General features: G+C 55.1%; 193 protein-coding genes, 1 tRNA gene, 1 pseudogene and 1 riboswitch (1 of these 196 running past the window's edge). Of the genes and pseudogenes, 68 read left to right on the top strand and 127 right to left on the bottom strand.

Going from position 1 to position 230,686, the window contains the following annotated elements; translation table 11 throughout:
- Positions 1-66 precede the first annotated feature (66 nt).
- Positions 67-1,005, top strand: a complete 939-nt coding sequence (gene rbsK / locus WA318_RS04165; RefSeq protein WP_336080083.1) for a ribokinase — start codon at positions 67-69, stop codon at positions 1,003-1,005.
- 19 nt (positions 1,006-1,024) lie between these two features.
- On the opposite strand, the gene WA318_RS04160 is transcribed toward rbsK, so the two are convergent.
- Positions 1,025-1,585, bottom strand: a complete 561-nt coding sequence (locus tag WA318_RS04160; protein WP_336080082.1) for a TlpA disulfide reductase family protein — start codon at positions 1,583-1,585, stop codon at positions 1,025-1,027.
- A 31-nt stretch (positions 1,586-1,616) separates the two neighbouring features.
- Here WA318_RS04160 and argH point away from each other — a divergent pair, with 31 nt between their 5' ends.
- The 4 genes from argH (at position 1,617) to WA318_RS04140 (ending at position 7,051) form a co-directional block, all read left to right on the top strand.
- Entirely contained in the window at positions 1,617-3,032 is a 1,416-nt protein-coding gene (argH, locus tag WA318_RS04155; RefSeq protein WP_114096788.1) for an argininosuccinate lyase, read from the top strand.
- Positions 3,029-3,175, top strand: coding sequence for an LPS translocon maturation chaperone LptM (lptM, locus tag WA318_RS04150; protein ID WP_336080081.1), 147 nt, complete (start codon positions 3,029-3,031; stop codon positions 3,173-3,175). Before argH ends, lptM begins: the two co-directional genes overlap by 4 nt.
- Positions 3,172-4,443, top strand: coding sequence for a diaminopimelate decarboxylase (lysA, locus tag WA318_RS04145; protein ID WP_336080080.1), 1,272 nt, complete (start codon positions 3,172-3,174; stop codon positions 4,441-4,443). Before lptM ends, lysA begins: the two co-directional genes overlap by 4 nt.
- Positions 4,444-4,618: 175 nt before the next feature.
- Positions 4,619-7,051 (top strand): DUF4175 domain-containing protein, encoded by a 2,433-nt coding sequence (locus WA318_RS04140; RefSeq protein WP_336080079.1) that lies wholly within the window; start codon positions 4,619-4,621, stop codon positions 7,049-7,051.
- Positions 7,052-7,143: 92 nt separating this feature from the next.
- Here the strand turns inward: WA318_RS04140 and WA318_RS04135 are convergent, their stop codons facing one another.
- Positions 7,144-7,974, bottom strand: a complete 831-nt coding sequence (locus WA318_RS04135) for a DUF3426 domain-containing protein (RefSeq protein ID WP_336080078.1) — start codon at positions 7,972-7,974, stop codon at positions 7,144-7,146.
- Positions 7,975-8,332: 358 nt separating this feature from the next.
- On the opposite strand from WA318_RS04135, the gene ftsE reads away from it, so the two are divergent.
- The 4 genes from ftsE to WA318_RS04115 all read left to right on the top strand — a co-directional run bounded on the left by ftsE (position 8,333) and on the right by WA318_RS04115 (position 11,719).
- Positions 8,333-9,010 (top strand): cell division ATP-binding protein FtsE, encoded by a 678-nt coding sequence (ftsE, locus tag WA318_RS04130; RefSeq protein WP_114096784.1) that lies wholly within the window; start codon positions 8,333-8,335, stop codon positions 9,008-9,010.
- A 48-nt stretch (positions 9,011-9,058) separates the two neighbouring features.
- A complete protein-coding gene (locus WA318_RS04125) occupies positions 9,059-9,961 on the top strand; it encodes a cell division protein FtsX (RefSeq protein ID WP_336080077.1) in 903 nt (300 codons plus the stop codon).
- Positions 9,962-10,079: 118 nt separating this feature from the next.
- Positions 10,080-10,799, top strand: a complete 720-nt coding sequence (locus tag WA318_RS04120; protein WP_114096782.1) for a YdcF family protein — start codon at positions 10,080-10,082, stop codon at positions 10,797-10,799.
- 101 nt (positions 10,800-10,900) lie between these two features.
- Entirely contained in the window at positions 10,901-11,719 is an 819-nt protein-coding gene (locus WA318_RS04115) for a lysophospholipid acyltransferase family protein (RefSeq protein WP_336080076.1), read from the top strand.
- Between the two features lie 92 nt (positions 11,720-11,811).
- On the opposite strand, the gene WA318_RS04110 is transcribed toward WA318_RS04115, so the two are convergent.
- From WA318_RS04110 to WA318_RS04085, 6 genes are all read right to left on the bottom strand, one after another.
- Positions 11,812-12,765, bottom strand: coding sequence for a DMT family transporter (locus WA318_RS04110; protein WP_336080075.1), 954 nt, complete (start codon positions 12,763-12,765; stop codon positions 11,812-11,814).
- A complete protein-coding gene (locus WA318_RS04105; RefSeq protein ID WP_336080074.1) occupies positions 12,765-13,325 on the bottom strand; it encodes a gamma-glutamylcyclotransferase in 561 nt (186 codons plus the stop codon). The genes WA318_RS04110 and WA318_RS04105 overlap by 1 nt, the downstream gene beginning before the upstream one ends.
- 47 nt (positions 13,326-13,372) lie before the next feature.
- Positions 13,373-14,254 (bottom strand): DMT family transporter, encoded by an 882-nt coding sequence (locus WA318_RS04100; RefSeq protein ID WP_336080073.1) that lies wholly within the window; start codon positions 14,252-14,254, stop codon positions 13,373-13,375.
- Between the two features lie 86 nt (positions 14,255-14,340).
- Entirely contained in the window at positions 14,341-15,306 is a 966-nt protein-coding gene (locus tag WA318_RS04095) for a prephenate/arogenate dehydrogenase family protein (RefSeq protein ID WP_114096777.1), read from the bottom strand.
- Between the two features lies 1 nt (position 15,307).
- Entirely contained in the window at positions 15,308-16,405 is a 1,098-nt protein-coding gene (gene hisC / locus WA318_RS04090) for a histidinol-phosphate transaminase (RefSeq protein ID WP_114096776.1), read from the bottom strand.
- Positions 16,406-16,458: 53 nt separating this feature from the next.
- Positions 16,459-17,352 carry a chorismate mutase gene (locus WA318_RS04085; RefSeq protein ID WP_114096775.1) on the bottom strand — a complete coding sequence of 298 codons (894 nt, stop codon included), beginning with the start codon at positions 17,350-17,352 and terminating at the stop codon, positions 16,459-16,461.
- Between the two features lie 185 nt (positions 17,353-17,537).
- On the opposite strand from WA318_RS04085, the gene metX reads away from it, so the two are divergent.
- From metX to WA318_RS04065, 4 genes are read left to right on the top strand one after another with little or no spacing between them, the layout of a single operon-like run.
- Positions 17,538-18,698: a homoserine O-acetyltransferase MetX gene (gene metX / locus WA318_RS04080; RefSeq protein ID WP_114096774.1), complete on the top strand. Its 1,161-nt coding sequence runs from the start codon at positions 17,538-17,540 to the stop codon at positions 18,696-18,698.
- Positions 18,699-18,700: 2 nt separating this feature from the next.
- Positions 18,701-19,348, top strand: a complete 648-nt coding sequence (metW, locus tag WA318_RS04075) for a methionine biosynthesis protein MetW (protein WP_336080072.1) — start codon at positions 18,701-18,703, stop codon at positions 19,346-19,348.
- Positions 19,349-19,364: 16 nt separating this feature from the next.
- Complete coding sequence (locus WA318_RS04070) at positions 19,365-20,312, top strand: hypothetical protein (protein WP_336080071.1); 948 nt, start codon at positions 19,365-19,367, stop codon at positions 20,310-20,312.
- A gap of 17 nt (positions 20,313-20,329) precedes the next feature.
- Complete coding sequence (locus WA318_RS04065; protein ID WP_114096772.1) at positions 20,330-20,617, top strand: hypothetical protein; 288 nt, start codon at positions 20,330-20,332, stop codon at positions 20,615-20,617.
- A 27-nt stretch (positions 20,618-20,644) separates the two neighbouring features.
- Here the strand turns inward: WA318_RS04065 and moaE are convergent, their stop codons facing one another.
- From moaE to WA318_RS04030, 7 genes are all read right to left on the bottom strand, one after another.
- Positions 20,645-21,100, bottom strand: a complete 456-nt coding sequence (gene moaE, locus WA318_RS04060) for a molybdopterin synthase catalytic subunit MoaE (RefSeq protein ID WP_336080070.1) — start codon at positions 21,098-21,100, stop codon at positions 20,645-20,647.
- Between the two features lie 24 nt (positions 21,101-21,124).
- A complete protein-coding gene (gene pgsA / locus WA318_RS04055; protein WP_114096771.1) occupies positions 21,125-21,676 on the bottom strand; it encodes a CDP-diacylglycerol--glycerol-3-phosphate 3-phosphatidyltransferase in 552 nt (183 codons plus the stop codon).
- A 152-nt stretch (positions 21,677-21,828) separates the two neighbouring features.
- Positions 21,829-23,079, bottom strand: a complete 1,251-nt coding sequence (locus WA318_RS04050; RefSeq protein WP_336080069.1) for a uracil-xanthine permease family protein — start codon at positions 23,077-23,079, stop codon at positions 21,829-21,831.
- 155 nt (positions 23,080-23,234) lie between these two features.
- Positions 23,235-25,172: an excinuclease ABC subunit UvrC gene (gene uvrC, locus WA318_RS04045; protein WP_443082632.1), complete on the bottom strand. Its 1,938-nt coding sequence runs from the start codon at positions 25,170-25,172 to the stop codon at positions 23,235-23,237.
- A 439-nt stretch (positions 25,173-25,611) separates the two neighbouring features.
- Positions 25,612-26,052 (bottom strand): dihydroneopterin aldolase, encoded by a 441-nt coding sequence (gene folB / locus WA318_RS04040; protein WP_114096768.1) that lies wholly within the window; start codon positions 26,050-26,052, stop codon positions 25,612-25,614.
- An 88-nt stretch (positions 26,053-26,140) separates the two neighbouring features.
- On the bottom strand, positions 26,141-26,911 hold the full coding sequence (locus WA318_RS04035; RefSeq protein WP_258548600.1) for an SDR family oxidoreductase: 771 nt from the start codon (positions 26,909-26,911) through the stop codon (positions 26,141-26,143).
- A gap of 49 nt (positions 26,912-26,960) precedes the next feature.
- Entirely contained in the window at positions 26,961-27,923 is a 963-nt protein-coding gene (locus tag WA318_RS04030; protein ID WP_336080068.1) for a calcium/sodium antiporter, read from the bottom strand.
- Between the two features lie 298 nt (positions 27,924-28,221).
- On the opposite strand from WA318_RS04030, the gene WA318_RS04025 reads away from it, so the two are divergent.
- The gene (locus WA318_RS04025; RefSeq protein WP_336080067.1) at positions 28,222-30,171 is read left to right on the top strand and encodes a cation:proton antiporter domain-containing protein; all 1,950 of its coding nucleotides are present in this window, start codon (positions 28,222-28,224) and stop codon (positions 30,169-30,171) included.
- An 81-nt stretch (positions 30,172-30,252) separates the two neighbouring features.
- Here WA318_RS04025 and phoB read toward each other — a convergent pair whose 3' ends face one another.
- The 6 genes from phoB to WA318_RS03995 form a co-directional block, all read right to left on the bottom strand.
- Positions 30,253-30,951 (bottom strand): phosphate regulon transcriptional regulator PhoB, encoded by a 699-nt coding sequence (phoB, locus tag WA318_RS04020; RefSeq protein WP_101245355.1) that lies wholly within the window; start codon positions 30,949-30,951, stop codon positions 30,253-30,255.
- A 17-nt stretch (positions 30,952-30,968) separates the two neighbouring features.
- Positions 30,969-31,691, bottom strand: coding sequence for a phosphate signaling complex protein PhoU (gene phoU / locus WA318_RS04015; protein ID WP_114096766.1), 723 nt, complete (start codon positions 31,689-31,691; stop codon positions 30,969-30,971).
- Positions 31,692-31,716: 25 nt separating this feature from the next.
- Positions 31,717-32,520 carry a phosphate ABC transporter ATP-binding protein PstB gene (gene pstB / locus WA318_RS04010; RefSeq protein WP_114096765.1) on the bottom strand — a complete coding sequence of 268 codons (804 nt, stop codon included), beginning with the start codon at positions 32,518-32,520 and terminating at the stop codon, positions 31,717-31,719.
- A 1-nt stretch (position 32,521) separates the two neighbouring features.
- Positions 32,522-33,811 carry a phosphate ABC transporter permease PstA gene (gene pstA, locus WA318_RS04005; RefSeq protein WP_336080066.1) on the bottom strand — a complete coding sequence of 430 codons (1,290 nt, stop codon included), beginning with the start codon at positions 33,809-33,811 and terminating at the stop codon, positions 32,522-32,524.
- Between the two features lie 52 nt (positions 33,812-33,863).
- Positions 33,864-35,243, bottom strand: coding sequence for a phosphate ABC transporter permease subunit PstC (gene pstC / locus WA318_RS04000; protein WP_114096763.1), 1,380 nt, complete (start codon positions 35,241-35,243; stop codon positions 33,864-33,866).
- Between the two features lie 134 nt (positions 35,244-35,377).
- Complete coding sequence (locus WA318_RS03995) at positions 35,378-36,409, bottom strand: PstS family phosphate ABC transporter substrate-binding protein (protein ID WP_114096762.1); 1,032 nt, start codon at positions 36,407-36,409, stop codon at positions 35,378-35,380.
- 416 nt (positions 36,410-36,825) lie between these two features.
- Here WA318_RS03995 and WA318_RS03990 point away from each other — a divergent pair, with 416 nt between their 5' ends.
- Positions 36,826-37,125 (top strand): hypothetical protein, encoded by a 300-nt coding sequence (locus WA318_RS03990; RefSeq protein ID WP_114096761.1) that lies wholly within the window; start codon positions 36,826-36,828, stop codon positions 37,123-37,125.
- Positions 37,126-37,218: 93 nt separating this feature from the next.
- Here the strand turns inward: WA318_RS03990 and glcF are convergent, their stop codons facing one another.
- The 4 genes from glcF to pyc all read right to left on the bottom strand — a co-directional run bounded on the left by glcF (position 37,219) and on the right by pyc (position 44,842).
- Entirely contained in the window at positions 37,219-38,544 is a 1,326-nt protein-coding gene (gene glcF / locus WA318_RS03985; RefSeq protein WP_336080065.1) for a glycolate oxidase subunit GlcF, read from the bottom strand.
- The gene (gene glcE / locus WA318_RS03980; protein WP_336080064.1) at positions 38,544-39,785 is read right to left on the bottom strand and encodes a glycolate oxidase subunit GlcE; all 1,242 of its coding nucleotides are present in this window, start codon (positions 39,783-39,785) and stop codon (positions 38,544-38,546) included. Before glcE ends, glcF begins: the two co-directional genes overlap by 1 nt.
- Positions 39,786-39,873: 88 nt before the next feature.
- Entirely contained in the window at positions 39,874-41,358 is a 1,485-nt protein-coding gene (locus tag WA318_RS03975; RefSeq protein ID WP_114096758.1) for an FAD-linked oxidase C-terminal domain-containing protein, read from the bottom strand.
- A 16-nt stretch (positions 41,359-41,374) separates the two neighbouring features.
- Positions 41,375-44,842 (bottom strand): pyruvate carboxylase, encoded by a 3,468-nt coding sequence (gene pyc / locus WA318_RS03970; RefSeq protein ID WP_336080063.1) that lies wholly within the window; start codon positions 44,840-44,842, stop codon positions 41,375-41,377.
- A gap of 433 nt (positions 44,843-45,275) precedes the next feature.
- Between pyc and WA318_RS03965 the strand changes: the two genes are divergently transcribed.
- From WA318_RS03965 to WA318_RS03955, 3 genes are all read left to right on the top strand, one after another.
- Positions 45,276-46,679, top strand: a complete 1,404-nt coding sequence (locus WA318_RS03965; RefSeq protein WP_114096755.1) for a cache domain-containing protein — start codon at positions 45,276-45,278, stop codon at positions 46,677-46,679.
- Positions 46,680-46,725: 46 nt separating this feature from the next.
- Positions 46,726-47,397 (top strand): response regulator transcription factor, encoded by a 672-nt coding sequence (locus WA318_RS03960; RefSeq protein WP_114096754.1) that lies wholly within the window; start codon positions 46,726-46,728, stop codon positions 47,395-47,397.
- Between the two features lie 150 nt (positions 47,398-47,547).
- Complete coding sequence (locus tag WA318_RS03955; protein WP_114096906.1) at positions 47,548-48,276, top strand: Crp/Fnr family transcriptional regulator; 729 nt, start codon at positions 47,548-47,550, stop codon at positions 48,274-48,276.
- Between the two features lie 12 nt (positions 48,277-48,288).
- Here WA318_RS03955 and WA318_RS03950 read toward each other — a convergent pair whose 3' ends face one another.
- From WA318_RS03950 to WA318_RS03935, 4 genes are all read right to left on the bottom strand, one after another.
- Positions 48,289-48,936 carry a hypothetical protein gene (locus tag WA318_RS03950; protein ID WP_336080062.1) on the bottom strand — a complete coding sequence of 216 codons (648 nt, stop codon included), beginning with the start codon at positions 48,934-48,936 and terminating at the stop codon, positions 48,289-48,291.
- A gap of 136 nt (positions 48,937-49,072) precedes the next feature.
- A complete protein-coding gene (locus WA318_RS03945; RefSeq protein WP_336080061.1) occupies positions 49,073-49,432 on the bottom strand; it encodes a TraR/DksA family transcriptional regulator in 360 nt (119 codons plus the stop codon).
- A 103-nt stretch (positions 49,433-49,535) separates the two neighbouring features.
- A complete protein-coding gene (locus tag WA318_RS03940) occupies positions 49,536-50,750 on the bottom strand; it encodes a hypothetical protein (protein ID WP_336080060.1) in 1,215 nt (404 codons plus the stop codon).
- A gap of 144 nt (positions 50,751-50,894) precedes the next feature.
- Positions 50,895-51,146, bottom strand: coding sequence for a hypothetical protein (locus tag WA318_RS03935; protein WP_258548598.1), 252 nt, complete (start codon positions 51,144-51,146; stop codon positions 50,895-50,897).
- Positions 51,147-51,681: 535 nt separating this feature from the next.
- On the opposite strand from WA318_RS03935, the gene WA318_RS03930 reads away from it, so the two are divergent.
- From WA318_RS03930 to WA318_RS03915, 4 genes are all read left to right on the top strand, one after another.
- The gene (locus WA318_RS03930; RefSeq protein WP_336080059.1) at positions 51,682-53,586 is read left to right on the top strand and encodes an ABC transporter substrate-binding protein; all 1,905 of its coding nucleotides are present in this window, start codon (positions 51,682-51,684) and stop codon (positions 53,584-53,586) included.
- Between the two features lie 45 nt (positions 53,587-53,631).
- Entirely contained in the window at positions 53,632-55,989 is a 2,358-nt protein-coding gene (locus tag WA318_RS03925) for an ATP-binding protein (protein WP_114096749.1), read from the top strand.
- Between the two features lie 306 nt (positions 55,990-56,295).
- The gene (locus tag WA318_RS03920; protein ID WP_336080058.1) at positions 56,296-56,520 is read left to right on the top strand and encodes a hypothetical protein; all 225 of its coding nucleotides are present in this window, start codon (positions 56,296-56,298) and stop codon (positions 56,518-56,520) included.
- Positions 56,521-56,666: 146 nt separating this feature from the next.
- Positions 56,667-56,894 (top strand): hypothetical protein, encoded by a 228-nt coding sequence (locus WA318_RS03915; RefSeq protein WP_114096747.1) that lies wholly within the window; start codon positions 56,667-56,669, stop codon positions 56,892-56,894.
- 190 nt (positions 56,895-57,084) lie between these two features.
- Here the strand turns inward: WA318_RS03915 and gltB are convergent, their stop codons facing one another.
- Both gltB and WA318_RS03905 read right to left on the bottom strand, forming a co-directional pair.
- Positions 57,085-61,650, bottom strand: coding sequence for a glutamate synthase large subunit (gltB, locus tag WA318_RS03910; protein WP_336080057.1), 4,566 nt, complete (start codon positions 61,648-61,650; stop codon positions 57,085-57,087).
- 29 nt (positions 61,651-61,679) lie between these two features.
- On the bottom strand, positions 61,680-63,110 hold the full coding sequence (locus WA318_RS03905; protein WP_114096745.1) for an NAD(P)-dependent oxidoreductase: 1,431 nt from the start codon (positions 63,108-63,110) through the stop codon (positions 61,680-61,682).
- A gap of 265 nt (positions 63,111-63,375) precedes the next feature.
- Here WA318_RS03905 and WA318_RS03900 point away from each other — a divergent pair, with 265 nt between their 5' ends.
- Entirely contained in the window at positions 63,376-64,206 is an 831-nt protein-coding gene (locus WA318_RS03900) for an undecaprenyl-diphosphate phosphatase (protein WP_336080056.1), read from the top strand.
- 41 nt (positions 64,207-64,247) lie between these two features.
- Here WA318_RS03900 and WA318_RS03895 read toward each other — a convergent pair whose 3' ends face one another.
- The 3 genes from WA318_RS03895 to WA318_RS03885 all read right to left on the bottom strand — a co-directional run bounded on the left by WA318_RS03895 (position 64,248) and on the right by WA318_RS03885 (position 65,183).
- On the bottom strand, positions 64,248-64,523 hold the full coding sequence (locus tag WA318_RS03895) for a DUF3572 domain-containing protein (RefSeq protein ID WP_336080055.1): 276 nt from the start codon (positions 64,521-64,523) through the stop codon (positions 64,248-64,250).
- A gap of 18 nt (positions 64,524-64,541) precedes the next feature.
- Positions 64,542-64,928, bottom strand: a complete 387-nt coding sequence (locus WA318_RS03890) for a hypothetical protein (RefSeq protein ID WP_258548597.1) — start codon at positions 64,926-64,928, stop codon at positions 64,542-64,544.
- Positions 64,929-65,006: 78 nt separating this feature from the next.
- Complete coding sequence (locus tag WA318_RS03885; RefSeq protein ID WP_336080054.1) at positions 65,007-65,183, bottom strand: hypothetical protein; 177 nt, start codon at positions 65,181-65,183, stop codon at positions 65,007-65,009.
- A gap of 84 nt (positions 65,184-65,267) precedes the next feature.
- Between WA318_RS03885 and WA318_RS03880 the strand changes: the two genes are divergently transcribed.
- A complete protein-coding gene (locus tag WA318_RS03880; protein ID WP_336080053.1) occupies positions 65,268-66,005 on the top strand; it encodes a substrate-binding periplasmic protein in 738 nt (245 codons plus the stop codon).
- Positions 66,006-66,280: 275 nt separating this feature from the next.
- On the opposite strand, the gene WA318_RS03875 is transcribed toward WA318_RS03880, so the two are convergent.
- Positions 66,281-66,368 (bottom strand) — tRNA-Leu (locus WA318_RS03875).
- Between the two features lie 221 nt (positions 66,369-66,589).
- On the opposite strand from WA318_RS03875, the gene WA318_RS03870 reads away from it, so the two are divergent.
- From WA318_RS03870 to WA318_RS03860, 3 genes are all read left to right on the top strand, one after another.
- Positions 66,590-67,990: an autotransporter domain-containing protein gene (locus tag WA318_RS03870; protein WP_336080052.1), complete on the top strand. Its 1,401-nt coding sequence runs from the start codon at positions 66,590-66,592 to the stop codon at positions 67,988-67,990.
- Between the two features lie 118 nt (positions 67,991-68,108).
- On the top strand, positions 68,109-68,795 hold the full coding sequence (gene bluB / locus WA318_RS03865; protein ID WP_114096738.1) for a 5,6-dimethylbenzimidazole synthase: 687 nt from the start codon (positions 68,109-68,111) through the stop codon (positions 68,793-68,795).
- A gap of 60 nt (positions 68,796-68,855) precedes the next feature.
- Positions 68,856-69,107, top strand: a complete 252-nt coding sequence (locus WA318_RS03860; protein ID WP_336080051.1) for a hypothetical protein — start codon at positions 68,856-68,858, stop codon at positions 69,105-69,107.
- A 63-nt stretch (positions 69,108-69,170) separates the two neighbouring features.
- On the opposite strand, the gene WA318_RS03855 is transcribed toward WA318_RS03860, so the two are convergent.
- The 3 genes from WA318_RS03855 to mutT all read right to left on the bottom strand — a co-directional run bounded on the left by WA318_RS03855 (position 69,171) and on the right by mutT (position 70,872).
- Positions 69,171-69,521 (bottom strand): hypothetical protein, encoded by a 351-nt coding sequence (locus WA318_RS03855; protein WP_336080050.1) that lies wholly within the window; start codon positions 69,519-69,521, stop codon positions 69,171-69,173.
- Between the two features lie 80 nt (positions 69,522-69,601).
- Complete coding sequence (locus WA318_RS03850) at positions 69,602-70,375, bottom strand: competence/damage-inducible protein A (RefSeq protein WP_114096735.1); 774 nt, start codon at positions 70,373-70,375, stop codon at positions 69,602-69,604.
- A 65-nt stretch (positions 70,376-70,440) separates the two neighbouring features.
- Positions 70,441-70,872: an 8-oxo-dGTP diphosphatase MutT gene (gene mutT / locus WA318_RS03845; protein ID WP_114096734.1), complete on the bottom strand. Its 432-nt coding sequence runs from the start codon at positions 70,870-70,872 to the stop codon at positions 70,441-70,443.
- Positions 70,873-71,051: 179 nt separating this feature from the next.
- On the opposite strand from mutT, the gene WA318_RS03840 reads away from it, so the two are divergent.
- Entirely contained in the window at positions 71,052-71,963 is a 912-nt protein-coding gene (locus WA318_RS03840) for an alpha/beta hydrolase (RefSeq protein ID WP_336080049.1), read from the top strand.
- A 63-nt stretch (positions 71,964-72,026) separates the two neighbouring features.
- Here WA318_RS03840 and secA read toward each other — a convergent pair whose 3' ends face one another.
- A complete protein-coding gene (gene secA / locus WA318_RS03835) occupies positions 72,027-74,735 on the bottom strand; it encodes a preprotein translocase subunit SecA (protein ID WP_336080048.1) in 2,709 nt (902 codons plus the stop codon).
- Positions 74,736-75,069: 334 nt separating this feature from the next.
- On the opposite strand from secA, the gene WA318_RS03830 reads away from it, so the two are divergent.
- From WA318_RS03830 to argJ, 4 genes are all read left to right on the top strand, one after another.
- Positions 75,070-76,176 carry a hypothetical protein gene (locus WA318_RS03830; protein WP_336080047.1) on the top strand — a complete coding sequence of 369 codons (1,107 nt, stop codon included), beginning with the start codon at positions 75,070-75,072 and terminating at the stop codon, positions 76,174-76,176.
- A 56-nt stretch (positions 76,177-76,232) separates the two neighbouring features.
- Positions 76,233-77,351, top strand: a complete 1,119-nt coding sequence (locus tag WA318_RS03825; RefSeq protein WP_336080046.1) for a hypothetical protein — start codon at positions 76,233-76,235, stop codon at positions 77,349-77,351.
- A gap of 261 nt (positions 77,352-77,612) precedes the next feature.
- On the top strand, positions 77,613-78,491 hold the full coding sequence (locus tag WA318_RS03820; RefSeq protein ID WP_336080045.1) for a peptidylprolyl isomerase: 879 nt from the start codon (positions 77,613-77,615) through the stop codon (positions 78,489-78,491).
- A gap of 177 nt (positions 78,492-78,668) precedes the next feature.
- Positions 78,669-79,898 carry a bifunctional glutamate N-acetyltransferase/amino-acid acetyltransferase ArgJ gene (argJ, locus tag WA318_RS03815; protein WP_336080044.1) on the top strand — a complete coding sequence of 410 codons (1,230 nt, stop codon included), beginning with the start codon at positions 78,669-78,671 and terminating at the stop codon, positions 79,896-79,898.
- A gap of 88 nt (positions 79,899-79,986) precedes the next feature.
- Here argJ and WA318_RS03810 read toward each other — a convergent pair whose 3' ends face one another.
- The gene (locus tag WA318_RS03810) at positions 79,987-81,261 is read right to left on the bottom strand and encodes a pentapeptide repeat-containing protein (protein ID WP_114096727.1); all 1,275 of its coding nucleotides are present in this window, start codon (positions 81,259-81,261) and stop codon (positions 79,987-79,989) included.
- A gap of 508 nt (positions 81,262-81,769) precedes the next feature.
- Here WA318_RS03810 and WA318_RS03805 point away from each other — a divergent pair.
- From WA318_RS03805 to WA318_RS03790, 4 genes are all read left to right on the top strand, one after another.
- A complete protein-coding gene (locus WA318_RS03805) occupies positions 81,770-82,993 on the top strand; it encodes a response regulator (protein WP_114096725.1) in 1,224 nt (407 codons plus the stop codon).
- Positions 82,994-83,132: 139 nt separating this feature from the next.
- Complete coding sequence (locus WA318_RS03800) at positions 83,133-84,356, top strand: response regulator (protein ID WP_336080043.1); 1,224 nt, start codon at positions 83,133-83,135, stop codon at positions 84,354-84,356.
- Positions 84,357-84,370: 14 nt separating this feature from the next.
- On the top strand, positions 84,371-85,561 hold the full coding sequence (locus WA318_RS03795; RefSeq protein WP_258548596.1) for an HD domain-containing phosphohydrolase: 1,191 nt from the start codon (positions 84,371-84,373) through the stop codon (positions 85,559-85,561).
- Positions 85,562-85,591: 30 nt separating this feature from the next.
- Positions 85,592-86,992 (top strand): two-component system sensor histidine kinase NtrB, encoded by a 1,401-nt coding sequence (locus WA318_RS03790; protein ID WP_336080042.1) that lies wholly within the window; start codon positions 85,592-85,594, stop codon positions 86,990-86,992.
- 22 nt (positions 86,993-87,014) lie between these two features.
- Here the strand turns inward: WA318_RS03790 and WA318_RS03785 are convergent, their stop codons facing one another.
- The 3 genes from WA318_RS03785 to WA318_RS03775 all read right to left on the bottom strand — a co-directional run bounded on the left by WA318_RS03785 (position 87,015) and on the right by WA318_RS03775 (position 88,960).
- Positions 87,015-87,335, bottom strand: a complete 321-nt coding sequence (locus WA318_RS03785; protein ID WP_114096722.1) for a YnfA family protein — start codon at positions 87,333-87,335, stop codon at positions 87,015-87,017.
- Positions 87,336-87,359: 24 nt separating this feature from the next.
- Positions 87,360-88,370: an asparaginase gene (locus WA318_RS03780; protein WP_336080041.1), complete on the bottom strand. Its 1,011-nt coding sequence runs from the start codon at positions 88,368-88,370 to the stop codon at positions 87,360-87,362.
- 110 nt (positions 88,371-88,480) lie between these two features.
- Positions 88,481-88,960, bottom strand: coding sequence for an Lrp/AsnC family transcriptional regulator (locus tag WA318_RS03775; protein WP_114096720.1), 480 nt, complete (start codon positions 88,958-88,960; stop codon positions 88,481-88,483).
- Positions 88,961-89,099: 139 nt separating this feature from the next.
- Between WA318_RS03775 and phhA the strand changes: the two genes are divergently transcribed.
- Positions 89,100-90,005: a phenylalanine 4-monooxygenase gene (phhA, locus tag WA318_RS03770; protein WP_336080040.1), complete on the top strand. Its 906-nt coding sequence runs from the start codon at positions 89,100-89,102 to the stop codon at positions 90,003-90,005.
- 41 nt (positions 90,006-90,046) lie between these two features.
- Here phhA and WA318_RS03765 read toward each other — a convergent pair whose 3' ends face one another.
- Entirely contained in the window at positions 90,047-90,469 is a 423-nt protein-coding gene (locus tag WA318_RS03765) for a response regulator (protein ID WP_114096718.1), read from the bottom strand.
- Positions 90,470-90,791: 322 nt separating this feature from the next.
- Positions 90,792-90,899: riboswitch (cobalamin riboswitch) on the top strand.
- 149 nt (positions 90,900-91,048) lie between these two features.
- Between WA318_RS03765 and WA318_RS03760 the strand changes: the two genes are divergently transcribed.
- The 3 genes from WA318_RS03760 to meaB all read left to right on the top strand — a co-directional run bounded on the left by WA318_RS03760 (position 91,049) and on the right by meaB (position 96,396).
- Complete coding sequence (locus WA318_RS03760; protein ID WP_336080039.1) at positions 91,049-93,097, top strand: methylmalonyl-CoA mutase family protein; 2,049 nt, start codon at positions 91,049-91,051, stop codon at positions 93,095-93,097.
- 2 nt (positions 93,098-93,099) lie between these two features.
- A complete protein-coding gene (gene scpA, locus WA318_RS03755) occupies positions 93,100-95,253 on the top strand; it encodes a methylmalonyl-CoA mutase (protein WP_336080038.1) in 2,154 nt (717 codons plus the stop codon).
- Positions 95,254-95,331: 78 nt separating this feature from the next.
- Positions 95,332-96,396: a methylmalonyl Co-A mutase-associated GTPase MeaB gene (meaB, locus tag WA318_RS03750; RefSeq protein WP_336080037.1), complete on the top strand. Its 1,065-nt coding sequence runs from the start codon at positions 95,332-95,334 to the stop codon at positions 96,394-96,396.
- 52 nt (positions 96,397-96,448) lie between these two features.
- Here the strand turns inward: meaB and WA318_RS03745 are convergent, their stop codons facing one another.
- Positions 96,449-96,604: a hypothetical protein gene (locus WA318_RS03745; protein WP_181850146.1), complete on the bottom strand. Its 156-nt coding sequence runs from the start codon at positions 96,602-96,604 to the stop codon at positions 96,449-96,451.
- A gap of 203 nt (positions 96,605-96,807) precedes the next feature.
- Positions 96,808-96,957, bottom strand: coding sequence for a hypothetical protein (locus WA318_RS03740; protein ID WP_181850145.1), 150 nt, complete (start codon positions 96,955-96,957; stop codon positions 96,808-96,810).
- A gap of 229 nt (positions 96,958-97,186) precedes the next feature.
- Between WA318_RS03740 and WA318_RS03735 the strand changes: the two genes are divergently transcribed.
- A complete protein-coding gene (locus tag WA318_RS03735; RefSeq protein ID WP_336080036.1) occupies positions 97,187-98,185 on the top strand; it encodes a tRNA dihydrouridine synthase in 999 nt (332 codons plus the stop codon).
- 84 nt (positions 98,186-98,269) lie between these two features.
- Here the strand turns inward: WA318_RS03735 and WA318_RS03730 are convergent, their stop codons facing one another.
- The 3 genes from WA318_RS03730 to WA318_RS03720 all read right to left on the bottom strand — a co-directional run bounded on the left by WA318_RS03730 (position 98,270) and on the right by WA318_RS03720 (position 125,967).
- Positions 98,270-121,885, bottom strand: coding sequence for a M10 family metallopeptidase C-terminal domain-containing protein (locus WA318_RS03730; protein WP_336080035.1), 23,616 nt, complete (start codon positions 121,883-121,885; stop codon positions 98,270-98,272).
- 246 nt (positions 121,886-122,131) lie between these two features.
- Positions 122,132-123,436, bottom strand: coding sequence for an HlyD family type I secretion periplasmic adaptor subunit (locus tag WA318_RS03725; RefSeq protein WP_114096714.1), 1,305 nt, complete (start codon positions 123,434-123,436; stop codon positions 122,132-122,134).
- A complete protein-coding gene (locus tag WA318_RS03720; RefSeq protein ID WP_336080034.1) occupies positions 123,436-125,967 on the bottom strand; it encodes a type I secretion system permease/ATPase in 2,532 nt (843 codons plus the stop codon). The genes WA318_RS03725 and WA318_RS03720 overlap by 1 nt, the downstream gene beginning before the upstream one ends.
- A gap of 472 nt (positions 125,968-126,439) precedes the next feature.
- Between WA318_RS03720 and WA318_RS03715 the strand changes: the two genes are divergently transcribed.
- From WA318_RS03715 to WA318_RS03705, 3 genes are all read left to right on the top strand, one after another.
- Complete coding sequence (locus WA318_RS03715) at positions 126,440-127,333, top strand: M48 family metalloprotease (protein ID WP_336080033.1); 894 nt, start codon at positions 126,440-126,442, stop codon at positions 127,331-127,333.
- A 7-nt stretch (positions 127,334-127,340) separates the two neighbouring features.
- Positions 127,341-127,676, top strand: a complete 336-nt coding sequence (locus tag WA318_RS03710; RefSeq protein WP_336080032.1) for an HNH endonuclease — start codon at positions 127,341-127,343, stop codon at positions 127,674-127,676.
- A 134-nt stretch (positions 127,677-127,810) separates the two neighbouring features.
- A complete protein-coding gene (locus tag WA318_RS03705; RefSeq protein WP_114096711.1) occupies positions 127,811-128,539 on the top strand; it encodes a MarC family protein in 729 nt (242 codons plus the stop codon).
- 26 nt (positions 128,540-128,565) lie between these two features.
- Here the strand turns inward: WA318_RS03705 and WA318_RS03700 are convergent, their stop codons facing one another.
- On the bottom strand, positions 128,566-129,714 hold the full coding sequence (locus WA318_RS03700; protein ID WP_336080031.1) for an HPP family protein: 1,149 nt from the start codon (positions 129,712-129,714) through the stop codon (positions 128,566-128,568).
- A 189-nt stretch (positions 129,715-129,903) separates the two neighbouring features.
- A complete protein-coding gene (locus tag WA318_RS03695; RefSeq protein ID WP_336080030.1) occupies positions 129,904-132,288 on the bottom strand; it encodes a transketolase in 2,385 nt (794 codons plus the stop codon).
- 757 nt (positions 132,289-133,045) lie between these two features.
- On the opposite strand from WA318_RS03695, the gene WA318_RS03690 reads away from it, so the two are divergent.
- A complete protein-coding gene (locus WA318_RS03690) occupies positions 133,046-133,777 on the top strand; it encodes a hypothetical protein (protein ID WP_336080029.1) in 732 nt (243 codons plus the stop codon).
- Positions 133,778-133,923: 146 nt separating this feature from the next.
- Here WA318_RS03690 and WA318_RS03685 read toward each other — a convergent pair whose 3' ends face one another.
- Positions 133,924-135,156 (bottom strand): methionine gamma-lyase, encoded by a 1,233-nt coding sequence (locus WA318_RS03685; RefSeq protein ID WP_336080028.1) that lies wholly within the window; start codon positions 135,154-135,156, stop codon positions 133,924-133,926.
- A 224-nt stretch (positions 135,157-135,380) separates the two neighbouring features.
- Between WA318_RS03685 and WA318_RS03680 the strand changes: the two genes are divergently transcribed.
- Entirely contained in the window at positions 135,381-137,006 is a 1,626-nt protein-coding gene (locus WA318_RS03680) for a sigma-54-dependent transcriptional regulator (RefSeq protein WP_336080027.1), read from the top strand.
- A 12-nt stretch (positions 137,007-137,018) separates the two neighbouring features.
- Here the strand turns inward: WA318_RS03680 and WA318_RS03675 are convergent, their stop codons facing one another.
- A complete protein-coding gene (locus tag WA318_RS03675) occupies positions 137,019-137,459 on the bottom strand; it encodes an acetyltransferase (RefSeq protein ID WP_336080026.1) in 441 nt (146 codons plus the stop codon).
- A 185-nt stretch (positions 137,460-137,644) separates the two neighbouring features.
- Between WA318_RS03675 and WA318_RS03670 the strand changes: the two genes are divergently transcribed.
- Complete coding sequence (locus tag WA318_RS03670) at positions 137,645-138,427, top strand: 3-hydroxybutyrate dehydrogenase (protein WP_336080025.1); 783 nt, start codon at positions 137,645-137,647, stop codon at positions 138,425-138,427.
- 80 nt (positions 138,428-138,507) lie between these two features.
- On the opposite strand, the gene WA318_RS03665 is transcribed toward WA318_RS03670, so the two are convergent.
- Positions 138,508-138,693 (bottom strand): YegP family protein, encoded by a 186-nt coding sequence (locus WA318_RS03665; protein ID WP_336080024.1) that lies wholly within the window; start codon positions 138,691-138,693, stop codon positions 138,508-138,510.
- A 71-nt stretch (positions 138,694-138,764) separates the two neighbouring features.
- A complete protein-coding gene (locus WA318_RS03660) occupies positions 138,765-139,643 on the bottom strand; it encodes a LysR substrate-binding domain-containing protein (RefSeq protein ID WP_336080023.1) in 879 nt (292 codons plus the stop codon).
- Positions 139,644-139,761: 118 nt separating this feature from the next.
- Between WA318_RS03660 and WA318_RS03655 the strand changes: the two genes are divergently transcribed.
- Both WA318_RS03655 and fghA read left to right on the top strand, forming a co-directional pair.
- Positions 139,762-140,886 (top strand): S-(hydroxymethyl)glutathione dehydrogenase/class III alcohol dehydrogenase, encoded by a 1,125-nt coding sequence (locus WA318_RS03655; RefSeq protein ID WP_443082631.1) that lies wholly within the window; start codon positions 139,762-139,764, stop codon positions 140,884-140,886.
- A 75-nt stretch (positions 140,887-140,961) separates the two neighbouring features.
- Complete coding sequence (fghA, locus tag WA318_RS03650; RefSeq protein ID WP_336080022.1) at positions 140,962-141,819, top strand: S-formylglutathione hydrolase; 858 nt, start codon at positions 140,962-140,964, stop codon at positions 141,817-141,819.
- 88 nt (positions 141,820-141,907) lie between these two features.
- On the opposite strand, the gene WA318_RS03645 is transcribed toward fghA, so the two are convergent.
- The 18 genes from WA318_RS03645 to WA318_RS03560 form a co-directional block, all read right to left on the bottom strand.
- Positions 141,908-142,504 carry an energy-coupling factor transporter transmembrane component T family protein gene (locus tag WA318_RS03645; protein WP_336080021.1) on the bottom strand — a complete coding sequence of 199 codons (597 nt, stop codon included), beginning with the start codon at positions 142,502-142,504 and terminating at the stop codon, positions 141,908-141,910.
- Positions 142,501-143,175, bottom strand: coding sequence for an energy-coupling factor ABC transporter ATP-binding protein (locus WA318_RS03640; RefSeq protein WP_336080020.1), 675 nt, complete (start codon positions 143,173-143,175; stop codon positions 142,501-142,503). The genes WA318_RS03645 and WA318_RS03640 overlap by 4 nt, the downstream gene beginning before the upstream one ends.
- A gap of 106 nt (positions 143,176-143,281) precedes the next feature.
- Positions 143,282-143,830 (bottom strand): biotin transporter BioY, encoded by a 549-nt coding sequence (locus WA318_RS03635; RefSeq protein WP_336080019.1) that lies wholly within the window; start codon positions 143,828-143,830, stop codon positions 143,282-143,284.
- Between the two features lie 196 nt (positions 143,831-144,026).
- Positions 144,027-144,386 (bottom strand): ArsR/SmtB family transcription factor, encoded by a 360-nt coding sequence (locus tag WA318_RS03630; RefSeq protein ID WP_336080018.1) that lies wholly within the window; start codon positions 144,384-144,386, stop codon positions 144,027-144,029.
- Positions 144,373-144,819, bottom strand: a complete 447-nt coding sequence (locus WA318_RS03625; protein WP_336080017.1) for an SRPBCC family protein — start codon at positions 144,817-144,819, stop codon at positions 144,373-144,375. The genes WA318_RS03630 and WA318_RS03625 overlap by 14 nt, the downstream gene beginning before the upstream one ends.
- A 198-nt stretch (positions 144,820-145,017) precedes the next feature.
- The gene (gene ureG, locus WA318_RS03620; protein ID WP_114096695.1) at positions 145,018-145,638 is read right to left on the bottom strand and encodes an urease accessory protein UreG; all 621 of its coding nucleotides are present in this window, start codon (positions 145,636-145,638) and stop codon (positions 145,018-145,020) included.
- A complete protein-coding gene (locus tag WA318_RS03615) occupies positions 145,635-146,345 on the bottom strand; it encodes an urease accessory protein UreF (protein ID WP_336080016.1) in 711 nt (236 codons plus the stop codon). The genes ureG and WA318_RS03615 overlap by 4 nt, the downstream gene beginning before the upstream one ends.
- Positions 146,335-146,958 carry an urease accessory protein UreE gene (locus WA318_RS03610; protein WP_336080015.1) on the bottom strand — a complete coding sequence of 208 codons (624 nt, stop codon included), beginning with the start codon at positions 146,956-146,958 and terminating at the stop codon, positions 146,335-146,337. Before WA318_RS03610 ends, WA318_RS03615 begins: the two co-directional genes overlap by 11 nt.
- Before the next feature lie 13 nt (positions 146,959-146,971).
- Positions 146,972-148,684 carry an urease subunit alpha gene (ureC, locus tag WA318_RS03605; protein ID WP_336080014.1) on the bottom strand — a complete coding sequence of 571 codons (1,713 nt, stop codon included), beginning with the start codon at positions 148,682-148,684 and terminating at the stop codon, positions 146,972-146,974.
- A 15-nt stretch (positions 148,685-148,699) separates the two neighbouring features.
- Positions 148,700-149,005 (bottom strand): urease subunit beta, encoded by a 306-nt coding sequence (locus WA318_RS03600; RefSeq protein WP_101245282.1) that lies wholly within the window; start codon positions 149,003-149,005, stop codon positions 148,700-148,702.
- Between the two features lie 12 nt (positions 149,006-149,017).
- The gene (locus WA318_RS03595) at positions 149,018-149,320 is read right to left on the bottom strand and encodes an urease subunit gamma (protein ID WP_114096691.1); all 303 of its coding nucleotides are present in this window, start codon (positions 149,318-149,320) and stop codon (positions 149,018-149,020) included.
- Between the two features lie 27 nt (positions 149,321-149,347).
- The gene (locus WA318_RS03590) at positions 149,348-150,223 is read right to left on the bottom strand and encodes an urease accessory protein UreD (RefSeq protein ID WP_336080013.1); all 876 of its coding nucleotides are present in this window, start codon (positions 150,221-150,223) and stop codon (positions 149,348-149,350) included.
- A gap of 233 nt (positions 150,224-150,456) precedes the next feature.
- The gene (gene urtE / locus WA318_RS03585) at positions 150,457-151,152 is read right to left on the bottom strand and encodes an urea ABC transporter ATP-binding subunit UrtE (protein ID WP_114096689.1); all 696 of its coding nucleotides are present in this window, start codon (positions 151,150-151,152) and stop codon (positions 150,457-150,459) included.
- Between the two features lie 12 nt (positions 151,153-151,164).
- Positions 151,165-151,965: an urea ABC transporter ATP-binding protein UrtD gene (gene urtD, locus WA318_RS03580; protein ID WP_443082630.1), complete on the bottom strand. Its 801-nt coding sequence runs from the start codon at positions 151,963-151,965 to the stop codon at positions 151,165-151,167.
- Entirely contained in the window at positions 151,962-153,137 is a 1,176-nt protein-coding gene (urtC, locus tag WA318_RS03575) for an urea ABC transporter permease subunit UrtC (protein WP_336080012.1), read from the bottom strand. The genes urtD and urtC overlap by 4 nt, the downstream gene beginning before the upstream one ends.
- 3 nt (positions 153,138-153,140) lie before the next feature.
- Positions 153,141-154,769 carry an urea ABC transporter permease subunit UrtB gene (gene urtB / locus WA318_RS03570; protein WP_336080011.1) on the bottom strand — a complete coding sequence of 543 codons (1,629 nt, stop codon included), beginning with the start codon at positions 154,767-154,769 and terminating at the stop codon, positions 153,141-153,143.
- 192 nt (positions 154,770-154,961) lie between these two features.
- Positions 154,962-156,236 (bottom strand): urea ABC transporter substrate-binding protein, encoded by a 1,275-nt coding sequence (urtA, locus tag WA318_RS03565; protein WP_114096687.1) that lies wholly within the window; start codon positions 156,234-156,236, stop codon positions 154,962-154,964.
- Positions 156,237-156,572: 336 nt separating this feature from the next.
- Entirely contained in the window at positions 156,573-157,478 is a 906-nt protein-coding gene (locus WA318_RS03560) for a LysR family transcriptional regulator (protein WP_336080010.1), read from the bottom strand.
- Positions 157,479-157,626: 148 nt separating this feature from the next.
- On the opposite strand from WA318_RS03560, the gene WA318_RS03555 reads away from it, so the two are divergent.
- Positions 157,627-158,610, top strand: coding sequence for an MBL fold metallo-hydrolase (locus WA318_RS03555; protein WP_336080009.1), 984 nt, complete (start codon positions 157,627-157,629; stop codon positions 158,608-158,610).
- Positions 158,611-158,720: 110 nt separating this feature from the next.
- On the opposite strand, the gene WA318_RS03550 is transcribed toward WA318_RS03555, so the two are convergent.
- Positions 158,721-159,917 (bottom strand): urate hydroxylase PuuD, encoded by a 1,197-nt coding sequence (locus WA318_RS03550; RefSeq protein WP_114096897.1) that lies wholly within the window; start codon positions 159,915-159,917, stop codon positions 158,721-158,723.
- 292 nt (positions 159,918-160,209) lie between these two features.
- Between WA318_RS03550 and WA318_RS03545 the strand changes: the two genes are divergently transcribed.
- Entirely contained in the window at positions 160,210-161,133 is a 924-nt protein-coding gene (locus WA318_RS03545) for a LysR family transcriptional regulator (protein WP_336080008.1), read from the top strand.
- A gap of 54 nt (positions 161,134-161,187) precedes the next feature.
- On the opposite strand, the gene WA318_RS03540 is transcribed toward WA318_RS03545, so the two are convergent.
- Positions 161,188-161,673, bottom strand: coding sequence for a hypothetical protein (locus tag WA318_RS03540; RefSeq protein WP_336080007.1), 486 nt, complete (start codon positions 161,671-161,673; stop codon positions 161,188-161,190).
- A 287-nt stretch (positions 161,674-161,960) separates the two neighbouring features.
- Here WA318_RS03540 and WA318_RS03535 point away from each other — a divergent pair, with 287 nt between their 5' ends.
- A complete protein-coding gene (locus WA318_RS03535; RefSeq protein ID WP_336080006.1) occupies positions 161,961-162,398 on the top strand; it encodes a MarR family winged helix-turn-helix transcriptional regulator in 438 nt (145 codons plus the stop codon).
- A 46-nt stretch (positions 162,399-162,444) separates the two neighbouring features.
- Here the strand turns inward: WA318_RS03535 and WA318_RS03530 are convergent, their stop codons facing one another.
- The 3 genes from WA318_RS03530 to WA318_RS03520 all read right to left on the bottom strand — a co-directional run bounded on the left by WA318_RS03530 (position 162,445) and on the right by WA318_RS03520 (position 165,298).
- Positions 162,445-163,482, bottom strand: coding sequence for a histone deacetylase family protein (locus WA318_RS03530; RefSeq protein ID WP_336080005.1), 1,038 nt, complete (start codon positions 163,480-163,482; stop codon positions 162,445-162,447).
- A 78-nt stretch (positions 163,483-163,560) separates the two neighbouring features.
- Positions 163,561-164,730: a methyl-accepting chemotaxis protein gene (locus WA318_RS03525; protein ID WP_114096682.1), complete on the bottom strand. Its 1,170-nt coding sequence runs from the start codon at positions 164,728-164,730 to the stop codon at positions 163,561-163,563.
- A 34-nt stretch (positions 164,731-164,764) separates the two neighbouring features.
- The gene (locus WA318_RS03520; protein ID WP_114096681.1) at positions 164,765-165,298 is read right to left on the bottom strand and encodes a PAS domain-containing protein; all 534 of its coding nucleotides are present in this window, start codon (positions 165,296-165,298) and stop codon (positions 164,765-164,767) included.
- 418 nt (positions 165,299-165,716) lie between these two features.
- Here WA318_RS03520 and WA318_RS03515 point away from each other — a divergent pair, with 418 nt between their 5' ends.
- Positions 165,717-166,079, top strand: coding sequence for a hypothetical protein (locus WA318_RS03515; RefSeq protein ID WP_114096680.1), 363 nt, complete (start codon positions 165,717-165,719; stop codon positions 166,077-166,079).
- 68 nt (positions 166,080-166,147) lie between these two features.
- Here WA318_RS03515 and WA318_RS03510 read toward each other — a convergent pair whose 3' ends face one another.
- The 9 genes from WA318_RS03510 to uraH all read right to left on the bottom strand — a co-directional run bounded on the left by WA318_RS03510 (position 166,148) and on the right by uraH (position 177,009).
- Positions 166,148-167,215, bottom strand: a complete 1,068-nt coding sequence (locus WA318_RS03510) for a BMP family ABC transporter substrate-binding protein (protein ID WP_114096896.1) — start codon at positions 167,213-167,215, stop codon at positions 166,148-166,150.
- Between the two features lie 235 nt (positions 167,216-167,450).
- Complete coding sequence (locus WA318_RS03505) at positions 167,451-168,371, bottom strand: ABC transporter permease (protein ID WP_114096679.1); 921 nt, start codon at positions 168,369-168,371, stop codon at positions 167,451-167,453.
- A complete protein-coding gene (locus WA318_RS03500) occupies positions 168,371-169,450 on the bottom strand; it encodes an ABC transporter permease (protein WP_336080004.1) in 1,080 nt (359 codons plus the stop codon). Before WA318_RS03500 ends, WA318_RS03505 begins: the two co-directional genes overlap by 1 nt.
- Positions 169,437-171,044 (bottom strand): ABC transporter ATP-binding protein, encoded by a 1,608-nt coding sequence (locus WA318_RS03495; protein WP_258548604.1) that lies wholly within the window; start codon positions 171,042-171,044, stop codon positions 169,437-169,439. The genes WA318_RS03500 and WA318_RS03495 overlap by 14 nt, the downstream gene beginning before the upstream one ends.
- 87 nt (positions 171,045-171,131) lie before the next feature.
- On the bottom strand, positions 171,132-171,605 hold the full coding sequence (locus tag WA318_RS03490) for a nucleoside deaminase (RefSeq protein ID WP_220150265.1): 474 nt from the start codon (positions 171,603-171,605) through the stop codon (positions 171,132-171,134).
- Positions 171,606-171,713: 108 nt separating this feature from the next.
- A complete protein-coding gene (gene xdhC, locus WA318_RS03485) occupies positions 171,714-172,760 on the bottom strand; it encodes a xanthine dehydrogenase accessory protein XdhC (RefSeq protein WP_336080003.1) in 1,047 nt (348 codons plus the stop codon).
- Between the two features lie 4 nt (positions 172,761-172,764).
- Positions 172,765-175,161: a xanthine dehydrogenase molybdopterin binding subunit gene (xdhB, locus tag WA318_RS03480; protein WP_336080002.1), complete on the bottom strand. Its 2,397-nt coding sequence runs from the start codon at positions 175,159-175,161 to the stop codon at positions 172,765-172,767.
- A complete protein-coding gene (gene xdhA, locus WA318_RS03475) occupies positions 175,154-176,647 on the bottom strand; it encodes a xanthine dehydrogenase small subunit (protein WP_336080001.1) in 1,494 nt (497 codons plus the stop codon). The genes xdhB and xdhA overlap by 8 nt, the downstream gene beginning before the upstream one ends.
- A gap of 8 nt (positions 176,648-176,655) precedes the next feature.
- On the bottom strand, positions 176,656-177,009 hold the full coding sequence (uraH, locus tag WA318_RS03470) for a hydroxyisourate hydrolase (RefSeq protein ID WP_114096673.1): 354 nt from the start codon (positions 177,007-177,009) through the stop codon (positions 176,656-176,658).
- A gap of 423 nt (positions 177,010-177,432) precedes the next feature.
- Between uraH and puuE the strand changes: the two genes are divergently transcribed.
- From puuE to WA318_RS03450, 4 genes are all read left to right on the top strand, one after another.
- Positions 177,433-178,347 (top strand): allantoinase PuuE, encoded by a 915-nt coding sequence (puuE, locus tag WA318_RS03465; protein ID WP_114096672.1) that lies wholly within the window; start codon positions 177,433-177,435, stop codon positions 178,345-178,347.
- A gap of 27 nt (positions 178,348-178,374) precedes the next feature.
- A complete protein-coding gene (gene uraD, locus WA318_RS03460) occupies positions 178,375-178,902 on the top strand; it encodes a 2-oxo-4-hydroxy-4-carboxy-5-ureidoimidazoline decarboxylase (RefSeq protein WP_114096671.1) in 528 nt (175 codons plus the stop codon).
- An 81-nt stretch (positions 178,903-178,983) separates the two neighbouring features.
- Positions 178,984-180,003, top strand: coding sequence for an allantoicase (alc, locus tag WA318_RS03455; protein ID WP_336080000.1), 1,020 nt, complete (start codon positions 178,984-178,986; stop codon positions 180,001-180,003).
- 13 nt (positions 180,004-180,016) lie between these two features.
- The gene (locus WA318_RS03450) at positions 180,017-180,523 is read left to right on the top strand and encodes an ureidoglycolate lyase (protein WP_336079999.1); all 507 of its coding nucleotides are present in this window, start codon (positions 180,017-180,019) and stop codon (positions 180,521-180,523) included.
- Positions 180,524-180,617: 94 nt separating this feature from the next.
- Here WA318_RS03450 and WA318_RS03445 read toward each other — a convergent pair whose 3' ends face one another.
- The 20 genes from WA318_RS03445 to pspA all read right to left on the bottom strand — a co-directional run bounded on the left by WA318_RS03445 (position 180,618) and on the right by pspA (position 198,516).
- Positions 180,618-181,469 carry a delta-class carbonic anhydrase gene (locus WA318_RS03445; protein ID WP_336079998.1) on the bottom strand — a complete coding sequence of 284 codons (852 nt, stop codon included), beginning with the start codon at positions 181,467-181,469 and terminating at the stop codon, positions 180,618-180,620.
- Positions 181,470-181,711: 242 nt separating this feature from the next.
- Positions 181,712-182,401: an HAD family hydrolase gene (locus tag WA318_RS03440; protein WP_336079997.1), complete on the bottom strand. Its 690-nt coding sequence runs from the start codon at positions 182,399-182,401 to the stop codon at positions 181,712-181,714.
- Positions 182,398-183,204: a tetratricopeptide repeat protein gene (locus tag WA318_RS03435; protein ID WP_336079996.1), complete on the bottom strand. Its 807-nt coding sequence runs from the start codon at positions 183,202-183,204 to the stop codon at positions 182,398-182,400. Before WA318_RS03435 ends, WA318_RS03440 begins: the two co-directional genes overlap by 4 nt.
- 164 nt (positions 183,205-183,368) lie before the next feature.
- Positions 183,369-184,151: a succinate dehydrogenase iron-sulfur subunit gene (locus tag WA318_RS03430; RefSeq protein ID WP_114096665.1), complete on the bottom strand. Its 783-nt coding sequence runs from the start codon at positions 184,149-184,151 to the stop codon at positions 183,369-183,371.
- A 25-nt stretch (positions 184,152-184,176) separates the two neighbouring features.
- Positions 184,177-185,973, bottom strand: a complete 1,797-nt coding sequence (sdhA, locus tag WA318_RS03425; RefSeq protein WP_114096664.1) for a succinate dehydrogenase flavoprotein subunit — start codon at positions 185,971-185,973, stop codon at positions 184,177-184,179.
- A 4-nt stretch (positions 185,974-185,977) separates the two neighbouring features.
- Entirely contained in the window at positions 185,978-186,361 is a 384-nt protein-coding gene (gene sdhD, locus WA318_RS03420) for a succinate dehydrogenase, hydrophobic membrane anchor protein (RefSeq protein ID WP_114096663.1), read from the bottom strand.
- Positions 186,362-186,388: 27 nt separating this feature from the next.
- Positions 186,389-186,769 (bottom strand): succinate dehydrogenase, cytochrome b556 subunit, encoded by a 381-nt coding sequence (gene sdhC / locus WA318_RS03415; RefSeq protein ID WP_114096662.1) that lies wholly within the window; start codon positions 186,767-186,769, stop codon positions 186,389-186,391.
- 424 nt (positions 186,770-187,193) lie between these two features.
- Complete coding sequence (locus WA318_RS03410; RefSeq protein WP_114096661.1) at positions 187,194-188,243, bottom strand: MaoC family dehydratase; 1,050 nt, start codon at positions 188,241-188,243, stop codon at positions 187,194-187,196.
- 111 nt (positions 188,244-188,354) lie between these two features.
- The gene (locus WA318_RS03405; RefSeq protein WP_336079995.1) at positions 188,355-189,233 is read right to left on the bottom strand and encodes an HpcH/HpaI aldolase/citrate lyase family protein; all 879 of its coding nucleotides are present in this window, start codon (positions 189,231-189,233) and stop codon (positions 188,355-188,357) included.
- A 125-nt stretch (positions 189,234-189,358) separates the two neighbouring features.
- Positions 189,359-190,270: an HlyD family secretion protein gene (locus WA318_RS03400; RefSeq protein ID WP_336079994.1), complete on the bottom strand. Its 912-nt coding sequence runs from the start codon at positions 190,268-190,270 to the stop codon at positions 189,359-189,361.
- A gap of 8 nt (positions 190,271-190,278) precedes the next feature.
- Complete coding sequence (locus WA318_RS03395; RefSeq protein ID WP_336079993.1) at positions 190,279-190,482, bottom strand: DUF1656 domain-containing protein; 204 nt, start codon at positions 190,480-190,482, stop codon at positions 190,279-190,281.
- Positions 190,479-192,575 (bottom strand): FUSC family protein, encoded by a 2,097-nt coding sequence (locus WA318_RS03390; RefSeq protein WP_336079992.1) that lies wholly within the window; start codon positions 192,573-192,575, stop codon positions 190,479-190,481. Before WA318_RS03390 ends, WA318_RS03395 begins: the two co-directional genes overlap by 4 nt.
- A 3-nt stretch (positions 192,576-192,578) precedes the next feature.
- Positions 192,579-193,046: a MarR family winged helix-turn-helix transcriptional regulator gene (locus WA318_RS03385; RefSeq protein WP_336079991.1), complete on the bottom strand. Its 468-nt coding sequence runs from the start codon at positions 193,044-193,046 to the stop codon at positions 192,579-192,581.
- Between the two features lie 125 nt (positions 193,047-193,171).
- On the bottom strand, positions 193,172-194,350 hold the full coding sequence (locus WA318_RS03380) for a serine hydrolase domain-containing protein (protein WP_336079990.1): 1,179 nt from the start codon (positions 194,348-194,350) through the stop codon (positions 193,172-193,174).
- 13 nt (positions 194,351-194,363) lie between these two features.
- Positions 194,364-194,720, bottom strand: a complete 357-nt coding sequence (locus WA318_RS03375) for a hypothetical protein (RefSeq protein WP_336079989.1) — start codon at positions 194,718-194,720, stop codon at positions 194,364-194,366.
- Between the two features lie 20 nt (positions 194,721-194,740).
- Positions 194,741-195,304 carry an EndoU domain-containing protein gene (locus WA318_RS03370; RefSeq protein ID WP_336079988.1) on the bottom strand — a complete coding sequence of 188 codons (564 nt, stop codon included), beginning with the start codon at positions 195,302-195,304 and terminating at the stop codon, positions 194,741-194,743.
- 32 nt (positions 195,305-195,336) lie between these two features.
- Entirely contained in the window at positions 195,337-196,713 is a 1,377-nt protein-coding gene (locus tag WA318_RS03365) for an ATP-binding protein (protein WP_336079987.1), read from the bottom strand.
- A gap of 264 nt (positions 196,714-196,977) precedes the next feature.
- Positions 196,978-197,550: a hypothetical protein gene (locus WA318_RS03360; protein ID WP_258548590.1), complete on the bottom strand. Its 573-nt coding sequence runs from the start codon at positions 197,548-197,550 to the stop codon at positions 196,978-196,980.
- Positions 197,547-197,795: an envelope stress response membrane protein PspB gene (pspB, locus tag WA318_RS03355; protein ID WP_336079986.1), complete on the bottom strand. Its 249-nt coding sequence runs from the start codon at positions 197,793-197,795 to the stop codon at positions 197,547-197,549. Before pspB ends, WA318_RS03360 begins: the two co-directional genes overlap by 4 nt.
- Before the next feature lie 55 nt (positions 197,796-197,850).
- Positions 197,851-198,516 carry a phage shock protein PspA gene (gene pspA, locus WA318_RS03350; protein ID WP_114096650.1) on the bottom strand — a complete coding sequence of 222 codons (666 nt, stop codon included), beginning with the start codon at positions 198,514-198,516 and terminating at the stop codon, positions 197,851-197,853.
- A gap of 168 nt (positions 198,517-198,684) precedes the next feature.
- Between pspA and pspF the strand changes: the two genes are divergently transcribed.
- Positions 198,685-199,686 carry a phage shock protein operon transcriptional activator gene (gene pspF, locus WA318_RS03345; RefSeq protein ID WP_336079985.1) on the top strand — a complete coding sequence of 334 codons (1,002 nt, stop codon included), beginning with the start codon at positions 198,685-198,687 and terminating at the stop codon, positions 199,684-199,686.
- 34 nt (positions 199,687-199,720) lie between these two features.
- On the opposite strand, the gene WA318_RS03340 is transcribed toward pspF, so the two are convergent.
- The 9 genes from WA318_RS03340 to WA318_RS03300 all read right to left on the bottom strand — a co-directional run bounded on the left by WA318_RS03340 (position 199,721) and on the right by WA318_RS03300 (position 209,912).
- Positions 199,721-200,854, bottom strand: a complete 1,134-nt coding sequence (locus WA318_RS03340; RefSeq protein ID WP_336079984.1) for an acyl-CoA dehydrogenase — start codon at positions 200,852-200,854, stop codon at positions 199,721-199,723.
- A 77-nt stretch (positions 200,855-200,931) separates the two neighbouring features.
- A complete protein-coding gene (locus WA318_RS03335) occupies positions 200,932-201,552 on the bottom strand; it encodes a carbonic anhydrase (protein ID WP_114096647.1) in 621 nt (206 codons plus the stop codon).
- A gap of 263 nt (positions 201,553-201,815) precedes the next feature.
- Complete coding sequence (locus tag WA318_RS03330; RefSeq protein ID WP_114096646.1) at positions 201,816-202,127, bottom strand: P-II family nitrogen regulator; 312 nt, start codon at positions 202,125-202,127, stop codon at positions 201,816-201,818.
- Positions 202,128-202,131: 4 nt separating this feature from the next.
- Positions 202,132-203,106 carry a sodium-dependent bicarbonate transport family permease gene (locus WA318_RS03325; RefSeq protein WP_114096645.1) on the bottom strand — a complete coding sequence of 325 codons (975 nt, stop codon included), beginning with the start codon at positions 203,104-203,106 and terminating at the stop codon, positions 202,132-202,134.
- 159 nt (positions 203,107-203,265) lie between these two features.
- Positions 203,266-204,453: an acetyl-CoA C-acyltransferase gene (locus WA318_RS03320; RefSeq protein ID WP_336079983.1), complete on the bottom strand. Its 1,188-nt coding sequence runs from the start codon at positions 204,451-204,453 to the stop codon at positions 203,266-203,268.
- A 68-nt stretch (positions 204,454-204,521) separates the two neighbouring features.
- Positions 204,522-205,694, bottom strand: a complete 1,173-nt coding sequence (locus WA318_RS03315) for an isovaleryl-CoA dehydrogenase (RefSeq protein WP_114096643.1) — start codon at positions 205,692-205,694, stop codon at positions 204,522-204,524.
- 59 nt (positions 205,695-205,753) lie between these two features.
- Entirely contained in the window at positions 205,754-206,218 is a 465-nt protein-coding gene (locus WA318_RS03310; RefSeq protein WP_336079982.1) for a PaaI family thioesterase, read from the bottom strand.
- A gap of 810 nt (positions 206,219-207,028) precedes the next feature.
- The gene (locus WA318_RS03305) at positions 207,029-207,859 is read right to left on the bottom strand and encodes a substrate-binding periplasmic protein (RefSeq protein ID WP_336079981.1); all 831 of its coding nucleotides are present in this window, start codon (positions 207,857-207,859) and stop codon (positions 207,029-207,031) included.
- Positions 207,860-208,082: 223 nt separating this feature from the next.
- A complete protein-coding gene (locus WA318_RS03300) occupies positions 208,083-209,912 on the bottom strand; it encodes a DEAD/DEAH box helicase (protein ID WP_336079980.1) in 1,830 nt (609 codons plus the stop codon).
- A gap of 389 nt (positions 209,913-210,301) precedes the next feature.
- On the opposite strand from WA318_RS03300, the gene WA318_RS03295 reads away from it, so the two are divergent.
- The gene (locus WA318_RS03295) at positions 210,302-211,972 is read left to right on the top strand and encodes a methyl-accepting chemotaxis protein (RefSeq protein WP_336079979.1); all 1,671 of its coding nucleotides are present in this window, start codon (positions 210,302-210,304) and stop codon (positions 211,970-211,972) included.
- A gap of 105 nt (positions 211,973-212,077) precedes the next feature.
- Here the strand turns inward: WA318_RS03295 and WA318_RS03290 are convergent, their stop codons facing one another.
- Complete coding sequence (locus WA318_RS03290; protein ID WP_114096638.1) at positions 212,078-212,938, bottom strand: prephenate dehydratase; 861 nt, start codon at positions 212,936-212,938, stop codon at positions 212,078-212,080.
- 102 nt (positions 212,939-213,040) lie between these two features.
- Positions 213,041-213,787 (bottom strand): 3-deoxy-manno-octulosonate cytidylyltransferase, encoded by a 747-nt coding sequence (locus tag WA318_RS03285; protein ID WP_114096637.1) that lies wholly within the window; start codon positions 213,785-213,787, stop codon positions 213,041-213,043.
- A 361-nt stretch (positions 213,788-214,148) separates the two neighbouring features.
- Between WA318_RS03285 and WA318_RS03280 the strand changes: the two genes are divergently transcribed.
- The 3 genes from WA318_RS03280 (at position 214,149) to WA318_RS03270 (ending at position 217,072) form a co-directional block, all read left to right on the top strand.
- Complete coding sequence (locus tag WA318_RS03280) at positions 214,149-214,772, top strand: c-type cytochrome (RefSeq protein WP_114096636.1); 624 nt, start codon at positions 214,149-214,151, stop codon at positions 214,770-214,772.
- Positions 214,773-214,959: 187 nt separating this feature from the next.
- Entirely contained in the window at positions 214,960-215,742 is a 783-nt protein-coding gene (gene hisN, locus WA318_RS03275; RefSeq protein ID WP_336079978.1) for a histidinol-phosphatase, read from the top strand.
- Positions 215,743-215,854: 112 nt separating this feature from the next.
- Positions 215,855-217,072 carry a cation:proton antiporter gene (locus tag WA318_RS03270; RefSeq protein WP_336079977.1) on the top strand — a complete coding sequence of 406 codons (1,218 nt, stop codon included), beginning with the start codon at positions 215,855-215,857 and terminating at the stop codon, positions 217,070-217,072.
- Positions 217,073-217,190: 118 nt separating this feature from the next.
- Here the strand turns inward: WA318_RS03270 and WA318_RS03265 are convergent, their stop codons facing one another.
- The 5 genes from WA318_RS03265 to WA318_RS03245 form a co-directional block, all read right to left on the bottom strand.
- Positions 217,191-217,880 carry a LysE family translocator gene (locus WA318_RS03265; RefSeq protein WP_336079976.1) on the bottom strand — a complete coding sequence of 230 codons (690 nt, stop codon included), beginning with the start codon at positions 217,878-217,880 and terminating at the stop codon, positions 217,191-217,193.
- Positions 217,880-218,377 carry a DinB family protein gene (locus WA318_RS03260; protein WP_336079975.1) on the bottom strand — a complete coding sequence of 166 codons (498 nt, stop codon included), beginning with the start codon at positions 218,375-218,377 and terminating at the stop codon, positions 217,880-217,882. The genes WA318_RS03265 and WA318_RS03260 overlap by 1 nt, the downstream gene beginning before the upstream one ends.
- Before the next feature lie 33 nt (positions 218,378-218,410).
- Entirely contained in the window at positions 218,411-219,370 is a 960-nt protein-coding gene (locus tag WA318_RS03255; protein WP_336079974.1) for a DMT family transporter, read from the bottom strand.
- 126 nt (positions 219,371-219,496) lie between these two features.
- The gene (locus WA318_RS03250) at positions 219,497-221,647 is read right to left on the bottom strand and encodes a potassium/proton antiporter (protein WP_336079973.1); all 2,151 of its coding nucleotides are present in this window, start codon (positions 221,645-221,647) and stop codon (positions 219,497-219,499) included.
- 145 nt (positions 221,648-221,792) lie between these two features.
- Complete coding sequence (locus tag WA318_RS03245; RefSeq protein WP_114096631.1) at positions 221,793-222,254, bottom strand: Lrp/AsnC family transcriptional regulator; 462 nt, start codon at positions 222,252-222,254, stop codon at positions 221,793-221,795.
- 167 nt (positions 222,255-222,421) lie between these two features.
- Here WA318_RS03245 and WA318_RS03240 point away from each other — a divergent pair, with 167 nt between their 5' ends.
- The 3 genes from WA318_RS03240 to WA318_RS03230 are packed head-to-tail and all read left to right on the top strand — an operon-like array spanning position 222,422 to position 225,281.
- On the top strand, positions 222,422-223,420 hold the full coding sequence (locus tag WA318_RS03240) for a DMT family transporter (RefSeq protein ID WP_336079972.1): 999 nt from the start codon (positions 222,422-222,424) through the stop codon (positions 223,418-223,420).
- Complete coding sequence (locus tag WA318_RS03235) at positions 223,413-224,357, top strand: DMT family transporter (protein WP_336079971.1); 945 nt, start codon at positions 223,413-223,415, stop codon at positions 224,355-224,357. Before WA318_RS03240 ends, WA318_RS03235 begins: the two co-directional genes overlap by 8 nt.
- Positions 224,358-224,390: 33 nt before the next feature.
- A complete protein-coding gene (locus WA318_RS03230) occupies positions 224,391-225,281 on the top strand; it encodes a DMT family transporter (protein ID WP_114096628.1) in 891 nt (296 codons plus the stop codon).
- 25 nt (positions 225,282-225,306) lie between these two features.
- Here the strand turns inward: WA318_RS03230 and WA318_RS03225 are convergent, their stop codons facing one another.
- Positions 225,307-225,897: a Spy/CpxP family protein refolding chaperone gene (locus WA318_RS03225; protein WP_336079970.1), complete on the bottom strand. Its 591-nt coding sequence runs from the start codon at positions 225,895-225,897 to the stop codon at positions 225,307-225,309.
- Positions 225,898-225,967: 70 nt separating this feature from the next.
- Between WA318_RS03225 and WA318_RS03220 the strand changes: the two genes are divergently transcribed.
- The gene (locus tag WA318_RS03220; protein WP_336079969.1) at positions 225,968-226,498 is read left to right on the top strand and encodes a Crp/Fnr family transcriptional regulator; all 531 of its coding nucleotides are present in this window, start codon (positions 225,968-225,970) and stop codon (positions 226,496-226,498) included.
- A gap of 124 nt (positions 226,499-226,622) precedes the next feature.
- Positions 226,623-227,384 carry an SDR family NAD(P)-dependent oxidoreductase gene (locus WA318_RS03215; protein ID WP_336079968.1) on the top strand — a complete coding sequence of 254 codons (762 nt, stop codon included), beginning with the start codon at positions 226,623-226,625 and terminating at the stop codon, positions 227,382-227,384.
- A gap of 75 nt (positions 227,385-227,459) precedes the next feature.
- Here the strand turns inward: WA318_RS03215 and WA318_RS03210 are convergent.
- From WA318_RS03210 to WA318_RS03200, 3 genes and pseudogenes are all read right to left on the bottom strand, one after another.
- A pseudogene (locus WA318_RS03210) lies at positions 227,460-227,756 on the bottom strand (4a-hydroxytetrahydrobiopterin dehydratase); the annotation flags it as partial.
- Between the two features lie 52 nt (positions 227,757-227,808).
- A complete protein-coding gene (locus WA318_RS03205; RefSeq protein WP_336079967.1) occupies positions 227,809-228,444 on the bottom strand; it encodes a uracil-DNA glycosylase family protein in 636 nt (211 codons plus the stop codon).
- A 3-nt stretch (positions 228,445-228,447) separates the two neighbouring features.
- Complete coding sequence (locus tag WA318_RS03200; RefSeq protein ID WP_114096891.1) at positions 228,448-229,107, bottom strand: glutathione S-transferase family protein; 660 nt, start codon at positions 229,105-229,107, stop codon at positions 228,448-228,450.
- Between the two features lie 337 nt (positions 229,108-229,444).
- Between WA318_RS03200 and WA318_RS03195 the strand changes: the two genes are divergently transcribed.
- On the top strand, positions 229,445-230,686 hold the 5' portion of the coding sequence (locus WA318_RS03195) for a leucyl aminopeptidase family protein (protein WP_336079966.1). The gene runs 159 nt beyond the window's last position; the window shows 1,242 of its 1,401 coding nt (coding positions 1-1,242); its start codon is at positions 229,445-229,447; the stop codon falls past the right edge of the window.

Below are 230,686 nucleotides of genomic sequence, written 5' to 3'. Positions count from 1 at the left end.
CTTTAAACCAATGATCTAGTGCCAATATCATTGTGAGGTATTAGTTTTCTACCATTTGGATAGACCATGAGTATTGTCGTTGTTGGAAGCTCAAACATTGATTTTGCTGCGCGCGTTGCAAAATTTCCACAACCCGGCCAGACCGTTGCGGCAAAGGAATACATATCCGGCCCGGGTGGCAAAGGATGCAATCAGGCACTTGCCGTTGCGCGGCTGGGTGTTTCCCCTGTTTTCATATCCAAAATCGGCGACGACGCACTGGGCCGACAACTGATTGAAACGCTTGCCGCCGAAGGGCTCGATACAAATCATCTGATCATGGCTGACGCAGCTCAGACCGGGATAGCATTGATTTCAATTGATGAATCCGGTGAAAACATGATCACTGTGGTCGGCGGTGCCAATATGACCATGACCCGTGCGGACCTGCATGACAAACAGGAGTCTCTGCGCGATTGTAACTATCTGCTTTTACAGCTGGAATGCCCGGTGGTGGCGGTGGATTGCGCAATCAAATATGCCCGCGAAGGACGCGCGCAGGTCATTCTTGATCCGGCTCCGGTGCAAGATCACATGGTGATGCGCGACCTTCTGGCACTGACCGATATTGTCACCCCCAATAGCAGCGAATGCCGCGTCATGACCGGTATTGATCCGGTTGACACCAAAAGCGCACAGCAGGCAGCCAACGCACTTCATGAAATGGGCCCAAAGACCGTCATCATCAAAATGGGCGGCGATGGCGCATTCTATTCCGCCGATGGCCAATCTGGAGATAGTCAGTCCGGAATGGTGCCGTCCTTTTCGGTCAACGCCATAGACACGGTGGGTGCAGGTGATTGCTTTAACGCGGGACTTGCGGTTGCCCTGCATGGTGGTCAGTCATTACCCAATGCCGTGCGTTTCGCCTGTGCGACCGGCGCACTTGCCACCACGCGCAACGGTGCGGCCGATGCCGCACCAAATATCGAACAGGTCCTAGCCCTGCTTGAAAACAAGGCGTAAGGCCTGTGGTCAACACGCGTTACGAGGTCTGATCAATCAGGTCATTGAAATAGGAAATGACATCGGGTGCATCCCATTGCGCGATGCCTTCGAGTTTACCGCGAATAACACCGTTGCCATCAATCACAAAGCTGGTCGGAAGACCGCGTGCCCCCATCTTGCGCGCGGTCACACCGCGCGGATCAAGCACCACATCAAGATTGTCGATTCCATTCTTTTCAAAGAATTCCGTAACGGCAGCGGCACCACCGCGGTCCTGACTGAGTGCCAGAACACGGAACGCCTTGCCATCCATCTGCGCAGCAAGACTGTCGAGTTCTGGCATTTCCTTGACGCATGGAACACACCATGTCGCCCACAGATTAACCAGAACAACCTTCCCCTTCAGGCTGTTAAGCGGGATTTCCCCATCTTTTTGATCGACAAATGTGATCCCGTCGGGCAAAGAACCGTCATCAGACGGGGCAACCATCTTTGAAAGTTCTTGCGGGAATTGCGTATCTGCAAAGGCAGGGGTTGCATAAATGCCCGATATGGCGACAATCACGCCAAGTTTTACGTAACGAAGCAATGTCTTCACAACACTCACCTTTCCAAGACTGCGGATCAAGATGACCGACCAAAACGCCACCGACCAGAAAAACGCCAACTCCCTGTGGGGAGGTCGCTTTGAAGCAGGCCCGTCAGCCATCATGGAAGAAATCAATGCTTCCATCGGTTTTGACAAACGCCTTTATGCCCAGGACATTCAGGGCTCCAAAGCCCACTGCGCGATGCTGGTCAAGCAGAACATCATCCCCGCAGAAGATGGCGAAAAGATTACCAATGGTCTAGACCAGATCCTTCAGGAAATCGAGAGCGGACAGTTCAAATTCTCAAGCGCGCTTGAAGATATTCACATGAATGTCGAAAGCCGCCTGCGCGATCTGATCGGTCCGGCAGCAGGTCGTCTTCATACCGCACGCTCGCGCAATGATCAGGTCGCAACCGACTTCAAACTCTGGGTTCGCGATGTTGCACTTGCCGATCTTGAGGCCGGTCTCAAGGGCCTTCAGGAAGCGCTGATTACGCAGGCCGAAACCCATGCCGAAACCATCATGCCGGGCTTTACCCATCTGCAGGCAGCCCAGCCGGTGACCTTTGGCCATCATCTTCTGGCCTATGTGGAAATGTTTGGCCGTGACCGTGGCCGTGTCGCCGATTGCCGGACGCGCGTAAATGAAAACCCGTTGGGTTCAGCCGCCCTTGCAGGCACACCTTATCCGATTGACCGTCACATGACGGCAAGCGCGCTTGGCTTTGATCGTCCGACGGCGAACTCGCTTGATGCGGTATCGGATCGTGACTTTGCACTCGAATATCTTAACGCAGCCTCGATTGCTGCGATGCATCTGTCGCGTCTGGCCGAGGAAATGGTCATCTGGTGTTCGGCACAGTTCCGCTTTATCGGCATGTCCGACAAGTTCTCGACCGGCTCCTCGATCATGCCGCAGAAACGTAACCCGGACGCTGCCGAACTGATCCGTTCGAAAATCGGTCGTATCGTTGGTTGCTATAATTCCCTGATGTTGTCGATGAAGGGCCTTCCGCTGGCCTATTCCAAAGACATGCAAGAAGACAAGGAACCGGTTTTCGAGGCCCACGACCATCTTGGTCTGTGCGTTGCTGCCATGACTGGCATGGTCGCTGACATGAAAGTCTTTGCCGATAACATGCGCGCCGCTGCCGGTGCCGGTTACACCACTGCAACCGACCTTGCCGACTGGCTGGTGGCAGAGCTTGGCATGCCGTTCCGCGATGCCCATCATGTGGTTGGCGCAACCGTGAAGCTGGCCGAGTCCAAGGGATGCGATCTTGATCAGCTGCCCCTTGAAGACCTTCAAGGGATCGAACCAAAGATCACCAACGCAGTTTATGACGTCCTGACCGTCGAGGCATCTGTTGCCGCCCGCCAGAGCTTTGGCGGCACCGCACCGGTGCGCGTCAAGGAATCGGTCAAGGCTGCAAAGGAAAGGTTTATGAAATGACCCCTGCTTTGCTTAAACGCGGCATCGTGATCACACTGGCAGTCATGCTGGGTCTTTCGGTGGCAGCTTGCGGCAAAAAAGGCCCGCTTGAACCGCCGACCGAAAAAGGCAACGAATATCCAAGGGACTACCCCGCCAAATGAACCATTTTGAATATATTGATGGCGTGCTTCACGCCGAAGGCGTTTCGATCCCCGAAATGGCGGATAAAGTCGGCACGCCGTTTTTCTGCTATTCGACGGCAACACTTGAACGCCACTACAAGGTTTATGCCGACGCGTTCGAGGGGCTTGATGCCACTGTATGCTTTGCTGTGAAGGCAAACTCCAATCAGGCTGTGCTGAAAACACTGGGCAATCTTGGTGCTGGTGCAGACGTGGTATCGGTTGGTGAAATGCGCCGCGCCCTGCGTGCAGGAATTGATCCCGCCAAGATCATCTTTTCGGGCGTTGGCAAGGCCGACGCAGAAATGCGCGAGGCCCTTGAGGCCGACATTGCGCAGATCAATGTCGAAAGCATCCCGGAACTGATCGAACTGAACCGTGTTGCCATCGAAATGGGCAAAAAGGCGCGTATTGCGCTACGCATCAATCCGCATGTCGATGCCAAAACCCACGAAAAGATCGCGACCGGCAAGGCCGAAAACAAATTCGGCATCGACTGGACCCGCGCGATCGAGGTTTACCGTGATGCCGCAGCCATGGATGGTATCGAGGTTACCGGCATTGCGATGCATATCGGCTCACAGTTGACCGATCTGACCCCGTTCCGCGAGGCATTCACCCGTCTGGCGGGGCTGGTCGAGCAACTTCGTTCCGAAGGCATCCATATCCGCAATCTTGATCTGGGTGGCGGCCTTGGCATCGCCTATCAGGGCGAAACGCCGCCGCTTCCCGATGCCTATGGCCAGATGGTGCGCGAAACGGTCGGTCATCTTGGGTGTCACATCACCCTTGAGCCCGGTCGTCTGATTGCCGGCAATGCCGGGATCATGGTGTCGCGTGTCATGTATATCAAAGACGGCGAAGCAAAGCGTTTCGTCATTCTTGATGCCGCGATGAATGACCTGATCCGTCCGACGCTTTACAGCGCCTATCACGAAATCATCCCGGTTGAAGAACAGGGCGAAGAAGACGTGCAGGCAACTGTCGACGTCGTCGGCCCGGTTTGCGAAACCGGCGACACATTCGGCAAAGACCGCAAATTGCCAGATGATCTCAAGGCCGGTGATCTGGTCGCAGTGATGTCAGCAGGTGCCTATGGCGCGGTGATGTCCTCGACCTATAACACCCGTGCATTGACGCCCGAGGTACTGGTCAAGGGCAACAATTTTGCGATTGTCCGCCCCCGTCAGGAAATCGATCAACTGATCAATATGGATCAAATCCCTGCATGGCTCGGTAACGAGTAAGCTTTGCGCCATTCCATATGAATGATTTTCAGGTGGCCCGTATGATGCGGGCCACCTTTTTATTTCCCGGCATCCGATGGAATAGCTTGACCCGCACCTGTGAAACCCCAAGTTTTAAAGGGAAAGCGTTGCAATCAGATTTGCAACATGTCGGCAATCACGGACAACCAGACGCATGTCGTTGATACCACCCTATCCCGAGATCGAAAGTCATGTGCGCAAAACGCGCATGATCCTGATTTGGGAATCGGTGTGGCCATGCCTGATACCGGCACTTTCGATTGTGCTTCTGACAGTCGGACTTACCCTTACCGGCGCGTTCGAGTTCCTGCCTGCGACCGGGCACATCATCTTGCTGTCCGTACTGTCGGTCGCAACCATGGTCGGGATTGTCGCGCCCTGGCGAAATTTCCGCTGGCCAACCCGCCGCGATATCCTGCACCGGCTCGAAGTCGAAAACAGGCTGGAGAACAATCCGCTCCAGAGTCTCGAAGATCATATCCACGAAACCGACGATCCCCTGACCAGCTTCCTGTGGCAGCGCCAGCTGGGTTTGCATGAAGCGGCCCTTAAACATTTGCGCCTGCCCCGTCCGGTCCCCGCTGTTACACGGATTGACCGGTTCGGGCTGACCGCCATTCCCGTACTGGTGCTCTTTGTTGGCCTGTTCGCCGGACATAATCATTTCCCGGAACGGTTTTCAAAGGCCTTTAGTCCCTTGCAACGCCTTGGTGCAGCTGATTTCAGCGCGACCCTTTGGGTGACCCCGCCAGCCTATACCGGACAGGTTCCAAGGGTCCTGCGCTTTGCGGCAATTGGTACGGAGAATGGCACGGCTCCATCAAACGATGGCAACACCACAGGAAACACGACCACGAGTGACGTGATGTCTGTGCAGGTACCCGCCGGGTCAACACTTGATGGCAGCATATCAAGCATCTGGCAGCCGATCCTGAGCGCGCCGGATGGAGAACGCGCATTCACCGAAAGCAGCGAAAACAGCTATGTGCTGTCGACTGCCATTGAACAATCGGGCGAGTGGCGCATATCGGTCTGGGGCAATGATCGTCTGACGCTGAATATTGAACTGGTGCCCGACAATGCCCCAAGCCTGTCTTTTGTCAGTTCCCCGGTCGTGACGCGCCGCGATCATGTGCGTCTGGATTATCTTGCCAATGATGATTATGGGCTGGCGAAGCTTGATCTTGTGATCACCCCGGCACCGGATGACGGATCACTTGATCAATATGGCCCGATTGATCAGATCGTCATCGACATCCGTGGCGAAGGTATCAGCGAAACCGCAATGCCGACCCGTATCGAAGGTCCGCGTTTTCTTGATCTGGTTGCCCATCCCTGGGCCGGTCTTCCAGTCAATATCCAGATGGCGTCCCGGGACAATGCCGGTCAGACCGGGCAAAGCGATATCCGGTCTTTGATGTTGCCCGAACGTGAATTCAACCATCCGGTCGCGCAGAAACTGATTGCAATCCGGCGCGGCTTGTTGCGCCACCCGGATCGGGCCCTTGAAATGCATCAGGCAATACTGCCGGTTCTTTATGCTCCACAGGCATTCAACGGTCATATTGGCGTCTTCCTTGCGCTGTCGGTTGCCGAAAACCGGTTGTCTGCAAATCTGGGGAACCGCGACGTTCATCAGGATGTCGCCGGGCTTTTGTGGCATATCGCCGAGGAAGTCGAACGCGGAAGTTACGGGATTGCGGAACGCAACTTGATGGAGGCTGAGGAACGCCTGCTTGAAGCCCTGCAAAATCCCGACATTACCGAAGGCGAAATTGCCCGGTTGATCGAGGAATATCGTCAGGCGCTAAATGAATATCTGGCCGCCCTGACCCGCGAAAGCACGCAATCACCAGAAGAGCAGCCACAGGCCTCCGCCGCCCTGGAGCAACAGGACCTGTCGCGCATCATTGATCAGATTGATGCCCTGATGCGTGCAGGGGCGCGTGATCAGGCCCGTCAGCTTATTGATCGTCTGCGCGAGCTGATTGAAAATATGCAGGTCACGACCGGCGAAGGCGGAATGGACATCACATCCACCCTGCGCGAGATGCTTGACGGTATGCGCGACCTGGCCCGCCGACAACAGGACCTGATGAACGAAGGCGACAATTCATCGACGCAGAATGGCCCCGCCCCGCGCGCCAATCAGCAACAGGGCCTTGCCAATGACGCCAGCGAGATCATGAACAGCACCGGCATCGATCAGTTTGGTGAGGTCAGCGGCATGAACACCGTCATAGACGCCATGCGCGGCGCGGCAGAGGCCCTTGGGCACAATCGGTCCCATGAGGCCCTGCAACTCCAGCGACAGGCCATGGAGGCCCTTCAACAGGGCATTGGCGAGATCAGCCGTGCCCTTGAGGGCCTAAGCCAGTTGGCCCCGATGCTCGAAGACCTTGAAGGAAGCGGGCGTCGCGATCCATTGGGCCGTCCGGTGGGTGGTGATGGCACCACCATTATTCCGGATGTGAATACCCTTGAACGGGCCTGGCGGATTTTGCAGGAACTTCGTCGTCGATCCGGCGACCCGGATCGTCCGCAGATCGAACAGGAATATATCGACCGGTTGCTCAAACGGTTCTGATTCCCGAAACCCGGTCTTCGAGGACAATCGATTTCGCACAAAAAAGGCAGCGATGAAACGCTGCCTTTTTTTCATTTTACGGGTCGCTGTCCTTACGGCTCGACCGCTTCACGCGGATCAAGGAAGGTGACCTGCAATCGGGTGGCCGTCGGGTTCGGACGACGGATTTTGGTTTCGACCGTCATGCTTTCGCCAACGGGCAGCATTTGCTGTTCCATCGGCATCTCGGCCCCGGCCGTCACCTTTGTCTCGTCATAGATCAGCGGAACCTTTTTGCGCTGTACCACACGGTCCAGCGGATCAAGAAGTTCGATCAAAAGATACGGCAACGGACGCGGTTCTTCTGCGATATTGACGATCTCGGCGCGGACGACAAGAACATCAATCCCGTCTTCATCTTCACGGGTCGGCGGCAATTCGCGAATATCAAGTCCTTCGCCCACATGCGGCACATCAAGGCCGATCATGTCATAGACCTTGGCAATCGGCGGCCACATATTGATGACGTAGTCCTTGGCAAAATAACCACCCGCGCCGATCCCACCGATCAGCAACAGGAAGATGATCCAGCCAATAATACCCTTTTTCTTTTTCGGTTCCGGCTTGGGATTGTTCCGAATCAGTTGCTGGGGAATGGGGGGCGGATCAGGAATTCTGTCAGCATTTTCAAAGCCCGGATCAACCTGGCCACTTCCCATCTGATCAGCATTGAAATCAGCACCGAGTGCGCCTTCCTGATTGAAGGGTGGCGGAAGATCATTTTCCGGCCCGCTCGCAGCCTGGGGAGCAGGCTTCTTTGCCCCCGGGGGGTCCTGATGCCAGCTGTTGCCGCAGCTTTTACAGCGCACGGTTCGGCCCTTGGGACCGATTGCTTCTGTCTTAACTGAGTATTTCTTTGAACACTCTGGGCAAGTAATGATCATTGCAAACCTGGCATTTCGATGACAGCGGCATCAAACATGGGGGGCAACAAGACGTACGCAACTGACGATCCCCCAAGCACGTCAGCGGTGACTTACACTATATGTAAATAGCCGCGATTTAACAGACTGTTAAGTACAGATAACAGAAGCTGCCCGGATTTGGGTGTCTAATCGTTGCGTAACGGCGGTGAACATGGCATCCGAAATCATGAGAAAACCGGGTAAACCGGATCAGTCATTTTCGATATTGTCAGGTCCGATTGGCATTTCGCGCTTGTCAGAACCTAGAGAAACCCTTGATCAAATGCCATGGCACAGGCCAAGGTAGACCGTCATTCTGCCATATGGAGCACCGATTTTGACCGAGGTTGTCAGTTTCAGGAATGTCGGGGTCCGATACGAATCCGGACCGGAAATTTTGCGCGACCTGAATTTTTCTTTGGGTCGCGGCAGTTTCCATTTCCTGACCGGCGCATCCGGTGCAGGCAAATCGACACTGATGCGCCTTTTATATCTTGCCCTTCGGCAGACCCGGGGTGAAATCAATATTTTCGGACGCGACAATATCCGCATCCCGCGTGAAGACCTTCCTGCGATTCGCCGCAAGATCGGCGTGGTCTTTCAGGATTTCCGCCTGATCAATCACCTGACGACATTCGAAAACGTTGCCTTGCCGTTGCGAGTTGCCGGGGTCGAGGATTTGCAAATCCGCAAGAATGTCACCGAGCTTCTCGAATGGGTCGGGCTTGGTGACCACATCAATGCACAGCCATCGCGTCTTTCGGGCGGCCAGCAACAGCGTGTGGCGATTGCGCGCGCGGTCATCGGTCGTCCGGCATTGCTTCTGGCCGATGAACCGACCGGGAACGTTGATGACCGAATCGCCATGCGTTTGCTGTATCTGTTTGAAGAACTCAACAAACTGGGCACCACCGTCCTGATCGCCACCCATAACCGCCAACTGGTCAGACGTTTCGGTCATACGCAATGGTTGCTCGAAGGCGGTACACTGCATGACGTAACGCATAGCGGCTGACCACCATCACGACAAGATCAACCAGATCAACAGGACCAAACCACGATCATGGCATTTCGCGCACCCCCATCGCATCTTCCACTTGAAAGCGACTCTTCCTCGCGCTTTTTGCCGAGCATCGTCGCTTTGATGGTTGCGCTGCTGACCTTTTCGATTGTGGGGCTGGCAGCCCTGCATGACAGTGTCGGTCAATGGTCCGGCCAGATCGAAGGCAGCCTGTCCATTCAGGTTCCCCCGACCGAACTTGCAAACCGGTCACCGGAAGAACGCGAAGAAGCGCTTCAGAAAACTGTTGATGCCATCATCGACGATGTCTCCAACCTTCCCGGCATTGCCCGGATCGAGGAACTGAGCCCCGACACCATGGCGGCCCTCCTTGAACCATGGCTTGGCCCCGATGAAGTGGTGAGCGAACTTCCCATTCCGCGTATTATCGAAATCACTCCGGAAACCGGTTTCAACTACGATGCGCTTGAAATGCGTTTGGGGGAAATCGCGCCCGAGGCTGTGCTTGATGATCACCGCATATGGATCGAAAGAATTGCCGATGTCGCCTTTTCGGTCGAACTGGCACTGTCGCTTCTGATCGTGGTGCTGTTTGGGGCGACCATGCTTTCAGTGGTATTTGCCACCCGTTCGGGCCTTTCGATCCATCATCGCATCATCGAATTGCTGCATCTGATCGGGGCCCAGGATAGCTACATAGCCAAACAGTTCGGTCGCCACAATCAGCGACTGGCATTTTTCGGTGCGCTGATCGGCTTGCTGATAGCGCTTCCTGTTTCTGCATTGATTGCCTGGCTTGGATTGCGTGCAGGCTGGCCAATCCCGTCACTTGTCCTGAGCCCGATCTTTATCGCCCTGATCGTGGCCATTCCGTTTATTGTTGCGATGATCGCCGGGATCACCGCAACCCGCACCGTTTTGCGTGTTTTACACCGGATGTTGTAACGGATCACAAGGCTCCGTATAGTCCGGTGACTGACCTGCTTCTTGTTTGAGATCATGGCCTTGGCCATCTCAGGAGATCCGAATACATGCCCGCGCATCGCTACCGAGGCACCCATTGATGAGCAAGCCCCCGCTTAGTGTGCAGCACCGTCGCCGTTTTCGACGGTTTCGCTTTTTGCTTTCGACGCTGATCTTGTGCGGGCTTGTCTGGGCCGCAGGATTTGTCTGGTATGTCAATTCGATCCCGGTTTCTGTTGAAAATCCAAATCAGCGTACCGACGCAATTGTCGTTCTGACCGGTGGCAGTGAACGCCTTTCGGAAGGACGCCGGTTACTGACCCATGGCCTGGCAGAAAAACTGTTCATTTCCGGGGTCTATCGCGGGGTCGAGGTGGACGAACTTTTATCGGTCGGCAAATCCGATCCGCGCCTGATTGCCTGCTGTGTGGTTTTGGGGCATGTCGCCGAAAACACGCGGGGAAATGCGATTGAAACCGCTGTGTGGGTCTATGAGGAAGGCTTTAAAAGCCTTCGGATCGTTACCGCCAACTATCACATGCCACGATCACTTCTGGAATTCAGAAGCCTGATGCCGGACGTGGATATCATCCCCCATCCGGTCTTCCCCGATAACGTCAAAATTGAAAACTGGTGGCGTTTCCCGGGCAGCACAGCGTTGATCGCCAGTGAATTCAACAAATACATGTTTGCCAGCCTCAGGAACTCGTTACTGCATTGGCTGCCTGATGGTGACCGGCCGTCTTTGCGCAACCTTGAAGGTGATCCCCCCGGACCGCAGGAATACTCTGCTTCGAATGCTTCGGGCAAAAACGGTTGAACAATCGGCATTTTCCAATTGCAATATAGCTGTTACAAAACAGCACATATCAAGATCATGTGAGTGGGTTTAAGCCCAAGGCGTATGAAGGACTTTTCTGAATGAGAACCCTCCGCGCGTTATTGTTTAACGTGTTGTTTTTCGGCGGCACCGCGATTTTATGCCTCAGCCTGATTCCGCTGATGCTGTTTGGGCGCAAAGCCAACCAGTTTGTCGGCCATGCATGGTGCCGACTGGTGCAGTTCATGCTGCGCTATTCTGTTGGCATGCGCAAACGCATCACCGGGCTTGAAAATCTGCCGGAAGGGCCCTGTATCCTGGTCGCCAAGCATCAATCGGCTTGGGAAACCCTGACGTTCCATACTGTGGTGACGGACCCGGCCTATATTCTGAAAAAAGAACTGACCCGGATTCCGGTTTTCGGCCAGTTTCTGACCCTTTCAGGTCAGATTGCCGTTGATCGCTCGGCAGGTGGTTCAGCCCTTAAGGACATGATCAAGGGGGCTGAGAAGGCACTTAAAGAAAACCGTCAGGTCGTGATTTTCCCGGAAGGCACGCGAACCCCACCCGGTTCAAGTCGCCCTTATCATCCGGGCATCTATGCCCTTTATAAAGCCTTCCCCGAGACCAAGGTCATTCCGGTCGCACTGAATTCCGGCATGTTCTGGGGGCGACACAGCTTTATGAAATATGGCGGTCTGGTCACGATGGAATTCATGAAACCGATTGAGCCCGATCTTGATCGCAAGACCTTCATGAAGGAAATCAAAACCCGCATCGACACCCGCACGCGCGAGCTTGAAACCGAGGCACAGCAGGAATTCAATCTGCCAATGCTGACATCCGACGATATCGCCGCCGAAGAAGCAGAACAGCAAGCAGCCATTCAGAAAGAAGCTGATCCGGACAAGGTTTCCTGACAGCTGTTCTGTTTAGAAAGCGGATATCAAAATTAAAAAGGCCGGTGATGCATTGAGCATCCCGGCCTTTTTATTACTCAGATGACAGGCTCCTAAGTGCGCTTTTTGCGCGTCGCCTGCCAGATCCCGAAGGCAATCAGAACAATCCCGCCCAGATGATACATATGCAATTCTTCACCAAGGAAGATGATTGCAAGCACGCTGGCAAAGACCGGCATCAAATACAGGAACACGCCGGCATTGGCCGGGCCAACAACCGAAACGCCCTTGTTCCAGAACAGATAGCCAAGGAATGCAGGACCGGCACCGATATAGAAGATCTTGAGCATGTCAGGCCATGCCGGATCAAGATGGGTAAAGAACGGTTCACCATCAACCACAAGCGACCAGACATAAAGCGGGGTCAGGAAACACAAACCGATCAGTGCAGAGATGAAAACAAGGCTGAGCGGATGCACCCCCTTGGGGGCGCGTTTGAGCAACATCGAATAGGCCGCCCATACCATGGCCGAAATCATTGCAAAGACATCGCCCGAGACAAAGTCCATCCGCGCAAAAACCGACAGATCGCCCTTGGCAATAATGGTTGCTGTCCCGGCCCCGGCGACAAGCACACCGACCCACTGCCCCAATTTGGGTTTGTCTGCACTCAGCACGGATGCAAACAGCAACACCCATACCGGTGTTGTCGCGTTCAGAAGACCGGTATTAACCGCTGTCGTATTATAGGCCGCCAGATAAATCACGACCGAAAACAGGAATACGCCCGTAAAGCCGATCAGGAACATCGACATCTTGTGCTGTGCCATCAGTCTGAGGTCACGGCCAAGATATTTGTAGCACACCGGAAACAGCATGACCGCCGCCACCACCCAGCGCCAGAATGAAAGTGCCTCGAACGGGACTGTTGCGTTCACGCCACGCGCAACAACATGGTTTGACCCCCACATCATTGCGCATGCGATCAGCATCAGATAGGCGACTGTCATCGGCGTCTGGTCACCGGCAGAGCCGGTTGTTACCGTCGTTGCATTACCCTGTGCCATCAGATACCTGCACCCATATTGATTTCGCCATATTCGCGGCGAACAAGATCCATCAGGTCATGCAGGGGTGGATCAACAATCCCCATTTCATCAAGATGCTGCACGGTATTTTCCAGATATTCAAGGTTGGGGCCAACTCTTCCATGTGCCGCCACAATGATCTCGACCGCTGTACGCACCGGAAGGTTCCCGGCATATTGCTGATGGGTCGGATCGGCTACATAGGTATGAGCAATCACTGTGCGACCGTCTTGGAGTTCGACTTCGACATCGGCCGGAATATAGGTGTTGGTGACAAGCTCGCGCTCATCAAGATAGGCCTTCACCGCATTCCAGTTGTCCGGCGCAATACAAAATGCATTGCCAACACATTCCCCACCGGAATTCAGCCCAAGAACAAGCCCCGGATTTTCCGGTGTGCCGCGATAATGGTGGGAATAAATACAGAATGACCGGTGATAACCGCGCAGAAGCGCGCGCGAGCGTTCCGTGAAGTCAAATCCCGGTCGCCATAACAATGATCCGTATCCAAACACCCATTTTTCGGTGGCGTCGCTCACCTTTTCCTCCGGTCGCGTTTCGTTGTGGTTTCTCGGGTTACGTGAAACTAGCGCTTCATGATCACCAATGCCACCCCAAGTGCCGCAATTCCAAACCCGGTAAAGCCAAGCATGCCAAGATGCTCGTCAAACAGAACCCATGCAAAGAAAGCAGCGGTTGGCGGCACCAGATAAAACATGCTGGCAACCCGGGTTGCTTCGCCCTGCTTGATCAGAACCATCAGCAACATGATCGCACCAATCGACAGAACAAGCACAAGCCATGCCATCGCCAGAATGAAATTCATGCTCCATTCAACGGTCAGATCATCCTTGAACAGGGCAACAACACCAACGAACGAGGCGGCAGCCATATACTGGATGACAGTGCCACTCATCAAATCCATGCCGGTGCAGAAACGCTTCTGATAAAGCGTCCCCGCCGTCATCCCGAACAGGGCCAGAACGGCAAGACCGATGCCCAGTGGCGTAATGCCGATCCCGTCGCCGATCTTGGGCAACAGAACAAGTGCAACACCGATCAGACCAAGAACAAGACCGCCCCACTGGCGCGCTGAAACCCGTTCGCCCAGAAGACTGCCGACAACCGATGCGGTTACAACCGGCTGCAGCCCGACAATCAGGGCCGCAAGGCCGGATGGTAAACCGGTATCAATTGCCCAGAACACACCACCAAGATAAATGCCGTGCACCAGCACGCCCGCGGTTGCAATGTGGGATGCCTCGCGCAGCGATTTTGGCCATTTGGCCTTCATCAGCATGACAACCGGCACCATCAGCACAATGACAATGGCAAATCGGACAAAAAGGAAAACAAACGGGTCGGCGTAAGGAAGGCCGAATTTCGCACCGACAAATCCCGTGCTCCAGAGAAACACAAAGACAAACGGCATGATCCGGCCGAACGCCGGATGATTGGTGGCAGACATGACTATCCCCTTTAACCGGCAGGCGGTGCTATTTGGGGCGCATCACCAACCGAATGACAGTCTGCGGGCCGCGGACCGTCGGTATCTTATTCTGTGGTCTTTTTCTTGCCCTTCTCATCGCTTTGGCGGCTTTCGCCCTCGGCAGAGAAGTTGGTGAAATACTGACCGGCATCAACGATCCCGCGGCGAATTTCGCGCGTCCGGGTAAACAGATCAAACAGCTTCTCGCCTTCGCCCCAGCGAATGGCGCGTTGCAACGCCATCAGGTCTTCCTGAAAACGGCCAAGCACTTCAAGAACGGCTTCACGGTTGTTCAGAAACACGTCACGCCACATGGTCGGATCGGATGCCGCAATACGGGTGAAGTCACGGAAACCGGTTGCCGAAAACTTGATGACTTCCTGACGCAGGGCATCTTCAAGATCGGTCGCAGTCCCGACAATGGTATAGGCAATCAGGTGCGGCAAATGTGACGTAATGCCAAGAATGCGGTCATGATGGTCTGCATCCATGCATTCGACATACATGCCACATGCTTCCCAAAGGGCTTTGACCTTTTCTTTGGCAGCGTCACTTTCTCCCGGGATCGGGGTCAGGATGCACCAGCGTTCTTCGAACAGCTCCGGAAAACCCGAGTCCGGACCGGAATGCTCGGTCCCTGCAAGGGGATGTCCCGGAACGAAATGGACACCCTCGTCAAGATGCGGAGCGATGTCACGAATGACTGATTGCTTGACGGATCCGACATCAGAAACAATCGCGCCCTTCTTCAATGCACCGGTAAGCTGTGCGCCAATGGTCTCGTTGGCACCAACCGGCGCACAGATCATCACCAGATCCGCATCACCAACCGCGTCCTTGATGTCGCAATAGGCCTCGTCGGCAATGCCAAGTTCAAGAACCCGGTCGCGGGTCGCTTCAGAGCGAACCGCACAGGTAATCTTGTTGGCAAGGCCGTCACGCTTGATGCGACGGGCCATGGACGAACCGATAAGGCCCATGCCGATAAAAGCGACAGTTTCAAACAACGGTTGGGATGCAGTTTTGGTCATTTTACTGGTTCACAAAGTCTTTGATGGTCTGAAGGCAGATTTCCATTTCTTCCTTCGTGCCGATGGATACACGAAGCATCTGCGACAAACCATAGGCACCGATTTTGCGCGGGATCACGCCACGGGCCATCATGAAATCATTTGCGGCATCGGCATCCTTGCCTTCAACCGTCGGGAATTCGATCATCACGAAGTTGCCGTAGCTCGGATGGGCCTTAAGACCGCTGATCGCATTGATTTCATCACGGAACCACGCAAGCGTTTCCGCGTTGTGACGGACGCACTCATTAACGAAATCATCGTCCTCAAGCGCCGCGACACCGGCTTCCTGGGTCGGAAGCGGTACGTTGAACGGGTTGCGCAAACGCTGAAGGACATCGGCGATTGCCGGCGGTGCATAGCACCAGCCAAGGCGAATGCCACCAAGACCATAAATCTTGGAGAATGTCCGGGTCATGACGGTGTTATTGCCAGCTTTTACAAGCTCTTCACCCGCGCTGTAATCTTCCTGACCGGTCATGAATTCGGCATAGGCCGCATCAACCACCAGAACGATGTCTTCGCGAAGACCGTCACGCAGACGCTTCATCTCGGCATCGGTGATATAGGTTCCGGTCGGGTTGTTCGGGTTGGCAACAAACACGATCTTGGTCTTGTCGGTTACCGCTGCCAGCAAGGCATCAACATCGGTGGTCATGTTGGTTTCCGGTGCCGTTACCGGCGTTGCGCCAACACCCATGGCGGCAATCGGATACATCAGGAAACCGTGCTGCGAATACAATACTTCATCACCCGGACCGGCATAGGCACGGATCAGAAGGGTCAGCAATTCATCAGAACCCGCACCACAGACGAGCTGGTCAAACTCAAGACCGTATTTCTCTGCCAGCTTATGACGCAGCAGATCACAGCCACCATCCGGATAGCGATGCAGACGGCTTGCCGTGTTGCGCAGGGCTTCCATTGCTTTGGGGCTTGGGCCAAGGGCACCTTCGTTAGACGACAGCTTGATCACGCGCTGATCACTGTCAGCACTGGATTTGCCGCCCTTGTAAGGCGCAATATCAAGAATACCGGGGCGTGGGGTGGGCGCAGACATAACGTTTATTCTCCCAGAGGAAGCAGCAGCCATGATCGGCCTGCCAAAAATTGTTAACTCAGTGCGTCTTCTGATATCGGCACCGCATAGGCGCCAACCACATGCAGACTTTCGGGTGCAAGTCCCCGTTCATCCAGTGTGGTCTGAAACGCATCAGCGCGATTACAAAAGAATCCCGGCACATCAACAAGAACAAAACGCCGATCTGCAATCGTATCGTCAGAAAAGCCAAGGATTGTCGCCCCGTCGATGCCATCCGCAATTTTTTTGCGCACTGTATCCATCGAGATTTCCTTGGACAGGCTGACCACGAACAGAGTCCGGTCATCACCGCTGTCCTCAAGATCGATTGCCGCCAGAACAAAGCCCTCGGTCTGTTCGCCGCGCCCGACAGGACGTCCGCCAAAGGGCAGTTTCGAGACGACCTTGACGGCGGTTTCGTCCGTCAGAAGCGTCCACCATGGCATCGGCTCGCCAAATTCGGGCTTCGGGAACACACCGACAGCTGCCCGTCCGTCTTCAAGCGCACCAAATGCTTCGCGCGGGGTGTCATATTCAATGATCTCGTTCAGGCAACCGAAATTCAGACGTGCAAGTTCCCAGCAATCCTGTCCATCTGCATTGCGACACAGGGCCACCGTATAAGGCGCTTCAAGACGGGTACCCGCAGCGATCATTTCACGCCATATCTGTATCAGTGCCGTTTTGGGAAACGCTCCATCGTGACGATCAACCAGCGTACGCATGATCCGGGCTTCACGGGCCGGACGATAAGGCACTTTGACTTTGCCACCGGCAGCAATCACCCGATCCTTATAGGCCCCGACAGCCTGGACAACTTTGGTGCGCCGAATGATCAGGGATTGCAGGGCCTGATCGATCTCGTCGATCTCGCCACGCAACCCGTCAAGGTCAAGATTTGCCAAATTTTCGTCGTTACACGCCATGATTCACTCTTTTGTAAAACGGCGCACAGTATTAGGACAGGGCCGCAGAAATGCAAAGAAAAGATTGACTAAACCGGGCCCGCTTCATAGCTAGAACAGGCGAATTTTCCGCAAACCGGGCAACAAATGCAAAAACACCAACCCGATTATGCGAAAAATCATGATTTAAAGGGAAACCAACGTCCATGAGCACCGCCGCCAACAAAGACAAGCGCCCGCCGCTTCCCGGCCATCACATGGTTCTGGGCGAGACGGACAAGCTGCGCCTTGATAGCGGCATTGAATTTGGTCCCTTTACACTGGCCTATCAAACCTATGGCGCATTGAATGCCGATAAATCGAACGCGATTCTGGTCTGCCATGCCCTGACGGGTGACCAGTATGTCGCCGATGACGTCCACCCGATCACGGGCAAGGAAGGCTGGTGGCGCGAGATTGTCGGCCCCGGCAAGATCATCGACACAGACAAGTATTTCGTCATCTGCAGCAATGTCATTGGCGGTTGCCTTGGCAGTACCGGCCCCAAGGACATCAATCCGGAAACCGGCAAACCCTGGGGGCTTGATTTCCCGGTGATTACGATTGCCGATATGGTGCGTGCCCAGACCATGCTGATTGATGCGCTTGGCATCGACACGCTGTTTGCGGTTATTGGCGGGTCGATGGGCGGCATGCAGGTTCTGGAATGGTGCAAAAGCTATCCGGAGCGCGTTTTTGCCGCAGCGCCGATTGCCACATCGTTCCGCCATTCGGCACAGAATATCGCCTTCCACGAAGTCGGACGTCAGGCTGTCATGGCCGATCCGGACTGGTGCGGGGGCAATTACCTGCTGGAAGGCAAGAAACCGGCGCGTGGTTTGGCGGTTGCGCGCATGACAGCACATATCACCTATCTGTCGCAACCCGCCCTGCATCGCAAATTTGGTCGCAAGCTTCAAAATCGCGGTGCGATCACCTATAGCTTTGATCATGATTTTCAGGTCGAAAGCTATTTGCGCCATCAGGGCAAAAGCTTTGTCGACCGGTTTGATGCCAACAGCTATCTCTATATCACGCGTGCGATGGACTATTTCGACCTGTCAATTGAACATGACGGACGATTGGCTGATGCTTTTACCGGCTGCAAGACGCGCTTTTGTATCATCTCGTTCTCAAGCGACTGGTGCTTTACCACCGCCGAAAGCAGAACCCTTGCCCATGCATTGAATGCGGCATCGTGTAATGTCAGTTGTGTCGAAATTGAAAGCGACAAGGGTCATGACGCCTTCCTGCTTGATGAACCCGATTTCCACATGGTTCTTGCCGGCTTCATCGAAGGTGCCGCCGAAAGCCGGGGGCTGAAATAATCATGAACCACGCCGTATCAAACGCCAACGCTGCCACGACACATAACGATCGCATTCGTGTTGACCTGCAATTGATTGCCGACATGGTTGAACCGGGAACCCGCGTTCTTGATATCGGGTGCAGTGACGGTGAACTGCTTGGCTATCTGACCCGGACAAAGAATGTCGATGGTCGCGGGTTGGAAATTTCAAACGAGGGCGTGCGCAATTGCGTTGCCCAGGGACTTCCCGTGATGCAGGGCGACGCCGACCGCGATCTTGGCGACTATCCGGACGGGGCATTTGACTATGCTATCCTTAGCCAGACATTGCAGGCGACCCACCGCCCCAAAGAAGTCCTGTCCGAACTTCTGCGCATCGGCAACAAGGCAATTGTGTCTTTCCCGAATTTCGGCCACTGGCGGGCACGGTTTGATCTGATGTTCCGAGGAAGAATGCCGCAGAACCCGAACCTTCCGATCATGTGGTATGAAACACCCAATATCCATTTTTGCACCGTGCGCGACTTTGTCGCCCTGTGTGCGGAAATGAATCTGAAGATCGAAAGATCGATGGTTCTCAATGAAAGCGGGTCTCGCGTTTCAATGGACAGTCATTCGGGCTTTGCCAATTTCTTTGGCAATCAGGCCCTGTTCATGCTGAGCAAGTGATGCTTGCCCGATAGCCATGCCGATCAACGCCGTGACGCAGGTTGCGGCGTTTTCTTTTGCCATCACAATCGCCGCCCATCCCCGTCTGATGATGATCACGCTTCATCGATGGGGACAGAAGATGTTTTGCACATTCAAACGCGTCATTCGGAACGGTGCCCTTATCACCGTGATCGGCCTGCTTGCCGCCTGCAGCCAAAAGGCCGAAACACTGAAACTTTCGGTCACTCAATTTGGAACTGCGACCGAAGCCGCCTTTGATGAATATGATGCGGCCTATAGCACGCAGTTTGCAGCCTTCCCGAAATCCGAAAACGCACAGCGCAGCGAATTCGTGAGCAATATGGCGGCCTTCACCGGGCAAGTCACGCCAGCCAATATCGATACGCTGCTTGACCCTGATGCAGTGAAAATCTCCCCGACCATTCAGGATGAATGGAACGCAACGCTTCGCCAACTGCGATCCCAGTATCAGCAATTCGTCGCCATTTTCGATAATATCGAGGCCGGTTCAGCGCTTGGTGCATCGGCCGTTACCCAATCAGGTCCCATACTGGAAAAGCTGCGCGCGCAACTGGCAACCATCACCGGCGATTTCGCCCGTAATCCGCCGAAATTCCTGACACGACGCAGTACCCTGATTGCCGAACTTAATACAATCCGCAAGGACGACGTGAACGAGCCCGAGGCACAAAACCTGTATTACCAGATTTGGTGGCAGAAATGGCGCGACCTGATCGCAGCCGAGAAAATCATGCAAACAGAAACCCTGCGCGAGTTTCTGACCGCCACCAAACTTGGCAACAGCTTGCAAGTCCAGATCGACAATTACGCAAAGCTTGACGTCGCAGCCCTTCTTGGTGCCGTCGAACAGGGCATCACCCTTGCCGATCATATTCACAAGTTAAGCCCGCAAGAACTGATCGCCGAGGGCACGGGTCTTGTCGAAACCGCAACGCAGTGAAACCGGGGGAACATCAAATGACAGATAATATCAGCACACTGATCACCACGGCCGAGCAGGCCTGTCAGCAGGCACTGATCACCTATCAATCAGCAAGCATCGATCAGAAGGTCGCGACCAAGCCAAAGCTTGATCAGGCAGCCGAACTGATCGTTACGCTGCAAGCCAAGCAGCTGCAGGGTGCGATTGTCGTGAGTGATCAGGATGTCGCAGACATGCAGGAGCTTCGCCAGAAGGTCAATGATGCCGCAACGCTTCAAACGGCACTCTCGTCATTGGTGTCGCTGCTGTTGAAATTTGTCTAGGCGTTCAGCGCAAACAGGCGCGAAGGATCAGTTCCACCGATCCGCATCGGCATCGTCAGATGCCTTGGCCTCAACCCATTTATCATCGCCGTCCGGCGTTTCTTCACGCTTCCAGAACGGCGCACGGGTTTTCAGAAAATCCATGATGAAGTCACAGGCTTCAAACGCCGCCCGACGATGCGCCGATAAAACAATCACCAGCACAATGCGTTCACCGGGCATCATTTTTCCGAACCGGTGGACAATGCGAATACCATCAAGCGGCCAGCGACGGGCGGCCTCGTCGGCGATCTTTTCAAGTTCGCGCTCGGTCATGCCCGGATAGTGATCCAGCGTCAGGCTTGATACCTGATCCCCGCCATGAATATCGCGCACCAGACCAACAAAGCTGACAGCAGCCCCGATATCGGTCCGGCCATCCGTCAGCGCAGAAAGTTCGGCGCCCGGATCGAAATCATGTTGTTGAACAGACACGCGTGACATGGCCATGGCCCTGATTTGCGAAGATTAATCTAGATGCTTGAGCCCGGTACGCAGATAGATATAGCCGGTCTGAACCGTCACAATCCCGGCGATCCACAGCAGCACATCACCAATCATGATCGACGGGATCATGTCAGGCGACGCATCCCCGACCAGAAGGAAACCGATCGCCAGAATCTGGGCGGTTGTTTTCCATTTCGCAAGCACCGTGACCGGAAGCGGCACTTTGAGTTCGGCCAGATGTTCGCGCAAACCCGAGACCATGATCTCGCGGCACATGATCACAACAGCTGGCAAAACAGCCAGACCGGCAATCCGTTCGAACGACACCATCATCATCAGGGCTGCGGCAACCAGAAGCTTGTCGGCAATCGGATCAAGAAAACGACCGAGAGGCGAAACCACATTCATGCTGCGCGCAAGATAACCGTCAAAGAAGTCCGTCACACCGGCAAAGGCAAACAGCACAAAGCCGATCCAGTTCCCAACCGGGCCGTCGATGTAAAAAGATGCCACCAATGCCGGGATCACAATGATGCGCGACAAAGTCAGCAGATTGGGAATCTGGGTTTTCATGGACGGGCCTGTTTGCGGGTATATGGTCGACAATTTCCACTAAGGGGTCTGTTTCAACCCCAAAGCCGCGCAATTATTAAAGCCTTGGGTCCGGAACGACAAGGGCCGTGTTCAATTGCCATAAAACTGAGACACGGCCCCTGGTCGATCACCTAGTCGGTGATCGCATCTTTGTTTTCACGTCCGATGCTCAGGACCTGATACAGAATGATCGCCGCCAATGTTGCCGTTCCAATCCCGCCAATGGCAAACCCGCCAAAGGTCACCGTAAAGTCGCCACCACCGAAAATCAGGGTAATGCCAACCGTAAAGAGATTGCGCGGATCAGAAAAATCAACCTGGTTATCGACCCAGAGACGCACCATTGCCGCAGCAATCAATCCGAAGACCGCAACACCGAGCCCCCCCAGGACCGGTCCCGGAATAGTGTGCAAAAGGGCCCCGAATTTGGGTGAGAAACCAAGCAGAATGGCGATTGCCGCGGCAATGACAAAAATCAGGGTCGAGAAAACACGCGTGACAGCCATAACCCCCATATTTTCAACATAGGTGGTCACACCTGTTCCACCGCCCGACCCGGCCAGCATGGTTGCCAGACCATCGCCAACAAAACCGCGACCGATATAACGATCCATATTCTGTTTGGTCATGCCCCCGATTGCCTTGATATGACCAAGGTTTTCCGCAACCAGAATGAAGGCCACCGGCGCAATCATGACCATGGCCGAACTTTCAAAACGCGGCGCAACAAAATCTGGCATGCCAAACCACGGGGCCTGTGACAGTTCGCTGAAATCGACTGCTGGCATCAGTCCGAGGCCATTCCCCAGAACCAGAACAAGCCCGTATCCGGCCAAAATACCGACCAGAATCGAAATGCGGCGCAAGGCAATCGGTGCATAGACCGAAACAAGCGCCACGGACAACAGGGTCAGAAGTGCGACCAGCATATGCATATTGTCGCCCGTGATGCCTTTAATCCCGACCGGTGCAAGGTTAAGGCCGATGGCCGCCCCGACTGCCCCTGTGACCGCAGGTGGCATCAGTCTTTCAACCCAGCCTGTTCCGGTTGCCATGACGATCAGGCCGATGACAACATAAAGCGCACCGGCTGCAATGATCCCGCCCAAAGCCCCGCCAATATCAGGGTTGGGCCCGGTTCCGGCATAGCCGGTCGCAGCAATTACCACTGCGATAAAAGCAAAGGACGAACCCAGATAACTCGGCACACGACCCGCAGTGCAGATAAAGAAAATCAGGGTTCCGATACCGGAAAACAGGATCGCCAGATTTGGATCAAACCCCATCAGAAGCGGACCGAGAATTGTCGCACCCGACATGGCAACAAGGTGCTGCAAGCCCATCGGGAACATCGCCCCCCACGGCAGGCGTTCATCAGGCATGACTGTAGAAGACCGGGTCAAAGACCAGGAAGGAAAGTATCGCATCTGTTTCCTTAATCTGAGATCGTTAATCGCACGAAGCGTGCTGTCGATGTGGCAATATGCACGCGGTATTACCCGGCTGCTGCCAAAAAGCAATATCTCCGCAGCAGGTTTTATTTATTTTCGTGGAAATGATCGTAAATCTTTCGCGCCAAAGCCGCACTGATGCCTTCGACCGCTTCCAGATCCGAAAGCCCGGCATCGGCAACACCGCGCGCTGATCCGAAATGATGCAACAGTGCCTTCTTGCGCGCACCCCCGACGCCCGGCACAGAATCCAGAACGCTTTTGCCAATCTGCTTGGCGCGCTTGGCGCGATGGGTGCCAATCGCCCAGCGATGCGCCTCGTCGCGCAGGCGCTGAATGAAATAAAGCACCGGGTCTTTCATATCGAGACGTACGGGGGCCTTGCCCGGAATATGCAGGACTTCCTTGCCGGCATTTCGATCAACGCCCTTGGCAACACCGACCAGCATGACATCTTCGATGCCAAGGTCTTCAAGCACCTCGCGTGCGACACCAAGCTGCCCAATCCCCCCGTCAATCAGGCACAAGTCCGGCCAGGTGCCGTTTTCGCGATCCGGGTCCTCTTTCTGGGCACGGGCAAAGCGTCGGGTCAGAACTTCGCGCATCATGGCAAAGTCATCGCCCGGTGCGATATCGCCCTTGATGTTGAATTTGCGATAGGCGTTTTTCATAAACCCTTCGGGTCCGGCGACAATCATGCCCCCGACCATATTGGTGCCCTGGGTGTGGGAGTTGTCGTAAACCTCGATCCGCTCGGGCGTACTTTCAAGATCAAGCTTGTCAGCAAGATCTTCAAGCAGCTTGCGCTGGGTCGCACTTTCGGCCATGCGGCGACCCAAGGCGTCCTTGGCATTGGTCATGGCGTGTTCGACCAGTTTGCGTTTGCCGCCCCGCTTGGGCACAAGAAGCTCGATCTTGCGGTTGTTATTGATGCCCAGCGCATTTTCGACCAGTTCCTGCCCTTCGATTTCGTGGGACAGGAAAATCTGTTTCGGGGCCGGTTTGTCGGCATAGAACTGCCCGACAAAGGCCGACAGGATTTCCGGGATTTCGGCGGACTGTTCATGACGCGGAAAATAGGACCGGTTGCCATAGTTCGATCCCGAGCGGAAGAAGAAGACCTGCACACAGCTTTGCCCGCCTTCCTGATGCAAGGCGATGACATCTGCCTCTTCAACCCCTTCGAGATTGATGTCCTGATGGGACCGGATCTGGCTAAGCGCGCGGATACGGTCGCGATACATCGCTGCCTGCTCGAACTCCATACGTTCGGAGGCCGCCATCATGTCGGCTTCAAGCTGCTTGAGAATTTTCTGACTGCGACCGGTCAGGAAATCGCGGCAGATATCAACAAGGCCGTCATATTCCGGCTTCGAGATACGATCAACGCACGGGGCGGCACAGCGTTTGATTTGATACAGCAAACAGGGGCGCGAGCGGTTTGAAAAAACCGCGTCCGTACAGGAGCGCAAAAGAAACGCGCGCTGCAGATGGTTGATCGTATTGTTTACCGCCCAGGCCGACGCAAAGGGACCAAAACAGCTGCCATCCTTGGCACGTGCGCCACGATGTTTAACGATACGCGGATAATCGTGATCCTCGGTGATCAGGATATAGGGAAAGCTTTTGTCATCGCGCAAAAGGATGTTGTAGCGCGGCTTGAGCTTTTTGATCAGGTTGGATTCAAGAAGAAGGGCTTCGGCCTCGGTATGGGTGGTGATGATTTCCATCCGGACCGTCTGGGCGACCATGCGCGCAATCCGGATAGGCAATTGCATGATCCGGGTATAGGCCACCACCCGTTTCTTGAGGTTCTTGGCCTTGCCGACATAAAGGACGCGATCCTTGTCATCAAGCATCCGGTATACGCCCGGGGCACCCGGCATGGTTTTAAGCGCATATTTGATTGCATCAACGCCGCGCGCCGCCCCGCCCTGGATTTTGTCGCCATCAAGGGACAACCCGATTTCCCGTTTCGGGGTCTCATCCCCGGTCGGGTTTTCGGAGGGAACTGGTGGCTTCATAAAGGCACTCCGCAATCACACAAATACATCCAAAGTTGTGACGGTCGTCACAATATGGCCGGGCCTTGGAACATACCTCAAAAGATTAACATCGCAACAGCGCGACAGGGAATCGCCCCGGAAAAAAGATGTCCACCAAGACTGTGGATAACTATGTGGGTAATAGGGGGGCTACTTCCTGCACCCCTTGAGAGTCTTAACGTTCTATGAAGTGCCCAAATATTGAGCAAAACAACTAAGTTATTGATTTATTTCACTAAAATTACTGTCAACCTGAAATCATTCGGTAATAGAGTCGTAAAAATCGAATATTTTCCTTTGAATCCCGCTCCCCAGATGCTTGTGCATAAGGACAGATGCGATTCGCCCCAAGGGAATCACAGAGTCCCTTGTCCTTACCGTCTGAAAAAGTAAATTTTTTGCTGGAAATCGGCGTTAATTAGCGCGCGATATTGTGCCGTTCGATTTCGACCCCGACAGCCGCGACGTCTTCAAAAACATCGAGCTTTTCAACCCGAACGATCACCTTGCGCACCCGTGGATCAGCAAGACACATATCCGCAAGTTTTTCCCCAAGAGTTTCCACAAGGTTCACATGGCCATCCTGACAAATACGTCGGGTGCCAACCACCAGATCCTCGTAACTCAGTACGGTTGTAATATCGTCATTCTGAACGCCGTCGCCTTCAAGCACGGCCAGATCAAGATTGATCCGCACGCGTTGCGGGGCTTCCTTTTCGTGATCATAAACCCCGATCGAGGTATGGATCACCATATCGCGGACAAAGACACGGCGCAGGTTGCCTGCCCGGTCTGCATGGGGCAGATCGGCAAATGGCAATGTCGTAATCTTGGCATCCTGTTTCAGGCCTGCGGTCATATTCCGGTCTTCCTTGTGCTGCTTTCGGGCATGGAAACTGTGTCCACTCCCTGCCCGTCCGGCCGATATCGGGCATCCACACCAGATATCATTCTATTGGCTTGTCATCTTTGCCACTGGGCGCCCAATCAAGATGCTGCCCGCCGTCAAGGGCTAACATTTGCCCGGTGATGGCGGGCGCGGCAAGGAAAAATCGAACCGCATCGCAAATCTCTTGCGGGTTTGTCCCGACTTGAAGGGGGGTTTTCGCGCATTGCTGATCGAAAACTTCCTGTGTTTGCCGACGACTAGGCAATGCCGGACCCGGTCCGATGCCATTAACACGAATTTTTGGCGCAAGTGCCAGTGCAAGCGTCTGGGTCAAGGTCCAAAGCCCGGCCTTGGACAGTGTATAGGTCATGAAATGCGGGTTCAGGTTCCAGACCCGTTGATCAAGAATATTGATGATCGCGCCCTGTGCATCGTCGGGAAGACGCCTGGCAAATTCCTGCGACAGCACAAATGGCGCACGCAGGTTGGCCTCCATATGAAGGTCCCAGCTTTCACGGGTCGCACTGTGCACGTCATCATATTCAAAGGTTGATGCATTATTGATCAGGACACCAACCGGACCGAGTGACGCCTGTGCTTCACGGACAACGCGATGGGTATCTTCCTCGCGGCCAAGATCAGCAGAGATGACACAGGCACGCTGACCAAGGGCACGGATTTCATCGGCAAGGGTTTCGGCATCCTTGCGCGAGTGGTGACAATGCAGCGCCACATCATACCCGTCTTTGGCAAGATCAAGCGTCAGCGCACGCCCGATCCGTTTTGCCGCCCCCGTAATCAAAACCGTTTTGGGCATCTGTGCGCTCATGGCTGTGCTGATCCCTTTATCGTCCCGTCATATTGTTCAAACTGGTGACCTATGCCGCGACAAGCTGGAAGACATAGACCAGATAGGCAATCACAAATGCAACACCGGTGATGCGCGAAATCTTGCGAAACGCATATGCAATCCCGATCAAACCAACCGTCACCGCCAGCATGATCCAGATATCGGAATTCAAGATTTGCTCCGGAACCGGGATTGGCGCAATCAGCGACACACCGCCAATGATCACCAGAAGGTTCAAAAGGTTGGACCCCAGCACGTTACCAAGCGCCACATCCGAATGCCCGCGGAATGCCGCCACAACAGATGCAGCAAGTTCGGGCAGAGACGTTCCGAATGCAACAAGCGTCAGGCCGATCACGGCTTCGGAAACGCCGAACTGACGCGCGACGGAAACACCACCGTCGACAAGCCATTCCGCCCCGAACATCAGGGCAACAATACCGACAACCGTCGCAATGATCGGTTTGAGCCAGCCAGTTGGAACCTCTCCGACTTCGTCAACTTCTTCTTCATGCAGTTGGCTGGCATCGCTTGGCATGTTCTTGTCATGCTTGTAGGTGAAGTACCAGATCGCCACCAGAACGCAGAGCATCAAAGCCCCTGCCCAGCGATCAATGGCGCCAAACATGCAAAGACCAATAAACAGAACAGTCCCAAGCAGCATCGCCCCGCCATCGCGGACCACGGTTACCCGGCTTGCCGCCACGGGCTTGAGAACAGCCACCGCACCAAGAATGAGCAATATATTGGCAATATTGGACCCGACCACGTTGCCCATCGCGATGTCGGCCGTTCCCTTAAGCGACGCATTCAGTGACACGACAAATTCCGGTGCGGACGTTCCGGCTGCAACGATTGTCAGCCCCACAATCACTTTTGACACGCCCAGCAACAGGGCAAGACCAACCGCACCACGAACGATAAACTCACCGCCAACGGTCAGAAGGACAAGACCCGCAATGATCTGAATGTAGGGAATGAACTGTTCCAAGATACGTTTGCTCTTATTGACTGTCGTTTACATTGGCCCGGATCAGGCCCGCGGAACATGGCATTTGACATCACGAATAGCAAGTGATCTGGCCATGACAATTGTCACACAATTTACTCGCCCGGCCCGGCGCGCCCTAGAGAAAACCTGTCACTGCTGCCTTGAAGCAGATCAATCCGGTACGGGTTAATTGCCGTTGAACCGGCAAATTTCCACAGGACTGTGTGTGCTATTTCAGTTATCCTGTTAATCTCGTTATTTTCAAATATTTATCTGCTTTGCCGGATTGATTCTGACCATGCATCACAGCGTCCTGTTCGAGCTGTTTCTGATCCTGACTGCGGCTGTGGTTGCCGTGCCTATTGCGCATCGCCTGCGCGCCAATTCGATCATCGGATTTCTGATTGGCGGCTTTTGTATCGGGCCGTTCGGTTTGGGTCTGATTACCGAACGCGAAGACATTTCGACCGTTGCCGAACTTGGTGTCGTGTTCCTGCTCTTCATGATCGGGCTTGAACTCTCACGCGAACGGTTGCGGGTCATTGGTGGCAGGTTTGCTGCCCTTGGCCTTTTTCAGATTCTGGTATCGATGGCAGCCATCATGGCTGTGCTGGCCCTGATTGATTTGCCGCTGGCTGCATCGCTTGTGATTGCAGGTGCGCTGGCTTTGTCCTCAACGGCAATCATCCTCAAACAGCTTTCTGATGACCGGCAATTAAATACGCGTTTTGGACGCGCAGCCCTGGCAATCCTTCTGGTACAGGATGTTGCGGTTGGTCCGTTCCTGATCATGGTTCAGGCGGCCGGTGATGCCGGAACAGAAACCAGCCCCTGGATCAGTATCCTTTCAGGCTTTGGCTCTGTCGCCTTGCTGCTGGTTGTCGGGCGGTATCTGTTGCCACGCCTCTTTCGCTATATCGCGTCTCTCAAGAACCCGGAACTGTTTGCGATTGGGACCCTGTTTGTCGTTCTCGCCGCCAGTACCCTGACCGAGCTTTCCGGGCTTTCAATGGCACTTGGTGCCTTTATCGCGGGCGTGATGCTCGCCGAAACGGAATTCCGTCATCAGATCGAAGCCGACATCGCGCCGTTTCGCGGTGTGTTCCTGTCGCTGTTTTTCATGTCGGTCGGCATGTCGGTCAATGCCAATGTCGTCTATGAGCAGTTTGGCAGCGTCATTTTGTGGCTGATCGGGCTGCTGATCATCAAGACGGCCGTTCTGTTTGTCCTGTCCCTTGCCATTCGGTTTGAACGCGGATCCGCACTTCGTGTTGCCATGAGCCTGGCGGCTGGTGGCGAGTTTGCCTTTGTGATGTTCTCTCTTGCAGCGCAAAACGGTGCGATCCCGCGTGATTTGGCGGCCATATTGATCCCGGTGGTCGCCATTTCCATGGCGCTCACCCCGACTTTGATTAACCTTGGGCACCGGATTGAAGAAAAGCTTCATCCCAAGGAAGACGACCAGCTTGGTCCGATTTCGGATGAAACAGACGGAATTCATCAACATGTTCTGGTGATTGGCAGTGGCCGTGTTGGTCGCGTTCTGGCGCGCCTTCTTAAAACCCGGAACATTCCCTTTATCGTTCTTGATAGCGACGCCCAACAGGTCTCACGGGGTCGTGCCGAGGGACTACCTGTCTTCTTTGCCGATGGATCACGCCCGGAAACATTCAGGGCAGCTCACACCGACGAGGCCCGCATTGCCGTTGTTGCCATGGGTAATCCGCATGCGACTGAAAAGACCGTTGCGCTTTTGCGGCAACATTATCCGCATCTGAAAATCTTTGCCCGTGCCCAGGACATCACCCATATCGGACCCCTGTCTCGTAGCGGTGCAGATGCGGCCATCCCTGAAGTACTTGAAACCGGCCTTCGGCTTTCGGATCACGTCTTGTCGGCCTGTGATGTGCCACAGGAAGATATCGACGCCGAAATCGCCAAGTTCCGCCGTGCCGACATGCTGTTGATGAACGAACTGGCCCCACGGACCCAGCGGAAAAAGGTTCCTGAGGCCCCCGTGGCAGCAGAACCGGCATCAGTTGCGGAAACCAAATCCAAAGCAGATGCCAGGTCGGAAAACAAACCCGAACCGGCATCACAGCCCCCGGCAAAGAAAACGGGAACGCGCAGGGTTGCCGCCAAGAAGACCCCGACGCGTAAAACACCGGTAAAGTCCGCAACGGCCAAGAAAACAACCTCGACAAGTTCAGGTCGGGCACGCAAGACAAAGCCCGAAAACGATCATTAAAGGCAAAACCCCCGCAGCCATTGGCAACGGGGGTTTTGTTTTTTCTGAAACCGGGTAGATGATCTTTGCTCAGATCAGAGATCAGGCAGCGGTTTCTGAATCCAGCGCATAACCGGCGGCACGAACCGTACGAATGATATCGCGGGTGCCTTTGACATCATTGAGCGCCTTGCGCAGACGACGGATATGAACGTCAACCGTGCGGGTTTCGACATAAATATTCGGTCCCCAAACAGCATTCAAAAGCTGCTCGCGGGAGAACACACGCCCCGGATGCTCAAGGAAATAGCGCAGAAGACGGAATTCGGTCGGGCCAAGATGGATGGCCTTGCCGTTGCGGCTGACACGGTGTGCTGCGAGATCCATTTCGATATCGGAATAGACCAACTGCCCTTGTGGTTGCGCCGGACCGGACCGACGCAGCAGCGCACGAATACGGGCAAGCAACTCGCCAATTGCGAACGGCTTGGTGACATAGTCGTCAGCACCGGTATCAAGACCACGGATACGATCGCCTTCTTCGCCACGTGCGGTCACCATGATGACCGGCAAATCGCGGCTTTCGGGCTTGCGACGGATCTGGCGGCAGACTTCAATCCCCGACATTACCGGCAACATCCAGTCCAGAAGGACAAGATCGACATGCGTTTCCGCAAGGATTTTCAACGCTTCGTCACCGTCACCGGCTTCGACTACCTGCATCCCCTCACGTTCGAGGTTGTAGCGCAACATGGTTACGATTGCAGCTTCGTCCTCGACGATAAGAACCGTTGGGTCCATCTTCCTATGCTCCAGTGTCACTCATTCGGTTCGACGACAGCAAAGTTCGCTGCATCATTTTTTGGCCGGTCAATTGCCGGCAGGTCTTCGCCTTTGATCCGGTAATAGATCGTCTCGGCGATATTGGTTGCATGATCGCCAATACGTTCGATGTTCTTGGCGATGAAAAGCATGTGGGTCGATGCCGTGATGTTGCGCGGATCTTCCATCATGTAGGTCAGCAATTCGCGGAACAGCGAATTGTACATATCGTCGACTTCCTGATCGCGGGCCCAGACACGCTCGGCCTTTTCGGCATCGCCTTCGATATAGGCATCCAGAACGTCCTTGATGATTTCCTGCGCCAGCTTGCCCATGTTCGGAATCACCTGAACCGGACGGATCGGCGGAATCTGGTTAAGAACCTGCGCGCGTTTGGCGATGTTTTTCGCCAGATCACCGATACGCTCCAGATCGTTTGACAGCTTGAGTGCGGTCACGACCTGACGCAGGTCATCTGCCATCGGCTGGCGCAAGGCCAGAAGACGCACGGCGAAATCCTGAACTTCCTGTTCGAGAATATCGATACGGTGATCCGACAGAATGACTTTTTCAGCCAGTTCGGAATCCCGTTTGACAATCGAACGGATCGCAGAGATCAGCTGACTTTCTGCAAGCCCGCCCATCTGCGAGATGATGTTGTTCAGACGGGTCAGTTCCTCGTCGAACGAACTTACGATATGTGTTTTGTCGTCAGCCATTTATGCGTGCTCCTCGTGTCGCTGCTTAACCGAAGCGACCGGTAATGTAACCCTTGGTGCGTTCGTCTTTCGGGTTGGTGAATATCTGATCTGTTTCACCAACCTCGACCAGCTTGCCAAGGTGGAAGAATGCGGTCCGCTGCGATACACGTGCAGCCTGCTGCATGGAGTGTGTCACGATCACGATGGTGTAGTTCGAACGCAGCTCGTCAATCAGCTCTTCGACCTTTGCCGTAGCAATCGGATCAAGTGCCGAGCACGGCTCATCCATCAGGATGACTTCAGGGCTGACCGCAACCGCACGCGCGATGCAAAGGCGTTGCTGCTGACCACCGGAAAGGCCGGTTGCCGGTGACTGCAGACGATCCTTGACTTCCTTGAGCAGGCCCGCACGTTCAAGCGAGGTCATGACGATTTCGTCAAGTTCGTCACGCGAATTGACCAGACCATGGATACGCGGTCCATAAGCCACGTTGTCATAGATCGATTTCGGGAACGGGTTCGGCTTCTGGAACACCATCCCGATACGTGCACGCAGCTGAACAACGTCGATGCGCTTGTCATAGATGTCACGACCATCAAGGGTCACTTCACCATTGATGGTGACACCATCAATGGTGTCATTCATGCGGTTCATGCACCGCAGGAAGGTTGACTTGCCACAGCCCGACGGACCGATCAGCGCGGTGACCTGGCGTTCAACGATATCAAGATTGACGTCAAACAGGGCCTGGTTATCGCTATAGAAAAGATTAAGGTCACGTGCCGTCATTTTCGGGCTTGAGACCGACGGCTCTGCCGTCATTGCGCTCTGGGATACAGCAGCCATTTTACCACTTCCGTTCAAATTTTTTGCGCAGATACACAGCCAATCCATTCATCAGGATCAGGAAGGCCAGCAAAACCATAATCGCAGCCGAGGTTTTCTCGACAAAGGCACGTTCCGGGCTGTCTGCCCACAGATAGATCTGGACCGGCAGAACCGTCGCCGGATCAAGTGCACCACCCGGAATGTCGACGATAAACGCCACCATACCAATCATCAGAAGCGGTGCCGTTTCACCAAGTGCCTGTGCCATACCAATGATGGTACCGGTCAGGATGCCGGGCATTGCCAGCGGCAGGACATGGTGTGTAACGGTCTGAACCGGTGATGCACCAAGACCAAGGGCCGCCTGACGGATCGATGGCGGAACCGCCTTGATCGCCGCACGCGATGCAATGATGATCGTTGGCAAGGTCATCAGGGCCAGCGTCAGACCACCAACAACCGGTGCCGAACGCGGCAGATGCATGACGTTCAGATAAACCTCAAGCCCCAGCAGACCGAACACGATCGACGGAACAGCTGCAAGGTTGTTGATATTGACCTCGACAATTGTCGTGAAGCGGTTTTTCGGTGCGAATTCTTCAAGATAAACCGCTGCAAGAACCCCGATCGGGAACGACAGGGCAAGCGTGACGAGCAACGTATAGAACGAACCGACCGCAGCCCCCCAGATACCGGCAAGTTCCGGTTCACGGGAATCCCCGCTGGTAAAGAAGCGGGCATGGAACTGCTTTTCAACAGCACCGGATGAAACCAGTGTGTTGTACCAGCTGATTTCCTTGTCATTCAGGCGACGGCTGCCTTCATCAACATCGGCATCGATATAGCCTTTGTTGAGCATGTCGAAATCATCGCCCGAAATCAGCCAGACCTTGCGCGTCTGACCAATCAGGTTCGGATTTGCCAGAACCCGTTCACGCAGATCATAGGATGCGCCACCCGAAACGACGTCATACAGGTCGCGCTTGTCGCGACGGCTGGTGACTTCCGGGAAGCGGTCACGCAATGCCTGTTTGATCAGACCATCGAAGTTGGCCTTGCCGATCACTGCGGGGTCGCCGGTACCTTGCGGATCGATTTCAGCCGGGTCGAAATGAATTTCAAGCTGAACATAGGTCTGGAAGAACGCACTATAGCCCTTCGAGCCAATAGAGAACCCCAGAACGAACAGGGCCAGAAGCGCAATACCGATTGCGCTTAGTCCATAAATCTTGAAACGGCGTTCAGCTGCGTAACGCTTTTTGATGTTCCGCGCGATCTTCGGACTATCCCAGTCAACGGGCTTGTGCATTTTATCCGAAATCACCTTTGCAGCGGCTCTGTCTTCCATGAGGGATGCCATATCAGTCATATTTCTCGCGATACTTCTGAACTACCTTAAGGGCAAATACGTTCAGGCCCAAGGTGACAAGGAAAAGAACCAGCCCCAACGCAAAGGCCGAGAGGGTTTTTGCACTGTCAAATTCCTGGTCACCGACCAGAAGCGTGACAATCTGGACAGTCACAGTGGTCACAGCCTGAAGCGGGTTCACAGTCATGTTCGCGGCAAGACCGGCTGCCATCACAACAATCATGGTTTCACCAATCGCACGTGAAACCGCCAGAAGAACCGCCCCGACAATCCCCGGAAGCGCCGCCGGGAAAATGACATGACGGATGGTTTCAGATTTGGTTGCGCCCAAACCATAAGACCCGTCACGCAATGATTGCGGCACCTGTGACATCACATCATCAGACAGCGACGATACGAACGGAATGATCATGACACCCATGACAAGGCCCGCTGCCAAGGCACTTTCCGAGCTGACATCAAGACCAAGGATCGCACCGTTATTGCGAAGGAACGGCGCAACGGTCAGGGCAGCAAAGAAGCCATAAACAACCGTCGGAACACCCGCGAGAATTTCAAGCGCCGGCTTGGCAACCGCACGGAATTTCGACGATGCATATTCGCCCATATAAATGGCAGAGAACAAACCGACCGGCACCGCAACGCACATGGCGATGATCGTGATCAGGAGTGTGCCGACAAAAAGCGGGATCGCGCCGAACGCACCGTCGGATGCAACCTGATCTGCACGGATCGCCGTTTGCGGGCTCCATTCCAGACCAAACAGGAAGTCAACCGGGTTGATCTTGCTAAAGAAGTGCAGGGCTTCGAACAGCAACGAGAAAACGATACCGACCGTCGACAGGATCGCAATCGCCGAGCAGGCAATCATCACCCAGCGGGAAATGCGTTCGACATTGTTACGTGCCCGCAAATCCGGCGAGATTTTACGATAGGAAAGCGACACCCCGATCGACGCACCGGTCAGCATCACAACGACCAGTGCCGCATTTGCAATCGACTGCAGATTTGCCAGACGATGCCCGGCATCGATGACTTCGGGTGAGACAGTCAGATGCTGGCCATTATCCGCTGCGATCAGTGAAATACTGTTCAGGGCAAGCGACAGCTGTCCGGAGTCACCGGTAATTTCAGAAGGCAGTTCGGCAATGATCATCGCTTCGATGATCGATCCCTGGAAGATATGCCAGACAAGCAGCAGCAACAATGCAGGCAGGCCGCACCACAGGGCCACATAGGTCCCGTAATGAGCCGGAAGAGAATGAAGATTGCTGTACCGTCCGCCCGAAAGGGCCACGGCCCGCTGGCGTCCGAAATAGAAGGACAATGCACAAAGTGCAGCAACCGCGAGCAACAGGAAAGACAGGGACATTACGTTAAATCCGTTTGCCAGATGAACCTGTAGGAATCAGATGAGAGGCCAATAGGACAAAAACAATAAATTAATCAAGCGCGGAAACAAAGAAACCGATGGCAGCATTAGCCGCCATCGGTTGAAAGATCACGTTACATGCTCAGCGGCGAAAGGTTCGTCGCAGCATTACGGACAGCTTCACGCTCGCTCGCGGCCATCGGGATCAGGCCACGGTCAGCAAGGTAACCTTCGTCACCGAATGCTTTTTCCGAGGTGAATTCAGCCAGATATTCTTTGATGCCCGGGATGGTGCCGACATGTGCGTTCTTTACGTAGAAGTAAAGCGAACGCGATACCGGATAGTCACCAGCCGAGATTGCTTCGAAGGTCGGAGCAACACCAGCAATCAGGGAACCCTGAAGCTTGTCGCCGTTCTGGTCAAGGAACGAGAAACCGAAGATGCCAAGTGCATCATGGTTTGCTTCGAGCTTCTGAACGATCAGGTTGTCGTTCTCACCAGCTTCGACATAGGCACCGTCTTCACGCACACCAGCGCAAACTGCTTTGTGCTGATCTTTGTTGGATTTCTTGAGGTCGGCAATAACAGCGAACTCGTCGCAAGCTTCTTCAAGTACCAGCTCGGTGAAGGCATCACGGGTACCGGAGGTCGGCGGCGGGCCGAGAACTTCGATTTTCACGTTCGGAAGGCTCGGATCAATTTCCGACCAGGTGCTGTAGAAGTTATCAACCAGCGACTTGCCGTCTTTGGAAGGAACGGTTTTAGCCAGAGCCAGGAAGATCTGTTCTTTGGTCAGATCCAGCAGCGGAGCTTCGTTCGAGTTCGACAGAACGATACCGTCGAAGCCGACTTTGACTTCGGTAACTTCAGAAATGCCGTTCTTGGCGCAAGTTTCAACTTCGGACTTCTTGATGCGACGCGAAGCGTTGGTGATGTCCGGATGCTGTTCGCCAACACCTGCACAGAAAAGCTTCAGACCACCGCCAGAACCGGTCGATTCAATAACCGGGGTTTTGAACGAGGTGGTTTTACCGAATTCTTCTGCAACTGCGGTTGCAAACGGGAAAACGGTGGACGAACCAACGATACGAATCTGGTCGCGTGCCTGGGCAGCGCCAGCAAAGGCAACGCTCATCAGCGCCGCAACAGCAAGAGTCTTCTTCATGGTATATTCCCCAATGGTTGTTCCACTTCGGAACGGTGCAACGATCTGCGAGGCGGACTCTAACGCTGGGTGCTTACGGTATTGTGTCGCTTTTGTTAACGTTATGTGACAACGTATCAACGCGGTCAAAATTCGATATATAATCAATATAAAACAATGACTTGTATGATTTCGCCCGACACCCTGAAACGCCGGTTTCTTGACCTTCCCCGGCTCTTTTCTGTTGTTTTACGACAGACTGTAACAAAAACTGTCACAATCGCTCATCCCGAGGTCGGCCTGCCCGGTCGCTGCTGCCGTGCGATGGATAAAATCCCGCCAGCCTCTTTACATGTCCGCCATTCCAAGCAACTGTGCATTCAGGGACAACAAATACGTCGTGCCCGTTTCTGGTGCGGCCATAACAGGAGAACGACATGAGCAATGCCTCGATTGACGAGATTCAGGAACTGATCCAGAAACTGTCCGGCGAACTCGGCGAAATGTCCGAAGCGGCTTCTCGGCATATCGATGATCTGCATGTCGCTGTAAATAATGTGGCATCCCACGTTCTTGCGATTGAGGCGATCCTCGCCCTTGTCGCCAAGAAAGTCGAAATTGATGATGCTGCCGCCATCGAGTGGATTCGCGAAAAGACCGCAGCCTATGCCGAAGACAGCAGCGAAGGTTCCGCGGCCGAAGGCATCGCGCAAAGCCTGTTGGGCAAAGACGTCTAGGCACGTCGTGCCACAAGAAATACCCGCGAAAATAAAAAGACGACAGGTTGGCCTGTCGTCTTTTCTGTTTTTGGACCCGAATACCGCCGGTTTTTATGATGCCGGTGTAACTTCCGCAAAACGGTCCTGAAGTTTTGCAGGAACCGGTCCACCTGCTGCCCAGTCAAGAAGCTGGACAGTGTGAATGACTTTCAGATCGTCTGTTTCGATCTGAACCATACATCCGATATTACCGGTCGCGACCAGATCAGGCCGGGTTGCACGGATATTGCCGCGCTTGCGTTCCTGAAGCTTGCCCGCGATTTCAGGCTGCAACAGGTTGTAAACACCAGCAGACCCGCAGCAAAGATGGCCTTCGGCAATCTCGACCACATCATATCCGGCCTTTTTCAAAAGATCGCGCGGCGGACGCGTGATCTTTTGGCCATGTTGCATCGAACAGGCCGAATGATAGGCCACCCGCGGACTTCCATGCGATGCCTTGGCAAACACAGCACCATCAACATCAAGCTCTGCCAGATATTCGGTGATGTCCTTGGCCAGTTCCGACACCTTGGCCGCCTTGGCTGCATAGGCCTTATCAAGGCGCAGCATATGACCGTAATCCTTGACTGTCGTGCCACAGCCCGAAGCCGTAATCACAATTGCATCAAGGCCTTCGCCTGCGATTTCCGCACTCCAGGCATCAATATTGCCCTTGGCCTGATGACGTGATTTCTCTTCCTTGCCCATATGATGCACAAGCGACCCGCAGCATCCGGCACCCTTGGCAACAACGACTTCGATGCCGAGGCGCGTCAATAGACGAACTGTCGATTCGTTGATCTCGGTTTCAAGGACCTGCTGTGCACATCCCGTCAGGATTGCGACCCGGCCCTTGCGCGTTCCAATGGCCGGAATGATCTGTGGCTTGTCGACCCAGCTTGGCGGCGGCATATGTCGCGCCCCCATTTTCAGCATGCCCTTGAGACGTCCGGGCATGAGGCCCGCAAACGGTGCCGCAAGCTTCGCCCCGATCATTGAAAGACGGAACAGGGTCGGGTTTGGCACAACAAGCGCAAGCAACTTGCGCAGCAACCGGTCCCCAAGGGGACGCTGATAGTTTTCTTCGATATGGGCCCGCGCATTATCTATCAGATGCATGTAATCGACACCGGACGGACAGGTGCTGGTGCAGGAAAGACAGGACAGGCAACGATCAAGATGTTTGACCACCCGATCTGTTGCCGGTTTGTCATTTTCCAGCATATCCTTGATCAGATAGATCCGCCCGCGCGGACTATCGAGTTCATCCCCAAGGGTAACAAAGGTCGGGCATGTTGCCGTACAGAACCCGCAATGCACACATTTGCGCAGGATCTGCTCGCTTTCGGCAATCATCGGGTCCGCAAGACGGGCGGCGCTAAAATTGGTCTGCATTATACCTGCCCCCCTTCCGTAATATTCAGGTGCATCCGTCCCGGATTAAGGATACCGACGGGATCGAAATTATCCCGAATTTTGCGGTTAATCCGCGCCAGTGCAGGGTCTTCGGGATGGAAAACCGGCACCTCTGCACGCAGATCGGCAGGTGCGCGAACAAGAACAGCCTGACCGCTTTCCGATTGGGCAATCTGGCGCACCGTACCGGCCATCGCATCCGATCCGTCCAGACGCAGCCATATTTGCGCCCCCGCCCAGTCCATCATCACCTTGCCGCCGGTCCGGGCGGCAAGCTTTGCGGCAAGAACACCACCGGATGCTGGCGGGCCTGATACGCGCCACAGCATCCCTGACGAACCGCTATAGGGTGCAACATCCGCAACCGCCTTCCAGAAAGTTGCGCTATTTGTCGTATGCAACTCTTCGCTGGCACCAAATTCGGCCAACAGTTTGCGCAGGGCTTCGCAGCGCCAGGCAACAGACGGCGCCGGTCCCTCTACCCGAAGTGCAACAAGGCCGGTGCCCATTGCAGACGCAACATCAATGCCGAACCTCGCCACATCTTCGGCCGCAACCCATGCCGCCGCCGAGACTTCGTTTTCACTGCCCATTGCACGGTTCATTGCCATTCCGGCACGCTCAGGATCATTGCAGGCAATCAGAACAGTCCGGGCTTTCTCGTCGCACGGCATCACCTTCATGGTGATGGTATGCATCACACCAAGTGTCCCGAACGATCCCGACATAAGTTTTGAAAGATCAAAACCGGTGACGTTTTTCATCACCCGTCCGCCGGATTTGAAATCCTCGCCGCGACCACTGACGGCCTCAAACCCCAACAGGTGATCGCGTGCGGCCCCGACCTTGATCCGGCGCGGTCCCGACAGATTGGTTGCGATCAGACCGCCAATCGTCCCGGCATTCTGTGCGACATCATCGGCAAGGAGGGCTGGAAAATTTCCGGTCTCAAAGTGGAATTGCTGGTTCTTTTCGCGCAGGGTCGCCTGAATTTCGGCAAGCGACGTTCCTGCACGGACAGAAAGCACCAGTTCTTCGGGCTCGTAAAACAGGACACCGGTCAATTTTGACAGATCCAGAACATGGTCGGCAGCAACCGCATGCCCATATGCCCGTTTGCTACCCGATCCGATCACTTCCAGCGGCTTTTTGGCATCAACAGCCCAACCAATGGCATCACGCAGCTGTTCTGGCGTGGTGGGGGATATGACTTCCGTCATTGTGGTTCTCTCTCTTCCTCTCTTGATCCTTGCCGACCGGACTGCGGGAACCGGTGACAGGATTTTTCTTGTTGTTTATCGGCCGGGCCTAGAAGCGCGGAATATCCGGGAACTTGTTTGCAACTTCACGCGCATGCAGGGTTTTGAGCTCGCCACAACCATGCAGGGTCGGGAATACCTTGCCGGGGTTCAGAAGCTCATCCTCATCAAACGCCAGTTTCAGACGTTCCTGATGCTTCATGTCATCTTCAGTGAACATTTCGGGCATCAGATCGCGCTTCTCGACACCAATGCCGTGCTCGCCAGACAAAACGCCCCCCACTTCAACGCAAAGCTTCAGGATATCTGCGCCGAATTCTTCGGCACGTTCCAGTTCACCGGGCTGATTGGCATCAAACATGATCAGCGGATGCAAATTGCCGTCACCTGCATGGAAAACATTGGCAACGCGCAGGCCGTGGCGCTGCGACAGGACCTGCATACCGGTCAGCACTTCGGCAAGGCGGGCACGCGGGATGGTGCCGTCCATGCACATATAATCGGGCGAAATACGGCCAATCGCGGGAAAGGCGTTCTTGCGGCCTGACCAGAACAGAAGGCGTTCTTCCTCGCTTTCGGAAATACGCGAATAGACAGCACCGCAATCCCTGGCGATCGCGCCGACCTTTTCGATCAGGTAATCGACTTCGACTTTTGGTCCGTCAAGTTCAACAAGCAGCAATGCCTCGACATCAAGCGGGTAACCCGCATGAACAAAGTCCTCGGTCGCCTTGATCGCCGGGGCATCCATCATTTCAAGACCGCCAGGAATGATGCCATCCGCAATGATCTTGGCAACGCAATTGCCACCGGCCTCACTGCTGTTAAAGCCCAGAAGCAATGCACGCGCGGTTTCCGGTTTGCGCAAGATGCGTACCGTCACTTCGGTCACGATCCCCAAAAGGCCTTCGGAACCGGTGATGATCCCCAAAAGGTCATATCCGCTCTGATCAAGGCCCTTGCCACCGATGCGAAGGATTTCACCTTCGATCGTGACCATCTCAAGACCAAGGACATTATTAGTCGTAAGGCCGTATTTCAGGGAATGCACACCGCCTGAATTCTCGGCGATATTGCCGCCAATCGAACAGGCAATCTGGCTGGACGGATCGGGTGCGTAATAGAACCCTTTATGTTCAACTGCACGCGTGATGCCAAGATTGGTCACGCCGGGCTGCACCACAGCCGCGCGGTTATCCCAGTCGATCTCGAGCACGCGATTGAATTTCATCATACTAATGGTAATCGCATCCGCCATCGGCAATGCCCCACCAGACAAACCGGTACCGGCACCCCGCGGAACAACGCGAATTTTATTTGTATGACAATATTTCAGAATGGCTGCGACCTGCCCGGTATTCTCGGGCAGGACCACAATCATGGGCAGCTGGCGATAGGCCATCAACCCGTCACATTCATAGGGCCTGAGCTGATCCTCATCGACGATCACGCCACCAGTTGCCGGAACAATTTCGCGCATGGCGGCAATAATGTCCTTGCGTCGCGCAAGTGTGTTCGGGTTCGGCTCAGGCATCCTAAGCATCGGTCGTTTACTCCTTCAATTCGACCAGCAAGTCCTTGCTGTCGACCTGTGTACCGGCCGGTGCGTGGATTTTTGCCACCACACCGTCCTTTTCCGCATGAACTGCGGTTTCCATTTTCATGGCTTCAAGCGAGCACATCACATCCCCAGCCTTGACCTTCTGGCCTTCGGCAACATGCACCTCGACCACAAGACCCGGCATCGGGGCCGCGATGTGAAGTTTGTTGCCATCTTCGGCTTTTGGTCGCGCCTTGCCGGACGCAGCCAGTGTCTTGTCGGCAACCTTGACCGTCCGCGGCTGGCCGTTCAGCTCGAAGAACACCGTACGATGGCCTTCCTCATCACCGAATTCCGACGTCGCCAGATAACGGATCACAAGGGTTTTGCCCTTTTCCAGATCAACCGAAATTTCTTGGTTCTGGGTCATCCCGTAGAAAAAGACCGGGGTCGGCAGAATGGAAACGTCGGCGTGGTGGCTTCGGTATTCGGCATAGTCAAGGAACACCTTGGGATACATCACATAGGATGCAACCTCGGCATCGCTGATATTGCGGTGTGTTTTCTTTTCGACTTCCTTGCGGGTCGCTTCGAAGTCGATCGGCGGCAATGACTTGCCCGGGCGATCCGTCAGGGCCTCGGCACCTTTAAGAACCTTGCGCTGCAGGGCGGGCGGGAAACCACCAACCGGCTGACCAATTTCACCGCGGAAGAAGGAAATCACGCTATCGGGGAAGGCAATGTCCTTTTTAGGATCAAGAACGTCTTCCTCGGACAAACCGGACGTCACCATCATCAGCGCCATATCGCCAACAACCTTGGAGCTTGGCGTGACCTTGACGACATCGCCGAACATCTTGTTGACGGCAGCATAGGCCTTCGACACTTCGGGCCAGCGATCCTCGATCCCCAATGCACGGGCCTGCTGACGCAGGTTGGTATATTGGCCACCGGGCATTTCATGGACATAGACGTCCGAAGTACCGCTGCGGATATCGCTTTCAAAGCCGGCATAGTAACGACGAACCTGTTCCCAATAGGTCGAAACTTCCTTGAGCGCCTCGGTCTTGAGGCCCGGATCGCGTGGCTGACCGATATAGTTATTGGCAATCGAACCAAGGCTGGGCTGTGATGTCAGACCCGACATGGAATCCATCGCCGCATCCACCGCATCAACGCCTGCATCAATCGCGGCAATCACGGTTGCAGCCGAAATACCACTGGTGTCATGGGTGTGGAAATGGATCGGGATATTGACCGTGTCCTTAAGTGCCTTGATCAGTTCGGTCGCCGCCGCCGGACGCAAGACCCCGGCCATATCCTTAAGACCCAGAATATGCGCACCTGATTTTTCAAGCTCGCGCGCCATATTCACATAGTAATCAAGATTATATTTCGGGCGGTTCTTGTCATAGATATCGCCCGTATAACAGATGGTCGCTTCGCACAGCTTGTCGGTTTTCAGAACCGATTCCATGGCGACTTTCATGTTCTCGACCCAGTTCAAGCTGTCAAAGACACGGAAGACATCCATGCCATGTTCAGCCGCCTGCTTGACGAAATAATCAACCGCATTGTCGGGATAGTTCGTATAGCCAACCGCGTTTGATGCCCGTAAAAGCATCTGGGTCAGGATGTTGGGAACCCGTTCACGCAGCTTGACCAAGCGATCCCACGGGTCTTCCTTCAGGAAGCGCATGGCAACATCAAACGTCGCCCCGCCCCAGCATTCCAGCGAAAACAGTTCCGGCAGGCCATGCGCATAATAGGGCGCAATTTCGAGCATGTCGTAAGTACGCATACGCGTAGCAAGCAGTGACTGATGCGCATCACGCATCGTGGTATCGGTAATCAGGACACGTTCCTGATCCTTCATCCAGCGCGAGAACCCCTCTGCCCCCAGCTGATCAAGCTTTTGCTTGGTACCGGGCCGGATTTCGCCAAGATCGATGGATTTCGGCATCACCGGATCATGCAGATTGGTCGGAACAATGCGGCCTTCAACTTCCGGGTTGCCGTTCACAGCAACTTCACCGATGAAACGCAGAAGTCGGGTCGCACGGTCACGACGGCGCACGAACTTGAACAGGTCGGGCGTTTCGTCAATGAAGCGCGTGGTATATTCACCCGCACGGAATTTCGGGTGATTGATCAGGTTTTCAAGGAAGGCAAGGTTGGTGGCCACACCGCGAATACGGAATTCACGAAGGGCACGGTCCATGCGATCCACGGCCTCACGCGGGGTACTGCCCCAGGCGGTGACCTTTTCGAGCATGCTGTCATAGAACGGTGTGATCACAGCACCGGAATAAGCCGTACCGCCATCAAGACGAATACCAAAACCGTTGGCCCCGCGATAAACCTTGATGATCCCGTAATCGGGAACAAAGTTGTTTTCCGGGTTTTCGGTGGTGATACGACACTGAAGCGCATGGTCACGCAGCTTGATCTTGTCCTGCCAGGGAATGCCGGTTTCCGACGGGAAACCAATGCGTCCGCCCTGCGCAATCAGGATCTGCGCCTTGACCAGATCAAAACCGGTTACGCATTCGGTCACAGTATGTTCGACCTGAATACGCGGATTGACCTCGATGAAATAGAATTTGGATGTATCAACATCCATCAGGAATTCGACGGTCCCGGCATTCACGTAATTGGCAGCCGTCCCCAACCGGATAGCGGCATCACAGATTTCCTGACGCTGTTCATCATTGAGGTATGGCGCGGGTGCGCGTTCAACAACCTTCTGGTTACGGCGCTGAACCGAGCAGTCACGTTCATACAGATGAACAAGGGTTCCATGCGTATCGCCCAGAAGCTGAACTTCAACATGGCGGGCGCGACGGATCAGCTTTTCAAAATAGACCTCGCCATTGCCAAAGGCGGCTTCGGCTTCGCGCCGTGCGGCAAGGACCTGATTGGAAAGATCCTTGCCATTTTCGATGACGCGCATGCCACGGCCACCACCGCCCCAGCTTGCCTTAAGCATCAGCGGATAGCCGATTTTCTCGGCAATCCGGGTGACTTCCTTCATGTCTTCGGGCAAGGCGCTTGATGCCGGCATGACCGGAACACCTGCACTTTCGGCCAGATTACGCGCAGAAACCTTGTTACCAAGGACACGCATCACATCGGAATCAGGGCCGATAAACTGAATCCCGGCCTCGGCACAGGCATCGGCGAATTCCGGGTTTTCCGACAGGAAGCCGTATCCGGGATGGATCGCATCCACATCGGCGTCACGTGCAACCCGAAGAATGTCTTCGATATCGAGATAGGCGCGAATGGGTTTGTTACCCTTGCCCACCGCATAGCTTTCATCAGCCTTGAAACGGTGAAGGGCAAAACGGTCTTCGTCCGAGAAGATCGCAACGGTGCGAATGCCAAGCTCGTTGGCAGCTCGCAAAACACGAATCGCTATCTCGCCACGGTTGGCGACCAGAAGTTTACGGATACGCTTAGGTGCAGAACGCGTCATTGACACCGGGCTCCTACCACATTTTCCTGGCAGGAACGTGCCTGTGCGCGCCTGCCAAAACCAAGTGAAACGCCACGATATGGTCCCGGAATGCGCTGCGGTGCGGGATGCCTGCAACGCCATACCTTTTGTGGCGGAACAAGATGCCTGCACGTTGAGATCTTGTGCAATGCATCCAGAGCTTTTGGCGCCCGGTGGGCAGGCGTCGGTTCTGGTATATGCGCATTGCCCTCTCCCTGTCAAAGCATGATCTCTGAAATTGGTAATACCAATTGAACAAAAACAAGACCAGTCGCTTTTCACCATGTGGAACGAAAAACACTGCCACAACACCCATGCGGCCTGAAAAACCGTGATCTTTCGGGGACTTTTGTGACAGATATGCTATTGTCCGCCCCACGAAAAAGACCCCAACCCTGAAACGGTTACGCCCATGCCGAAGCTGAATCTTCGACTAAAGTTCCTGCTGCTTTCCATTTTGCCGCTGGTGCTTGCTGCATCCGCCATCTCATGGCTGGTCTTTGCGCAGGCCGAAAGACTGGCAGAAGCAGAAATCAGAACCTTTGAACGCAACATCCTTGAAGCCCGCAAGGAAGAGCTCAAAAGTTATCTCGAACTGGCGATGGCATCGATTGACCACATCTATTCGGTGGCAAGCCCGCTTGATGCGGTTTCCAAGGAACGGGTCAAGGCCATCATCGAAGACCTGTCCTATGGCAAGGATGGCTATTTCTTTATTTATGACCGTGATGGAACGGCACTTGTCGAACCGCCCCAGCCCTGGCGGGTTGGCCGGACCTATTGGAATTTGCGCGACATTAACGGCAACAGCGTCATTCAGGGTTTGATTTTCAACGCTGAAAAGGGTGGCGATTTCATGCGCCATGTCTGGGAAAAACCATCGACTGGCGAACCCACCGAAAAGATCACCTATTCCCTGATGCTCGACAAATGGGACTGGATGATCGGCACAGGCATCTATATCGACGATATCGCCGAACAGGTCACCGAGATCGAGACCGAAGTTTCCACCCATATTCGCGAAACCACGATTTCGATCATCGGCGTGACAATCCTTGCCGTCCTTCTGGTTGGAATATCAGGCACGGTTGTGACCCTTTCGGAACGCAAACTTGCTGATGCCAAGCTCAAGGAACTGACCCATCGCGTGGTTGATGTTCAGGAACAGGAACGCCTTCGGGTATCACGTGAACTGCATGACGGCATCAGCCAGATACTGGTATCGGTCAAATATTCAGTCGAAACCGCCATCGCACGCATTGGGCAAGCACGTGAAAACGCAGTCGAACCGATGGAAAAAGCCGCCAAACGATTGCAGGACGCCATTCACGAAGTCCGGCGAATTTCGCGCGACCTGCGTCCGGCGGTTCTTGACGATCTTGGTCTGAAACCGGCCATCGAAAGCATGTGTGCAGAGCTTCAGGATCGATCCGGTATCCTGATGGAAGTGAAAATCGACAATATCGACAACCAGCTTGATATCGCCAAGAAGACCACGCTTTACCGCGTATTGCAGGAAACCCTGACCAATATCGAACGTCATGCCGACGCAACCGTGATCAAAATATCGATCAAACGCGAAGGCCCCAGCGTGGTGATGCGCATTACCGATAACGGCGTCGGCTTTGAAACCAATCGCTATATCCGTAACCGTGATCCGCGCGCCGGGATCGGCTTGCGCAACATGCGCGAACGCATGGAATTCCATGGCGGCGGGCTTTCGGTACGCTCAGAACCCGATGACGGAACCAAAATCACTGCATTTATTCCGGCATCCAGCCAGAATGGTCTACCCGAGAGATCAATCACCGGTTAATCTGGCCTTGCAATCACCGTTACGCGACAGGACCAAGTTTCGATCAATGAACAGTGCCAATCAAATCTATTCCCCGGATCGCCCATTACGCATTCTGCTATGCGATGATCATGCCCTTGTGATGGACGGAATTCGTTCGCGACTGGAATGTTTTGACCATATCAATATCATTGGCGAAGCCAGCAACGGTGTTGAAGCCTTGTCACTCGCGGCCGAACTTCGTCCTGATATCGTGCTTATGGATATTTCCATGCCGGTAATGAACGGCCTCGAAGCGGCCGAGAAATTCCGTGAAACCCTGCCGGATGCCAAGGTCGTCATTCTTTCGATGCACGAAAACCCGGAATATCTGCGTACGGCCCAGCAGGCAGGTGCCAAGGGCTTTATCCTGAAAGACGTATCGTCAAATGACATGGTCCGGGCGATTGAAACCATCGCCAATGGCGGCGAAGCCTATAGCTCGACCTTTGACGGCATCAGTGCGGGCGAAGGAAGCAGCAATGACGGTGTGCCGCTGACAACACGCGAACGAACGGTTCTGCGCCTTCTTGCCAAGGGAGCGAGCAACAAGCATGTTGCGCGCGAACTTGATATCAGTGTCCGCACTGTCGAAACACATCGCAGGAACATCAAGCGCAAGCTTGATATCGACAGCTCTGCCGGTCTTGTGCGCTATGCCATCGAAAAAGGTCTGGTGACGCTCGATACCAATCCCTGAGTCCTTGACTTTACAGGCACAATTGGACGCTGGTCGACTTTAGATTGATTTCACAACGAGATACGGTACATTTAAGACTGGTTTTGATTGATTATATTTTTCAATCATCAACCAGTCCGGGTACAGACCCCGTTTAAAAGGGTGGTGTTTGTGAACCATACAGCAAACCATGTTTTCCGACCCGACCTTGCCCGTTGTCGCGACTGCGGTGTGCGCAAATTTGCCCTGTTCAACAATCTGACAGACGAGGATTTCAAGCTCGTCCACATGCCTGTTGAAGATATCGCCCTTGCCAAACGTGACATCCTATATAACGCAGGGGATCTGGCACAGTCGATCTACACACTGCGTAGCGGGTTGATCAAACTGGTCCATTATCTGCCCGACGGAAATCAAAGGGTGGTGCGACTTGTCCGTCCGGGGGGCACCATCGGCCTCGAGGCCATTGTCAGTGAATGCTTCACTCATCATGCCGAAGCCATTCAGGACAGCCGTCTTTGTCGTATTCCGATCGCTGTTATTGAAAAACTCGATAGTGAAAGCCCGAGACTGCATAAACAGGTCCTTAACCGCTGGCATCAGGCTGTCATGGATTCAGACAACTGGCTCACCCAGATGTCGACCGGTACGGCGCGCGAACGTGTTGCGCGCCTTTGCCTGTTTTTAAATGATTCGGAAACCGGTAACTGCCAATTGCCCGGACGCGAAGATATCGGCGCGATGCTTGGTATCACCACCGAAACAGCCAGCCGGATCATTGCTGATTTCCGGCGCATTGAGCTGCTCGACTTCCAGGCGCGCAACATCTTCCATCTTGATGTGGACGGGCTAAGAGATGTTGCAGGAATGGATGAAGACGGCTCTGCAAATCAGGTTTGATCATCCATCAGATCACCGAACAGCCTGCTGCAATACCGTCTGAAATGCCGAATTCGGGCCACAGGACAATGAAAGTCTTTGATATTCTTCCGGGGTATCGATCCGGCGTTGCTCTTCACGACGACGGCGGTCAATGTCGCGTAACCGGCGTTTGAAATCCCGACCATATTCCGACAGAAGCCGCCTGATCGCCGATTGTACGTTTTCGGCAGGCATCGGGAACATCGCGCCCACCTTGCCGACAACATCATTCACCAGATCATCAAGCGCAGCACGGATGTCAGCCTCCATACCGCGATTGACTTTTACATGCTCGCCCTCGTGGGCGTAGACGGCATTATATTCGCATGATCCGCGTTCAAGTTCCGATGCGATATAAACCAGATGCTTGACGACATTGACCTTCGGGTTGACCCGCACCGGATCAAGACAATAGCGCCCCAACCCGACCTCACGCGGTTCAATGCGCATATCAAAAGATGCCTGCATTTCATATTCCGTCAGCCCCGCGACAACATATTTAGAACCACCTCCGGCACGACTGTTTAGCCATCGCACCGACCGGTGCCGGTCGAGCATCGGGTCCTTGTGGTTAAACTCAAGTGTCGCCTGTGGTGCGCGGACAGGCGCACAAGATCCTTGCGCCCCTGCCGATGACATGCTTGCCCATATGGTCAAACATACAATCAGCCCCCAAACTGGCCAATAAAGGCTCTTTTGACAGCAAACCGTCAAACAGCATCCCCGTTTTCAAACAAAATGACGGTCATCGCAAACTCGGCCATGTCGCGTGATATCAGACATGACTGACACGGTCGGCACAACCGACGCAAAGCGGCGTGGTCGGATCAAATTCCAGGCGTTTCTTCTCGATATCTTCGCCGCAATTATGACAATGACCATATTTGTCATCATCCATCCGCTTAAGAGTCTTTTCAATCCGGTCCAGTTCCGCAGCCCGGCGACGTTCCTGTTCCAGATGCATTTGCTGGTTCTGAAGCGCATCCATTCGCGACAACCGCCCGACCGCCTGTTGATCAAGTTCAACCGGCTTTCGGTAATCTTCGGAATGGGTTGAATGCGCCAGAATATCTGCGCGCCTTTCTTCAAGACGCGCACGCAACGCAGCCAGATCAATATCTTTACGGTCCGTCATGCGAAACCTCGTGAACTGTTGTTGTTCTTCTTTTGATATATGGGGATCGCCGGGGCCGTTTCGCCATTCCCATATGCAGAATTGCCCCGTTATCCAGCCAGCCTCAGGTGCAATTCCCGCACGCATCGACCAGTTTTTCCATGGCGGCCTTTGCTTCGTCATCATCAAGCCCTTCGGCCTTGATGTTTTTCTGGATTTTACAGCAAAGAGCCGGGCCGCCCGGAAACGGTTTGTCTATCCAGAACGGTGCTGTGGTGCCAAAATATCCCGCCTGATCGAGGAAGGAGACACCATAATAATAGGCAGCCCCGACCGAGTTATAGAAGGTCGGATCATCAATGAAACCGCCATCGGGTGTCATGGATTTCGTAAGGCACCAGTCCAGAACCAGACCGATATCGGCAGAGGCGGCTTTTTGAGTATCGGCATCAACACTCGACCAGCCCAGATCGAAAATTTTGGTCACATCGTAATTGTTGTGATTGTTGAAATCGCCATTGTGTTTCCAGCCAAAAGGATAGGCATCATCGCGGATCGCAAGGGTGGTCTGGAAAATCTCCGTCCACAAATCCACCTTGCCGTGCTGATAGGAAATATTATGGAAGGTCAGGCTAAGGTCGCTGCTTTTCAGGACACCCTGATCAACGGTGTCAAACCATCCCCCCCAATATCCGCTTTCTCTGTCCTGCCAGTCATCGAGCCACTTTTTATAGGTATCGATATATTCCTGTGTCAGATCAAAGCCCTTCACATTGCTTTGAAAATAGTCACGAATTTCGCTTTTGAAACACATCTGCGACAAGGCGGCAGTAACAGCGCCAAGCGCATCACGCCGGTCCAGACCATCGGCATAGATCTTTGACGTCTTCTGACCTTCAAGCCACGCCACCATCTTGGACGGCGTTCCAATGGGTGCCAAAAATGTCAAAGGATATTCGGGGGCCTGTCCGGCATCGGCCAGTGTATTGACCGCATCAATCATCGCATCGACCTTAAGGAACCACTGATCGTAACAGGGACCCCAGGAACCATCACTTGCGACCTGTTGCTCTGCCCAATCCTGATCCGGATTTTCAAGGGATTGCGCAAAGGCATCTATCTTGGTTGAAAGCGTTTCCCAGTCGGCGGTGTACATCAGATACCATTTGCATTCGATCATCTGCTGATCAGATGCCGCCATGCTGTTACCAGTCTGCTGAATTTCGATCAGCTTGTCCTGCAACGGCGCAAGCTTTGTCGCAAAGGCTTCTTGCTGCGCGAGATAATCCGGATCGAACGCACAGAATTGTTCTTCGATCAGTTTGGTAAAATCGGTCATGGGCTTTTTGCGCCTCCCCTTTACGCATCGAGCCCTCAGCATGACAAAAAATCACTCAATGCCAAGGAATTATACCACCCCTGCGACAAGGAAGGTTCTTTGGCCTGACTGATTTTGATCTTGAGAGACGCACCGAGCGCATCATCATTCTTGAAGGAGCCAGTTTCGAATGATGCGCAATGCCTGATCGGGATCCGTATCGACAATCTTTGCCGCAACATTTGCCTTCTTACGATCAATCATCCCCTCGATCCCGGCAACATTGATGCCATCGGCATCAATATCGACCGGAGCAAAAGAAGACGTTGCAGATGTTGAATTCAGACGGTCACGCAAAGCATCATCTGATCCCGGTTCATATCGCGGGATGGGAGCCAGGGGCTTGGGCCCTTTCATAAAAGATGCCCCATGATCCTGCCGATTTTTTTTGTCACTTTGTGCCATGGCACATCTTTTACCAGATCAGTTCAAACTGCCTTACATCAGATATATGGCGACTCGCTTAAGGAATTAAGCCGTTCATTCTCGAAATTTCACGGCGCAAACGCCAGATACCTAATTTAGATGTAATTAAACTTTGGTAGAATATGTATGTTCCAGACAAGACAACAGCGCTTACAGGCTCAACCACAGGCACCAAAGAAACCGACCCTCTGGTTTTTTCGATTTCGCATGAAAACCTCTCAAATCTGCGGCATTTCGGACCAAGGGAACTTCCCGGGATCGATACAACCCATTGCAAGAAATAAAAAGAACCAATCAAACTTGTAAATTGTCTTCATAGGGGAATGTTCAGATTCTGTCATTTTGGGGTTTATCAAGCGCATTGGTGTATTTACCTTCTTATCCACTCAGGGTATTCACCACCTTTGAATAGCTTTATCGATACCTTTGATCAAAGGCAGGCAACGCCACGGGGGCTAAGGGTTTTTTGAAACAGTTTACGTACATTTTGATCGCTGCACTGGGAGCTTTGTTCATCAATCTCCCCGAAACGCGCGCTGTCGAATTTGGCGAGTCCCCTACCCTTGCAAAGCGGGTTGCCGAGGGCAAGCTTCCCCCCGTTAATGATCGTCTGCCAACCACTCCGATGATTGTCACCCCGAATGACAAAATTGGCGTCTATGGCGGCACTTGGCAAATGGCCCAGCGAAGCCAGCGCGATCAGGCACTTCTGATCCGCAATATCGGATATGAGCCCCTTCTGCGCTGGACACCGCAATGGACTTCGACCATTCCGAATGTTGCTCTCTCATTCCAGCCAAGCAGTGATGCGACTGAATTCTTTTTCCGTCTGCGTCCGGGTATGCGCTGGTCTGATGGTGCCCCCTTCACTGCCAAAGACATTATTTTCTGGTATGAAGATATCCTGCTGAATCCGGCCTTTCCGAACGCCGTGCCCGAGTGGCTGACAGCCGGTGGAAACGCCGTGAAAATTGACGAAGTTGACGAAAACACCGTCGCATTTCGTTTCAGTACCCCTTATGGCCTGTTTCCAACAGCCCTTGCGCGCCCCGAAGGGGTGGAGCCGGTAAGCTATCCGGCCCATTTTCTCAAACCGCTTTTGCCAAAATACAATCAGAACGCAGACGCGGAAGCGCGCGCACTTGGCTTTGACGGATGGAAAGAACGCTTTGTCAGTGTGTTTGGTAATCCGGGCACGATTGACGATCCGTCTCGCTGGCTCAATCCGGATGTCCCCACATTAAATGCCTGGCTCCTGACGGGCGTGTACGGAACGGATGATCCCCTGATCGCCAAGCGCAATCCCTACTACTGGAAAATTGATCCTACCGGTCGTCAGCTCCCCTATATCGACGAGGTATCATTTACACTTGTTCCGTCAAAAAGTGCCGCAGGCGACGCGGCAATTGAAGGCAAAGTGAATATGCAGGAACGCCATGTCAGCACGCGTGCAGACGAGGTGCTTTCTGCCAATGAGAACCTCCAGCCTTTCACGCTGATTGAAAGCGATATGAACACCCTGACCTTGTCTTTGAACCTCAATGACAAGGACCCGGTATTACGCAATATCTTCCAGGATAAGAATTTCCGGATTGCGCTTTCGCATGCTATTGATCGCGACGACATCATTGCACGCTTTGTGCCCGAGGCGCTGCCTCATCAGGCGGCACCACGCCCGGAAAGCCCGCTTTATCACACAGTTCTGGCACGTCAGTATATTCACTATGACCCGGCCCTTGCTGCGGACTACATCGCACGAACAGGTTTGCGCCACAAAGATGAGGACGGCTTCCTGCTGCGACCGGATGGCAAGCGTCTGTCATTTACCATTGACACCGAGGGGGCTGACCGTTTTGCAATCCTTGATGCAGTGATCCAGTATTGGCGTGAACTTGGTATAGATGTGAGGGCGCGCAACCTTCCGCGTGAAGAGTTTGTGTCTCTGCGCGAACTCAATGATCATCAGGCAAGCGCCTGGGGTGGCGATGGTGGTCTGGATGCGATGGTGATCCCGATTAACTATCTGCCGATGTCCCCGGATTCTTCCTGGTTCGCAACCGGCTGGGCCAACTGGTACGTCAATCCGGAAAGCCCTGATGCCATCACGCCCCCCGAGACCGTTCAAAGGCAACTTGCACTCTATAATCAACTCAAAGAAACGGCGAACGCTCAAAAACAAACTCAACTGATGCGTGACATCCTCGACATCAGCGTAGATCAGTTTTACGTTATGGGAATTGCTCTTCCGCCGAACCGGAAAGGCGTGGTTGCAAAAAACTTCCACAACGTTCCCAAAGTCATTCCGGCGGCCTGGAGCTATGCGACACCGGCACCGACCAACCCGAGCCAATATTATATTGAGCCAAACTAACGGGATGCGCGGGGCCGGGTTCTCGGTCAGGGGAGACGACTACGCGTGAAGAAGCTGTTAGACCGACTGATCGGCAGCCTGGTATTCAAGATCGCACTCGCGATCGTCATCGTGGAAACCATTCTGCTCGGATTGTTCGGTGGCTATTATATCCAGTATTTCGGCGCCGAGATTGATCGCCGCATCGCGGAACAAATCAGTACGCCCGGCCGCCTGATTCAGGATGAACAGCTTAAGGTCTCGATCCTGAGTGATGCCAGTCAGATGAAGCTTCTTCTGGGTGATCACTTGCTGCAGGCCATGGCGGTCGGCTTTGACGGCACGATTTATCATGCCATTGATCCCTTTGTGATTGGCAGTTCCATTTCGACTATTCCGGGATTTCCGGCAGAACAACTGCGCGCCGATATGTCGAAGCCGGCATTGTTCACAACCGATGACAGAGACGGTCACAGCATCGTCTCGATCACACCGCTTTTCAGTCTGAACGCCAATCAGCCCTTTATGTATGTCTATCTCAAGGTCTCGACCAAGGGGCTTGAGGCAAGCCAGCGACAGATGCAATCCGTGCTTCTGATCGGTTCGGCGCTGTGCATTTTGCTGACCTCGGCTTTGATCTTTCTGTTTACGCAACAAACCGTTCTGCGACGTCTGATTACGGCTGCACAGTTCGTCAACAAGATCCAGCTGGGTAAGCTGAGCTCACGCCTGACACCGATGGGCCGTGACGAAATCGGTACGCTTGAACGTGGCCTGAATGCCATGGCCGAAAGTCTTGAACGCCGTACCCAGCAACATCAGATTGCACAGGATGCACTGCGCGACAGCGAAGAACGCTTCCGTGACTTCACCCTGTCTTCGGCAGACTGGTATTGGGAAATGGGTGCGGACCTCAAGATCGCATTTGCATCCTACAAGTTTTATCAGCTGATCGAGGAAATCAACGGGTCCCCGCAAGGGCAGTCATTTGACCGGCTTGGCCTGACATCCGAACACCCGGAAGGCTGGCATTACCTGCAACGCAGACTTGATGCCCATATGGCATTCCAGAATGTCGAATTTTCATGGACCTCGCGCAAAGGCGAAAAGCACTATGGACGCATCAACGGCGTTCCGGTCTTTTCGCTTGATGGACGTTTCAATGGCTATCGTGGCACAGGCAGCAACATCACAGCCCAGCATCGCGCGAGTGAAGAACAGCAAGCCCTTCAGCGCCAGCTCGCAACGTCCCAGAAGCTTGAAGCTGTCGGTCAGATGGCTGGCGGGGTTGCCCATGAATTCAACAACTGCCTTGCCGGCATCCTGAGCTTTGCCGAAGTTGCCCGCGCAAAAATCGATGACAAGGAACGGGTGAAAGAATATCTCGATCACGTGATTTCACTGGGCGAACGTGCAACCAGTGTCGCTGATCAGCTTTTGATGTTTTCACGCCGCCGGATTGATCAGCCGACAAATATTCGGGTCCAAAACATCTTCTCGGAAATGGAGAAGTTGCTTCTTACCCTGCTCGAACACCGGATCGAATTGCAGATCTGGACGGACAAACCGGACCTTTATACCCGTGTCGATCCGACTCAGCTTTCTGCCTGTATCCTCAACCTTGCGATCAATGCCCGTGATGCAATGCCAGATGGTGGCACATTGCAGATCTCATCGCGCAGTGTTGATATCCCGCCCTTTGCCGAACGCAATCCCGACGAGGACGAGGACAGCTATCCCGAAGACGTCGCAGGCGAATTTGTTGTCATAACGGTTCAGGATACCGGGACCGGCATTCCCGATGACATTATCGGCAATATCTTTGAGCCCTTCTTCTCGACCAAGGAGCCTGGCAAGGGCACGGGACTTGGGCTTTCGATTGTTCATAGCTGGGTCGAAGAATCCCACGGCTTCATCAATGTCGAAAGCGTCGAGGGCGAAGGTACGACCTTCTCTGTTTATCTGCCACGCTCTGAACCGGGGGTCGAGACAACCCTTCTGGTCGATGATGCTGCCGGTATGCCCGGCAACGGGGAGCGCATCCTGATCGTTGATGACGAACAGGCACTTCGGACCACCGCACGCATCATTCTTGAAGATGCGGGTTTCAGAACTGAAACGGCAAAAAGCACGGAAGAGGCGCTTGAAGTTCTTGGCAAGGCCGAACAGGACGATCCGTTTGACGTTATTCTGACCGATGTTGTCATGTCTGGTCGCTCCGGTCCCCAGCTGATTATGGAAGCCCTGCGCACGAATCCCAGATACAGCGTTGTCTTCATGTCGGGCTATCCCGCACGATCTCGCAAGGAACTCGACAATCTGCTGGGCAACTACATCTTTATCAAAAAGCCTTTCCGCCCGACCCAGTTGCAAAAAGCCATTCATGACGCCATTGCGCTGCGTTCCGAACGCCAGCGTAGCTAGACGTCCAGTCGCCCGGGATATGTTCCGATATCCCGGCATTCGGGATGGCATGCCCGAGTCCGCAACCGCCAGATACCTGCAAGCACCCCGATCATCACCCAAAGGTTAAAAAAATCTTTACGGGAAAATTCGATCTAAACACTTGCATTACATACGGTTACAGGTGCCCGGGACAGCCTGCACCTTGGCGCTGTGACAACCGTCACTTTTCCGGACGCAATTAATCCCTACCTTTAGATCAGACAGAATTAATGATGTTCTCTTCGATGGGCGATCTGCCCTTTTGGAAAGGATGACGAGGTCAAGATGATCGGTTCGGTACAAGGTTCAGGGCTCGGCGCAGCCGCACAGGCCGTCAATGATGCCATCACCCCCAATGGCGGAGCCGATCCGTCGTTGCCATTTGCCGCCGCCGAAGGCGCGATCAACAAGGCAACCGGTCTGGCCAAGGTTATCGGTTCCATCGTTACAGAACATCAGCCGCTTCAGACCAGTGGTCATCGCGGCACCAGAGTTAATATCCTAACGTGATTTTTCCCTCTCGTTAGCTTCCTCCAGGGGTGGTCAAAAGCCACCCCTTTTTGTGCCTGCACCTCTTGAACCCCCAACTCTCGCAAACATGACAAATCCTGTACTGCATGCTAATGTCATGACCGGCTTTAGATTTGGACGGTACAATGGTCGCCAACAGAATTGGTACTGGCTCTTCCCAAACGGGACTTCATGATGCGCGTGCCCGCCCTCAGGGCGCTCCGGGTGTCGGTGGTCGTGTGTCGGCAAATGCAGAACAGCCATCGTCTGAAAGCTTCATCGCATCCCAGCTTGCCCGCCTGCGCAACCTGATCGCCACAGACCAGATTGACCATAATGCGCGGCGTGGCACATATCTGAACATCCTGCTCTAAACTTGCCGGGAAACGCGGCAACCACGTGATCCTTGATGAACAAATTTAAAAGGCGGACCAGATGGCCCGCCTTTTTTGCTGCTCTTATGTCGTAACACCGACAAAGAAAAGTGCCCCGTACCGAAGTACGGGGCCAGTTCAATTGTCCAGGTGTGTTGGACAAGGGAGCTTGCGCAAAAGCGTGATCAGATCACGCAGTTGCCTGGTTTTCGCTCTCGGAGCGAATAGGATGTTCCAGCTTGTCGACGATCTCTTTCGGCACGATCTGCCAGAAGTGGCCGCGTTCACGATCCCAGTTATCAAGGATCGTACGTGCATAACCGCTTTCGGTTTCTGCAACATGCTCTTCGATGAGCGAACGGCACTGTTCGTCCCAATACTGGGTTTCAATGCGCTGGTAGAGGATGGAACCATCATTGACGACATCGGCAAAGGTACCATTGACGTCATAGATGAAGGCCATGCCACCGGTCATACCGGCACCAAAGTTTTCACCAACCGAACCCAGGATGACTGCGGTACCACCGGTCATGTATTCACAACCATTCGAACCACACCCTTCGACCACAACGGTCGCACCGGAGTTACGGACACAGAAACGTTCACCAGCCTGACCGGCAGCAAACAGCTTGCCGGCAGTCGCACCATAAAGAATGGTGTTCCCGATGATGGTGTTTTCGTTGGTCTTGAGCGGGCTGGAAGGACGCGGACGCAGAACAATCGTCCCGCCCGACAGACCCTTGCCAACATAGTCGTTGGCATCGCCCTGAACTTCGATCTTAAGCCCCTGAACTGCAAAGGCACCAAGCGACTGACCTGCCGAACCACGCAGACGTACATGCAGATGGCCCGGTTTCAGACCGGTCATGCCGTATTTCTGCGTGATCAGTGACGACATCCGGGTCCCGATCGCACGCTGGGTGTTCTGGATGTTGTACTGAAGCTGCATCTTCTCGCCGTCTTCAAGAAGCGGACGGGCATCCTTGATCATCTGTGCATCAAGGGTATCCGGCACTTCATTGCGACCTTCGATGGTGCAGAAGCGTGCATGATCACCGGCATCTGCCTGTGCAAGCAGCGGGTTGAGGTCAAGGTCAACAAGGTCTTTCGCGCCACGGTGAACCTGCTGAAGCAGGTCCGAACGACCAATCACGTCTTCAAGCTTGTCATAGCCAAGCTCGGCCAGAACGTCTTTGACTTCCTCGGCCATGAAGGTGAACAGGTTGACCAGCTTGTCTGCCGTACCAACGAACTTGGCACGCAGTGCCGGATCCTGGGTACAGACACCAACCGGACAGGTGTTGGAATGACACTGACGGACCATAATGCAACCAAGTGCGATCAGGGACGCGGTCCCGATACCGAATTCCTCGGCACCAAGCATCGCACCAATCACAACGTCACGACCGGTTTTGAAACCACCGTCAACGCGGAGTTTGACCTTGTCACGCAGGTTGTTGAGCGTCAGGACCTGGTTGACTTCCGACAGGCCCATTTCCCACGGAACGCCTGCATATTTGATCGAGGTCTGCGGGCTTGCACCCGTACCACCGTCATAGCCGGAAATCAGGATCACGTCGGCTTTTGCCTTGGCAACACCGGCAGCAATCGTACCAACACCCGAACGCGACACCAGTTTCACGCAAACACGGCAACGCGGGTTGATCTGTTTAAGGTCATAGATCAGCTGTGCGAGATCTTCGATCGAATAGATGTCGTGGTGCGGCGGCGGCGAAATCAGGGTCACACCCGGCGTCGCATGACGCAGCTGTGCGATTTCAACCGTAACCTTGAAGCCCGGAAGCTGACCACCTTCGCCCGGCTTTGCCCCCTGTGCGACCTTGATCTGAATTTCTTCGCAGTTATTCAGATATTCAGCCGTCACACCAAAGCGACCGGACGCAACCTGCTTGATCGAGGAACGCGCATTGTCACCGTTCGCACGCGGACGGAAACGTTCACGCGATTCACCACCTTCACCGGAGTTCGACTTTGCGCCGATACGGTTCATGGCAATCGCCAGTGCTTCGTGGGCTTCGGTCGAAAGTGCACCATGGGACATGCCCGGGGTCACGAAACGCTTGCGGATTTCGGTAATGCTTTCGACCTTGTCCTGATGAAGCGGATTACGGTCACTGCGGAAATCCAGAAGATCGCGGAGATGCAGCGGTTCACGCGAACGCAGACCTTCCGAGAACTTGCGGAACGTGTTGTAGCTGCCCGTAGTCACAGAGGACTGCAACGTATGGATCAGCGGACCGGTCCAGACGTGGCGCTCGCCACTGCGACGGTATTTGTAAAGGCCACCAACCGGAAGGGTAACGACATTGCCGTTAAACGCTTCCTTGTGCTGGGCAATCGTACGACGCTGGATACCCTGAAGACCGATACCCGAAATACGTGACGGCATGCCCGGGAAGAATTCAGCCACCAGCGAACGCGACAGGCCGATACTTTCAAAGTTATAGCCACCGCGATAGGAACTGATGATCGAGATCCCCATCTTTGACATGATCTTGAGAAGACCCGCATCGATTGCAGCCTTGAAGCGCTGCATGACTTCGGCGGTGCTGACCACATTCGGGAACAGGCCGCGTGCATAACGGTCAAGCAGACCTTCCTGCGCCAGATAGGCGTTAACCGTCGTCGCGCCGACACCGATCAGAACGGCGAAGTAATGCACGTCCATGCATTCTGCCGAACGAACGTTCAGCGAGATATAGGTGCGCAGCGACGTCTTCACGAGATGGCTGTGAACGCCACCGGTCGCAAGGATCATCGGAATGGCAGCACGCTCTTCGGAAATCGCTTCATCGGTCAGGATGATATGCAGTGCGCCACCACGAACGGCTTCTTCTGCTTCACGCTGGATCCGCGAAATCGCATCACGCAGGGCAGACTGGCCACCGGTAATATCAAAGGTGGTATCAATCTCGACTGCCGTATCACCCATATATCCGCGCATCGCCTCATATTCGGCGTTGGTCAGAACCGGGCTTTCAAGCTGAAGCAGATCGCACTGGCTTTCGTCTTCTTCCAGAACGTTGCCAAGGTTGCCCAGACGGGTTTTAAGGCTCATGACGCGCGCTTCACGAAGGGAATCGATCGGCGGGTTGGTCACCTGCGAGAAGTTCTGGCGGAAGAAGTGATGCAGCCCGCGATAACGATCCGACAGGATCGCAAGCGGAGTGTCATCGCCCATCGAACCGATGGCTTCCTTGCCGTCTTCACCCATCGGATGAAGGATCAGTTCAAGATCTTCATGGGTCAGACCCATCGCCTTTTGCAGACGCAGCAGACGTTCCTTGTCGATATGGGACGGTTCGGTTTTTTCCGGTGAAATCAGGTCATCAAGCACCTTGGTGCGACCAACCCATTTCGACCAGTCACGGCGATTTGCCAGTTTGTCCTTAAGCTCGCCATCGTGATACAGCTTGCCTTCGGCAAGGTTCACCGCAATCATCTGACCCGGGCCGAGGCGGCCTTTTTCGACACAGCTTTCTTCGTCGATATGAACCATACCGGCTTCGGAACCCGCAATCAGAAGACCATTGCCGGTAACCGCATAACGCAGCGGACGCAGACCGTTACGGTCCGTACCACCCATAAGCCATTCGCCACCATATGCCGCAAGTGCAGCCGGGCCGTCCCACGGCTCCATAACCGCGTTGCAATAGGCATAAAGGTTTTTATAGCTGTCTGGCGTAGATGCCTTTTTCGACCATGCTTCCGGAACCATCATGGTTTTCACCATCGGAAGGTCACGGCCCGCACGGATCATCAGCTCGAACACGGCATCAAGGGCTGCCGAGTCAGACGAACCGGGCTGAATAACCGGTTTCAGGTCATCGATGCTGTCGGCAAACACTTCGTGCGCCATACGTGCTTCGTGACTTTTCATCCAGTTGACGTTACCGCGCAGCGTGTTGATCTCGCCGTTATGGGCAAGCACACGGAACGGCTGTGCCAGCGGCCAGCTTGGGAAAGTGTTGGTCGAATAACGCTGATGATAGACGCAGAAGCTTGAAATAAAGCGTTCGTCACGAAGATCCGGATAGAAGGTATCAACGTCTTCTGCAAGGAACATGCCCTTGTAGATGATCGAACGGCAGGACATCGAACAGATATAGAAGTCCTTGATCGCTTCGGAAAGCACGGCCTTTTCGATACGGCGGCGGATCGCATACAGGTCGATCTCGAACTTTTCTTCATCGACGTCATCACGAACACCGATCAGGACCTGTTCGATTTCCGGACGGGTCTGGTTTGCCTTTTCACCGATGACCGACACATCCACCGGGACCTGACGCCAGCCAAGAATGCCGTAACCCTGTTTGAGAATTTCGGTTTCAACGATTGCACGGCAACGTTCCTGGGCCGACATGTCGATACGCGGCAGGAAGACCTGACCAACGGCAATCAGGCTTTCCGGGGCTTCCTGGTTGATCACCTTAAGGTAAGCCTTGAAGAAATCCTGCGGGATCTGAAGATGGATGCCTGCGCCATCGCCGGTCTTGCCATCAGCATCAACAGCACCACGGTGCCAGATTGCCTTCAGGGCTTCGATACCGGCTTCGACGACCTCGCGGCGCGGTTTGCCGTCAATAGCACCGACAAGACCCACACCACAGTTGGCATGTTCTTCGGCCGGGTCATACATGCCACTGGCTTCGAGATGGGCCGCGTTTTTCTCAAAACGGGCGATATCTGCGGCACCGCGGCTCTGAACCATTTTGTCCTGAACGATCTTGTTCATAACTTCTCTCTCCTAATGCGGCAGCGGGCTTAAGCAGCAGCTTCTTTGCGCGCCAGCAAATACTCATCAATCCGGTCAGCCGCATCGCGGCCATCGCGGATAGCCCAGACCACAAGCGAAGCACCACGGGCGATATCGCCAGCAGCAAATACGCCATCAAGATTGGTCATCATGGTGCGGAAGTCGATTTTGACTGTCCCCCAACGCGACACACCGAGTTCCGGTGCATCAAACAATGTTGGCAGATCTTCCGGTTCAAAGCCGAGCGCAAGGATGACCATATCGGCATCCATGGTGTAGCTCGAACCTTCGATGATTTCCGGGCTCTGACGGCCACCGGCATCCGGTGCACCAAGACGCATCTTCACTGCGCGAACACCGGTAACGGTATCATCACCGACAAAGGCTTCCGGGTTGGTCAACCAGACAAACTCGACACCTTCTTCCTCGGCATTGGCAACTTCACGCTGGGAACCGGGCATGTTGGCGCGGTCACGGCGATAGAGACATTTAACCGATTTGGCACCCTGACGGATCGCGGTACGAACACAATCCATCGCGGTATCGCCGCCACCAATCACAACAACATTCTTGTCCTTGGCATTAAGCGTGCCGTCTTCGTAAGCCGGAACCGTATCGCCAAGACCATGACGGTTGGACGTGGTCAGATATTCAAGTGCGGGATAGACATTGCCCAGACCGGCGCCTGGCAGCTTGAGTTCGCGGGCCTTGTAAACACCGGTCGCGATCAGAACGCTGTCATGTTTCTTGCGCAGGTCATCAAGGGTCGCATCACGGCCAACCTCGAATTCGGTGTGCATGATAACACCACCTTCTTCAAGAAGCTTGACCCGGCGTTCAACGACGTCCTTTTCCAGTTTGAAGCCCGGAATACCATAAACCAGCAACCCGCCCATGCGGTCATAGCGATCATAGATGTGGACTTCATATCCCTTGAGACGCAGCTGCTCGGCTGCGGCCATGCCACCTGGACCACCACCGATGATGCCGACCGACATACCGTTTTCCTTGGCCGGTTTCGGGGCTTTGACCCAACCGTTCGCAAAGGCGGTATCGGTAATGTATTTCTCGACCGAACCGATCGTCACCGCGCCATGGGTTGACTGCTCAATTACGCAATTGCCTTCACACAGACGATCCTGCGGACAGATGCGGCCCGTAACTTCCGGCATGTTGTTGGTTGCCGACGAGATAGCGTAAGCCTCTTCAAGGCGACCTTCGGTGGTCAGGCGCAACCAGTCAGGGATGTTGTTATAAAGCGGGCAATGGGCCTGGCAGAACGGCACACCGCATTGGGAACAACGCGACGCCTGATCGGCGGCATTGGTATCCTCGAATGCTTCATAAATTTCGTTGAAGTCTGTCCGACGTTCGGACGCCTCTCTTTTGTGCGGATATTTTTGTTCAAGATGAACAAACTTCAGCATCTTTTCTGTCATGACGGCCCTCTGGAAGGGTTTTATGTTGCGGGTTTCGGACTGTATACGTGCCAAACACGCAAGAATCTAGCACAAAATGCATCATAGGTCAGCTTTACTGACATAAATATCCGTACATTTTTTCGGGTCTTCCAGAATTCGCCACCGGAATGCCCTGAAATAAAGTTTCAATAGTACCGAAATGGTACTATTTATGCATTTCGCCGAATCAGGCTAAACTGCTATAAGCGATCAGTTTTTGAAGCGAACAGGCACAGAGGCCGGCGTGACCCTACAGCACATTATTCTTCTGGCAGTCGTTCAGGGGATCACCGAATTTCTTCCCATCAGCTCATCAGGTCATCTTATTCTGGCACCGGCCCTGACCGGCAGCCCGGATCAGGGTTTGTTGGTAGATGTGGCTGTCCATGTCGGCACCCTGGCAGCCGTTTTGATGTATTTCTGGCGCGATGTCTTTGCCATGCTCAGCGGATTCGTTCGGCTGTTTACCGGGCGGATCAATGCCGGTGCGCGCCTTGCAATCCACATTGTGCTCGCCACCATCCCGGTTGTCGCTGTCGGCTTTTATCTCAAGGTCTCCGGCATCGAGGAACAGTTGCGTTCGGTCGAAATCATTGCCTGGACCACGCTTGGCTTCGGGATTTTGCTCTGGATTGCCGACAAGGTCGGCATGACGATCAATCGTCTTGAACATATGCGCTGGGGCGGTGCGTTATTTATCGGTCTCGCACAGGTTCTTGCGCTGATTCCGGGTACCAGCCGTTCCGGCATCACCATGACAGCCGCACGTTTCATGGGATATGAGCGCTCAGACGCTGCACAGTTTTCGATGCTGATGTCGATACCTGTGATTTTGGGTGCCGGACTTCTGGCCGGGATTGACCTTCAACAAGCAGGTAATATCGCCCTCAATGAAGACATCCTTCTGGCCGCCGGTCTTTCGTTCCTGACAGCTCTTATCGCGATTGCCGTTTTGATGAACTGGCTTAAGCGGTCAAGCTTCACACCCTTTGCAATCTACCGCGTCCTGCTTGGGGGCGGCCTGCTGGTCTGGATTTACCTTTATAACGGCGCACCGTTGCCATTCATCGGCTGACGGTAAAATCCGGCATTGTCAGATCATCCCGTCTGGCTTGATCAGTCTTGCCAGATAGGCCCACCTGACAGCACGATCTGCGCACGTGCCGGGTCTTCTGGTGCGTAGTCGCTATCGTCAACAAAGCGCATCAGGAACGGTTCGTGGGATAACAGGAATTCAAGCGCGCCAAGCTGAACCTCGTTTGAGGTGATACCTGCGCGCAGATCATCAAGCCCCATGCCGGTTTGGGCAACAAGCCCCTGAAGCAGTTCATCATCGCCCGCAATATGGGCAATGGCGCGAATGGCCAGTGTTTCAGCAGCTTCCTTGTTCATTTTGTTCAGGCCCGATAACTATTTAAACCATTTTGCCTTGGCCATTGCCCGCCAGACCACCAGTCCGGCCACAACAATCACGCCAGCAGCAATTCCGCCAAGACCGTTTCCGGCCACCAAAACCAGCCCCCAAAATCCGACCGTGCCAAATCCGATGGCAAGGCTGAGAAATGCTGATTTGGTCAAGGTGTCCTGACTCTTCTGGGCGGCTTCTGCGCGTTTGATTTCATCAACGATTTCATACCAGGCAAGTTGTTGCCAGCGGGAATATTTCAATCCCTTCCGCGGCCCTTTGCGCAGGAATTCGTCGAGCTGCTTGACGATATTGGCAGCACGCTCTTCGGGGGCAACATATTTGCCGATCCGTTCTTTTTTGCGCGGGGCATCGTCTTCATTCTCGATCATATTCACTGCTTCTCTTCCGTCCTGATCTGCGAAACCGCACCATGCCCAAAGGCAAAACCTATCCTTAACCGATTTAAATCAGGTAAACCCCGTTTCCCCTGTGGCGACCGTCACATCGGCCTTCACTTTCGGGCGATAAAAGCAGCGGAAACCATTTTGATCGCCGCAGCCCGAAGCTGGCAGCAAATTTCTGCGTCTTGATATCCGGATCAACTGACGTGATATCAACAACTTCGCAAACATCGGATCGAACATCCCGCACTTCCGGGCAGGCAAACCCTGTAAACAGGCGGACACCCTTCACACATAAAAGATTACTCATATAAACTGGACAAACAGATGCTGCGAAAGCTTGTGATTGGCGGATGCCTGCTTGTTATGTTGTCGATCCCGCCCTCAGCCGGATTTGCCGCTGGTGATCGCGGTGTGGAAATCGTTGCATCCTGCAGTTCGTGGCCTCCTTATGTTGTGGAAGGCACACGCCCCGGCGGGATTCTGGTCGAATATGTCGAGGATTTGCTGGGTTCGTTCGGTTATAGCCCGAAGATCGAGGTATATCCCTGGAAACGGGCGATTGACGCCGCCCGGAACGGCAAGGTTGATGTCATATTCTGCGCCGAGGCCGGTCAGGCCAAGAATTATGAACTGGAATATGAATTTCCGATCCTGATCAGCGACACGGTTTTACTTTCTCACCGCGACTACCCGCTTGAAGCCGGTCAGCTTTGGGATCACCGTATCGCGGTTGGCGCGGGGTACTGGTATGGCGACGTATTTGAAAGTCGCCGTCAGGATGTTGACGCCATCGAAGTCGTCGATGATCTGTCGATCCTTCGCATGGTTGCAAACAAACGCGCCGATGGCGGACTGATGGAAAAGGCCGTCGCCGATACGCTCATGCATACCTATCCGGAAATCGGGGAACTGCTTGAAATCAGTTCCCGGCCGGTTGCGACCCAGACCTTTTATTTTGCGATATCACCGGCCACAAAAATAGACACACGTCGCCTGCGTCGCCATCTGGCAATCACGAAACCGCGACCCATCCTGCAACAGATTAAAACAGATACGAATTAGGATCAGGACCATCCGGCTATGCAAGCAGGATGGTTAGGCACATGGCACTCAGGCAACGACCAGTGCAGTAACGGCAATAATGCCAAATGCGATCAGATGGATCATTTTCAATCTCCTGAATTTGCGTAGCGCAAATATCGCCCAAGCAGGGCTTTAAGCCCTTCAAAGGACGGCGAGCATCCGGTTTACAACCCAAAACAGGTTATTTGATGGCACAATCAAGTCGGTTTGATGCCCAACAGCCAGTCTTCGCAGTGCTATTTCATTCCGGGAGATGGTGCGGGCGGCCGGACTTGAACCGGCAAAGCCTTTAGGGCCGGCGGATTTTAAGTCCGCTGCGTTTACCAATTTCGCCACGCCCGCAAAGCGTGTCGCATCCGGTTTGCAACCGGTGAAACAGGGTTCTAGCGCGGCTTTTGAAATGGTGCAACATCCTATTACCGCTTTCTCTGACACCCGCCGATTTACCTACGGTGCGCTCTGTTCATGCAAGGAATAGGGCAGGATTGCCCGCCTTGCTCCTTATTCCTTGCACTTTTGCAGCGCATCATGAGTGATCTTCAGCAATCACCGCGCTGCGTTTTATGCACTGGCACCTGAAAACGGCCCTTGCCGCCACGGTATGCATCGCAACGGCAGCCTTGTATCACTACCGTGGTCAGCTTCCCCGATTTGTGACACTGGCTTTTGCCGGTGAAACCGGTGCGCGCCCCGATTCCGTGATCTTGCGCAGTGAAACCCTGAACCGCGCGGACAATCGCCGCCGTCACATGAACCGTCTTTATAACAAGATGGATAACGACCTGTATGAAAGCACGATTTCGCCGCTGCTGTTTGACGATTTTGTCGATCCGGCGGACGAAACTTCGTCCTCTCTTTATCTGGACACAGACGAAAACCCGACAGTCGAAGTGTTTGGGGGGCGCGCGGCACTCAAATCACTTGCAGGTAAAATCGATTTCGACAGCGCAGCAGGAACATTCCCCACCCAGTCACGCACCGTGCGCGTCCCGATCAGCATCTGGGTTGTTGGCAATCACACCGATCTGGAAAACCGCATCACCCGTTCGGGATACGATCCGGGCCTGAGCGGCGATTCTGTCTCGATTGATAGCGGGGTGGATTATCTCGTCGATGAGGGTCTGGTTGTCGGGCTTGGTGTCGGATGGGGAAACACCCTGGGTGAGTCAGGCTCCCGCCAGTTACGCTATCGCGAGAGCAATCTGGCCCTTTCCCCTTATTTCGTGGCCCGCATGACTGACTGGTTGAACCTTAGGGGCAGCTTCAGTTTTGGCAAAAGCATGATCAGCCAATCGGCTATCGAAAGCCCGCCCGTCAATATTCGATATGCCGAAAGTCTCGAAAGCAGCACAATCTCGAACTCGATCGGCTTTGCATCAAAGTATGATTTTGGCGGCCTGCCATTTAGTCTGCAGCTTGATGGCGACATGATCACCGCCCATGAATATGTCGAAGCCGCCCGCGCAACAGATGGCAGCATGATCGCTGCGAATACGGCGACCACCCGCTTGTTTGATGCGGCATTGGAAGCGCGCTATCGCTTTGATCTTGGCAATCACAGGATCACCCCCTTTGCCGGGCAGGAAGAAACCATTTCGTTGCTCAATCAGGATTACGGCCGCAGCGGATCGACACGCTATTATGGCGGGTCGGACTATCGATATGATCCCCTGAGCCTTGATCTTAGCCTTACCGGCTTTCGCGAGATGGCAACAGATAGCCCGCCACTGGAAGGCATTCGGTCCGAACTCGCCCTGACCCGGGATCTGCCGCACAGCTATGTCACGCTTCAACCCTATGTCACAGTTGAAAGCACCAATCTGTATCTTGATACAGGGGGTGGCATCACCCAAAGCTGGGGGGCGATGCCCGGACAGCTCAGCTTTGAGGTCCGCCGCAAATTCACCTACGAAGTCCGCCACAGTGACTATACCGGACTGCTTACCATCGACTTTCCTTTCTAGATCTACTGTTTTCACCGGTATTCTGCGCCAAACCGCATCTTGCTATTGGCGTTCCCCCTTGTCACAGGTAGGGTGCAAACAGAAACACTGATAACGCCATTTCCAGCAGGTTTGCGCCATGAACAAGCCCGATCGCACCAACCAGTCCGTCGCGGATGACAAAACCATTACCCCGCCGGTCTTTGATCGGGATTTCCAGAAACAGTTCATCGATCTTTTGCTGTGGCGGCGCGATGTGCGACGGTTCCGCACCGATCCGATCCCGCAAGACGATATTAATGATCTGATCAAGGAAGCTTGCCTGGCACCATCGGTTGGCAATTGTCAGCCCTGGCGCTTTGTAAAGGTCAACGACCCGGAACGCCGCAAGGCCATTCGCGACAGTTTCGAACGTGCCAATAATGAAGCCTTGAACGATTATCATGGCGAACGCGCCAAGATGTATGCCTCCCTTAAACTGCAGGGCATGGATCAGGCCCCGGTACAGCTTGCCGTCTTTGCTGACGAAGAAACCGAAGCCGGTATGGGGCTTGGCCGCAAGACCATGCCTGAAATGCTTGATTATTCAGCTGTGGCCGCGGTGCAGTTGCTCTGGCTGGCGGCACGCGTCAAGGGTATCGGGGTTGGCTGGGTTTCCATTCTGGAGCCAGAAGTGGTTGGCAAGACACTTGACGTTCCGCAACACTGGCGTCTGATCGCCTATCTTTGCATCGGCTATCCGGAAGAAGACCACATCGTTCCGGAGCTTGTTCGCGAAGGTTGGCAGGATCGCATTGATCCGGATGCCCTGACCCTTGAACGTTAACTCTGCCAAAGCTCAAACCATCAATACCGAAATCAGAATTCCCAAAACAAGGATATCAGGATGTCTGCCGATAAAGGCCAACCCAATGCCCCCGAACAGCCCGCAAAAAAGGGCCTGTCAAACGGCGTCTATTTCAAGATCATGGGCTACTTGCTGACCGCAGGATGGGTTGGCTTCATTCTGGCGGCATCGGGCGGCGACACCAGTCATCCACTGTTTGACTATATCTTTGTTGTGCCGCTTGCTGGCTGGATCATCGGCATGATCGTCGCCCGCATCATCGCGAAGAAAACCGGTACAGATCGCCCGTAGAATGCTTTATGTGCCCTATCAAGAATGACAAAAGGCGCCCGTCTGTGGCGCCTTTTAACATGATCAGTCATCGTGCCTTTGATGATTGTGACGCTCGTCGCGGTATCGATCATCATCGGAAAACCCGCCAAGGGTCATGATTCCAATCCCCAGACTGATCCCGCCAAAAGTGATGAACAGCCCGAAGAACAGCAGGAATATAAAGATCGGCGCATCACGCGACGACATTGCAAGACTATAGATACCGCCAATATCGAAAAACAGAACCAGCCCGCCAAACACCAGCGCCCCGAACCCGCCATAGGCCGTATGCTCGATCATAAAGCGCACAATTGAGCGGGCTTCGCGTGCGGCCTTGCTGTTGCGTAGATCGTCTTCGGGCCCGTGATCAGGCTCGTTTTGAATTCCAGCCATGTTCTTTCCCTTATCAAGGTCAGAACAATTCTAGACAGACTTCCCCGATGAAACTTTGACCAAACGCAATTGGGCGGCAGTCAATCTGCCGATGCGTTGACATGCCCGGTATCTTCGATGACGTCGCGACCACTTTCAATGATCACAAGGCGGATGCGCTCGGATGCCTGATTGACGTCGTCGGGATTTTCACCACGTACCACCAGTGTCGTCCCGAGCCTTCCTTCACGCAGGAAAGGATAGGAACCGATATCGGTATGCGGGAAGTCTCCCTGAATCTCGGCCAGAACCTTGGCGATTGTACCTTCGGGGATATAGCCGCCGACAGAACGCGACACCATCGGCTTGCCACCGATCAGCTGGTGTTTGATCCCCTGGAACATGGCCTGCATGATCATGGGTACACCAGCCATGACATAGACATTTTCCATTCTGAATCCCGGCGCCTTGGAAATCGGGTTTTGCACAAGCTCCGCGCCAACCGGAACATGCGCCATGCGAAGACGCGCCTCGTTGAGGTCCTCGGGCTTTTCATAATGGCTTTTAAGAAGCGCGTGCGCCTCGGCATTCAGTTCGTTTGCCACACCAAAGGCCTTGGCAACACATTCAGACGTAATGTCATCATGGGTCGGGCCAATGCCACCAGTGGTAAAGACATAATCAAACCTGGCCCGGCATTCATTGACGGTTTCAATGATGGTGTCCTCGATGTCAGGAATGACACGGGTTTCGGCCAGACGCACACCGATCTTGTTCAGCTCCTCTGCCAGATAAGGCAGGTTCTTGTCATGGGTACGGCCAGAAAGAATTTCATTGCCGATAATAATCAAACAGGCACGGACCGGATCAGACATCACTTCCCCACAACTTCAATCTTGTTTTCCGACAACAAACGTTACGTCACCGTATGGCGCAAGGTTCACAGAAAATCGCGTAACATCGCAACCAGCGGCACATCCGCAGGCGGCATTGGATAATCCCCCAGACGCACCGGGCGCACCCACTTCACCTGCTGACCTTCCATCGGCGTGATTTCGCCTTTCCAGACGCGGCACAGATAAAGCGGCATCATCAAATGGAAATCGTCATAGGTAAACGAGGCAAAGGTAAAGGGCGCAAGGCAGCTTTCGGTGATATCAATACCGAGCTCTTCTTTAAGCTCGCGCACAAGAGCCATCTCCGGGGTTTCACCCGGCTCGACCTTGCCACCGGGAAATTCCCACAGGCCCGCCATGGACTTGCCTTCCGGACGCTGCGCAATCAGCACACGATGATCAATATCGACCAGCGCAACCGCACTGACGAACACTGTTTTTTCGGGTGTTTTACCCTGGCGCAAGTCGACCGACATGCAGCCTTTATCTGGTTGTTGTATTGTCATGGCACTGTTGTATCGCGGGCTTTGGTCTTCGCCAAGTATAGAAAAAGTCGCACCGCGAACTTTGATAAAAAGCAAAAAACGTCAAACTGTTATCTTTCAGCTACCGTACAAGAGTTACATGCTTGCCCACCCATCAAACAGGTATCTGAATGTCTCCATCCGTCCCTGCCAGCAAACCGCGCAAACCTGCTCCGCGCCGGATTCTGGGATTTGCCGCCAATTCCATTGTCGCCGTTCTGTTGCTGGCGGGCTGTGACAAGCTGGGTGCCTATAACAAATGGCAGGCAGGCGACTTTGCCCCCGACATTGCTGATCTGGCTTATGGTTCCGGGAACCGTCAGGTGCTTGATCTTTACCTGCCTGCGACGACGACAGGTCCGGCACCACTTGTGATCTGGTTTTATGGCGGGTCGTGGGATTCAGGCGACAAGGCGAAATATGCCTTCATCGCCAAACGCTTCACCGATCTGGGATATGCGGTTGCCATTCCCGACTATCGATTGGTTCCCGATGTGCATTTCCCCGCCTTTGTCGAGGATGCAGCCGCCGCCATCGCCTTCATGAAAAACCATGCCGTTTCCCACCCGGAACGGTTGCAAGATCGCCCCGTCATCCTCGCAGGCCATTCTGCCGGTGCATATAATGCCGTTCAGGTGGTTGCAGATCCCACCTATCTTGAAAATGTCGGGCTTGATGAAAACCATATTGCCGGGGTCATCGGTCTGTCTGGACCTTATGACTTTTATCCCTATGACGTTGAAGCAACGCAAAAGGCCTTTGGCCAAACGCCTGCCACCGTCAGTCAGCCCGTCGAGATGAACCTTGCAAAAATGCCGCCGCTATTGCTGATCACCGGCAATCGCGATCATACGGTATTTCCGCGCAACTCACGCAAACTGGCTGAACTTGCCCCCGACGCCAAGCTGGTTGAAATCGACGAAACCGGCCATGCCGGCACACTGATCGCGCTGGGATTTTATCTGACAACCAATGTCTCGGTTCTTGATCCGGTCGAACAGTTCCTTTCCGATCACTTGCCGACATCAAAACCGCTGCCGTAGGTCAGAAATAAAAAGCGCGCACCCTCGGGAACGCGCGCTTTCTATCTAATTTGCCTAACGGGTTCAGGCGAGCTGACCGTGGCAATGCTTGTATTTCTTGCCAGAACCACACGGGCACGCCTGATTGCGTGCAACGCGGCCCCAGGTTGACGGATCGTTCGGATTTACAGTGCCCGATGCCTGACGCGACTGAACTGTCGCATTTTCACCGTCCTGTGCGTCACCTTCAAGCTCGTCTCGGTTTTCATGCATTTCCGGCTGCGGGCGACGGGCTTCAAGGTCTTCGGGACGTGGTGTCGACTGCAATTCAACATGCGACAACATTTGGGTCACACGTTCACGCAGATTTGCCAGCATGCCCTCAAACATGTTGAAGGCTTCACGCTTGAACTCATTAAGCGGATCACGCTGGCCATAGGCACGAAGACCAATGCCCTGACGCAGATGATCAAGTGCCAGAAGGTGTTCTTTCCACGACTGATCAAGAAGCTGAAGCACAAGGCTTTTTTCAACCTGGCGCATGATATCAGCACCATAATTGGCAACCTTGGCCGCCATCTTTTCGGAAGCAGCACGCTCAAGACGTTCACGCATCGCTTCCTGATCAATGCCCTCTTCCTTGACCCATTCGGCAATCGGAAGATTAACACCAAGAAGACGCGTGGTTTCTTCGTGCAGGCTCGCGACTTCCCACTGTTCCGGGTAAACTTTTGCCGGGCAGAATTTTTCGACCAGTCCCTCGATGACTTCGGCGCGCATGTCTGCAACGTCTTCGGCAACATGTTTGGCCTGCATAAGATCGCGGCGCTGTTCATAAACGACCTTACGCTGATCATTCATGACATCATCAAATTTAAGGACGTTCTTACGAATATCGAAGTTACGTGCTTCGACTTTCTGCTGGGCTTTCTCAAGCGCCTTGTTGATCCAGGGATGGTAAATCGCTTCACCTTCCTTGAGACCAAGTTTCTGAAGCATGCCATCCATACGCTCGGACCCGAAGATACGCATCAGGTCATCTTCCAGCGACAGATAGAATTTCGAACCACCCGGATCCCCCTGACGACCGGAACGGCCGCGCAGCTGGTTATCCACTCGACGGGATTCATGGCGCTCGGTCCCGATCACAAACAGACCACCTGCCGCCAGAACCTTTTCCTGATCGGCTTTGACTTCGGCTTTGATCTTTTCAATCGCCGCAGAACGCTTGGCTTCGTCGGTGACATCCGCCAGTTCATTCTCGACGCGCATTTCAACGTTACCGCCAAGTTTGATGTCGGTACCACGACCAGCCATATTGGTGGCAATCGTGATCGCACCGGGTGCACCGGCCTGTGCAACGATCAGGGCTTCGCGTTCATGCTGCTTGGCATTGAGAACTTCGTGCGGAATTTTCTTCTTTTTCAGAAGATCGGACAGAATTTCCGATTTCTCGATCGACACAGTACCGACAAGGGCCGGTTGACCGCGTTCGTGGCAATCGGCGAGCTGTTCGGAGATCGCAATCCACTTTTCTTTGGCCGTCCGGTAAATCTCGTCATCGGCATCCTTACGGGCAATCGGGCGATGAGTCGGAATTTCAACAACTTTCAGGTTGTAGATTTCCTCGAATTCCTCGGCCTCGGTCATTGCCGTACCGGTCATGCCGGCAAGGGTCGGATACAGGCGGAAATAGTTCTGGAACGTGATCGACGCCAGCGTCTGGTTCTCGTTCTGGATCTTGACCTTTTCCTTGGCTTCCAGTGCCTGATGCAGGCCATCGGAATAACGGCGGCCTTCCATCATACGACCGGTAAATTCATCAATGATGACAACCTTGTCATCCTTGACGATATAGTCGGTATCTTTCTGGAACAGCTTGTGAGCACGAAGCGCCTGATTGACGTGATGGACAAGGTGAACGTTGGCAACATCATAAAGTGTGCCTTCGGTCAGAATACCCATTTCCATCAAAAGCTGTTCGGCGTGCTCTGTCCCGTCTTCGGTCAGGGTCACGGCACGTGCTTTTTCGTCTTTTTCAAAATCTTCTGCGGTCAGTCTCGGGATCAGAACATCAATCGCGCGATACAGTTCCGAGCTGTCTTCGGCAGGCCCCGAAATGATCAGCGGGGTACGTGCTTCGTCAATCAGGATCGAGTCGACTTCATCGACGATCGCAAAATTGAACGGACGCTGAACCATATCTTCAAGGCGGAACTTCATGTTATCGCGCAGATAATCAAAGCCCAGCTCGTTATTGGTCGCATAGGTAATGTCGCATGCATAGGCCGCACGGCGCTGATCATCGGTCATGCCATGCATGATCACGCCAACACTCAACCCAAGGAAGCCATAGACCTCGCCCATCCATTCCGCATCACGGCGGGCCAGATAGTCGTTGACCGTCACCACATGAACGCCCTTGCCTTCAAGCGCATTCAAATAAACCGGCAAGGTTGAAACAAGCGTTTTACCTTCACCGGTTTTCATTTCGGCAATTTTGCCCAGACACAGCACCATCCCGCCAAGAAGCTGTACGTCATAATGACGTTCGCCGCGAACGCGCTTGGATGCCTCGCGGATGGTGGCAAAAGTGTCGGGCAGGATGTCGTTCAAAGTCTCGCCATTCTTGAGACGTTCGCGCAGCCAGTCCGTGCGGGCGCGCAGTTCATCATCAGACAGCTTCTCGACATCGGGTTCCAGGGCATTGATTTGCTCGACCGTGGCCCGCAGGGCTTTGACTTCACGATCGTTAGCTGAACCGAAAATTTTCCGGGCAATGGCGCCGAGCATTAATACGTTCCTGAACAAATGAATAAAGACACGAATGAGCAGCGGCAGAAAGCCGAGCCCGATCACAGATAGAACCCTGTCTGCCATCTGTCAACGGAACGAACCAATATCACTAATGTTGGGCCGGAAATTACCGTCCCACGGTAATGAATTCGCCCGATGATGTAACCTGCCCCTTGCGAATACCGCGCTCCCTGCACCTTCTGGCTTGAGAAACGCACAAAAAAAACGTACTATTTTCCCTGTTATTTTAAACTTCAAAGAGCATGTAGCTCAGTTTTGGCAATCAGGAGTGACCTGATCACCCTGCCAAAGACATCCTCAGGAGGAGGAAATGGTAGATTTCTCCGCGCTTAATCCGTTTCGACAGGGCCAATCGGCCCTTGGCGACGCGCGTCAGGCTCATGGCAAAGCCGCCCCGGCAACCGGTCAGGATTCAGCGCCGACCAATGGTGATGCGCGTACGCGCATTGATCCGGTCGCCCTTTCCGACGATGCACTGGCCGCACATAACAACAGCCAGCAACTGACACCTGCCAGCGGCAAGGCGCTTTCGGGTAAAGCACTGACAACCGAAGAGCTGTTTGAACGCGCCCTTGATGTGTCGCTTGAAATGATCCGCGGCAGCGTGCAGGAAATGTTTGCCCTTTCCGGCATGAGCGAAGAAGACGCAATTGCTGCGACTGATGCCATGTTTGATGGCATTCGGGACGCCGCCAAGGGTCAGGACCAGTTCGAGTTTTCCTTTGACCAGGCCATTGCAAGCCATAGCAAAACCGCCATCTCCTATGCCGGTGCAAATGGTGCGGCAGTAGGTGTCTCTGAATCGGCCATGATGGCGGTTCAGTCCCTTGATATCAGCATTGATAATGAAACCGGCGAATTCTCGTTCAATTATCAGGCCGCCAAGATCGAAGTGGTTCGCACCGAAGCCGTCGCAATTGGCAACAGCATGGGTGCCGCCCTTGGCGCACTGGGTGCGGTCATGGATGGACTGGGTGGCGGATCGCTTGTCGATATGCTTGGCAACCCGGCCAATGCCGAGAATGGCGGCCTTCTGTTTGATATCAACGACAACGGAGTCGCCGAGTTCATTCGCGAATTGATGAACGCAACCACTGGCGCGAATGATCAGGAAAACGACGGCACGACCCCGTCAGCCAATCCGTCGACAGGTCAGTCGATTGCCGCCGAACGGATGGCAGCACTCAATGCCCAGATCACCGAACAGTTTATGGAACAGGCAACCCTGATCGTTCGCAGCATCAGTCAGGCCACCCCGGATGAGGGCGCTGGCAACAATCAGTTGAAGCTGACCGTCGACATGATGATGCCGATGGGCCTGTTTGGTCAGGGTGGCAATAACGCGACCTTCACTTTCCCGACAGGTGAAACCGTGCCGGTGATTGATCCGTCACAGGAACAGGATGTTCTGATTTAACTGCAACGGGATGTCAGGATCTGGCATCCCGCAGCCCTTCAGGAAGGAGGCGCTGAATGTTTGACCACGCACCCCTTACAAATCCGACTGCACATCAAAATGCAGCGACAATAGCCACGTCTCAGGCCGCGGCCCAAAGTGCCGTGTCAGACGCAATGTCGGCTGACAATCGGGCGACAGATAACACCAACCTTTCCAGCCAGCGCTCCATTGTCGATCAGATTGACCTTAGCATCGAGGCCAACCGTCGCCTTGAACAAGCCCTTGGCGCGTTCCAGCGACCGGTGTTCGAGATACAGACCAGTGCCCTTGATGTCGTCAATGCCATCAAACCGGCAATGGACGAGGCCCAAACGCGAATGAACCGCGAAGCCTTTATTGTGCTTGCCATGATGGGTGTTCCACCCGCCAAGGCCCGCGCAATGGCGAATGCCATGACTGGTGGCGCTCCAGAGGAAATGGCCGTTATAAGCGGCAATGGATCACGCGGTTCGGTTCAGGAACTGGCTCTGAATATCACCAAGGGTGCTGCACAGATCAATTTTGGCGCGTTATCTGTGTCATCTCGCAGTATCGAAATAGATATCAGCGCCTTCGAAGCAAAATTTTCCAAGGTTGCCGGTCAAGCCAGTATCTCAATTTCGGAATTCGAAGCTCATATCGAAATGGTCCGTATTGAAATTGCCCAGGCATTTCAAAAGGACCCGCTGATCCTTGATCTCGATGGCAACGGCATCGACATCACAAGCCTTCAGGACGGACAGAAATTTGACATTGATGGAGACGGTACGGCTGAACAAACCGCATGGATACGCGGTGCGGATGCGCTTCTTGCCCTTGATCGCAATGGTGATGGCAAAATCAATGATGGCCGTGAACTGTTTGGTGACCAGAATGGTGCCAAGGACGGATTTGCCGAGCTTGCGAAATATGATGACAATCTTGATGGTCTGATCGATCAGCAGGACAGCGTATTCTCGTCGCTTGTTCTGCTCCGTGCTGATGGAAGTCAGCAAAAACTGTCCGATGCGGGGATCAGGTCCATATCGCTTTCCATGATCACGCCGCTTGATCAGCGTCTGATTGGCGGCGATCTGGTCGCAGGCTCGCAGTTTGAACGTGATGACGGATCAGTCGGGCAGGTTGGCGAAGTCTTCTTTGACGTAAAAATCTGAACCATTCCGATCAAACTTCATAAATCGGTTACAGCACCGCAACGGCGATATCCGAGCCGGGAAGAATGCCGCAAAGCAGGCTGTTCGCGACGGCTTGCTATATTTCTGCATTTGAATGTTAGGCTTTCACATTTTAGACAGAATGCTTTGCGAAAAAGCCCGACTTCCACGGCGAAGCCTTGTGTATCACCCGCTTATGTGATTTACCCGTGGAGAGAGGCACTGGGCGAGAAGCCCGCGAAATCAAAGTCTGGAGAAACTATGCTGCGCAATACCCTTCTTGCCGCGTCGCTGGCATCCGTCATTTTTGCTTCCCCTGTCATGGCACAGGACGCTGCACCGAAAGAAGATCCGGTTCTGGCGACAGTTAATGGCGAAGAAATCCTGGAATCTGAAGTCCGCGCGACCCAACAGGGCCTGCCGCAACAGTATCGCCAGCTTCCTTTCGAGATGCTCAAAGCTGACCTGTTAACCCGCGAAATCAACCAGCGCCTGCTGATGATTGCAGGCAGTGATGCCGGTCTTGCCGATGACGCAGAAGTCAAGGAACGCGTCGAAGCACTTGAGCGCCGTGTGATTGCAGAAACCTATCTTGATCGCGCACTTGATGATGCCGTCACCGAAGACGCCATCAAAGCAAAGTATGACGAATTCACCGCAAGCAACACGCCGGAACCGCAGGTTCATGCGCGCCACATCCTGCTTGAGAACGAAGAAGACGCCAAAGCAATCATCGCTGAACTTGACGATGGTGCAGACTTCGCCGAACTCGCCAAGGAAAAATCGACAGGCCCGTCCGGCCCGAACGGTGGCGACCTTGGTTTCTTCAACCGCGCTGACATGGTTGAACCGTTTGCCGATGCTGCATTCTCGATGGAAGCAGGCACCTATTCCAAGGAACCGGTTCAGACCCAGTTCGGCTGGCATGTGATCAAGGTTGAAGAGAAAAAAGAAGGCACCCAGCCGACGCTTGACGAAGTACGTCCGCAGCTGACCGCCGAAGTTACCCGTGATGCCATCAACAAGATCGTTGACGGCCTTCGTGAAGATGCCGACATCGTCAACAATGTCGAAATCGAAGCGGCCAAAGCAGCAGAAGAAGCTGCAAAGAATGCTCCGGCTGAAGAAAAGAAGAACTGATCAGTTCGGCTTGACATCGACTGATCTGCAATTCACATGAACCAAACGGGGTGTGGCCAATGGCTTCACCCCGTTTGCGTTACCGATACTAATCGGCATTAATGCATTCTGCTGCTTGCTTTTCGTCACCATTGCGGCAGGATGAAACAAACTCGTCCATTTAAGGAACTTGCACTGATGGTTGCGACTTCGCTTTCACCGCTTGCCCCCGCAGCATTCCCCGAACTTCCCGCCATTGCCGGTGTCAAATTGCACACTGCAACACTTGGCATTCGTTACAAGGGCCGCCCGGATGTTCTGTTCGCAGAACTTGAAACCGGCACCCAGGTTGCAGGTGTTTTCACCACATCGACCACCGCATCTGCGGCTGTGCGATGGGGACGTGAAGCACTTAAGGGCGGAACCGCGCGTGCATTCTTTGTCAATGCGGGCAACTCGGTCGCCTTTACTGGCAAGGCAGGCGAAAAGTTCGTCGCTGACAAGGTTGAATGTGCATCCAGGGCGCTTGATTGTGCAAAGAACGAAATCTTTACCGCATCGACCGGTGTGATTGGTGAACCGACGACAGCCACGCGTATCACCGATGCGATGGATGATCTTCTGGCAAATGATGCGAGCTGGCTTGATGCGGCCAAGGCGATCATGACCACTGACACCTTCCCCAAAGGTGCGTCTGCAACCGCAATGATCAATGGCACCAAAGTCACCATCGCCGGTATTGCCAAGGGTTCGGGCATGATTGAACCGAACATGGCGACCATGCTGAGCTTTGTTTTCACCGATGCCGCCCTGCCGCACAGCGTTCTTCAGGCGCTGCTGTCTGATTGCAATAATCGCAGCTTCAACGCAATCACGGTTGATAGCGACACCTCGACCTCGGACACCCTGTTGCTTGCTGCAACCGGCAAGGCCGGGAACGGGTCGGTATCTGATGCAAATGATCCGGCAATTGTCGAATTCAAGAACGCGCTTGAAGGTGTGTTGCGCGACCTTGCCCATCAGATCGTTCGGGATGGTGAAGGCGCGACCAAATTCATCACCGTCAATGTCACCGGTGCCGTAAACGAAAAAGAAGCCAAGATTGCCGCCAAGGCGATTGCCAACTCGCCGCTGGTCAAAACAGCCATCGCGGGTGAAGACGCCAACTGGGGTCGTATCGTTATGGCCGTTGGCAAATGCGGCGTAACGGCCGACCCGAACAAGCTGACCATTTCCATCGGTGGCATTGCACTTGCCAAAAATGGTGAACGCGTTGCCGATTATGACGAAGGCCCGGTCGAAGCCCATATCAAAGGCCAGTATATCGATATCGAAGCTGATCTTGGCTTTGGCGATGGGGCGGCCACTGTATGGACCTGTGATTTGACCCATGGCTATATTTCGATCAACGCGGATTACCGCAGCTGATCAAAGGAAGTCCGGAACAGAAACCAGAACGCCGCCCCAAATCCGGGCGGCGTTTTGCGTCTTGAGGCATTGCTGGTTGTCCCGACAATCACTTCCGGCGGGGAATATTTCCGTTCAGAACCAGTCCCACATTCGCACCTTCAAGCTCAACCTCGCTCAGATCGGTATCACCAAAGGCAACACCGGCGACATTGGCCTTGGTAAGGTTCGCGCCCTTCATTTGGGCTTCCTCAAAGACCGAGTTCCGCAGATCCGCCTGCTCAAAGATCGTGTTGGTCAAATCCGCGCGCCAAACAGTTCCGGTCTTGGCCCCCTTTTTATCGCGCTGATCAACACCGCCAAATTTCACGCCCTGAAATACGGCTTCCGTACAGTCGGAATTGGTCATACGAACACCATCCAGAGCCGCACCATTCATACGGACCTTTTGCATGTTTGCATCGCGCATCGAACACATCGCCAGGATCGTATCAACGAACAGGGCGCCACGCAGAATGCATTTGTCAAAACACGCACCCGACAAATCCAGCCCTGAAAAATCCAGACCGGTCAGATCACGGCCAATCGCGATCATGGGTTCACCGCTTTTGCCACCGGTGGCAAGCCATTCACTATGACCATTTACCAGATCACGAATATCGTCGGCCAAAGGCGCTGTCGGAGTGCCCCCACCAATCGAATAGGATGTATTGGCCTGACTAAGGTCAACACCGGTCATATCCACATTGCGCAGGTTCGCACCGCTCAGATCGGCACCGACAAGCTCGCACCCTTTGAGCTTGGCCCCTTTGAGGTTCGCATTACGCAGCTTTGCCCCGTTAAGGTTACAGCCCGTCAGGTCGGCCCCTTCAAGGTTGACCGCAAACATGTTGGCATCACTCATATCAGTATGTGCAAGCCGTGATCCCGACATGTTTGTGCCTGAAAGATTGGCCCCCCACATCATGGCACCTTCAAGGTCCGCGTTGGTCATATCGGTCGTCCGTTTGACCGGACGTTCCTGGGAACCTTCAATGACCACCATAATGCCGGCCCGCAGATCAATACCGGTCAGATTGGCATTGCGCAGTTTGGCCCGCGCCATGTTTGCACCGCGCAGATCGGCACGCAGGAAACTTGATCCTTCCAGATCGGCTTCGACAAAGTTGGAGCCAAACAGATCACAATAATCAAAACAGACATTATGTGCGGTCGCCTGGATGAAGTTCGCCCCCGGAAGAACGGCCTCCTGCAAACTGATTTTGCTCATTTTGATGCGGGACAAATTGCCGTTACGCACTTGCATGCGCTGACCGCCCGGCTTTTGGTTCAGATAAAGCTGATGCAACTTGATCGCATTAATCAGCTCGGCACGTTCTGTCATGTGACCGATATTCCCCCTTAGCGAGATCACATTGCTTTGTATCTTTCTAATAAACTTCAACAACTGATCCCAACGCAACGCAAATCGCATGGCGCTAATACTTAAAGTCGTTCTAGCGAAGGATATTGGATTTTGCATCCCCCCCTGATGGTCAGGAGCCTTTGGCAGGTTTCGATATCTGATCAGGAACCGTTGGGCGGGGCGCCCTTAATTCCGGCCTCAGTCAGATCAACTTCGTCCAACACGGTTTCCGCTGGCCCCTTTGAACCGGGTTCACTCAAATCAGAGCTCCAAAGACCGGCATGCGAAAAATCTGCTGTGGTCAGATCAGCCTGCCAGACATCCCTGTTTTCTGCCCTTTGGCATCGCATTGATCATCCCGCATTGCCGCAAACAGACCGTTTGCACACGGTTTTTCTTCTCTGCTTCCTTTGAATTGCAGCCGTAATCTTGTTCTGAGCGGCAAAAGCGCCCATCTGCAAGACAGCAAATGATATGAATTGGCCGCATGCATCAGATCCTTTTTGTCGATGACGACGCAAACATCCTGAGCGCACTCAGACGTCGGCTGCGCAGTGCGCGACCGGATTGGGATTTGCATTTCGCTGCAAGCGGTGCAGAAGCCCTGTCTCTTGCCAAAGACCGGAATTTTGACGTTATCGTTTCCGACATACAGATGCCGGAAATGGACGGAATTACGCTTCTGGAAAAGCTTCAGGATACCCATCCTGATGCCGTCCGGATCATTCTGACGGGACATGCCGACAACGCGTCCTACCTGCGAACCATTGGTCCGGCGCATCAGTTCCTCAGCAAGCCCTGTGACAATGAAAGCCTGATTGAAAGCATTGAAAACGCACTTGGTCTGCGCCAGCTGCTTCAAAGTCCGGAGCTCAGGACACTGGTTGCGGAATCCAAAAGTCTGGCATCACCGCCCGACACCTATATCCGGCTCGAAAGTGCATTTTCCAATCCGGATTATTCCCTTGAAAGCATTTCAAAGATCGTTGAATCCGATATCGCACTGACGACGGAAGTTCTCAAACTGACCAATTCGTCCTACTTCGCCGTGACCCAGAATGTTGCTTCTGTTTCCCACGCTGTCCGTATGCTGGGCATGGAAACGCTCAAGGCGCTTGCACTGTTTGTCGGTCTCTATCGCGGTTTTGATGGCCCGCCCGGTCAGGCAGCCAACCTGAAACGCCTGTGCCATCGCAGCCAGCAAATAGGCGTCACTGCCGCCCTGATTGCCGAATATGAAAAACTTCCCCGCGAAATTTGCCATGCCGTTCCAAGTATCGGGATGCTAAGCCACATTGGCACCCTGATCTTGTATACGAACCGGGCAAATGAAATGGATGCCGTCACCAAACGGGTCGAGGCCGAAGGCATTTCCATTGATCAGGCCGAAACTGAGCAATTCGGTGCCGGACACGCCGAAATCGGAGCTTACCTTCTTGGTCTTTGGGGTTTTCCTGCACCGGTCGTTCAGGCTGTTGCTTATCATCATCGACCGATGGATCTCCCACACAAGGAGATGAATGCACTGACATCAATCTATGTCGCGCAACATCTGGCACGTGAGATCGCCGATCAGGACAAGGGGCGTGCTGTCGAAAACCTCATCGACATGGACTATCTTTCCCTTATCGGCAAGGCAGACCGTCTCGAAGAATGGAAAAATATCGCCCGTATTGTGTCCCTGAAATATAGTGAACTGACCAACAACTAGAAAATAAATTCACCCTACGGTTGCGTCCTGTTTTCTGGGGATTCCATGTAAATGCCGAAGACCCTCCTCATATGCGGACTATGATTTGGGTAGATTTCACCCCATCTATCATTCATGGAACACGCATAAGAGGCATATCATGAGCATCATCCTTTTTGTTGATGATGAAACAAACATTCTGGAAGGCTTGCGCCGTCGGCTTCATTCAATTCGGCCGGACTGGAAGTTGACCTTTGCCCAGAACGCAGAAAGTGCAATTGCACAAGCCGATGAAATGGAACCTGATGTTGTCATTTCGGATATGCGTATGCCCGGAACAGACGGTGCAGAACTCCTGACCGTGATGCAGAAAAAGCATCCCCATACAGCACGGATAATTCTTTCCGGCTTTAGCGAACAGGAAGCCATCCTGCGCACTGTCGGCCCTGCTCACCAGTATCTGGCGAAACCGTGCGACGACCGTCTGCTGCTTGAAACCATCGACAATGCGCTGGATTTACGCAACTTGCTGACCAATCCGGATTTGCGCGCGCTGGTTGGGGGGATTGATACACTTGCTTCCCCGCCAACGACATACAGCAATCTGGTGCGCGCACTTGAAGACCCGCTTGTCAGCAATGACACCCTGACATCGATTGTTTCCTCCGATATCGCACTGACAGCCGAGGTCCTGAAACTCACCAATTCGGCCTATTTTGCCATTCGTCAGAATATCACGTCGGTTTCGCAGGCAATCCGCATGATCGGGATTGACACACTCAAGGCCCTGGCACTTTTTACCGGCCTGTTTCGCAGCTATGATGGCCCGAAAAGCGATGCAACGCGGATGATGCAACTGTGCCAGCGCAGTCAGCAACTTGGCGTTCTGGCCACATTGATCGCCGAGCAGGAAAAACTTGATCGCGAAATCATCAGCGTGATGGCCGCCATCGGCATGCTAAGCCATACCGGCAGCCTGATCCTTTATGCGTTTCGCGCGCGCGAAATGACCGAAGTCATCAAGCGTGTCGAAACCGAAGATATCCCGATCTATGTCGCTGAATATGAGCAGTTTGGTGCCGCACACCCTGAAATCGGAGCCTATCTTCTTGGCCTGTGGGGGTTCCCCAGTGCAATGGTTCAGACCGTGGCTTATCACCATCGCCCGCAAGACACCCCGCACCGTGAAATGAACGCGCTGACGACAATCTATGTTGCGCAACATCTTGCCCGCGAGGTCGCCGTCGAACTCAGAACCGGCAAGGCCCCCGAAAGCCGGATCGACCTTGAATATCTTGACCGTCTGGGCAAGGCCGACCGCCTGCCCGCATGGCGCGAAACCGCGCTAAAGGTCGAGCAAAAGTACTGCGAACTTGCGAAATAGGGGAGGCAGACATCATGGAAGATCCCGTTGTCCTTTTCGTCGATGATGATGAAAACTTGCTGATGGGTTTGAAGCGCAGGTTACGCGGCAAGTTCAATTTTGACACGGCCATCGGCCCCCTTGAAGCCATCGCCAAGATCAAGGACGGCGCCCGGTATGCTGTTTGTGTGGCCGACATGCGCATGCCGGAAATGGACGGTGTGCAATTATTGGCCGAGGTCGCAAAACTGAGCCCCGATACCGTCGGTATGATGCTGACTGGCAATGCCGATCAGAAAACCGCTGTTGAAGCCATCAATCAGGGCCGCATATTCCGTTTCTTCAACAAACCCTGTGAAGATGACGAACTGATTACCGGTGTGAGCGCCGGGTTACGGCAATATCAATTGATCACCGCTGAAAAGGCCCTGATCGAACAAACCCTTGCCGGCAGCGTCAAGGTCCTGACCGAAGTTCTGGCACAGCTTAATCCCACAATCTTTGGCAAGGCCATGCGCGCCAAAAGATGGTGTGACAGAATTGCCGGGCCGATCGGTTATCCCCATCCGTGGGAATTGGGGTTGGCCGCCCTGCTTGCCCCGATTGGTTATGTTTCGCTGCCGCCTGATATTCTCGCACGCCTTGGCGAGGACAAGGCACTTCAACCCCTTGAACGCGACGTCGTTCGCCGAACCCCGGAAGTTGCCCGCAACCTGATTTCCCATATCCCCCGTCTGGAACAGGTCGCACAGATCGTCTATCTGCAATATCGCGACTATGACGGTTCGGGCTTCCCCGCAGACGGGCCCCAGGGACAGGATATTCCGCTTGGGTCCCGCATTCTGCGCATCTTGAATGATCTTGGCAAAATTGTTGAAAGTGATCTGGTCGTTCAACAGCATTTCGAAGAATTACGCCAGAAACCCAAGCGCTATGATCTGGCATTGCTCGATAAAATCGAACTGGCATTGGCCGATATCGATCCATCCTACGACCAATCCACCTTCCCCGAAGGAACAGAGCACGACATCTATCTCAAACATCTTCGGATGGGGGATTTTCTGATGACGGACATCGAAACCCGCGACGGTCACGTTTTACTGACGCACGGAAACTATGTTTCCGAGGTTCAACTCCAGCGCCTGCGCGTTTTCCAGAAGCTCCACCAGTTTCATGAACCGATCCGCATTCGTCGTGGCGGTGGCGGCACAGGTGCCGAAGAATGATCCTGCAGCACATGCGCGATGAGAAACACCATGACCGATGATCAGGGCAATATCGAACCACCCAAAATTCTCAGCGGCGGCGACGAGGTGGTCACAAATGATGGCCTGCTTGAAGAAGCCCTGAGAATTCAGGCCCCTGCCGAAATACAAAAGCGGTATATGACCCTGTTCAACGAACAGCGCCGCCGCAAAAAGGAAATCACCCAGCGCCTGAAAACCATTCTCGACACGGTGGTCGAAGGGATTCTGATCGTTGATGCCACTGGCATCATTCAGGATTTCAATAAATCCGCAGAAGAAATTCTGCGCGCGCAAGGCAACGAACTTCACGGCACATCGGTCGATGTGATCTTTATTGATCGCAAAATGACGGTCCGCCACAGGTTGCTGAACCGCTGCATCAATATCAGTTCCGGCGTTCTGAAATATGACTATACCGAAACCATGGCCCAGCGCCTTGATGGCGACAGCTTCCCGATGGAAATCATCGTAAGCCCGGCCAATTTCAGCTCGGAAATGAGCTATCTCTATATCTTCCGCGACATCACCCGGCGCAAGCAGGCCGAAGAATCCCAAAAGAAGCTTGAAGAAGATCTGCGTGAAGCTCTCAAGCTTGAGGCGATTGGCCATCTTGCAGGCGGCATCGCCCATGAAATCAATACGCCAAGCCAGTATATCCGCGATAATCTGAAATTCCTTAATGACAGTTACGGTGCCTTGTCGCGGGTTCTGGGACTGGCCTTGCAGACATTGTGGAAAAACCGCGACCGCCTGCCCGCCAACACCTTCGAGGAATTTGCCAGACAATTGCGTGATTCCGATCTGGAATTCCTGCTTGAAGAAATTCCCCATGCCACACAGCAATCCCTTGATGGCATTAATCAGGTCGCACGCATTGTCTTGTCGATGAAGGAGTTCTCGCACCCCGGCGGAACCGAAAAAACCACAACCGACATCAATCGCGTTCTTTCAAATGTCATCGTAATTTCGCGCAACGAATGGAAGCATTACGCCGACGTCATCGAGAAGTTTGATCCCGAAATTCCTCATATCCCGTGCTATATCAACGAGGTCAACCAGGTCTTTCTCAATCTGATCGTCAATGCGGTTCAAGCCATTCAGGAAGCCGGGCGCAAGCCGTCAGAAGGCATCATTACGGTCAAAACGACCTCGCTTGATGACAGTATCCTGATCAGCATTTCTGATAATGGCACCGGCATTTCAAAGGAAAACAGATCCAAAATATTCAATCCGTTCTTTACCACCAAGGAAGTTGGCAAAGGCACGGGACAGGGATTGTCGATCACGCACGACATCGTCACCGTACGTCACGGTGGTCGCATCTGGTTTGAAACCGAAATGGGCAAAGGAACAACATTCCATGTCCTGCTTCCGGCCGAAGATCGCAGCGGAAAACCCGCAACCGAATAGCGCCGAGCCCCGAAACCGGCGCCTAGCGCGGTGCAAACAGGATAATTCCCGCACCAAGCAAACAGACAACAAGCCCCGTCACATCCCATCGGTCCGGGCTGGTCCGTTCCACCGCCCACATCCAGAAGACCGACGCCGTAATATAAACGCCGCCATAGGCCGCAAAGGCCCGCCCGGCAAACTCCGCCTCAACCCGGGTCAGAAGCCAGGCAAAGACGACAAGCGACGCAATACCGGGCACAATCCACCAGACAGACTTTCCGGATCGCAACCACGCCCAAAAGGCAAAGCACCCGGCAATTTCCGCAAAGGCTGCAAAGATATAGGCCGCAATGCTGTGCATTGATTTTCCTGTTTGATCTGAAAATCAGAATGCCGGGCGCAAATCACCGGCATATTTGCCCGCCCAGTTGGTCAGGACAGGTGTCAGATAGTTCTTAAGGATTTCTGCCTTGGCATCGTCAATCACGCCATGTTTGCGCAAAAGTGCCCCCATCGCAACCTCGGCCCCGCGCTGGGTACCATCATCGATCTTAAGGGCAACACCCAGCCCCTGTTTGGGGAAAGCCGCACAATAAACGCCTTCGGCACCAACCTTGACCAGCGCATCCTCGCCGCATTCTTCCATGATACCGGTACAGAACCGGCCGGTCCCCGCCACCATGAAGGGGGCATTTGCACATCCCTTGCGGATGCGTTTGATTGCAGCAATGCGTTTTTCATCAAGTCCGGCCGGATCAGCCATGCGTGCCATCGCAAGACCAAGATCACGCAAACGCATCCCGATCACCGGAATGCCACAGCCATCAATACCGCGCGGGGTCGATGACAGATCGCAATCCCCCATTTCCTCAAGCACCCTGATCAGGCGCTGCTGTGCCGGATGGGATTCCTCGATATAGCCTTTGGGGTCCTCACCCATCTGCACAATGGTGCTCAGGAAACCCGAATGTTTACCAGAACAGTTGTTGTGCGCCTTGGTCAGGGTGACGTGATCCGATGCCTGTTTGATCCCGGCCGCTGCACTCAGCGAATAATGCGGTGCGCATTCCAGCGTATCGACCGAAAGCCCCAATTTCTCAAGCCAGGCCTTGACCGTCTGCGCATGTTCTTCTTCACCGTTATGGGACGAGCAGGCCAAGGCAACGTGCTTGTCTTCAAGCCCGAATGCCTCAACCGCACCGCTTTCAACAAACGGAATTGCCAGCAACGGTTTGATCGCAGATCGCGGATACATCAGGGCATCAATATCCCCACCCTGATCCACCACGGTCCCGTCCGCTTTCATCACGACATAACGGCCGCGGTGGAAACTTTCGACCATTTCGCCACGGGTGGCTTCGACAAGGATCGGGTTGGCAGCAATTGACTGGGTCATCGGGATGCTCCGGCAGATGTGGGACTGTTCATCCTATGCCCGAAATTTGGGGTCAAAAGCAAGCATCGCCAATCCGGCATCTGGAAACGCACCCGCGCCCATACGACGGATCACGGCACTTTGGGCATCGGAATAGCCGTGTGATTCTTGTATTCCTTTAAAACCAGACTGGATTGAACATCGCGCACATTTGGCATTGAAAGTAACTTGTGGGTTACGAAATCACCGAAACTTTCAATATCGCGCGCCACCGCCACAAGAAGAAAATCCTGCCGTCCGGTCATCGCCCAGCAGGACAGAACTTCGGGCAGATCATTCATCGCACGGGCAAAATCCTCGGCACCGGCTTCGGTGTGGCTTTGCAAACGGACCTGAATGGTTGCCAGCACACCGAATCCCAATTTCTTGCGATCGACAAGGGCGACCTGCCCCTTGATAATCCCGGATGCCTCAAGCTGTTTGACACGGCGCAAACACGGAGATGGCGACATACCGACCAATTCGGCCAGTTGCACATTGCTGATCCCGGCATCCTTTTGCAGGGCTTGCAGGATGCGAATGTCGGTCGCATTCAAAACAACATCGGTCATTTTAAACCTCAAATCATATCAATCAGGTCATGATATGACGATCATAGCGCATATCAACACCCTATTGGCCATAAAATGACATTAAAATTGATGTAAAATGATTCTCATAAACGGCGCAAAAACCCGAATGAGGACGGCCATGGATCAGGGAAAAAATCTTCGTGGCGATTACAGCCACATCAATAATGACTACACCATACAGCAGGACTGGGGCACATATACCGAAGCCGAACACGATCTTTGGCGTCGTCTTTATGCCCGTCAGTTACGCATCCTGCCCGGCTATGCGGCAGAAGACTATATCAGCAATCTCGCACGTCTGGATGCCGCCGATCAGATTCCGCATTTCAACCGCGTAAGCGAACAGCTTCATGCCGCAACCGGTTGGCATCTGGTCGCCGTTCCGGGCCTTGTTCCCGATGATGTATTCTTTGACCATCTTGCAAACCGGCGTTTTCCGGTCACGGTCTGGCTGCGCAAACCCGAAGAAATGGACTATCTGGTGGAGCCGGACATCTTCCATGACTTCTTTGGTCATGTACCGATGCTATATGATCCGGTCTTTGCCGACTATCTGGCCGCTTATGGCGCAAAAGGCCCCGAGGCCATTGCCATGGGGGGTCTTAAGAACCTGGCGCGCATGTACTGGTACATGGTCGAGTTCGGCCTGATCATGACCGATCATGGATTGCGGGCCTATGGCGCAGGGATGCTGTCATCCCAGACCGAGACCATTTATTCCGTCACCGATCCGACCCCCAACCGCGTGGCCTTTGATCTCGAACGGGTCATGGCGACCGACTATGCAATTGATGATTTCCAGAAAACCTATTTCGTTCTGGAAAGCTACGATCAGCTGTTTGATGCGATGAAAGTCCCAATGGCACCTGTCTATGAACGGCTGGTCGATAAACCCGCCATTGATCCGGCAACAACACTGCCCACCGACCGGCTCTATCATGTGCATGGCAATGCCGACAGCATCATTGCACTTGGGCAGGCCCCCCGCAAACAGGAACCCCGGAGACAACAACGCCCTGCATAAGGCAGGGCGTGGCGGTCAGATCAATTTAAACGGACAGATGCCTAGCAAGCACTCATGGAATGACCCAGCACCCGATTAAGCTGCTCAAGCACTACAGTCGGGCTGGCATCCTTGCTGATGAAGTCAGCCGCGCCCAATGCATCCGCCTGGGCGCGCGTATCTGCGTCATAATGGGCTGAAAAGAAGAATACAGGCACATTCACCGCATCAGGGTAACGGCGACGAATTTCGCAAAATGCCTCAAAGCCGCTCATGCCCGGCATTTCAATATCAAGAATGATGGCACGGGGATAAAGCCCGTCAAGTTGATCGATCAGATCGTCGGCACAATCAAAACCGGCCACGTCATATCCGGCCCGACGCAACACTGTTTCGAGTGCGGCCTTGGCACTGGGGCTGTCGTCAGCAAATGCAACCAGTCCATCAGGACCAATTTGCGACGGCATGGCGCTAAGCGCGTTCATGGATGGCGATACTCCGAGATTTGGGACAGCCCCAAATTGACAGATGAAAATGTCAAATTGGTTAAACCTGCCGATTTTTTGCCACATAGCTTTGCGATCAGGCATCGTGCCGCCAAAGTATAAGACGCCTTGTCGCGGCAGCACAGGACACCGCAAAGGGTGTGCGCTGCGGAAAAATCGAATGAATTCTGACACATGACGTTACGGAAACATCACCTTTGATCTGGTATCTAAGTCGAAATAGGTATTTCCATGCCTATTTACGGAATTAATGTCAGATGCTATAAACCGGCCTGTCGCGAATGTGACCGGGAAATATCGTCGGGAATCCGGTGCGGCCAGACGTTAATGCGTTATTGCCAAACCCGGAACTGCCCCCGCAACTGTAAGTGCACAAGGCGGTCAGCCCTTTGCACGAGTCAGAATACCGATAATGTTTCCCTGGTTTGAAATGGGCCGGGCGGGGTGTACCGGGTACTGGGAATCCGTAGTAAAATAATATTTGGGAACGTTCCGTCATCTGGCAGTCATCCCCATATAACGCCAACCAGACGGAAAGAAACCAAGCCGGGAGAAACCATGTCCGACCCGCTTAAACTTGCATCCGAGTTTCCATCTGCTGATTACGCAAGCTGGCGCAAACTTGCCGAAGAGGCCCTTAAAGGTTCCCCCTTCGAGAAAAAGCTTGTGACCCAGACGCTTGACGGATTCGCCGTACAGCCGATCTACACCAATGACGATCAGGATGATGCAACCCGGCTGATCCACGAAGTTCTTAATGCCTCGGTCGAGCCGCGCGAAACGGTGACCGGTTGGGATATCCGCCAACTGCATGCCCATCCCGACCCCAAACTGACCAATGCCGCCATTCTCGAAGATCTTGAAAATGGCGCGACCTCCATCACACTCAAACTTGATGCCGCTGCCCGTCAGGGGCGCGAAATCTCGTCGGGTGAAGTCGGCGTTGACGGGGTTGCCATTCATTGTCTGGCGGACCTTCAACTGACCCTTGATGACGTTTACACCAATCTTGCGACCATCGGTCTTGATGCGGGTGCGGCTGGCGTCCCCGCTGCGGCCCTTCTGGCCGCCCACATCGCCAATGCCGAGGGCGCGGATGAAGCAGCCCCGGCCTTTAACATTGATCCGATTGGTACTCTTGCTGCAACCGGCGCCCTGCCCTGCAACGCAGAGGATGCCATCAGTCATGCGGCGTCTGTTGCCTGCGAACTGATTGATCTTTTCCCGCTGGCGACCGCGATTTCGGTCAATGGTGCCCCCTATTACAATGCAGGTGCCACCGATGGTCAGGAGCTGGCATGTTTGCTTGCCTCGGGTGTGACATATCTGCGTGCCCTGACCGATGCCGGTATGGCCGTTGATCAGGCCGCCGGTGCCATGGTCTTTAATGTCGCAATCGGAACCGACTTCTTTGCCGGGATTGCCAAACTGCGTGCGCTTCGCATGATGTGGAGCCGCGTGCTTTCTGCCTCCGGCGCACAGGACGCAACGATTTCCATCAACGCGGTGTCTGCCGAAATGTCACTTAGCAAGGTGGATCCCTGGGTCAATATGCTGCGCACCACCGTCACCAGCTTTGCTGCCGGTCTTGGCGGTGCGGACAGTGTCACCTGCCTGCCCTATGACCACCTGATCGGTTTGCCCGATGGTTTTGCACGGCGTATCGCGCGCAATACCCAACTGATCTTGCAGGAAGAAAGCAATGTTCACCGCGTCATTGATCCGGCTGGCGGGTCATGGTTCATCGAAAATCTGACCAAGGAACTGGCACAAACGGCGTGGGGCAAGTTCCAGTCGCTTGAAGCAGCCGGTGGCATCATCAAGGCCCTTGCCAGCGGTTCGCTGAAATCTGAAATCGAGACTGTCTGGCAAACGCGCGAAAAACGTCTGGCAACAAGACGCGATCCGTTGACCGGCGTTTCGGAATTCCCCAACATCGCCGAAGCAAAGGTCAAATGTGATCTGCCCGACCTTGAGACCATCCGTGCTGAGGCCAAGGCACGTCAGACCAAATATGACGGCACGGTTGGCAAAGACCTTGCATCCATGATGGAGGCCGCCCGTTCCGGTGCGACCATCGGTCATATCTTTACCGACCTTTATGGCACCAGTGCCGCGGCGCGCGTTGCGGCACTGACACCTCATCGTCTGTCGGAAAGTTTTGAAGCGCTGCGCAAACGTGCTGATGCGCACAAGGCAAAATCAGGCAGCTTCCCGCAAGTCTTCCTTGCCAATCTGGGCAAGGTTGCCCAGCACACCGCACGCGCAACCTTTGCCCGTAACTTCTTTGAAGCAGGCGGGATCGAAGCCATCACCAATAACGGCTTTGAAGACGCCGATGCCGCCGCAAGTGCATTTGCCGATAGTGGCGCAAAAATCGCCGTGATCTGCGGATCGGATCTGCAATATGGCGAAATCGCCGGTACCGTTGCCAGGGCCCTGAAATCGGCCGGTGCAACATATGTCTATCTTGCCGGTCATCCGGGCGAGGCGCGCGCGGATTACGAAGCCGCCGGAATTGATGAATTCATCTATGTTGGCGCAGACGTTCTGGCGATCTGTGGCACGGCCCTTGATCACCTTCTTGGCAAACGGGGGGAGAAATAACCATGTCCCGCATTCCTGATTTCTCCGACCTTCCGCTTTTTGACGGCGCATCTGCCGGGGCCAAGGACCCGTTCCAGTCCGCCCCCTGGACCACGCCAGAAGGCATTGACGTCAAACCGGTTTACGGCCCCAAGGATCTTGATGGCATTGATCATCTTGCCACCATGCCGGGCATGCCGCCATTTTTGCGCGGTCCCTATCCGACCATGTATGTGCAGCGCCCCTGGACCATCCGCCAGTATGCCGGTTTCTCGACCGCCGAAGAATCCAACGCCTTCTATCGCCGCAACCTTGCCGCCGGTCAAAAAGGCCTGTCGATTGCCTTCGACCTTGCCACCCATCGCGGCTATGACAGCGATCATCCCCGCGTAACCGGCGATGTCGGAATGGCCGGTGTTGCGATTGACAGCATCTATGACATGCGCACCCTTTTTGATGGCATCCCGCTTGATCAGATGTCGGTTTCCATGACGATGAATGGTGCGGTTCTTCCGGTGATGGCGCTTTATATTGCGGCTGCCGAAGAACAGGGTGTGAAGCACGAACAGCTTTCTGGCACCATCCAGAACGACATCCTCAAAGAATTCATGGTGCGCAACACCTATATATATCCGCCGAAACCATCGATGCGGATCATTTCGGACATCTTTGCCTTTACCTCGCAAAACATGCCGAAATTCAACTCGATCTCGATTTCCGGCTATCACATGCAAGAAGCGGGTGCGACCGCTGATCTTGAACTGGCCTATACGCTGGCTGATGGCATCGAATATGCCCGCGCGGGTCAGGCGGCCGGTCTTCCGATTGATAAATTCGCGCCGCGCCTGTCATTCTTCTGGGCGATTGGCATGAATTTCTTCATGGAAATCGCCAAGATGCGCGCAGCCCGCATGATCTGGGCCAAGCTGATCAAACAGTTCGATCCGCAAAACCCCAAGTCGCTTTCGTTGCGTACCCATAGCCAGACTTCTGGCTGGTCTCTGACCGCCCAAGACGTATTTAACAACGTCATCCGCACCTGTGTCGAAGCCATGGCCTCCACACAGGGCCATACACAGTCGCTGCATACCAATGCGCTGGACGAGGCACTGGCATTGCCGACTGATTTCTCGGCCCGGATTGCGCGTAACACCCAGCTGTTCCTGCAACAGGAAAGCGGCACCACCAATGTTATCGATCCGTGGGGTGGTTCATATTATGTGGAACGCCTGACCCGCGATCTGGCGGAAAAGGCATGGGCCCACATCGCCGAGGTCGAGGAACAGGGCGGCATGGCCAAGGCGATCGAAGCCGGCATTCCCAAAATGCGCATCGAAGAAGCCGCCGCCCGCACACAGGCCCGGATTGATAGCGGCCGTCAGACACTGGTTGGTGTGAACAAATACCGTGTGACCGATGATCGCCCGGTTGACGTGCTTCAGGTCGACAACGCCGAAGTCCGCCGCCAGCAGATCACAAAACTGGAACGCCTGCGGGCTGAACGTGACAATGGCGTGGTTGAAAATGCGCTGACCGCACTGACCAATGCCGCAGATAGCGGCACGGGCAACCTGCTTGAACTTGCCGTTCAGGCCGCACGTGCAAAATGCACTGTGGGCGAGATTTCCGATGCGCTTGAAAAGGTCTATGGCCGTCATCAGGCGGTTATTCGCTCGATCTCTGGCGTTTACAAAACCGAAGTCGGCGCTGATAACGAAGCACTGGCCAAGGTTGATCGCCTGATCACGGAATTTGAGGCCAATGAAGGTCGCCGTCCGCGCATCCTGATCGCCAAGATGGGACAGGACGGGCATGACCGCGGCCAGAAAGTCATCGCTACGGCCTTTGCCGATCTTGGCTTTGATGTGGATATCGGCCCACTGTTTCAGACCCCGGAAGAAGCCGCCAAACAGGCCGTTGAAAACGACGTCCATATCGTTGGCGCAAGTTCATTGGCCGCTGGCCACCTGACCCTTGTCCCGCAGCTTCGCGCCGAACTGGACAAGCTGGGCCGTGACGACATCATGATCGTTGCTGGCGGTGTGATCCCGCCGCAGGATTTCGACAAGCTTTATGAAGCCGGTGCCGAGGCGATCTTCCCGCCCGGAACCGTCATTGCCGAAGCCGCTGGCGACCTGCTAGAAAAGCTGAACCAAGCGGGCGAGGAAGCAGCCTGATCTGGTTGCTTCTTCCTGCATCTGCCCATACCCTGACGGGTATATGGCATTGATTTGGCATTCATGAAGGAAGCATCGGTGAAAGAAACACTGCGCACCATACCCGCAGGCACGGGCGGCAATATCAGCCCGCGCAAGGCCGTGCGCAGACGCGTTCTGTCCACCAATGAACTGGTGGATGGTGTCCTTGCCGGTGATCGCACTATCCTTTCGCGCGCGATCACACTGGTCGAAAGCCGCAACCCAGGCCATTTCGAACAGGCCCAAGCGGTTCTTGCCCGCTTGATGCCCCATACCGGCGGCGCCCATCGCATTGGCATCACGGGTGTTCCCGGTGTGGGCAAATCCACCTTTATTGAGGCCTTTGGCAAGAACCTGACCCGTGCGGGCAAAAAGGTCGCGGTTCTGGCAGTTGACCCGACCAGTGCACGATCCGGTGGCTCTATTCTCGGCGACAAGACCCGAATGAACGAGCTTTCGATTGATCCCGATGCCTATATCCGCCCATCGCCCAGCAGTGGCTATCTCGGCGGAGTCAATCGCATGACGCGTGAAACCATCCTTCTGTGCGAGGCGGCCGGATTTGATGTGGTTCTGGTCGAAACCGTGGGCGCCGGACAAAGCGAAACCATGGTCGCGCAGATGACCGATTTCTTTCTGGTGCTGATGCTTCCCGGTGCCGGGGATGAGCTGCAGGGCATCAAGAAAGGCGTACTTGAAATCGCCGATCTGATTGCGGTTAACAAGGCCGATGCAGACCCGGCAAAGGCCCGCGAAGCGAAACGTGAGTATTCCTCAGCTTTGCGAATTTTGCAGCCCACCAGCAAACACTGGCGTCCGCAATCAGTGATGGTTTCCGCCCTGATCAATGACGGGCTTGATAATATCTGGGATCTGATCAACCAGCACCGCGTGGTGATGGAAAAGGAAGGCGAGTTTGCTGCCAAGCGCGCCCGTCAACAGCGCGACTGGATGTGGACGATGCTGCGCGACCGGTTGCTTGAAACCTTTACCCACCGCGATGACGTTGCATCACGCCTGTCCGCACTGGAAACCGACGTCCTTGCCGGTACCACCAATCCGACCGCCGCGGTCGAGGAATTGCTGGGCCTGATTAAAACCAATCCCGCACAGACAAAATAAAAGGCCGCACCACTTCCTGTACGGCCTTTGAAAATCTGACAGCAGCTCAGCGCTATTTCTGATCTGCTTCTTCCTTGAGCTTGTCCTTGAGGATTTTAAGCTTTTCGACCGCGTCATTGATTTCGCGATCAAGGTGAGCAAGACCTTCGCGTTTTTCACGCGGCATTGCTTCAAGTTCGTCCAATGCTTTTTCAACGATATAGAGCATAGTCAATCCTCCTGCTGGCTTCTCGGCACATCCCGAAAAGCTGACTTGCATCTTGTCGGGCTGACACGCTTTGATTATAGCACCAAGCATGTGCCAACCGGGATTTCATTTCAAAGACATAGATCAATCCGGCGCAAGCCTGATGCCTGCGCTTGTGATCATTTTCCATGAAATATCGTGATACGGAATAACCCCTTAACGGGTCAGGAGGCAGTCTGTTCCAGACGATCTTTGAGAACCTGAAGACTTTCAGCAGTCGATTTCAAAACCGCTTCAAGGCCGGAAAGTTTCTCGCGGGCTTCGCGCGAAACGGCTTCGACTTCATCAAAGGCACTTTCAAAAATATACAGCATGCTTTTCACTCCTGCCCGATGCGATCACCGGGCGCTTCATTGTTGTTTTTGATGCTGTAAATTTACTGCGCAAATTCGCTGGAAAGGTGTCAGCAATGCGCTTTTTCCGCCTTATTTCGCCAATCCTCCCCCGCATGCTTCAATGCTGATCTGTGATTTTTCACCGGCACGCTTGACCCATATATGATAAAAGCCGCCATCCGATTTCATGAAACAGGATATCCTGACGATGACGCATCTGGTGCTTGCACCAATGGAAGGACTTGTTGACTGGCGCGTGCGGCAATTGCTAAGCGCGACCGGCGGGTTCGACCTGTGCGTGACCGAATTTATCCGCGTATCGCAAAACCTGTTTCCGGCCCATGTGTTTCATCGCTATTGCCCGGAATTGCTAAATGGCGGCAAAACGCTGTCTGGTGTGCCTGTTCTGGTTCAGTTGATGGGGCATGATCCCGAGCTGATGGGTGAAAATGCGGCCTTTGCGACCACACTTGGCGCACCGGGCATTGACATCAATTTCGGCTGTCCGTCCAAAACCGTGAACAAGCGTGAAGCCGGTGCATCGCTTTTGAAATGTCCGGACAATCTGTTTCACATTGTCTCAGCCGTTCGTCGTGCCGTTCCCGCCGACATTCCCGTCAGTGCAAAGGTCCGGTTGGGCTTTAGCGACAAGGAACTGTTTCTTGATATCGCACGCGCGGTTGAGGCCGGTGGCGCACAACACCTGACGGTGCATGCGCGGACCAAGCTTGAAGGTTACAAACCACCCGCCCATTGGGAATATCTGGCGCGTATTCGCGAAGCCATTTCCATTGGCATGACCGGCAATGGTGAAATCTGGGACGTTGCGGATTATGAAAAATGCCGCGACATATCGGGCTGCGACAGCTTTATGATTGGCCGGGGGGCCATTGCCGCCCCTGATCTTGCCAACCGGATCAAGGCCTTTGAAGGCGGGGCACATGTCCCCAAGCAAAGCTGGGCGGATGTGTTGGCGATGTTGCTGGCCTATTGTGATCTGATGGATTTGGACGGGGCCCCCGAACACCATCAGGCCGGTCGTATCAAGCAATGGATGGCGCTGATCCGCAAAAGCCATGCCCAAGGGGCGAGCTGCTTTGACGAAATCAAACGCATCAATGCCATTGATGACCTGCGCGCCAAGCTGTTCCACGACATGTCGCTTCCGGAAAATCAGCAACAAGACGTTCCAATCGCTGCGGAATAGAGGTCCGGCTTAATCTGGCTGAAAAGCAAAACGGGGTAGTCACAAACCACCCCGTTTTTTTTGTTAGCGTAAAATTGCGTTCGATCAGCTGCCAAATCCGAAATCATCGGCATCAAGTTCATCCGGGTCGTTAATCCCCATCAGGGTCACAGACGCATCATTGCCAAGTTCGATGACAACATTGCCGTCAACATCGAGATGCATGTCGTCCTGGATCTGGTTGAAGTTATTGTAGTTCCATTCAGACAAATCAATGATGTCTTCGCCCGGCGTGAAGTCGGTGATGATGTCATGACCGTCGGTTTTACCGATCTGGAACGTATCCCAACCCGTTCCACCGGTCAGGGTGTCATCCCCGGCACTGCCATAAAGATGGTCATTACCGGCACCACCAAGCAACAGATCATCCCCGGCATTTGACCACAGCGTATCGTTCCCATCGCCGCCATCAAGGGTGACATTGCCATAGCTTTCGATATCGCTGGTCAGATCGATGATGTCATTGCCATCACCGGCCTCGATCACCTCGATACCGCTGATGCGGACATTCGAAGCACCATCACTGACAGAGTCACGCAGGAACAGGGCATCATCGCCGCTGGTCATCTTAAGGGTGTCGACACCCTCGCCACCGATAAAGACATCATTGGACTGGTTGTAACCGCCCAGATTGACATATTCGCCGGTACCATCGTCGCCACCTTCATCATGGCCCCAGCCGTTGCCATTGTGGTTGTCATGACCCCAGCCATTGTCGTGCTGATGACCGTCTTCGCTTGGCGAACCGTCATTGAGCGCGTACCAGCTGTTACCCCAGGTATCATCGGCATTGTATTGAAGAACGTCATCACCGGCCCCGCCATTGAGAACATCCGTACCATCGCCACCGATCAGGGTATCTGCACCCGATCCGCCCCACAGGCTGTCATTCCCTGCGCCGCCGTCGATAACGTCATCGCCCGCATTGCTCCAGACAATATCGTCACCAGTACCACCAAGGATCGTCACATCACCATAGCTGTGGGTCTCGCTGGTCAGATCGATGATGTCATCGCCGTTACCGGCATCAATCACTTCGACATTCGAAATGCGCGGGCTGGTGCCCGGATCGGTAAAGGTGTCATCAAGGAACAGGGCATCATTGCCGCTGGTCATCGACAGGGTATCGGTACCGTCGCCACCATCGATGATGTCTTGCGAACGGTTATAGCCCGAAAGGTTAACCTGTTCGTTGGAACCCGCCATATTCGGATCGCCAACATTCTTGGCAGCGTAGCTGCTGCTCCAGGTCGCATCTTTCTGATATTCGATGGTGTCGTTACCGGCACCGGCATCAATCAGGTCCGAACCGGTACCGCCATTGATCGTGTCATTGCCTGCACCACCCCAGATGGTGTCATCCCCGGCGTCCCCGCCAAGCACGTCATTGCCATCCAGACCCGACAGCAGGTTCGAACCATCATCACCAAACAGGTAATCATTGAAGTTCGAGCCAATCAGGTCTTCGATCGAGGACAGGATATCATTGCCTGCACCGCCGACAGCCGAGCTGCTTTCAAGACTGACCGCCACCGCCGAGGTTGCATCGGCATAGCTTGCGGTATCGCGACCGGCCCCACCGGCAAGCGTGTCATGTCCTGCACCACCAATCAGGGTGTCATTCCCGGCATCACCATAAAGCTTGTCATCGCCATTGCCGCCGATGAGCGTATCGGCATCATCACCGCCATAGAGCCTGTCATTGTTCTCGCCGCCCTCAAGGACGTCAGAACCCGCACCGCCATACAGGGTATCGTCGCCGGTACCGCCCGAAATGGTATCGTTACCTGCTTCGCCATACAGCTTGTCCTGACCCTGACCACCGATGATGGTGTCATTGCCGTCACCACCCCAGACCCGGTCATCACCCGAACCGCCATCAAGCGTATCGTTGCCCGAACCGCCAGTAATGGTGTCCTGACCGCTGCCGCCTTCGACAAGGTCATCGCCCTCGTCACCGCCAAGAACGTCATCACCATCGCCACCATAAAGGCTGTCATTGCCTTCCATGCCGGTCAGCGTGTCCTGACCATTCAGGCCATAGACCGTGTCATCACCCGAAAGGGCCGCGATCGTGTCATTGTTGCTGGTGCCATAAAGCAGGTCATCATACGGGGTCGGGCCGCTGGAGGCCTCGATACCGACAAATACGTCTGCATTGAGCTGGCTGATCGTGATGCCGACAAGGGTAAGCGTCCCCTGACCATTGAGATCAATGACCGTGTTGCCATTCACCTCGGTCATCAGCCCCTGAAGTTCGGCCCAGTCATCGACATCAAGTGCTGCCAGGTTGATCTGATCTTCGTTCGGGTTGAAGCCGTGTACGACCTTGTCGCCGGAATTATTGGATACAAGGATCTGATCCGCACCATTGCCGCCGGTATAGGTGTCATCACCTGCACCGCCATCAAGCGTATCATTGCCATCACCACCCAAAAGGGTATCAGCACCATCGGTTCCGGTCAGGGTATCGTTACCGGCACCACCATCCATAAGGTCGTTGCCAGCACCGCCCGACAGAACGTCGTCACCATCACCACCGCTCAGCGTATCGTCGCCGTCACCGCCCAGAAGCGTATCGTTGCCAATGCCGCCATCAAGCGTGTCATTACCGGCATCACCCGACAGAAGGTCATTGCCTGCACCACCTGCGATGCTGTCATTGTCATCGCCGCCGTAAATGACGTCGTCGCCGCCTTCACCGTCAAGGCTGTCATTCCCGGCCGAGCCATAAATGGTATCGGTTTCATCGCCACCGGTGATGGTGTCATCACCTTCCATGCCGTCGATGTAATCGTCACCGCCGCCGCCATCCATGACGTCGTTGCCGCTGCCACCGACAAGGGTGTCGTCACCAGCACCACCCGAAATCACATCGTGGCCTTCGTTACCATCAAGGGTATCGTTGCCATCACCACCCGAAACAACGTCATTGCCGCTGCCACCGGTGATGGTGTCATCGCCCGTACCACCCGAAAGGTTGTCGTCACCTTCCATGCCATTGATGGTGTCATTCCCGGCACCGCCATCAACAACGTCATTCCCGGCAAGGGCGTCGATATAATCGTCTTCGCTGGTGCCGATCAGGACATCGTCAAACGGCGTTGCGCCACCGTCATTTTCGATGCCGACAAACATATCCGCCGAAACATCATTCAGGCGCACGCCCAGCAGCGTGACCGAGCCTTCTGCGCCCAGATCAATGACCGTGTTGCCATTCACTTCGGACAGAAGCGGTGCCAGTTCCGACCATGTGCTGATATCCAGTGCATCAAGTGAAATCTGGTCAACGCTGGTGTTGAAGTCGGTTACCACCTTGTCACCGATCAGGCTGCTGACTTCAATAAGGTCAGCACCCGAACCACCGGTCAGGGTGTCGTCGCCTTCGCCACCGTCAAGCGTGTCATTGCCTTCGCCACCGATCAGGCGGTCCGTACCGGCACCACCATCAAGGACGTCATCACCTTTTTCGCCGTTCAGGTAATCGTTGCCGTCGCCACCCATCAGGGTATCGGCACCGTCACCGGCCCAGATGGTGTCATTACCCAGACCGCCATCAATGGTGTCTTCACTGACGTCGGCTTCGACGTTATCGAACGTATCGTTACCGTCGCCCAGATCAACTTCGTTGTTCTGGCTGTTGCCATAGACATAGTCGTCATGGGCCGAGGCGATAACTTTTTCGAAGTTGGCAAGGATATCACCCGCGGCATCGCCGCCATATGCACGACCGGCTTCACCCGGTGTCTGGGCATTGGCATCGGTTTCGCCAAGGTAAATCTCAACGCCCGCGTCCGAACCTTCGTAGCTCAGCGTATCGCGGCCTTCACCACCATCAAGGTAGTCGCCACCGGCACCGCCTTCGATGGTGTCGTCGCCTGCGCCACCCAGAATGGTGTTGTCACCACTCGAACCGGTCAGAACATCATTGCCGTCCGATCCGATGACATTCTCGATGCTGCTGATGCTGTCTGTTCCGGTTTCAGCCGAGGTCGCGGTACCGGCACCCAGATCAACCGTGGCACCGTTTGCGCCACTCATATCCAGGGTGTCTTCACCTGCACCGCCCGAAAGGGTGTCGTCGCCAGCTGCCGCGATCAGGGTATCATTGCCCGCCCCGGCATCGACAACGTCATTGCCTGCACCGTCATCAATAATGTCAGCACCGTCGCCAGCAGAAATGGTGTTCACACCATCGCTGCCGGTGATCGTGTCATTCGCCGCCGAGCCGATAACATTTTCAAAGCCCGAAATCGTGTCATTACCGGTTTCGGTCGAACTTGCAGTCCCAGCACCAAGATCAACAGTCGCGCCGCTGGTCGCCTCGGTCAGATCAAGCGTATCGTCCCCTTCGCCACCGGCAAGGGTATCATCGCCCGCACTGGCAAAGACGGTATCGTTGCCTGCACCACCATCAACAATGTCGGCACCCTCACCCGCATTGATGACATCGCTGCCATCACCGCCATCAAGGGTGTCATCGCCCAGACCACCATCAAGGCTGTCGTCGCCTGCACCACCTTCAAGAAGGTCATCACCGCCATTCCCGACAAGGATGTCATTACCCAGACCACCGGTCAGGGTGTTGGTGTCATCAGAACCGGTCAGGGTATCGTTACCGCTTGAGCCGATCAGGTTTTCAATGCTTGAAAGCTTGTCGGTTTCGGTTGCTCCGACCTTGGCTGTGCCGGTCAACAGGTTGGCATTTACCGCACCGGTTGCGTTGCTGTAATCGGCAGTATCATTGCCGTCGCCACCGCGAAGCGTATCATTGCCCGCACCACCTGCCAGCGTGTCGTCACCCGCACCACCGTCAAGGATGTTGGCCTTGCTATCACCGGTGATGGTGTCGTCGTAATCCGATCCGGTGACATTTTCGACCTGATAGATCGCATCGTTACCGGCACCACCTGTTGCGGTGTAACTGCCCAGATCGACGTTAACGCCTTCAGTCGCGTCGTCATAGATAACCGTATCAACATCAGCACCACCGACGATGGTGTCGTCACCGGCACCGCCACGAAGTTCGTCTTCGCCCGTACCGCCAAGCAGCGTGTCATTGCCAACACCGCCATTGATCACGTCATCGCCATAGCCGCCATCAAGGAAGTCGTCGCCAGCACCACCGTGGATGTTGTCATCGCCCAGTTCACCGCTGATGGTGTCGTTGCCTGCGTTACCCCACAGGGTATCGGTGCCTGCACCGCCATTGATGGTGACATCGCCATAGGAAATCGTATCGCTGGTCAGATCGACAACGTCATTGCCGTCACCGGCATTAATGACCTCAACCCCGTCAAGGCGTGCGCCATCGGTGGTCGTCTCATCAACAATGGTGTCAAAGCTGATGGAACGGACGAAGAAGTCGCTGCTGTCCGAACCGCTGGTGCCATCGGCATAAGGTTCGCTTTCAAACGCGATGTAACGGAATTCAACCGGGTTGCCCGCAGTGTCGGTGACCGAAATGGTTGCCGTGCCAAGGCCGCCGCTGGTGTAATCGATGGTCGATGCATCAAGCGTACCCGAAGCAACCAGATTGCCCTCGGTATCAAAGGCCTGCCAGGAACCGACTTCACCGCTGGCTTCGTTGGCGTAAAGGTTGGAAATCTGGACCGTTGCCGTGGTGGCATCTGCACCAAGATCGACAACAACTGCTTCGCTTTCGCCGGTCGTGCCGTCGTGGTTGATCTGGCTGCCTGCCGGGCTGCCGCCATCGTTGCCGATGCCGTTGCCGTTAAAGGTCACGGTGTCATCGGCCGCAGCAAGGTTCAGCTTGCCGTTTTCATCCACAAACGACGTTCCGAAATCGAAGGCATAAAGGTTGGCATCCGACCATGCGGCCTGAACGTCTGCAGTACTTGCCGATTCCGTCAGACCGAGCGTGCGGGTTTCAACCGTCGGCGTGGTGGTCTGGCCATCACCCAGTTTCGAACCATCAAGGATCAGCGCATCGCTGCCACCGGTCATGTTGAGGGTATCCTGACCCTCGCCCCCGATGAAGGTATCGTCGGAGATATTCTTGCCGCTGATACCGGCCAGATCACCCGTACCGTCAACACCCGGGCTTCCGGTGTTTTCGGTGGTATCACCCGTGCTTGCCGCACCGTCGGCTTCGAAGTTCAGAACGTCGTTACCGGCACCGCCATCAAGGGTGTCATCACCGGCACCGCCCGAAAGCGTGTCATTATCAGCCCCGCCCGTGATCGCATCATCACCGGCACCACCTTCAAGGGTATCGTTGCCCGCACCGCCGTCGATGCTGTCGCTGCCGGTACCGCCATCAATGGTGTCCGAACCGTCATTACCCAACAGGGTATCGTCGCCTGCACCACCGGTAACGGTATCATTACCTGCCAGCGCATCGATGGTGTCGTCGCCATCCGTGCCTTCAAGCACATCATCATACGGCGTTGCGCCATCGGTGATGTTGGTAAAGTCATCTGCGCTCAGATCGCTCAGGCCGACACCGACGAGGGTCACAGTCCCGCCCGCTGGCAGGTTCAGAACCGCGTCCCCATTGCCGTTTTCACTGAGCAACGGAACAAGATCGGCCCAACGTTCGATGCCAAGATCATCGATTGAAAGCTTGTCTTCGCCACGGGTGAAATCGCTGACAACATCATCATCGGTGCCATCGGCAAAGACAAATGTGTCCGCACCCGCGCCACCCCAAACAGTGTCATCGCCTGCACCACCATCAATGGTGTCACTGCCTGCACCGGCATTGATCACGTTATCGGCGTTCGAACCTGCGATCTGGTCATCACCGGCACCGGTGGTGACATTTTCAAAGTTCGAAATCTGGTCATTTCCGGTTTCGGCCGAAGTTGCCGTACCTGCACCCAGATCGACAACCGCATCACCCGATGCACCCGACATATCAAGGGTATCGACACCGTCGCCACCATCAAGGCTGTCATTGCCCGAACCGGCGACAACCGTGTCGTTACCGGAACCTGCCATGACAAGGTCACTACCGGCACCATCGGAAATCACGTCATTTCCGGCACCACCGTCAATCAGGTCGATGCCGTCGCCGCCATCAATCGTATCGGCACCATCGCCGGTCGTGATGGTATCGTTCGCCGCACTGCCCGTAACGGTATCATCGCCCGAACCGGTGATCAGGTTTTCAAAGCCCGAAACAATATCCGATCCGGTTTCGCTGCTATCGGCTGTACCATTTTCAAGGTTAACCGCAACATCCACACCAACATCGGACATGTCCAGGGTATCAGTACCCTCGCCACCGATCAGGGTGTCATTGCCAGCATCACCGACAACCGTGTCATTGCCCGCACCGGCATCAACGATATCGTTACCTGCACCTGCATTGATGTGGTCGTTGCCGTCACCGGCATTGATTTCGTCATTGCCCGCACTGGTCCAGACGGTGTCATCGCCGGTTCCGGCATTGACCGTCACATCGCCATAGGCATGAACCTGACTGGTCAGATCGACCACGTCATCACCGTCACCGGTATTGATGACTTCAACATCGACGATGGACGGATTGGCGGCACCATTCGCATGGTCGCTATCAAGGATGATGGCATCGCCACCACTCGTCCCGACCAGCGTATCAACGCCCGCACCACCGTCATAGACATCGTCACTGACGCCAAGACCTTCGAGACCGGCAACATCACCGGTGCCATCAACGCCCGGGCTTCCGACATGGTCGGTGCTGTCGCCTGCCTGACCGGTACCATCGGCACCGAATTCAAGCACGTCATCACCATCGCCGCCGTCAAGGGTGTCGGTGCCGTCGCCACCGCTTAGCGTGTCATTGCCGGTGCCACCATCAATGGTGTCATCACCTTCGCCGCCGCCCAGCGTATCATTGCCACCGCCGCCCGACATGGTGTCATCGCCGCCACCGCCATCAACGGTATCGTCGCCACCCGAACCACCAAGGCTGTCATTGCCTTCGGTCGGAACGTTGTCGATGCCTTCAAAGTCGCCCGGCCCAAGGTCTTCGACCGCAACACCGGCAAGCGTCACCGTACCACCAGATGGCAGCGTAATCACCGCGCCCTCCGGACCGTTCGACAGCATGTCGCGCAATTCGGTCCAACTGGTCACACCGCTATCGGGCAGGGCAATCTGGTCTTCACCGACGGTGAAATCACTGACCAGATCATCATCCGTACCATCGGCAAAGCTGAAGGTATCTGCGCCTGCACCACCGGTCAGGGTATCATCGCCAAGACCGGCATCAATCCGGTCGTCGCCCGCACCGCCATCAATGGTGTCATTGCCAGCGCCGCCAAGCAGACTGTCATTTCCGGCACCACCATCAATGACGTCATCCCCGGCACCGCCATCGACAACATCGTCACCGGCACCCGATGCAATGGTATTTGCACCGTCGCTGCCCGTGATGGTGTCGGCACCGTCACTGCCCGTTACATTTTCAAAGCCTGAAATGGTGTCATTGCCGGTCTCGGTCGAGGATGCCGTGCCCGCAGCAAGATCAACAACCGCGCCGTCGGCGCCCGCCATATCGAGGGTATCGATGCCGTCATCCCCGGCAAGGGTATCATCGCCCGCACCGGCCAGAACCGTATCGTCACCTGCACCGGCAATAACGGTGTCATTGCCCGCACCACCATCAAGGGTGTCATTCCCTGCGCCACCGTCAATGACGTTAACCGCGTCCGAACCGGTGATGATGTCATCACCACCAGAACCCGCCACATTTTCAATATTCGCGACACTGTCAGAGCCAAATGCATCGGACTGTGCCGTGCCTGCACCCAGATCGACATTCACGCCATCGGCATCAGACAGATCAAGAAGGTCAATGCCATCACCACCATCAATGGTGTCGTTGCCAAGGCTGCCTTCGATGATGTCATTGCCCGCACCGGCATCTACAACGTCGTTGCCCGCACCATCATGGATCACGTCATCGCCGTCACCGGCATTGATTTCATCATTGCCCGCACTGGTCCAGACCGTGTCATTACCCGTCCCTGCATTCACGGTCACATCGCCATAACCATCGGTCTGGCTGGTCAGGTCGACAACATCGTCACCGGCACCCGTATCAATGACTTCGATGTCGCTGATCGCTGCGGCGTTGGAACCATCTGCATGGTCGGCATCAAGGATGATCGCGTCTGCGCCCGATGTGCCAAGAAGCGTATCAACGCCTTCGCCGCCATCGAACTGGTCATCGCTGATTCCAAGACCTTCAAGATCGGCAACGTCGCCGGTGCCATCGACACCCGGGCTGCCCACGTGATCGGTGCTGTCACCGGCCTGACCGGTACGGTCGGCTTCGAACTGCAGAACATCGTCGCCGTCGCCACCATCAAGCGTATCGGAACCGCCACCACCGCTGAGCGTGTCATTGCCACTGCCGCCACCGACGGTGTCATCACCATCGCCACCGCCAACAGTATCGTCGCCATCGCCACCATCGATGGAATCATTGCCGTCACCGCCATCAACCGTGTCGCTGCCGCCACCGCCCTGAAGCGTGTCGTCACCACCGCCACCGTCAACGGTATCGTCGCCATCACCGGCATCAACCGAATCATCACCGTCGCCGCCACCCAGGGTGTCTTCACCCGGTGTTCCGACATTATCGATGCCTTCGAAATGATCCGGTGTCAGATCATCAACCGCAACACCCGCAAGGGTCACCGTGCCACCAGATGGCAGAGAAATCACCGCGCCATCAGGACCATCAGACAGAAGCGGCTGCAACTCGGTCCAGGTCGAGATCCCCAGATCCGGCAGCGAAATCACATCCGCGCCAAGATCAAAGTCACTGACCAGATCGCTGTCTGTTCCGTCTTCAAAGACAAAGGTATCCGAACCGGCACCGCCCGAAAGCGTGTCATTGCCATCACCCGCAGCAAGGGTGTCATCCCCTGCACCACCGGCAAGAACATCATCCCCGGCGCCACCATCAATGACGTCGTTACCTGCGCCACCGTCGATAACGTTGTCGCCATCCGAACCGGTAAGGGTATCGGCATCATCCGACCCGGTAACATTTTCAAAGTTGGCAATCGTGTCCGAACCGGTATTGGCACCACTTGCGGTGCCTGCGGCCAGATCAACCGTGACGCCACCAGTCGTGCCCGACAGATCAAGGGTATCGACACCCTCGCCACCATCAAGATTGTCGTTCCCGGCATCAAGGGTCACGGTATCGTTGCCTGCGCCGGCATCAATCGTGTTGTTGGCGTCCGATCCGGAAATGGTGTCATCACCAGCAGTCGCGATGACGTTTTCAAATCCGTCGATGCTGTCTGTACCGGTTGCATCGCTGCTTGCCGTGCCTGCGCCCAGATCAATGGTCGCGCCATCAGCACCAGAAAGATCAAGGGTATCGTCGCCGTCGCCACCGATCAGGATATCGTCGCCTGCACCGGCTGCAATCGTGTCATTACCAGCACCACCGTCGATGGTGTCTGTGCCTTCGCCGCCATTGATGATGTCGTCATCGGCACCGCCATCGATAACATCGTTACCGGCACCACCATTGATGTTATCGGCACCCTCGCCACCGGAAATGACGTCATCGCCGTCATTTGACCAGATGGTGTCGTCCCCGGCACCACCATCAATGGTGACATCGCCATAGGAATGAACATTGCTGGTCAGGTCGACCACATCGTTGCCATCACCGGCATCAATGTTTTCGATATCGACGATGGCCGGATTGGCCGCGCCATTGTCGTGATCGCGATCAAGGATGATGGCATCGTCACCGGCACCTGCGACCAGCGTGTCGTTGCCTTCGCCACCGACAAAGCTGTCATCAGAAAGGTTCTTGCCGGAAATATCGGCGACTTCGCCCGTACCATCCGTGGTCGGGCTGCCGACATGGTCGGTGGTCTCGCCGTCTGCAGCAACGCTGTCACCTTCGAACGACAGAACGTCGTCACCTGCACCGCCATCAATGAGGTCGGCACCTTCGCCGCCAGCAAGGGTATCATTGCCTGCACCGCCCGAAAGCGTATCGTTACCCGCACCACCAGCAAGAATATTGTCACCGGTCGAACCGGTCAGGGTGTCATCCCCTGCACCACCGGTCGCACCTTCGATACCATCAAGGGTATCGGTGCCGTCGGTTGCGGCACCCGTGCCGTTTTCAAGATCAACAACAACGCCATCTGTCTGGTCGGAATAATCGACCATATCGTTGCCTGCGCCACCGATCAGGGTGTCGTCACCGGCGCCGCCCGAAAGCGTGTCATTGCCTGCACCGCCATCAATGACGTTATTGGCATCATTGCCCGCAAGCATATCGTCGTGATCCGACCCGATCAGGGTTTCGAAGCCATCAATAACGTCATTACCCGCACCACCGGTCGCGGTTCCGGTACCCAGATCGACATTCACGCCGTTTTCTGCCCCTTCATAGGACAGAACGTCTTCACCTTCGCCACCGATCAGGGTGTCGTCACCGCCATTGCCATAGACGGTGTCATTGCCTTCGCCGCCATCAAGAATGTTGGCATTTTCATCGCCGATCAGGATGTCATCGCCATCACCACCGGTGACGTTTTCGATGCTTTCAAGGGTGTCATTGCCTGCTTCACCGGTCGCGGTGCCCGCGCCCAGATCAACAGTCACGCCTTCGGTCGTATCGGAATAATCGGCCGTATCACTGCCATCGCCGCCGCGCAGCGTGTCATCGCCTGCGCCACCGATCAGCGTGTCATTGCCTTCATTACCGTAAATGTCGTCATTGCCCGCCTTGCCATCGACAATGTCGTCGCTTTCAAGGGCGTGGATCTCGTCGCTGATCTGGCTGCCGGTAATGTTGTCTTCAAACTCGGTGCCGTAAATGACGTCATAGCCAAAGAAGTTCTCGGGCCCAAGATCATCAACCGACACACCTTCAAGCGTGATGCTGTCATCGCCAACCGTGATGACGGCATTGCCGTTCTCGTCGTCAAACATCTGATCACGCAGGGTTGCGTAATCCTCGATGCCATAAGCCGACAGGTCGATCATGTCTTTTTGGACGTCAAAGTCGGTTGCGGTGTCATGTCCGCCGCCCGGCTTGAGAACGATCATGTCTTCGCCAGCACCGGTGATGATCACGTCATCGCCCGCCCCGCCAAACAGGGTATCGTTGCCCGAACCACCATCAAGGGTGTTGATGCCGTCACTACCGATCAGGGTATCGGCATAATCGGTCCCGATAACACGTTCGAAGTTGCGAACAATGTCATCGCCCGCTGCACCGGTCGCATATTCCTTGACCAGGTCGACCGTGACGCCGCCATCCACATTGGAATAATCGACCGTATCGAGATCGCCATCGCCACCATCAAGGATATCGTCACCGGCATCGCCATAGACCCAGTCGTCGCCCGTGCCGCCTTCGACAATGTCATCGCCTTCGCCACTGCTGATGGTGTCGTCACCTGCTTCACCCAGAAGGATGTCGCCACCGGCACCACCATCAATAATGTCATTGCCGTCGCCACCACTGACTTCATCGACACCGTCGCCAGCATCAATCACGTCATCGCCTGCGCCCGCGTCAATCGCGTCGCCACCTGCACCCGAGGAAATGGTGTTGCTTGCCGCGTCGCCCTTGATGACGTCGTTGTAGTCCGAGCCAACAACATTCTCGATGTCATTAAGGCTATCGGTGCCCTGACCGGCTGCGGTCCCGGCATTAAGGTCAATCTGGACGCCCTGGGTCGCGGTGCTGTAATCAACGGTGTCAGAACCTTCGCCACCGTCGATCACGTCATCGCCACTGCCACCAACAAGGGTGTCATCGCCGTCAAGGCCGGACAGGGTATTGTTCTGATCGTTGCCGATCAGCGTATCGTCATGAAGCGTGCCAATGACATTTTCAACGCCATCAAGAACGTCATTGCCGTCGCCACCGGTCACCGTCCCGTTTTCGAGGTCGGCAACAATGCCGGCACCCTCGGTCGAATAATCGACCGTATCGTTGCCATCGCCACCGACAAGGATGTCTGACCCGGCACCGCCAACCAGCGTGTCGTTTCCTGCGCCCCCATCAAGGGTGTCATTGCCGTCACCACCGATCAGGCGATCATTGCCAAGACCGCCGTCGACCGTATCGTCACCACCCTGTGCATTGATGATGTCATCGCCGTCGCCACCGATCATTTCATCGGCATCATCCGTACCAAGACGAACATCCACACCGATGAAGTTATCGGCACTCAGTTGCGATGCGCTCACGCCCTTGAGCGTGATGGTGTCGCCACTTTCAAGATTGATGGTCAGATCGCCATTGGCATCGGTGCCGAACAGTTCTTCAAGCGCGTCATAACCGGCAATGTTGAAGCTGGTCAGGTCAATGGCATCCTGACCGACATTGAAGTCGGTAATGGTGTCATTGCCATCGCCCGGATTAAAGATGACCTGATCGGAACCGCTGCCAAGGGTCAGCGTGTCATTCCCCGCACCGGCATCAAAGGTGTCATCACCCGCACCGCCGATGAAGGTGTCGCTTTGGCCGCCACCAATAAAGGTATCGTTGAACTCGGACCCACGGACAATCTCGATCCCGTCAAGGGTATCGGTTCCGGTGGAAGTTCCGCTGACGGTGTCATTGCTGGTGTCGACGGTCACACCCGATTCAGAATCGATATAGCTTGCGGTATCAAGGCCGTCGCCACCGATAATGGTGTCATCGCCCGCACCTGACAGAATGGTGTCGTTTCCGGCACCGCCATCAATGATGTCAGAACCGCTTCCGGCCGAGATGGTGTCATTACCAGCACCACCTTCGATCAGGTCATCACCACTACCCGACGAAATGACATCATTGCCATCACCGCCCTGGATGGTGTCGGCACCTGCACCGGTGCTGATGGTGTCATTACCGGCACCACCATCGACCAGATCGGCGCCATCCCCTGTGGTGATCGTATCCTCACCTGCCCCACCATCAACGGTATTGTCGCCATCACCGGCATCAATGACATTGCCGTTATCATCGCCAAGGATCAGGTCATTGCCATCACCAGTGGTAACATTTTCAACATTGGTGAAGGTATCGGTATCGGTGCCATCGGTCGCGGTACCGGCATTGAAATCGACGGTCTGATCACCATCAAGATCAGACAGATCAAGGGTATCAACACCTTCGCCACCATCAATGGTGTCGCTGCCTGCACCGCCGCGCAGCGTATCATCACCCGCACCACCAAACAGCACGTCATCACCGGCACGACCATCAAGAAGGTCGTTGCCGTCATCGCCCATGATCGTGTTGTTGCCTGCATCACCGCTGAGCGTGTCGTCCCCTTGAGAACCATCAATATTCTCGAAGTTCGAAATCTTGTCGGCACCATCACCAGTGACTGTTCCGGTCTGAAGATCAACACGCACACCATTGGCGTCGGTAAAGCCGATCGTGTCTTCGCCATCACCGCCATCAAGCGTGTCGTTGCCACTACCGCCAACGATGTAATCGTCGCCGTCTTCACCAGCGATCACATCATCGCCGGCACCGCCTGCAATGGTGTCATTGCCCGCACCGGCCAGAATGGTGTCAATACTACCGCTGCCGCTAATGACATCATCGTATTGTGAGGCTGTGATCTGCTCGATACCGGTAAAGGTATCGACACCTGTATCTTCGCCCGTCGCGGTTCCGGTGCTGATATTGATATCAAGACCGGATGCGGCATTGCTGTAGTCCAGCTTGTCGGAACCAACACCACCAATATAAGTGTCGTCTCCCAACTCGCCGACAAAGCTGTCATCGCCAACGCCACCGTTGAGGATATCATTACCGGATCCGCCAATCAGGGTGTCATTACCAGCACCACCATCAATCGCGTTATCAGCCTCGTCACCGATAATGGTGTCGGCATAATCAGTACCGGTTACATTTTCAAAACCCGAAATCGTATCATTGCCGTCAGCACCTGTTGCCGTTCCGGTAGCAAGGTCGATGACCTGCCCACCTGTCGCATCGGAATAATCAAGCGTATCGGTACCATCACCACCTGACAGCGTGTCATTGCCCGCACCACCGGAAATCAGGTCATCACCACTACGACCATCAAGGATGTCGTCACCAGCACCACCGGTCAGAGTATTGGCGTCAGCCGAACCTGCAATACTGTCATTGGCGTCCGAACCAACAACGTTTTCAACACTTGCAAGAGTGTCACTACCGTCTGTTTTCTCTGCCGTTCCGGCACCAAGATCGACATCAACACCCGTCTGACTCTGGCTGTAGTCCACGGTATCATTACCGGCACCGCCATCAATAACGTCATCACCAGCACTGACATTAAACGTATCCTGACCACCACCACCAAGCAGGGTGTTGGCGGCATCAGAACCAGTGATGATGTCGTTGAATCTGCTGCCAACCACATTCTCGACATTCAGTACCGTGTCACCGGTCGTCTCATCCGTCTCGCCTGTCGAAAGATCAATTTCGACGGCCTGCAATTCGCCTGAATAGTCGACAGTATCGATGCCGTCACCACCATCAATCAGGTCGTTGCCTGCTCCGCCGTCAAGCAGGTCATCGCCTGCACCACCAAGAAGTGTATCGTCACCACTGCCGCCCGACAGAATATCGTCGCCATCTTCGCCAGACAGAATGTTGTCGAACTGGTTACCGGTGATGCTGTCATTGAATTCCGAACCACTGAGGTTCTCGATATTTTCAAGCTTATCAGTGCCAAGACCCGTAACCGTCCCGGCATCAAGATCTGCGGTAATCCCGCTGGTTGCATTACCGTAATCAACGCTATCAGTGCCTGCACCACCCCGCAGCACGTCATCACCACCGGTAGCAATAATGGTGTCATTGCCTGCACCGGCATCAATGCTGTTATCACCGCTATCACCAGCAAGGGTATCAGCATGCGCAGATCCGACCGCATTTTCTATACCCGACAGGATGTCATCGCCTGCGGCACCGGTTGCTGTCTGATTTTCAAGGTCGACCGAAACACCACCCTCGGCGTTGGCATAGCTTACAGTGTCGTTACCCTCACCACCGACAAGCGTGTCATCTCCGCCCAGGCCTTCGAGAACGTCGTCACCTTCACCGCCAACAAGCAGGTTGTCACCGTTCGAACCGGTCAGGTGGTCATTGCCCGCGCCCGAAACAATATTTTCAATGTTGCGAAGGCTGTCGGTGCCGCCACTGGTCGACGCCGAACCGGCATCCAGACTTGCATTAACCTGACCGGCCTCATCGCTATAGTCTGCTGTATCGACACCTTCGCCGCCATCAAGGATATCGTCACCTTCGCCGCCGATCAGGGTGTCATCGCCTGCTCCGCCCTGAAGCAGATCATTATCTTCAAGCCCGTAAATCGTGTCATTGCCATCCAGTCCCGACAGGGTGTCCTGCCCGTCAGTACCATAAAGCGTGTCGTCACCCGTCGTACCGACAATGTCACGCACACCGATAAAGTTATCAGCAGAAATGTCATCCAGGCTGACGCCTTTGAGCACCATACTCGTGTCATCATCGAACTTGATGACAAGGTCACCGTTTTCGTTTTCAGACATCATTTCGTATAGCTGGCCGTAACTTTCGACCGGAAGCTCAGATAGATCGATCTGGTCATTTGCGAGATCGAAATCGGTTACAGTGTCATGACCGTCTCCGGTTGCGATCTTGTAGATATCGGCTCCCGCACCGCCACTAAGCATGTCGTCACCCGCGCCACCGCGGATAATATCGTCGCCCGCACCGGCATTGATAACGTTGGCACCATCATCGCCAGTGATATCGTCCGAACCTACAGAGCCCGTGATATTTTCGATACCACTGATGGTATCACTACCGCTTTCGCTGATGGCCGTACCGTCTGCCAGATTGACGGTCACAGCTTCGCTGCCGCTGTAATCAAGGGTATCGGTTCCATCACCGCCGGTAATCGTATCGTTACCTGCACCGCCGCGGATGGTATCGTTACCGGCACCACCGTCGATCACATCATCACCGGCTCCGCCATTGATAACGTTATTGCCGTCATTACCGACGAGCGTGTCGCCGAATTCAGAGCCGGTGATATTTTCGATCCCCGACAGACTGTCATCTCCATCAGCACCAGAGGCCGTACCTGCGGCCAGATCGACAGTTACCGACCCTTCTGCATCACTGTAATTGACAACATCCGTACCATCGCCACCGATCAGGGTATCGTTGCCCGCACCGCCCGTAAGCGTATCATTACCTGCGCCGGCATCGATCACGTCATCGCCGGCCGCACCGTCAAGCGTATCATTACCCGCACCACCCCAAATGGTGTTGGCCTGATCGTCACCTGTAATGATGTCAGTTTGGGCCGAACCAATGACATTCTCGATATTTGTCAATGTATCGGTATTACCCGCAGCCACCGTGCCTGTGCCTGCAGAAAGATCAACCTTCACGCCGCTTACTTTGCTGTAATCGACGCTATCCTGCCCGGTGCCTCCATCCAGGATGTCGTTACCCGCCCCGCCCGACAACGTATCATCACCAGCACCGCCAAAGACGGTATCGGCCCCGCCACCTGCAGAAATCGTGTCATTGCCATCCAGACCGTCGATGATTTCATCGAAGTCAGTTCCGGTGAGAACGTCATCGCCTTCGGTTGCGCCCAAGGTGTCGATATTGGTGAAGTTATCAACAGACAAATCATCGGGTGAGACACCCGAAAGGGTCAGAACCTGATCATCAATGGTGATGGTCGCATTGCCGTCATCATCAACACCAATGAACTTCTGCAATGCTTCCCAGTTCGGAATGCCGAAGCTCGTCAGATCGATCTGGTCTTCTGAAGGATCAAAATCGGAAATGGTGTCGTTCTCAGACTGTCCATTGAAAACAAAGGTGTCCGCACCAGTGCCGCCGGTCAGAAGGTCATCACCCTCTCCACCGTCAATCGTGTCATCTCCCGCACCACCATCAATGGTATTTTGCTCGGATGAACCGGTCAGGATGTCATCAAAATCGCTACCAACAACGTCTTCGATTTCATCAAGAACATCGTTACCAGCGGCACCTTCGGCAGTGCCCGTGTCAAGATCAACCGTGACGCCACCGGTTGCCGTACTGTAATCAACGGTATCCTGACCAGTTCCGCCAATCAGGGTATCATTGCCTTCACCGCCAATCAGGGTATCGCTGCCGACACCACCATTGAGCATATCGTCGCCAGCACGGCCATCAATGATATCGTTACCTGCACCGCCCCTGATCGTGTTGTTCTGATCATCACCGGACAGATTGTCGTTGAAACCCGAACCGTTCACATTCTCGAAATTGCGAAGACTGTCTGTATCTGTTCCGTTCGTTGCGGTACCTGCCTCAAGGTCAACAGTAACACTTTGACTGTCGCCCGCGTAGGAGACGGTGTCGTTACCCTCACCACCATCCAGACTGTCGGAGCCGGCTCCACCGTCAATCAGGTCGTCTCCGGTTCCGCCATCAACAACGTCATTCCCGGTGCCGGCATTGATTGTATCCTTGCCCGATCCGCCAGAAATCGTGTCATTTCCAGCCCCACCCAGAACAATGTCATCGCCACCCTTCGCATCAATCACGTCGCTACGCGATGTACCTGCAAGATTGTCACGGTTCTCGGTTCCTTCGAGAGAACGGATACCGACAAAGTTTTTGAAGGTCAGGCTGTCGGGATCAACACCTTCAAGCGTAACAACCGAATCACCAATCGTGATGGTCGCGTTACCAGCAGCGTCCTCACCGATAAAGTCGGCAATGTCGCTGAACAGTTCCAGACCATCGATACCCTGGATATCGATGGTGTCATTTGCCGGATCAAAGTCTGTGATCAGGTCATTCCCGCTATCACCGCGAAGAATGAATGTATCGCTTCCGTCACCACCGGTAAGGGTGTCGTCACCACCGCGACCGTCAAGCGTATCATTGCCATCACCGGCAATCAGGATATCGTCACCTGAACTGCCAAGCATGGTATCGTCGCCAGCAGAACCTTCAACCTGCTCAAAGCCCGAAATCTGGTCAACGAAATTACTGCCGGTAACCGTTCCGGCATTCAGATCAACTGTGATGCCGGAAGTCTCGTTTCCAGCACCGTAGCTTAGGGTGTCATAGCCTTCACCACCCTCAAGGACGTCGTCCCCGCTACTTCCGTAAATGGTATCGTCGCCCGCGCCACTGTCGATCGTATTGTCTTGTGCATCACCGCGCAGGACATCGTTGCCTGCGCCGGTTGTCACATTTTCAATGCCCGAAAGTGTATCCGTACCGTCACCCGATGCGACACCAGATGACAGGTCGACATTCATGTCCCCGTCAACGGCACTGTAGTCAGCGGTGTCGTTACCATCACCGCCAATCAGGGTATCGTCGCCAGCACCACCTGCAAGTGTGTCATCACCCGCCAAACCAGTCAGAATGTTGTTGCCGTCGTCACCGGTTATGACGTCAGAGTTGCCCGTACCACGGACATTCTCAAAGCTGGAGATCGAAGAAGTACCTGAGTCGCTGCTTGCAGTACCTTCGGCAAGATTGACATTGAGGCCCGTCTCACTGCCAAAGGCGACGGTATCGGTGCCTTCGCCGCCATCAAGCGTATCGTTACCACCACCGCCAAAGACAAAGTCATCGCCCGCGCCAGCATCAAAGATATTGTCGGCTGACGTTCCGACCAGCACATCATTGCCTGCGCCTGTAATAATGTTCTCGATACTGTTGACGCTGTCATTCTCGCCGGTAACGGTATCGTTCACCACACCGGATGCAAGATTTACACTTTGCGCAGTATCGCGCGCACTGAGATCAAGCGTATCCGATCCCGCGCCACCAATGTAGGTGTCAGTCCCGTCCTCACCGACAAACAGGTCATCGCCTGCGCCACCATCGAGGGTGTCGTTGCCGCCGCGTCCGACAAGCGTGTCATTACCGTCACCGCCGCTCAGGACGTTTACGCCGCTATCGCCATAAATTTCGTCGCCATAGCCCGACCCGATGGCATTTTCGATACGATCAAGAACGTCATTGCCATCAGCACCGGTTGCGGTTCCGGCTTCAAGATCGACCTGAACACCGCCCGTCGCACCGGAATAGTCGACGGTATCGATACCTTCCTGGCCACGCAGGGTATCGTTCCCCGCACCACCCGATACCGTATCATCGCCATAGCCGCCCGAAACAACGTCGTCGCCGTCGCCACCGCCAAGGGTGTCGTTACCGCCATACCCGTAAATGGCATCGCTGCCATCGGTACCGCCTTCGACATCGTCATTTTCGGATTCAAAGATGCGACCGAAACCGCGGAAATCATCTGCGACAAGGCTGTCACTGCTGACACCTTCAAGGGTCAGCACACCCTGATCACCGAAATCGATAACCGTATTACCGTTACCATCATCGGACATCATGGTTTGCAGGGTCGCGAAATCCTGAATGCCGAGCCGCGACAAATCGATAATGTCTTCAGAACCTGAGAAATCGGTAATGGTGTCATTGCCGAAATTCTCGGTCAGTTCAAAGTCATCATTGCCAGAACCACCGGTCAGGGTGTCATCCCCGGCCCCGCCCGTCAGCGTGTCGATGCCCGCTCCACCTTCAAGAACGTTATTGGCATCATCACCGGTAAGGTGATCGTCGTAATCGGAACCAACAACATTCTCGACCATCTGGACGACGTCATTGCCCGCGCCACCAGTCGCGGTTTCACTGGACAGATCGACCGTGACCGCACTTGTGGCATCGCTATAGCTGACCGTGTCGGTTCCGCTACCACCCTGAATGTGGTCATCACCGGCACCACCGCGCAGGAAATCATTTCCCGACCCGCCAGCCATGACATCATTGCTGTCACCACCGATCAGAAGATCGTTGCCCGAGCCCCCTTGAAGCACATCATTGCCGTCACCGCCATCAAGGCTGTCATCCCCGTCACCGCCCTGAAGCACGTCATTCCCGGCTTCGCCGCGCAGAACGTCATTGCCCTCTGCCCCCTGCAGAAGGTCGTCGCCGACATTGCCTTCAAGCGTATCATCGCCGCCATTGCCCTGAAGAGTGTCGTTTCCGGCACCGCCCCCGAAGACATCGGCCTCATCGCCGCCCTGAACCAGGTCATCGCCCGCAGTCGGTGTATTATCAAAGGCCGTCGCACCGGTATCTTCGCCACCATCGGTTGCTGAAGAACCGTCATTGCTTTCGGAAGCCGTCTCGCCGCCTTCCGATGTGGCACCGGTATCCGTACCGGCACCGTCACCCTCAGTGGTTTCACTTTGTGCTGTTGTGTCTGTTCCGCCGGTCTGATCCGTGCCGCTTTCGGCGTCTGCGCCACCGGATGCAGAACCATCGGACGCACCCGTTTCATCAGTTCCGCCAGGCGACGTATCACCGGATCCGGAATCGGCATTGCTTTCCGAACTGCTGCCATCGGTGGCACCTGTGCCGGTGGTATCTGCACCAGCCTGCGCACCAGACGTGCTGTTGTCTTCTTGCGCGGTCGCACCATCACCACCGGAACTTTCCGTCCCGGAAGATGTGGTATCCGACCCATCGCCACCAGCCGTCGTATCCGATCCGGACACACCATCCGTACCGGCATCACTGCCGCCTGTTGTGCCTTCGCCCGCGCCCAATGTATCTGAACCATCAGAGCCGGATGTCGCATCTGATCCGCTTGCGCTATCCGTTTCGGTTTCGGAAGTGCCGGTTTCGGAAGCGCCAGTATCAGAAGTCTCTGTGCCGGAACTGTCGGTGCCAGACGTGTCTGTTCCCGAAGTGTCCACACCGCTGCTGCCACCCGTGGTATCGGTCCGGGTGTCGGAACTGTTATCCGACCCATCCGAACCGGTCCCGGTTTCTGCCGCGGCACCACCATTCGTGCTGTCTGTGCCGGTATCACCTGCATCGGTATCACCGGATGTGGTATCGCCAGAACCCGTCTCGCCGGCAGATGAACCGGAATCACCTGTCGATGAACCATCGGTCGCCGTGGAACCATCCGAACCCGCGCCACCGGTCGTATCGGTGCCGTCCGATCCGGTCACACTGTCCGAACCACTTCCACCTGCTGTCGTATCGCTACCAGACGAACCTGACGCCGAATCACCGGCGCTCCCATCCGTCGCACCCGCGTCAGAGGAACTGCTGCCCTCGGTCGTATCGCCAGAAGACGTATCGGTTCCCGATGTTGCGCCCGAATCCGTGCTGCTGTCACCAGTGGTGCTGTCTGTTCCGCCGGACGCCTCACCACCCGTGTTGCTGTCACCTGATGTCGTATCGCCCGTGCTGCTCGAACCATCAGATCCGCTGCCATCCGCGCCAATTCCGGAACCTGTATCCGACCCGCTATTGCTTTCGCCCGTGCTGCCAGAATTCGTCGTGTCGGTCTGATCCGACGTCCCGCCATCGGTTGCACCCGTTTCCGAACCACCAGCACCTGAATCACTAGTGTCAGAGCCATCGGTTTCAGAACCGGTTGTTCCGGTATCGGTGGTGTCCGTGCCCGTCGATCCGCTGGTCGTATCTGTTGAGCCTGCACCTGTATCGGTGTTGCTGGTATCCGTTCCGCTATCCGTTGCACCACTATCTGTGCCGCCCGTATCGGATGCACCGGCGCTGGCACCACCATCGGCACCACCATTCTCAGCGTCATCGGCGCTCGGCGTGGTGCTGTCTGACGTATTTGCCTGAGCGGTACCGGAATCGAGATCAACCCTGACACCCTGTTCGGAACCGCTGTAATCAATGGTGTTTTCGCCAGTTCCACCATCAATGACGTCATTCCCGTCACTGGCTTTGAATGTGTCGTCGCCAGCACCGCCACCTAGGGTGTTATTGCCCACATCCCCGACCAGAACATCATTGCCCGATGTTCCCTGAACATTTTCGATAGCATCAAAGGAAACGCGGTTTGCTCCGAAATCATCGGTCGCAAGGCCCTGACCAAGATCGACACGCATGCCATCCGCGGCACCATCAAGCGACAGGGTGTCTTCACCTGCACCACCGTCAATGCTGTCGACACCACCGCCAGACGAAATCACATCGTCGCCATCCGATCCGACAATCGTGTCGTCACCAGACGTTCCGTCAATGACATTACTGGTGTCTTCTGCGGCTGCGTCACTACCGGTATCAGCAGTGGCACTGTCATCGGAAACGACAGTTACCGGGGAAATCTGCGGTGCTTCGACAATGGTTGCGCCTGCAAGCTGCGCCTTGCTGACACCCTGCAAGATCAGGACATCACCGCTCGCAAAGGTCACGACCACATTGCCAGCACCATCATCAGCGGCCAGCAACATCAGGTCATTGATGCTGTTCACGCCAAGGTCGGTAAAGGCCAGTTCGTCTTCTTCAACATTGAAATCGGTGATGGTGGTTTTTTCAAACCCGCTTTCAAGCACAAAAGTGTCGCGTCCTGCGCCACCTGTAACAACATCCTCGCCTTCGCCCGACTCAAGGATATCGTCGCCTTCGCCACCGATCAGGGTGTTGTTCGAACCATCGCCAACCAGAACATCGTCATAGGCACTGCCGATGACGTTCTGCACATTGGTAAAAATCTGATTGGCAGAGGAAGGGGAATTGCCATCGCCCTGTGAACCGGACCCGGAATCAGAATTAGCCGCCGCAGATTCATCCTCTGCGCGGCTATCAAGGACCTGTTCAATATCCGTACCGGTGATACCGGTACCATCATCTTGATTGGCGGGCGAAGCCAAGACACGTACTCCCTACTTGGGAATTTTGATTTACCTGATCCCGAAACAGCGTATAGGGCCACGGAATCGATTTATACAGTAGTATAAATAACTCCTCACAGGCCATCAACTGCTGATAGCTTGAAAATCAAACTATTTTAGTTTTTTTTCATGTTTTCTCGGGATTTGGAAGCCCAAAATACAACCTGTCAGATTCTGTCAGGTTGTATAGGTCACCCGACACACCTGTCCGGCGTACCGGAAAACTCATTGCTCGCGGAAAGCGCGCTCGAAACTGGTCGTAATCGGGGAAAACAGATAGGCAAGGATCGTTCGCGAGCCTGTTACGATCTCAAGCTGGGCGGGCATGCCAGGGGACAGGATCATGCCTTCATGCTCGGCAAGACTGTCTGCATCGATCTCGACCATGGCCTGAAAATACGATCTTCCTTCCGAATCGGTCAGCCGGTCCGGGGACACATCGGTCACCACACCCTTGACCGGCGCGAACCAGCGCTGGCTGAATGCGGTCACACGGATATTCACCGAAAGCCCCGTAGAAACCACATCAATATCATTGGGTGAAACGCGGGCCTCAATGACCAGCCGGTCATCAAGCGGCACAATTTCAAGAACCTGTGCTCCGGGCGGAATGACCCCGCCAACCGTGGTGAATTGCATATTGGTTACGGTCCCGTTGCGCGGGGCCTTGATATCGGACCGCACCAGAACATCCTCGGCCGAACGCAGACGCTCATTCAGATCGGAAATCTCGCTTTGCACATCGCGCAGTTCGGTATTGATCGACTGCAAATGATCACGCATCAACTGCGACTGACTGGCTTTAACCTGCTGGATTTGCTGCTCGATCCTTGCGATATCAGCCGAAAACCGTCCGATATTGCCAAGCGTTTCAACCAGCCGGCTTTCGAGCTGAAGCAACCGTGTCCGCCGGGCATAGCCAAGATCGACCATCGGCTTGACCATGGCGAGCTCTTCCTTGACGATCCCGACCTGCTGCTCGGACGCGGTTTTTTGCTCACGCGTGCCGACGATCTCGCGGCGCAATTCCTTGATCCGCTCGTCATAAAGTTCGAGCTCGCCCTTGAAGGCACTGCGACGACTTTCAAACAGGGTACGTTGCGAGTCGGTAATCGAGAAATAGCGCGGATCTTCGAGCGCAGGCGGGAACACCAGATGGTCTTTCTGTTCGCGCTCTGCGATCAGTCTGGTTTGCGTCGCCAGGGAATTGAGATACCGGTTATTGAGCAGATCAAAGCTTGCCCGTGACCGGGTATCATCAAGGCGAATCAGAACATCACCGGCCTTTACCCGCGCACCGTTGCGCACCAGAATTTCGCTGATGATGCCGCCCTCAAGATGCTGCACGCTCTGGCGTCCGGAAAATGGCGCGACCACGCCACTTGCGGTCGCGGCAGAATTGACCTCGGCGGTTGCCGCCCAAAACATCACCGATCCCATACCCAGAAACAGAATCAGGAAACCAAGCCGGACAAGCGGTTTGACATCGGTATCAAGTTCACGTGCGGTTGGTAGCTGAACCCCGGACATCAGGCACCACCCTGTCGACGTTTGGCCGATCCTTCAACCACGCGCAATTGCGGACGTCCCCGACGCGGTGCATCAGGTGTATCGCCAGCGGGATTTTCCGTCACTCTGGCCCGGCGTGCTGCTGCCCGCTCGGCTGCTGCGCGTTCGGCATCTTCGCGCACCTTGCGCATGCGCATCGCGGCCTCTTCACGGGCACGCGCGATGGCTTCGGCCTCGGTCATTTTGCGTTTGGGGGCTGCTGCCTTGCGATTTGCTGTATCGGGGCGTGCGGCCTTTGGTTTCGCGGCCTCCTGACGGCGCGGACGTCCCCTGGCTTCAGGGACCTTGGCTTCAGGGGGCCTGGTGGTTTTGGGGACTGCGGCGGCTTCAGGCTTCGCCTCATCCGTCCAGCTCACCGACTTTTTCTCAAGCCCGGCTTTGGCCGGTTTATCTGCCTTGGGCATGACCGGTCGCATGGTCATCATCGTGCCGCCCGGAGTTGGTTGCGGTTTCATTTCGGGCTTGATCCCGGCGGCCTGTTTGGCTTCCTGGGCACGCCCCGATCCGACTTCACTGCGCCCGCCGAAATCTTCGATTTCGGGCATTTCCGGTTCTTCAAGACCAAGCTCGTCCATCGCACTTGCCGGATGCTGACCGGCGGCCGAATTCTTTTCGACAATCGGTCGCGGTGCATCGGGATTGGGAACTTCGATCTGTTTGGGCGTGATACGCATCTGACCGTCTTGCAAGGCTGCGGCCTGAACCGGTGCGGCATCCGCCAATGGATCCGGCAGATCGGAACTGCGCCGCATCGGAGGCAAGCCACGGGCAATATCCTCGGTCTGGACCGCCGGTTTGCCCGGTTGCGCCTGAGCCTTTACCGGGACAACCTGGATTTGCCCGTCGGCAAGCGCAAGGATCGCATCCGCGCGTGCCAGAATCGCGCGTTCATGACTGACGATAAAGGTCGTAATGCCGTTGCGACGCAGAACATCAATCAGATTGCTGATATGCTGAACCCCGATGTCATCAAGGGCCGTTGTCGGTTCATCAAGCAGCAACATCCGGGGCCGTGAGAAAAGAGCCGCTGCCAAAGCAATCAGTTGCCGTTGCCCGCCTGAAAGGTTACGCCCGCCACGATCAACGCGCGTGTCATAACCTTCGGGCAGATCAAGGATAAACTGATGCGCCCCGGCCAGTTCGGCGGCCTGAATGATGTCCCGCATCTCTGCATTGCCAAGCCGGGCAATATTTTCGGCAATCGTCCCGGGGAACAGGAACGGGTTTTGCGCCAGATAGCCAATCTGGGCGCCGATTTCCGAACGCTCTGCGCGCGATGCCTCGACATCGTCAAGCTTGACCGATCCCGATCCGGGCAACCAGATGCCCATGATCAGCTTCAAAAGGGCTGTCTTTCCGACGCCATTAAACCCGGCAATCGAGATGATTTGCCCGGGCCCGGCCTTGAACGAGAATCCCTTGAACAGGACGTTGCGGCTATTGGGTGGTGCGAAAACAAGACGATCCACACTGACCGCCATCCCCCGTCCACGCGGCATTGGTGCCGGGACGGTCGGGCGTTTTTCAAGCAGGATTTTGTTTAACCGTTCAAACGAATTGCGCGCAGCATTCCAGCTGCGCCAGGCATTCACAGCCCCGTCAAAGGGCGCAAGCCCGCGCATGCCAAGGATCATGGATGCAACCATGATCCCGATCGTGATGCTTTCGGACAGAACCAGATAGGCCCCGACCCCGATAAAGCACACCTGCATGGCAAGCCTGATGAAATGCGAAAGCGTGGTCGATGTCCCGACCCGACGGCTGGCCTGCCCTTCCCAGTACAAAGAATCAGACTGATCGGCCTGCCAGCGCTGGCGGGCCGACTGGGTCATGCCCATGGCTTCCATCGCCTCGGCATTGCGGACATAGGTTTCTTCCTGCGCAATACCGCGGTTCTGGCTTTCTTCGGACCGGTCGACTGAAATCTTTGCTGCGGCTTCGTTGGCAATCGCAATCGCGATCAAAAGCACCGCCCCGCCACAGGCCACCAGACCAAGACGGGTATCAAAAATAAAGACCACCCCGATATAGACCGGTGCCCACATGAAATCGATCAGCGCAAAGGGACCGCTTCCGGTCAGGAAGCCCCGCAATCCATAAAGATCGCGCAATGGACGCTGGCGCATCGGGGCACCGCGTGCGGATTGCTGGACCACATGGGCAAACAGGTCCCCGCCCAGACGCAAATCCAGTGCCGTACCAACCCGGATCAGTACCCGCGACCTGAGCTGTTCCATCGAGGCAATGAACAAAAGAACAAGCCCGATACCCACCGTCAAAAGGGCCAGCGTATCAACACTTCGGCTTGAAAGGACGCGGTCGAATACCTGCATGGAATAGATCGGGATCACCATGTTAAGCATGTTGATCACCATCGAGAATCCGCCCACGAGCGCGATCGACCGCCAGAACAACCGTTCAAGCGGGGTGCGATCCCCCTCACGCCCCGCATCCGCTTTGCGGGTTGGCCGGATTTTATCGAACAGGCCCATTCAATCCTTCCGTTTTGCCATCCTTGGCACTGACTTTATCATAGCATGACACCGGTTTCCGGCATCTGGCTATCACGCATGGCAAACGCCCCGCGCAACAAAGATACGACGGGCAACCTAGCCAATGGCATACTGCCACTATTCTAGTGGAATATATAAGGATGTGTTAAAATTTCGCCGCAAATCCCTTTATTTCATTGCTTTATCGTCAATCAGTAACAGTTTGCAATCGTGTTTTCGGCATGGCGAAATGACCCTTCGGGATTCCGCAGTATTGCCTGTCATAGATCAATACTCTCAACGCTTTATCTGCAATAATCGACGAACGGATCAACACGGCCCGATTTGCGCAAGGACCGGTAACATCCCTATCTATAGATCAGAACGCTATTCCCGCGTTGAACGCAGACGGTAACCGGATCAGTCCGATACCCGCCACAGATATCCAAGACTCGCAACATGCGGAGAAACCATGTCAGATGATACCCCGCAGCTTCCTGATTTCATTCAGCGATTTCTCGCCATTCAACCGGGCGGGATGTCCCATGCCGGGACATTGATGGCCTGCATGATCGGCGTTCTTGCCGCCTGTGCCTGGATGCTTGGCGGGTTATCAATGATGATATCGGCCGGAATTGCGGTTGCGATGATGCTCGCCCTGACCCCGATGATCTCGCCCGACATCCTGATGAAAGTCCTGCGCGCCAGTCCCCTTCCGGCAAAGGATTATCTGGCCATTCACGAAATGAACCATCTGCTTTCGGATCGTGCGGGACTGGATCACAGACCGAACCTGTTCATCCTGCCCGGCAAGGGGGTCAATGCGATCACGACCGGCACGGATGATCACACCACAATTGCCATTTCAAGCGACGCCTTGCACAACCTGTCCCCGCGCCAGATGCGTGCCATTCTGGCCCATGAGGTTGCACATGCATGGCATGGCGATACCCGCATCCTTCTGATCACCGACGTCCTGTATCGTGCGACATGGACCATTGCACTGTTTGGTCTGGCGATTTTCATCTTTGGTGATTTCAATCCGCCGGCATGGATGATTGTCGTGTTTGGTGCCGTTCCGACCATCAGCTTTCTTCTGCAACGTGCGGTCATTCGGGATCGCGAATTTGCCGCCGACCATGGGGCAAGCGATCTTCTGAATGGTCCCGAAGACATGATTGATGCGCTGTTGCACATTGATCAGATCAACCGCACCCGCCTGCGCATCATCCCCTATCGCAGCACCCAGCCCCCCAGCCTGCTTGATACCCATCCGTCGATCACCGCCCGGATCAAGGCACTGCGTGCACTCAAGCCCGGCACATGGCAGAAATTCTTTGAAAACCGGAAGATGCCCGAACAATAATTCCGCTATGCAAGCATCCAATGACATAGAAGCAACCGACCTTGGCCCCTGCCCGGTCTGTGGCCGTCCGATGATTGCGGGGGCCAGCGTTGATCGCCATCACTGGCGTCCGAAATCCAAGGGCGGCACCGAAACAGAGTGGCTGCACCGGGTCTGTCATCGCATGATCCATCGCCTGTTTGATGAAGCGACCATTGCGCGCGATTATGATGATCCCGCAAAGCTCAAAGCCCATCCCGACATCATCAAATTCATCACATGGGTCCGCAAAAAGCCCGCCGATTACGTGGACTGGCCCGAAAATGCCGGGCGCTATGGGCGCAATCGCGGCAAGCGACGATAGCTTCGATCTTCCATTGGCAAAAGAAATGCCAATTTAATCATTTACCTGCCAGACTGCGCGCTATACACGACCCGATCTTCGGGCTGGCAATGACATTGCCCGCACTCGATTAACTGTGCTTCCAGGAAAAACCGATGCCAAGCTTTGACATGCTCAATGAACTGATCCCGGTCTTTGTCACGCTGTTCGTGATCATTGACCCATTGGGCCTTGTTCCGGTTTTCATTGTCCTGACACAGGGCACAAGTGCCGCCCATCGTCGCCGCATGGCGATCCGTGCCTGTCTGACCAGCTTCTTTATCCTCGCGGCCTTTGCCCTGATTGGCGAAGGATTGCTGGGTATTTTCGGCATTCACATGCCTGCCTTCCGGATTGCCGGGGGTACGCTTCTGTTTTTGATCGCGCTTGAAATGCTGTTTGAAAAACGCAGCCAGAAACGCAACCAGCGCGCCGAACAGGTTCAACAGGAACTTGAAGAAGATCACGACGCGGAAAAAACCGAAAAGACCAAATCAAAGGCCAGCGCCAACGCGTCAACATCCGGCCACACGATACCGGATGACGAAGCGGACGATATCTCGATTTTCCCGATGTCGATCCCGTTCCTGTCGGGGCCCGGTGCGATTGCATCGGTCATGCTTTTGATGGGCAAATTCGAAGACAATATCGCCATGCAGGCAAGTGTCATTGGCGTGGTTGCCGTGGTGATGGCAATTGCCTTTGTCTTCTTCCTGGCCTCAAACGTCGTTGCCAAACGCCTTAGCCCGACGGTCGCGACCGTGGTTTCACGCCTGCTTGGCATGATCCTTGCCGCCCTTGCCGTGCAGTTCATCATTGATGGTGTGAAGCAGGCATTTTTCTGATTTCAGATACCTGCTGCACCCCGGATTCAGGCTGCGACCAGTCCTGCATGGGCCAATGCGGCAATCAGGTCGGTTCGCGTTACGATGCCGATGATCTTGCCATATTCAACAACCGGCACGGCATCACATGCCCCGTCGGCCATCAATGGCAACAGAGCAGCAATCGGGGTGCTGGCCGTGGCGCGGGGTTCGGTCACCGACATGATTTCGATGGCCGTTACCGGCGCACCGCGTTTCCGGTCAATCAGGCGTGCCATTGCCGACATAAGGCCACGATCTAGACGCAGCGCGTCTTCGCGGGCACGGCGGATCAGGTGTATCTGAAAGATAACCCCCAAATATCGCCCGTCTTTTTCGACCACCGGCAAGGAGGTAAAACTGTGACGCCGGAAAAGATCGGCAACATCGCCAAGGGACGTATCGGACTTAACCGTTACCAGATCGCGCGACATGATATCGCCCGCAGTCAATGGCCCGGTTCGGTGCGACGCAACTTGTAGCTCTGCTGCCCCGATCAGGCGCGCCAGATCTTCAACACCAAGGTTCAGGCTTTGGCGATATTGCTGCAAAATGGCATTCAGCTCACCCTCATTGAGCCCAAGCCGTTCAATCGGCGGACGGTCGGATGTTTGGTGAATGCTTTTGTCATCGAAATGACGTAGCGGATATGACCGCCCCGTTGCACGCGCATAGATCATCGCAATCACGACCAGTGCTGTCGTAATCGCCGCTACCGGCGTCAGGGCAAACTGGAAACCCAACTCGCTTGCGATATCAGGGCCAAGGGCTGCGACCATTGCAACGGCCCCGCCGGGCGGATGGACTGCACGTACCAAAATCATCGCCGAAATGGCAAGTGCAACAGCCAGCGCCACACACAGGACCGCATCATCAACGACCATACAAACGGCAATTCCGGCCAGTGCCGACACACTATTGCCGACAATGGCCGACCATGGCTGGGCAAGCGGACTGTTGGGCACTGCAAACAGCAGCACCGATGTCGCCCCGAATGGGGCAATCAGGTACAACCCGGCATCGTGCAGGTCGAAGAATGACAGCAGAAATCCTGCCACCCCCAAACCGATCAGGGCGCCTATTCCGGCACGGGCGACCTCGAAAGGTGTGCTAAAAGGCATCGCGGGCATAAAACCGCGAAGGTAATTGTGTTTCATCGGAACGTTTCGCAACCCGGCCAAAAATTGAACAGGCCTGTAGTGTTTAATTATTATAAATAGCGTTCCGTCCTCGTACTTTGAAACACCCTGCCCGTCAATCGCTACACCACGTCACAAACCACTCCCGAAAAAAAAGGAGGGTACATAACCCTCCTCCGTTGACGACCTGAGTGTCTTTAATGTTGATCAGTCCCAGCGTTTTGCCGCTCGCAGGATGGCATCGGTTCCGATCTGGTAATGGTCATAAAGCGCGATACTATCGCCGCACTGGCCAAAGCCGTTCACGCCAAGCGGTGCAACCGCATGCCCACGGACCGAACCCAGCCATGCAAGGGCAGCCGGATGACCATCAATCACTGTGACAAGACGGGCATCAGATGCCAGCGGCTTGAGAAGGTTTTCCACATGGGACATTTCGCCCTTTGACTTGCCTTCAAGCCGCGCACGTTCCAGGTCCTGCCATTCATTGTAAAGCCGGTCGGTAGACGTCACCGCCAACAAGCCCAAGCCCGGATGGTCTTCCGAAAGCTTTTCCCACGCCGCCATGGCTTCGGGTGCCATCGCCCCGCAATAGGCGATTGCCATCTTGCAATCCTTGCCCGGCGCACGGAGCCAGTAACCACCTGAAACGATTTCCGATTTGGTGGCATCGGAAAGTTCGCGTTCGGGCTGTGCCAGCGGCTTGGTCGATAGCCGCAGATACACCGATCCGCCCTTCGGGGCCTGCAAATGATCAAAGGACCAGCCCATGATGGTTGCAAGCTCGTCGCCAAAGCTTGGCTCAAAGCTGGTCAGGCCCGGCTGCCCCATCCCGATCATCGGGGTTGAAATCGACTGATGTGCGCCGCCTTCGGGGGCCAGCGTGATACCACTTGGTGTTGCCACGACCATGAACCGCGCATCCTGGTAGCAGGCATAGTTGAGCGCATCCAGACCACGCGCAATGAACGGATCATAAAGGGTGCCAATCGGGAACAGGCGCTGCCCGAACAGACTATGCGACAGACCAAGGGCCGCCAGATTCAAGAACAGGTTGTTTTCGGCAATGCCAAGTTCAACATGCTGACCTTCGGGCGATCTGATCCATTTCTGGGCCGAGGGTACCTTGCGTTCACGGAACTCATCAGCCAGTTCTTCGCGCCCAAACAGGCCACGCTGGTTCACAAAACCACCAAGGTTGGTCGAAACCGTCACGTCGGGTGATGTGGTGACAATGCGATCAGCAAGGGCAGAGTTTTTCATCTTGGCAAGTTCATTAAGGATTTTGCCAAATACTTCCTGGGTGCTCGATGTTTCCACCCGCGCATAGGGCATTTCCGGAATGGTGATGACTTCGGCCATCTTGTGGCGCGGGGCGCGGTCATTGAACGGCGCGTTCTTGATATAATCGCGCACACGATCAGCACTGACATCAAGGCCCGCCGCCATATCCCATTCCTGTCCGTCGGCGATCTTGTTCTGAAGCTTGAAGGCATCCATCTGCGCGACATTCATAAGCCCGGCATGGTTGTCCTTGTGGCCCTGAAGCGGGGTGGCATAGCCCTTGACGGTATAGGCAATGAACACGGTCGGTTTGTCATTGGGAACGGCATCAAAGGCATTAAGCACCGCCTCCATGCAATGGCCGCCCAGATTGGTCATCAGATCATGCAGGGCATCATCATCATAATCGCCAAGCAGGCTTGCCAGTGCATTATCACCGGGCATGTCAGACAGGATTTGCTTGCGCCATGCCGCCCCGCCCTGGAAGGTCAGGGCCGAATAGATGTCGTTTGGCGCATCATTAAGCCATTTCTTCAATGACTTGCCGCCCGGTTTGGCAAAGGCATCGTGAAGCTTGCGACCATATTTTATGGTGATCACGTTCCAGCCAACGGCCCGGAAGAACCGACCGATCACGCGGAACAGATGGGCATCAATCATGCCATCAAGGCTTTGACGGTTATAGTCAATCACCCACCAGACATTGCGAATGTCATGCTTCCAGGTATCAAGAAGCGCCTCATAGATATTGCCTTCATCAAGTTCGGCATCGCCGACAAGGGCAACCATGCGGCCGGGCACTTCGCCCTTGGGCAGCATGTTTTTGTAACGCAGGTAATCCTGCGTCAGGGCTGCGAAGTTGGTGACCGCCGCGCCAAGACCAACCGAGCCGGTGGAAAAATCAACCTGATCGCCATCCTTGGTCCGCGAAGGATAGGACTGCGCGCCGCCGAATGACCGGAAATTCTCAAGCTTCTCCCTGGTCTGGCGGCCAAACAGATAATTGATCGCATGGAAAACCGGACTTGCATGCGGCTTGACCGCAACCCGGTCCTGCGGACGCAGAATATTGAAATAAAGGGCCGTCATAAGGGTTGTCATGGATGCACAACTGGCCTGATGACCACCAACCTTGATGCCGTCACGTTTCGGACGCAGATGGTTGGCATTATGGATCGTCCAGCTTGATAGCCAACGCACCTTTTTCTCGATCTGACCGAGCATCTCCAGATCTTCGGCCTTCACGTTGCCGGTGCTGGTTGCTTCGATAATTTCACCGATTTCCGGGGCGGCATCCTGTGCTGACATTTTCCTGATCCCTTTTCACGCCTGATGTTCCGGGTTTCTTTCGGGCTCGTCTCTGAACCCGCAATATTCCGGTATTGAATTACCGATTTTTAAGTCGCCACTGCGGAAATCAAGGGATACCAACATCATTTCACACAAGATTCGTCACTTTTGGTTCAAATGTGGAATCGGCTGCGACATTCCCGGTCAAACATTCGAATTTCCCGTCTGAAACAATATTTCGTGGTCGCGAATCGCCGATATCAACAGTGCGATTCGTCTCTCCGCAGCCTGCGCGTAACGGGCTCTGGAACACAGGGCATCGGGGGATATCCACCCCCGGCAAGCTTGACCTGACCGGTATGGTGCCCATGCCTGAGGATTGCCTGCGGTCATCTCGCCTGCCGTCGGGATATTGCGGAGATACCATCCCGCTCGCAAGAAATGGCCAGGACTGAACATCCCCCGATTGTGTAGTGATCGAACCATCCGTATAGTCCTGTCCTCAATTCACTCCATACCACTCTATTGTCCCGGATTTCTCTTGGCTTTTTCCACTTTCATTACTGCATTACCCGGCGCGTTCAGACACGGTGTGCTCACAGCACTGCTTGCCGCTTTGCTGAATGCGTTATCCGGGTTTGGTCCGGCACGGGCTGATGAAAGGGCCCCGCAACAAGCACGCCCGGTTCTTGAGATCAGACTTCCCATAGATCAGCGGTCAGACTATTGCAAAGGGGTCACACCATGGGACAGACATTCGGAATATCATGTTGAATTGTTGCGCCTTGCAATACGGCTAAGCGGCAGGGACATCACAATCACACCGGTTTGCATGGATTATCCGACCGAGGAACGCCGGGTATCAATGCTGCTTGCCAACGATCCGATCAATACTGTCCATTTTGGCACCTCTCAGGATCGCGAAGACAAGTTGCTGCCAGCCTATGTCCCGATTTATCTGGGGACGACGGGGCTGCGGCTGTTCATGGTGCTCAATGAAAATCTGCCTGCCCTTGAATCCGTCAGATCAATGGATGACCTTCGGAAGTTTTCGATGGGTCAGGGACTTGGCTGGCCAGACACGAAAATCCTGATTGAAAACGGCTTTTCGGTCTCGGACGGACGCTATAACACCTTGCACAAGATGCTTGATGCCAAGCGGTTTGATCTTTACCCCCGCGCCTTCTGGCAAATTCTCGGGGAATGGCGCTGGATGAAGGAACAGGCACCAAACATCAAAGTTTCACCGGAAATCGGGCTTTATTATTCCCAGCCGATCTATTTCTTTTTCGCCCCGGGGGAACCGGAATTGCGCGATGCCATTCAAACCGGACTTGAACGCGTTTATTCGAACGGCTTGATGTTTGAACTTTTGAAGAACCATCCCGAAACCGCCCCGTCCTTCCATCTGATCGATCTGAGAAAACTCCGCGTCATTCTAGGCACAAACAAAAATTTGCCGGAGAAATCAAAAGAAGTCCTGAAAACATACGGCCTCTTTGACTAGCACCCTGCACCAGACACCCCGAGAACGGCAAGGATGCCCCTGACGCCACGGGGGATACTCATCTGGTCAAAGAGCCAGCCTGCCATCGGGCAGACCGGCTCTCATTTCCTTTCCGGGCGTCTGATCGGGAAGTCGGGCCCGCAGCCTTATTCAGCGGCAATCGCCATTTCGCCGCCATCAAGCGCATTGGCAAGATCAGCCAGAATATCGTCAATGCTTTCAAGTCCGGCCGACAGACGGATCAGGCCATCAGTGATCTGATATTGCGCACGCTCTTCGGCAGTATAGGTCGAATGGGTCATGGATGCCGGATGCTGGATCAGGGTTTCGGCATCGCCCAGGCTGACCGCACGGGTGATCATGTTAAGGCCGTTCATCAGCTTGCGGCCTTCTTCGATCCCGCCTTTAAGCTCAAAGGCAATCATGCCGCCAAAACGATCCATCTGCTTTTTCGCAAGGTCGTGCTGCGCAAAGCTTTCAAGGCCCGGATAAAACACGCGATCAACCTTCGGATGGGAATCAAGGAACGCTGCGATCTTCTCGGCATTGTCGCAATGGCGCTCCATACGCAGCTCAAGCGTCTTAAGCCCGCGCATCACAAGATTGGCATCCTGTGCCGACAGAACCGCACCGGTCATGTCCTTTAGCCCGACCAGACGGACCTGCGTCATATCTTCAAGCGAGCCAATTACCGCACCGGCCATAAGGTCACCATGACCGCCCAGATATTTGGTGGCCGAATGCACCACAATGTCGGCACCCAGTTCAATCGGGCGCTGCAGATAGGGCGTGCAATAGGTGTTATCAACAACAACCTTTGCACCGTGTTTATGGGCAATTTCGGAAATGGCTTCGATATCGACAAGACGCATATTCGGGTTGGCAGGGGTTTCGAAATAGACAATCTTGGTCTTGTCCGAGATCGCCTTTTCCAGTTCAGCCGGATCGGTCAGATCAACATGGGTATGCTTGATGCCGAACTTCTCCAGACCATGACGGAAATAGGCGAATGTGCAGCCATAAAGGGTGCGATCAACAATGATCTCGTCACCTGGCGCGATAAAGGTCCAGAAGACCGAGGTGATCGCCCCCATGCCCGATGCGGTCGCAAGCGCTGCTTCACCGCCTTCAAGCACTGCCAGACGCTTTTCGAGAAGATCAAGGGTCGGGTTGGCAATGCGCGAATAGATGAAGCCCTGCTCGTCACCAGCAAAGAACCGCCCGCCCTGCTCGGCTGTTTCGAACGCGAAGGTCGAAGACATATATACCGGCGGGTTCAGCGCACCATTGTGGCTTTGCGGATCATAACCATGATGAATCGCACGGGTGGCAAAACCGGTTTTGGCGACATTGCTGTGGCGGCTGTCATTGGCAGACATGTGAGGCTCCTGAAAATGCGTTTATTCTGCCCTCACATCCGCAATCCCCGTGCCAGATTGTAAAATCCCCGATTTTCAAGGCTGTGCACCATCAGCGCAAAAATTTAGTGTAAATAATTATTTACACATCTCATTCCCAATTCGCACTTTACGGCAAATACACTGGAAATCAGGCATTTGATCACGTATACTTTTCGTTACAGTGTAAACATATCGGTACAGACATGCGGTTTGAAATACGCGGCGAAAACAGACTGGGCATCACACGTGACGTGGTCAATGTCCTGACCGATCAGGGGCTGGATATCCGCGCGTTTGAGGTCACCACCCATTACATCTATGCCGATATTCCGGCCATTCAACCGGGTCGTTTTCCGCTTTTATCCCATGCGCTTAAACAGATCCCCGGAATATCCGACATTCGCGAGATCGACCGCCTGCCGACCGAACGCCGCCGCGCACAGCTTCACGCGACCCTTGCCGCCCTTGGCGATCCGGTGATTGCCGTTGATGCCAATGGCCTGATCGCACAGGCCAATCCGGCTGCACAATCCATTGCAGGCACCAATGACAAGCCTCTTCGGGATCAGGATATTTCCAACATCCTTGCCGAACCATCAATTGAAGATTTGCGCCAAAGCGGTTTTCACCTTCCTGAACATGAAGTCACTTTAGGCGGTCAGACCTATTTGCTTCAGGTCGAACCGATTGGTCATGTCGATGATGGATCGGACGCAGGAGATGACGAACCCTGGGGCGGGGTGATGGTGTTTCACCGGGCCGCACGGCTCGGTCGGGTCATCACCGCCCTTCAGGATCGCAGCCATACCGGTTTTGACGACATCATCGGCACCAGCCGTGCTATGACACGGGTAAAATCACAGGCCCAAAGGCTTGCCAATATTGATGCACCCCTTCTGATCCTTGGCGAAACCGGTACGGGTAAGGAGCTTTTTGCCCGCGCCTGCCACCGCGCAAGCGCGCGTGCCGACCAACCGTTCCTTGCCCTTAACTGTGCCGCCATGCCCGAAGGTCTGGCTGAAAGCGAACTGTTTGGCTATGCCGCAGGCGCCTTTACCTCGGCACGCCGTGGTGGCAAGCCGGGTCTTCTCGAGCTGGCCGATGGCGGCACGCTGTTTTTGGATGAAATCGGTGAACTGACCCCCTATTTGCAGGCCAAGCTTCTGCGCGTTTTGCAGGATGGCCGGTTCCGGCGCGTTGGCGGGACCGACGAAATTTCCGTTGATGTCCGTATCATCAGCGCCACCAACCGCGACCTTGAAGCCATGTCCCATGACGGCACCTTCCGCGAGGATCTTTATTTCCGCATCAACGTCCTTGGCATCACCCTGCCCCCGCTCCGCGACCGGGTCGAGGACATTGATGATCTTGCCAAATTCTTTATGGCCCGCACGGCCCAGCAAACCGAACGACCGACCCCGCATCTTGCCCGGGACGGGCTTGACTGGCTGCGCGCCCATGACTGGCCGGGCAATGTGCGTGAACTGGAAAACACCCTTTTTCGTGCCGTCGCCCTGCTGGATGGCGATGTGCTTGGTGCACGCGATCTGACCAGTGCGGCCACCGGCACCATGACGACCCCGGATACAGCAGCACATTCCGAAAGCACCGACCCGTCTGACGCTCAAACTGCCCCGGCCCATGGGCCCGACCTGATCACCCAGGCATTGGCGCAGGATGACTTCAATGCCGGACTGGACATGCTGGAACGTGAAATGCTGATGCGGCTTTATCCGGATTACCCAAGCTCGCGCAAGCTGGCAGAGCGGCTTGGCGTTTCGCACACATCGATTGCCAATAAACTCCGCAAATACGGCATTGGCCCCTAAAAACCCGGCAGATTACTTGCCCGCATATTTCAGATGAATAAGCGGATAGGGCCGCCCCTGCCCGTCAAGGGCCGAACGCCCGGTGCGCACAAAGCCCAACTTTTCATAAAAACCGATGGCCTGCGGATTTTGCTCATTCACGTCGGTTGTCATGGCGGGATGAAGCGCAAGACCATGGCGCACAAGTGCTGTACCAATACCCTTGCCACGACAGGCCGGGTCGATAAACAGCGCCTCCATATGACCGCCATCAATCAGCATGAAACCAAGCGGATAATCACGCGCATCAACGGCAAGCCAAAGCGGCGCATCAGGCAAAAATCCGCACACAAGATCGTCAATCGCAAGACGATCCTCGGGCGTCAGGAAATCATGGGTGGCATCGACAGCACCCCGCCAGATTTCAACAATGCGGTCACCCTCACCGGGTCTGGAAGCTCTGATATTCATCATTGCGGCACTTTAATTCGGCATTTGTCACCCCACAAGCAAACCTTTGAGGCAACACGTATTTTACTCCCCGCCAACGCCTGCAACGATCATTGATCACACCTCTTCTTGCCAGTTTGGTTGCAGTGCGGCATGATCCTTCCAACTTAACAAGAGGAACAAACTCCTCACCCACAGGGAGAAGAAATATGCTGACAGGAAAACGCGCACTCGTGACCGGATCAACCAGCGGCATCGGCCTTGCGATGGCAAAGGCACTTGCCGGTGCGGGCGCGGATGTGATGCTCAATGGCTTTGGCGATGCCGATGCGATTGAAGCCACCCGCAAATCCTTTGAAACAGAATATGGCGTGACCGCCTTCTACAACGGTGCCGATTTGTCCAAGCCCGACGAAATCGAAGCCATGATGCAGGATGCCGAGGCCAAATTTGGTGGCGTTGATATCCTGATCAACAATGCCGGCATTCAATATACTGCCAATGTCGAGGATTTCCCGGTCGAGAAATGGGATGCGGTGATTGCGATCAACCTGACATCGGTTTTCCACACCACCCGCCTTGCCGTGCCCTATATGCGCAAGAAAAACTGGGGCCGGATCATCAATACCGCGTCTGCCCACGGCCTTGTCGCCTCGGTCCAGAAGGCAGCTTACGTTGCCGCCAAACATGGCGTGATCGGGCTGACCAAGGTCACTGCCCTTGAAACAGCCGAAACCGGCATTACGGCAAATGCCATCTGCCCGGGCTGGGTGCGCACCGAACTTGTCGAACGCCAGATCGAAGCCCGTGCCAAGGAAGCCAACATCTCCATCGAGGAATCTGCAACCCGTCTGGTCTCGGACAAACACCCGTCCAAACAGTTCGTCAGCCCCGAACAGATCGGCCAGACCGCGCTATTCCTGTGCTCGGACGCCGCATCGCAGATGACCGGCACGCATCTGTCGGTCGATGGCGGCTGGACCGCACAATAAGCCTTTTCCTTACGCCCATCAAAAAGCCCCTCGGCACCTAATGCCAGAGGGGCTTTTTATCTTCTGCCATGGCGAAAGGATCAATCCTTTGGCGTGCAAGTCATACCATTGCGTTCAGCATTGGCGAGGCAATCGGTTTTCTTGGAATAGCCCTGCGTCGAGGCCCCGACGATATTGCCGTTCCGGGCCGTCCGCCGCCACCGCCAGCCGTCCTTGCCCTCGTAAATTTCCCAGCGGTCACCGCGTTGATCGGTACATTCAGACATGCGTCACCTCGTTTGCTGCGTTTTACCCGTTGCAAGGATGACGCCCGACCAGATGGCTTGTGACGCAAAACTTACTGCCCCAAATACCGCCCCAGATGCTCGACCAGCATGCGGATCTTCGGACTAAGATGGCGGTTGGTCGGATAGATCGCCCAGATGCCTTCATCTGACGGCTGATATTTGGTCAGGACCGGGATCAGATCACCACTGGCGATCCAGGGATCGACGTAGTAATCGGGCAATTGCACGATGCCGATACCTTTAAGCGCCGCATCCAGAAGCGCCTGCCCGCTATTGGCGTGGATGGAGCCATGAATGCGGATGGTGCGTTCGCGTCCGTCTTCTTCAAACCGCCAGTAATCCAGCGTCCCGACCAGACAGTTATGGTGATTGAGCTCTGACAGGGAGTGCGGTTCCCCACGCTTGGCGATGTAGCTTGGCGCTGCACAGGCATAAAGACGGCGGGTGGATAACTGCTGGGTCATCAGGCTGCCGGTCGTGCCTTCCAAACGGCCCAGACGGATCGCCATGTCATAGCCCTCAAGCACCAGATCAAGCTTCTGGTTGGTAAAGCGGCACTGGACTTCAAGATCGGGATAGCGCGCCACGAAATCATTCACCAGCGGCGCAATCACGGTTTCACCATAGGTCGTCGGCGCGGTCAGTTTAAGCTTGCCGCGTGGTACTTCGGTCAGGTTGCCAATGGCGCGCTCCGCCTCGCCCAGACCGTCAAGCAACTGACGGCAATGCTGGTAGTAAATCTGTCCGGCCTCGGTCACGCTGACCTTGCGCGTGGTACGGTAAAAAAGCTGGGTGCCCAGCTTTTCCTCAAGTGCGGTGATCTGTCGGCTGACCTGGGCCACCGAAATGCCAAGCTGCCTGGCCGCCGCTGTAAAGCTTTGGCGTTCCGATACGGCGATAAATTCGCTGATCCCGTCCCAGGCATTCATGGCAATCGGCCCATATTATTACAACACAGTAAAAGTTATTTACCAAAATACCGGATTATCAGGATAGGAGAAATAAATAGACTGATGCCATTATCATTTCTTTTGCCGGAGGAGCGTCATGAGCGCCGAAACCATTACCTGTAAAGCCGCCATCGCATGGGAAGCGGGCAAGCCGCTGTCGATCGAAGAAGTTCAGGTCGCCCCGCCCAAGGCTGGCGAAGTGCGCATCAAGATCGTTGCCACCGGCGTTTGCCATACCGATGCCTTTACCCTGTCGGGTGACGATCCCGAAGGCATCTTTCCCGCCATCCTTGGCCATGAAGGCGGCGGCATTGTTGAATCCATCGGCGAAGGTGTCACCAGCGTTGCCGTGGGTGATCACGTGATCCCGCTTTACACCCCGGAATGTGGCGAGTGCAAATTCTGCAAATCGGGCAAAACCAACCTGTGCCAGAAAATCCGCGTCACCCAGGGCAAGGGCCTGATGCCTGATGGCACCACCCGCTTCTCGCAGAATGGCAAGCCGATCTATCACTATATGGGTTGCTCGACCTTCTCGGAATACACTGTGCTTCCGGAAATCTCGCTTGCGAAAATCAACAAGGCCGCCCCGCTTGAAGAAGTCTGCCTTCTGGGTTGCGGTGTGACCACCGGCATGGGTGCCACCGTCAATGCGGCAAAGGTTCAGCCGGGTGATTCGGTCGCAGTCTTTGGCCTTGGCGGCATCGGTCTTTCGGCCATCATCGGCGCGCAGATGGCCGGTGCCGGTCGCATCCTTGCCATTGATCTTAACGAAAAGAAATTTGAACTTGCCAAGCAGCTTGGCGCAACCGATTGCATCAACCCGAAAGACCATGACAAGCCGATCCAGGAAGTCATTGTCGAAATGACCGATGGTGGTGTCGAGTGGTCGTTTGAATGTATCGGCAATGTCAATGTCATGCGTTCGGCGCTTGAATGCTGCCACAAGGGTTGGGGTGAGTCGGTGATTATCGGTGTTGCCGGTGCCGGTCAGGAAATCTCGACCCGTCCGTTCCAGCTGGTCACCGGTCGCGTCTGGCGCGGCACCGCATTTGGCGGCGTCAAAGGCCGTTCGCAACTGCCGGATTATGTTGAACGCTACCTTGCCGGTGAGTTCAAACTGTCTGATTTCATCACCCATACCATGAAGCTTGAAGACATCAACGAAGCGTTCGACCTGATGCATGAAGGCGAAAGCATCCGTTCGGTCATCCATTACTGATCATCGATACTTTAATTGAAAAACAGCGCCATTGCCGGAAATCATCCGGCAATGGTCGATCAGAAGGAGGCCCGAATGGGTATTGAAAACGCGTCAAGCAACAAGGTGTTTGGTGGCTGGCAAAAGCAATATACCCACCCGTCTGCGGTGCTGGGCTGCGACATGCGCTTTGCCATCTACCTGCCGCCGCAAGCCGGTAACGGCACCAAGGTCCCGGTCATGTACTGGCTTTCGGGCCTGACCTGCACCGATGAAAACTTCATGCATAAGGCCGGTGCGTTTCGCGTGGCTGCTGAACTCGGCATTGCGATTGTCGCCCCGGACACCAGCCCGCGCGGCGATCATGTCCCCGATGACGAGAACGAGGCCTATGATTTCGGCAAGGGTGCTGGCTTTTACGTCAATGCCACCCAGGAACCCTGGGCACGCAATTACCGCATGTATGATTACGTGACCAAGGAACTGCCCGCCCTGATCAGGGATCACTTCCCGGTCAGTGACGATGCGGTGATTTCCGGTCATTCGATGGGCGGTCATGGTGCATTGATGATTGCCCTTCGCAATCCCGGCACGTTCAAATCCGTCACCGCCTTTTCGCCGATCACCAACCCGATCAATTGCCCGTGGGGCCAGAAGGCGCTTGGCAATTATCTCGGCGATGATAAATCGGCCTGGAAGGCATGGGACAGCTCGGAACTGATGAAGGCCGCCAGTGCCGCCAACGCCCAGACGCCCGCACTGGTAGATCAGGGCGATGCCGACGGCTTCCTTGCCGAACAGCTTAAGCCAGAGGCGCTTGAAGCTGCGGCCAAGGCATCAAACTATCCACTGACCCTTCGGATGCAGGATGGCTATGACCATAGCTATTACTTCATCTCGACCTTTATCGAAGATCATATCCGCTTCCACGCCAAGCATCTTGGCCTGAGCTGATTGCACCCCGATCTTCGGTTTCCCCGGCACGTCGCCAGATACCGTTCTCCCCCCTTGACGTGTCGGGGCCTTATTCAGGCTCATGAAGTTAATCGAAACTGCGTGCTTCAATCGCGTCGGCAACATCATCGGCCATTTTAAGGGTCCGGATGATCAGGGGCACCACCATCGCAAGGATGGATCGATCAAGGCCGCGCGCGCGCTGGGCATCGCGGATTTCCGATGCCACCGTGGCGATGACCGGGATAAAACGCAGCACCATTGAAATCGCCAGACTGACCTTTTCCGGGTTCACGCCCAGCGGTTTAAGCGGACGCATGGCACGCTCAAGGGATGCCAGCATATCGGATGTTTTGGTGGTCAGGGTCACAAGCGATGCAAACATCACAATGGCGGCAATCCGGGTAATGACCAACAATCCCGCCTGCCAGTCATTCAGCCAAAGCTGCACGGCAAAAAAGATCGCAAGCAGCCAGAACATCGGCTTGATCTGGGCTGTCATGGTCGCCCAACCGAACCCCGAAATGCGATAAAGCACAATCACACTGACCAGAACAAGACTGACCACCGGCCAGTCGGGGATCAGGAACACACCCGTACCAAGGGCAACCATGGCAAGGATCTTAGCCCCGGCCTGTGCGCGATGGAGCACAGAGTTCCCGTCCCTGTAAAGGCCTGCGATCATGCCATCATCTCGCGATATTTCGAAATGGCGTTGGCCGGAATGTCATCAATAACGATCCTGCCGTTTTCAAACACCAGAACACGGTCATAACCGGCAATCAGATCAAGATCATGGGAAACCGTAATCACCGTCTGATCCAGATCGGCAATGGCGCGTTCAACCCGGTTGCGATTGCGCAGGTCAAGCAAGGTGGTCGGCTCGTCCAGCACAATATAGCGCGGCTCCATCACCAGAACGCCGGAAATGGCCAGAAGCTGTTTCTGCCCGCCGCTAAGCAGATGGCTGGGATGGGTTTTGAAATCCGACAGATCATAACGCGCAAGGATTTCATCAACGCGCCGGTTGATCTCGTCCTTGGGCAGTTTCAGGGCCTTGAGCCCGAAGGCCAGATCTTCTTCAACCACCGGATAGACGATCTGGTTATCGGGGTTCTGGAAAACAAAGCCGACATGGCGGCGGATCTTGCGGCCATCCTTGGCCGGATCAAGGTCATCAATCAAAACCCGTCCGCTGGTTGCGGTCTGAAGCCCGTTCAGAAGCCGCACGAAGGTGCTTTTACCCGATCCATTGGCGCCGATGATCCCGATGCGCTTTTGGCTAAGCGTGAGGTCGATATCCTCAAGGGCGCGGCGTGCATCAAATTGCACAGATACATTTTCAAAACGGATCATGGGGTTGGCTGTCCGGCGTTCTTCGGGAAAGGGGTCTGGTTTAAAATGAGCGGAGAACGGGCGCAAGCAGACCGCAACGGCGATCTCTGCTTGCGCCCATAAGATGTCAGGCTGATTTCGAAATCAAGGGATACGAGCGACGCACCGCAAGACATGCAGCGGTTGCAATCGCCACCTTGATCGCATCACCGATCAGGAAGGGTGCTGCGCCAACTGTTGCCTGCCAATAGCTGATATCTGCGGCCACCGCGACCCAGGCATTGCCAATGGCATAAAGGACAACGATCCCGCCAAAGGCAATCGAAACTGCCGCGTTAACGACATTCAGCCGGTTCCAGAATTTTTCGATCAAAAGGCCGATGACAAAGGCCGAAATGGCCCAGCCAAAAATAAACCCGCCGGTCACCCCGACCATCACGCCAAAGCCGCCACGGCCACCCGAAAGCAGTGGCAAACCAAGTGCCACCAGCACAAGGAACAGCACAATCGAAAGCCCGCCGCGACGTGCGCCCAAAATGGCACCAGCCAACATCGGCCCCAGTGACTGGGCGGTTACCGGCACACCGGTAATCGGAAGTGTGATTGGCGGAAACAGGCCAAGAACAGCGGTCATTGCCGCAAACAAGGCGATATAGACGATATCTTTGGTCTTCATGTAACGGTTCCCATTCCCGTTATAAAGCATCCCTGCATCAACCCCTTGCGCAAGGACGCCTTTCGTTAACCGGTCCGCCCGACCAGCTCAACGCGATATGGGATAACCGCAAATCTGAACGACGCCAAGCAAAATGACATCGCCATCACCGGGATCAGTGCACCCGTCCCGGTGATAAGCAATGGAATTCAAATGCTTAGTCCTGATCGCCTTCGACAAAGGTTTTAAGCCGCATAAGGGCGGATTCCCACCGTCCGGCAACCTGATCAAGATAGGCGCGCGCCTGCGCAAGCTGTTCGGGGCAAAAGGCATACTGGCTTTCGCGCCCGACCTTGTGACTTTGCACAAGACCCGCCGTTTCAAGAACACGCAGATGCTTGGTCACCGCCTGACGCGTCATATCGGCATCGTCAGACAGCGCCGAGATCGAACGCGGCTTGCCATCCGCCAGACGATCAAAGATCGCCAACCGTGTCGGATCGCCCAAAGCGGCAAACATGACCGAAAAATCACGGTCATGTTTGAGATATGCAGGATTATGTTCAGTTTTCGACATGTTTCTTGATGTTTTCCAACTGGGCGCCCCAGCCATGTGTATTGGCCCGCAACGCATCAGCAATGCGATGGGGTGGCAGGTTATCAAATCCGGTTTCGCGCACCCGAACCGATGTCTGACCATCAGATTCTTCAAGCCAGAATTCGACAAGTGTTTCGGGTTCACCGCTGTAATCCACATCCGGATCAACCGCATATGGATGCCATGTATAGGCGAAATAGGATGGTTCCTCCATCGCCTTGATCGTGGAGTTCCACGGCACATGGGTAAAACCTTCGATGGTGATCTTGCCCGAAGATACCTTGCCCACCGTAAACGGTCCCTCGATATTGATCCCGAACCATGCGCCGAATTCCTTTGAATCGGTCAGGGCCTTCCAGACACGTGAACGGGACGCTTTGATTTCAATCGACTTCTCAATGGTATTTGACATAACGCAACCTCCTGGTTGCATTTAACTTGCCAGAAGACCTTGATTTACGCAACCAAAAAGTTGCTCTTTAATTGTGGACCCCAAATGCACAAACGCCCGACCGTTGCCGGCCGGGCGATGCGTGCTCCCGTCATCCTTGGGTCAGTGCCGCTGTCAATGCAACTGGCAAGCCCGTGCAGCTTTCCTTATATCCCCATATCAGGATGCTGCGGATTGGCGGAGCCCCCCTGTCTCGATGATGAAATTCTTGACGTCTTCAAGACCGTCCATGGCCTTGAGATTGGTAAACAGGAACGGACGATCGCCGCGCATTTTCCTGGCATCGCGGTCCATCACGCCCAGATCGGCCCCGACCAGTGGTGCCAGATCGGTCTTGTTGATCACCAGCAAATCGGATCGCGTAATGCCCGGCCCGCCCTTGCGCGGGATTTTGTCGCCGGCTGATACGTCGATGACGTAAATCGTGATATCGGCAAGCTCCGGCGAGAAGGTGGCCGACAGGTTATCCCCGCCAGACTCGATAAAGATCGCCTCAAGCCCGGCATGCTTGGCCGCCATGTCTTCGACCGCTGCCAGATTGATCGACGCGTCTTCGCGAATGGCCGTATGCGGGCAGCCACCGGTTTCAACACCGGCAATACGATCTGCTGCCAGTGCACCCGAACGGGTCATGAATTCGGCGTCTTCGCGGGTATAGATATCATTGGTGATGGCCGCGATATTGAATTCATCGCGCATGGCCTTGCACAGGCGCTCCAGAAGTGCGGTTTTGCCCGAGCCAACCGGCCCACCAATTCCGATACGAAGGGGAGAGCTCATGATCTAAATAGCCTCGTATATTGGGTTTCGTGTTTCATCGATGTCCAGTCAACAAGCGGCGCCGCGGCACCGAGATCAGACAGATCGGCGCTCATCGCATGATCAACGGCAATCGAAACTGCCTGATCAAGGGATGACAGGGACCGGACACCATCGGTCTGACCAAGCGGCACCAGACGCACCGCACTGGAAACAAGGTTTGCCGCCATGGCATGCAAATAGGCGGTCAAGGCATCCTGCAATGGCACTTTGATCTCGGCGGCCGCAATGCCCACGGCCACCGGATAGGACGGCAAACGATCATCGCCACGCATGCGGCTGGCCCAGCGCGTCAGAACACCCTCGCCCCAGACTTTTTCCACCGTCGAGACAAAGGCACGCCCCTGCGCGGTTGCCTCCAACGCCATTTCAGATGTGCCGCGCCAGCAATCGGCCTCAACACCGATGTCAAACAGGGCTTCTTCCTCGCCTGCAAGGGCCGCACGCCATGCTGCACAGAACAGTACTGCGTCAATCCGCCCAGCGCCGAATTCCAACACCCCTTCAACCCAGTTGATCAGGGTATTGGCCGAGCTGACCCGACCGTCTTCCACCGCATATTCCACACCATGGGAATAGGTATAGGCACCGACCGGAAATGACGGACTAAGCCATGTCATCAACCGCATCAGTCCAGCGGGGTTAAGGGTCAGGGTTTCAGTGGTCATGCGGTTTCCCTGCGGTATGGGCGTGGGAATGGCCGTGATCACCGTGGCTGTGGGAGTGGCTGTGTCCATGACCATGCGAATGACTATGGCCATGCTTGTGATCACGACCATGATCTTCATGATCGAAGTGATCGTTGCCATGGCTGTGACCATGTGCGCCGCCAAGCCCGTGATAGGCCCCGTTCAGTGGATTGAACGGGGCGATTTCCTGGTCGACCACCCCGCCGAGCCCGGTAATCATGTCACGCATCACATGATCATCGATAATGCGCAACCGCCCGTCTTTAAGGACCTCGACCGGGGTATGACGGTTGCCGATATGCCAGGCCAGCTTGGCCGCGGCAATCGGACCGGATGCGGTAATGGTCAATACCGGCTCGTCGGCGGCGCGCACCACAATCACCCCGCCATCGACAAGGCGCAAACGATCCCCGTCCGCCAGACGCACCGCATGCGGCAAATCAAGCAGGAAGGGTTCGCCCGCATCATCCATCAGACGAATGCGCCGGCGGTGCCGATCCGAAAAGGCCAGGGTTACCGTCCCGCGTACCTCCATCAGTTCAGGGGCCGCATCGGAACGATCAACCGGGATATGTTCAATGGCGTGACGCATAAAGCTTATCCGATCAGAACAGGAAGTAACGCTGTGCCATCGGCACAACATCAACCGGCTGACAGGTCAGAAGTTCCCCGTCTGCGGTCACCTGATAGGTTTCCGGATCGACTTCCATGACCGGAAGCGCATCATTAAGCTTCATGTCCTTCTTGCCGATATTGCGCGTATTCGATACGGCCAGCAATTCCTTGGAAAGGCCGAATTCGGCGGCAATTCCGGCATCAATGCCAGCCTGTGACACGAACGAGAAACTCGACTTCGCAAGCGCATTGCCATAGGCCCCGAACATCGGGCGGTAATGGACCGGCTGCGGCGTCGGGATTGAGGCGTTCGGATCGCCCATGGCCGCTGCAATAATCATCCCGGCCTTGACCACCATATCGGGCTTGGTGCCAAAGAACATCGGCTTCCAGACGACAAGATCGGCGATCTTGCCAACTTCGATGGAGCCCACATGTGCCCCGATGCCCTGCGCAATTGCCGGGTTGATGGTGTATTTGGCGACATAGCGCTTGGCGCGGAAGTTATCATTCCCCTTGCCCGCATCTTCGGGCAAGGCACCGCGCTGTTTCTTCATCTTGTCTGCGGTCTGCCAGGTACGCGTGATGACTTCACCCACACGGCCCATGGCCTGACTGTCTGACGAGATAATCGAAAACGCACCAAGGTCATGCAGAATATCTTCGGCGGCGATGGTTTCGCGGCGAATACGGCTTTCGGCAAAGGCCACGTCTTCTGGGATTTTCGGATCAAGGTGATGGCAGACCATCAGCATGTCCAGATGCTCGTCAATGGTATTGACCGTAAACGGACGGGTCGGGTTGGTCGAGCTTGGCAGAACGTTGGCCTCGCCGCACAGCTTGATGATGTCTGGTGCGTGCCCGCCACCGGCACCTTCGGTATGGAAGGTGTGAATGGTGCGGCCCTTGAACGATGCGCGGGTATGCTCAACAAAGCCGCTTTCATTGAGCGTATCGGTATGGATCATGACCTGAACATCAAGGTCATCGGCAACCGAAAGACACGTATCAATCGCAGCCGGGGTCGTGCCCCAGTCTTCATGAAGCTTAAGCCCACAGGCGCCTGCCTTGATCTGTTCGATCAACGATCCCGGAAGAGTCGCATTGCCCTTGCCAAAGAAACCGATATTCATCGGAATCCCTTCTGCAGCCTGCAACATCCGGGCAATATGCCAGGGGCCGGGCGTACAGGTAGTTGCGTTGGTCCCGGCAGCCGGGCCAGTGCCACCGCCCAGCATGCTGGTCACGCCGGAATAAAGGGCATCTTCAACCTGTTGCGGGCAAATCCAGTGAATGTGGGCATCAATACCGCCAGCGGTAATGATATTGCCTTCGCCCGCGATGATCTCGGTGCCCGGACCGATGATGATATCGACACCGGGCTGAACATCGGGGTTCCCGGCCTTGCCGATCCCGGAAATACGACCACCGGTGATGCCGATGTCGGCTTTGACGATGCCGGTATAATCAAGGATCAGCGCATTGGTGATCACGGTATCAACCGCACCTTCGGCGCGCGTTGCCTGCGACTGGCCCATGCCATCACGGATGACCTTGCCACCACCGAATTTGACTTCCTCGCCAAGGGTGGTGAAATCCTTTTCGACCTCGATGATCAGGTCGGTATCAGCCAGACGGACCTTATCGCCAACGGTCGGGCCAAACATGGCCGCATAGGATGGACGATCAATTTCATATGCCATGTATCGTTCCCCCGCTTAGAGCTTGCCGTTGATTTTGGCGTTAAAGCCATAGACCGTGCCGGACCCGGCATATTTCACCAGATTGACCTCGCGCGACTGACCCGGCTCAAAGCGCACTGCCGTCCCGGCCGGGATATCAAGGCGAAAACCGCGTGCGGCCTCGCGGTCAAAATCAAGGCCCGGATTGGTTTCATAGAAATGATAATGCGATCCGACCTGCACCGGACGATCACCGGTATTGGCAACCATGATGGTCTTGGTTTCGCGCCCCTCGTTAAGAATAAGGCTGCCTTCCTTGGTAATGATTTCACCTGGAATCATGATAGCGCCTCCTTAGCGAATGGGTTCATGAACGGTCACAAGCTTCGTCCCGTCGGGGAAGGTTGCTTCGACCTGGATTTCGTGGATCATCTCGGCAATGCCATCCATGACCTGATCACGCGAAATCACGGTGGCCCCGTCGCGCATCAGATCGGCAACAGATTTGCCATCACGCGCGCCTTCAACGACATAGTCGGTGATGATCGCGATAGATTCCGGGTAATTAAGCTTTACCCCCCGTGCAAGGCGGTTGCGTGCGACCATGGCCGCAACCGAAACCAGCAGTTTGTCCTTTTCGCGTGGCGTCAAATTCATGCCTGGCTACTCCTTGGATCCACCGTTCTAAATCTCCCACAAACGCGGCAAACGTTCGGGAAGCCCCCTTGTTTTATGGCGGAACTGCTTCCACCATCCGCCATATACCCGGCGCAAATACATCGGATCACGTGCCATAAAGCGCGTGATCACAATTCCCTTCATCGCGGTCGCGGCACACAGGACTTCGCCCTTTGCCAGCCCCGCGGATGCCTGTTCAAGACAGTCGCGCGCCGCATCAAGATGATCTTCTGCCCCATGCCCGACCAGAATGGCCGTGGCATTGGCGCGTGCCCCGTCAAAACCCGCCCCGTGATCCAGAATGCGCAACACATCACCTTCAAGATGAAGCGCGTCACGCCACACCGGGCGCCCTTCAATCGACACATCCCATGCGTCGCGCGCCAATCCGGTTTTGAACACTTCACCCCGTGCCAGACGCCCGAACACCATCATTTCACCGGCCATAACCATGCCTGATCCCGATGCGGCAATGGTTGTCTTGCGACGAAGCCGCGCCTGATCAAACAGGATGCTTTCGTGGGGCAACCATTCAAGCCAGCCCCCATCTTCAACCGTCAGATCAACCGACATTTCGCAATCCGGCCCGACAGAGCGATAAATCTTTTCGGCGGCCTGTGCGGTAAAAAGTGCGGATGCGCCAGCCTCGACCTTGCCGGCAAATGCCAGTTTGTCGCCGCCGACCATGCCGCCAGATGTCGTTACCAGCACCGCCGTCGAAAGGTCCCCGGCCACCGGGCGCGGAAACAGGATTTTCATCGGATCGCGGTAATAAAGATGATCAAGGGCGGCATGCCCGCCCTGATGGGCAGGACCGGAACCCTGACGGAATGTCACCTCTGCGCGGCCATCGGTAATGATGCGCGCGGGCGTTCCGGTCATTTGGGCATCTGCATTTTGGGCTGCAGATATCGGGGTTTCGAGTTTACGAAGCTGCACTAGGCCACCTGATCAATGAGGTCCCGTTATTGGGCCTGATACCGTTTTCCGGTAATTCCAAGGGGCGTAACAGCAAGATGCGGGCCAACCATCAAATCCATGCCGAAACACGGATTTTGATGGCTATTGGTCTGATCAATCACGTGAAAGTTGCGCAAATTTTTGGCAAATGCTGATCAAACAGTCAGATAGGCCCGCACTTTTTCACGATCAAGTGTGTCCTTGGCTCCGGACAGAACGACCTCGCCGCGCTCAAGAACAACAATCTCGTCGGCCAGTTCGTGGGCGAATTCGAAATATTGCTCGACCAGCAGGATCGCCATGTCACCACGATCAGCCAGCTGTTTGATAACGCGCTGAATATCCTTGATGATCGAAGGCTGAATACCCTCGGTCGGCTCATCCAGAACTAGCAACCGGGGGCGCGTCACAAGCGCGCGCCCGATTGCGAGTTGCTGTTGCTGCCCCCCTGAAAGGTCACCACCACGCCGGCCCAGCATGTCACGCAGAACCGGGAACAGTTCAAAAATCTCGTCGGGGATATGGCGCATGGCACGCGGAAGTGCAGCAAACCCGGTTTCAAGATTTTCCTTCACGGTCAAAAGCGGAAAGATTTCGCGACCCTGCGGGACAATGGCAATCCCGTTGGCCGACCGACGCCATGACGGATCGCGCGAGATATCCTTGCCTTCCCATTTGATATTGCCTTCGGTAATCGGATGCTGGCCGACAACCGCGCGCATTAACGACGTTTTGCCAACCCCGTTCCGACCAAGAACAGCGGTTACCTTGCCGGTTTCGGCACTGAGCGACACTTTACGCAGGGCATGGGAAGCGCCATAGAACAGATCAATATTGCTGACATCGAGCATGTTTTGGCTCCCCTAGCGACCGAGATAAACTTCAATGACCCGCGGGTCTTTCTGCACATGATCAAGCCGCCCTTCGGCCAGAACCGACCCTTCGTGCAGAACAGTCACCTTGCAATCAAGGTCGCGGACAAATTCCATGTCATGCTCGACCACAACGACTGAATATTCCTTGGCAATCGTGCGCAGAAGCTTTGCCGTTTCCTCGGTTTCGGAATCGGTCATCCCGGCAACCGGCTCATCGACCAGAAGCAATTCAGGCTCCTGCATCAAAAGCATCCCGATCTCAAGCCACTGTTTCTGGCCATGCGAAAGGTTGGCGGCCATTTCATCGCGCTTGTCTTCAAGCATGATGGTGATCAGGGTCTTTTCGATCTTGGTTTTTTCGGCTGCGCTTAAACGATGAAACAGTGCCTGAAACACGCCGCGCCCGCCGGAACAGGCCAGAAGCAGATTGTCAAAAACCGTATGACTTTCAAACACGGTCGGCTTCTGGAACTTGCGCCCGATACCCAGATTGGCAATCTCGGCCTCGTCGAGCTTGGTCAGATCGATCTCGCTTTTAAATAAAACATCGCCGGTATCAGGGCGTGTTTTACCCGTGATGATATCCATCATCGTCGTCTTGCCCGCCCCGTTCGGGCCAATGATCGCGCGAAGCTCGCCCGGTTCGACATAGAATGACAGGTTGTTCAGGGCACGGAACCCGTCAAAGGTCACCGAAACCCCGTCGACATAAAGAATGGTTTCCGCCCGTGCCGATTTGACCTGCGGCTCGTCCGAGGCATTTGTTTCCATGACAGCTGCTTCGCTCATGCCTTGCCTCCTTCATTTGCGCGGCGTTTTCGCCAGGTCGTTAACAACGATTGCCGGTCCGCCGCCCCGAATGCCGGAACCGCACCGATCACCCCTTTTGGCAGGAACAGGGTCACAGCAATGAACAAACCACCTAGGAAGAACAGCCAGAAGTCCGGCATAACCCCGGTAAAGAAGGTCTTGGCATAGTTAACGATAAAGGCACCAAGCACCGCACCATAAAGCGTGCCGCGCCCGCCAACCGCGACCCAGATGACGATTTCAATCGACAATGCCGGGGCAAATTCACCCGGATTGATAATGCCGACCTGCGGCACATAAAGTGCACCGGCAATGCCCGCCATCACGGCTGACACGGTAAAGACAAACAGCTTGTAATATTCAACCCGGTAGCCGGTGAAACGCACCCGGCTTTCCGCATCGCGAATGGCAATCAGAACCTTGCCCAGACGCGACTGGGTAATACCGCGCGCCACGATATAACACACCCCGAGAAACACACAGGACGCCACAAACAATCCGGCACGCGTACCATCCGATTGCAACGAGAAACCAAGCAAATCCTTGAAATCGGTCAGACCGTTATTCCCGCCAAAGCCCATGTCATTGCGGAAGAAGGCCAGCAGAAGCGCATAGGTCATCGCCTGTGTGATGATCGAAAGATAAACCCCCGTCACGCGCGAACGGAATGCAAGGAAACCAAACACAAAGGCCAGAAGTCCCGGTACAAACATCGCCATGACAATGGCAAACCAGAACATGTCAAAGCCGTACCAGTACCAGGGTAATTCCTTCCAGTTCAGGAACACCATGAAGTCCGGCAGGATCGGATCGCCATAAACCCCGCGATCCCCGATCTGACGCATCAGATACATCCCCATCGAATAGCCACCCAGCGCAAAGAACGCGCCATGCCCCAGCGACAGGATGCCACAGAACCCCCAGATCAGATCAACGCTGAGCGCCAGAAGCGCATAGCACAGATATTTCCCCAAAAGGCTGAGCATCCAGGTCGGCACATGGAATGCCGATCCTTCGGGCACCAGAAGATTGCCCATCGGCACAAGGATCGCCGCAGCAATCAGGATCGCCAGAAGGATCATGCCGCCACGATCTTGCAGGAGCCAGCCAACAACCGGCGTCATTTTGTATTGTTGACGATAATCGGTCATGGATCAGGCCTCCACCGCGCGACCCTTAAGGGCAAACAGCCCCTTGGGTCGTTTCTGGATAAACAGGATCAGCGCAATCAGGACAAAGATCTTGGCAAGAACTGCACCCGCCACCGGTTCAAGGAACTTGTTGACGATACCAAGGCTGAATGCGCCAAGCACCGTGCCCCAAAGGTTCCCGACCCCGCCAAACACGACCACCATGAAACTGTCGATGATATAGGTCTGACCAAGGTTCGGACTGACGTTTGAAATCTGGCTGAGTGCCACACCGGCGATCCCGGCAATTCCCGAGCCCAGACCAAAAGTCAGCGCATCGACATATCCGGTACGAATACCGACCGATCCGGCCATGCGACGGTTCTGGGTGACCGCACGCATCTGAAGCCCGAAGGCAGTGTATCGCAGCACCGCGGCAATCCCGGCCACGACAATCACACTGAACAGGATAATCCAAAGCCGGTTATAGGTCAGAACGAGACCGGTCGAGAATTCAATCGCCCCGCTCATGAAATCGGGTGCGGTAACCTGCTGGTTGGTTGCCCCGAAAATCGAACGAATGGCCTGTTGCAACATAAGACTGACACCCCATGTCGCAAGCAGCGTCTCAAGCGGCCGACCATACAGGAAACGGATCACACAGCGTTCGATTACAACACCTACCGCACCCGCGACCAAAAAGGCCGCAGGCACCGAAATTGCCAGTGACCAGGCCGAACCAGACGGCAGGAACGGTGCCAGTGCCTGCTGCACCACAAAGGTGGTATAGGCGCCAATCATGATCATTTCGCCGTGCGCCATATTGATGACACCCATCACGCCAAATGTGATGGCAAGGCCAACCGCAGCCAACAACAGAACAGAACCAAGGCTGATACCGCGATAAACATCGCCGACCGTCTGCCATGTCGACAGACGCCGCTCGACAGATTCAAGAGCATCCTTTGCCGCTTCGACGACTTCCGGCTGATACCCTTCGGCTTCGGCACTGGCGACAAACTGCGACAGGACAGCACGAATTTGCGGTGTGGTTTCACTGGCAAGAACAAGGATCGCCGCCAGACGTTCATCCGTTGTTTCCCCGGCTGCCAAGGCCATGGTGGCCTCGGCCAGTTGCATCCTGGCCAACAGGGTTTCATCTTCTTCACGGTCAATGGCGCGCAAAAGCAGCGGCAACATCGCCGGGTCCCGGGCATCCATGATCTGCTCGACTGCTGCGGTTCGCACCGCAAGGTCCGGGCTAAACAGGTTCAGGGTCGCCAAGGCGTCGCGCAGCGCACCGCGCAAACGGTTATTCACCTTGATCTTGGAAAGTTCCTTGGAACTGCTTTCACCGGATTCTTCGCCACTGACGATGTCGATATGGGTGTAAACCTTGCCCTTTTTGGTGGCGATGACGACATGCTCGTCACTGTCACGCACATAAAGATCACCATCAAGCATCGCCTTAAGGATCGGAGCGACGCGCGGATCGCCATCAGCGGCCATCTGTTCGATCACGGCAACCTTTTTGGTCGCACTTTTATCATTAAGCTGTTCGGCAATATTTCGAAGTTCTTCGTCGCTGAATGCCTGCGCCATGTTGGGTGCGACAGTCACAAACGCCATCAGGCATGCAAGCACAGCAATCATTTGGACCGCCGCACATCTTGCCTTGCTCGCGAAGAACGGAGAACGGCGCAGCACTGAAAAAATGTCATTGCGCATGATCACCAAACCTTTGAATTCAAACTGGAAAATTAGCTAAAGAAAGGATCAGGCATAAAAGTCGCCTGATAAAGAACGGGCCGGTCGCGCAAGCACGACCGGCCCATCCGGAACCAATTAGTACATCGGTTTTTCACAGTTGCCGCAGACCCACGGATAGGTCCAGTCGGCGGTCAGCTTTGCGCTTTCCGGAAGGAAGTCCGACCATGCATCGCCAACGACGGTGCCTTCGGTTTCCCAAACGATGTCAAACTGGCCATCATCCTGGACTTCACCGATCAGAACCGGCTTGGACAGGTGATGGTTGGTGTTCATGACAGCAACACCGCCGGTCAGGTTGGCAACTTCCTGGCCATACATTGCCTGGCGAACGGCATCAACATCGGTGGTACCAGCCTGTTCGACAGCCTGTTTCCACATGTTGAAGCCGATATAGGTTGCTTCCATCGGGTCGTTGGTTACACGTTTTTCATCGCCGATGAATGCATGCCATTTTTCGATGAAGGCAGCATTGGCATCGGACTCGACCGACTGGAAGTAGTTCCAGGCAGCAAGGTGACCAACGAGCGGCGCGGTATCAATACCAGCCAGTTCTTCTTCACCGACCGAGAATGCAACAACCGGAATGTCTTCGGCCTTGATGCCCTGGTTGGCCAGTTCCTTGTAGAACGGAACGTTCGCATCGCCGTTAATGGTCGAAACAACGGCGGTTTTCTTGCCAGCAGACGCGAATGCTTTTACATCAGCAACAATCGACTGCCAGTCGGAGTGACCGAACGGGGTGTAGTTCTCCATGATGTCTTCATCGGAGATACCCTTGCCGTTCAGATACGAACGCAGGATTTTGTTGGTCGTACGCGGGTAGACATAGTCAGTGCCCAGAAGAACGATACGCTCTGCACCACCACCATCTTCGCTCATCAGGTAATCAACAGCCGGAATGGCCTGCTGGTTCGGAGCGGCACCGGTATAGAATACGTTGCGCGAGCTTTCCTCGCCTTCATACTGAACCGGATAGAACAGCATGCTGTTCAATTCTTCAAAGACCGGCAGAACCGATTTACGCGAAACCGACGTCCAGCAACCGAAAACAACCGAAACCTGATCTTTTTCGATCAGTTCGCGTGCTTTTTCAGCAAACAGCGGCCAATCGGAAGCCGGGTCAACAACAACAGCTTCAACCTGCTTGCCCAGCAGACCGCCATTCTTGTTCAGATCGTCAACCAGCATCAGGACAGTGTCCTTAAGCGTGGTTTCGGAAATCGCCATCGTACCGGAGAGAGAATGCAGCACACCAACTTTGATGGTATCTGCTGCCTGTGCGGCTGACATGGCCATTGCCGACCATGCCATGGCCCCAGCGCCAACGAGCGCTTGAAGCTTCTTATTCATTTATAGCCTCCACTGCGAGTTTATTGCACCGCAGTGATACTTGCTAAAACCGTGCCAGATTCTTTCGGCAGTAGAATAAAATCAAGAATCGCCGGTTTTCCACGCAATATGCGTCTATTTTACAGCCGGTTTAGGGAGAATATTTGCGCAAACTGCATTTTGTATGATTATTTTTCAATCATAGATTAAATAATGAACATTTTTTAATCACATTGACGCCGCAATCTTTGCCGCTTATCTGAGGGGCAGAAGTTTTGCTTCCACTGCGATTATTGCACCACAATTCTCCCCGTCGGGAGCAGCTTCTCGCCTCGCCGGTTTTCCGGCGAGGCGTTATTATTCCGCAGCCAGCGTGACACGATCCGGGGCAATCGAATCAATCACGGTCCGGATCTGATCGCGCAACCACACAAGTCCGGCATCCTTGTCCGTCCAGATCGCCCAGTTCATGGTCACAGGCGGGAACATGACGTCAATCGGCATCGGACAGAAAGACAGCCCGAATAACGGCGCATACTGATTGGCGATCCGGCATGGCACGGTTGCAACAACCGGGCTGTTGCGGGCCGCGGCAAGAAGCGGCATGAAATCGGGTGCCGCCAAAACCACATTCAGATCAATGCCAAGCCCCTGCAAGGCAACACCAACACATCCGGCAACATTTTCGGTCTGCGACAGCACCGCATGACGCGATGCCAGATATTCCGCACGCGATACCGGAGCACTCAATCCGGTCAACTCCGGATTGAAACAGCATGCGACCTCGGAATTAAACAGCACTTCGCCGTGATATCCCGATTGCAATTGGCTTTTGCAGCCAATTGCCAGATCAATCTCGCCATTATTGATCATGTTATCAACATTGTCCGACGTGATCGGCCGGCTCAGGATCTTGATCCCCGGTGACACGCCCTGCAAATGACGGAGCAATTCCGGCAAAAGGATCATTTCCATTTCGCCGGTCACACCCAGACGAAAAAGCCGTTCGGCCTTGGCCGGATCAAAACAATCCGTTGCCTGAAGCGCATGTTGCGCCTGAGACAGCGCCGTGCGTACTGGTCCTGCCAGCGCCCGCGCCTTCGCCGTCGGTTGCATTTTTTGTCCGACACGCACAAACAATTCATCGGCCAGCAACATGCGCAGGGTCGATAAATTGTGGCTCATCGCCGATTGACCAATGCGCAACTTCTCTGCCGCCTTGGTCACACTCATCTCTTGCATCATTGCGTCAAACGCAATCATGAGATTGAGGTCAAAAGACCTTAAATTGAAATGATCAATATTATCCATGACTGGCATCGATTTGATTACTGACTGAGCCCACTATAGCTTTTCCCCAGAAGCTTACAACCCGCTGGTTCCCCACCAGCATGATTTGAGGGAAAAGAAAATGTTATCACGTCGCGAAATACTTAAAGGGACGCTTGCCGCTGGTGCCGTCGGTACAATCGGCAGCACGGTTTTCATCCCGCTTGCCGCCAAGGCAAAAGCCCCGCTTGTCGGCACACAGGCCCCCGGCTATTACCGCCTGATGGTCGGCGATATCGAAGTCACGGCCCTTTCTGATGGCACCGGCCTGTTTCCGATGGCCGATCTTTACGTCAACACCACGCCAGAACAGGCACGCCTTGCCCTTGCCAATGCATTTCAGGGCACGCCAACCCGTCTTTCGGTCAATGCCTATTTGCTGAATTTCGGTGATCGGCTGGTACTCCTTGATGCCGGTAGCAGCGATCTGATGGGGCCGGCACTGGGCAAGCTTCCGGCCAACATGACCGCATCGGGCTATCATCCCGATCAGGTCGATGATGTCGTGATCACCCATATTCACCCCGATCACACGGGTGGCCTGATGCTGGGCGGCAACAAGGTCTTTCCCAATGCAACGGTTCACGTGCCCGAAGCCGACAAGGCCTTCTGGCTGAGTGCCGAGAACAAGGCAAATGCCCCCGAGGACAGCAAGGGCTTCTTTGATCAGGCGGTCGCCGCCCTGACACCCTACATCGATAGCGGCAAACTCGAACAGTTCGCAGCCGATGCCCCGGCCATTCCGGGCATGGTCAATACAACGTCCCGTCCCGGCCACACGCCGGGTCACAGCGCACTCTGGATCGAAAGCAAGGGCGAGAAGTTTGTCTATTGGGGCGACATCACCCATGGCGATGTGGTGCAGTTTGACGATCCCAATGTTGCCATTGCCTTTGATGGCGATACCAACATGGCCATCAAATCCCGCGAGGCTGCCTTTGCCGAAGCGGTAAAGGAAAAGTATCTGGTGGCCGGATGTCACATTGCTTTCCCGGGCATCGGTCACGTCCGCGAGGACGAAACCATGTATGACTGGGTGCCAATGAATTACCGCGCGGACGTCTAGGGCCACAAACTGATCCCCCAGCCCCGCTGGTCCCGGTCAGCACGGTACGCAAAAGGGCGGCCGCATCACGCGACCGCCCTTTCTGCTGAATAACCGGGAAAGGAAAGAACCTATTCCGGCATGCCCGCACGGATCCACTGCCCAAGCTGGGCACGCTCCTCGTCGGTCATTTCTGTCATATTGCCAAGTGGCATGGCGCGTCCGATGACAGCCTGCGCCAGAATGCGCTGCGCATTGGCTTCGATCTGGGCAATATCATCAAACATCACCCCCGCCGGAGCTTCGTCAAACCCTTCATCGCGCGGATTGGCCGAATGACAGCTGGTGCAACGGGTTTGCACAATTGCCAATGCGTGATCCCGGCTAATGATGTCCTCATCTGCAAGCTTGATCGCTTTCGGATCATAGGATGCAAACATCGCAAGAATGGCCATGCCTAGGGCTGCTGCTGGCAACTGCCAGACAATCGCCTTGCCCGTCCCGCCAGCATTGCGCGTGTTAAAGAAATGCCGCACCAGCCCACCAATAATCAGGATCAATCCGACAATCACCCATGACTGATCATGGGAAAACAGCATCGAATAATGGTTGCTGATCATCATCAGCAAAACCGGCAGTGTCAGATAGTTGTTATGGGTTGAGCGCTGCTTGGCCTGAAGTCCCAGTTTCGGATCGGGCTTCTCGCCCGCCATCAGGCTTGCGACCACCTTTTTCTGGTTCGGGATGATGATGCGAAACACGTTGGCAGCCATGATTGTACCAATCATCGCCCCCACATGGATAAAGGCACCACGACCGCTAAACACGTGGGTAAACAGATAGCTTGCGACCATGATCAGAATGAAAAGGGCGACCGCAAGTGTATCGGTGCGCTTGCCGATCGAACTTTTGCAGATAATGTCGTAAATCACCCAACCGGCAAACAGGCTGCCAAGACCAATCAAGATCGCATCCATCTTGCTCAGCGCCAGAACGCTCGGGTCAATCAGATAGCTTTCCGCACTCCAGTAATACATCGTCACCAAAAGTGCGAAGCCGGTAATCCAGGTAAAGTAGGCCTCGTATTTGAACCAGTGCAGTTCGGGTGGCATGGTGCTCGGTGCGACCATCCATTTATTGACATGGTAAAACCCGCCGCCATGGACCATCCATGCTTCGCCATAGACGCCTTCATCCATGCCCGGACGCTTGCGCAAGCTCAGATCAAGCCACACGAAATAGAACGAAGACCCGATCCAGGCGATGCCCGTAATCAGATGCGCCCAGCGCAGGATCAGATTGATCCAGTCCTGAAACAGAATATCCACGGTGTCTGAAACCTCCGTCTCGCCCGGCAGCAGGTCATGTTTCGCTGCGCGCGGGCCGCCCCTCTGATGGTCGTAATCCGGTCCGCATATCCCCATGCAGTCCGGAACCATTCAAATCAATCTCTTATCTTCTCCTAACATAGGCGTCCCACCGCCTCTATTATTAAGGGGTCGAGCATAATCGAAATGACTTTCAAACCATTCTTTAAAATGGCACAGTCCAAACTCTGAAATTGAATATAGAACGATAATAAACGCCAGAATTCACGTCACGTCAGGAGCTTCCCGCACCATGTCCGACTTTGAGGACATCCAGATTTTTGTCCGCGTTGCCGAACTGGGCAACCTTTCTGCTGCAGGCCGCGAGCTTCGCCATTCAGCAGCCGTCGTCTCGAACCGGATTGCCCGCCTTGAAGAACGCCTTGGTGTAAGGCTCCTTAACCGCACCACGCGCCGCGTCAATCTGACAACAGAAGGCGACGTTTATTACCGCCATTGCCTGCGCATTCTCAGTGAAATGCAGGAGGCCGAAAACGCCATTGCCAATCAGAAAAACACCACACGCGGTCCCGTAACGCTGACCTGCCCGGTGGCATTTGGCAATAAATATGTCGCGCCGATTATTCCGAAATTCGTCGAAAAGAACCCGGATGTGCAGATACGCCTGCATCTTTCCGACCGGCTTCTTGATCTGTTGCAAGACAAGGTCGACCTTGCCATCCGCATTGCCGAGCTTAAGGAAAGCTCGCTGATCGTGCGCAAACTTGCCAGCAATAAACGCATGCTGGTCGCAAGCCCGGATTATCTTGAAAAGAACGGCACGCCAAAGGTTCCCGCTGACCTGATGAACCACAATTGCCTGCTTCTGCGTTTTCCGGGCTCGCGTCAATATCAATGGACACTAACCGGCCCCGGTGCGGATGACGCCCCAGCAACCCTTGCCGTTTCCGGCTCGATGGATTCAGACAATGGCGAAGTCCTGACCCGCTGGTGCCTTGATGGCCATGGCATTTCCCTGAAATCACACTGGGAAGTCGGCGATTATATTCGCGACGGCAGGCTTAAGGTCGTCTTGCCCGGCTATCAGCCACCGTCACATGCGGTCTATACGCTTTATCCGGAAAACCGGTATTTGCCGACCCGCGTGCGCGCCTTTGTTGATTTTCTGGTATCCGAATTCGGTGGCACGCCACCGTGGGAACGCGATAACCTTTGATCTTAAATCCAGACCAAAGGTTATCGACTGTCTGATGGTTTGTGTGTTTTGCGCTTAACCGGCCTTCGCAGCCTTCCGGTGCAAAAAGATAAACTGCGTAGACACACCAAGAATGAATATCAAGGCCAGCACACCAAGGGCAGCCTTGATTATCGGGTCATCCGTTCCCGATGCAATCGGATGACCATCAGGCACACGTCGCAGAATTTCCGATACGGTCGGGACCATCAAAAGCAATACCGAAAATGTCAGACAGAACGTCTTCAGGTATTTTTGCCGACGCCCCAGAAATGTATAGCGATCCGCTGTGTATCCGACACCTAGCACAATCAGGGTGATCACGGCGGCAACGTTGCTGACCGGTGTTTTTGCCACCAGAAAAACGCTTAGCGAGCCAATAATCATCGCCACCAGATATATCACGCCAGACGTTGTTTTCGGCGCAATCCGGCCATAACGAATAAACATATAAGCAGCAGCAGGGATTGCAGGCAGGCTGCCCAGCGCATGCAACCAGCCAAACGGGGAAATTCCAAACATCTCAATTCCTTTCGGGATCCTGATGACCGCCAGAACAAAAAAGCCTTCCGGGATGGCGCACCCGAACCGCACAAACGCAAGCGGGGGGGGGATGGTGCGTATGGTGGTTTTGACGGGGTCGTCATCGCCGGTCGGGGCCGCAACAATTGGCGGCAACTGTGAGAAAGCATATTGCCGCATTTATTTATTGCAATATTAATTATCGCGATAACAAAATTGTGATCCGCTATCGTCAGCCAAAGCCTCATTAATTTGTCGCGATAATCAAATCCGTGATATGCAGGACCATGACCAAACGTACCCCACTTGAACAGCAGTTATGCTTTTCTCTGTATTCGACCTCACTGGCAATCAACCGGCTGTACAAGCCGTTGCTGGACGGGCTTGGCCTGACCTATCCGCAATATCTGGTTCTTAATACATTGTGGGAAGAAGACGGACGGTCGATCACCTCGATTGCAGCACGCATTGATCTGGAAGCCAGCACCATCACACCGCTCGTCAAGCGACTTGAAGCGGCAAGCTTTGTTGAACGAGTGCGCAGCGCCAGGGATGAACGGACTGTCGAAGTCCACTTGACCGAACAGGGCAAGGCGTTAAGCGAACAAAGCCGCTGTCTGGGTCAGGCCCTGTTTGCAAAGGCAGGCATGACAGTGCCCGAGATGATCGACCTGAACAAGGAAGTTCGGCGCCTTCATGATGCATTGACCACAGAAACAAACTGATCTGTGTCACCATCACGTCAAATTGGATTGAAGCCGGGAAACGGTTTTAACGTGTGGCTTCCTGCAAATAACCGCTCAGAACCGCAGCAACATTATGCCCAATGACGTCATGGGCATAACCGCCTTCCATGACGAAAACGGTCTTAAGTCCCAACCGCCCGATCATCTGACCGATCCGGTTGAAATCATCGGTCTGGAGTTTGAAGTCACAGATCGGCTCTGCTTCATGGGCATCGACACCCAGCGCAATCACAAGGGCTTCTGGCTGCCAGGTGACGATCTTTTGCATGGCCTTGGCAAACCCCTGTCCCCAGGCCCCGAAATCACTGCCACCGGAAAGCGGGATATTCAGGTTCGCACCCTGCCCATCATTGCGACCGGTTTCATTGGCATAGCCCATGAAGAACGGGAACTGGTGGGTCGGATCGGCATGGATCGAAATCGTCAGAACATCGCCACGCTCATAGAAAATATCCTGCGTACCGTTGCCGTGATGGTAATCGATATCAAGGATCGCGACCTTTTTTGCGCCCTTGGTAATCATCTGCTGGGCAGCAATGGCGGAATTATTCAGGAAGCAATAACCGCCATAACGGTTGGCATGGGCATGATGCCCCGGCGGGCGGGTCAGGGCAAAGGATGCTTCGCCATCATTCCATGTGGCATCCGCCGCCGAGGTGACGGTCTGCGCCCCCCAATAGGCTGCCTTCCACGTACCTGAGGTGATCGGGGTGTCGCTTGAAATGGCAAACTGCCCCAGACGCGCACTGATATGTTTGGGATGACCACCGGAAAAACCTGCCGTCGGCCAGACATAGGGGAAGGCATCACCACTTTTTCCAGCCTTGGTCCATTCGTCCCAGGCCGTTTCGATGAAATCAAGATAATCGGTGTCGTGAATGGCGCGGATGGGGTCCATGCCGTGGTCGGCCGGATCAACCAGCTGCGCCTTGACCGCATGGGCAACCGCATCTCGAATAATCGGAATGCGCCGGGCATTTTCAAAACAGGGCACCATCCGTCCATGATGCATTTCGCCTGCCCCGTCATGGGCATCATGACGGGAATTAAAGAAGACGCGCATGGCCCCGTTTCCTTGTCTCAAGAAGACCGCAAGGCGTCAGGATTGACCCCCTGCCTATGTGTTGCCCCGCGAAAGCGGCTATTTCTTGGCGGTGTAAAGAAGCTTCTCGATGGTATCAAGAAAGCCGCCCAGATGCTTGCGCAGATTTTCCGATTGCTCTGCCAGACGTCCGGCCATATCGCGCGTGGTATCGGCAGCAACACCGGTGCGCCCGGCCATATCCGAAACGACGGTGATATTATCGGTGACTTCCTGCGCACCGCTTGATGCCTGCTCAACATTGCGCGTGATGTTTGACGACAGGTTGGCCTGCGTTTCGACATTGCCCGAAATCGTATCGGAACGAACGGCAAGATCATCAATCACGCCGGCAATTTCGCGGATCGCGCCAACCGATTGCTCGATCGCGTTCTGGATATCCTGAACTTTTTCCTCGATGCTTTCAGTTGCCTTGCTGGTCTGGTTGGCAAGGCCCTTGACCTCGTTGGCAACAACGGCAAAGCCCTTGCCCGCTTCACCGGCTCGCGCGGCTTCGATGGTCGCGTTCAGCGCCAGAAGGTTGGTCTGGGCCGCAATATCACGAATGAAGCTGACAACTTCGACAATCTCGCCTGCGGCTGCTTCCAACTCGCCGATACGGCCATCGGTTTCCTGGGCAAGACCATTTGCACGATTGGCAATTTCAACCGACTCCCGGGCCTGCTCCGACACTTCGCGGATCGACCGGTTAAGCTCTTCGGACGCCGATGAAACCTCGGTCACGTTGCTTGCTGTCTGGCGCGCAGCCGCCGCGACATTGGTCGAACGTGTGCTGGTTTCATGGGCAATGGTATTGGCTTCGCCCGATGCATCGGCAAGGGCGGACGCCGCATGGGCGATATCATCAACAGCCGCGAACGAGCCACTTTTGAATTCACCAAGGATTTCGGAGAAACCGGAAAGCTTCTGTTCAATCGAGGCGGTTGCAGCATTGATGCGCTTGGCCGATGACAGATATTCACCAACAAGGCCGGTCTCGACAATACGGCGATAGTAACGGTTTTCCGACACAGCGCCCATTGATGCCGCACTTTCGCGCAGGAAAGCATCATTGCGGTCGATTAACCGGTTGATCGCGATAAACAGGTCACGCATGTCGGGATGACTGTCGACATTGGTAATACGGGCTTCGTAATTACCATCAGCGGCTGCCAGAACAACGTCCAGCGCCTTTTTGATACCTGTTTTCGAACCACCAAATATCGCCATTGCGAACCTCTAACCTTCGATTTGGGATGCGCCCCTAGAGACCTTGAATATATTGATCATATGCCACACCGGCATCCGAGAGTTTCCGGGCAAGCGCGTCATAGGCGGCATTCATGCCTTCCTTGCGATTGCTGGTGCTCTCCTCGATCTTGCGGAGCTCCGCATAAAGCGGAATAATTTTGTCACTCAGAACCTTGGGATCGGCGACCCGGCGGTTCGAATGGTATCCGATCACCTTGTGATTGGCGTCGAATGTCGGCGTTACGTGGGCATAGACCCAATAATGGTCGCCCTTCTTACCCATATTCAGCACATAGGCAAAGATCTCTTTGCCCGAACTGATATGATCCCAAAGCAACTTGAAAATGCAGCGCGGCATATCCGGATGGCGGATCATTGAGTGCGGTTGACCAAGAACTTCTTTCTCGGTGTAGTCCGACAACCGAAGAAACACCTCGTTAGCATAGGTAATATGACCTTTAAGGTCGGTTTTGCTAACAATCAGCTCTTCTGGCTTGAAATGGCGCTCCTTTCCGGATGGTTGCACGCCCGAACGCTTCTCGCTCACCTTGTCACCCCGTATGGTCTTTTTTCTGCTGCACTCACGTCTGACATGCAATCAGACTCGGCAGTTCCATTATCATGCAAGCATAGTTCAGCGAAGAAAAAATGTAAATTTTTCATACTCTTCAATCAGAAGTACCGATCTTGCTTCTAACAATAATTACAAACTGATCTGAGCTGACCGTCCAATTGCCAAGGCTGAAACCATTCGAATATCTTAAAATCATTACATATCGAACCAATATATTAAGCCCGCCCTCCACAAAATTAGCAGGCCGGCACAGAACCACAAGATCCACCAGGGTGATATGCATCTCAGCCTGCAACTGAAAAAAAACAGGACAAAGTGATCCGCCCATCGCAAAATTGCGAAACGACTCGGTCTATTGTCTTGTTATCAGTGGCGACTTCAGGAAAAACACATGCCGCAAGATCTTCGGAACTTTCCGTTTCGCGTGGTCATTCACGAGCGACATTCCGCCCAGGGGGTACTGGACTGGCTCGACAAGAATGTCCGAAGCGATATGTGGACCATGGGCATTCGCAATATCGAACTGCCCCGGTCAGACCAGTCGGCCCCCTTTGTCGATATGGTGATCTATTTTGCCCGTCGCGATGACATGGAACTGTTTCGCGAACGCTGGGCAGGCAAGGCGCGCGAAAACAAGGTCAAGCTGCATGGCTGGCGGGCGGCGATCTATGCCCTGCTTCATCCTCGCACGGAAATGGTCGCCTATGAGAAGTCCGAAGCACCAAGCCGCATCCGACCGAAAAAAACCTCATAAGAAAAGCCCCGCGCAAGCAAATGCACGGGGCTTCGTCTCAGCCGATCTGTAAAGATCGGTAATCCGGCTTATTTCGGCAGTTCGGCATCAATGCCCTTGATGTACCAGTCCATGCCAAGCAGCATGCCATCATCAGCAACTTCGCCTTCTTTCACACGCAGTTCGCCTGCCTGATCATAGATTGGGCCGGTGAACGGGTGGAATTCACCCGAAGAAATTTTGGCTTCGGTTGCTTCTGCCAGTGCTTTTACGTCGTCAGGCATGTTGGTGTACGGTGCCATGTCGACCATACCGCTGTCGATGCCGCCCCAAGTGTCGATCGACGTCCAGGTGCCGTCAGCAACGGCCTTGGCGCGTTCGACATAATATTTGTCCCAGTTATCAACAATCGCGGTCAGCTGAGCTTTCGGCGCGAACTTGATCATGTCAGAAGCCTGACCGAAACCAAGAACGCCACGGTTTTCAGCAACCTGAAGCGGTGCCGGGCTGTCGGTGTGCTGAACCATGATGTCAGCACCCTGGTCGATCAGCGCCTTGGCAGCGTCGCCTTCCTTGCCCGGATCATACCAGGTGTTCGCCCAGACGATTTTCACTTTGACGTCCGGGTTCACCGACCATGCGCCCATCATGAACGAGTTAATGCCACGGACAACTTCCGGAATCGGGAAGGAACCGACATAACCAACGATGTTCGACTTGGTCATTTTACCGGCGATAACGCCAGCAACATAACGGCCTTCATAGAAACGTGCAGCATAGGTCGACAGGTTGTCGGCACGCTTGTAGCCGGTTGCATGTTCGAACTTCACGTTCGGGAACTGCTTGGCAACCTTTTCGGTCGGGTTCATGTAACCGAACGAGGTGGTGAAGATCAGGTTATGGCCGGTCTGGGCCATCTGACGGATCACGCGCTCGGCATCGGCACCTTCCGGAACGCTTTCGACATAGCTGGTCGAAGCGGCATCGCCAAGCTCGGCTTCGATGGCCTGACGACCGATGTCATGGCGATAGGACCAGCCATGGTCACCAATCGGACCAACATAGACAAAACCGACTTTAACGTCTTCGGCCTGGGCGGTACCCATGCCGGTTGCGAGGGCACCAACAGCTGCAACAGCAGCAATCGTGCGCTTCATGAACTTTGCATTCATTCGTAGAGGTCTCCCTGTTAATCAGCAGATCAGGATTTAAACACAATCCACTAAGCAATCAATGACACGTTCACACCGAAACCAAGACTCAGTCAAACCGATCACACTTCTGATCGATTAGCTTCAATCGACTTGTGTGAGTTTTGGTCCGGTATGATCTTTCCTCCCGATGGGCCGGAACATCATTTGGCGTGTTCCGGTCCCCCCAAGCAGACCGGCCCTAATGGGCCGGCCGGAACGCCTGACCGATACAGGCAGGCGCATTCAGTCTGATTTTCGCACGGTCACTGGAAATAATCACCAGCACGATAATCGTCGCAAGATATGGCAGCATCGACATGAACTGGCTGGGCACATGAATGCCCGCACCCTGTGCATGAAGCTGCATCACCGAAATCAGGCCAAACATATAAGCCCCGGCCAGCAAACGGCCCGGACGCCAGGTCGCAAACACCACAAGTGCCAAAGCAATCCAGCCACGACCGGCTGTCATGTTTTCAGCCCACATCGGCGTATAGGACAGCGAAAGATACGCACCGCCAAGACCGGCCATCGCCCCGCCAAACATCGTGGCAAGGTAACGGATCTTGATCACGGAATAGCCGATGGCATGGGCCGAATGATGCGAATCCCCGACCGCCTTAAGGACAAGGCCGGCGCGCGATTTTGCAAGGAACCAGCCAACCCCGATCACAACCGCGATCGAAAGATAGACCAGAAAATCCTGCCCGAACAGGATCGGACCGATGATCGGAATGGCGCTAATACCCGGGATCGAAAGACCCGGCAGCGGCTCAATCGCAAAACCGACGAATTTCGACCCGACCAGGGCCGAAAACCCGATCCCGAAAATGGTCAGCGCCAAGCCCGTCGCCACCTGATTGGCCATCAGCGTCAGGGTCAGAAACGCAAAGATCAGCGACATCAAAACACCGGCAATGACGGCGGCAGCAATCCCAAGGATCGCCGATCCACTTGAGGCAGTAACCGCAAAACCGGCAATCGCACCGACCAGCATCATGCCTTCAACGCCAAGGTTCAGAACCCCGGATTTTTCGGTGATCAATTCACCTGACGCCGCAAGCAAAAGCGGGGTCGATGCGGTAATCACTGTCAGAGTAAAGGGAACAAGCCATTCCATTATGCGGTTCTCCCTTTGGCCGCGATTGAACCGAAACGAATGCGATATTTGGTCAGAACGTCACAAGCCAGCAGGAAGAACAGCAAAATCCCTTGGAAAAGACCTGTGACCGCATTGGGCAGACCAAGCGTAATCTGGGCAAGCTCGCCGCCAAGATAGGTCAGCGCCATGATCAGCCCCCCGAACAGAATTCCCACCGGATGCAACCGGCCAAGGAAGGCGACAATGATCGCGGTAAAGCCATAACCGGGCGAAATGGACGGCTGCAACTGACCAATCGGACCGGAAACCTCGAACAAACCGGCCAGACCGGCAAGTGCGCCGCCCAGCAAAAGGGTAAACCACACCATGCGTTTCTGACGGAAACCGACATGGCGGGCAGCCTGTGGGGCCTTGCCGACAACCCGCAGCTGGAACCCGATCACGGATTTTGACAGCAACAGCCATCCGGCAATCACGACAAACACCGCAACCGCCGTTCCAAGATGGACACGCGTGCCGTCATAAATGATCGGAAGCAGCCCCGCATCCGGGAACGGACGTGATTCCGGGAAGTTGAACCCTTCGGGGTTACGCCAGGGACCATGCACAAGGAAGCTCAGGAACAGTGTTGCGACATAGGTCAGCATCAGGCTGGTCAGAATTTCATTGGCGTTGAATTTGGTGCGCAGCAATGCCGGGATTGATGCCCAGAACGCCCCGCCAATCGCGCCAAGCACAAACATCGCCGGCAGCAAAAGAACGCTTTCACTGTCATGGAAATAAAGGGCAAGACCACCACCAAAGATCGCCCCCATGGTCAGCTGGCCTTCGGCACCGATGTTCCAGACATTGGCCCGGAACCCCATGGCAAGACCAACCGCGATGATCACAAGCGGCGTTGCCTTCACAAACAGCTCGGAAATCCCATAGCTGTTATTGATCGGCAGGATGAAGAACGTATAAAGCGCGTCGAACGGGTTCTTGCCCAGAAAGGCAAAAATGATCCCGCCAACGACCAGCGTCATGAAAATTGCCAGAACCGGCGACAGATAAACCATCGCCTGTGAATGCTGACGACGGGGTTCAAGCCTGACCAACGCGACCTCCTTCTAATGCAGTGTCGTTCGCCGGGGTGGCGTTGCCATCAAGATCATGAAGGCCCCCCATCAACAGACCAATTTCTTCGATGCTGACATCGGCCATCGGGCGCGGTTTGGACATTTTGCCTTCCGACATCACCACGACCGAATCACAAATGGCAAAAATCTCGTCCAGATCCTGCGAAATCACCAGAACCGCCGTTCCCTTCGCCGCCAGATCAAGCAACGCCTGATGAATGGCGCTGGCTGCACCGGCATCCACACCCCAGGTCGGCTGGGAAATCACCAGAACGCCCGGATCCTGAAGGATCTCGCGACCGACGATGAATTTCTGAAGGTTGCCGCCCGAAAGCGATCCGGCCTCGGCCCCCGAACCGGTGGTGCGGACATCAAATGTCTTGATGATGTTATCGGCAAAGGACCTTGTCGGGACTTCGCGGATCAGGCCGCGTGCGGCAAGCGCCATACGGCGAAACGCCGTCAGGAACCCGTTTTCCGAAAGACTCATATCCGGAACGGCCCCGTGACCATTACGTTCTTCGGGAACGAATGCCGCGCCAAGGCGACGACGGCGACGCGGACCGAAATGGGCAACCGACGTGCCATCAATCTTGATGCTGTCAGGTGCGGCTTCATGTTCGGTTTCACCGGCCAGTGCCTGAAACAGTTCGTTCTGACCATTACCGGCGACACCGGCAACACCCATGATCTCGCCACCACGCACCTTGAGACTGATATTCTTAAGATGCGTGCCAAATTGCTCGTCACTGATCAATGACAGGTCGGAAACTTCAAGTCTGACATCGCCAAATTCGCGATCCTTGCCGCGGTCGGGTGCCGTCAGTTTCTGGCCGATCATCATTTCGGCCATGGATTTCGCGGTTTCCTCGCGCGGGTCACATCCGCCGACCACCTTGCCGCCGCGCAAGACCGTCGCGCGCTGACAGAGCGCTTTCACTTCATGCAGCTTGTGGCTGATATAAAGGATCGCACAGCCTTCATCGGCCAGACGACGCAGCGTCTCAAACAGTTTTTCGACTTCCTGCGGGGTGAGAACCGAGGTCGGCTCATCAAGAATAAGCAGCTTGGGATTCTGCAACAGACAGCGCACGATTTCGATGCGCTGACGCTCACCGACCGAAAGCGTATAGACATGACGATCAGGATCAAGCGGCAGGCCATAGGTCTTTTCGACCTCGATCACTTTCTGACGCAGCACGGCCATATCGCGCACATCATTCATCGCAAGCGCGATGTTCTCGAGCACGGTCATGGTTTCAAACAGCGAGAAATGCTGGAACACCAGACCAACGCCCATTTCACGCGCATCATGCGGACTATGGATCGTAACCGGCTTGCCTTCCCAAAGCAGTTCGCCCTGATCGGCCTGAAGCACGCCATAAATGATTTTCACAAGCGTACTTTTGCCTGCGCCGTTTTCACCGAGCAGCGCATGGATTTCGCCAGGCTCGATACGGAAACTGATATCGTCATTGGCCAGACAGCCCGGAAAGGCCTTGGTCACACCGCGCACTTCCAACTGCGCAGGTGCCGCCCCCTTCATTGCTTCTGCCCCGGCATCACCGGTCATTGACGTCACTGTTGCCACCCCTATTTAGCGATATGATTTACAAGGCATTTGCGGTTTTACCGCAGAACGGATTGCAATCAAACGGTCTCAATATGCGATCTTGTCGGTTTTGGCATCCCACGCGGCGAATACTTCGCGCGCCTCGGGCAAATCGACATGAACAATTGGCAAGGAACGATCATGGATCGGCTTTGCCACTTCATCATACAGGAACTGATCATCAAAACCGATGGCAGCAGCATCTTCGCGGCCATTGGCATAATAGATCTTGTCAAGACGGGCCCAATAGATCGCCGAAAGGCACATCGGGCAGGGTTCGCAACTGGTATAGATTTCACAACCCGCAAGATTGAATGTGCCCAGTTTTGCGCAGGCCGCACGAATGGCGCTGACCTCTGCATGGGCAGTCGGGTCGTTGTTGGATGTGACATTGTTCCATCCCTCGGCAATCACTTCGCCATTGCGAACAATGATTGCGCCGAACGGACCACCGCATCCCTCTTCCATTTTTTGCCGCGACAAATCCACGGCGTGGCGCATATGGCCTTTGGCGTCACACACAGCCAAATCTCCTTTACGAAACCCCTGATCTGGTCACCAGATCACCTGATTGGGCCGTCATTTCGCGGCCCTTTATCATTAAAAACACCTTCAATGAAGGTTTTAAAATCAACCGACCCCGTCTGATGCGGCTTTGGTCGTCTGATTTTGGGCCATCTGTGCTTCGCGCACAGACAACAATTGCGCGGCAACGGATGCCGCAATCACCACCGGCTGTTTTCCGGTAATGCCTTGAATCCCAATCGGGCAAGTCAAACGACCGATTTCAACTGGACCCAACCCCCGATCAGAAAGCCGTCGAATGAAGCGCGCGCGTTTGGTTTGGCTGCCAATCATGCCAACAAAACCAAGGTCATCGCGCATCAATGCCGCCCGGCAGATGTCAAAATCCAGCGCATGGTTATGGGTCAGGATCAGAACATGCCCGCCTGCCGGTATGTCGGCAACGTCAAGTTCGGGCCTATCACTTTGGCAAATATGAAGGTTTTTACCCTCGATCCCCGCCAGATAGTCTTCGCGCGAATCGACAAGATGGATGTCAAACGGCAAGGGCGAAAGTGCCGCAACCACCGCCTTGCCAACATGCCCCGCCCCGAAAATCCAAAGCGGGGACAGCGCATCATCAAGGCGCAGACATAATGTTTTAACGCCGTTGATGGCAACCATCCCGCCGCGCTCGGTCCCGAACCCGCCCGAAAGCATCGCGGCCTGTGCGCTTTCTGCCCCGGCAATCTGCCATGCACCAACAGCTGTCGAAACCGGCATCATCAACCAGCGCCCCGATTGCGAAACCGGCTGGTCGGCAACCGCTGCCAATGCCGCGCGAAGTGCTTCTTTCTTGGTTTCATCAAGCAGATGAAAACCAACCTCGACCGATCCGCCACAGCACTGCCCAAGCCCCGGCCCCAACGGAAAACAGACAATCTCGGCCGTCAGGATCGACGTCATGTCACCCGCAAGGCATTGGCGCACCCGCAAGGTCACCTGATGTTCAAGATTGCCGCCGCCAATCGTGCCCGCAAGGCCATCACTTGCAATCAGCATGAAGGCACCAACTTCGCGCGGCGTCGATCCCCTGATCGCAGCAACGGATACCAGCATCACCGGGCCGGGCGCAGACAGAAGGTTGATATGATCACGCAGCGACAGGGTCATGACCTTATTCCCCTGCAACCGAAACCGGCTGACCGGATTGCTCGATCATGCGTTTGGCAATATCGGCCACGGCATACAGAACCGCTTCGGGCGTTGCCGGGGTATCAAGGTTCGGCACCACCTTGTGTCCGGCAACCGACGCCACCGCATCGGCAATCGCACGATGCACTGAAATAGCCAGCATCAGGGGCGGTTCACCAACCGCCTTGGACCGGTGAATGGTTTTTTCGACGTTTCGTCCGGACGACCAAAGATCAAGCCGGAAATCTTCCGGACGATCCGAACATGCCGGGATTTTATAGGTCGATGGCGCATGGGTCCGGAGGTTGCCCTTGTCATCCCACCAGAGTTCCTCGGATGTCAGCCACCCCATGCCCTGAATGAAGCCACCTTCAATCTGGCCACGGTCAATTGCCGGGTTCAATGAGCGCCCGACATCGTGAATGATATCAACCCTAGTGACCTTGTATTCACCGGTCAGGGTATCAATCAGAACCTCGGAACAGGCCATGCCATAGGCAAAGTAATAGAATGGCCGACCCGACGCGGTTTCACGGTCATAATGGATTTTCGGTGTCGCGTAGTAACCGGTCGCCGATAGCGATACACGCGCCAGATAGGCCTGTTTGATCAGATCGGCAAAGGCAAGCTCGGCCACATCCCCGACAATAATTTTGCCCGGCACAAAGCGCACAGCCGCCTCGGCGACACTAAATTTCTCGGCAGCAAAGGCAATCAGCCGGTTCTTGATCGTCATTGCCGCATCGCGTGCTGCCATGCCGTTCATATCCGCCCCGCTTGATGCCGCGGTTGCAGACGTATTTGGCACCTTGCCGGTATTGGTGGCTGTGATTTTGATCTGATCAAGATCGATCTGGAATTCTTCAGCGACGACCTGGGCAACCTTGATGAAAAGGCCCTGTCCCATTTCCGTCCCGCCATGGTTCAGATGCACCGATCCATCCTGATAGACATGGATCAGCGCGCCTGCCTGATTAAGGAAGGTAGTGGTAAAGGAAATCCCGAATTTCACCGGCGTCAGCGACAAGCCCTTTTTCAGGACCGGGCTTTGTTCGTTGAACACTTCGATCTCTGCCCGACGTTTACGATAGTCACTGGCTTTGAGGATATCGTCGGTCAGTTCGGGCAACACATTGTCTTCGACCACCATGTGATATGGCGTCGTATTACGATCCGTCGTGCCGTAATAGTTGGCAATACGCACATCCATCGGATCGCGTCCAACCAGCATGGCAATTTCGTCGATGATGCGTTCGATTGCGACCATGCCCTGCGGTCCGCCAAACCCGCGAAACGCGGTATTGGACACAAGGTTGGTCTTGCAGCGGTATGATCTGATTTCGACATCGCCAAGGTAATAGGCATTGTCGGTATGGAACATCGCGCGGTCAGCAATGGCGGCTGACAAATCAGCCGAAAAACCGCAATTGGCCGCATACTGGATATCGAGGCCACAAATGCGCCCGTCATCATCAAAGCCGACATCATAATCGACAATGAAGTCATGGCGTTTGCCGGTCATGACCATGTCATCATCCCGGTCCAGACGGAACTTGGCCGGACGTCCGGTTTTGACCGCAACGATCGCCGCCAGTGCCGCCCATTGCGATGCCTGCGTTTCCTTGCCACCAAACCCGCCGCCCATACGGCGGACTTCGACCGTTACCGCATTGGCCGGACGACCAAGCACATTGGCAATATTGTGCTGCACCTCCGACGGATGCTGGGTCGAGCAATGCAAAAGAACATCACCGTCTTCCTGCGGAATGGCAAAGGTGATCTGCCCTTCCAGATAGAAATGATCCTGCCCGCCAATCTCCATCCGCCCGGCCCGGCGATGCTTGGCCTTGGCAAGGGCCGATTTGGCGTCTCCCTGCTTCATCACATGCGGGGGTGCTACGAATTGCTGTTTTTCAAGCGCCTCTTCAATCGACAGAACCGCTGGCAGTTCTTCATATTCAATATCGGCAAGCTTGGCCGCCGCACGGGCCTGCGCGCGGGTTTCAGCCGCAACACAAAATACCGGCTGACCATAAAACTGCACGATTCCATCGGGTAAAACCGGATCGTCATGGGTATGGGCCGGGGACACGTCATTGACACCGGGAACATCTTCGGCGGTCAATACGCACACAACACCGGGTGCCGAACGCACCTTGGACAGGTCCATGCGCACAATCTTGCCGTGCGCGATGGTCGCAGCACCGGGTGCCAGATGAAGCGTACCATAGGGCTCGATGATGTCATCGATATAGACCGCTTCGCCCGCCACATGTTTCGGGCCGCTGTCATGTTTGGAACTGGACCGCACCCCGCCCGACAAACCGGCGGTCGGCGCAATCACCTCATCCATATCGGTTTTGGTAATCTGATCAGACATGGGCTGCCTCCTTGCCAACAAGGCGGGTGGCAATTTCGGGTGCAGTGGTTTCAATGAAAAGTTTGGTCAAAAGGTTCTGTGCGACCAGCATGCGATATTCTTTTGAGGCCCGCATATCGCTCATTGGTGCGAAATCCTTGGCCAATGCCAGTTGGGCCGCGTTCAGGCTTGCTTCGTTCCAGTCCTGACCTATCAGGGCCGCTTCGCATTTGGCAGCCCGCATCGGGGTTCCGGCCATACCGCCAAAGGCCGCCCGGAATTCTGCAACCTTGCCTTCAACAATCTTGATGGCAAACGCCCCAAGAACCGCAGTGATATCCTGATCAAAGCGCTTGGAGATTTTGTAGGCCTTGAACGCAACACCCTCTGCCGGTTTGGGCACAATCACGCTTTCGACAAACTCGCCCGCCTGACGGTCCTGCTTGCCATAGGTGATAAAGAAATCTTCCAGTGCGACTTCGCGTCTCACATCGCCCATACGCAGGACAATCTTTGCCCCCAGCGCAATCAGGGCGGGCGGGGTATCGCCAATCGGCGACCCATTGGCAATATTGCCGCCCACAGTTCCGGCATTGCGGATTTGCCGGGATCCGATCCGGCGCACCAGTTCCCCAATATCAGCAGCAACCTTGCCCAGCGCATCATGCGCGCGGCTATAGGTCACACCGGCCCCGATGATCAGGGCATCTTCGGTTTCCGTAACCGATTTCAGGTCGCCGACATCGCCAATATAAATGATCGGGTCCAGCCGTTTGAGCATCTTGGTCACCCAAAGCCCGACATCCGTGCCACCGGCCAGAACCGTTGCATCGGGATGGGCAACCAGAAGACCGGCCAACTCATCAGATGTGCGCGGCGCATAATAGCGCCCGGCAGCATGTTCAACAGCAAGCGTCCCGGCATCATCAACCATGGCACCTAGCCGGGTCGCAATGTCTGTACGGCGCTTTTGTTCAACCGCGTCATTGGCTGCAATGCCGCCTGCCTTGCGGGCTGCCTCGATAATCGGACCATAGCCTGTGCAACGGCACAGGTTCCCGGCCAGCGCATCATTAATCGCACCCCGGTCATCCTCGCCACCATCCAGCCACAACTGATAAAGGCTCATGACAAAGCCCGGTGTGCAGAACCCGCATTGCGACCCGTGGGTGTCAACCATAGCCTGCTGCACGGGATGAAGGCTGCCATCTTCGGATTTCAGATGTTCGACCGTCAAAAGCTGTTTGCCATCAAGGGTCGGCACAAACTGGATGCAGGCATTGACCGTGCGATAGGCCATGCCCCCCTTGCCGTCGGGCTCGCCCAGAACAACCGTACAGGCACCACAATCGCCCTCGGCACAGCCTTCCTTGGTACCCGGTTTGCGCTCGGCCAGACGAAGATACTCAAGCACCGTCATCTGCGGATCGACGTCACGCAAGCTGCGCTCTTCATCACCCAGAAGAAAACGGATATCAGAACGGAAAGATCCGGTCGCGTTCGCCATGGTCAACCTCAGCTTCCGCGATATGTGGAATAGCCAAATGGCGACAGCAACAGCGGCACATGATAATGCGCCTGCCCGTCGGAAATGCCGAACCGGATCACCACCTGATCCAGGAATTTGGGCTCGGGAAGCTTTTCGCCAATGGCGTCGAAATAGTCACCGGCATGGAACACCAGCTGATATTCACCAGGTTTGAAAGAGGCACCGTCAAGCATCGGCGCTTCGGTGCGGCCATCAACATTGGTCACAGCTTCGGCAACCAGATCATCATGACCATTGCCAAATCTGTGCAGCTCAATGCGGATTCCAGCAGCCGGACAGCCTTTTGCCGTATCCAGTACATGGGTAGTCAGTCGTCCCATGCCGGGCCTCCTCTCTCTTATTCTTAATTTTGTGGTCGATCGCTTCTCCCCGTGGTCGGCATTCTGGTTATGAATTTCTGTACCGAACCAATTTTGAGCGATTTAAAAAGGGTCGCATTACCACCCGCCCGGGGGAAAGAGGCGATAAAGTGAAACTATATCAATAATTCTTTGAAAAACGAATGTAACTGTTTCAGGCACTATAGTATGTAACAAAGGCAGAAGCCTTGGAAGACCGCGTAAAACGTGGCCCACACCACCTTCCGTCCAGGAACATTATCAAAACAGCCTTGATAGTGCGGCACTTATCCGGTCCGGCCAGCATAAGGTTTATCCCTTGCTGCCCGGTGACCTATGGTTAATGCTACACCAAACGTTCCGCAGGACAAAGCCGGGCGTACAAGAATTCAGGAGAAGGTTCAGATGAACGACCAGACATATGCGCGTGACTTGATCGGTTATGGTGAAAACCCGCCCAAGGCCAATTGGCCCAACGGTGCACGCGTGGCCGTCCAGTTCGTCCTGAACTACGAAGAAGGCGGTGAAAACTGCGTGTTGCATGGTGACAAGGCCTCCGAGGCATTTCTGTCGGAAATCGTCGGTGCCGACATGCGCGAGGGTGTCCGCCATATGAGTATGGAGTCGATCTATGAATATGGATCGCGCGTTGGCGTCTGGCGCATTCTGAACCTGTTCCGCGAACGCCAGATCCCGATCACCATCTTTGCCGTTGCCATGGCCCTTGCCCGCCACCCGAAAGTCGGCGAAGTCGCCATGAAGGACGGTCACGAAATCTGCTCGCACGGTTATCGCTGGATTGACTATCAATATGTGCCCGAAGACATTGAACGCGACCATCTTCACAAGGCGATTGATATCATCAAGGATGTCACCGGCGAACGTCCGCTTGGCTGGTACACCGGCCGCACCAGCCCCAACACCCGTCGCATCGTCGCCGAAGAAGGCGGTTTCCTGTATGATGCCGACGATTACAGTGACGAACTGCCGTTCTGGAGCACCCAGACCGAAAAGCCGCACCTGATCGTGCCCTATACCCTTGATGCCAACGACATGCGCTTTGCCGCCCTTCAGGGGTTCAATTCCGGCGAACAGTATTTCCAGTATCTCAAGGACAGCTTCGATACCCTGTACGAAGAAGGCGCGCATACGCCGCGCATGCTGTCTCTGGGCCTTCATTGCCGACTGGTAGGCCGTCCGGGTCGCTTCGCCGCTCTGAAACGCTTTGTCGACTATGTCCAAAGCCACGACAATGTCTGGTTCGCCCGCCGGATTGATATCGCCCGTCACTGGCGCGAACATCATCCGTTTGGCGGCTAGGAACCGGGACTGAAAGCCAAGATCAAAATGACAGACACCAGTCAATCACAGTTCACCACCCGCCCGCCAAGCACATTGGCCGAAAGCGCCTTTGTCTCGCTTTATGGCTGGGTCTATGAACATTCACCATGGGTTGCCCATCAGCTTTATGAGCGCGGCATCACCGAGGCACTTGATACACCCGCGAACCTTGCCGATGCCATGGCCGCCGTGGTCAATGGCGCGGTTGATCGCGACAAGCTTGCGCTTTTGCGCGCCCATCCCGATCTTGCGGGGAAACTCGCCCTTGCCGATCTGACCGCATCCTCGCAAAGCGAACAGACGGGGGCCGGACTTGATCAATGCAGCGCAGACGAACTGGCCCGTTTCACTGAACTGAACGACCAATATAAACAGAAGTTCGGCTTTCCGTTCATCTTTGCCGTCAAGGGGTTCCACCGGACCGATATTCTTGCGGCCTTTGAACGGCGGGTCAAAAACGATGTCGAAACCGAATTTAACGAGGCGATCAATCAGGTTCATCGCATTGCCAGACTGCGGCTCGAAGCCCTGTAGGCCCGACCCGATCCGGCCCGGCACGCCCGACCGCTTGATTGATAACCGTATAATAAACGACCATTTCAGGATTTTACGACCATGAGCCATCAGGAAAATCACGACGCACCGGAATTTGCACGGAAGTTTGTCAACCTTGCCGATGAACGTCTGGGCGCAGAAGCCATTTTTGCAACAGATGATTTCTTTGCCGACAAGCAGCGCATGCTGCAAACCGCCGATGCGGTGTTTTATCCTGATCGCTATGACGATCACGGCAAATGGATGGATGGCTGGGAAAGCCGCCGCAAACGCGTCGATGGCCATGATTACTGTGTGGTGCGCCTTGCAACATCGGGCCGCATTTATGGTGTTGATATCGACACCAGCCACTTTACCGGCAACTTCCCGCCAGCTGGCTCGCTTGAAGGCTGCTATTGCCCGAATGGCGATCCGGCAGATGACGCCACATGGGATGAAATCGTTGCGCCCTTGGGTCTCGGTGCCAGTGCCCATCACTATGCCGATGTAACCTCGGATGCGATCTATACCCATGTGCGTCTGCACATCTATCCCGATGGCGGTGTCGCCCGTCTGCGCGTTTACGGTCGTCCGAACCGCGACTGGACAGAAATGGCCGCCAAGGGCGAACAGGTCGATCTGGCAGCGATGATCAATGGCGGTGTTGTTGTCGGCTGGTCCGATGCCCATTACGGTAATCCGAACGCCATTCTGGCACCGGGCCGCGGGGTCAATATGGGCGATGGCTGGGAAACCCGCCGCCGTCGTGAACCGGGCAATGAATGGCTGATTATCGAGCTTGGGCATCCCGGCGAGATCGAAAAAATCATCGTCGATACCTGTCACTTCAAAGGCAACTATCCTGACCGTGTGTCGATCCAGGGGGCCTATGTTGACGGCGAAAAGGACAAGTCGCTGCGCGCGCGTTCCATGTTCTGGTCGACCATCCTGCCCGAAAGCAAGATGCAGGCAGACCATATCCATGAATTTGATGCCGCCAGCCTGACCGTCAATGGTCCGGTGACCCATCTGCGTGTCAATTCGATCCCCGATGGCGGTATCAGCCGTCTGCGCATCCTTGGCAAGCCCACCACCAAATAAGGATCGCACAACGATGAAGCTCTCGGTCGAACATCTGACGCCGGATGCCTTCGCCCCGTTTGGCGAGGTGATTTCGATTGCCACCGCACGCGACAGCTATCCGATCAATCTGGGCACCACCACGCGCTTTCACGACATTTCACGTGTCGATGTGGCTGACAAAGGCGGTGCCCCGATCATCAGTATCTTTCGCGGAACGCCCCGGCCCAAGCCGATTGAAATCAGAATGATGGAACGCCATCCGCTGGGATCACAGGCCTTCATGCCGCTTGCGGGTCAGAAGTTCCTGATTGTCGTGGCTTCGGGGACCGATACCCCCAAACCGGAAAACCTGCGCGCCTTTCTGTCGGATGGGACACAGGGGGTGACCTATGCCAAGAATGTCTGGCATCACCCGCTTCTGGTGCTCGAAGAAGACAGCGATTTTCTGATCGTCGATCGTTCGGGTCCGGGCAACAACCTTAACGAGGTTGACCTGCCACTGGTCGACGGCGAAGTCATCACGCTGGATTGGGCATAGGCCCGAAACATCACGTTGCCGGGTGATCAAATCCACCGGCAACGCAAAATTCAATGACGCAGGGCATGACGTGCCCTGCGTTTATTTTTATCCGTCAGTTGATTGGCGAAAGCAGATCCGGGTTGGTGACAAGGTTCCGCACCCCATGGGCGTGGCCTTCGTCAAACGGGTTATCTTTCAACCATGTATCAACCGATGCAATGCCCAGCTTGACGACATCGGGGCGCACACTCCAGGTTACCTGAAAGGGCGATCCCTTTTCGTTATAGCCAGGCCCGGTGGTTGATCCGGCATAGATCACCGGATCGCCAAGGTCGGTCGGCAGACCGGGCACCTGATTAAGGCCATCGACCTCGCTGATTTCAGCCATCCTGGCGAAATCGGCACCCCCTTCTGATACCAGCACGGCAACAACGGCCTCGACCCGCAATTGCGGATTATTGACCGCGTCACTCAGACAGGTGCCAAGACCATTGCCAAGACTTGCCTGTGCGGTCGAATAGACAAAGTGGATTTCGATGGTATCACCCGGTTCGAGATCACCATGTTCGCTGGCACCAACCGCCATGCCAATCGGGGCCAACTCCGCCTCGGTCAGTTTGCCATCATATTTGAAGCCCGTGCCAAAGCCATACCCGTCACCATTACCGGCAAAGGTGGTATATGAACCACCCTTATGCTCGGCATTTTCATGGAAATGGATATCACACAGCGTCATTTTACTGACATCGGGTGCGGTGCCAAATACGCGGTGGTTGCTACCTGTCATCATGCCAATATCGCGTGGTGACTGGGGCCCAAATCCCTTGCCCTGCGTTGCCGCAGCCAGAGCCGCGCGCTGTCTGGCAATGACATCGTCAGATACAGCATGATGGCTGGAATCCGCGAATGCTGCGAAGGACACCAGTGCAGCAGTCACACCAGTCAAAAGAAACGTCCTGAACATTGTTTTTCTCTCTCCAGAAGGCGCTGGCAAATAGGTAAGGGCCGCTGGCAGGGTTACAATAGACGGCAACCTGAATGGGAGAAGGATAGTACCGCTGAGTCTATATTTTCTACTAATATTAAATTGCAATTTGTAGCTGACAATCGGTCCATCATGGATCGATCCGGTCCGGGCAATAACCTTAACGAGGTCGATTTGCCACTGGTCGAAGGTGAGGTCATTACGCTGGACCGGGCATAAGCCTAGCCCATGATCTGGCCCACCCCGATCAAACCAAGATCACGCAGGTAATAGTGCAAATCGGAACTGTTGCCTGCGATATATTCGGCACCGACGTCACGCAAACCATCACCATCACGCTCGGATCGATGGGCCCCACCAAGAAATCCAACCGCCCGCATACCTGCGGCCTTTGCGGCAATTACACCTGACGGGCTGTCTTCAATCACAAGGCAGCTTTCCGGTGACCACCGGCATGTCTCCGCTGCCAGCAGGAAAACATCCGGCGCAGGTTTTCCCCGTGCCACTTGCTCGGCCGAAAAAATCCGGTTTTGGAAAAATCCATCAAGCCCGGTCAGGCCAAGACACAGATCAAGCCGTCCGAGATCACTGCCCGAAGCAAGTGCAAAGGGCACAGAAAGATCTGCCAACAGATCTGGCATGCCCGCGACAACCTCAAGATCGGTCTCGAATATGCGGGCAAGTTCAGCTTCACAACGTTCCTGATAGGCAACCGGATCAATATTCACGCCAAAGCGTGCATTAAGCTCTGCCACCATCTCGCGATAGGCAACACCGCCAAAGCTGCGCGCAATTTCCGTCGCATTCAGGGTGATACCATATTCCGGCAACATCCGTTCATCGACCGCAAAAGACAGAATTTCACTGTCAATCAGGACACCGTCACAATCAAAAATGATATTGCCGATCATTGTGCCGGCTGCGCATTTCCTGCACCATTCAGATCAAGGGCCAGTAACCGTTTCTGAATGGTTTGCGAAAGCACCGGCCCCGCCCCGGCCTGAAGGGCACGCTGATAGGCCGCACGCGCCATCTCGGCCTTGCCCATGGCAAGGGCATTATCGGCAAAATGTGCAATATGCTCGGCCGTCGGCATCGCCTTGTTCACCCGGATAAACACCTCTTCGGCTTCCTGATAACGTCCCTGCCGATACAGGATCAGCCCATAAGTATCAAGTGCACCGGGATCATCGGGGGCCACTGACAATGCCTGTTTTGAAAGACGTTCTGCCTCGGTCAGGTTTTCACCGAGCACCGCATAATGATAGGCCAGCCAGTTCGCGGCCCCCATATTGCCCTGTCCGGCAGCATGATAAGCCTCGGCCGTCATGGTATCGTTATAGGACTGAATAACGCTTTCAATCGCGACCTGATCAAGACCATCCACCCAGGTCAGACCGACCCGGACCGCCTTGCAGCCTTGCGCATTGGCCTGACTGCACATGGCAACGGCCTCTTCCACCGCGCCCAGCACGGTTGCCTTGGGGCCCGCAGCATATTCCTTGCCATTGGCATCGCGCGCCATGGCCTTGAAATCAATCATCGCCCGATAGCGATCATCAAGCTTCTGTTCGGTCGGCGCGGCAAACATGTCCTGGGGTTCCCAGTTCGAACCGGTATCGCCACAGGCCGCGAGACCAAGCATCAGACCAACCCCCGTCAGGGCACGAATGGATGAAACACTAAACTGGCAACGCGTGAACAAGACAGTCATTCCCTATATTGCAGCAAGAAAGCCGGTCACCATCATACCCCAATTGCGTAATTACGGGGTTAACATCCTGATGACAGACGAAAAAGCCGCCGGGATCATCCGATCTCCGGCGGCTTTAACATATTGGCGTAAAACGCCATTTTCATAGCAACACACCCAAAGGCTTAGGCGCGGCGTTCTGCGATCATCTTTTTGATTTCGGTGATCGCAAGGGCCGGGTTCAGGCCTTTCGGGCAGGTGTTGGTGCAGTTCATGATCGTGTGGCAACGATACAGGCGGAACGGGTCTTCGAGTGCATCGAGACGTTCACCGGTATATTCGTCACGCGAATCAGCCAGCCAGCGATATGCCTGAAGCAGAACAGCCGGGCCGAGGTAACGGTCAGAGTTCCACCAATAAGACGGGCACGCGGTCGAGCAGGAGAAGCACAGAATGCATTCCCAAAGACCGTCAAGCTTGGCACGTTCTTCACGCGACTGCAGACGTTCACCATCCGGCGGGGTCGGGCTGTCGGCTTTAAGCCACGGCTCGATGGAAGCGAGCTGCGCATAAGGCTGCGACAGATCCGGCACCAGATCCTTGACCACCGGCATATGCGGCAGCGGATAGATCTTTACTTCGCCCTTGATGTCTTCGATCGGCTTGAGACACGCAAGCGTGTTACGGCCATCGATATTCATCGCGCACGAACCGCAAATGCCTTCACGGCACGAACGGCGGAAAGTCAGGGTCGCGTCGATCTCGTTTTTAATCTTGATCAGCGCGTCCAGAACCATCGGACCACATTTGTCGAGATCAATATCGTAGGTATCGGTACGCGGGTTATCGCCGCTATCCGGATCAAAACGATAGATCTTGAACGAACGGACATTCTTCGCGTCAGCCGGAGCAGAGAACGATTTGCCCTCTTTCACGACCGAATTGGCGGGAAGATTGAATTCTACCATCTCTCAAATCCTCTCTTGCCGCGCCTTAATAGACGCGCTCTTTCGGCTCGATATACGACACTTCATCGGTCAGGGTGAAGTTGTTGACCGGACGATAGGTCAGATCAACGCCATAACCCTTCTCGGTGTCGACAGTGGCGATCGTGTGCTTCATCCAGACTTCGTCATCGCGCTTCGGATAATCTTCGTGGGCATGTGCACCACGCGATTCATGACGCGCTTCTGCCGAATTCATGGTTGCTGCGGCACAGGTCATCAGGTTCTCAAGTTCGAGAGTCTCGACCAGGTCCGAGTTCCAGATGAGCGAACGATCCGAAACGCCGACGTCGGGAAGCGTCTTTGCGGTCTCAGAAAGTTTGCCAACGCCCTCTTTGAGGATTTCCGAGGTACGGAACACGCCGCAGTTGCCCTGCATGACGCGCTGCATTTCCAGACGGATATCCGCAGTCGGACGCGAACCTTTTGCCCAGCGCAGACGGTCGAAACGTGCAATCGCCTCGTCGCCATCGGTGGTTTTGAGTTCCTTGAACGGTGCCTTGGTATCGACCACTTCGGCGGCATGAAGACCACATGCACGGCCAAAGACAACAAGATCGAGCAGCGAGTTGGTGCCCAGACGGTTTGCACCATGGACCGACACGCAAGCTGCTTCACCAGCCGCCATCAGGCCCGGAACGATTGCGTTCGGGTTGTCAGCGGTCGGACGCAGAACTTCGCCCTTATAGTTGGTCGGAATACCGCCCATGTTGTAATGGACCGTCGGAAGAACCGGAATCGGTTCCTTGGTCGCATCAACACCGGCAAAGATTTTTGCGGTTTCGGTAATACCCGGCAGACGTTCCCACAGCACTTCCGAACCAAGATGTTCGAGATGCAGGTGGATATATTCGCCGTGCTCGCCAACACCACGACCGTCACGGATTTCCTGTGCCATACCACGCGACACGACGTCACGCGATGCAAGGTCCTTAACGGTCGGGGCATAACGTTCCATGAAACGTTCGCCTTCGGAGTTGGTCAGGTACCCACCTTCGCCACGTGCGCCTTCGGTGATCAGGCAGCCCGAACCGTAAATGCCGGTCGGGTGGAACTGAACGAATTCCATGTCCTGAAGACCAAGACCCGCACGGGCCACCATGCCATGACCGTCACCGGTACAGGTATGTGCCGAGGTGCAGCTAAAGAATGCACGGCCATAACCGCCAGATGCCAGAATGACCATCTTGGCATTGAAGCGGTGCAGCTCGCCGGAATCCAGATCCCAGGCAACCAGACCTTTGCACGAACCGTCTTCATCCATGATCAGATCAAGGGCGATATATTCGACAAAGAATTCTGCTTTGTGCTTCAGGCACTGCTGATACAGGGTATGCAGCATCGCGTGACCGGTACGGTCAGCAGCGGCACAGGCACGTTCAACCGGCGCCTTGCCGTGGTCGCGGGTGTGACCACCGAACGGGCGCTGATAGATTTTACCGTCTTCGGTACGCGAGAACGGCATGCCGTAATGTTCAAGTTCATGCACCGCCGGAACGGCGTTACGGCACATATATTCGATCGCGTCCTGGTCACCAAGCCAGTCGGAACCCTTGACGGTGTCATACATATGCCACTGCCAGTGATCCTCGGACATGTTGCCAAGCGATGCACCGATACCGCCCTGGGCAGCAACCGTGTGCGAACGGGTCGGGAAGACCTTGGTGATACATGCAGTTTTCAGGCCGGCTTCAACCGTACCGAGCGTCGCGCGAAGACCTGCGCCGCCTGCACCCATAACGACGACGTCGTAGTTATGGTCGATAATTTTATATGATTCAGTCATTGGCTCAGGCTCCGGCAAAAACGATACGCAGGACTGATACGATGGCTGCCACAGACAGGAAGGCTGCGACGGCTTTGATCAGCATCAGCGAAATCACTTCTGCTTTACGGTTATGCACATAATCTTCGATCACGACCTGCAGGCCATGCGTGAAATGCACAGCAACGCTGACGATCATCAGGATCATCATGGTCGAATGGAAGTACGAGCTCAACCAGGCGTGAACGGCATCATAATCGGCCGTGTGCCCTGCAAGAATCGAAAGAATGAACCAGATACCGAGCGGAAGGTTTGCAGCAGCGGTTACGCGCTGGGTCCACCAGTGCGAAGAGCCACTTTTAGCAGAACCGAGACCGCGAACACGGCCTAGATCGGATTGCATCTTCATGACAAGTTTGTCCCCTCTTGCCCGGCCTTAGGCCAGACCGATGATCCAGGTGATGATGGTCAGCACAACTGCCGCGCCAAGGACGATCGGGTTGCCTTTGGCAGCACCCTCATTCGTCAGGCCGCGACCAGTATCCCAGACAAGGTGACGGATACCGTTGCAAGCGTGGTAATAAAACGCCGCTGTCCAACCGAACAGCAGCAGCAGACCAAACCACGAGGTGAAAAATCCGTGATAGCCGTTGAAGGCTTCACGACCAGCGCCGGCACCAATCAGCCAGGACGCCAAAAATACGAAACCAATGGCAAGGCCGACACCCATCGCACGGAACGTGATGGACATCTTTGCCGTCATCGGAAGCCGGTACACCTGCAAGTGCGGAGACAGCGGCCGATTGGCTTTGCTCATAGCGGAATTGCCTCTTCTCAAAGTAGCTGGCGGGAAAGCAGGGTTTATTTACCCATGCAGCGGGTTTGAGTCAATCTGAACCCCTTTAAAATCCAAAGAATTCAGAACCAAAACGCCGTTTTGCCTCCGTTAAACTACGTAGGTTGACCTCTCAGACGCCGTAAACGCCCTGCGGGAAGGGCATGATGTATGACACAGGATCACGCATCAGACGTGTGTACGACGTAACGTGGATTTAGCAATCGCACAATTAGACCTTCTTACGCAAGGAAACTGCCCCTGGATCGGGTCTATTTTATTGCAAACACATATGGATGCACGAACGCCCGATCAAGATCAGCACGCCCGACGCAGCGAAATTAGCCCCGACATCACAAACGAACGGTTAAGCAAGCGCGCATGCCAGGATCGCGCAACGCCCCGATCAACGCGGCATCAGAACCGTATAGTCGAAATCAAGCAGCACATCAGGATGATATTTCCCGTCCCCGGTACGCAGCGGAAAATCGCTTGCTTGCCGGTCACGCACCGCCACAAGACGCAGACGCAACGCACCAAGATCGCGACGCCCGGGCAGTTCGAATTTCCCCAGCACTTCGGACCAGGCAAAGACCGTATTCCCGGCAAAGGCCGGATTGGCATGCGTCCCGGCATTGATCGCGGCAATCCTGAAGGCATTGCCAAGCCCGTTAAATGAAAGCGCGCGCGCCAGCGAAATGATATGGCCGCCATAAATCAGGCGCTTACCAAACCGGCCGTCATTTGCTGCGATCTGATCGAAATGGACCTTGGCGGTATTTTGATAGAGTCGCGTGGCAATCTGATGCTCGGATTCTTCAAGCGTCATACCATCGACATGGTCGATTTTTTCACCGACATAATAGTCATCCCAACGATGCGGTGACCCGGCCAGCCGGGTTTCATAGGATGTCATATCCAGACCAACCGGAATCTGGAATGCCTCGGGGGCGACCACACCGGGCAGTTCGGGCAAAACGGCTTGCGGTGCCGGGGCTGCTTCATCGCGTTTGCGCACCATGACCCAGCGATTGTAATCCAGAACCATCTCGCCGCGCTGATTGCGCCCGACCGAATTGACATAGACAACACCGGTCTTGCCGTTGGAATTTTCCTTCAATCCCGTCACGGTCGAAACCGACGTGACCGTATCGCCCGGATAAACCGGTACGCCAAATACCCCCCCGGCATAGCCAAGATTGGCCACCGCATTGAGCGACACATCAGGCACGGTTTTGCCAAACACCATGTGAAAGGCCAGAAGGTCATCAACCGGGGCTGACCGGAACCCGATGGCGCGCGCAAATTCATCAGACGACTGCACTGCAAAACGCGGCCCGTAAAGCCCGGTATAAAGCGCGACATCACCGCTTGTGATCGTGCGCGGGGTCGCGTGGCGGATTTCCTGTCCGATCTGGAAATCCTCAAAGTAATTTCCCGGATTGGTCTTTGACATTCCTGGGCCTCCCTGAAAGGCGAAAGTTCCTTGAAGTTCCGGTTCGCGCCGCCTTGCTGGTCTTTGTCGACCTGTTTTCTTTATCGGGCGCGAACCCCGGATATCCTGCGCTTAGGCAGCGTCCATTTCTGCAATCAGATCGGCCATCGCCACCAGCTTCTTGGCCGATACCACATGCAGGTTTTCAATCAGCTTGCCATCCACCACGACAACGCCCTTGCCTTCGGCAGCCGCTTCTTCATGGGCAGCAATGATTTTGCGGGCCCAGGCGATTTCGCTTTCGGCCGGGGCAAAGGCCGCATTGGCTGATGCAATGGTTTTGGGATGGATCAGGGTTTTGCCATCAAAGCCAAGCTCGCGCCCCTGTCTGCAGGATGCGTCAAACCCGTCATCATCGGACAGATCAAGATGCACACCATCAAGGATCGCCAACCCATAAGCCCGTGCCGCCAGCAGGCAAAGACCAAGGCTTGTGATCATCGGCAAACGGTCTGGCGTATGCGCACAGTTCAAATCCTTGGCCAGATCGGATGTCCCCATCACAAACCCGCCCAGACGCGGATGCGCACCGGCAATTTCCTTGGCATTGAGCATCGCAAGCGGCGTTTCCATCATGCACCAGATGGTCATGCCTTCATACGCACCTTCGGCCTCCATGATATTGGCGACCTGACGGACGGTATCGGCACTTTCGACCTTGGGAAGCAGGATGGCATCGGCGGCGGTTTTTGATGCCGCCACAATATCGGCATAACCCCACGGGGTGTTCAGGCCATTGGTTCTGATCTGGATTTCACGTTTGCCATAGCCGCCTTCGGCAAGGGCAGCGACAATCTGATCGCGCGCCACATCCTTGGCATCAGGCGCAACCGCATCCTCAAGATCAAGAATAAGACCATCCGCCGGAAGGCTCCTGCCCTTTTCAAGGGCACGGGCATTCGATCCCGGCATATAAAGAACAGAGCGGCGCGGACGTGGGGCAGCAGCCATCAGGTTTCTCCCGTTTGATAATATTCGTTCAATATTTCAGTTTAATTTTTACGAAAATTACCCAAACTTGTTTTGCACTGCAAGTCACTTTTTGCACTGCATCATGACAAAATCCCGGCCTGCCCTCAGAACAGCAGACCGACATTAAGCCCGCTACCGCCATGCGAGGCATCCTGATCAATCGTCACAACCGCACTGCGCCCGGCCACCAGCTTTACGCCTTCGGGTATGTGATCAAGGGCAACACGCACTGGCACACGCTGGGCCAGACGGACCCAGCTAAAGGTCGGCTTGACCTGTGCCAGTCCGGCGGAACTTCCTGAGCGTTCACTGTCCTGAATACCGCTGGCGATGCTGACAACATGGCCGGCAATCAGGCGGTCCTCGCCCATCAGACTGACTTTTACACGATCCCCGATGGCAATGCGCGGCAGCTTGTTTTCTTCGAAATAACCCGCAACATAGAACGAGCTGCTATCGACAAGGGCGGCAATCGCGGTCCCGGCACCAACATAGTTACCCGGACGCAACGAAAAGTTGGTCACGATCCCGTTGACCGGGGCAACAACACTTGTCCGCGACAGGTTAAGCTGCGCCAGATCAAGATCCGCCTTGGCCAGATCAAGATCGGCCTGCGCGGTTGCAAGGCTGGTTTTGACCTGTTCCTTTTTCTGGATCGAGACAACATCACTATCAAGGCCACTATAACGTTTGACTTCACGGGCAGCCTGATCGCGCGCAGCCTTGGCACTTTCGAGTTTGGCGCGCGCCTGATCGACCGCGACCTGATAGCGGGCTGCATCTATGGTAAACAGAATGTCGCCTGCCTTGACTTGCTGGTTATCTGATACCTTCACCTCGGCGACCAGACCTGCAATATCAGGCGCGATCGAAACAACATCCGCACTGACACGCCCGTCACGGGTCCAGGGTTCGTTCATATAGTAATCATAAAGATGCACACCGCCTGCGACGGCCGCAACAACCAGGACAAGCGTGAAACCGGCACGCAGGGTTTTGGTTATGATGGTTTTCATATCGTCACCTATTGAATGAAAAGCGCCGAAAGTCCGGTCAGGATCAGCACATAAAGCGCAAGGTCGGTAAGCGCAGGATGAACGGTTATCTTATAAAAACCGATCCGCGTCAGACCGATACGGGCCACGGAAAGACAGGCCCATGCTGCCAGTGCCAGACCCAGCAATGCCGGGACAAACAGGCCATAGATATTAAGGGTCGGAGTGATCATGCGATTTCTCCCATTCTTGGGGACAGGGACGTGGTCGAAGCCACCTGCCCTGCCATGCGATCAAGCTTTGGTGCGTCCGTTTTCGAAAGCGTCCGGCGCAGCGCGACAAGCGGGATCAACAGTTTCTGACGTTGGGTTGCATCGACCATGTCACTGGCCAGACGCAGAATGTTATCGACCTCGGACAAAATCCTGGGGTCCGGGGCGCGGTCGAAATCATCAAACCGGGCTTCGAAATGCCGCGCGATATTGCGCAACAGAACGTCAAGCCGCGCCCTGATCATCGGAGCAACAAACAGCCGGATACGACGCAGATCATAAAGACTTGCCGCAATCGAGACTTCCGGCATCACCCGGATCAGGGTTTCACGCTGGCTTGCCGCCATCGCAAGACGCGGCAGGATCAATCCCTGACGATCCAGAAGACGGCGGATCATCACCATACGGGCAATATTCAACGTCCCGCGGGCAATCCCGGCAATATCGCGCCAGTTGGCATGGACCAGACCACGGATAAAGCTATCCACTGGCACCACGCGTACAAAGGCTGTGACAATTGCCGCAACCCCGAAGCCTGCCAGCGACGCAATCCCACCGCCCAGCAGTAATGAAACATCACTGCTATAGGCCGTATCGACATTCAGTATCATCACCACATTGACCAGCATCGCCAGACCAAAACCATAGGTCTGCGGCGTTGCCATCAGCACACCAAGCAAGATGAAGTAAGGTGCAAATGCCATCACCAGCAACGCAAAGCCGTCAATACCGGGCAGGATGACAAGGCTATAGACCAGCACCACTGCCACCGCCAAAGCGGTATAGCGAATGAAGCCCTTAAGGGCCGGCACCGGGTTATCAAGAAACGACATGATGCTGGAACCAACAGCGGCCATCATGGCGGCCGTCGCCCCGCTTGGCCAACCCGACAGAATCCAGAAACCACAGACAATCAATGTTGCAATAACCGCCGTCAGGCCACTGCGAAAGGCAGCGTCATAATCCCGGTGCAATGCCCCGGCGCGCGCACTTTCCTGCCAGCGATCCAGAACATCTGCCGGAACATCACCGGCGCGAATACCATCCCAAAGGGTACGGCAATCATCATGAAAATCGATCAGACGATGCAGCCGGTTGGCAAGATTGATCTGAAGCAGCCCGGCCCAGTCCCGCGATCCCGCAACCCGTTCGGCAAAGGCATCAATTTCGCGATGAAGCTGCCAGATACGGGCACGATCATGACTCGGGGCGGCAATATGGGCCGAAATACCCGCAAGGATGCCTTTGACATCGTCGGGCAGATCGCCCTGTTCGGTCTTGAGCGCCACCAGCCGGTCATGAATGGCATATAAAACCGGTAACAATGCCGCGACCACACTTTGCAGCGCCTGCAACTGGCGGGTCCGTCCTGAAAAACCGGATTTCTCATAGCCAAGATGCAGTGCCAGGCCATGCAACTCGCCAAGGTCAGCCGCAATGCGTGCGCGGTCATTTTGCAATGCCTCTGCATCGGTTTGGGGATCAAAGCTCTGATCGGCAAGCTTGGCGATATCGCCCATCCAGCCATCAATACGCGCGGCAATCACCGGCCCGATATGACGGGGGAAAACGGTGTGGCTGACCACGGTGGCACAGACGATACCAAGGCTGATTTCCTGAAAACGGGCAATCGCGGTTGCAAACACCGCTGTCGGATCGCCAACACATGGAAAGCCGACAATGGCCGCCGTGTACCCTGCCAGCATGAAAACATAGCTGCGCGGTGTACGATCCAGACGCGACAGGAACAAACATCCCCCGACCCAGATCGCCAGAACCAGTGACAACAGGATCGGCGCACTGACAAGATTGGGAACAAAGGCCACGGCCGCAACCGCACCAAGAACGGTGCCCAGCACGCGGCAGATCGCCTTGGAGGCAAGAACACCTGACAGTGGATGGGCAACAATATAAACCGTCGCCATCGCCCAGACCGGACGGTCAAAATCAAAGGCAAGTGCGATATAAAGGGCCAGGATCGATGCAGCAAAGGTCTTGACCGAAAACAGCCAGTCCGATGCCTTGGGCCGCAGTGAAAGGATCGTGCCTAACATGCGTCACCCTCCCTGCGGCACCTTTTCGCGCAGTGCCAGCTGATCAAGCAGCGCACGCATGACATCAAGTGTGATGCCCAGATTTTCCGATGGAATATTGGCCGTCAACTCCCCGCGCAGTTCGCCCAGCAATTTTTCAATCTCGGCGGCTTTCTGCTTTCCATCCTCGGTCAGGGCCACCATTTTCGCCCGGCGATCGGTCGGATCACAAACACGCGAAATCAGACCATCACGTTCAAGCTGATCAATCACCCGGACAAGTGACGGACCTTCGACACCGATTTCCTCGGCAATGATGCCCTGGCGCACCGCACCGCGGCTGCGATGCAGAACAATCAGCGGCATGACCATCGTTTGTGAAAGGCCATGGGCAACAAGCGTGCGGTTGACTTCGCGCTGCCAGCAACGGGCCACACGCATCAGCGCACTGCCAAGGGTCAGATAAGGGGTTTCAAGGTCAATGTTTTCCATGACCCGGATGATAACAGAAAATTAGATAGGATTCTAACTATTATCATTCTATCAGTTATGCGGCACAGTCATGGCTTGCCCCGTGCAGCAGGCACAACACATTTAACCATCTGAATTAAAATGATTTAATTCCTGGGATTGCCGAAAATGCCGGTCATGAGAAGCCCCGTAACATTGGGCACTTCGTTCAGGGCCCGCCCGTTTGACAGGAACACCACGACCGTATCCTGATCGGGGAACCATGAAAATTCGGCGGAATAACCAAAATAAATCCCGTCATGGCCCCAGACCGGGCCCCAGTCGCTTGAACCGATCATCAACCCATAGCCATAAGACCCGCTTCCGGCAAAGGCCGTATCGGTCGTGGCACGTTTAAGGGCATTTGGCCCCAGCAAGACCCCGTCGACAAACAGGGCACGGGCAAATTTCACCATATCCCCGGCGGTCGAAATCACCCCGCCATCAGCAAGCTGATCACCAACATCATAATCGGTCACATCTTCAAGTTTGCCATCACCATTGGCATCATCAAAGCCATGCGCCAGAAGATCCGGGCGCGGAAACCGGCCAAAGGATGTATTGGCCATTTCGGCGGGCTCAAAGATGCGGCGGTTAAACACGCGCTCGATATGGTCCCCCTCGACCGCCTCGATCATCACCCCCAGCAAAATGAAATTGCTGTTTGACGGCGCATAGCTTTTTCCCGGTTCAAAATACGCATCCCGATCCGCCATCAGGGCCAGAACATCCTTGTTGCGCCACCCGTGTTGGGGATCGCGCCCGACCAGCTGGAAAAAGAACTCGCCATCCAGATAATCGGGAATGCCCGAACTGTTGCGCAAAAGATCGCGAATGGTTGCCCTGTCCGCATTGGCAATCCGGCCCTGATATTCCTTGGGCAACCATTTGCCGATGGTATCGGCCAGATCAATGCGCTTTTCCGATGCCAGCTGCAGGGTCACAACCGCCGTCATCATCTTGGTCAGCGAGCCGATATAAAACTGCCGATCCACGGTCATGCCGATATCGGGCGCCACGGTCGCATAACCACTTGCCGCATAGCGCACCTGTCCGGTGCCATAGCCGATACCAATCACCCCGCCGGGCAAACCGGCATGTTCAAGATATTGATGCAGGAAAATTTCAAGCGTATCAGCCGGATTCTTGCCGCGATCCTGCGCTTCTTGCGCATCGGCAAATACAGGAACCCCGATCATCAGGACCATTGCGGCAAACCCGGCAATCGCGCCTTGCGCGCGCGCAAATGCCCGACCCATATGCCCGGCCCCCTTGATCCCTCTCATTTGCCCTATCGCTCTAAGCATCCCGATCCATCTTTGCAATCCATGCCACAAGGGCGGCTTTCAAATCCCCGGTTTGCACCGAAATACTGTCTTCGCATGCGCCTTCTTCTGGCCCGTCATGGCTTGCGGCGATCTCGCAACAGGTTTTACCCACAGTGAGGATATGGGCATTCATCACCATTTCCCAACCACTTGACGCGCCCGACATCACGTCTTCGACCTCGCCAAGCACCCGCCTTGCCCATTGCGGCGCATTCTGGATATCAAGCACGATCAATGCGGCAATCCGGTCATGACCGGCATCACCGGCCTTGCGCCCCGGCCAGTCGGGCACCATTGGCATCGGCAAACGGTCGTTTTGTGTGCTCATCCTTTGATCCCCTGTCGCCCCTACCGCAACGGAAAGGCCGTGTTGATCCGGCCATCGCGCAGCAACCCGATGGCAATCGTGAATGTCTGGTCGGGATCATCCCCGACACAGAACATCTCATACGCCCCGTTTGTGTCCGGGCGGTTCGGGCCACATTGCCACCAGCCGGGCGATCCGGCCGGACAATCCATACGATTGGCATGGGCATGCAGGATCGATGTCACGATCTGATCGTGCGAACAGCTATCGGGAAAGATGCTGGAAAATTTGACCGGCTCACGGCCGGACGGACTGGCAAAACGGACCATCCCGGCATAGATGCCATTGTCATTGGCAGGCTGGGTGATCTCCACCCCGGCAATCGAGGGGGGATTGATCCCGTTTGGCCGCGCATGAAACCCCGACGCCTTGCCGTTTGATTTCACTTCACCGCAAAACACATGATCAAGATTGATCGCCGGGTCCGTCTTGCTCCAGTGCGGATTGCTCGGGCAAAGCTGCCCTGCCCCGGCACCATCTTGCAAGATGACCAGAAACAGCATGGCCATCATCAAACCCGTGATCTGGCGACCTGAAATCAGCATGGTAACAGCCCCTCGCCCGGTTAAATGCCTTTTCAAAGCTGCGAGAATTCAAGCCCGATCCGCAGCGCAAGCACACTGGCGGGCTCAAAGCGCATCGGCACCCCGCCAAGCTTGCCCCCGTGCCATTGCGCCTTGGTCAGAACAAACGCGCCCAGCGGCAAGGGATGGCTGCCCCGGAAATTCACCAGTGCACGGATTTCCTTGGGCTTCCTGATTGCCTCATCGCGCCACAGGCAATGATAGGCAAAAAGCGGCGTTCCCGACCGGCGATCAAGGAACACAAATGGCACCTCGTAATGGCCCCAGCGCGCGTAATAAAGGCTTTCCATTCCGACACTGGATGTCAAAAACTGGGTCTGGATTGCGGTTTCGGCCAGCCGGGTGATGGTTGCACTATCGGATGCCCGTCCGCCAATCAGGCCACTGCGCAATCCCGGATGGATCAGATGGACCTTGAACGCCACCGCACGCTGGAACGGTTTGGCATCCTGATCCACCCGTTCAAGGCGCCGGACCAGCCAGGCACTTTCAAGATATTCAAGGTAGCGGCGCAGCGTGTTTTTCGCGATATCAAGCTCACGCGCCAATGTCTCGATCGAAAATTCCGACCCGGTATTATAAGCCAAAAGCGCAAAAAGCCGATGCAGGTCCGACGGACTTGAAATGCCATGCAGCCCGGGCAAATCGGAATGAAGTGATCGGTGAATGGCCCCGGCTTCGCCATTGGCATCGTGGAAGCCGCCTTCATTGATGTAATCTTCAAACAGGTCATTAAGCGCGACAAGCCCGTCTGGCACATCGGCAGTATAGCGCCCGACATTGGGCGTTTCGGGCAAAACATCGCTGGGCGCAATGCCCTTTTGTTCAAGATATTCGGCAAAACTGAAGGGCGGCAAAAACAGGCTTTGAATATGTCCGGCACTGCCTGCACCGGGCGCCAGCGCACTGACCGCAACAACGCGCAACATCGGATCAGCGACAATAAGGCGTGCAAGGCGATCTTCCCAATCGCGCTGATAGGACACCTCGTCAATAAACAGCCATAATGGATGATCGGCTGAAATCCCGCGCATGGAACGCAAAAGCTTTGGCAGACGCGGCAGATCAATTTCAAGAAACAGCGGATGCTCAAGCGAGATATAGCAAACATGACGGCGCGGGGTGTCCGCATTCAAAAGGGCCGCCACAGCCTGACGCATCATCACGGTTTTTCCAACCCCGCGCGGGCCGGTCAGAACCACGGCCTTTTGCCCGTCATGCTTTTCAAGCGCCGACCAGAACCGCTTGAAAAAGGCGCGCTGCGGAAGCCCCTGCACCAGATCATCGGTCACACCATCCCACCACGGATTATCCAGCACCAGTCTGTGCAGAAAATCCTGTTCCCCCGGATGCTCGATCATGGTCGCCATGTGCAATTCCCCAAAAGCCACGCCCGAATATATGGGCATTTTTTCCGACTTTGCCGGGAAAACCTTTAAATTAGGTATAGCGATAAACGCTATTTGGGGAGTTTTCCGCAACGAACTGCAAATAAAAGAAAAACCGGACCACCAATGTGATCCGGTTTTCTGTTTGACGGCGATTTCATACCGTTAGGGTCGAAACCCTGACGCGAGGGGGGATTGGGGAAAGCTGAAACCGCCGTCAATCTTTTGAACCTTCAGAACAAGGGATCAGGCCCTTGGTACGTCGGGTTTATCTGCATCATCATCGTCCTTTTTGGCCGCTTCCGATGCATCATCCTTTTTCATCTTTGCCAGTTCAGAGGCGACGTCATAATCGCCAGAGGCCACAAACCCCTCCATCGAACCGGTGCGACGTTCCAGATCGTCAAACTGCGCGCGAAGTTCTTCCATCCAGCTTTCTTCGTAATCAACACCCACAGTCGGATTGTCATTTACGTCCTCGCCTTTGGTCGCACGGGCTTGTGCCTGATAACGGCGCGATGACCCGCGCAACTTGCCGCGCAATCCATCAAACCATTCCGGATGATGCACATAGGCCCACGCAAGACCAAACAACAGCAAACCAACCGGGAAACTGAAAATCAGGATCAGAATAAACGCAGCCAGAACACCCTTGCGCGGAATACCAAATGCTTCGGAAATTCCCCGTGTGGTACGGCCGATCACGCCATGACACTTTTTGCCTTCGTGACTGTGGTTTGCGAACCGGCATCCACCATGCGAGCGCTTCTTGTGACCGCGCTCAAATCCGTTTCCGGCAGCAGCTTGCTGGGCAGTCATATCCTGTTCCTCCATTCGGCAACCTCGGCATCTAACAGGCGTTCAAGTGTTTCGACACGGGATTCAAGCTTCTCTGCCCGTTTTTTGAGCCCCGCTACCATTTCCTGTTCACGGGCAATCTGTTCCGGGCTTTGTGCGCGCTGCTCTGCCTTCATCCGCTTCCAGACCGTGATGTAATGAAACACCACCCAGACCGGGCCAACAACGGCAACGAATACAATCAAGGGTACGGCAATCGCCCACATATCTGACAGCTTTTTCCTGGTGCTGGCTTATGCGCCGAAACACATAAACCGATGATTATTTATCTTTCTTCACACGTGCCTTGAGTTCCTTGAGATCATCCTCGATCCCGAGCTCGGCCTCAAGGTCTTCGAACTGTTCTTCAAGGCTCTGCCCGCGACCAAGGTCCCAGGAGTCTGCACTTGCTTCAAGCTCGTCAATCCGGCGTTCCATCTGCTCATAGCGCAGCAGGGCCTCGTCGATCTGACCGGAATGAAGCTTCTCTTTCATTTTTACACGCTTTTCGGCCGTCTGCATGCGGATTTCGACCGTACGCTGCTTGCCCTTGGCTTCATTCAGCTTGTTCTGCAGCTTGTTGAGATCCTCGTCAAATTTGCCAAGGGTCTCTTCAATCACTTCAAGCTCGCGCTCAAGAACAAGGCTCTGATCGGCCAGACGACGGCGCGCCATCAGCGCCCCCTTGGCAAGATCATCACGACCCTTGGACACCGCAAACTCTGCCTTGGTGTCCCATTCAACCTGACCGTCATGAAGCTTCTTGAGCTTGCGCTCGACTTCTTTCTTGTCAGCAATCGCCTTGACCGCAGCCGAACGAACTTCGACTAGGGTATCTTCCATTTCCTGAATCATCAGGCGCACCATTTTCTCCGGATCTTCGGCACGATCCAGAAGCGCGTTGATGTTGGCATTTACGATATCGGACAAACGCGAAAACACGCCCATTGTCTGATCTCCTTGATTAATCGGGGGACGCAAAAATTCTGTTCTCTCTATTTCAAAAGCCGTGCCAGTTTTGAAATACAGTAAAATCAATAACTTACAAATTCCTCGCTTTGGAACATTACTTTTATCGCGACATTAATAACGTTTTTCGATAACGTTTTTCGCGAAATGGATAATTTGCAACCCATTCTGGGCGAAGACCCCGTTTTCCTGGCGGCCCTTGAACATGTTTCGCGTCTGGCGCCGATTGACCGGCCATGCCTTGTCATTGGCGAACGCGGCTCGGGCAAGGAACTGATAGCGGCCCGCCTGCATTACCTGTCACGTCGCTGGGGCGGCCCGCTGGTCAAGGTCAATTGCGCCGCCCTCTCCGAGACCCTGCTTGATACCGAACTGTTTGGCCACGAAGCCGGGGCCTTTACCGGGGCGACCAAACGCCATATCGGGCGCTTTGAACGCGCGCACGGCGGCACCATCATTCTTGATGAAATCGCCACCGCCAGCCCGGTGGTTCAGGAAAAGCTTCTGCGGGTTGTCGAATATGGCGAGATCGAACGCGTTGGCGGATCAGACGTCATTGATGTCGACACAAGGGTCATTGGTGTGACAAATGAAAATCTGCGCGAACTGGCCAAAACCGGGAAGTTCCGCGCCGATCTGCTTGATCGTCTGGCCTTTGACGTCATCGCCGTGCCGCCGCTCCGCCAAAGGTCTGATGATATATTATTGCTCGCCGAACAGTTCGCGCTCGATATGACCAAACGCCTTGGCCGCACGGTTTTCGCGGGTTTCTCCCGTCCTGCCGCCGAACAGCTTTTCCGCCATGACTGGCCGGGCAATATCCGTGAACTGCGCAACGCGGTCGAACGCAGCATCTATTTGGCCGAGGACGAAGAAACGCCGCTTGCCGCCATCACCCTTGATCCGTTTGACGGCATCTGGACCGAGACTGACCGCGAAACGCCGACATCCGAAACAGATATCGACCTTCCGGAACCAGACCCGAATATTGATTTCAAAACGCAGGTCGCCAAATTCGAAATCAGGCTGCTGAAACAGGCCCTTGCCAGAAACGCCAATAACCAGACCGAAGCCGCCAAGGCGCTTGATCTGAACTATCACCAGTTCCGCAGGTTGCTGGAAAAGCACGACCTGATACCCGCAAAATAACCCAACCAAGGACCAGCGGGATAGCGGCCCTACCTTAATCTGCCAACGACCGTGCAATCACCATGCGCTGAATGTCGGATGTACCTTCGTAAATCTGACAAACCCTCACATCCCGGTAAATACGTTCGACCGGGAAGTCTTTCAGATAGCCATATCCGCCATGGATCTGGATCGCGGCTGAACAAACTTCCTCGGCGATTTCGGATGCAAACATCTTGGCCATGCAGGCCTCTGTCAGGCAGGGTTTGTGATCATCGCGCAGCTCGGCCGCCCGATGGACCAGAAGCCGTGCGGCATCGATCTTGGTTGCCATATCGGCAAGGCGGAATGCCACGGCCTGATGTTCGATGATCTTTTTGCCGAATGTTTCGCGTTCATTGGCGTAATCGCGCGCGGCTTCAAACGCGGCACGCGCCATGCCGACCGACTGGGCCGCAATACCGATACGCCCGCCCTCAAGATTGGCCAGCGCGATTTTATAGCCCTGCCCTTCAACGCCCAGCATGTTTTCGCCGGGCACCCGGCATTCGACAAAGGTGATCTGACAGGTATCCGATGCGTTTTGGCCCAGCTTTTCCTCAACCCGGGACACGACATAGCCCGGCGTATCGGTTGGCACGATAAAGGCTGAAATACCGCGCTTTCCGGCTTCCGGATCGGTTACGGCAAAGACTATTGCCAAATCGCCTTCGGAACCCGACGTGATGAATTGCTTGGACCCGTTGATGATCCAGTCATTGCCATCACGCACGGCGCGTGTCTTAAGCGCACTGGCATCCGATCCGGCCTGCGGTTCGGTCAGACAAAAGGCACCGATTTTTTCGCCCTGCGCCATCGGGACCAGGAATTTCTGTTTCTGTTCTTCGGTACCGAATTTCAGGATCGGCATACAGCCGACCGAATTATGCACCGACATGATGGTGGACGTGGCCCCGTCACCGGCGGCAATTTCTTCGAGTGCCAGGGCATAGGCGACATGATCCATGCCCGCCCCGCCATATTCATCAGGGACCAGCATGCCCAGAAAGCCAAGCTCGCCCAGCCCGGCAATGGCCTCGGCCGGGAAGGTATGATGGGCATCCCATTTTGCGGCATTGGGTTTGAGTTCATTTTCGGCGAACTCGCGCGCGGTATCGCGCACCATGATCTGATGTTCTTCCAACCGCATGGCGGCACTCCTCCCATTTGGGCGATGCACCGGCCATGCGATCAGATCAGATTTTGATCCCGTGGATCAGGCCGGGCTTATTCTTCGCCCTGAACAAACTTGTCCTGTTTTGCGTCGAAACGCCACAGGATGCCTTCTTTCATTCCGTACCACCAACCATGCAGGTTGAGATCGCCGGCCTCGACCCGTTCCTTGATGAACGGGAACGTCATAAGGTTTTCAAGCGAATTACGGATCGAATGACGCGACACCTTGTCAACATCCGGTCCGTGATGCAGACAGCATTTCGCCATGCTGACCCATTCACCGATAAAGTCGCGCTCCGGCACCTTGCCAGCCTCGCCATGCTCGACCAGCGCCTGAATACCACCACAGGCCGAGTGACCCAGAATGACGATATCCTTGACCTTGAGATCACGAACCGCGAATTCGATTGCCGCCGACGTGCCGTGATAGTTTTCATCGGGCTCATAGGGCGGCACAAGGTTTGCGACGTTACGCACCACAAACATCTCGCCCGGTTCTGCATTGGTCAGGATGGCCGGATCGACACGAGAATCCGAACATGCAATCAGCAGAACTTCCGGCCTCTGACCCATATTGACCAGATCTTCCACCCGTTCAGGACGCTGTTCGTAATACATCGCCTTGAAGCTTTTAAACCCGGCAAGCATCCGGTCGACTGTCGGTTTGGACATCAGCGAATTCCCTTATCCTCGTCAATCACTCTGGCGACAAAATAAGGTGAATTCGCGCAAGTTGGTAGTTCTCATTTGATCCAATTTGAATCGTTCTAAACAACCTGTTTTCGCGCCCGCAACCAGTGTGCAACATGCCTTCCGGAACCTTGCGCAACAGGCAACAGCACAGCATCATGCCCAAGCAGCCCGTAAACGCCCCTGATCAAAACTCTGCCTGTTTCGGAAATCCCTCCCCGATTATTTGGTCAAAAGCCCTGGAACTAGAAGCGATCTGCGCGCAGAACCTGACAATCACTGATCGCGACAACGCCGATATGACGGTCAACCACCTCAAAGGCGGCTTCGAGCATGGCGTCAAGTTTCTCGGCACGGATGATACAAACAACCTGCACCATGCCGCCACCGCGCGTCACGGTGTCATCGCGGCGCCAACTACCCGAACGCCCCGAACCACCAAGAACGGGCAGAACCGAATATCCGGTCACCCCTGCCCCCTCAAGCGCCTGACGCAACCTGCTTTCCATAATGGCCTCGATAATGATCGCCACGCGCTTGGCATCATGTTTTTCCATATTTTCAGCCTCCGTGAATAGCGCTGGCCATCGCAAGGTAAAGCGGAATGCCAAGCGTCAGGTTGAAGGGGAAGGTGACGCCAAGCGACAGCGTAAGATAGACAGACGGATTGGCTTCGGGCAGGGCGACACGCATGGCAGCTGGAACAGCTATGTAGCTGGCCGACGCCGCCAGCACCATCATAAGCACTGCACCACCAAGCGACAGGCCGATCATCAGGGCAAAGGCCAGACCAAGGCAGGAACCGATCACCGGCATCAAAACTCCGAACGCCAGCGGCCCCGGGCGCAAGACCGCCCGCCCCTGTTTGAGCCCACGCCCCGCAACCAATCCCATATCAAGCAGAAACAGACAAAGGACACCCTGAAATGGCGAGACAATCAGGGCTTCGATCTTGGCCATGCCTTCGGCCCCGGTGATCCAGCCGATCACAAAGCTGCCCACCAGAAGAACGATGGAGCCGTTAAGCAGGATTTCGCGGATCAGTGTTGCGTCCATCCGGCCCTTGCCACCCGATGATACAAGCCACAGTGCCGAGAAAATCGCAGGCGCTTCCATTGCCGCGGCAACCGCAACCATATAGCCCTCGGCAGCGATCCCGGAACTTTGAAGAACGGAGGTCGCGGCAACAAAGGTCACAATCGAGATCGAACCATAATGCCCGGCAACTGCTGCCGCATCAGTCCGGCTGAGTTGCGATATCCATCGCAACAGGGCAAAGGCAATAAAGGGCAGCACAAAGGAAAGGATGACACCTGCCATCAGTGACATGCCCAGTGTCAGATCAATACCGTTGTTTGATACCGCGACACCGCCCTTAAAGCCGATCGCAAACAGCAGATAAAGGGAGATCCCCTTGGCAACGGCTTCGGGGATTGTCAGATCGGATCGCGCGAGGGCGGCAAATACCCCCAGAACGAAGAAAAGCACGATGGGCGACAAAAGGTTCTGCGCCGCCAAGCTCAGCACGTCTTGCATGGCTGTTCCTTACGTATGAAAACCCGATGCATCGCAAGCAGAACCGATCTTGCAGCTGAGCCTGCGATAAAATCGCGATCCCGATAACAGAATCGCGATTTTATGTCACCCGAAAGGCCTATGATCCTCAATCTTCTGTTTGATCTGGTTCACATCTGCTCAAAGAAGCTCAACCGCCACAGCGGTTGCTTCGCCCCCACCGATGCAAAGTGACGCAACCCCTTTGGTCCCGCCATGGGTTTTAAGGGCATGGATCAGGGTGACCAGCAAACGCGCACCGGTCGCACCAATCGGATGACCCAGCGCACAGGCACCGCCATGCACATTGACCTTGCAGTGATCAAGTTCCAGATCACGCATGGCGGCCATGGCGACAACGGCAAAGGCCTCGTTGATTTCCCAAAGATCGACATCGTCCTTCGACCAGCCTGCCTTTGCCAGCACCTTCCTGATCGAGTCAATCGGGGCCGTCGTGAACCAGCACGGTTCCTGGGCATGGGTCGCCTGACCAACAATCTTTGCAAGCGGCTTGAGCCCGCGTTTTTCGGCTTCAGACGCGCGCATCATGACAAGGGCGGCTGCACCATCGGAAATCGATGCGGAATGGGCCGCTGTGACCGTGCCATCCTTGGCGAAAGCCGGACGCAGGGTCGGGATTTTTTCCGGCTTGGCTTTTGGCGGCTGTTCGTCGGCATCAATCGTCACTTCGCCCTTGCGGGTCGCAAAGGTCACCGGGGTGATTTCATCGGCAAAATGACCGGCAGTGGCCGCATTCTGCGCCCGGGTCAGCGAGGTGATGGCATAATCATCCTGGGCTTCGCGGGTAAAGCCGTATTTTTCGGCTGTTGCCTCGGCAAAGGTGCCCATGGAACGGCCTTTTTCATAGGCATCTTCAAGCCCATCAAGCGCCATGTGATCATAAACCATGTCGTGACCATATTTATGACCGGACCGCATTTTCGGCAAAAGGAACGGCGCATTGGTCATGCTTTCCATGCCACCAACCACCATGACGTCGGCACCACCGGCAACCAGCGTGTCATGGGCAAACATCACGGCTTTCATGCCTGATCCGCACATCTTGTTGATCGTGGTTGCACCGGCCGACCGCGGAATGCCGGCATTCCATGCGGCCTGACGCGCCGGTGCCTGTCCCTGACCAGCGGGAAGCACGTTCCCCATGATGACTTCATCAATGTCATCAGGCGAAACACCGCCGCGCTCAAGCGCTGCTTTAATCGCAACACCGCCAAGTTCGGCGGCAGTCACAGTGGCAAAGTCACCCTGCAAACCGCCCATGGCGGTACGGGCGCACGATACGATAACAATCGGATCAGAAGTGGTCATGATGGGGGTCCTTGAAGTCTTTCGGGGGATCTTTGACTTGAATATGTGAGGCCGGGGTAAAACCGCAATTACGCGGTTTCACCAAACAGTTCACGCCCAATCAGCATACGGCGGATTTCGCTCGTACCGGCGCCGATTTCATAAAGCTTGGCATCACGCAGCAACCGGCCCGTCGGATATTCGTTGATATAGCCATTACCTCCAAGGGTCTGAATGGCTTCAAGCGCCATCCAGGTGGCCTTTTCCGCCGCGTAAAGGATCACACCAGCCGCATCCTTGCGCGATGTTTCACCGCGATCACAGGCTTTGGCGACCTCATAGACATAAGCGCGGCAAGCATTCATGGTCGTATACATATCGGCGATCTTGCCCTGCATCAGCTGGAACTCGCCAATCGCCTTGCCGAACTGTTTGCGTTCATGGATATAGGGCACAACCACATCCATGCAGGCCCGCATGATCCCGGTCGGGCCAGCAGCCAGAACTGCACGTTCGTAGTCAAGGCCGCTCATCAGAACGCGCACGCCGCCATGCAGCTGACCCAGGATATTTTCTTCGGGCACTTCGCAATCTTCAAACACCAGTTCGCAGGTGTTTGAGCCCCGCATGCCCAGCTTGTCGAGCTTTTGCGCGGTCGAGAAACCCTTGAAGGTCTTTTCAATGATAAAGGCCGTAATGCCCTTGGGACCGGCATCAAGATCGGTTTTGGCATAAACCACCAGCGTGTCGGCATCCGGGCCGTTGGTGATCCACATCTTGTTGCCATTGAGGATGAAACGATCCCCCTTTTTCTCGGCGCGAAGCTTCATGGACACCACATCCGAACCAGCCCCCGGCTCGCTCATCGCAAGTGCGCCGATATGTTCACCGCTGATCAGTTTGGGCAGGTATTTGGCCTTTTGTTCGGCAGTGGCGTTGCGCTTGATCTGGTTGACGCAAAGGTTGGAATGCGCGCCGTAAGAAAGGGCAACCGAGGCAGAAGCACGGCTGATTTCTTCCATGGCGATCACATGTTCAAGATAACCAAGGCCGGTACCGCCATCTTCTTCGGGAACGGTCATGCCCAGAAGACCCAGATCACCGAATTTGCGCCACAAATCATTGGGGAACTGGTTGGTTTGATCGATCTCGGCGGCGCGCGGGGCGATTTCGGCCTCGGCAAATGAGGAAACGGTTTCGCGGATCGCATCTGCGGTCTCGCCAAGATCAAATTTCAATCCGGGAAATTCGAAAAATGCCATGGTGACGTTCCTGCCCTGACTAGGTTTGATTATTAAGTAAAATTGATCAATCTTTGGAATTATGCAGCGCTATCCAATAATTCCGGCGGCAGCTTCATGACCTTGAGCGTCTGAAGCGAGGTGGCGCACAGAACCGGTTCGCTATTCCTCATACCAAAGATATCGATGCGGGTAACAATGATCGACCGACCGCGCGAGACGACCTCGCCGACGGCACGCAACTGGTCACCCTGACCGGGTGCGACGATATTGAGCTTGTATTCGATGGTCAGCATCCCCTGATCGGTCTCGACCAGACTCCAGCCGGCAAATCCACCGGCGATATCGGCCAGACCGGCAATCAGCCCGCCATGAAAATAGCCATTATGCTGGATCAGGTCGGCCCGCGACGGCACAACGACTTCAACCCGGCCCGGTTTGACATCGGTGACACGTGCCCCGATCGACAGATTATAGGGCTGCTGGGCAAAGCGCTTGCGCACTTCGGCATCAAAATCGGGATTTTGCGGTTCGAACTGAGCCATGTCGCGGTCCTGACAGTAAAGCAATCCACCCGTCTCCGGGGGGCACCTGAGGGATGCGACTCTCTTGTAGTTAACGTTAACGTTAACGTCAAATCAAATCCGCATAGCTCTACCAATTTATCCGGGGCCGAAGTCATCCGGCATCAAGCGTCAGGTTCAATGAGCCGGGCATCATAACATCAGGCATCAGGCATCAGGCATCAGGCATCAGGCATCCAACGTCGGGCATCGGGTGGCTGGTGCCAAGTGGCGGAAGGTCGGATACAGAGGCTTGGTGCTGAGTGCTGAGTGGTGAGTGGTGAGTGGTGAGTGTTGCGTATCGACTGTTGAGTATCGAGTGCCAAGAACAGAGTGTTAAATACCGGTTGCTGAGTGTCCGGTACTACCATGGCGGCGCGTGCCGAGTGCCAAGCGACCGACGCCCCGCCCCATGCCGGGTACCGAATACCAAGGGATATGGGTATTGAGCGTTGGGTCCTGCATGCCGGAGCCGGTTGGTTGGGGCTCGGGCGGAAAGATGGAAGGCTTCGGATGTTTGCGGCACGCGGATAATAGAGGATCGCTGGCAGCTGACGGCTGACATGGTCTGCGCGAAGGATTTTAGGCAGGAGCGGCCTATGATCGACGACTAACGGCGGGAGGTGTGTGGCGGCTTACTGACGGCTGAGGATTGTCGGCTGGCAGCTGGTCGCCCGTATCACAAACCTGCTGGCGCGGACATTGCCCGTCAAACCAAGGCGCTTGTCTTGCAGACGCAATTGCACCGCCGACCAAAGTCCGGTCGGGCGGTAGCAGCACAGAAAAGCTGGCTTAATTGGTGCTCTCGCCCCAGCGCTGGATGCTGGCTTCAAGCATGTCTTTCATCGCATCTTCGGTAACCAGTTTGAGAACGGCCCGGTTAATGCGTCCCCGCAAGGCGCCGGTATTGCAGGCGGATTTATGGGACATGGTCAGATAGAGATTCTCGGTACTGACCGGGGTATCGTAACTGCGGATATTGGTGATGCGCTGACGCGCAGCAAATGCCTTGCCGGGGAATTCTTCATAGATCAGATATTCACCGCGATTATAGGTCAGCATCTTGAGCCCCTGTTCAAGGCTGGGGACTTTGGTGATGCTGAGATTTTCGACCGCATAGGCATCAAATTCCTGACCGAAACTGTTATCGATCACAGTCAGACCTTCGAGTCCCTGAAGATCGGACCATTGCCGATAGTTGAGATCAAGATTGTCCAGCGTCCAGATGACGGTTCGCGTCCCCTGAAAGGCGGGGAAAAAATAGTCCATATATTCAAGACGCGCCGCCGTCAGGAAAGCACCGGCAAGCATATCAAGCGTGCCTTCCTGCATATTGTGCTGTACCCGGCTCCAGCTTCCGGCCTGAATGACGTCGATCTCCACGCCTGCGAGTTCGCCAACCCGTTTCAGGAAGTCTGCGGCAGCACCATCAAGTGTGCGGCCATCCCCGGATTTCCAGAGATAGGGCGGATAGTCCGGATTGCCCGACGCAATAAGGCGAGTGCAATCGCGCGAGCCATCCGCATTCAAGGCATAGTGTCCGGCCTGATCATCTGCATAAGCGGCATCAATCCCGGATATCCAGGTCAATGCTGTGGTCAGGATAACTAGGATCCTTCTCATGCAGGGTCAACTCCTTGTTGCCTCGGCTGTCGCAACTCGAACTATACATATGTGGGTATACGCTACGTAAATTTCCCCACTAAGGATAGGTTCTTTGACAAAATTCTATATCTGTCGGGTCCGAAAACTCAATCAAAAGTAAAAAAGCCGACTGAAAACAGCCGGCTTTTCCACAATCTGAAATCCTGATTCCGATGCAGGTTCCACATCAGAGCAGGCAAAATTACGCCGAACGGCGTTTCATGCCCTGGCTGCCACCGCGGCCTTCGGAACGGCGCGGGCGATCACCAAAATCGCGGCGAGCACCATCACGGGCACCGGCACCATCACGACCGGCTTCACGCGGACGGAAGTTGCCGCCACGATCACCGCCACGCGGCTTGTCAGCAAAACGACGTTCTTCACGGTTGCCACCTTCGCCACGGCCTTCGCCGCGCGGACGGAAGTTGCCACCACGATTGCCACCGCGTTCTTCGCGATCACCGCGCGGCGCACGATCATCATTGTCAAAGCGCGGTTTGCGATCATTGCGGAAGTCACGGTCATCACGACGCGGACGATCCGCGAAATCACGACGGGCACCGTCACGACCAGCATCACGACCGGCATCACGCGGTGCGCCATCACGGCCACCAAAGCCGCGTGCTGCACGTTCGCCTTCGCCACGGAAACCGCCGTCGCGGAAGCCGCCATCACGGGCACCGTCACGACCGCCGCCGAAACCACGACCGCGACCAGCATCACGACCACCTTCACGGGCGCCATCACGACCACCGCCAAAGCCACCGCGACCACGGCCGCCATCACGACCGCCGCCAAAGCCGCCGCGACCGCCACCGCCACCGAAACCACGGCCACGACCACCGTCACGGCCACCACGACCACCTGCGCCAGCACCGCTTGAACGCGGCGGCGGGGCAGCATGGAATTCGTGATCTTCGTCGATGTCGACTTCCTGTTTGATCAGGCGTTCGATGTTGCGAAGCAGACGAATGTCACGCGGCTCGCAGAACGAAATTGCAGTACCTTCGGCGCTGCCACGACCGGTACGACCGATACGGTGAACATAGCTTTCCGCATCCTGCGGCAAGTCATAGTTCACAACATGGGTGATGCCCGGAACGTCAATACCACGTGCAGCAACGTCGGTTGCAATCAGAACCGGGAACTGACCATTACGGAAGTTGCGCAGGATCTTTTGACGGATGCGCTGCTGCTTGTCGCCATGGATGGCATCGCTGTCGATGTCTTCATCGCGCAGCTGGAAGGACAGCTCGTCGGCATCTGCCTTGGTTTTGGTGAAGACCAGAACACGTTCTGCATCATCACGCTTGAGTAACTGTACCAGCAGTTTGGTTTTGTCGTGACGTTTCACGAACATGCCAACCTGGGTCACGCGCTCGGTCACGCTGGACTGCGGAGCGGTTTCGACCTTGACCGGATCCTTGAGAAGACGGTCGGTCAGGTGTTTGACTTCCGGCGGCATGGTTGCCGAGAACATCACCGTCTGGTGTTTGTTCGGCAGCAGTTCAGCCACGGTCAGAACGTCTTCGGAGAAGCCCATGTCAAGCATACGGTCGGCTTCATCAAGGATGAAGACTTCGACATCGTCGAAACGAACCGTGTTGCGCGACATGTGGTCAAGAAGACGACCCGGGGTCGCAACCAGGATATCAACGCCACGGCGCAGTTCCTGAATCTGCGGGCCCATCGGCGAACCACCATAGACAACAGAAGAAAACAGGCGGATGCCTTTTTTGAAATCACGCAGGCACTGACCGATCTGGGTTGCCAGTTCGCGGGTCGGCGCAAGAATAACAGCGCGCGGCTGACCCGGTTTCGGGCGCAGCGGATTTTCAGCAAGACGCTGCAGCAATGGCAGGCAGAATGCGGCAGTTTTACCACCACCCGTATGGGAGATCCCCATAAGGTCATGCCCTTCGAGAAGTGCAGGAATCGTCGCAGCCTGGATTTCGGTCGGCGCGGAGAAACCGGCAGCTTCAACATTGCGCAGCAGGGGCTCGATGAGTTTGAGCCCTTCAAAATTCGTCATAAAGGATAGCCCTTCGTTTATCCGGTCGGCGCCATGTTCACGCCTATGGTGCCTGCTCAAACGCAGTCGAGACCGGTGCATGGCAAAGCAGCCACTGCGTCGGACCTGCATGAGAGGCAAATGATGTGAGGCCACGACGTCATCACGTCGTAACCGCCCTCGCCTTTTTCATACAGTTCCTGACAGCTGATTCTGTCTTTGCAAGCGAAGGAATGAGCCGGGTGATACAGGTGTCTGGATCAGAAGTCAATCAAAGCCCGCGCCGGGCAGCCATGCAAAAACGCGCAGTAAAAAAAGCAGATCACAAAAACGTCACGCCCGACTTACGGTTTCGTTTACATTTTAGCGCCAATAATTCAATCGCCACAATCGCTTGTAAGGGGAAAGTTATGCGGTTCCGGGTTGTTACGGGAATTTTTTCCATTCCCACTATTTGTCTTCTTGTGCTGCTTGCGATCATCGCGACAGTCGCGCTGAATTATCAAACCAGCCTTCGAAACGGCAAGTTCGAACAGATTTCGCATCTGACAGAAGGTGCAGTGACCATCGTTAACAGTTATGTCGCCAAAGCCAAAAGCGGCGAAATGACTGAAGACGAGGCAAAGACCGCGGCACTCGCCATCCTGAACGCCTATCGGTTTGACGGGGCCAACTATATCTATGCGTCTGATTACAGCCACTGCATGGTGCTTGATCCGCTCAGCCCCGAAGATGTCGGAAAATGTAATCCCGACAGCAAGGTGCGTAACATGATCGTCGATACTGCCAAGGCAGGCGGCGGCATTATCACCTATGAAACCAAGAAACCCGGTGAAGGCGACAAGCTGATCGAAAAGGCCGCTTACGTCCGCCCGATCAAGGACTGGAACTGGGCGCTTGGTGCCGGTGTCTATATGGATGACGTCCAGACCGAATTCCTGCGCATCATTCAGCGTATTGCGATTATTTCAGTGATCGCCATCGTGATTGCCGGTGTTCTGTCATGGTTTGTCGGCACCCGGATCACCAAAAGCATCGTCGGACTGAACAGCGCCATCCGCACCATTGCCGAAGGCGATTACAAGGCCCCGGTCGAAACCGAGTCCCGGTTTGTCGAGATCGGTGACATGGCAGCCGGTGTTCTGGCATTGCGTGACAAATCCGCACAGGCCCAGCAGCTTGAGGCGGATGCTGCGATCCAGAAAGACCGCGCCGAACAGGAACGGCGCAGCAATATCCGCGAGATTGCCCAGAAACTTGAAAGCGAAGTCGGCGGGATTGCCGGTGCTGTTGACCATTCGGTTCAGCGCAGCAATGAACTGGCGATCAGCATGGCGCACAATGCTGACGGCATTCTGGGACAAAGCCAGCAGGTGGCATCTGCGGCCGCAAACGTATCGCAGAATGTCGATGCCGTTGCTGCCGCGACCGAGGAACTTTCATCCTCGATCACGGAAATCAACGTTCAGATTTCCCAGATGTCGCACACGGTCGAACGGGCAACCGATGAAAGCCAGAGCGCATCGAACGATGTTGCAGGCCTGTCCGAGACGGTTGAAAAAATCAAGGAAATCATCGGCCTGATCAACGATATTGCCGGTCAGACCAACCTTCTGGCGCTCAACGCCACCATCGAGGCTGCGCGTGCAGGTGAAGCCGGCAAAGGCTTCGCCGTGGTTGCAAACGAGGTCAAAAACCTTGCCACCCAGACCGCCAAGGCAACCGACGAGATCGCAGCCCAGATCAATGACATCGTCGATGGCACCGAACGTGCGGTAACCGGCATTTCGCGGGTATCTGAGACCATCGAACAGGTCCGCACGGCCTCGACCGCCATTGCAGCCGCCATCGAGGAACAGGGGGCGGCAACACAGGAAATCTCGGGTAATGCAAACCGCAGTGCGGATGGCGTCAAACAGATTTCCTATAGCGTCGATGAAACCATGAAGAACGCGCAAAGCACGACCGATGATGCCGAGGAACTGAAATCGGCATCGGCAGAACTTTCCAGCCGTTCTGCCGAACTGACCCAGATCATCAAGCGGTTTTCTGGCGATCTTCTGAAACAGGCCGGGGATTGATTCCGCCCGGCATCAAAAGACTTGTCGTAGAAGAAGGGCCGGACGATTTTTCGTCCGGCCCTTTTCATGTCCGATATTGTCCGGAATCCCGGGCACGCCCGATGATCATTCCGCCGGAAGGTCATTTTCCTTGCGGAACGGGTGGGCCGGATAAACACCGAGAATACGGACTTCATGCGAGAAGAATTGCAGTTCTTCGAGTGCATGGCGCAGACCAAGCTGTTCGGGATGGGCTTCGACCTCGGCAAAGAACTGGGTCGCGGTGAAATGGCCTTCGACCATATAGCTTTCAAGCTTGGTCATGTTGATGCCATTGGTGGCAAAACCGCCCAATGCCTTGTAAAGGGCGGCGGCAACGTTGCGAACCCGGAAGACAAAGCTTGTCACGACCGGCGAGCCGTCATTGGGGAGTTCAAGCGGTTCGCGGGCCAGAATGATAAAGCGCGTCGTGTTATGGGCGGCGTCTTCGACCTCGGTGCGCAGAACATCAAGGCCGTAAATTTCAGCAGCCAGAACCGGGGCAATGGCGGCAATCGATTTGTCGCCGCGATCGGCGACTTCCTTGGCACAACCGGCCGTATCAGGGCCGACCACCGCATTGACACCCAGCTCCTTGCGCAGCTTGCGGCATTGACCAAGGGCGTGAACGTGGCTGTGGATTTCCTTGATGTCTTCGATCTTCGCACCGGGTACTGCGACCAGCGCATGGTTAATGCGCAGGAAGGTTTCACCGATGATATGCACACCCGATTCCGGCAGGATGTGGTGAACATCGGCCACGCGTCCGGCAAGGGTGTTATCAATCGGAATCACCGCCAGTTCGACGTCGCCTTCTTCCAATGCGCTAAAGGCGCCTTCAAAGGTCCTGTAGGGTACTGTCGTTGCACCCGGAAAGGCACGACGGGCTGCCTGATCTGAATAGGCACCGTGCATTCCCTGAAAAGCGATCCTTTGTTGCGCAGTCATCTGGCTGTTTCCTGAAGTGATATTAAAGACTTGTTTTGGCCGCCCTCAACAGACGACGGCCTGATAGAAAACCCCAATTGGGGCCCAAACTCAATTCAATGTTTAGGCCTTGCCACCCAGAACCTGCCGGGCACGTTCAAGGTCTTCGGGGGTATCAACACCCAGCGGCACACCATCGACCAGCGCCACCGCAATCACCATGCCGTTTTCAAGGGCGCGCAGCTGTTCAAGCTTTTCGCGGCTTTCAAGTTCGGCGGGCGGCAGGGATACGAAACGGTCAAGGGCCGCACGGCGATAGGTATAAAGACCGATGTGATGATAAAGCGGACCATCGCCATAGGGTGCGGTTGCGCGCGTGAAATAAAGCGCGCGCGCCACACGGCCGTTGCCAAAGGCCGCGACCGCCTTGACCACATTGGGATTGGTACGTTCTACATCGCGGGTGATTTCAGCAGCCAGCGTTGCAATATCGACCGCCGGATCATTGAGCGGTTCGAACACGGCACGAATATCCGCCGCATCAATGGTCGGCAGATCGCCCTGCACATTGACGACCGCATCATATTTGCCTTCGGGGTCGAAGGTCTGAAGGGCCTGATGAACACGATCCGAACCGCTTGGCAAATCCGGGTCGGTCAGAACCGCGATGCCGCCAGCGGCTTCGACCGCATCGGCAATTTCCTGTTCAGCACAGGCAACAAGGACCGGGCCGATTCCGGCCTCGGTTGCGCGACGCCAGACCTGAACGATCATGGGTTCACCGCAAATATCAGCCAGCGGTTTGTTCGGCAGGCGCACAGAGGCCATACGGGCAGGAATTACAACAACAGGATTGCGCGGCGTCGACATTTTGGAGCTCCGGTCAGGCATAATTTCCGTGTGTTTGATCTTGCGCAAAGCATGCCGTAACGGCGCGATGGCAAAACACGGCTAAGAATCGGCCCGACATTAGCCGGTTTTTGGGGGATGGCGAAAGACGGAATCGCTTTTCGAAGGTCACTAGACGAAAGTTTTAAAGCATCCGTTTTCGCCTTGGTGTTTAAGAAAGGTTGATGCAAATCTCTGAAACGTATAGTTTCCCACCGACCAGTTTTGCCTGCGGTGACGTTTGTGATTCTCAAAATTGAGGATTGTCAGGGAGTGCATGGGCGAACTGACCAAGATTATAATTAGAAACCTGAGAGTGATTAGGCTGTAACGGGGTCCCGTCATGAACACGATGGAAATCAACAAGATCGTCGCCGGAGTCATCTGTGCCGTACTTCTGGTAATAGTTGTCGGCAAAATTGGGGGCGCGCTGGTTCATCCTGATGAACTGGAAGCACCGGTTTATCCCTTCTCCGAGGATCTGATGGCGGGTGCGAGTCCCAATGCCGCAGCAGCATCGGCCGAGCCGGCCGGACCGGAGCCAATTCTTGCCATGTTGGCATCGGCTGATCTTGCCGAAGGCGAGAAAGTCTTCAAGAAATGCGCATCCTGCCACGATGTCGAAAAAGACGGCCCGAATAAAACCGGCCCGAATCTTTATGGAATTGTCGGTGCGGCCTTTGCGCATAAAGGCGACTTCGCCTATTCGGATAGCATGGCGAACCATGGCGGTTCCTGGGGCTTTGAAGAGCTGAACGAGTTCCTTTACAAGCCGCGCGATTACATTGACGGCACCAAAATGAGCTTTGGCGGCCTGAAAAAGGCATCGGATCGTGCTGCGGTCATTGCCTGGCTGAACAGCAAGTCTGACAGCCCTCTGCCATTCCCTGATCCGGCAGCTGCTGCTGAACAGGGTGCTGCAGAGGAAGCAGCTGCGCCTGCTGAAGGCGAAGCCACCGCGCAGTAACGGCACGGTAAAAAGTTTGAAACTGACAGATTTATCTGATCAGAGATTGATTTTTCACAGGGGACAGGTAACTGTCCCCTGTTTGCTTTTTATGGCCCGTTGCAGGCCATGAGCAACAGCATCCCTTTATGGCGGGCCAGTTGATGGCGCGCATTCTCAGGCCAAACTCACACAGGACTGCGCTTTGATGGAAAATCTCGACCGCTTTCTGGAAATCGCCCACAAACTGGCAGATGCTGCCCGCCCGGTTGTGCGCAAATATTATCGCACCCCGGTTGCGGTTGATGTGAAAGCAGATGACAGCCCGGTGACGATTGCCGATCGCGAAGTCGAACGGACCATGCGCGATATCCTGAATGCGGAATTGCCCGATCATGGCATTTTGGGCGAGGAACATGGGCGCGAGAATGTCGATGCCGAATATGTCTGGGTGCTTGATCCGATTGACGGCACCAAGTCGTTTATTTCCGGCAAGCCGAGCTTTGCGACCCTGATTGCGCTTTGCCACAATGGCAAGCCGGTCATGGGCATTATTGATCAGGCGATTACCGATGAACGCTGGGTCGGTGTGATGGGCCAGCCAAGCACCATGAACGGAACGGAAATCAGTGCGCGTGAATGCGAAACGCTGGCCAGTGCGACCTTCTTTACCACGGCCCCCGAACTGTTCCGCGACAAGGCTTTTGATGCCTATCAGGCGGTTTCGAAACAAAGCCGGATCGCAATGTATGGCGTTGATGCCTATGCCTATGGACTAACCGCACTTGGACTTGCCGATACGGTGGTTGAGATCGGTCTTCAGGCCTATGATTTTTGTGCGCTGGTGCCGGTTGTCGAGGGTGCTGGCGGTGTCATGACCGACTGGTCGGGCAAGGAGCTTACGATTGAAAGTGCCGGTGACGTGGTTGCCAGTGGCGATGCGCGCTGTCACGCCGAGGTTCTTGCCACCATCAAATCCGCGATGGCCTGATCATCTTCTGCCCCGGACATCGGCCAGACAGCAGGGGAAACCGTCGGAGTAATTGTTATTTCACGGTTTTTCGGGCACACTTGCGCGATGCAACAACCAGTCGGATCGGACGATGTTTGAGTGGGTGATCATCCTTTTTCTGGGATCGGGTCTGGCTTACGGGCTTTTTTCGCGCCGCTTGCAACGGCGTAATATCTCGTCCCCGATGATGATGGTTTTGTCCGGTGCAATCATCGCATTGCCGCTTGGCATCTGGCATGAAGCACCGATGACGGCACTGAGTGGCAGCATTCATTTTGCCACGACATTCGCCGAGATGACCCTTGCGATCATTCTGTTTCTTGATGCTGCGGTGCTGAATTTCCGCAAGGAACGGGCAGCCCAGACCCTTGCGACACGTCTTTTGCTGGTCGGGTTGCCACTGACCATTGTTGCGACCTGGGCCTTTATCGTTGGCATTGATCCGACCATCGGTCTGATCCCGGCCCTTATTCTTGCGCTGATTGTCAGCCCGACCGATGCCGCCCTTGGCCGTCCGGTGCTGGAAAATACGGATGTACCCGAAGCGGTGCGCCAGGGGATCAATATTGAAAGCGGGCTGAATGACGGGCTGGTGCTGCCGGTTTTTACCACGGCGGTTTTGCTTGAAGCCAATCTCTTGAGCAACGGGCATCAGGGCTGGGTCAAGGATGCCTTGCTTGAAATTTCCATCGGGGCGGGCATTGGCATTGCCTGTGGCTTTGTGCTTGGCAAGATCGTCAACCGGGCCGTGACGAAAGACACGATCATTGACCGGTTTGAACGCCTGCTTGGCGTTCTTGCCGCCCTTTTGATCTATCTTCTGGCTGAACAGCTTGGCGGGAACGGGTTTGTCGCGGCCTTTGCCGGGGGGCTTGCGCTTAATATCTCAAGTGACCGGGTGCGCGACACGATTGAAAGCTTTGGCGAGGCCGAGGCAGAGCTTCTGACCATGCTGACCTTCTTTGTCTTCGGGATGATTGTTGTGCCTGCGGTCTATGAAAACTGGACCTGGACGATGCTGATCTTTTCAATCGCAAGTCTTGTCATCCTGCGGCCGCTTTGTGTGTGGATCTGCATGATCGGATCGCCCTATAGCCTTGGCGAAAAGCTCTATATCGGCTGGTTCGGGCCGCGTGGCATTGCGTCCGTGATCTATATGCTGATCATGGCGACACTGGTCAGTCCGGCCCATTTCATGCCGCTATTTGCCGCAGGCACCATGATCATTTGCATCAGCGTTGTCGCCCATGGCATCAGCGCCGCACCGGCATCAAATGCGCTTGTGCGCTATCTGTCGCGCAAATCCTGATCCGGGCAAGTGGGGCGGCGGGCAAGTGGGGCGGCGAGCAATCGGGCCCCTTGCCTGTAACCTCTCGCATTCGCGTTTGACGCCCAAGCCCTTCGCCGGTTCTGGATGGATGGCCTGGCTATTGCTGGCTCAGGGCCAAACGTGCGCCAAGGGCGATGAACATCGTGCCCAAGGCGCGTTGCAGCCAGACGCCAAGCGCCTGCATCTTTTGCGCCTTTCGCCCTTTGCGTGCCTTTATCCGCATGGCGGCGGCTGCCACCATCAGAACAATGGTGCTTTCAACCAGAAGCCCGATCAGATTGACCATGCTGCCGAGCACCAGAAACTGCAGGGCCCCGTCGCCCTGCGCCGGATCGACAAATTGCGGCAGGAAGGCCATGAAGAAAATCGCGACCTTGGGATTAAGCACATCAATCATCACGCCCTGCCGCCATGCCTGAAAGGCGGTCATTGGTCTGGTGGAAATCGTGATTTCGGGGGGCGTTTCGCCATCCCCGCCGCCCGATGACTTGCGGGCAAAGCTTGCGCGCAGCGCCCCGATGCCCAGCCACACCAGATAGGCCACCCCCACCCATTTGACGATGGCAAAGGCAAGGGCCGAAGTTGCAAGGATCGCCGACAGGCCAAGGGCAGCAGCCAGCACATGGACAAAGGCCCCCGATACCACACCAAAGGTCGAAAACAGCCCGATCTTGCGCCCATGCACGGCCGTTTGCCCGACGATATAGGCCATATCAGGCCCCGGCGAAATATTGAGCAAAAAGGCCGCAATCAGAAACGGCGTATATTGCACCAGGAGATCGGTCATCAAAGCTGCTCGCGGGCGTAATAGACCAGATCGATCTCAAGCACCTTGCCACCGGCTTCAAGCACCATGTTTGAAACCTGTCCGCGATGGTGGGTCTGATGGTTGAACATATGCCCCAGAATCAGATCGCGCGGCATGGTATAGGCCCCGGCCAAAACGGACTGATAGGTCAGATCGGATGCGATGATATCCGCAGTCAGACCATCGGTGAAATCAAGGATTGCCTGATCCTGTGTGATGCGCGCTTCGTGCAATTCATCGAAATCGCCAAACAGGATGGTATCAAGCGGCATGGCAACCGGATCGCCAACCAGACGTGACAACCACAAACGATCACCGACCAGAATGTGGTTTAACGTGCGCATGATCGATGGAAAGAACGCCCGGCGCGGCGCATCAAGTTCGGATGCAGGCAGGGCTGCACAGGCCTCATAAACATGCCGGTTGGCCCAGGCGTTATAGCTGGCCAGTCGCTGAAAATAGGCGACACTGTTCATTCTGATCTCCGCTTGCGGGCGCATATGACGCGCTCAGGGCTTCACACTGCCAGGATTGGTGGTCGGGTTGATCGCCGGTTTGGTCGCCGGGGCGGCGGCAACCTGTTCAAGAACGGTGGCTGCCGGTTTTGGAACACGTTTGGTCAGAATAACCACATTGCCGACCAGTGTCAGGCCAACACCCCAGATGATATGCGACGTCCAGTGGAAATCCTCAAACCAGGTCGAGAGCAACAAGGCGACAACCGGGAACATCACCGAACTGTAAGCCGCCCGGTCCGGACCAATCCGGCCCAGAAGTGTAAGATAGAAACCAAAGGCCAGAACAGAACCAAACAGCGCCAGATAGACCAGTGCGGCAATGAAGCTTGGGCTGGTGTCAAAGGTGACCGGAATACCGGCAAGCCCGATATAGGCAAAGAGCAGGATCGAGCCATAAAGCATCCCGAAGGCATTGGCCTGCATAACTGGCACACCGCGCGCATGGTTGCGTGCGGACGCCATATTGCCAAGGGACGCGATGTAGGCCCCGACCAGCGACACCAGAAGGCCGATGCTGCCGCCACTTGCCAGATCAAAGGCGGCAAGATCATCGGCAAAGACCAGCGCAATCCCCGAAAGCCCGATCATCGCCCCGATCAGGGTGCGGGTTTCGGGACGGCGACGGAAAAAGATCACGCCATTGATCATGTTCATGATGACAATGGTCGAAAACACCACGGCTAGCAGACCTGATGTCAAATGCACGCTGGCGACATAGATCAGAACATAGTTTAGTGAAAACAGGCAAACGCCCAGAACAGCCATGAAGAAATGGTCACGCAGGGAAAAGCGCATCGGCAGACGACGGACCAGACACCATGCCATCAAGATCAGTGTCGCCAGCGCAAAGCGCAGGGCCACTGCAACTTCGGGCGCAACAGAAAGCTGATACTGAATGGCAATCCAGGTCGAACCCCAGATCAAGACGACTGCCGCATAAAGACCGAACATGGCCATGGTGCTCCAAAAGAATTGAAGCGGCAATTTAGGCCATATTTCAATCCGCACCAAACCAGCTTTTTTGATCCATGCATTAGGTGAGCTAATCCAAACTCACCCAAATTAATGCATGGGGCGTCAGGTTTTGGTGACCTTGTCTTTCGGATTGTCCGGTTCGGTCTTTTTGCCGGATTTTCGGGTTTTTCGGGCTTCGCCGGTTTTGGCAGTTTCGGTAGTTTCAGCAGGTTCCGCAATTTCGGCTGCTTCGGTTTTTTCAGCAGCTTGCGTAGTTTCGACGGCATCTGCGGTATCAGCGGCTTTTCCGGTTTCGGCTAGGTCGTCAGGAGCGGCCTTGTCGCTGACAGACGGAGCGCGTTGTTGGGCATCATCTTCGCCATGGGCCGCGGGGTCTGGTTCCGCCGGATCGGAATTGTCGTCATGGCTCAGGGATTTGACGGCGCTTTCACCGCGCAGTGCTAGGTTCTTTTCCGCGCGCTTGCGCTTCTGCCAGTCCTTCCAGATTTCAAGAAGTTCCGAACGCGACTGGAAAATCGGAATACGGCGTTTGGGTTTGGCTTTTTGCTGCTCGACCGCAAGGCCGACCTCGATCACGCCATGTTCGTCATCAGTCCGGCGTACGATCAGCTCGACCGTGCCATAGGCAACGCGATCGCCCAGTTCGACATCCCCGGCAAGATCACGTTTCAGGATATCGGCCACGGTCAGTCCGGCATCGTCTTCATCCACCGCAAAACCGTAAAGGCGACCGATATCGAAAATATGGGTATCGGGCGGGAAGCTGAAATCCCCGAACAGCTCGACGTCATTGGCCCCTTCGGCCGGACCGGCAAACAGCTGATCGAGCAGTTCGACATGACGGGGCGGGGTGATGATATAGACCTGATCACCGGCCTGAACAGGGCCCGCACTGTGCGGGCGCAGCGACGCCCCGTCACGCAAGATCAGACTGGGCCGTGCCCAGCGCGGAATGCGATGGCCGGTGGCAACCGCACTGGCTTCATGCACGCGATACACAACGATTTCCTGATTGGCATTGCCCGGCAATTCAAGATCGATACGATCCACCGGCCCGTGGCGCGGCGGCACGATGATGCCAAGCCACTTGGCAACGGACCGGATTGTCCAGCCCTGCAACAAAAGCGATGTGATCACGACAATGAAGGCGGTGTTGAATAAAAGCTGCCCTTCGGGCACCCCTTCGACCATCGGCACAATCGCAAGCAGGATCGAGACCGCCCCACGCAAACCGACCCACGAAATAAACGCCGTGTCATTGCGCGAGAAATTGAAAAACATCAGGCACAGCCACACCGCCACAGGCCGCGCAATAAAGACAAGAACAAGGGCCAGAACCACACCGGGAATGATCACCGCGCCAAATTCGGACGGGGTTGCCAAAAGGCCGAGCGTGACAAACATCGCGATCTGGGCAAGCCATGTGGTGACATGCTGAAAACGCCGGACGCCGACGCTCATATGCATCTTGCTGTTTCCGGCAAACAGACCGGCGACATAAACCGCCAAAAAGCCGCTGCCGCCCAGAATACTGGTCGCGCCAAACAGGCTTAGCGCACAGGCCATGGTAATGATCGGCACCAGTCCCGGTTCAAGCTTGATGCGGTTGATCATCTGAACCAGTGCATATCCACCAGCCAGACCAAACACTGCGCCAAGGCCGATCTGAAGAACAAAACGTTGCAGCAGTTCAAGGGCAATATTTTCGCCCCCGCCAAGAATGATCAGCTCGACCAGTGAAATGGTCAGAAAGACTGCCATCGGGTCGTTCGAGCCCGACTCAACTTCGAGCGTGCTGCGCGTGCGATCACGCAGATTGATGCCCCCGACCCGAAGCAGGAAAAACACCGCTGCCGCATCCGTCGAACTGACAATCGCGCCAAACAGAAGGGCCACCAACCATGGCACATCAAGCACCAGCCAGGTTACCGCCCCGATCACGCCCGTGGTAATCATCACCCCGAAGGTGGCCAGCACCAGTGATGGCCAGGCGGCTACTTTTAACGTTCTGAGCTGGGTTTCAAAACCGCTGTCAAAAAGGATCAGGGCCAGCGCAATCGAACCGATAAAATAGGCCAATGGCGCATTGTCAAACATGATGCCGCCAATGCCGTCTTCGCCCGCACCAAGACCGACAAACAGGAACACCAACAGCAAAGGCGCACCGACCCGGAAACTGACAAGGCTGGTAAAGACTGCGACCACAACCAGAATCGATGCAATCAGGATTACCAGATTCATCGATTCAATCATGTTGGGGGCTCCTTGATCAGGTGTCTGGGACTGGGTTCGGCTGGCTACTCACAAAACAATCATCGCATCAGATATTTAGGAAATTATGACTGCGTAACCCCATAAGCGGTTTTTTCGCAAAATAAATCAATTTCCCGCCATGTGATCAGTCTGTTTCCAGTTGCGCCGGAACAAACATTGTTTCTTTTGCCGTAGACAGGGCAATTTCCGGCAAAACTTCGACAACGCCGGGCATTTCCTTGATCGTGTCAGAAACAAAACTTTCGAGATGTGCCGTGTCACGCAGGCGAAGCTTGACCAGAAAATCAAACCGCCCGGTCATATGATGGCATTCAAGTACCTCGTCAGCCTTGATGAGGGATTTGACCAGTTTCTTGTTTCCCTTGGCCGGATCGGTCCTGAGCCAGACCATCGCGGTCAGCGAACGGCCAATGGCGTTCGTATCAACCGCAATCTTGTAGGCCTGGATAATCCCCTGTTCGCGCAGTTTGCGCACACGATCATTCACCGCAGAAACCGACAATCCGACCTTCGTTCCCAGTACCGAATAGGATAGCGATGCATCTTCCTGCAGGATGTCGATCAATTTGCGATCAATGGCATCCATGTAATTTCCCCCTGATGGATTATTGTCGACGGCCTTGAGCTTACACGAAAACCCGTCTTGCGCGAACTGTTCGCCAAATCTGCAAGGTCTGCCATGCACAAATAGTATGACAAATCGCAGCCCGCAGACTGGATTTTTTCTAAAATCGCGCTTATTCGTTGAGGATAATGGTTTTTTCACGCGCCACCTCAGACAATGCCGCCTTAACGGGCGCCCTGTTGATGATTTCTGCCGCACTCTGTTTTGCGGCCATGGCGGTGCTTATTCGATATGTCACCCGTGATGTTCATCCTTTCGAGGCCGCATTTTTCCGCAACTTTTTCGGCCTGATCCCGATGTTGCCCTGGCTGTTTAGCAACGGTCCGGGCGGATTGAGAACCGAACGGTTCAAACTACATTTCCTGCGCGGGGCGCTTGGTTTTGGGGCCATGTCCTGCCTGTTTACAGCACTTGCCATCACGCCCGCAGCCCAAGTGATTGCCATCAACTTTACCTTGCCGATCCTGACCACGGTGCTGGCCGCGATCATTGTGCGCGAAACCGTTCGTGCGCGCCGCTGGAGTGCTGTTGCCATCGGCTTTGTCGGGGCAATGATCATCATCCGGCCCTTTGGACAGGATTTTGAAACCGGCGCGATTCTGGCATTGCTGGCAACGCTGTTCATGGCAGCAGCAATGACGACGGTCAAAATGCTGTCTCGAACCGACAGTGCCAATGCCATTGTCACGTGGATGGGGCTGGTCATGACGCCACTGTCGTTGCCGCCAGCGATCTATTTCTGGGAAACGCCCAACCTGTGGCAGTTATTCGTCATGCTTCTGATTGCGATAGCGGGCACCGCAGGCCAGCAGTTACTGGTGCGCGCCTATCGCACCGCCGATCAGTCCTATGTGATGATTTTCGACTTCCTGCGCCTGCCCTTTGTTGCGGCCATGGCCTTTGTGATGTTTGGCGAGGTGGTCGATTTCTGGACCTGGGCCGGGGCAGCATTGATCATTGGATCGGCACTTTATATCGCGCGGCGCGAGGCGGTTCTGGCCAAGCGGGCAAAAACAGCAACGCGACTGCCGACCACAGCGCCCGCCGACCCGCAAGCCATCCCCGCAACCAAGATTGATCTCGCCGATCCAGCCACATCGCAAACGGGGGAAAAACCCGATGCGTGATCGGTTCAACGCCCTTCCCCCCTATTTGCAGGCCACTGTCTTCGGGTTGATGGCATCAATCAGTGCAGCAATCTTTTCGGTGTTTGTCCGTCTGGCCACGGAACATATTGATCCGCTTCAGGCGGTGTTTTTTCGAAATCTTTTCGGCCTGATCCTGATTGCGCCGCTGGCATTGCGTAGCGGTATCGCGCCGCTCAAGACCAAGCGTCTGCCGATGTTTGTGCTCCGTGCAGTTTTGTCGATGGGGGCGATGAGCTTCTGGTTTTCGGCAATCGCCATCATGCCGCTGGCCGAGGCCACAACACTGAACTTTACCGTGCCGCTGTTCGGGACTGTCCTTGCCGCGATCTTTCTGGGCGAGAAAGTCCGCAAATATCGGGTGGCCGCCCTGTTGGCCGGTTTTTGCGGGGTATTGATCATTATCCGCCCGGGCAGCGAGACCATGCAGCTTGCCAGCCTGTTGCCAATTGCCGCTGCCATCTGCATGGCCAGTGCCGGGCTTACGATCAAGTCGCTTTCGCGCACGGAAAACCCGACCACCATCATCCTTTACATGATGGCCCTGACCACACCGATGACATTGATCCCGGCCCTGCTTGTCTGGGAAACGCCAAGCTGGACGGCTATCGGCCTGATGGCGGCAGGTGCGTTCATGGCCAATATCACCCAGATCTGTAACACCAATGCATTCCGGGTTTACGATTACGGCTTTGTCATCGGGTTCAATTATTTGCGCCTGCCCTTTGTTCTGGTCATCGCGCTTGTGATGTTTGGCGAAGTGCCTGAAATCTGGCTTTTGCCCGGTGCGGGACTGATTATCGGATCGGCCCTGTTCATTGCGCGCCGCGAAGCCAAGCTTAATCGTGAAGCCAACCGGATCAAACGCGGCCCGTCTTCTGCGGCCAGTGATCTTGACCCGCCGCCGTCGCGCAACTAGGCGCTCATATCCCAAGCACAAAGGTCCCCAAAGATGCCAAGTCCGGTCACAGCATGGTTTGAACGCCAACCTGCATCAATCCGGGCCAGTTTCTTTGCACTTGCAGCGGCGATCCTTGCGGCCTGCTTTACCCTGACCATCCGGTTTGCCACGGCGGAAATTCACCCCTATCAGGCGGTATTCTTACGCTTTGCCTTTGGCCTGATCATGATCGCACCGATGGTGATGAAATCCGGTTTATCGAGCCTGCGAACCACACGCCTGCCCCTGTTCGGTTTGCGGGGCATCTTGTCGGCAGCCGAGATGAGTTTGTGGTTCATGGCAGTGCTTTATCTGCCACTGGCCGAGGCAACCACACTTAATTTCACCGTTCCGCTGTTTGGGACCATTCTAGCCGCCCTTGTCCTGCGCGAGACGGTGCGTGTTCACCGCTGGCTGGCAGTTGTGGTGGGTTTTGTCGGTGTCGGATTGATCATTCAACCCGGATCAGATGCCATGCAACCCGCAAGTCTTTTGCCGATTGCAGCAGCCATGTGCATGGCCTGTGCGGGGATGATCACCAAACAGCTGGTCAGCACGGAAAGCACCACGTCACTTCTGTTCTATCTGATGATCATTACGACACCGGTATCGCTGATCCCGGCCCTGTTTGTCTGGCAAGTGCCCAGCTGGACGGCTATCGGCCTGATGGCGGTTGCCGCTTTGATGATGAATGTGATGCAAATCTGTAACGTCAAGGCATTGCAACTGGCTGATTACAGCTTCTTTGTCGGGTTTTCCTATTTGCGCCTGCCGATCATTGCGATCCTTGCCCTGATCCTGTTTGGCGAAGTGCCCGATATCTGGATTATACCGGGTGGCGCACTGATTATCGGGGCCGCAATCTATGTCGCGCTGCGTGAACGCAAACTTGCCAAATCCTGATCAAGTTTGCGTTCACAACCCTGACCTAGCCATCATAGCCGCGAAGCTTGTTGTACCGTTCTATCTGTGCCGGGCTTAGAATGGCTGGCGTTTTGAGATGCGTGGCAAGATGAATGAAGCGAAGTCTGCTTTGGCGATCTGCGATCGCCTGCAAAAGCGCCTTTAGCACGGGTTCCGTCAATCCACCCACTTTAAAGGCATCATCAAGCGCACGTTCTGCCGCGATCAGATTGGCACCTTCTTTGATCGCATCCTTTTTCATCTGCTCATACAGCGCCACAATGGCGGCCTTCTGATCTGCTGAAAGCGAAATGTCGTCAGCCAGTTCCAGCAGATGCGCAGGCCCGGGTATGCCATTCAGCTCCGCGGCCTTTGCCATCCCCCATCCGCCGCCTTTTTGCAGCTCTGAAATGTCGTCAGCTGACAGGCTTTTAATCGAGCGACCCTGTTGTCCGGCATAGGGGGATGCCGGTGCCGCAGCATTTGCATGGTCGCTTTGACGCTGGCCATGATCAAGGCCATGACCATGGGCGGATTCTTGTGATTGTGCAGAGAACGGAACGGTCAGGCCCAAAACGATCAAAGCTGTTTGGGCCTGTCGGGAAAGGATGAACATGGCATCACCTGTTAATTTCTGAGTGCCTCAAGCTTGACCTCCGCGCCACGATCTACACATGATAGATATCATGTCAGTATCGATTTTTGATCTTCTCAACCGCTTTGAGGGCAGGTTGTCCGATTTCGCCGCAACCGAGGTCCTGTTTCGCAAGGGCGATCCGGTCGAGCATCTTTTCCTTGTTCTTCGGGGCGAAGTGCGATTGGCACGTTTTCTTGAAAATGGTGACGAGATCGTCCTGCAGCGCGCAGGGCCCGACAGGGTTCTGGCCGAGGCATCCCTGTTTTCACAATATTATCATTGCGACGCCATCTGCCATCAGGATGCGCAGGTCAAGCGGATCCGCAAATACGACGTCGAATCCCATCTTTCCCACAACAATCAGATGGCTGTATCGCTTGCAACGCATCTGGCCCGTGAAGTACAGGCAACCCGCCTGCGCGCGGAGATTCTGCGGCTGCGCACGGTCGCCGAACGGCTTGATGCCTGGATCGCCTGGCATGACGACGTCCTTCCCGAAAAGGGAACCTGGCGCATGATCGCCCTTGAAATCGGCGTCAGTCCCGAGGCGCTGTATCGCGAACTTGCGCGCAGAAGATAACCATCCCCACCCCATAGTCTGGTGCAACGAACAGCGGAAAATCGACGCTTGCCCGTTAAAGATATAATTTGGTATATAAATACCAATTAATTGCACATGCGCTGAACAAGGGAGACACCAAGCCATGCAGATCAAGGGTTCCATAGCCATTGTAACCGGGGCCGCATCGGGACTTGGGGCCGCGACAGCCGAAACTTTGGCCGGGGCTGGTGCACGGATTGTTGCCTTTGATCTGAATGAAGACGGCGCAAAAGCCACAGCTGAAAAACTGGGCGGTGTCGGATTTGGCGTGGATGTTTCAAACAGCGCCAGCGTCGAAGGTGCTGTTTCCGAAGTGGTACGTTCCGTTGGTATCCCGTCCATTCTGGTCAATTGCGCCGGGATCTTGCAGGGCGAGCGCATTGTCGGACGCGAAGGCCCGGCCGATCTGGACGCCTTTGCGCGCGTGATCAATGTCAATCTGATCGGCACATTCAACATGATGCGCGTGACCGCCACCGCCATGAGCCGCAACGACCCGTCGCCCAGTGGCGAACGCGGGGTGATCATTAACACCGCCTCCATTGCCGCCTTTGAAGGCCAGATTGGACAGGCTGCCTATTCCGCCTCAAAAGGCGGAGTTGCGTCCATGACCCTTCCGGCCGCGCGCGAGCTTGCCCGTCATGGTATCCGCGTTGTTGCCATTGCACCGGGCATGTTTGGCACCCCGATGGTCACGGCCCTTCCCGACGAGATGCAGCAGGCCCTTGCGGCCAATATTCCGTTCCCCAAACGGCTGGGCGATCCGGCTGAATATGGCCGACTGGCCATGCATGTCTGTGAAAATGAAATGATCAATGGCGAGACCATCCGGATAGATGGCGCGGTTCGCCTCGAGCCGAAATAATCCCACACCCACGGCCCGATTTCACCGCAGCCATAAACACCCTGCCGTCCCCTACCGGCAGGGTGTTTTTTGATGCTAGCTGGAGGATGCCTTGTCGCAGAAGGTCGCAAGATCGATATCCTTCTGCGTGACACCCCCGGCATCATGGGTGGTCAGGGTCACGTTTACCTTGTTGTAAACATTGAACCATTCGGGATGGTGATCCATTTTGTCTGCCATCAGGGCGACACGGGTCATGAAACCGAACGCGGCATTGAAATCCCCGAACATATAGACCCGGCCAATAGACAGGCCATCATCGGCAAGTTCCCAGTTCGGCAGGGACTTCAGGGCAGTTTCGATGGCGGATTTTTCAAGTTTGCTCATTCTGGTTTGCCTCGTGTTTCTTGGGGTGGCGAAAGATCATTGGACCACAAAAGAGCCCCTAGCCCAACAGGCGGCGCACCCGTTGGCGAAGGACCGGCAAAAGATCGGCTTCAAACCACGGATTCTTTTTCATCCATGCGGTGTTGCGCCAGCTTGGATGGGGCATCGGCAACAGGTTGTCAGACAGATAATCGGCAAAGCGATGCACGGTTTCTGTCATGGTTTTGGCCCGACGCGGACCAAGATAGCGTTCTTGCGCATATTGCCCGATCAGAAGGGTCAGTTCGATATCGGGCAGATGGGCCAGAAGCGCATCATGCCAGGCCGGGGCACATTCGGGCCGGGGCGGCAAATCCCCGCCGCGCTCAAACCGGCCGGGATAGCAAAAGCCCATCGGCATGATGGCAAGTTTGGCCGGGTCATAAAAATCATCCACCGACAGATCAAGCCAGTCGCGCAGACGATCGCCCGATGCATCATTCCAGGGAAGCCCGGTTTCATGAACCTTGGTGCCCGGCGCCTGTCCGATGATCAGAATACGCGCGCCCTTGGCCATGCGCACGACCGGACGCGGGCCAAGCGGCAATGTATCGGCACAGATGCGGCAGGCCCGGACATCGCCCAGAAGGCTATCGAGTTCCGCATCCCCGCCCGGCGGGTCAATTTCGGGAAGATCTCCACGCAAACCCGTCATGGGTTATTTCACCTCGGAATCGTCGATCACCCATTCTTCGGTGGCGGCGGCTGCGTACCATTCCTTCATGGCGGGCAATTCAAGGATGGCCTGCATATAGGCATTGCCAACCGGATCAAGATCCACGCCATAGGTCTTGAAACGCGTCACCACCGGCGCATACATGGCGTCCGCAATCGAAAAATCGCCAAACAGGAAATCACCGCCCTGCCCGTACCGGGTGCGGCACATTTTGAAGATTTCACCGATGCGGGCGATGTCCTTGTCCACGCCGTCCTTGCGACCAAGGCCGGGCAGGCTTTTGCGGCAATTCATCGGCATGTGCGTGCGAAGGGGCCCAAACCCGCCATGCATTTCAAGCGACACGGAACGCGCAATCGCCCGTACATCCATATCAAGCGGCCAAAGCAGCGTATCGGGGCGACTATCGGCGATATATTCAAGGATGCCCAATGCCTCCCAGATGGTTTTGCTGCCATCAAAATATACCGGGACCTTGGCGGTTGGCGAAAAGACCGGCGCCTTGGCCGCCCATTCATCGCTGCGCAACGCGATCAGGCGTTCTTCGAAATCAATCCCGGCGACTTTCAGGCCAAGCCAGGCGCGGAGCGACCAGGAAGAATAGTTTTTATTGCCGATATAAAGAACGGGGCGCGTTTCCATGCGGGTGTCTTTCATGTTGTGGGGCTGTGACACTGGGTCAAACACTATCAGCGGTTTAAAAGCCGGGTTCAAGTCCGGTTTGATGAAATTGACGTACCGGTTCCAGTGCCCCGAACGTCCTTATTATCCGGGGAAATTTCATATCCGTCTTGCCCCGGATCGATCTTTCAGGATCGGGGGCCATATCCTGATCCTGTTTGCGGCTATTTGTTTTCCGGAATTGCTCTGGACCGGTGGCAGCCGTAAGATCAGTCATCAAATCCTGTCCGGGGGCGGATGTTTAACCCCGCCTCCTCGACACAACACCATCCCACGTCACCAGCAGGGAAGACTTAAATTGTTCGATCACATCATCGCACGCGACAGTTCCACCAACCCGATCACCATCACCCCGATTGTCGAAAGCGAGTTTCAAAGCTGGCTTGCCGATCAGTCCGAAACGACCAAGGCATGGGTGGCGGCAAACGGTTACGAGGCAAAGCGCGGAACGCAGCTTGCCCTGCCGGGATCGAATGGGGCGTTCGGATCGGTCCTGATCGGCTATGTTGATGATGCCAAGGCGATCTGGGATTTCGCCGGACTGCCGACCAGCCTTCCCGAAGGGGTCTATGGTCTTTCTGATAGCATCAGCGACAATGCCGCCCTTTATGAAAAGGCAGCGCTTGGACTTTATCTTGGGGGCTATCGTTTTGATCGCTATCGCAAGGATGACGGCAAGAAGGACAAACGCGCAAAGATCGCCCTTCACAACAACGAAGCCGCCAAGCGCGCAGAAAACACTGCACGCGGCATCGGACTTGCGCGTGATCTGATCAATATTCCGGCCAATGACATGGGCCCGGCAGAGCTTGAAGCCGCCGCACGCGCCCTTGGCGAAGAATTCGGCGCCAGGGTCAGCGCGATTGTTGGCGATGACCTTTTGAAACAGAATTATCCGGCCATTCACACGGTCGGGTATGGCAGTGACCGCGATCCGCGCCTGATTGATCTGGTATGGGGCGATGCGGACGCACCGAAAATTACGCTGGTCGGCAAGGGTGTGTGTTTTGACACCGGTGGCTATGACCTTAAACCGTCAAGCAACATGCTTTTGATGAAAAAGGACATGGGTGGCTCGGCACAGGTTCTTGGCCTTGCGCGCATGATCATGGCGGCCAACCTGCCGGTGCGGTTGCGCGTTCTGATCCCCGCAGTTGAGAATATGGTATCGGGTCGTGCCTATCGCCCGAGTGACATTCTCAAAACCCGCAAGGGTCTGACTGTTGAAGTCGGCAATACCGATGCCGAAGGCCGCATCGTGCTGTCTGATGCCCTGACCGAGGCCGCGTCGGAGAACCCGGAACTGATCCTTGATTTCGCGACCCTGACCGGGGCGGCGCGTGTGGCCCTTGGTCTTGGCCTGCCTGCCCTGTTTTCCAATGATGATGATCTGGCCAATGGCCTGATGGAAAACGGTCTGGCGCTTCATGATCCGCTGTGGCGCTTGCCGCTGTGGGATGAATATCGCCCGCAGCTTGATAGCAAGGCAGCGGACATGAACAACATTTCCGGTTCGCCCTTTGGCGGGGCGATCATTGCC

Origin of the sequence: Thalassospira sp. CH_XMU1448-2 (assembly GCF_037027285.1) — a bacterium.
GTDB lineage: Bacteria > Pseudomonadota > Alphaproteobacteria > Rhodospirillales > Thalassospiraceae > Thalassospira > Thalassospira profundimaris_C.
The sequence above is the reverse complement of the archived record's forward strand: the minus strand, read 5'-3'. Positions and strand labels throughout refer to the sequence as shown.

Coding starts and splice junctions, on each gene's coding strand:
- rbsK (WP_336080083.1), top strand. CDS start 67: ATGAGTATTGTCGTTGTTGGAAGCTCAAACATTGATTTTGCTGCGCGC.
- argH (WP_114096788.1), top strand. CDS start 1,617: ATGACCGACCAAAACGCCACCGACCAGAAAAACGCCAACTCCCTGTGG.
- lptM (WP_336080081.1), top strand. CDS start 3,029: ATGACCCCTGCTTTGCTTAAACGCGGCATCGTGATCACACTGGCAGTC.
- lysA (WP_336080080.1), top strand. CDS start 3,172: ATGAACCATTTTGAATATATTGATGGCGTGCTTCACGCCGAAGGCGTT.
- WA318_RS04140 (WP_336080079.1), top strand. CDS start 4,619: ATGTCGTTGATACCACCCTATCCCGAGATCGAAAGTCATGTGCGCAAA.
- WA318_RS04135 (WP_336080078.1), bottom strand. CDS start 7,974: ATGATCATTACTTGCCCAGAGTGTTCAAAGAAATACTCAGTTAAGACA.
- WA318_RS04125 (WP_336080077.1), top strand. CDS start 9,059: ATGGCATTTCGCGCACCCCCATCGCATCTTCCACTTGAAAGCGACTCT.
- WA318_RS04120 (WP_114096782.1), top strand. CDS start 10,080: ATGAGCAAGCCCCCGCTTAGTGTGCAGCACCGTCGCCGTTTTCGACGG.
- WA318_RS04115 (WP_336080076.1), top strand. CDS start 10,901: ATGAGAACCCTCCGCGCGTTATTGTTTAACGTGTTGTTTTTCGGCGGC.
- WA318_RS04110 (WP_336080075.1), bottom strand. CDS start 12,765: ATGGCACAGGGTAATGCAACGACGGTAACAACCGGCTCTGCCGGTGAC.
- WA318_RS04100 (WP_336080073.1), bottom strand. CDS start 14,254: ATGTCTGCCACCAATCATCCGGCGTTCGGCCGGATCATGCCGTTTGTC.
- WA318_RS04095 (WP_114096777.1), bottom strand. CDS start 15,306: ATGACCAAAACTGCATCCCAACCGTTGTTTGAAACTGTCGCTTTTATC.
- hisC (WP_114096776.1), bottom strand. CDS start 16,405: ATGTCTGCGCCCACCCCACGCCCCGGTATTCTTGATATTGCGCCTTAC.
- WA318_RS04085 (WP_114096775.1), bottom strand. CDS start 17,352: ATGGCGTGTAACGACGAAAATTTGGCAAATCTTGACCTTGACGGGTTG.
- metX (WP_114096774.1), top strand. CDS start 17,538: ATGAGCACCGCCGCCAACAAAGACAAGCGCCCGCCGCTTCCCGGCCAT.
- metW (WP_336080072.1), top strand. CDS start 18,701: ATGAACCACGCCGTATCAAACGCCAACGCTGCCACGACACATAACGAT.
- WA318_RS04070 (WP_336080071.1), top strand. CDS start 19,365: ATGCCGATCAACGCCGTGACGCAGGTTGCGGCGTTTTCTTTTGCCATC.
- WA318_RS04065 (WP_114096772.1), top strand. CDS start 20,330: ATGACAGATAATATCAGCACACTGATCACCACGGCCGAGCAGGCCTGT.
- moaE (WP_336080070.1), bottom strand. CDS start 21,100: ATGTCACGCGTGTCTGTTCAACAACATGATTTCGATCCGGGCGCCGAA.
- pgsA (WP_114096771.1), bottom strand. CDS start 21,676: ATGAAAACCCAGATTCCCAATCTGCTGACTTTGTCGCGCATCATTGTG.
- WA318_RS04050 (WP_336080069.1), bottom strand. CDS start 23,079: ATGCCTGATGAACGCCTGCCGTGGGGGGCGATGTTCCCGATGGGCTTG.
- uvrC (WP_443082632.1), bottom strand. CDS start 25,172: ATGAAGCCACCAGTTCCCTCCGAAAACCCGACCGGGGATGAGACCCCG.
- folB (WP_114096768.1), bottom strand. CDS start 26,052: ATGACCGCAGGCCTGAAACAGGATGCCAAGATTACGACATTGCCATTT.
- WA318_RS04035 (WP_258548600.1), bottom strand. CDS start 26,911: ATGAGCGCACAGATGCCCAAAACGGTTTTGATTACGGGGGCGGCAAAA.
- WA318_RS04025 (WP_336080067.1), top strand. CDS start 28,222: ATGCATCACAGCGTCCTGTTCGAGCTGTTTCTGATCCTGACTGCGGCT.
- phoB (WP_101245355.1), bottom strand. CDS start 30,951: ATGGACCCAACGGTTCTTATCGTCGAGGACGAAGCTGCAATCGTAACC.
- phoU (WP_114096766.1), bottom strand. CDS start 31,691: ATGGCTGACGACAAAACACATATCGTAAGTTCGTTCGACGAGGAACTG.
- pstB (WP_114096765.1), bottom strand. CDS start 32,520: ATGGCTGCTGTATCCCAGAGCGCAATGACGGCAGAGCCGTCGGTCTCA.
- pstA (WP_336080066.1), bottom strand. CDS start 33,811: ATGCACAAGCCCGTTGACTGGGATAGTCCGAAGATCGCGCGGAACATC.
- pstC (WP_114096763.1), bottom strand. CDS start 35,243: ATGTCCCTGTCTTTCCTGTTGCTCGCGGTTGCTGCACTTTGTGCATTG.
- WA318_RS03995 (WP_114096762.1), bottom strand. CDS start 36,409: ATGAAGAAGACTCTTGCTGTTGCGGCGCTGATGAGCGTTGCCTTTGCT.
- WA318_RS03990 (WP_114096761.1), top strand. CDS start 36,826: ATGAGCAATGCCTCGATTGACGAGATTCAGGAACTGATCCAGAAACTG.
- glcF (WP_336080065.1), bottom strand. CDS start 38,544: ATGCAGACCAATTTTAGCGCCGCCCGTCTTGCGGACCCGATGATTGCC.
- glcE (WP_336080064.1), bottom strand. CDS start 39,785: ATGACGGAAGTCATATCCCCCACCACGCCAGAACAGCTGCGTGATGCC.
- WA318_RS03975 (WP_114096758.1), bottom strand. CDS start 41,358: ATGCCTGAGCCGAACCCGAACACACTTGCGCGACGCAAGGACATTATT.
- pyc (WP_336080063.1), bottom strand. CDS start 44,842: ATGACGCGTTCTGCACCTAAGCGTATCCGTAAACTTCTGGTCGCCAAC.
- WA318_RS03965 (WP_114096755.1), top strand. CDS start 45,276: ATGCCGAAGCTGAATCTTCGACTAAAGTTCCTGCTGCTTTCCATTTTG.
- WA318_RS03960 (WP_114096754.1), top strand. CDS start 46,726: ATGAACAGTGCCAATCAAATCTATTCCCCGGATCGCCCATTACGCATT.
- WA318_RS03950 (WP_336080062.1), bottom strand. CDS start 48,936: ATGTCATCGGCAGGGGCGCAAGGATCTTGTGCGCCTGTCCGCGCACCA.
- WA318_RS03945 (WP_336080061.1), bottom strand. CDS start 49,432: ATGACGGACCGTAAAGATATTGATCTGGCTGCGTTGCGTGCGCGTCTT.
- WA318_RS03940 (WP_336080060.1), bottom strand. CDS start 50,750: ATGACCGATTTTACCAAACTGATCGAAGAACAATTCTGTGCGTTCGAT.
- WA318_RS03935 (WP_258548598.1), bottom strand. CDS start 51,146: ATGAAAGGGCCCAAGCCCCTGGCTCCCATCCCGCGATATGAACCGGGA.
- WA318_RS03920 (WP_336080058.1), top strand. CDS start 56,296: ATGATCGGTTCGGTACAAGGTTCAGGGCTCGGCGCAGCCGCACAGGCC.
- WA318_RS03915 (WP_114096747.1), top strand. CDS start 56,667: ATGGTCGCCAACAGAATTGGTACTGGCTCTTCCCAAACGGGACTTCAT.
- gltB (WP_336080057.1), bottom strand. CDS start 61,650: ATGAACAAGATCGTTCAGGACAAAATGGTTCAGAGCCGCGGTGCCGCA.
- WA318_RS03905 (WP_114096745.1), bottom strand. CDS start 63,110: ATGACAGAAAAGATGCTGAAGTTTGTTCATCTTGAACAAAAATATCCG.
- WA318_RS03895 (WP_336080055.1), bottom strand. CDS start 64,523: ATGAACAAGGAAGCTGCTGAAACACTGGCCATTCGCGCCATTGCCCAT.
- WA318_RS03890 (WP_258548597.1), bottom strand. CDS start 64,928: ATGATCGAGAATGAAGACGATGCCCCGCGCAAAAAAGAACGGATCGGC.
- WA318_RS03885 (WP_336080054.1), bottom strand. CDS start 65,183: ATGTTCGATCCGATGTTTGCGAAGTTGTTGATATCACGTCAGTTGATC.
- WA318_RS03880 (WP_336080053.1), top strand. CDS start 65,268: ATGCTGCGAAAGCTTGTGATTGGCGGATGCCTGCTTGTTATGTTGTCG.
- WA318_RS03870 (WP_336080052.1), top strand. CDS start 66,590: ATGCACTGGCACCTGAAAACGGCCCTTGCCGCCACGGTATGCATCGCA.
- bluB (WP_114096738.1), top strand. CDS start 68,109: ATGAACAAGCCCGATCGCACCAACCAGTCCGTCGCGGATGACAAAACC.
- WA318_RS03860 (WP_336080051.1), top strand. CDS start 68,856: ATGTCTGCCGATAAAGGCCAACCCAATGCCCCCGAACAGCCCGCAAAA.
- WA318_RS03855 (WP_336080050.1), bottom strand. CDS start 69,521: ATGGCTGGAATTCAAAACGAGCCTGATCACGGGCCCGAAGACGATCTA.
- WA318_RS03850 (WP_114096735.1), bottom strand. CDS start 70,375: ATGTCTGATCCGGTCCGTGCCTGTTTGATTATTATCGGCAATGAAATT.
- mutT (WP_114096734.1), bottom strand. CDS start 70,872: ATGTCGGTCGACTTGCGCCAGGGTAAAACACCCGAAAAAACAGTGTTC.
- WA318_RS03840 (WP_336080049.1), top strand. CDS start 71,052: ATGTCTCCATCCGTCCCTGCCAGCAAACCGCGCAAACCTGCTCCGCGC.
- secA (WP_336080048.1), bottom strand. CDS start 74,735: ATGCTCGGCGCCATTGCCCGGAAAATTTTCGGTTCAGCTAACGATCGT.
- WA318_RS03830 (WP_336080047.1), top strand. CDS start 75,070: ATGGTAGATTTCTCCGCGCTTAATCCGTTTCGACAGGGCCAATCGGCC.
- WA318_RS03825 (WP_336080046.1), top strand. CDS start 76,233: ATGTTTGACCACGCACCCCTTACAAATCCGACTGCACATCAAAATGCA.
- WA318_RS03820 (WP_336080045.1), top strand. CDS start 77,613: ATGCTGCGCAATACCCTTCTTGCCGCGTCGCTGGCATCCGTCATTTTT.
- argJ (WP_336080044.1), top strand. CDS start 78,669: ATGGTTGCGACTTCGCTTTCACCGCTTGCCCCCGCAGCATTCCCCGAA.
- WA318_RS03810 (WP_114096727.1), bottom strand. CDS start 81,261: ATGACAGAACGTGCCGAGCTGATTAATGCGATCAAGTTGCATCAGCTT.
- WA318_RS03805 (WP_114096725.1), top strand. CDS start 81,770: ATGCATCAGATCCTTTTTGTCGATGACGACGCAAACATCCTGAGCGCA.
- WA318_RS03800 (WP_336080043.1), top strand. CDS start 83,133: ATGAGCATCATCCTTTTTGTTGATGATGAAACAAACATTCTGGAAGGC.
- WA318_RS03795 (WP_258548596.1), top strand. CDS start 84,371: ATGGAAGATCCCGTTGTCCTTTTCGTCGATGATGATGAAAACTTGCTG.
- WA318_RS03790 (WP_336080042.1), top strand. CDS start 85,592: ATGACCGATGATCAGGGCAATATCGAACCACCCAAAATTCTCAGCGGC.
- WA318_RS03785 (WP_114096722.1), bottom strand. CDS start 87,335: ATGCACAGCATTGCGGCCTATATCTTTGCAGCCTTTGCGGAAATTGCC.
- WA318_RS03780 (WP_336080041.1), bottom strand. CDS start 88,370: ATGACCCAGTCAATTGCTGCCAACCCGATCCTTGTCGAAGCCACCCGT.
- WA318_RS03775 (WP_114096720.1), bottom strand. CDS start 88,960: ATGACCGATGTTGTTTTGAATGCGACCGACATTCGCATCCTGCAAGCC.
- phhA (WP_336080040.1), top strand. CDS start 89,100: ATGGATCAGGGAAAAAATCTTCGTGGCGATTACAGCCACATCAATAAT.
- WA318_RS03765 (WP_114096718.1), bottom strand. CDS start 90,469: ATGAACGCGCTTAGCGCCATGCCGTCGCAAATTGGTCCTGATGGACTG.
- WA318_RS03760 (WP_336080039.1), top strand. CDS start 91,049: ATGTCCGACCCGCTTAAACTTGCATCCGAGTTTCCATCTGCTGATTAC.
- scpA (WP_336080038.1), top strand. CDS start 93,100: ATGTCCCGCATTCCTGATTTCTCCGACCTTCCGCTTTTTGACGGCGCA.
- WA318_RS03745 (WP_181850146.1), bottom strand. CDS start 96,604: ATGCTCTATATCGTTGAAAAAGCATTGGACGAACTTGAAGCAATGCCG.
- WA318_RS03740 (WP_181850145.1), bottom strand. CDS start 96,957: ATGCTGTATATTTTTGAAAGTGCCTTTGATGAAGTCGAAGCCGTTTCG.
- WA318_RS03735 (WP_336080036.1), top strand. CDS start 97,187: ATGACGCATCTGGTGCTTGCACCAATGGAAGGACTTGTTGACTGGCGC.
- WA318_RS03725 (WP_114096714.1), bottom strand. CDS start 123,436: ATGTCCGGGGTTCAGCTACCAACCGCACGTGAACTTGATACCGATGTC.
- WA318_RS03720 (WP_336080034.1), bottom strand. CDS start 125,967: ATGGGCCTGTTCGATAAAATCCGGCCAACCCGCAAAGCGGATGCGGGG.
- WA318_RS03715 (WP_336080033.1), top strand. CDS start 126,440: ATGTCAGATGATACCCCGCAGCTTCCTGATTTCATTCAGCGATTTCTC.
- WA318_RS03710 (WP_336080032.1), top strand. CDS start 127,341: ATGCAAGCATCCAATGACATAGAAGCAACCGACCTTGGCCCCTGCCCG.
- WA318_RS03705 (WP_114096711.1), top strand. CDS start 127,811: ATGCCAAGCTTTGACATGCTCAATGAACTGATCCCGGTCTTTGTCACG.
- WA318_RS03700 (WP_336080031.1), bottom strand. CDS start 129,714: ATGAAACACAATTACCTTCGCGGTTTTATGCCCGCGATGCCTTTTAGC.
- WA318_RS03695 (WP_336080030.1), bottom strand. CDS start 132,288: ATGTCAGCACAGGATGCCGCCCCGGAAATCGGTGAAATTATCGAAGCA.
- WA318_RS03685 (WP_336080028.1), bottom strand. CDS start 135,156: ATGTCTGCCAATGACAGCCGCCACAGCAATGTCGCCAAAACCGGTTTT.
- WA318_RS03680 (WP_336080027.1), top strand. CDS start 135,381: ATGCGGTTTGAAATACGCGGCGAAAACAGACTGGGCATCACACGTGAC.
- WA318_RS03675 (WP_336080026.1), bottom strand. CDS start 137,459: ATGATGAATATCAGAGCTTCCAGACCCGGTGAGGGTGACCGCATTGTT.
- WA318_RS03670 (WP_336080025.1), top strand. CDS start 137,645: ATGCTGACAGGAAAACGCGCACTCGTGACCGGATCAACCAGCGGCATC.
- WA318_RS03665 (WP_336080024.1), bottom strand. CDS start 138,693: ATGTCTGAATGTACCGATCAACGCGGTGACCGCTGGGAAATTTACGAG.
- WA318_RS03660 (WP_336080023.1), bottom strand. CDS start 139,643: ATGAATGCCTGGGACGGGATCAGCGAATTTATCGCCGTATCGGAACGC.
- WA318_RS03655 (WP_443082631.1), top strand. CDS start 139,762: ATGAGCGCCGAAACCATTACCTGTAAAGCCGCCATCGCATGGGAAGCG.
- fghA (WP_336080022.1), top strand. CDS start 140,962: ATGGGTATTGAAAACGCGTCAAGCAACAAGGTGTTTGGTGGCTGGCAA.
- WA318_RS03645 (WP_336080021.1), bottom strand. CDS start 142,504: ATGATCGCAGGCCTTTACAGGGACGGGAACTCTGTGCTCCATCGCGCA.
- WA318_RS03640 (WP_336080020.1), bottom strand. CDS start 143,175: ATGATCCGTTTTGAAAATGTATCTGTGCAATTTGATGCACGCCGCGCC.
- WA318_RS03635 (WP_336080019.1), bottom strand. CDS start 143,830: ATGAAGACCAAAGATATCGTCTATATCGCCTTGTTTGCGGCAATGACC.
- WA318_RS03630 (WP_336080018.1), bottom strand. CDS start 144,386: ATGTCGAAAACTGAACATAATCCTGCATATCTCAAACATGACCGTGAT.
- WA318_RS03625 (WP_336080017.1), bottom strand. CDS start 144,819: ATGTCAAATACCATTGAGAAGTCGATTGAAATCAAAGCGTCCCGTTCA.
- ureG (WP_114096695.1), bottom strand. CDS start 145,638: ATGAGCTCTCCCCTTCGTATCGGAATTGGTGGGCCGGTTGGCTCGGGC.
- WA318_RS03615 (WP_336080016.1), bottom strand. CDS start 146,345: ATGACCACTGAAACCCTGACCCTTAACCCCGCTGGACTGATGCGGTTG.
- WA318_RS03610 (WP_336080015.1), bottom strand. CDS start 146,958: ATGCGTCACGCCATTGAACATATCCCGGTTGATCGTTCCGATGCGGCC.
- ureC (WP_336080014.1), bottom strand. CDS start 148,684: ATGGCATATGAAATTGATCGTCCATCCTATGCGGCCATGTTTGGCCCG.
- WA318_RS03600 (WP_101245282.1), bottom strand. CDS start 149,005: ATGATTCCAGGTGAAATCATTACCAAGGAAGGCAGCCTTATTCTTAAC.
- WA318_RS03595 (WP_114096691.1), bottom strand. CDS start 149,320: ATGAATTTGACGCCACGCGAAAAGGACAAACTGCTGGTTTCGGTTGCG.
- WA318_RS03590 (WP_336080013.1), bottom strand. CDS start 150,223: ATGACCGGAACGCCCGCGCGCATCATTACCGATGGCCGCGCAGAGGTG.
- urtE (WP_114096689.1), bottom strand. CDS start 151,152: ATGCTCGATGTCAGCAATATTGATCTGTTCTATGGCGCTTCCCATGCC.
- urtD (WP_443082630.1), bottom strand. CDS start 151,965: ATGAGCGAAGCAGCTGTCATGGAAACAAATGCCTCGGACGAGCCGCAG.
- urtC (WP_336080012.1), bottom strand. CDS start 153,137: ATGACCGATTATCGTCAACAATACAAAATGACGCCGGTTGTTGGCTGG.
- urtB (WP_336080011.1), bottom strand. CDS start 154,769: ATGATTGCTGTGCTTGCATGCCTGATGGCGTTTGTGACTGTCGCACCC.
- urtA (WP_114096687.1), bottom strand. CDS start 156,236: ATGAATAAGAAGCTTCAAGCGCTCGTTGGCGCTGGGGCCATGGCATGG.
- WA318_RS03560 (WP_336080010.1), bottom strand. CDS start 157,478: ATGATTGCGTTTGACGCAATGATGCAAGAGATGAGTGTGACCAAGGCG.
- WA318_RS03555 (WP_336080009.1), top strand. CDS start 157,627: ATGTTATCACGTCGCGAAATACTTAAAGGGACGCTTGCCGCTGGTGCC.
- WA318_RS03545 (WP_336080008.1), top strand. CDS start 160,210: ATGTCCGACTTTGAGGACATCCAGATTTTTGTCCGCGTTGCCGAACTG.
- WA318_RS03540 (WP_336080007.1), bottom strand. CDS start 161,673: ATGTTTGGAATTTCCCCGTTTGGCTGGTTGCATGCGCTGGGCAGCCTG.
- WA318_RS03535 (WP_336080006.1), top strand. CDS start 161,961: ATGACCAAACGTACCCCACTTGAACAGCAGTTATGCTTTTCTCTGTAT.
- WA318_RS03530 (WP_336080005.1), bottom strand. CDS start 163,482: ATGCGCGTCTTCTTTAATTCCCGTCATGATGCCCATGACGGGGCAGGC.
- WA318_RS03525 (WP_114096682.1), bottom strand. CDS start 164,730: ATGGCGATATTTGGTGGTTCGAAAACAGGTATCAAAAAGGCGCTGGAC.
- WA318_RS03515 (WP_114096680.1), top strand. CDS start 165,717: ATGCCGCAAGATCTTCGGAACTTTCCGTTTCGCGTGGTCATTCACGAG.
- WA318_RS03510 (WP_114096896.1), bottom strand. CDS start 167,215: ATGAAGCGCACGATTGCTGCTGTTGCAGCTGTTGGTGCCCTCGCAACC.
- WA318_RS03505 (WP_114096679.1), bottom strand. CDS start 168,371: ATGGAATGGCTTGTTCCCTTTACTCTGACAGTGATTACCGCATCGACC.
- WA318_RS03495 (WP_258548604.1), bottom strand. CDS start 171,044: ATGACCGGTGATGCCGGGGCAGAAGCAATGAAGGGGGCGGCACCTGCG.
- xdhC (WP_336080003.1), bottom strand. CDS start 172,760: ATGACCCTGTCGCTGCGTGATCATATCAACCTTCTGTCTGCGCCCGGC.
- xdhB (WP_336080002.1), bottom strand. CDS start 175,161: ATGTCTGATCAGATTACCAAAACCGATATGGATGAGGTGATTGCGCCG.
- xdhA (WP_336080001.1), bottom strand. CDS start 176,647: ATGGCGAACGCGACCGGATCTTTCCGTTCTGATATCCGTTTTCTTCTG.
- uraH (WP_114096673.1), bottom strand. CDS start 177,009: ATGGGACGACTGACTACCCATGTACTGGATACGGCAAAAGGCTGTCCG.
- puuE (WP_114096672.1), top strand. CDS start 177,433: ATGAACGACCAGACATATGCGCGTGACTTGATCGGTTATGGTGAAAAC.
- uraD (WP_114096671.1), top strand. CDS start 178,375: ATGACAGACACCAGTCAATCACAGTTCACCACCCGCCCGCCAAGCACA.
- alc (WP_336080000.1), top strand. CDS start 178,984: ATGAGCCATCAGGAAAATCACGACGCACCGGAATTTGCACGGAAGTTT.
- WA318_RS03450 (WP_336079999.1), top strand. CDS start 180,017: ATGAAGCTCTCGGTCGAACATCTGACGCCGGATGCCTTCGCCCCGTTT.
- WA318_RS03445 (WP_336079998.1), bottom strand. CDS start 181,469: ATGTTCAGGACGTTTCTTTTGACTGGTGTGACTGCTGCACTGGTGTCC.
- WA318_RS03440 (WP_336079997.1), bottom strand. CDS start 182,401: ATGATCGGCAATATCATTTTTGATTGTGACGGTGTCCTGATTGACAGT.
- WA318_RS03435 (WP_336079996.1), bottom strand. CDS start 183,204: ATGACTGTCTTGTTCACGCGTTGCCAGTTTAGTGTTTCATCCATTCGT.
- WA318_RS03430 (WP_114096665.1), bottom strand. CDS start 184,151: ATGGTAGAATTCAATCTTCCCGCCAATTCGGTCGTGAAAGAGGGCAAA.
- sdhA (WP_114096664.1), bottom strand. CDS start 185,973: ATGACTGAATCATATAAAATTATCGACCATAACTACGACGTCGTCGTT.
- sdhD (WP_114096663.1), bottom strand. CDS start 186,361: ATGAAGATGCAATCCGATCTAGGCCGTGTTCGCGGTCTCGGTTCTGCT.
- sdhC (WP_114096662.1), bottom strand. CDS start 186,769: ATGAGCAAAGCCAATCGGCCGCTGTCTCCGCACTTGCAGGTGTACCGG.
- WA318_RS03410 (WP_114096661.1), bottom strand. CDS start 188,243: ATGTCAAAGACCAATCCGGGAAATTACTTTGAGGATTTCCAGATCGGA.
- WA318_RS03405 (WP_336079995.1), bottom strand. CDS start 189,233: ATGGCTGCTGCCCCACGTCCGCGCCGCTCTGTTCTTTATATGCCGGGA.
- WA318_RS03400 (WP_336079994.1), bottom strand. CDS start 190,270: ATGAAAACCATCATAACCAAAACCCTGCGTGCCGGTTTCACGCTTGTC.
- WA318_RS03395 (WP_336079993.1), bottom strand. CDS start 190,482: ATGATCACTCCGACCCTTAATATCTATGGCCTGTTTGTCCCGGCATTG.
- WA318_RS03390 (WP_336079992.1), bottom strand. CDS start 192,575: ATGTTAGGCACGATCCTTTCACTGCGGCCCAAGGCATCGGACTGGCTG.
- WA318_RS03385 (WP_336079991.1), bottom strand. CDS start 193,046: ATGGAAAACATTGACCTTGAAACCCCTTATCTGACCCTTGGCAGTGCG.
- WA318_RS03380 (WP_336079990.1), bottom strand. CDS start 194,350: ATGAGAGGGATCAAGGGGGCCGGGCATATGGGTCGGGCATTTGCGCGC.
- WA318_RS03375 (WP_336079989.1), bottom strand. CDS start 194,720: ATGAGCACACAAAACGACCGTTTGCCGATGCCAATGGTGCCCGACTGG.
- WA318_RS03370 (WP_336079988.1), bottom strand. CDS start 195,304: ATGCTGATTTCAGGTCGCCAGATCACGGGTTTGATGATGGCCATGCTG.
- WA318_RS03365 (WP_336079987.1), bottom strand. CDS start 196,713: ATGGCGACCATGATCGAGCATCCGGGGGAACAGGATTTTCTGCACAGA.
- WA318_RS03360 (WP_258548590.1), bottom strand. CDS start 197,550: ATGACTGCCCAGCAAGCTGCTGCCGGAAACGGATTTGAGCGCGGTCAC.
- pspB (WP_336079986.1), bottom strand. CDS start 197,795: ATGTGGGCGATTGCCGTACCCTTGATTGTATTCGTTGCCGTTGTTGGC.
- pspA (WP_114096650.1), bottom strand. CDS start 198,516: ATGGGCGTGTTTTCGCGTTTGTCCGATATCGTAAATGCCAACATCAAC.
- pspF (WP_336079985.1), top strand. CDS start 198,685: ATGGATAATTTGCAACCCATTCTGGGCGAAGACCCCGTTTTCCTGGCG.
- WA318_RS03340 (WP_336079984.1), bottom strand. CDS start 200,854: ATGCGGTTGGAAGAACATCAGATCATGGTGCGCGATACCGCGCGCGAG.
- WA318_RS03335 (WP_114096647.1), bottom strand. CDS start 201,552: ATGTCCAAACCGACAGTCGACCGGATGCTTGCCGGGTTTAAAAGCTTC.
- WA318_RS03330 (WP_114096646.1), bottom strand. CDS start 202,127: ATGGAAAAACATGATGCCAAGCGCGTGGCGATCATTATCGAGGCCATT.
- WA318_RS03325 (WP_114096645.1), bottom strand. CDS start 203,106: ATGCAAGACGTGCTGAGCTTGGCGGCGCAGAACCTTTTGTCGCCCATC.
- WA318_RS03320 (WP_336079983.1), bottom strand. CDS start 204,453: ATGACCACTTCTGATCCGATTGTTATCGTATCGTGCGCCCGTACCGCC.
- WA318_RS03315 (WP_114096643.1), bottom strand. CDS start 205,694: ATGGCATTTTTCGAATTTCCCGGATTGAAATTTGATCTTGGCGAGACC.
- WA318_RS03310 (WP_336079982.1), bottom strand. CDS start 206,218: ATGGCTCAGTTCGAACCGCAAAATCCCGATTTTGATGCCGAAGTGCGC.
- WA318_RS03305 (WP_336079981.1), bottom strand. CDS start 207,859: ATGAGAAGGATCCTAGTTATCCTGACCACAGCATTGACCTGGATATCC.
- WA318_RS03300 (WP_336079980.1), bottom strand. CDS start 209,912: ATGACGAATTTTGAAGGGCTCAAACTCATCGAGCCCCTGCTGCGCAAT.
- WA318_RS03295 (WP_336079979.1), top strand. CDS start 210,302: ATGCGGTTCCGGGTTGTTACGGGAATTTTTTCCATTCCCACTATTTGT.
- WA318_RS03290 (WP_114096638.1), bottom strand. CDS start 212,938: ATGACTGCGCAACAAAGGATCGCTTTTCAGGGAATGCACGGTGCCTAT.
- WA318_RS03285 (WP_114096637.1), bottom strand. CDS start 213,787: ATGTCGACGCCGCGCAATCCTGTTGTTGTAATTCCTGCCCGTATGGCC.
- WA318_RS03280 (WP_114096636.1), top strand. CDS start 214,149: ATGAACACGATGGAAATCAACAAGATCGTCGCCGGAGTCATCTGTGCC.
- hisN (WP_336079978.1), top strand. CDS start 214,960: ATGGAAAATCTCGACCGCTTTCTGGAAATCGCCCACAAACTGGCAGAT.
- WA318_RS03270 (WP_336079977.1), top strand. CDS start 215,855: ATGTTTGAGTGGGTGATCATCCTTTTTCTGGGATCGGGTCTGGCTTAC.
- WA318_RS03265 (WP_336079976.1), bottom strand. CDS start 217,880: ATGACCGATCTCCTGGTGCAATATACGCCGTTTCTGATTGCGGCCTTT.
- WA318_RS03260 (WP_336079975.1), bottom strand. CDS start 218,377: ATGAACAGTGTCGCCTATTTTCAGCGACTGGCCAGCTATAACGCCTGG.
- WA318_RS03255 (WP_336079974.1), bottom strand. CDS start 219,370: ATGTTCGGTCTTTATGCGGCAGTCGTCTTGATCTGGGGTTCGACCTGG.
- WA318_RS03250 (WP_336079973.1), bottom strand. CDS start 221,647: ATGATTGAATCGATGAATCTGGTAATCCTGATTGCATCGATTCTGGTT.
- WA318_RS03245 (WP_114096631.1), bottom strand. CDS start 222,254: ATGGATGCCATTGATCGCAAATTGATCGACATCCTGCAGGAAGATGCA.
- WA318_RS03240 (WP_336079972.1), top strand. CDS start 222,422: ATGGTTTTTTCACGCGCCACCTCAGACAATGCCGCCTTAACGGGCGCC.
- WA318_RS03235 (WP_336079971.1), top strand. CDS start 223,413: ATGCGTGATCGGTTCAACGCCCTTCCCCCCTATTTGCAGGCCACTGTC.
- WA318_RS03230 (WP_114096628.1), top strand. CDS start 224,391: ATGCCAAGTCCGGTCACAGCATGGTTTGAACGCCAACCTGCATCAATC.
- WA318_RS03225 (WP_336079970.1), bottom strand. CDS start 225,897: ATGTTCATCCTTTCCCGACAGGCCCAAACAGCTTTGATCGTTTTGGGC.
- WA318_RS03220 (WP_336079969.1), top strand. CDS start 225,968: ATGTCAGTATCGATTTTTGATCTTCTCAACCGCTTTGAGGGCAGGTTG.
- WA318_RS03215 (WP_336079968.1), top strand. CDS start 226,623: ATGCAGATCAAGGGTTCCATAGCCATTGTAACCGGGGCCGCATCGGGA.
- WA318_RS03205 (WP_336079967.1), bottom strand. CDS start 228,444: ATGACGGGTTTGCGTGGAGATCTTCCCGAAATTGACCCGCCGGGCGGG.
- WA318_RS03200 (WP_114096891.1), bottom strand. CDS start 229,107: ATGGAAACGCGCCCCGTTCTTTATATCGGCAATAAAAACTATTCTTCC.